This is a genomic window from Methylophaga nitratireducenticrescens (genome assembly GCF_000260985.4).
GTDB classification, from domain to species: Bacteria; Pseudomonadota; Gammaproteobacteria; order Nitrosococcales; family Methylophagaceae; genus Methylophaga; species Methylophaga nitratireducenticrescens.
Genome location: NC_017857.3, coordinates 1,496,857 through 1,727,542, shown reverse-complemented (window position 1 = coordinate 1,727,542; position 230,686 = coordinate 1,496,857). Strand labels below are relative to the sequence as shown.

The 230,686-nt window shown below is 45.1% G+C and carries 218 protein-coding genes, 3 tRNA genes and 1 pseudogene (2 of these 222 running past the window's edge); 49 read left to right on the top strand and 173 right to left on the bottom strand.

Translation table 11 applies throughout. The annotated features are described in order from the left end of the window. Together Q7A_RS08345 and Q7A_RS08340 are read right to left on the bottom strand one after the other, a co-directional pair. Positions 1 to 234, bottom strand: the start of a protein-coding gene (locus Q7A_RS08345) for an ABC transporter permease (RefSeq protein ID WP_014706911.1). It extends 1,005 nt beyond the left edge of the window; the window shows 234 of its 1,239 coding nt (coding positions 1-234); its start codon is at positions 232 to 234; its stop codon lies beyond the left edge, outside the window. Beyond that, on the bottom strand, positions 224 to 919 hold the full coding sequence (locus Q7A_RS08340; protein WP_014706910.1) for an ATP-binding cassette domain-containing protein: 696 nt from the start codon (positions 917 to 919) through the stop codon (positions 224 to 226). The genes Q7A_RS08345 and Q7A_RS08340 overlap by 11 nt, the downstream gene beginning before the upstream one ends. 92 nt (positions 920 to 1,011) lie before the next feature. On the opposite strand from Q7A_RS08340, the gene Q7A_RS08335 reads away from it, so the two are divergent. After that, entirely contained in the window at positions 1,012 to 1,590 is a 579-nt protein-coding gene (locus Q7A_RS08335) for a DUF3299 domain-containing protein (protein ID WP_014706909.1), read from the top strand. Between the two features lie 4 nt (positions 1,591 to 1,594). On the opposite strand, the gene Q7A_RS08330 is transcribed toward Q7A_RS08335, so the two are convergent. The 5 genes from Q7A_RS08330 to Q7A_RS08310 are packed head-to-tail and all read right to left on the bottom strand — an operon-like array spanning position 1,595 to position 7,305. Next, the gene (locus Q7A_RS08330) at positions 1,595 to 3,238 is read right to left on the bottom strand and encodes a formylmethanofuran dehydrogenase subunit A (RefSeq protein ID WP_014706908.1); all 1,644 of its coding nucleotides are present in this window, start codon (positions 3,236 to 3,238) and stop codon (positions 1,595 to 1,597) included. After that, positions 3,222 to 4,253: a CobW family GTP-binding protein gene (locus Q7A_RS08325; RefSeq protein WP_014706907.1), complete on the bottom strand. Its 1,032-nt coding sequence runs from the start codon at positions 4,251 to 4,253 to the stop codon at positions 3,222 to 3,224. Before Q7A_RS08325 ends, Q7A_RS08330 begins: the two co-directional genes overlap by 17 nt. Beyond that, the gene (locus tag Q7A_RS08320) at positions 4,246 to 5,610 is read right to left on the bottom strand and encodes a DUF3526 domain-containing protein (RefSeq protein WP_014706906.1); all 1,365 of its coding nucleotides are present in this window, start codon (positions 5,608 to 5,610) and stop codon (positions 4,246 to 4,248) included. The genes Q7A_RS08325 and Q7A_RS08320 overlap by 8 nt, the downstream gene beginning before the upstream one ends. A gap of 1 nt (position 5,611) precedes the next feature. Beyond that, a complete protein-coding gene (locus Q7A_RS08315) occupies positions 5,612 to 7,030 on the bottom strand; it encodes an ABC transporter permease (protein WP_014706905.1) in 1,419 nt (472 codons plus the stop codon). Positions 7,031 to 7,032: 2 nt separating this feature from the next. Next, positions 7,033 to 7,305: a hypothetical protein gene (locus Q7A_RS08310; RefSeq protein WP_174672465.1), complete on the bottom strand. Its 273-nt coding sequence runs from the start codon at positions 7,303 to 7,305 to the stop codon at positions 7,033 to 7,035. A 44-nt stretch (positions 7,306 to 7,349) separates the two neighbouring features. Here Q7A_RS08310 and Q7A_RS08305 point away from each other — a divergent pair, with 44 nt between their 5' ends. Beyond that, a complete protein-coding gene (locus Q7A_RS08305) occupies positions 7,350 to 8,234 on the top strand; it encodes an IS982 family transposase (RefSeq protein WP_014706222.1) in 885 nt (294 codons plus the stop codon). Here the strand turns inward: Q7A_RS08305 and Q7A_RS08300 are convergent. From Q7A_RS08300 to Q7A_RS08255, 10 genes and pseudogenes are all read right to left on the bottom strand, one after another. Continuing rightward, positions 8,221 to 9,738 carry a TonB-dependent receptor gene (locus Q7A_RS08300; protein WP_238595968.1) on the bottom strand — a complete coding sequence of 506 codons (1,518 nt, stop codon included), beginning with the start codon at positions 9,736 to 9,738 and terminating at the stop codon, positions 8,221 to 8,223. The two genes, Q7A_RS08305 and Q7A_RS08300, sit on opposite strands and share 14 nt — an antisense overlap. Further along, positions 9,690 to 10,016, bottom strand: coding sequence for a hypothetical protein (locus tag Q7A_RS15530; RefSeq protein ID WP_014706902.1), 327 nt, complete (start codon positions 10,014 to 10,016; stop codon positions 9,690 to 9,692). Before Q7A_RS15530 ends, Q7A_RS08300 begins: the two co-directional genes overlap by 49 nt. Positions 10,017 to 10,116: 100 nt before the next feature. Further along, positions 10,117 to 10,818 carry an ABC transporter ATP-binding protein gene (locus tag Q7A_RS08290; RefSeq protein WP_014706901.1) on the bottom strand — a complete coding sequence of 234 codons (702 nt, stop codon included), beginning with the start codon at positions 10,816 to 10,818 and terminating at the stop codon, positions 10,117 to 10,119. A gap of 87 nt (positions 10,819 to 10,905) precedes the next feature. Continuing rightward, complete coding sequence (locus tag Q7A_RS08285) at positions 10,906 to 11,370, bottom strand: Fur family transcriptional regulator (protein WP_014706900.1); 465 nt, start codon at positions 11,368 to 11,370, stop codon at positions 10,906 to 10,908. Beyond that, positions 11,370 to 11,915, bottom strand: coding sequence for a ZrgA family zinc uptake protein (locus Q7A_RS08280; RefSeq protein ID WP_014706899.1), 546 nt, complete (start codon positions 11,913 to 11,915; stop codon positions 11,370 to 11,372). The genes Q7A_RS08285 and Q7A_RS08280 overlap by 1 nt, the downstream gene beginning before the upstream one ends. A gap of 17 nt (positions 11,916 to 11,932) precedes the next feature. Then, a pseudogene (locus Q7A_RS08275) lies at positions 11,933 to 12,501 on the bottom strand (DUF1826 domain-containing protein). 70 nt (positions 12,502 to 12,571) lie between these two features. Then, the gene (gene zigA / locus Q7A_RS08270; protein ID WP_014706896.1) at positions 12,572 to 13,783 is read right to left on the bottom strand and encodes a zinc metallochaperone GTPase ZigA; all 1,212 of its coding nucleotides are present in this window, start codon (positions 13,781 to 13,783) and stop codon (positions 12,572 to 12,574) included. Then, entirely contained in the window at positions 13,764 to 14,174 is a 411-nt protein-coding gene (locus tag Q7A_RS08265; RefSeq protein ID WP_014706895.1) for a TraR/DksA C4-type zinc finger protein, read from the bottom strand. The genes zigA and Q7A_RS08265 overlap by 20 nt, the downstream gene beginning before the upstream one ends. Continuing rightward, entirely contained in the window at positions 14,167 to 14,547 is a 381-nt protein-coding gene (locus Q7A_RS08260) for a MerC domain-containing protein (RefSeq protein ID WP_014706894.1), read from the bottom strand. Before Q7A_RS08260 ends, Q7A_RS08265 begins: the two co-directional genes overlap by 8 nt. Before the next feature lie 79 nt (positions 14,548 to 14,626). Further along, the gene (locus Q7A_RS08255; protein ID WP_014706893.1) at positions 14,627 to 16,687 is read right to left on the bottom strand and encodes a sensor domain-containing protein; all 2,061 of its coding nucleotides are present in this window, start codon (positions 16,685 to 16,687) and stop codon (positions 14,627 to 14,629) included. A gap of 192 nt (positions 16,688 to 16,879) precedes the next feature. Between Q7A_RS08255 and Q7A_RS08250 the strand changes: the two genes are divergently transcribed. The 7 genes from Q7A_RS08250 (at position 16,880) to Q7A_RS08215 (ending at position 22,688) form a co-directional block, all read left to right on the top strand. After that, positions 16,880 to 17,371: an Arc family DNA-binding protein gene (locus Q7A_RS08250; protein WP_151903909.1), complete on the top strand. Its 492-nt coding sequence runs from the start codon at positions 16,880 to 16,882 to the stop codon at positions 17,369 to 17,371. Between the two features lie 91 nt (positions 17,372 to 17,462). After that, on the top strand, positions 17,463 to 18,272 hold the full coding sequence (locus Q7A_RS08245) for an ion transporter (RefSeq protein ID WP_014706891.1): 810 nt from the start codon (positions 17,463 to 17,465) through the stop codon (positions 18,270 to 18,272). A gap of 95 nt (positions 18,273 to 18,367) precedes the next feature. Continuing rightward, on the top strand, positions 18,368 to 18,892 hold the full coding sequence (locus tag Q7A_RS08240) for a lipocalin family protein (protein WP_014706890.1): 525 nt from the start codon (positions 18,368 to 18,370) through the stop codon (positions 18,890 to 18,892). A 105-nt stretch (positions 18,893 to 18,997) separates the two neighbouring features. Then, positions 18,998 to 20,770, top strand: coding sequence for an SLC13 family permease (locus Q7A_RS08235; RefSeq protein WP_041354460.1), 1,773 nt, complete (start codon positions 18,998 to 19,000; stop codon positions 20,768 to 20,770). A gap of 13 nt (positions 20,771 to 20,783) precedes the next feature. Further along, entirely contained in the window at positions 20,784 to 21,272 is a 489-nt protein-coding gene (locus Q7A_RS08230) for a GNAT family N-acetyltransferase (RefSeq protein WP_238595891.1), read from the top strand. Between the two features lie 595 nt (positions 21,273 to 21,867). Further along, positions 21,868 to 22,059 carry a CPXCG motif-containing cysteine-rich protein gene (locus tag Q7A_RS08220; protein ID WP_014706886.1) on the top strand — a complete coding sequence of 64 codons (192 nt, stop codon included), beginning with the start codon at positions 21,868 to 21,870 and terminating at the stop codon, positions 22,057 to 22,059. 245 nt (positions 22,060 to 22,304) lie between these two features. Beyond that, positions 22,305 to 22,688 (top strand): hypothetical protein, encoded by a 384-nt coding sequence (locus tag Q7A_RS08215; protein ID WP_238595890.1) that lies wholly within the window; start codon positions 22,305 to 22,307, stop codon positions 22,686 to 22,688. A 32-nt stretch (positions 22,689 to 22,720) separates the two neighbouring features. On the opposite strand, the gene cmoB is transcribed toward Q7A_RS08215, so the two are convergent. The 3 genes from cmoB to tsaB are packed head-to-tail and all read right to left on the bottom strand — an operon-like array spanning position 22,721 to position 25,103. Next, entirely contained in the window at positions 22,721 to 23,692 is a 972-nt protein-coding gene (gene cmoB, locus Q7A_RS08210) for a tRNA 5-methoxyuridine(34)/uridine 5-oxyacetic acid(34) synthase CmoB (protein WP_014706883.1), read from the bottom strand. Continuing rightward, positions 23,689 to 24,420, bottom strand: a complete 732-nt coding sequence (gene cmoA, locus Q7A_RS08205) for a carboxy-S-adenosyl-L-methionine synthase CmoA (RefSeq protein ID WP_014706882.1) — start codon at positions 24,418 to 24,420, stop codon at positions 23,689 to 23,691. The genes cmoB and cmoA overlap by 4 nt, the downstream gene beginning before the upstream one ends. Beyond that, on the bottom strand, positions 24,417 to 25,103 hold the full coding sequence (gene tsaB, locus Q7A_RS08200) for a tRNA (adenosine(37)-N6)-threonylcarbamoyltransferase complex dimerization subunit type 1 TsaB (RefSeq protein WP_014706881.1): 687 nt from the start codon (positions 25,101 to 25,103) through the stop codon (positions 24,417 to 24,419). Before tsaB ends, cmoA begins: the two co-directional genes overlap by 4 nt. A gap of 78 nt (positions 25,104 to 25,181) precedes the next feature. On the opposite strand from tsaB, the gene Q7A_RS15630 reads away from it, so the two are divergent. Beyond that, on the top strand, positions 25,182 to 25,310 hold the full coding sequence (locus tag Q7A_RS15630) for a hypothetical protein (protein WP_014706880.1): 129 nt from the start codon (positions 25,182 to 25,184) through the stop codon (positions 25,308 to 25,310). Positions 25,311 to 25,325: 15 nt separating this feature from the next. Then, positions 25,326 to 25,565, top strand: coding sequence for a hypothetical protein (locus Q7A_RS08195; protein WP_014706879.1), 240 nt, complete (start codon positions 25,326 to 25,328; stop codon positions 25,563 to 25,565). A gap of 9 nt (positions 25,566 to 25,574) precedes the next feature. Here the strand turns inward: Q7A_RS08195 and Q7A_RS08190 are convergent, their stop codons facing one another. The 6 genes from Q7A_RS08190 to Q7A_RS08165 all read right to left on the bottom strand — a co-directional run bounded on the left by Q7A_RS08190 (position 25,575) and on the right by Q7A_RS08165 (position 31,488). Then, complete coding sequence (locus tag Q7A_RS08190; protein ID WP_014706878.1) at positions 25,575 to 26,144, bottom strand: YceI family protein; 570 nt, start codon at positions 26,142 to 26,144, stop codon at positions 25,575 to 25,577. Positions 26,145 to 26,161: 17 nt separating this feature from the next. Beyond that, positions 26,162 to 26,707 (bottom strand): cytochrome b, encoded by a 546-nt coding sequence (locus Q7A_RS08185; RefSeq protein WP_014706877.1) that lies wholly within the window; start codon positions 26,705 to 26,707, stop codon positions 26,162 to 26,164. A 78-nt stretch (positions 26,708 to 26,785) separates the two neighbouring features. Continuing rightward, positions 26,786 to 28,963 (bottom strand): YgiQ family radical SAM protein, encoded by a 2,178-nt coding sequence (locus Q7A_RS08180; RefSeq protein WP_014706876.1) that lies wholly within the window; start codon positions 28,961 to 28,963, stop codon positions 26,786 to 26,788. A gap of 144 nt (positions 28,964 to 29,107) precedes the next feature. Next, entirely contained in the window at positions 29,108 to 29,665 is a 558-nt protein-coding gene (locus tag Q7A_RS08175) for a L,D-transpeptidase family protein (protein ID WP_014706875.1), read from the bottom strand. Between the two features lie 132 nt (positions 29,666 to 29,797). Beyond that, positions 29,798 to 30,604, bottom strand: a complete 807-nt coding sequence (locus Q7A_RS08170) for a spermine/spermidine synthase domain-containing protein (protein ID WP_014706874.1) — start codon at positions 30,602 to 30,604, stop codon at positions 29,798 to 29,800. Next, complete coding sequence (locus Q7A_RS08165; protein WP_169697742.1) at positions 30,604 to 31,488, bottom strand: DUF3530 family protein; 885 nt, start codon at positions 31,486 to 31,488, stop codon at positions 30,604 to 30,606. Before Q7A_RS08165 ends, Q7A_RS08170 begins: the two co-directional genes overlap by 1 nt. Before the next feature lie 197 nt (positions 31,489 to 31,685). On the opposite strand from Q7A_RS08165, the gene rpe reads away from it, so the two are divergent. Genes rpe through trpC form a run of 6 tightly spaced genes read left to right on the top strand, consistent with a single transcriptional unit; the run spans position 31,686 to position 36,984 of the window. Beyond that, on the top strand, positions 31,686 to 32,378 hold the full coding sequence (gene rpe, locus Q7A_RS08160; RefSeq protein WP_014706872.1) for a ribulose-phosphate 3-epimerase: 693 nt from the start codon (positions 31,686 to 31,688) through the stop codon (positions 32,376 to 32,378). Between the two features lie 3 nt (positions 32,379 to 32,381). Then, positions 32,382 to 33,050: a phosphoglycolate phosphatase gene (locus Q7A_RS08155; RefSeq protein WP_014706871.1), complete on the top strand. Its 669-nt coding sequence runs from the start codon at positions 32,382 to 32,384 to the stop codon at positions 33,048 to 33,050. A gap of 9 nt (positions 33,051 to 33,059) precedes the next feature. Next, positions 33,060 to 34,553: an anthranilate synthase component I gene (trpE, locus tag Q7A_RS08150; protein ID WP_014706870.1), complete on the top strand. Its 1,494-nt coding sequence runs from the start codon at positions 33,060 to 33,062 to the stop codon at positions 34,551 to 34,553. A 15-nt stretch (positions 34,554 to 34,568) separates the two neighbouring features. After that, positions 34,569 to 35,159 (top strand): aminodeoxychorismate/anthranilate synthase component II, encoded by a 591-nt coding sequence (locus Q7A_RS08145; RefSeq protein WP_014706869.1) that lies wholly within the window; start codon positions 34,569 to 34,571, stop codon positions 35,157 to 35,159. Beyond that, positions 35,149 to 36,177, top strand: coding sequence for an anthranilate phosphoribosyltransferase (trpD, locus tag Q7A_RS08140; RefSeq protein WP_014706868.1), 1,029 nt, complete (start codon positions 35,149 to 35,151; stop codon positions 36,175 to 36,177). Before Q7A_RS08145 ends, trpD begins: the two co-directional genes overlap by 11 nt. Before the next feature lie 9 nt (positions 36,178 to 36,186). After that, positions 36,187 to 36,984, top strand: a complete 798-nt coding sequence (gene trpC / locus Q7A_RS08135) for an indole-3-glycerol phosphate synthase TrpC (protein ID WP_014706867.1) — start codon at positions 36,187 to 36,189, stop codon at positions 36,982 to 36,984. On the opposite strand, the gene crp is transcribed toward trpC, so the two are convergent. After that, positions 36,964 to 37,653 carry a cAMP-activated global transcriptional regulator CRP gene (crp, locus tag Q7A_RS08130; RefSeq protein ID WP_041355042.1) on the bottom strand — a complete coding sequence of 230 codons (690 nt, stop codon included), beginning with the start codon at positions 37,651 to 37,653 and terminating at the stop codon, positions 36,964 to 36,966. The genes trpC and crp overlap by 21 nt on opposite strands. A gap of 94 nt (positions 37,654 to 37,747) precedes the next feature. Between crp and Q7A_RS08125 the strand changes: the two genes are divergently transcribed. From Q7A_RS08125 to Q7A_RS08115, 3 genes are read left to right on the top strand one after another with little or no spacing between them, the layout of a single operon-like run. Then, entirely contained in the window at positions 37,748 to 38,167 is a 420-nt protein-coding gene (locus Q7A_RS08125; protein WP_014706865.1) for an OsmC family protein, read from the top strand. 28 nt (positions 38,168 to 38,195) lie between these two features. Further along, entirely contained in the window at positions 38,196 to 38,585 is a 390-nt protein-coding gene (locus tag Q7A_RS08120) for a VOC family protein (protein WP_014706864.1), read from the top strand. Between the two features lie 25 nt (positions 38,586 to 38,610). After that, on the top strand, positions 38,611 to 38,889 hold the full coding sequence (locus tag Q7A_RS08115; RefSeq protein WP_014706863.1) for a YcgL domain-containing protein: 279 nt from the start codon (positions 38,611 to 38,613) through the stop codon (positions 38,887 to 38,889). A 14-nt stretch (positions 38,890 to 38,903) separates the two neighbouring features. Here Q7A_RS08115 and mutS read toward each other — a convergent pair whose 3' ends face one another. Beyond that, positions 38,904 to 41,453, bottom strand: coding sequence for a DNA mismatch repair protein MutS (mutS, locus tag Q7A_RS08110; protein WP_014706862.1), 2,550 nt, complete (start codon positions 41,451 to 41,453; stop codon positions 38,904 to 38,906). Positions 41,454 to 41,469: 16 nt separating this feature from the next. On the opposite strand from mutS, the gene Q7A_RS08105 reads away from it, so the two are divergent. The 8 genes from Q7A_RS08105 (at position 41,470) to Q7A_RS08070 (ending at position 48,100) form a co-directional block, all read left to right on the top strand. Next, entirely contained in the window at positions 41,470 to 41,982 is a 513-nt protein-coding gene (locus tag Q7A_RS08105) for a CinA family protein (RefSeq protein ID WP_014706861.1), read from the top strand. Positions 41,983 to 42,102: 120 nt separating this feature from the next. Then, positions 42,103 to 43,143, top strand: coding sequence for a recombinase RecA (gene recA, locus Q7A_RS08100; RefSeq protein ID WP_014706860.1), 1,041 nt, complete (start codon positions 42,103 to 42,105; stop codon positions 43,141 to 43,143). Next, a complete protein-coding gene (gene recX / locus Q7A_RS08095; protein ID WP_014706859.1) occupies positions 43,140 to 43,589 on the top strand; it encodes a recombination regulator RecX in 450 nt (149 codons plus the stop codon). The genes recA and recX overlap by 4 nt, the downstream gene beginning before the upstream one ends. Then, positions 43,579 to 46,182 (top strand): alanine--tRNA ligase, encoded by a 2,604-nt coding sequence (gene alaS / locus Q7A_RS08090; protein ID WP_014706858.1) that lies wholly within the window; start codon positions 43,579 to 43,581, stop codon positions 46,180 to 46,182. Before recX ends, alaS begins: the two co-directional genes overlap by 11 nt. Positions 46,183 to 46,185: 3 nt before the next feature. Next, complete coding sequence (locus tag Q7A_RS08085) at positions 46,186 to 47,406, top strand: aspartate kinase (protein WP_014706857.1); 1,221 nt, start codon at positions 46,186 to 46,188, stop codon at positions 47,404 to 47,406. Positions 47,407 to 47,633: 227 nt separating this feature from the next. Beyond that, a complete protein-coding gene (gene csrA, locus Q7A_RS08080; RefSeq protein ID WP_014706856.1) occupies positions 47,634 to 47,819 on the top strand; it encodes a carbon storage regulator CsrA in 186 nt (61 codons plus the stop codon). A 54-nt stretch (positions 47,820 to 47,873) separates the two neighbouring features. Beyond that, positions 47,874 to 47,963: transfer RNA gene (locus Q7A_RS08075), tRNA-Ser, on the top strand. Positions 47,964 to 48,023: 60 nt separating this feature from the next. After that, positions 48,024 to 48,100: transfer RNA gene (locus tag Q7A_RS08070), tRNA-Arg, on the top strand. 75 nt (positions 48,101 to 48,175) lie between these two features. On the opposite strand, the gene Q7A_RS08065 is transcribed toward Q7A_RS08070, so the two are convergent. The 25 genes from Q7A_RS08065 to Q7A_RS07945 form a co-directional block, all read right to left on the bottom strand. Continuing rightward, on the bottom strand, positions 48,176 to 48,661 hold the full coding sequence (locus Q7A_RS08065; protein ID WP_048480986.1) for a DUF488 domain-containing protein: 486 nt from the start codon (positions 48,659 to 48,661) through the stop codon (positions 48,176 to 48,178). A 467-nt stretch (positions 48,662 to 49,128) separates the two neighbouring features. Then, the gene (locus Q7A_RS08060; RefSeq protein WP_014706854.1) at positions 49,129 to 50,118 is read right to left on the bottom strand and encodes an energy transducer TonB; all 990 of its coding nucleotides are present in this window, start codon (positions 50,116 to 50,118) and stop codon (positions 49,129 to 49,131) included. Positions 50,119 to 50,157: 39 nt separating this feature from the next. After that, entirely contained in the window at positions 50,158 to 50,568 is a 411-nt protein-coding gene (locus Q7A_RS08055) for an ExbD/TolR family protein (protein ID WP_014706853.1), read from the bottom strand. Between the two features lie 53 nt (positions 50,569 to 50,621). Continuing rightward, a complete protein-coding gene (locus Q7A_RS08050) occupies positions 50,622 to 51,305 on the bottom strand; it encodes a MotA/TolQ/ExbB proton channel family protein (RefSeq protein ID WP_014706852.1) in 684 nt (227 codons plus the stop codon). 388 nt (positions 51,306 to 51,693) lie between these two features. Then, on the bottom strand, positions 51,694 to 53,025 hold the full coding sequence (locus Q7A_RS08045; protein ID WP_014706851.1) for a TolC family outer membrane protein: 1,332 nt from the start codon (positions 53,023 to 53,025) through the stop codon (positions 51,694 to 51,696). A gap of 7 nt (positions 53,026 to 53,032) precedes the next feature. Further along, entirely contained in the window at positions 53,033 to 54,367 is a 1,335-nt protein-coding gene (locus Q7A_RS08040; RefSeq protein WP_014706850.1) for an HlyD family type I secretion periplasmic adaptor subunit, read from the bottom strand. A gap of 22 nt (positions 54,368 to 54,389) precedes the next feature. Continuing rightward, positions 54,390 to 56,117, bottom strand: a complete 1,728-nt coding sequence (locus Q7A_RS08035) for a type I secretion system permease/ATPase (protein WP_014706849.1) — start codon at positions 56,115 to 56,117, stop codon at positions 54,390 to 54,392. 29 nt (positions 56,118 to 56,146) lie between these two features. Continuing rightward, on the bottom strand, positions 56,147 to 56,626 hold the full coding sequence (locus Q7A_RS08030; protein ID WP_014706848.1) for a type II secretion system protein: 480 nt from the start codon (positions 56,624 to 56,626) through the stop codon (positions 56,147 to 56,149). Beyond that, entirely contained in the window at positions 56,613 to 56,999 is a 387-nt protein-coding gene (locus Q7A_RS08025) for a type II secretion system protein (RefSeq protein WP_014706847.1), read from the bottom strand. The genes Q7A_RS08030 and Q7A_RS08025 overlap by 14 nt, the downstream gene beginning before the upstream one ends. After that, entirely contained in the window at positions 56,999 to 57,484 is a 486-nt protein-coding gene (locus Q7A_RS08020; RefSeq protein WP_014706846.1) for a prepilin-type N-terminal cleavage/methylation domain-containing protein, read from the bottom strand. The genes Q7A_RS08025 and Q7A_RS08020 overlap by 1 nt, the downstream gene beginning before the upstream one ends. Continuing rightward, positions 57,484 to 59,337: a type II and III secretion system protein gene (locus Q7A_RS08015; RefSeq protein ID WP_151903907.1), complete on the bottom strand. Its 1,854-nt coding sequence runs from the start codon at positions 59,335 to 59,337 to the stop codon at positions 57,484 to 57,486. Before Q7A_RS08015 ends, Q7A_RS08020 begins: the two co-directional genes overlap by 1 nt. Before the next feature lie 86 nt (positions 59,338 to 59,423). Then, on the bottom strand, positions 59,424 to 59,912 hold the full coding sequence (locus Q7A_RS08010; RefSeq protein WP_041354457.1) for a hypothetical protein: 489 nt from the start codon (positions 59,910 to 59,912) through the stop codon (positions 59,424 to 59,426). Further along, the gene (gene pilO, locus Q7A_RS08005; protein WP_014706843.1) at positions 59,913 to 60,473 is read right to left on the bottom strand and encodes a type 4a pilus biogenesis protein PilO; all 561 of its coding nucleotides are present in this window, start codon (positions 60,471 to 60,473) and stop codon (positions 59,913 to 59,915) included. It abuts the gene before it with no gap. Positions 60,474 to 60,477: 4 nt separating this feature from the next. After that, positions 60,478 to 60,990 (bottom strand): hypothetical protein, encoded by a 513-nt coding sequence (locus Q7A_RS08000; RefSeq protein ID WP_014706842.1) that lies wholly within the window; start codon positions 60,988 to 60,990, stop codon positions 60,478 to 60,480. Continuing rightward, positions 60,987 to 61,862 (bottom strand): hypothetical protein, encoded by an 876-nt coding sequence (locus Q7A_RS07995; RefSeq protein WP_014706841.1) that lies wholly within the window; start codon positions 61,860 to 61,862, stop codon positions 60,987 to 60,989. The genes Q7A_RS08000 and Q7A_RS07995 overlap by 4 nt, the downstream gene beginning before the upstream one ends. Beyond that, positions 61,843 to 63,558, bottom strand: a complete 1,716-nt coding sequence (locus tag Q7A_RS07990; RefSeq protein ID WP_014706840.1) for a GspE/PulE family protein — start codon at positions 63,556 to 63,558, stop codon at positions 61,843 to 61,845. Before Q7A_RS07990 ends, Q7A_RS07995 begins: the two co-directional genes overlap by 20 nt. Next, positions 63,555 to 64,751 (bottom strand): type II secretion system F family protein, encoded by a 1,197-nt coding sequence (locus Q7A_RS07985; RefSeq protein WP_014706839.1) that lies wholly within the window; start codon positions 64,749 to 64,751, stop codon positions 63,555 to 63,557. The genes Q7A_RS07990 and Q7A_RS07985 overlap by 4 nt, the downstream gene beginning before the upstream one ends. Positions 64,752 to 64,763: 12 nt before the next feature. Continuing rightward, positions 64,764 to 65,234, bottom strand: a complete 471-nt coding sequence (gene gspG, locus Q7A_RS07980) for a type II secretion system major pseudopilin GspG (protein WP_014706838.1) — start codon at positions 65,232 to 65,234, stop codon at positions 64,764 to 64,766. Between the two features lie 79 nt (positions 65,235 to 65,313). After that, positions 65,314 to 67,509 carry a calcium-binding protein gene (locus tag Q7A_RS07975; protein WP_014706837.1) on the bottom strand — a complete coding sequence of 732 codons (2,196 nt, stop codon included), beginning with the start codon at positions 67,507 to 67,509 and terminating at the stop codon, positions 65,314 to 65,316. Between the two features lie 105 nt (positions 67,510 to 67,614). Continuing rightward, the gene (locus Q7A_RS07970; RefSeq protein WP_014706836.1) at positions 67,615 to 68,565 is read right to left on the bottom strand and encodes a hypothetical protein; all 951 of its coding nucleotides are present in this window, start codon (positions 68,563 to 68,565) and stop codon (positions 67,615 to 67,617) included. A gap of 162 nt (positions 68,566 to 68,727) precedes the next feature. Next, positions 68,728 to 69,594: a hypothetical protein gene (locus Q7A_RS07965; protein WP_014706835.1), complete on the bottom strand. Its 867-nt coding sequence runs from the start codon at positions 69,592 to 69,594 to the stop codon at positions 68,728 to 68,730. 162 nt (positions 69,595 to 69,756) lie between these two features. After that, on the bottom strand, positions 69,757 to 73,212 hold the full coding sequence (locus tag Q7A_RS07960) for a TonB-dependent receptor domain-containing protein (protein ID WP_014706834.1): 3,456 nt from the start codon (positions 73,210 to 73,212) through the stop codon (positions 69,757 to 69,759). A gap of 75 nt (positions 73,213 to 73,287) precedes the next feature. Continuing rightward, positions 73,288 to 73,470: a hypothetical protein gene (locus Q7A_RS07955; RefSeq protein WP_014706833.1), complete on the bottom strand. Its 183-nt coding sequence runs from the start codon at positions 73,468 to 73,470 to the stop codon at positions 73,288 to 73,290. A 122-nt stretch (positions 73,471 to 73,592) separates the two neighbouring features. Beyond that, entirely contained in the window at positions 73,593 to 74,564 is a 972-nt protein-coding gene (locus Q7A_RS07950) for a FecR domain-containing protein (RefSeq protein ID WP_014706832.1), read from the bottom strand. A gap of 19 nt (positions 74,565 to 74,583) precedes the next feature. Next, on the bottom strand, positions 74,584 to 75,132 hold the full coding sequence (locus tag Q7A_RS07945; RefSeq protein ID WP_014706831.1) for a sigma-70 family RNA polymerase sigma factor: 549 nt from the start codon (positions 75,130 to 75,132) through the stop codon (positions 74,584 to 74,586). Positions 75,133 to 75,786: 654 nt separating this feature from the next. On the opposite strand from Q7A_RS07945, the gene Q7A_RS07940 reads away from it, so the two are divergent. Continuing rightward, on the top strand, positions 75,787 to 76,782 hold the full coding sequence (locus Q7A_RS07940; protein WP_014706829.1) for a potassium channel family protein: 996 nt from the start codon (positions 75,787 to 75,789) through the stop codon (positions 76,780 to 76,782). Between the two features lie 27 nt (positions 76,783 to 76,809). Here Q7A_RS07940 and Q7A_RS07935 read toward each other — a convergent pair whose 3' ends face one another. From Q7A_RS07935 to Q7A_RS07915, 5 genes are all read right to left on the bottom strand, one after another. Next, complete coding sequence (locus Q7A_RS07935; protein WP_014706828.1) at positions 76,810 to 77,481, bottom strand: flavodoxin family protein; 672 nt, start codon at positions 77,479 to 77,481, stop codon at positions 76,810 to 76,812. Positions 77,482 to 77,540: 59 nt separating this feature from the next. Beyond that, positions 77,541 to 77,990, bottom strand: a complete 450-nt coding sequence (locus Q7A_RS07930) for a DUF2383 domain-containing protein (RefSeq protein ID WP_014706827.1) — start codon at positions 77,988 to 77,990, stop codon at positions 77,541 to 77,543. Positions 77,991 to 78,482: 492 nt separating this feature from the next. Then, positions 78,483 to 78,917: a CBS domain-containing protein gene (locus Q7A_RS07925; protein ID WP_202971523.1), complete on the bottom strand. Its 435-nt coding sequence runs from the start codon at positions 78,915 to 78,917 to the stop codon at positions 78,483 to 78,485. Positions 78,918 to 79,189: 272 nt separating this feature from the next. Further along, positions 79,190 to 80,623 carry a cytochrome-c oxidase, cbb3-type subunit I gene (ccoN, locus tag Q7A_RS07920; RefSeq protein ID WP_014706823.1) on the bottom strand — a complete coding sequence of 478 codons (1,434 nt, stop codon included), beginning with the start codon at positions 80,621 to 80,623 and terminating at the stop codon, positions 79,190 to 79,192. Between the two features lie 136 nt (positions 80,624 to 80,759). Next, the gene (locus tag Q7A_RS07915; protein ID WP_014706822.1) at positions 80,760 to 82,550 is read right to left on the bottom strand and encodes a diguanylate cyclase; all 1,791 of its coding nucleotides are present in this window, start codon (positions 82,548 to 82,550) and stop codon (positions 80,760 to 80,762) included. 394 nt (positions 82,551 to 82,944) lie between these two features. Here Q7A_RS07915 and Q7A_RS07910 point away from each other — a divergent pair, with 394 nt between their 5' ends. Both Q7A_RS07910 and Q7A_RS07905 read left to right on the top strand, forming a co-directional pair. Continuing rightward, entirely contained in the window at positions 82,945 to 84,186 is a 1,242-nt protein-coding gene (locus Q7A_RS07910; RefSeq protein ID WP_014706821.1) for an ATP-grasp domain-containing protein, read from the top strand. Positions 84,187 to 84,484: 298 nt separating this feature from the next. After that, positions 84,485 to 86,485: a hypothetical protein gene (locus tag Q7A_RS07905; protein ID WP_014706820.1), complete on the top strand. Its 2,001-nt coding sequence runs from the start codon at positions 84,485 to 84,487 to the stop codon at positions 86,483 to 86,485. A 28-nt stretch (positions 86,486 to 86,513) separates the two neighbouring features. Here the strand turns inward: Q7A_RS07905 and Q7A_RS07900 are convergent, their stop codons facing one another. Next, positions 86,514 to 88,124, bottom strand: a complete 1,611-nt coding sequence (locus Q7A_RS07900) for a sensor domain-containing diguanylate cyclase (protein ID WP_089418521.1) — start codon at positions 88,122 to 88,124, stop codon at positions 86,514 to 86,516. A gap of 255 nt (positions 88,125 to 88,379) precedes the next feature. Next, on the bottom strand, positions 88,380 to 89,012 hold the full coding sequence (locus Q7A_RS07895; RefSeq protein ID WP_014706817.1) for a LysE family translocator: 633 nt from the start codon (positions 89,010 to 89,012) through the stop codon (positions 88,380 to 88,382). 399 nt (positions 89,013 to 89,411) lie between these two features. Here Q7A_RS07895 and Q7A_RS07890 point away from each other — a divergent pair, with 399 nt between their 5' ends. Further along, the gene (locus tag Q7A_RS07890; RefSeq protein WP_044326384.1) at positions 89,412 to 92,357 is read left to right on the top strand and encodes an EAL domain-containing protein; all 2,946 of its coding nucleotides are present in this window, start codon (positions 89,412 to 89,414) and stop codon (positions 92,355 to 92,357) included. Positions 92,358 to 92,594: 237 nt separating this feature from the next. Here the strand turns inward: Q7A_RS07890 and Q7A_RS07885 are convergent, their stop codons facing one another. From Q7A_RS07885 to purL, 3 genes are all read right to left on the bottom strand, one after another. Beyond that, complete coding sequence (locus tag Q7A_RS07885; protein ID WP_014706815.1) at positions 92,595 to 93,044, bottom strand: RT0821/Lpp0805 family surface protein; 450 nt, start codon at positions 93,042 to 93,044, stop codon at positions 92,595 to 92,597. A 122-nt stretch (positions 93,045 to 93,166) separates the two neighbouring features. After that, positions 93,167 to 95,284, bottom strand: coding sequence for a sensor domain-containing diguanylate cyclase (locus Q7A_RS07880; protein ID WP_169712026.1), 2,118 nt, complete (start codon positions 95,282 to 95,284; stop codon positions 93,167 to 93,169). A gap of 118 nt (positions 95,285 to 95,402) precedes the next feature. Continuing rightward, entirely contained in the window at positions 95,403 to 99,287 is a 3,885-nt protein-coding gene (purL, locus tag Q7A_RS07875) for a phosphoribosylformylglycinamidine synthase (protein WP_014706812.1), read from the bottom strand. Positions 99,288 to 99,365: 78 nt separating this feature from the next. Here purL and Q7A_RS07870 point away from each other — a divergent pair, with 78 nt between their 5' ends. Further along, the gene (locus Q7A_RS07870) at positions 99,366 to 99,806 is read left to right on the top strand and encodes an RDD family protein (protein WP_238595889.1); all 441 of its coding nucleotides are present in this window, start codon (positions 99,366 to 99,368) and stop codon (positions 99,804 to 99,806) included. 4 nt (positions 99,807 to 99,810) lie between these two features. Here Q7A_RS07870 and Q7A_RS07865 read toward each other — a convergent pair whose 3' ends face one another. From Q7A_RS07865 to dapA, 23 genes are all read right to left on the bottom strand, one after another. Beyond that, positions 99,811 to 100,059, bottom strand: coding sequence for a DUF2835 domain-containing protein (locus tag Q7A_RS07865; protein ID WP_014706810.1), 249 nt, complete (start codon positions 100,057 to 100,059; stop codon positions 99,811 to 99,813). 28 nt (positions 100,060 to 100,087) lie between these two features. Continuing rightward, positions 100,088 to 100,510, bottom strand: coding sequence for an HIT family protein (locus Q7A_RS07860; RefSeq protein ID WP_014706809.1), 423 nt, complete (start codon positions 100,508 to 100,510; stop codon positions 100,088 to 100,090). Further along, the gene (gene pepN / locus Q7A_RS07855) at positions 100,510 to 103,161 is read right to left on the bottom strand and encodes an aminopeptidase N (RefSeq protein WP_014706808.1); all 2,652 of its coding nucleotides are present in this window, start codon (positions 103,159 to 103,161) and stop codon (positions 100,510 to 100,512) included. Before pepN ends, Q7A_RS07860 begins: the two co-directional genes overlap by 1 nt. Before the next feature lie 4 nt (positions 103,162 to 103,165). Continuing rightward, positions 103,166 to 103,483, bottom strand: coding sequence for an NIF3 1 (locus Q7A_RS07850; RefSeq protein WP_014706807.1), 318 nt, complete (start codon positions 103,481 to 103,483; stop codon positions 103,166 to 103,168). Positions 103,484 to 103,488: 5 nt separating this feature from the next. Further along, complete coding sequence (locus Q7A_RS07845; protein ID WP_041354456.1) at positions 103,489 to 104,526, bottom strand: WD40 repeat domain-containing protein; 1,038 nt, start codon at positions 104,524 to 104,526, stop codon at positions 103,489 to 103,491. A gap of 8 nt (positions 104,527 to 104,534) precedes the next feature. After that, entirely contained in the window at positions 104,535 to 105,101 is a 567-nt protein-coding gene (dcd, locus tag Q7A_RS07840; RefSeq protein ID WP_041354455.1) for a dCTP deaminase, read from the bottom strand. A gap of 40 nt (positions 105,102 to 105,141) precedes the next feature. Further along, complete coding sequence (gene apbC / locus Q7A_RS07835) at positions 105,142 to 106,224, bottom strand: iron-sulfur cluster carrier protein ApbC (RefSeq protein ID WP_014706804.1); 1,083 nt, start codon at positions 106,222 to 106,224, stop codon at positions 105,142 to 105,144. Positions 106,225 to 106,373: 149 nt separating this feature from the next. Next, positions 106,374 to 107,246, bottom strand: coding sequence for a carbon-nitrogen hydrolase family protein (locus Q7A_RS07830; protein WP_014706803.1), 873 nt, complete (start codon positions 107,244 to 107,246; stop codon positions 106,374 to 106,376). A 135-nt stretch (positions 107,247 to 107,381) separates the two neighbouring features. Continuing rightward, positions 107,382 to 107,969, bottom strand: coding sequence for a GNAT family N-acetyltransferase (locus tag Q7A_RS07825; RefSeq protein ID WP_014706802.1), 588 nt, complete (start codon positions 107,967 to 107,969; stop codon positions 107,382 to 107,384). 83 nt (positions 107,970 to 108,052) lie between these two features. Further along, positions 108,053 to 108,460 (bottom strand): ketosteroid isomerase-related protein, encoded by a 408-nt coding sequence (locus tag Q7A_RS07820; protein ID WP_014706801.1) that lies wholly within the window; start codon positions 108,458 to 108,460, stop codon positions 108,053 to 108,055. Between the two features lie 381 nt (positions 108,461 to 108,841). After that, the gene (gene speB / locus Q7A_RS07815; protein ID WP_014706800.1) at positions 108,842 to 109,726 is read right to left on the bottom strand and encodes an agmatinase; all 885 of its coding nucleotides are present in this window, start codon (positions 109,724 to 109,726) and stop codon (positions 108,842 to 108,844) included. Then, the gene (gene nspC, locus Q7A_RS07810) at positions 109,723 to 110,889 is read right to left on the bottom strand and encodes a carboxynorspermidine decarboxylase (RefSeq protein WP_014706799.1); all 1,167 of its coding nucleotides are present in this window, start codon (positions 110,887 to 110,889) and stop codon (positions 109,723 to 109,725) included. The genes speB and nspC overlap by 4 nt, the downstream gene beginning before the upstream one ends. A gap of 357 nt (positions 110,890 to 111,246) precedes the next feature. Then, positions 111,247 to 112,446, bottom strand: a complete 1,200-nt coding sequence (locus Q7A_RS07805; protein ID WP_014706798.1) for a saccharopine dehydrogenase family protein — start codon at positions 112,444 to 112,446, stop codon at positions 111,247 to 111,249. Between the two features lie 24 nt (positions 112,447 to 112,470). Continuing rightward, on the bottom strand, positions 112,471 to 114,420 hold the full coding sequence (speA, locus tag Q7A_RS07800; protein WP_014706797.1) for a biosynthetic arginine decarboxylase: 1,950 nt from the start codon (positions 114,418 to 114,420) through the stop codon (positions 112,471 to 112,473). 109 nt (positions 114,421 to 114,529) lie between these two features. Continuing rightward, positions 114,530 to 115,585 carry a succinylglutamate desuccinylase/aspartoacylase family protein gene (locus Q7A_RS07795; protein WP_014706796.1) on the bottom strand — a complete coding sequence of 352 codons (1,056 nt, stop codon included), beginning with the start codon at positions 115,583 to 115,585 and terminating at the stop codon, positions 114,530 to 114,532. Further along, positions 115,585 to 116,490 carry a 30S ribosomal protein S6--L-glutamate ligase gene (rimK, locus tag Q7A_RS07790; protein WP_014706795.1) on the bottom strand — a complete coding sequence of 302 codons (906 nt, stop codon included), beginning with the start codon at positions 116,488 to 116,490 and terminating at the stop codon, positions 115,585 to 115,587. Before rimK ends, Q7A_RS07795 begins: the two co-directional genes overlap by 1 nt. Further along, entirely contained in the window at positions 116,487 to 116,984 is a 498-nt protein-coding gene (locus Q7A_RS07785; RefSeq protein WP_014706794.1) for an ATP-dependent zinc protease family protein, read from the bottom strand. The genes rimK and Q7A_RS07785 overlap by 4 nt, the downstream gene beginning before the upstream one ends. 199 nt (positions 116,985 to 117,183) lie before the next feature. Continuing rightward, a complete protein-coding gene (locus tag Q7A_RS07780; protein ID WP_014706793.1) occupies positions 117,184 to 117,600 on the bottom strand; it encodes a pilin in 417 nt (138 codons plus the stop codon). A 161-nt stretch (positions 117,601 to 117,761) separates the two neighbouring features. Next, positions 117,762 to 119,612, bottom strand: a complete 1,851-nt coding sequence (locus Q7A_RS07775) for a PglL family O-oligosaccharyltransferase (RefSeq protein ID WP_151903905.1) — start codon at positions 119,610 to 119,612, stop codon at positions 117,762 to 117,764. Positions 119,613 to 119,857: 245 nt separating this feature from the next. Then, positions 119,858 to 120,568 carry a phosphoribosylaminoimidazolesuccinocarboxamide synthase gene (gene purC, locus Q7A_RS07770; RefSeq protein ID WP_014706791.1) on the bottom strand — a complete coding sequence of 237 codons (711 nt, stop codon included), beginning with the start codon at positions 120,566 to 120,568 and terminating at the stop codon, positions 119,858 to 119,860. A gap of 11 nt (positions 120,569 to 120,579) precedes the next feature. Beyond that, positions 120,580 to 121,347, bottom strand: coding sequence for an MBL fold metallo-hydrolase (locus Q7A_RS07765; RefSeq protein WP_014706790.1), 768 nt, complete (start codon positions 121,345 to 121,347; stop codon positions 120,580 to 120,582). Then, positions 121,347 to 122,381, bottom strand: coding sequence for an outer membrane protein assembly factor BamC (gene bamC, locus Q7A_RS07760; protein ID WP_041354454.1), 1,035 nt, complete (start codon positions 122,379 to 122,381; stop codon positions 121,347 to 121,349). Before bamC ends, Q7A_RS07765 begins: the two co-directional genes overlap by 1 nt. A gap of 18 nt (positions 122,382 to 122,399) precedes the next feature. Continuing rightward, entirely contained in the window at positions 122,400 to 123,281 is an 882-nt protein-coding gene (gene dapA / locus Q7A_RS07755) for a 4-hydroxy-tetrahydrodipicolinate synthase (RefSeq protein ID WP_014706788.1), read from the bottom strand. A gap of 117 nt (positions 123,282 to 123,398) precedes the next feature. On the opposite strand from dapA, the gene bcp reads away from it, so the two are divergent. Then, positions 123,399 to 123,866 carry a thioredoxin-dependent thiol peroxidase gene (gene bcp, locus Q7A_RS07750; protein ID WP_014706787.1) on the top strand — a complete coding sequence of 156 codons (468 nt, stop codon included), beginning with the start codon at positions 123,399 to 123,401 and terminating at the stop codon, positions 123,864 to 123,866. A gap of 103 nt (positions 123,867 to 123,969) precedes the next feature. Here bcp and Q7A_RS07745 read toward each other — a convergent pair whose 3' ends face one another. Next, positions 123,970 to 125,562: a tetratricopeptide repeat protein gene (locus Q7A_RS07745; RefSeq protein WP_014706786.1), complete on the bottom strand. Its 1,593-nt coding sequence runs from the start codon at positions 125,560 to 125,562 to the stop codon at positions 123,970 to 123,972. A 146-nt stretch (positions 125,563 to 125,708) separates the two neighbouring features. Here Q7A_RS07745 and Q7A_RS07740 point away from each other — a divergent pair, with 146 nt between their 5' ends. Next, positions 125,709 to 126,734, top strand: a complete 1,026-nt coding sequence (locus tag Q7A_RS07740) for a metal-dependent hydrolase (RefSeq protein WP_041354453.1) — start codon at positions 125,709 to 125,711, stop codon at positions 126,732 to 126,734. On the opposite strand, the gene ald is transcribed toward Q7A_RS07740, so the two are convergent. From ald to Q7A_RS07720, 5 genes are all read right to left on the bottom strand, one after another. Continuing rightward, positions 126,692 to 127,813, bottom strand: coding sequence for an alanine dehydrogenase (ald, locus tag Q7A_RS07735; RefSeq protein ID WP_014706783.1), 1,122 nt, complete (start codon positions 127,811 to 127,813; stop codon positions 126,692 to 126,694). The two genes, Q7A_RS07740 and ald, sit on opposite strands and share 43 nt — an antisense overlap. A 36-nt stretch (positions 127,814 to 127,849) precedes the next feature. Next, positions 127,850 to 129,217, bottom strand: a complete 1,368-nt coding sequence (locus tag Q7A_RS07730; protein WP_014706782.1) for an ATP-binding protein — start codon at positions 129,215 to 129,217, stop codon at positions 127,850 to 127,852. Next, positions 129,204 to 129,875 carry a response regulator gene (locus Q7A_RS07725; RefSeq protein ID WP_014706781.1) on the bottom strand — a complete coding sequence of 224 codons (672 nt, stop codon included), beginning with the start codon at positions 129,873 to 129,875 and terminating at the stop codon, positions 129,204 to 129,206. The genes Q7A_RS07730 and Q7A_RS07725 overlap by 14 nt, the downstream gene beginning before the upstream one ends. Positions 129,876 to 130,336: 461 nt before the next feature. Continuing rightward, positions 130,337 to 130,543, bottom strand: coding sequence for a DUF3309 family protein (locus Q7A_RS15730; RefSeq protein ID WP_425320566.1), 207 nt, complete (start codon positions 130,541 to 130,543; stop codon positions 130,337 to 130,339). 80 nt (positions 130,544 to 130,623) lie between these two features. Next, positions 130,624 to 130,986, bottom strand: a complete 363-nt coding sequence (locus Q7A_RS07720) for a Crp/Fnr family transcriptional regulator (protein ID WP_014706780.1) — start codon at positions 130,984 to 130,986, stop codon at positions 130,624 to 130,626. 127 nt (positions 130,987 to 131,113) lie between these two features. Between Q7A_RS07720 and Q7A_RS07715 the strand changes: the two genes are divergently transcribed. Then, on the top strand, positions 131,114 to 131,440 hold the full coding sequence (locus Q7A_RS07715; RefSeq protein WP_044326383.1) for a BON domain-containing protein: 327 nt from the start codon (positions 131,114 to 131,116) through the stop codon (positions 131,438 to 131,440). 57 nt (positions 131,441 to 131,497) lie between these two features. Here the strand turns inward: Q7A_RS07715 and Q7A_RS07710 are convergent, their stop codons facing one another. Next, entirely contained in the window at positions 131,498 to 132,340 is an 843-nt protein-coding gene (locus Q7A_RS07710; RefSeq protein ID WP_014706778.1) for a pirin family protein, read from the bottom strand. Between the two features lie 10 nt (positions 132,341 to 132,350). Further along, entirely contained in the window at positions 132,351 to 132,932 is a 582-nt protein-coding gene (locus Q7A_RS07705; RefSeq protein WP_014706777.1) for an FMN-dependent NADH-azoreductase, read from the bottom strand. Between the two features lie 125 nt (positions 132,933 to 133,057). Here Q7A_RS07705 and Q7A_RS07700 point away from each other — a divergent pair, with 125 nt between their 5' ends. The 3 genes from Q7A_RS07700 (at position 133,058) to amrB (ending at position 135,958) form a co-directional block, all read left to right on the top strand. Further along, on the top strand, positions 133,058 to 133,963 hold the full coding sequence (locus Q7A_RS07700; RefSeq protein WP_014706776.1) for a LysR family transcriptional regulator: 906 nt from the start codon (positions 133,058 to 133,060) through the stop codon (positions 133,961 to 133,963). Between the two features lie 80 nt (positions 133,964 to 134,043). Next, a complete protein-coding gene (locus tag Q7A_RS07695; protein ID WP_014706775.1) occupies positions 134,044 to 134,700 on the top strand; it encodes a pyridoxamine 5'-phosphate oxidase family protein in 657 nt (218 codons plus the stop codon). Positions 134,701 to 135,169: 469 nt separating this feature from the next. Then, complete coding sequence (amrB, locus tag Q7A_RS07690; RefSeq protein ID WP_014706774.1) at positions 135,170 to 135,958, top strand: AmmeMemoRadiSam system protein B; 789 nt, start codon at positions 135,170 to 135,172, stop codon at positions 135,956 to 135,958. Here the strand turns inward: amrB and Q7A_RS07685 are convergent. Beyond that, the gene (locus Q7A_RS07685; RefSeq protein WP_238595888.1) at positions 135,943 to 136,725 is read right to left on the bottom strand and encodes a TIGR01458 family HAD-type hydrolase; all 783 of its coding nucleotides are present in this window, start codon (positions 136,723 to 136,725) and stop codon (positions 135,943 to 135,945) included. The genes amrB and Q7A_RS07685 overlap by 16 nt on opposite strands. A gap of 213 nt (positions 136,726 to 136,938) precedes the next feature. On the opposite strand from Q7A_RS07685, the gene rimO reads away from it, so the two are divergent. Next, on the top strand, positions 136,939 to 138,249 hold the full coding sequence (gene rimO, locus Q7A_RS07680) for a 30S ribosomal protein S12 methylthiotransferase RimO (RefSeq protein ID WP_014706772.1): 1,311 nt from the start codon (positions 136,939 to 136,941) through the stop codon (positions 138,247 to 138,249). A 142-nt stretch (positions 138,250 to 138,391) separates the two neighbouring features. Here the strand turns inward: rimO and Q7A_RS07675 are convergent, their stop codons facing one another. The 6 genes from Q7A_RS07675 to Q7A_RS07660 form a co-directional block, all read right to left on the bottom strand. Next, positions 138,392 to 139,378 carry a sensor domain-containing diguanylate cyclase gene (locus tag Q7A_RS07675; protein WP_014706771.1) on the bottom strand — a complete coding sequence of 329 codons (987 nt, stop codon included), beginning with the start codon at positions 139,376 to 139,378 and terminating at the stop codon, positions 138,392 to 138,394. Between the two features lie 247 nt (positions 139,379 to 139,625). Beyond that, positions 139,626 to 140,597 (bottom strand): calcium/sodium antiporter, encoded by a 972-nt coding sequence (locus Q7A_RS07670; RefSeq protein ID WP_014706770.1) that lies wholly within the window; start codon positions 140,595 to 140,597, stop codon positions 139,626 to 139,628. 129 nt (positions 140,598 to 140,726) lie between these two features. After that, positions 140,727 to 140,843: an FAD-binding domain-containing protein gene (locus tag Q7A_RS15525; RefSeq protein ID WP_238595887.1), complete on the bottom strand. Its 117-nt coding sequence runs from the start codon at positions 140,841 to 140,843 to the stop codon at positions 140,727 to 140,729. After that, positions 140,840 to 141,055: an FAD-binding domain-containing protein gene (locus Q7A_RS15390; protein WP_238595967.1), complete on the bottom strand. Its 216-nt coding sequence runs from the start codon at positions 141,053 to 141,055 to the stop codon at positions 140,840 to 140,842. The genes Q7A_RS15525 and Q7A_RS15390 overlap by 4 nt, the downstream gene beginning before the upstream one ends. Positions 141,056 to 141,139: 84 nt before the next feature. Then, positions 141,140 to 141,475 carry a deoxyribodipyrimidine photo-lyase gene (locus Q7A_RS15385; protein WP_041354451.1) on the bottom strand — a complete coding sequence of 112 codons (336 nt, stop codon included), beginning with the start codon at positions 141,473 to 141,475 and terminating at the stop codon, positions 141,140 to 141,142. Then, complete coding sequence (locus Q7A_RS07660; RefSeq protein WP_014706768.1) at positions 141,472 to 142,785, bottom strand: DASH family cryptochrome; 1,314 nt, start codon at positions 142,783 to 142,785, stop codon at positions 141,472 to 141,474. The genes Q7A_RS15385 and Q7A_RS07660 overlap by 4 nt, the downstream gene beginning before the upstream one ends. 132 nt (positions 142,786 to 142,917) lie before the next feature. Between Q7A_RS07660 and Q7A_RS07655 the strand changes: the two genes are divergently transcribed. After that, positions 142,918 to 143,304, top strand: coding sequence for a thiol-disulfide oxidoreductase DCC family protein (locus Q7A_RS07655; RefSeq protein ID WP_014706767.1), 387 nt, complete (start codon positions 142,918 to 142,920; stop codon positions 143,302 to 143,304). A gap of 8 nt (positions 143,305 to 143,312) precedes the next feature. Here the strand turns inward: Q7A_RS07655 and Q7A_RS07650 are convergent, their stop codons facing one another. From Q7A_RS07650 to Q7A_RS07635, 4 genes are read right to left on the bottom strand one after another with little or no spacing between them, the layout of a single operon-like run. Next, positions 143,313 to 145,268 carry an amylosucrase gene (locus tag Q7A_RS07650; protein WP_014706766.1) on the bottom strand — a complete coding sequence of 652 codons (1,956 nt, stop codon included), beginning with the start codon at positions 145,266 to 145,268 and terminating at the stop codon, positions 143,313 to 143,315. 42 nt (positions 145,269 to 145,310) lie between these two features. After that, positions 145,311 to 146,183: a carbohydrate kinase family protein gene (locus tag Q7A_RS07645; protein WP_014706765.1), complete on the bottom strand. Its 873-nt coding sequence runs from the start codon at positions 146,181 to 146,183 to the stop codon at positions 145,311 to 145,313. After that, positions 146,180 to 147,037 (bottom strand): HAD-IIB family hydrolase, encoded by an 858-nt coding sequence (locus Q7A_RS07640; protein ID WP_014706764.1) that lies wholly within the window; start codon positions 147,035 to 147,037, stop codon positions 146,180 to 146,182. The genes Q7A_RS07645 and Q7A_RS07640 overlap by 4 nt, the downstream gene beginning before the upstream one ends. Beyond that, on the bottom strand, positions 147,038 to 149,194 hold the full coding sequence (locus Q7A_RS07635) for an HAD-IIB family hydrolase (protein ID WP_014706763.1): 2,157 nt from the start codon (positions 149,192 to 149,194) through the stop codon (positions 147,038 to 147,040). It lies immediately after the preceding gene. A 218-nt stretch (positions 149,195 to 149,412) separates the two neighbouring features. On the opposite strand from Q7A_RS07635, the gene Q7A_RS07630 reads away from it, so the two are divergent. After that, positions 149,413 to 150,225 carry a class I SAM-dependent methyltransferase gene (locus tag Q7A_RS07630; protein ID WP_014706762.1) on the top strand — a complete coding sequence of 271 codons (813 nt, stop codon included), beginning with the start codon at positions 149,413 to 149,415 and terminating at the stop codon, positions 150,223 to 150,225. Between the two features lie 44 nt (positions 150,226 to 150,269). Here Q7A_RS07630 and Q7A_RS07625 read toward each other — a convergent pair whose 3' ends face one another. From Q7A_RS07625 to Q7A_RS07605, 5 genes are all read right to left on the bottom strand, one after another. Beyond that, complete coding sequence (locus Q7A_RS07625) at positions 150,270 to 152,192, bottom strand: TIGR00341 family protein (protein WP_014706761.1); 1,923 nt, start codon at positions 152,190 to 152,192, stop codon at positions 150,270 to 150,272. A gap of 86 nt (positions 152,193 to 152,278) precedes the next feature. Next, entirely contained in the window at positions 152,279 to 153,004 is a 726-nt protein-coding gene (locus tag Q7A_RS07620; protein WP_014706760.1) for a succinate dehydrogenase/fumarate reductase iron-sulfur subunit, read from the bottom strand. Further along, positions 153,001 to 154,941, bottom strand: coding sequence for a fumarate reductase/succinate dehydrogenase flavoprotein subunit (locus tag Q7A_RS07615; RefSeq protein ID WP_014706759.1), 1,941 nt, complete (start codon positions 154,939 to 154,941; stop codon positions 153,001 to 153,003). Before Q7A_RS07615 ends, Q7A_RS07620 begins: the two co-directional genes overlap by 4 nt. After that, positions 154,942 to 155,529, bottom strand: coding sequence for a succinate dehydrogenase (locus tag Q7A_RS07610; RefSeq protein WP_014706758.1), 588 nt, complete (start codon positions 155,527 to 155,529; stop codon positions 154,942 to 154,944). It lies immediately after the preceding gene. Continuing rightward, the gene (locus Q7A_RS07605) at positions 155,529 to 156,032 is read right to left on the bottom strand and encodes a hypothetical protein (protein WP_014706757.1); all 504 of its coding nucleotides are present in this window, start codon (positions 156,030 to 156,032) and stop codon (positions 155,529 to 155,531) included. The genes Q7A_RS07610 and Q7A_RS07605 overlap by 1 nt, the downstream gene beginning before the upstream one ends. 211 nt (positions 156,033 to 156,243) lie before the next feature. Here Q7A_RS07605 and metG point away from each other — a divergent pair, with 211 nt between their 5' ends. Then, positions 156,244 to 158,262, top strand: coding sequence for a methionine--tRNA ligase (gene metG / locus Q7A_RS07600; protein ID WP_014706756.1), 2,019 nt, complete (start codon positions 156,244 to 156,246; stop codon positions 158,260 to 158,262). A gap of 88 nt (positions 158,263 to 158,350) precedes the next feature. Here the strand turns inward: metG and Q7A_RS07595 are convergent, their stop codons facing one another. The 23 genes from Q7A_RS07595 to Q7A_RS07480 form a co-directional block, all read right to left on the bottom strand. Continuing rightward, complete coding sequence (locus Q7A_RS07595) at positions 158,351 to 158,911, bottom strand: PepSY domain-containing protein (RefSeq protein ID WP_014706755.1); 561 nt, start codon at positions 158,909 to 158,911, stop codon at positions 158,351 to 158,353. A gap of 170 nt (positions 158,912 to 159,081) precedes the next feature. Next, complete coding sequence (locus Q7A_RS07590) at positions 159,082 to 159,519, bottom strand: Hsp20/alpha crystallin family protein (RefSeq protein WP_014706754.1); 438 nt, start codon at positions 159,517 to 159,519, stop codon at positions 159,082 to 159,084. A gap of 139 nt (positions 159,520 to 159,658) precedes the next feature. Continuing rightward, positions 159,659 to 160,315 (bottom strand): response regulator transcription factor, encoded by a 657-nt coding sequence (locus tag Q7A_RS07585; protein ID WP_041354450.1) that lies wholly within the window; start codon positions 160,313 to 160,315, stop codon positions 159,659 to 159,661. Then, positions 160,308 to 161,636 (bottom strand): ATP-binding protein, encoded by a 1,329-nt coding sequence (locus Q7A_RS07580; RefSeq protein ID WP_014706752.1) that lies wholly within the window; start codon positions 161,634 to 161,636, stop codon positions 160,308 to 160,310. Before Q7A_RS07580 ends, Q7A_RS07585 begins: the two co-directional genes overlap by 8 nt. 175 nt (positions 161,637 to 161,811) lie before the next feature. After that, complete coding sequence (locus tag Q7A_RS07575) at positions 161,812 to 162,894, bottom strand: TonB-dependent receptor (RefSeq protein WP_014706751.1); 1,083 nt, start codon at positions 162,892 to 162,894, stop codon at positions 161,812 to 161,814. After that, complete coding sequence (locus Q7A_RS07570) at positions 162,884 to 165,043, bottom strand: DUF3438 family protein (RefSeq protein WP_014706750.1); 2,160 nt, start codon at positions 165,041 to 165,043, stop codon at positions 162,884 to 162,886. The genes Q7A_RS07575 and Q7A_RS07570 overlap by 11 nt, the downstream gene beginning before the upstream one ends. Continuing rightward, positions 165,044 to 165,469, bottom strand: a complete 426-nt coding sequence (locus Q7A_RS07565; protein WP_151903904.1) for a hypothetical protein — start codon at positions 165,467 to 165,469, stop codon at positions 165,044 to 165,046. Positions 165,470 to 165,484: 15 nt separating this feature from the next. After that, positions 165,485 to 166,708 carry a type II secretion system F family protein gene (locus tag Q7A_RS07560; protein ID WP_041354449.1) on the bottom strand — a complete coding sequence of 408 codons (1,224 nt, stop codon included), beginning with the start codon at positions 166,706 to 166,708 and terminating at the stop codon, positions 165,485 to 165,487. Next, entirely contained in the window at positions 166,695 to 168,362 is a 1,668-nt protein-coding gene (locus tag Q7A_RS07555; RefSeq protein WP_014706747.1) for a GspE/PulE family protein, read from the bottom strand. The genes Q7A_RS07560 and Q7A_RS07555 overlap by 14 nt, the downstream gene beginning before the upstream one ends. A gap of 41 nt (positions 168,363 to 168,403) precedes the next feature. Beyond that, on the bottom strand, positions 168,404 to 169,087 hold the full coding sequence (locus Q7A_RS07550; protein WP_014706746.1) for a hypothetical protein: 684 nt from the start codon (positions 169,085 to 169,087) through the stop codon (positions 168,404 to 168,406). Then, on the bottom strand, positions 169,084 to 170,865 hold the full coding sequence (locus tag Q7A_RS07545; protein WP_014706745.1) for a coiled-coil domain-containing protein: 1,782 nt from the start codon (positions 170,863 to 170,865) through the stop codon (positions 169,084 to 169,086). The genes Q7A_RS07550 and Q7A_RS07545 overlap by 4 nt, the downstream gene beginning before the upstream one ends. After that, positions 170,865 to 171,860 carry a type II secretion system protein gene (locus Q7A_RS07540; protein WP_014706744.1) on the bottom strand — a complete coding sequence of 332 codons (996 nt, stop codon included), beginning with the start codon at positions 171,858 to 171,860 and terminating at the stop codon, positions 170,865 to 170,867. Before Q7A_RS07540 ends, Q7A_RS07545 begins: the two co-directional genes overlap by 1 nt. 9 nt (positions 171,861 to 171,869) lie before the next feature. After that, positions 171,870 to 172,724 (bottom strand): type II secretion system protein, encoded by an 855-nt coding sequence (locus Q7A_RS07535; RefSeq protein ID WP_014706743.1) that lies wholly within the window; start codon positions 172,722 to 172,724, stop codon positions 171,870 to 171,872. Between the two features lie 350 nt (positions 172,725 to 173,074). After that, a complete protein-coding gene (locus Q7A_RS07525; RefSeq protein WP_014706741.1) occupies positions 173,075 to 174,217 on the bottom strand; it encodes a type II secretion system protein in 1,143 nt (380 codons plus the stop codon). A gap of 190 nt (positions 174,218 to 174,407) precedes the next feature. Continuing rightward, entirely contained in the window at positions 174,408 to 174,638 is a 231-nt protein-coding gene (locus Q7A_RS07520; RefSeq protein ID WP_014706740.1) for a hypothetical protein, read from the bottom strand. 320 nt (positions 174,639 to 174,958) lie between these two features. Continuing rightward, positions 174,959 to 176,731 carry a PglL family O-oligosaccharyltransferase gene (locus Q7A_RS07515; protein ID WP_014706739.1) on the bottom strand — a complete coding sequence of 591 codons (1,773 nt, stop codon included), beginning with the start codon at positions 176,729 to 176,731 and terminating at the stop codon, positions 174,959 to 174,961. Positions 176,732 to 177,171: 440 nt separating this feature from the next. Next, positions 177,172 to 177,507, bottom strand: a complete 336-nt coding sequence (locus tag Q7A_RS07510; RefSeq protein WP_014706738.1) for an SUF system Fe-S cluster assembly protein — start codon at positions 177,505 to 177,507, stop codon at positions 177,172 to 177,174. Between the two features lie 4 nt (positions 177,508 to 177,511). Continuing rightward, positions 177,512 to 177,958: a Fe-S cluster assembly sulfur transfer protein SufU gene (gene sufU / locus Q7A_RS07505; protein ID WP_014706737.1), complete on the bottom strand. Its 447-nt coding sequence runs from the start codon at positions 177,956 to 177,958 to the stop codon at positions 177,512 to 177,514. Then, positions 177,958 to 179,181: a cysteine desulfurase gene (locus Q7A_RS07500; RefSeq protein ID WP_014706736.1), complete on the bottom strand. Its 1,224-nt coding sequence runs from the start codon at positions 179,179 to 179,181 to the stop codon at positions 177,958 to 177,960. The genes sufU and Q7A_RS07500 overlap by 1 nt, the downstream gene beginning before the upstream one ends. Next, positions 179,174 to 180,478, bottom strand: coding sequence for a Fe-S cluster assembly protein SufD (sufD, locus tag Q7A_RS07495; protein ID WP_014706735.1), 1,305 nt, complete (start codon positions 180,476 to 180,478; stop codon positions 179,174 to 179,176). Before sufD ends, Q7A_RS07500 begins: the two co-directional genes overlap by 8 nt. Beyond that, positions 180,475 to 181,242: a Fe-S cluster assembly ATPase SufC gene (gene sufC / locus Q7A_RS07490; protein ID WP_041355005.1), complete on the bottom strand. Its 768-nt coding sequence runs from the start codon at positions 181,240 to 181,242 to the stop codon at positions 180,475 to 180,477. The genes sufD and sufC overlap by 4 nt, the downstream gene beginning before the upstream one ends. Before the next feature lie 81 nt (positions 181,243 to 181,323). Further along, entirely contained in the window at positions 181,324 to 182,772 is a 1,449-nt protein-coding gene (sufB, locus tag Q7A_RS07485) for a Fe-S cluster assembly protein SufB (protein ID WP_014706733.1), read from the bottom strand. Beyond that, positions 182,765 to 183,244 carry an SUF system Fe-S cluster assembly regulator gene (locus tag Q7A_RS07480; protein ID WP_238595963.1) on the bottom strand — a complete coding sequence of 160 codons (480 nt, stop codon included), beginning with the start codon at positions 183,242 to 183,244 and terminating at the stop codon, positions 182,765 to 182,767. Before Q7A_RS07480 ends, sufB begins: the two co-directional genes overlap by 8 nt. Before the next feature lie 565 nt (positions 183,245 to 183,809). Here Q7A_RS07480 and Q7A_RS07470 point away from each other — a divergent pair. Continuing rightward, a complete protein-coding gene (locus Q7A_RS07470; RefSeq protein ID WP_104934631.1) occupies positions 183,810 to 184,484 on the top strand; it encodes an FKBP-type peptidyl-prolyl cis-trans isomerase in 675 nt (224 codons plus the stop codon). A gap of 43 nt (positions 184,485 to 184,527) precedes the next feature. On the opposite strand, the gene ampD is transcribed toward Q7A_RS07470, so the two are convergent. Then, positions 184,528 to 185,079: a 1,6-anhydro-N-acetylmuramyl-L-alanine amidase AmpD gene (ampD, locus tag Q7A_RS07465; RefSeq protein WP_014706730.1), complete on the bottom strand. Its 552-nt coding sequence runs from the start codon at positions 185,077 to 185,079 to the stop codon at positions 184,528 to 184,530. Positions 185,080 to 185,164: 85 nt separating this feature from the next. Here ampD and nadC point away from each other — a divergent pair, with 85 nt between their 5' ends. Beyond that, a complete protein-coding gene (gene nadC, locus Q7A_RS07460) occupies positions 185,165 to 186,013 on the top strand; it encodes a carboxylating nicotinate-nucleotide diphosphorylase (RefSeq protein ID WP_014706729.1) in 849 nt (282 codons plus the stop codon). 48 nt (positions 186,014 to 186,061) lie between these two features. Here the strand turns inward: nadC and Q7A_RS07455 are convergent, their stop codons facing one another. From Q7A_RS07455 to Q7A_RS07350, 22 genes are all read right to left on the bottom strand, one after another. Next, complete coding sequence (locus tag Q7A_RS07455) at positions 186,062 to 188,407, bottom strand: TonB-dependent receptor (RefSeq protein WP_014706728.1); 2,346 nt, start codon at positions 188,405 to 188,407, stop codon at positions 186,062 to 186,064. A 142-nt stretch (positions 188,408 to 188,549) separates the two neighbouring features. After that, a complete protein-coding gene (gene cysG, locus Q7A_RS07450; RefSeq protein ID WP_014706727.1) occupies positions 188,550 to 189,944 on the bottom strand; it encodes a siroheme synthase CysG in 1,395 nt (464 codons plus the stop codon). A gap of 7 nt (positions 189,945 to 189,951) precedes the next feature. Next, complete coding sequence (locus Q7A_RS07445) at positions 189,952 to 190,725, bottom strand: DUF1223 domain-containing protein (protein WP_014706726.1); 774 nt, start codon at positions 190,723 to 190,725, stop codon at positions 189,952 to 189,954. Between the two features lie 28 nt (positions 190,726 to 190,753). Next, positions 190,754 to 191,830 (bottom strand): tRNA pseudouridine(13) synthase TruD, encoded by a 1,077-nt coding sequence (truD, locus tag Q7A_RS07440; RefSeq protein ID WP_014706725.1) that lies wholly within the window; start codon positions 191,828 to 191,830, stop codon positions 190,754 to 190,756. Next, positions 191,827 to 192,309 (bottom strand): 2-C-methyl-D-erythritol 2,4-cyclodiphosphate synthase, encoded by a 483-nt coding sequence (gene ispF, locus Q7A_RS07435; protein WP_014706724.1) that lies wholly within the window; start codon positions 192,307 to 192,309, stop codon positions 191,827 to 191,829. Before ispF ends, truD begins: the two co-directional genes overlap by 4 nt. Beyond that, positions 192,306 to 193,016, bottom strand: a complete 711-nt coding sequence (ispD, locus tag Q7A_RS07430; RefSeq protein WP_014706723.1) for a 2-C-methyl-D-erythritol 4-phosphate cytidylyltransferase — start codon at positions 193,014 to 193,016, stop codon at positions 192,306 to 192,308. The genes ispF and ispD overlap by 4 nt, the downstream gene beginning before the upstream one ends. Then, the gene (gene ftsB / locus Q7A_RS07425; RefSeq protein ID WP_014706722.1) at positions 193,006 to 193,293 is read right to left on the bottom strand and encodes a cell division protein FtsB; all 288 of its coding nucleotides are present in this window, start codon (positions 193,291 to 193,293) and stop codon (positions 193,006 to 193,008) included. Before ftsB ends, ispD begins: the two co-directional genes overlap by 11 nt. 10 nt (positions 193,294 to 193,303) lie before the next feature. Next, complete coding sequence (eno, locus tag Q7A_RS07420; protein ID WP_014706721.1) at positions 193,304 to 194,584, bottom strand: phosphopyruvate hydratase; 1,281 nt, start codon at positions 194,582 to 194,584, stop codon at positions 193,304 to 193,306. Between the two features lie 60 nt (positions 194,585 to 194,644). Further along, positions 194,645 to 195,481 carry a 3-deoxy-8-phosphooctulonate synthase gene (gene kdsA, locus Q7A_RS07415; protein ID WP_014706720.1) on the bottom strand — a complete coding sequence of 279 codons (837 nt, stop codon included), beginning with the start codon at positions 195,479 to 195,481 and terminating at the stop codon, positions 194,645 to 194,647. Then, the gene (locus tag Q7A_RS07410; protein ID WP_014706719.1) at positions 195,481 to 197,118 is read right to left on the bottom strand and encodes a CTP synthase; all 1,638 of its coding nucleotides are present in this window, start codon (positions 197,116 to 197,118) and stop codon (positions 195,481 to 195,483) included. The genes kdsA and Q7A_RS07410 overlap by 1 nt, the downstream gene beginning before the upstream one ends. 105 nt (positions 197,119 to 197,223) lie before the next feature. Further along, positions 197,224 to 198,552 carry a tRNA lysidine(34) synthetase TilS gene (gene tilS / locus Q7A_RS07405; protein ID WP_048480984.1) on the bottom strand — a complete coding sequence of 443 codons (1,329 nt, stop codon included), beginning with the start codon at positions 198,550 to 198,552 and terminating at the stop codon, positions 197,224 to 197,226. Between the two features lie 20 nt (positions 198,553 to 198,572). After that, entirely contained in the window at positions 198,573 to 199,529 is a 957-nt protein-coding gene (locus tag Q7A_RS07400) for an acetyl-CoA carboxylase carboxyltransferase subunit alpha (protein WP_014706717.1), read from the bottom strand. A 257-nt stretch (positions 199,530 to 199,786) separates the two neighbouring features. After that, complete coding sequence (locus Q7A_RS07395; RefSeq protein ID WP_014706716.1) at positions 199,787 to 200,890, bottom strand: PilT/PilU family type 4a pilus ATPase; 1,104 nt, start codon at positions 200,888 to 200,890, stop codon at positions 199,787 to 199,789. A gap of 80 nt (positions 200,891 to 200,970) precedes the next feature. Then, positions 200,971 to 204,456 (bottom strand): DNA polymerase III subunit alpha, encoded by a 3,486-nt coding sequence (gene dnaE / locus Q7A_RS07390; protein ID WP_014706715.1) that lies wholly within the window; start codon positions 204,454 to 204,456, stop codon positions 200,971 to 200,973. Between the two features lie 75 nt (positions 204,457 to 204,531). Further along, a complete protein-coding gene (gene nagZ / locus Q7A_RS07385) occupies positions 204,532 to 205,581 on the bottom strand; it encodes a beta-N-acetylhexosaminidase (RefSeq protein ID WP_014706714.1) in 1,050 nt (349 codons plus the stop codon). A gap of 9 nt (positions 205,582 to 205,590) precedes the next feature. After that, entirely contained in the window at positions 205,591 to 206,076 is a 486-nt protein-coding gene (locus tag Q7A_RS07380) for a L,D-transpeptidase (RefSeq protein WP_014706713.1), read from the bottom strand. A 456-nt stretch (positions 206,077 to 206,532) separates the two neighbouring features. Then, positions 206,533 to 207,471, bottom strand: a complete 939-nt coding sequence (locus tag Q7A_RS07375) for a VWA domain-containing protein (protein WP_014706711.1) — start codon at positions 207,469 to 207,471, stop codon at positions 206,533 to 206,535. Next, positions 207,468 to 208,007 carry a tetratricopeptide repeat protein gene (locus Q7A_RS07370; protein WP_014706710.1) on the bottom strand — a complete coding sequence of 180 codons (540 nt, stop codon included), beginning with the start codon at positions 208,005 to 208,007 and terminating at the stop codon, positions 207,468 to 207,470. The genes Q7A_RS07375 and Q7A_RS07370 overlap by 4 nt, the downstream gene beginning before the upstream one ends. Beyond that, positions 208,000 to 209,016: a VWA domain-containing protein gene (locus Q7A_RS07365; RefSeq protein WP_014706709.1), complete on the bottom strand. Its 1,017-nt coding sequence runs from the start codon at positions 209,014 to 209,016 to the stop codon at positions 208,000 to 208,002. The genes Q7A_RS07370 and Q7A_RS07365 overlap by 8 nt, the downstream gene beginning before the upstream one ends. After that, positions 209,013 to 209,804, bottom strand: a complete 792-nt coding sequence (locus Q7A_RS07360; RefSeq protein WP_151903903.1) for a hypothetical protein — start codon at positions 209,802 to 209,804, stop codon at positions 209,013 to 209,015. Before Q7A_RS07360 ends, Q7A_RS07365 begins: the two co-directional genes overlap by 4 nt. 59 nt (positions 209,805 to 209,863) lie before the next feature. Continuing rightward, positions 209,864 to 210,748 carry a DUF58 domain-containing protein gene (locus Q7A_RS07355; RefSeq protein ID WP_014706707.1) on the bottom strand — a complete coding sequence of 295 codons (885 nt, stop codon included), beginning with the start codon at positions 210,746 to 210,748 and terminating at the stop codon, positions 209,864 to 209,866. A gap of 12 nt (positions 210,749 to 210,760) precedes the next feature. Beyond that, a complete protein-coding gene (locus Q7A_RS07350; RefSeq protein WP_014706706.1) occupies positions 210,761 to 211,780 on the bottom strand; it encodes an AAA family ATPase in 1,020 nt (339 codons plus the stop codon). A gap of 437 nt (positions 211,781 to 212,217) precedes the next feature. Between Q7A_RS07350 and Q7A_RS07345 the strand changes: the two genes are divergently transcribed. Both Q7A_RS07345 and Q7A_RS07340 read left to right on the top strand, forming a co-directional pair. After that, positions 212,218 to 213,600 carry a sensor histidine kinase gene (locus tag Q7A_RS07345; RefSeq protein WP_238595962.1) on the top strand — a complete coding sequence of 461 codons (1,383 nt, stop codon included), beginning with the start codon at positions 212,218 to 212,220 and terminating at the stop codon, positions 213,598 to 213,600. Continuing rightward, positions 213,593 to 214,261 (top strand): response regulator, encoded by a 669-nt coding sequence (locus Q7A_RS07340; RefSeq protein WP_014706704.1) that lies wholly within the window; start codon positions 213,593 to 213,595, stop codon positions 214,259 to 214,261. The genes Q7A_RS07345 and Q7A_RS07340 overlap by 8 nt, the downstream gene beginning before the upstream one ends. Positions 214,262 to 214,285: 24 nt before the next feature. Here Q7A_RS07340 and ahpF read toward each other — a convergent pair whose 3' ends face one another. From ahpF to queA, 10 genes are all read right to left on the bottom strand, one after another. Then, entirely contained in the window at positions 214,286 to 215,863 is a 1,578-nt protein-coding gene (gene ahpF, locus Q7A_RS07335) for an alkyl hydroperoxide reductase subunit F (protein WP_014706703.1), read from the bottom strand. A 139-nt stretch (positions 215,864 to 216,002) separates the two neighbouring features. Further along, positions 216,003 to 216,569: an alkyl hydroperoxide reductase subunit C gene (gene ahpC, locus Q7A_RS07330; protein ID WP_014706702.1), complete on the bottom strand. Its 567-nt coding sequence runs from the start codon at positions 216,567 to 216,569 to the stop codon at positions 216,003 to 216,005. A 177-nt stretch (positions 216,570 to 216,746) separates the two neighbouring features. Beyond that, positions 216,747 to 216,818, bottom strand: a complete 72-nt coding sequence (gene pqqA, locus Q7A_RS07325; protein ID WP_081443609.1) for a pyrroloquinoline quinone precursor peptide PqqA — start codon at positions 216,816 to 216,818, stop codon at positions 216,747 to 216,749. A 114-nt stretch (positions 216,819 to 216,932) separates the two neighbouring features. Next, positions 216,933 to 218,237 carry an adenosylmethionine--8-amino-7-oxononanoate transaminase gene (bioA, locus tag Q7A_RS07320; RefSeq protein WP_014706701.1) on the bottom strand — a complete coding sequence of 435 codons (1,305 nt, stop codon included), beginning with the start codon at positions 218,235 to 218,237 and terminating at the stop codon, positions 216,933 to 216,935. Positions 218,238 to 218,331: 94 nt separating this feature from the next. After that, positions 218,332 to 218,664 carry a HesB/IscA family protein gene (locus Q7A_RS07315; protein WP_014706700.1) on the bottom strand — a complete coding sequence of 111 codons (333 nt, stop codon included), beginning with the start codon at positions 218,662 to 218,664 and terminating at the stop codon, positions 218,332 to 218,334. Positions 218,665 to 218,668: 4 nt separating this feature from the next. Then, positions 218,669 to 219,811: a cysteine desulfurase family protein gene (locus tag Q7A_RS07310; protein WP_014706699.1), complete on the bottom strand. Its 1,143-nt coding sequence runs from the start codon at positions 219,809 to 219,811 to the stop codon at positions 218,669 to 218,671. A gap of 18 nt (positions 219,812 to 219,829) precedes the next feature. Beyond that, a complete protein-coding gene (locus Q7A_RS07305) occupies positions 219,830 to 220,279 on the bottom strand; it encodes an Rrf2 family transcriptional regulator (protein WP_014706698.1) in 450 nt (149 codons plus the stop codon). A gap of 50 nt (positions 220,280 to 220,329) precedes the next feature. Continuing rightward, positions 220,330 to 221,124, bottom strand: coding sequence for a serine O-acetyltransferase (cysE, locus tag Q7A_RS07300; RefSeq protein WP_014706697.1), 795 nt, complete (start codon positions 221,122 to 221,124; stop codon positions 220,330 to 220,332). Continuing rightward, positions 221,121 to 221,864, bottom strand: a complete 744-nt coding sequence (locus tag Q7A_RS07295) for an RNA methyltransferase (protein WP_014706696.1) — start codon at positions 221,862 to 221,864, stop codon at positions 221,121 to 221,123. Before Q7A_RS07295 ends, cysE begins: the two co-directional genes overlap by 4 nt. A 315-nt stretch (positions 221,865 to 222,179) precedes the next feature. Then, entirely contained in the window at positions 222,180 to 223,211 is a 1,032-nt protein-coding gene (queA, locus tag Q7A_RS07290) for a tRNA preQ1(34) S-adenosylmethionine ribosyltransferase-isomerase QueA (protein WP_014706695.1), read from the bottom strand. 127 nt (positions 223,212 to 223,338) lie between these two features. On the opposite strand from queA, the gene Q7A_RS07285 reads away from it, so the two are divergent. Next, positions 223,339 to 223,423, top strand: a tRNA-Leu gene (locus Q7A_RS07285). A gap of 453 nt (positions 223,424 to 223,876) precedes the next feature. Here Q7A_RS07285 and bfr read toward each other — a convergent pair. Beyond that, the gene (bfr, locus tag Q7A_RS07280) at positions 223,877 to 224,356 is read right to left on the bottom strand and encodes a bacterioferritin (protein ID WP_014706694.1); all 480 of its coding nucleotides are present in this window, start codon (positions 224,354 to 224,356) and stop codon (positions 223,877 to 223,879) included. A gap of 275 nt (positions 224,357 to 224,631) precedes the next feature. Continuing rightward, the gene (locus Q7A_RS07275) at positions 224,632 to 224,850 is read right to left on the bottom strand and encodes a (2Fe-2S)-binding protein (protein ID WP_041354445.1); all 219 of its coding nucleotides are present in this window, start codon (positions 224,848 to 224,850) and stop codon (positions 224,632 to 224,634) included. A 161-nt stretch (positions 224,851 to 225,011) separates the two neighbouring features. On the opposite strand from Q7A_RS07275, the gene Q7A_RS07270 reads away from it, so the two are divergent. Continuing rightward, positions 225,012 to 225,710 (top strand): response regulator transcription factor, encoded by a 699-nt coding sequence (locus Q7A_RS07270; RefSeq protein ID WP_014706692.1) that lies wholly within the window; start codon positions 225,012 to 225,014, stop codon positions 225,708 to 225,710. A 12-nt stretch (positions 225,711 to 225,722) separates the two neighbouring features. Here Q7A_RS07270 and Q7A_RS07265 read toward each other — a convergent pair whose 3' ends face one another. The 5 genes in view from Q7A_RS07265 to Q7A_RS07240 are tightly spaced (at most 4 nt apart) and all read right to left on the bottom strand, a layout consistent with a single transcriptional unit that may run on beyond the window. Beyond that, positions 225,723 to 227,024: a sensor histidine kinase gene (locus Q7A_RS07265; protein WP_014706691.1), complete on the bottom strand. Its 1,302-nt coding sequence runs from the start codon at positions 227,022 to 227,024 to the stop codon at positions 225,723 to 225,725. 4 nt (positions 227,025 to 227,028) lie between these two features. Next, entirely contained in the window at positions 227,029 to 228,825 is a 1,797-nt protein-coding gene (locus Q7A_RS15520) for a DUF1295 domain-containing protein (protein ID WP_169712025.1), read from the bottom strand. Next, the gene (locus Q7A_RS07250; RefSeq protein WP_014706688.1) at positions 228,812 to 229,354 is read right to left on the bottom strand and encodes a DUF2878 domain-containing protein; all 543 of its coding nucleotides are present in this window, start codon (positions 229,352 to 229,354) and stop codon (positions 228,812 to 228,814) included. The genes Q7A_RS15520 and Q7A_RS07250 overlap by 14 nt, the downstream gene beginning before the upstream one ends. Further along, a complete protein-coding gene (locus Q7A_RS07245) occupies positions 229,347 to 230,609 on the bottom strand; it encodes an SAM-dependent methyltransferase (protein ID WP_014706687.1) in 1,263 nt (420 codons plus the stop codon). Before Q7A_RS07245 ends, Q7A_RS07250 begins: the two co-directional genes overlap by 8 nt. Continuing rightward, positions 230,606 to 230,686: the end of a DUF1365 domain-containing protein gene (locus Q7A_RS07240; RefSeq protein WP_014706686.1), read on the bottom strand. It continues 708 nt past the right edge of the window; only the last 81 of its 789 coding nucleotides appear in the window; its start codon lies beyond the right edge, outside the window; it ends in the stop codon at positions 230,606 to 230,608. The genes Q7A_RS07245 and Q7A_RS07240 overlap by 4 nt, the downstream gene beginning before the upstream one ends.

Here is a 230,686-nt window from a genome sequence, read left to right as displayed (position 1 = left end):
ATTGGTTGGCACGCCAATATGAAATACCGAGTACAGCAATAAATTCACCTGGCCGGTACGGGCACCGACAATCAAATCCACACCGGAAACGGTTTTGGTAAAACTGTCTTTGGCTTGATAACGGATGGTTTCTACACTGAGTAACACAAAAATACTCACCGTCATCATCAATATAGTCAGTAACACGCTAACGCGTCTGGCGAGCAGACTTTTCCACGCCAGTTTAAACAGCATGTTTTTCTCCTGCGACCACAAACGACTGTATATCCAACTGTCTGGAAAAGTGTTGTGCCAGACTTCTGTCATGGCTGACAAAGATCAGAGTGGCTTGCATCGCTTTTACCTGCTCCAGCAGCAAATCAACAAAACTATCACGTGCGTCACTATCTAATGCTGAAGTGGGCTCATCGACAATTAATAATTCCGGTTGATTCATCAAAGCACGAACAATCGCTACCCGTTGCTGCTGACCGACGCTCAATTGCGATGCCGGCCTTTTCAATATCTGGGCATCCAGTTGCAAAGCATTCATCAATTCCAGAGTGCGTTGTTGCAGATTCTGTATACCCTGTTTGGAAAAATGACTGGCCAGTTTAATATTGTCGGCCACCGTTAAGTACGGAATCAGATTAAAACGTTGAAACACCATACCAATATGTTGTGCCCGATACGCATCTCTTTTGCGATGGTTGAGCTGGTTTAGTATGACCTCATCCAACTTGATGGTGCCACGCTGTGGCAACAGAATCCCGGCCAGTAAATTTAATAAAGTGGATTTACCCGAACCGGAAGGTCCGTAGACAAAAACCGTTTCGCCTTTTTTAATTTCCCAGTGAGCTATTTGTAATACAACACTGTCTGAGTTTTGCTGATAACGGAACTGACAGTCATCAATCTGAATAGCATAACGATTAGTCATTTTTTTACCGGCTTGAAAAATGGATCATGTTGAGAGCTTATAAATTGTTATAACATAACATTTTCGCTCGAAATTTAACGCTCTGGAGTCATATGACACAACTGGCATCTGCAAAATTCTGGGTTCCATTATTACTAATCACTTGCCTGACAATGACTCAGCCACTGTTAGCTGACGAAAATTACGAACTTATTGATTGGGTTGATTTAATGCCCGATGACGATCTCGAAGCATTGATGAATCCACCCGAATATCTTGATGAAATCGAAGATGGTTCGATGGAAGATCAAATCAGTAGTCAATTACTCGGGGCACTGGAAAACTCCGCTGATGACCGTTATCAACAGGCATTAACCTCTGCCAAGGTCAAACCGGAATACGATCAACGCCCCATCCGCCTGCCTGGTTTTATCGTTCCCGTCGAAATGAACGAAGAGCAATTGGTGACTGAGTTCTTTCTAGTACCTTTTTTCGGTGCCTGTATCCATTATCCCCCGCCGCCGCCCAATCAGATTATTTATGTCACCTCCAAAGAAGGCGTCGCTCAACAGAACCTTTATGATCCCTATTGGGTCGAGGGTACGCTGACAACCACCATCACCGAAAATGAAGTGGCCGTTTCAGCCTATTCGATGGCAGCTGACAACATTGAGTTGTATGAAGAAGAATAGTGCTTTATAAGTTAATCGCAGAAAAGCGCTCGGGCTGATCAAATAACAAATCGTCATGAACCCCATAGTTGGATAATTTCATTGAATAAAAACGATCAAAGTAATTTTTAACGGTTGATTCAATCTGTCTATCAAAATGCGGTTTAACGGTCATGGTCTGGCCAAATTGACGCTTCACAAACTCGCCGCGTTCAATAATCAGCTGACCGTTTTTGAAGACCCACTGCGCCTTTCTGAACATAGCCTCTTTATCATCTTGCTCATGATAAACCGCAATATCGGCCAAAGCGCCGGGTTGCAGATGTCCACGATCATTCAACCCCAATAATTTTGCCGGGGCCGCCCGGGTCATAATGGCAATATCGTATAAGCTGAACTCCTGTTTCAAATCTTTGAGCAGGGTCAACTCCATAATCTCCGGATCCAGCTCTGCCAGACAGGCCATGCGAAAGTCATAGTCCATCAATAAATGCAGCAAATCCGGATAACGGGTAAACGGTGCACCATTGGGATGATCGGTGGTGAAAAACAAACGCCACGGATCGCCGGATAATAGAAAAATTTCCAGACCAATGGCCCATTGCAAACCATTTACAAAGCTGGCTTTTTTGTATTGATAAGGCACGATGCCACCACTGCCCTCATTTTCGGCATGCCACATCACCCATTTATGCGGACTGGCATCACCACGACGTGAGAATTGAGCGATGATATCCCCTGACATTGTCACCGTCTGACCAAATAACACCTGTCCGACATCCATGGTGATATTGGGATGTCGATTAAAGGCTTCCATCAATTGAGCTGCAGCCGAAGAGAAACCGCGATTACCCTCTGCGCCATAACCATAAAATTGCACATGCGCCAGATGCATGGGTAAGCCCTGGGCAGCCTCCATGGTATCAATGGCGGTTTGTACATTACCGGGAACACCCAAATTATTACAATGCACATGTACCGGGTGCGGAATACCCAATTGATGCACGGCGGTCTGCAATGAGGTTAATAAGCGCCGAGAGCTGATGCCATAATCCGGTACTTTATCATCCAGACCAAACTGTTCAACCCCGGCTTTAAACGCCTGCGAACCACCGGCATTAATTACTTTCAAACCTAATGCCTGGGTGGTGTTAATGGTCCAGCTTACATAGTCATTAATCTGATCCTGCGAAGCACCACTTCGCAACATGGATACCAGCAAATCATCACTGCCAAGAATCGCCAGTGCAGCCGTATCAATGATGGGGATATCCGCCATTTCTCGATGCACCTGCGGCGCATTGACCGGCAACATTGCCGGTTCAACCACCATGCTGTAGCCCATTTCAGTGTAGCGATAACCAGTTTCAAAACTTGACCAACGAGCGTTATAAAACGGCAGATTTTCCTGTCTTTGCAGATGATTACGGTGTTGATCTGGTAGCAATAAACGGGCGGTATTCACGTTACCGCCTGCAATATGGCTATGAATATCCACGCCGCCTGCCATGGTAATAGCCCCGTCTAAATCGTAGGTAATAGCTGAATCTCTGTCATTAATCTGTTTCGGATCAACGATTCGATCATCTCGGATCCACAAATCCATCAATTCGCCATTCAGTTTTTGTACCGGGTCGTATACTCGAGCGTTTTTAAGCCGGGTTAACATGGTTTATCCCACACATCTGTAATAATTGGTTTTCCATTTTTTTTGCATCAAGCGGCTTATCGGTAATGAACTCAATACGACTTTTTGCTGGCTGAGTGGGCAGTTTTTCAATTGTTAACTTGTCATCAGCTTGATTGATAGCGACACACCCCTCACTTGTTCGAAAAACCGCTTTAAGCCGAATCTGTTTAAATTGCTCCAGCCATGTAATCAGCGGTTGGTAATCAAAACAGAATGTTGATTTGAACCGCCAGCCATAGCTATACCAGCCACTTAACTTTTGAGTGGCCGCCAGGTAGCCGCAATCTGGAATAAGTTGTTCTTCATTATCAAGATTAAAAACCGCTGGTTGCTCCTGCCAGATGGCCTGATTAAATTTAGCTTTTGGATCTAACCATTCAGGATTAATTTTTGCGTCCTGAATGATTTGTAAAGGTAGTTCCTGAAGATGCATTTCATTTAAATAAGCTGTTAAAGCAGCAATTTCGCTCTGACCATACATATCGGCCTTGTTCGCCACGATCAGATCGGCGATTTGTAACTGCTGCTGAAAAGTCTCATGCTCGCGATATTTCGCATCAGACATATGACGTGCATCAACCAATGTCAGGGTGGCGCGTAAATCTATGACCGATTGATAAAATTCTCCTGACAGCACGGCGATCACTTCTTCCGGGTGTCCCAACCCACTGGGTTCAATCAATAATCTGTCGGGTTTGGCTTTACCAATAAGTTGATTAAGTGCGACCTTCATCGGCAAACCTGCGGCACAGCACATACAGCCCCCGGGTACTTCGCGAATCGTGACCTTTCCTAGAGAATCGTCATCGGTTTGCAATAGCTGCCTATCAATGCCCACTTTGCCAAATTCATTAATTAATACTGCCCAGCGTTCGCCTGCCGGTTTGGTATTTAGTAGCTGCTGGATCGCCGTGGTTTTACCAACGCCGAGAAAACCGGTAATTACATTGGTCGGTATCGCTTTTTGAAACAGCTTGAACGTTTGTTCAGCCACGGTTTCTGCGAGTTTGTAATGTCATTAAGCCAATAAAAAACAGCCCTATTAGCATTAAATTAATGAGCGTTTTAGCAGTGTTGCTCTGATTGATGGGCTGATAGTCAAATTGAGGAATATCGGCAAAATCATCCTCCGTAAACGGCTTGTCAAAAAAATAGAAATTAAAGAAATATTTGCGTAATTGCTGGTGATAATCACCAATCTGATCCAGAAATGCCTGACTTGCCAGCATATCGGTATCGGCAAAACGATTCATACTGTATTGCAAACGCATTACCGGGGATAACCAGGCAACTTTATTGCCAATTTGGTGGGAGTTAAGGCGACTCTCACGAAACTGCGCGACTGCCCCCGCCACAATCACATCGCTCATATGCTGCATCGCATAATACCAACGCCAGTCAAACGACTGTTGCAATGTCGCCTCGGTAATCGCCCACTGTGGATAATCCTGCAGGTAGGCATCAAAATCCGCTTGTTTATCCCTATCCCAGCTGTCATGCATATATTCACGCTGATCAAACAGCATTGAGACATGCTCCGCGGGTTGCTGTTGTTGCGTCTGGTAGAGATAAGCCAAACCAGGCAATACAAAAGCAAATACAATCCACAGACTGATAAATAACAAACTGTTAAAGATAGCTGTGCGTTGCAGGCTGATAATCCAGCCGGTAATCAAAAACCAGCAGAGTTGATAGGCTAATAATACCGCTGCAATCTGCCACCATAAGCCATTCAGTCTGATATCCGTCAGTACAACAGCTGCCAGTAATATCACTATATTTACGACTGCCAGCAAGCCTGCTGCAATGAGCATTTTTTTAGTTAATAACATACCGCTATTAGCCACCTGAGAGGCCAATAATGACCAGCGCCCGCTGGCCTTCTCTTCTGCAAGCAGATTTAAACTTAAGGCAGCGATTAATAACGGCATCAGGTAAATCCAGATAAAACTCAAGTCCAGCTTACCAATGGGCATAGCAGCAATATTGCCAGTCGCGGTATTGCTCAATTGGCTTTGCAAACCTAATAAACGAACCCGTGTATGTGTAGCCGCTTCGCTACGTTCACCATGTATCAATGCCGACCAGGCAGACGGTTTTTGCCAGACAGGATGAAACTGGTAATAACTCATATAACCAGAGTCGTATGGAACTAAAGGAGCATCCTTCTGATAGTCGGCCAATTCGGCTTGATAATTTACTTCGCTGATAGTCCGCTGTTGATATTCCCGTTGCAGTCCTATCTGACCCCAGATAATGGCTAATACAGCAGTTAACAGATAGGCTAGCATCAACCATTTAAAAAGCTTGTTCTGCCATAACAAGCGTAATTCAAATTGGATAAATTTCACCTTAATCAACCTCATTACGACTACGGGAAAGTAACAACACACCGATGATTAACCATCCCAGTAATATTAATAAAGGCCGGTAAATCAGATTCAGTTCGTTCTGTAAGGTAGGTGATTGATAATCAAATTGCTGCAGATTTACCAATTGCTCATTCGTGACTTTTTGTTCACGGTCATGGGCATGGTCGATTTGTTCTGCATGCAACTGATTCAGTTGCTTAATGAAATTAAAGCGAAATTGCTCCGCAGCGTTTTCATAATGCAAAAAACTACCCGCATTGGTCGCCGCAAAAATAGACGATAACTTATTGGCTAATAAATACGGTGAAAACCACGCTACATAACTGACCAGTTGATTTTGCTGCTCAGCAATTTGCATCAAGTTTTCATATTGTTGGGTAAATACTTCGCTGGTAATGCGCTCGCCTTCTTGCATCACGACACCACGCCAATTCACCGGAAGATCTTCAACACGTGAGACGCCATATTCTGCTAATACTTTTTCACGAAACTCGGAGAAATGTGGATCGTCAGGGTTATGGGAATCACCTACTTTGGCAATTTCCTGTGCCGTCTGAATATCAAACACCGCACGATCCGGCATCGGATATTGCATTTCTGCGAGACTGTAAGCCATTTTAGGCATCACAATCACCGTGAGCAGCCAGAACAACAGCAATGCAGACAGGCTTTGCTGATTAGTGCGACACCAGTTGGAGAACAATATCACTGCGATGGTCCAAAGCAGACAATAAAACAGGAACAAAACAAACATAGATCCCATGCGTAAAACATCACTTCCATGTACCTGAGTTTGTAGCATAAAGCCTATTGCAATAATAAAAATCACTAACAGAAAGACCAGCGAAATCAGGCTGTATGCCAGCGTTTTGCCAATTAATAGCTGTTTGACACTGATGCCTTGTGAGACCAGTTGCCGTAATGTTCCCTGACCACGCTCACCACTAACACTATTAAATGCCAATGCAATCAACACCAAAGGCCAGATCACCAGAATAATCGTCGCGCCTGACAGATATCCAAGTCTCATATAGGCCGTGCTACTGACATATTGTTTGAAGCTGCTGTTGTTTTGCCGATGCGCTTCCAGAAATAAAGCATTACCGACAAACGGATTTACACCGCTATCGATAAAGCTCAGCGGTGAGATGATACGAAACACCATCGTGCCGTAATGTGCTGCACGATGCGGATGCCGATCTGGCTGAGCATCCCATTCAGCATCATTCTGTTGCTGCCAAATGGTTTGCGCTTCAATAAAATCCTGCTGCTGTTGCCAATGTGAAAACGCAATTAATGCCGTTAACACCAGCAACAATGGCAACAGGATTTTCAGGGTCTGGCTGCGCCATTGCGTAATGAGCTCATGACGTGCAATTTCAATAATTGTCTGCATCATGATTAGAACTTGTACGCCACTGAAACGCTGGCATTGATACCGTCACCAGGTGAATGAATGGTGTCAACCGGATCGCCAGCATTCCCAAAGTCGTAGACGTATTCATAATATTCATTCATCAGATTATTAATCTGAAAATTGATATTGCCCCAGCTTGTCTCGTAATCAAGACTGGCATTCACCAGATTGTATTGACCAAACTTGCCGCCGGCATTTGCTTCATTAATGTAACCTGAGCTGCGCATAAGAAAAGAGGAACTAAAAGCCTGAGCCACGATCGAATCGTTTGACCAAAAACGAGAAACGAAAGGGCTCAAGTATGTACAATTTAGAGAAAATGTATTGCGAAGTCGATGATTTTTGCCAAAGATTTATCCCGGCCTGGCAACACCAGCAGATAGCAGCCGGAGATAAATGCCGGAACAAGCCTGGCAAGTTGTCGGAAAGTGAAGTCATCACTATTCTGATTTTATTTCACCAGCTCCGCTTCAGAGACTTCAAGACCTTTTATACACACTATGCTCGGAAGCACTTGAAGCAAGCTTTCCCCCAACTGGTTAGCTATACCCGCATGTTGAAACTGCTGCAAAGTGTGCTGGTTCCCCTGTGTGCCTTTATGACACAACGTTACGGCAAACCAACCGGCATCGCCTTTGTTGATTCAACCAAACTGGCGGTATGCCACAACATTCGCATTCCTCGAAACCGTGTCTTTAGCGGTGTTGCAGAGCGAGGCAAGGGCACCATGGGCTGGTTTTATGGCTTCAAGCTACACCTGTTAGTGAACGAACAAGGTGAAATACTTTCAGTAAAAATCACAACGGCCAATATTGATGACCGCAAGCCCATACCGGACATGGTCAAACAGCTATGGGGCACCTTGTATGGCGATAAAGGTTATCTGTCTCAAACACTTAAAGAGTCATTAGCCGAACAAGGCATTAAGCTGGTCACCGGCATTCGCAAGAATATGAAACCGCAACTGATGACGTTATGGGACCGGTTGATGTTGAGAAAACGCTATGTGATTGAAACAATATTTGACCAATTGAAGAATATTTCTCAAATCGAACACTCACGGCACCGCAGCCCTGTCAGCTTTATGGTCCACCTCATGGCTGGATTGGTGGCTTATACCTTCCAACCCAAGAAGCCTTCTATCAAGTTGAACAGGAATGAAAAGGGCGCGCTTATGCAGATCTGAGGTTAATGTAAGAAGATCCCTGGGCATCGTAGTGAAGACGTCCTGTCAGTGCCGGAGTAAACAGATAGCTAACACCCGTCGAAGCGGTATAGGAAGGAATACTGCGTAATTCATTTCCCTTGTCAGCTCCGGGACTTTGAATTTCTGAATCCACGGTGCTGAAGTTACCCCATAGGGTCAGTTTGTCAGTTGCCATCCAGCTCATGCCAAAATCCGCGCCCTGCCGCAGCGTTTCACCCACATTGCGAGCGAGGCCATCAACCAATACAAACTCGTCTTTAGCCTTCTGTTCCCAGTAAGATAAACGGAATTCGAGGCTATAGACTGGCATCCACTTCACCCCTAATTCCCAGCCATCATTGATGGATACATCACGAGCTGAACGATCGCCATCAGTATAGGCACTACTGCTGACCGGATGCTGGAAACTGCGTCCTGCATTGGCAAATAAAGTCACTTGATCAGTTGGGTAAAGAAACAGATTGAATTTGGGTTGAACTATTGTTCCATAGTCATAACTGTCTTGATTACTGATGACCTCATCTGCCGCATTACGTTGTTTAAAATCTCCATCAATCTGATCAGCACGTATAGCAGCATTCCAGGCGATAAACTCATTTGGTGCATGAGATACCTGCAGATAAGTAACTTTGCTGACAAAGTCATAGTCAAAGTTACGTGATACATTACTGGCATCACGTTGCCGTAAATTGTCGATGGTGCCAAAACGTTGCTCCAACACATCCTGGCGTTCAATATCAAATCCCCAGTTCAAGGCCCACTGCTCATTAATATCCCAGGACAATGTCGATATAAAGCCGTAATGATCCTGTTCATCATAACGATTGCCCAATGAACCAGCCTCACTAAACCGCACCCAACGCTCACGTTCGTAATAGTTGTAATACGCTTTGGCTGACCAGGTCAGATCATTACGTAAAGCAGTATCAAAATGCACGCTATATGATTGGGTTTCTTTATTGCCACCATCCTGGCTGGCATAAGCTGCAGAACGAGTCGGGTGTTTACGGGCTTCGTCTTGGGTCAGATAACCGGGCGCATCGGCATCATATTCTGCCATTCTGGCGATAAAGCCTATTGAAGTATCGTCGGTTAAATCATAAAACCAGCGACCACCGACACTGTATTTATCAATATCGTAATTATCCCGATAGCCTTCTGATTCACGGTAACCGACGAAATAGCTGTGCTGCAATCCACCGGTCTGTTCTCCCCAATATCCCTGAATCTCACGTGCGTTATAACTGCCGAGTGTTACTTCAACTTCACGGCCAATATCCGAACGGGTAGTAATATTGTAGTTACCCGCGACATTGAAAATACCATAACGTGGATCGCTGTTGCCTTTATAGACCTGAATCGTATCGATAAAGCCCGGAAACAACTGATCCATCTCACTGTAGCCGTTATGCAGATTGGACGGAATGCCATCAATTAACAGCTTGGCATGGGGAGTACTTCCCTCAGCAGCAAAGCCGCGAATACCAATATCGGTATTAATAATGCCCTGATTGTAACGGGCAAAATAAACACCCGGATTTTGGTAAACAATTCCATAGTGTTATTCACATGACTGATGGATAACTCTTCGCGCGAGATAATATCCTGTGAACCGGCCAGGTTTTCATCGGCATAATCCGGACGAGTTCCAAGTACCACTAAAGGGTCTATACGGGCAGCGGGTTCATTATCTGTCTCGGCAACAACCACAGATAACGGCAGAGCAGACACAATCAGGCTGCTGATAAGTGTTTTTTTCACGGTAAAGTCCTTTAGGTTCTTTTTTACTTTGATAGCCACCATCGCTGGAGACTATTTTTGTTCTACAAAGTAGTAATAGAGGGACAATCGTCCCAACAATTTAAGCTGCAAACTGATCAAAGTAACGTTGCGTTAGCTGATCCAATGTTAACGTTTGCGTGGTAATTAAATCGGTTAAATGACCTTGTTTCATAATGCCAATCCGGTCAGCAAGCTGATGAGCGCATAAAAGATCATGTGTGACGATCAACACGGCCGCACCGCGAGATTTAATCGTATTCACTACTTGAATAAAATCCTGAGTGGCAACCGGATCCAGCCCAGAGGTCGGCTCATCCATCAATATCAAACGGGCATGCTTTAACAAGGCAAATGCAATGGCCACTTTCTGGCGCATCCCTTTGGAATATTCAGCTAAGTGCTTGGAAAAGTCTGCCTGTTTAAGCCCTGCACTGATTAACGCTTCATGGACTTGCTGATCGGTTAATTTCATTTTGGCCAGCACCGCCAGATAGTGAATATTTTCAATGGCATCAAAACGTGGATATAGATTCACATTTTCTGGCACATACATGATTTTTTGTCGACAAGACGATGACTGTTGATAAAGATCCTGACCTTCTAAAGTGGCGCTGCCACTGGTTGGTGCGGTAAAGCCTAATAACATATTTAAGGTGGTGGTTTTACCTGCGCCATTTGCACCCAATAAACATAAAACTTCGCCAGAAGCGATTTTAAAGTCGAGATGATCAACGGCAATTCGATTACCAAATGATTTGGTTAACTGGTTCACTTCCAGCATGATTTCTCCTGGATTTAATTATTTATAAAGGGTGAAAAAGATTCTTAAAATACGATATATCACATCATTGTTAAGCCAAAAAAAGGGTTAACTATCCTGCTGGCAGGTTTCACATAATCCATGTAGTTCAAGTTGCGGACTGTTAAGCTGAAAATGATTATGCTCAATGCTCTCTTCGAGTGCATGAATCAGTTGCTTGTCTACCCCTATTTCTCTTACCTGCTGACAGTTATCACAAATCAAAAACTGTGGTGTCTGGTGTGAATGCGAGCAGGCAATATGAGCACAGGCAATAAATTTATTATTGGAGGCCAGTTTATGTACCAGGCTATTCTGCATTAGAAAGTCCAGCATTCGATAGACCGACATGACTGGAATATTTTCCTCGGTTTTCTGACGATACAAGTCAGCAATTTCATAAGCTGAACGAGGTGCTTGTGCGTTCAATAACACTTCGAGAATATGCTTGCGTTTACTGGTTAACCGCACACCATGGTCAACACAGCTACGTTCAGCTTGTTGCATTACTATATTGGTATCGACTTTCGCCATCACTGGATCCGGATAGAGGTTCGTTGTTGATTAAGTTTTAATTGCTGCTGGCCGGTCGGTAAAACCATCTGCACTTGCAAACTTTCCAGATTACTATAGACATCAAATAAATTGATTTTCAATTCGGTAATATTTTCAGGTTCTTCACAATGTAAAAAATAGCTGACATCTACGTCGGCGTGTCCTGCTTCGTCAGCGTCCGCAAACGGTTCTTCCACCTCGATTGATTCAGCCTTACAGCTCGAACCCTGAACTTCCACAAGGGTAGCAAGCATTTCAAGCTGTTGCAGCATATCCTGATAAATGGCTTTTTGCTGTTCTGTTTCCGGCTGATGTTCAAACCCCAGAAAATTCATTAATGGTGATTTTAAATGCATCATCAATTGGTGATCATCCATCACTAAATCCAATGTGGCCATTCCATGCACATGGGCACCATGATGGCGATGACCTGCATCATGATCATGATGTTCGTCCTGAGCATAGACAATAGAGCTCAGGTGCAAGCCACAAAACAGGGTGACTAAATATAATGCAACTCGCATGTCCAACAGTCTCCTACTCACTCGGCAAAATCCAGGGTCAGTAATAATCTTTTATCGGTCTTATTAATATGCGGTGAACGATGCACAATGCCATTCACCTGACTATTAATCCAGCCATCACCCTTGAACAATCCAACCTCTCCCTGCTGAAGTTGTTGAATATCCTGATGATGTCGATATATTCCTGACAAATGATCAGGTAATCCATTAGCACCAGCCCCCAGTTTTGAACGATCGACATCGTCTTCTTGCAACCATTCACTACCCTGTCCGTGATAGGTCATTACCAACCGACAAGCTAAATGATCAGTATGAAATCTGGGGCACATCGTCTCGTTTATCAGGCTGAGGCGCAAGCCTACAACATTTAAATCGAACAGATCTGCATACATTTCCACTAACTCACTGACATCATCAATAAATAAATGTCGTTGCGGATTCTCTGGTAATAATCCGCCAAGCCATTCACTGACTTCAGCTGGAGCAATTATTGTGCGTAATTGTAACGCATTGAGTCCTGCAGTGTTTTTTGCAATTGACGCTGCCAAATAACCAGATTGATATGCGGTTGATAAATTGAGGTCATCACTAAAGGCGAATCTGCTGTCTGCACATGCTCAAATACTGGATTGAAGGCTATAGCACTCTGATTCATTTCAAGCTGTCTCCCAGGCTGGGAAAGGATCGGGCAATGTCTCCCATAGCTGCTTCCCGGACAATAATTCACTGTCATTCAATAAACAGGCATCCAGTTCTGCTGTGACCATTTCAGCATTTAAGTTCTGACCAATAAACACCAGTTCCTGACGCATATCACCGAAGGGTTCCTGCCAGTTTTCTTTGATAGTCTTTTGACTTTCTTCATCCTGTGGCCAGCGATTTTCGGGGATGGCTTTCCAGAACATGCCGGCAAAACCATAGCGGGCAATCCCACCCGCCTGATTCCATTGACCGGCAAACTGCGGCCGACTGGCTAGCCAGAAATAGCCTTTGGAGCGGATTAACTTGCCGCAAGGCCAATCCTGATGCACAAAATCATAGAATTTCTGTGGGTGAAAAGGTCGTCTGGCAACATAGGTAAAACTACTGATGCCATATTCTTCGGTCTCGGGAATGTGTTCGCCGCGCATTTCTTTCAGCCATCCTGCTGCCTGCTCGGCTTTTTCAAAACTGAACTTCTGCGTACCCAATACTTTATCCAATGGGATCTGGCCATTTTCTATCGATATAATCTCTGCTTCAGTATTGAGGCTTTTCAAAATGCCCGTCAGCTCGGTTAGCTGTGCAGCAGTACATAAATCGGTTTTGCTTATCAAAATGACATCGCAAAACTCAACCTGATCCACCAGCAAATCTGCCACACTGCGCTGATCATCTTCACCTAGACTTTCACCAGTCTCCTGAAGTTGTTTGGCTTCATTAAAATCACTCAGGAAGTTCACCGCATCCACCACCGTCACCATGGTGTCGAGACGGGCTATCTGTGACAGGCTTTCTCCCTCTTCATCAGCAAAGGTAAACGTCTCTGCCACTGGTAACGGTTCGGAAATGCCGGTTGATTCAATGACCAGATAATCAAAACGTTGCTCTGCGGCCAGTTGACGAACCTCAATCAACAGATCTTCACGCAAGGTGCAACAGATACAGCCATTACTCATTTCAACCAGCTTTTCTTCTGCACGATTCAGTTGCACATCCTGCTGGATTTGCTGTGCATCGATATTGATTTCACTCATATCATTGACAATAACCGCCACTTTTCGACCTTCGCGGTTATTCAGAATATGGTTGAGAACGGTTGTTTTACCCGCACCAAGAAAGCCTGATAACACAGTAACTGGTAAACGTTTATCTGGATTTAACTTCATAGAGGCCTTCTTTTTGTTCATTAATGGTTTTGGCGTCAGTGCAATATTCGGCAGTCGGGCGTATCAGCAAACGAGCAATGCCGATCGGCTCACCGGTTTGCAGGCAATAACCATATTCCCCACTGCGAATGCGTTGCCTTGCTGCATCAATTTTGGGAATCAATTGACGTTTTCGGTCAGCAATACGCAAAGCAATTTGTGACTCCTCTTCCTGCTGCGCCCTATCCAGTACATCACTGACCTGGCTGTTGCCCAGCATTTGATTTTTTACTGCAGATATCTCATCCAGGGTTTCAGTTCTGAGTTGCTGCAGACGACGATCAAAAAAAGCCAACTGTTCAGCATTCATATACTCGGTCTCGGAAGCCGCTAATAAATCCTGTTCATCCATTTGCATTTCCTTGTGGAGCAGGAATGAGTCGCAGTGACAGATTTCGGTTCCAGAGATGGGCAGTAATCACCAGCAGTCCACCACTCAGAGTGATCCATGTCTCCAGAGATTCCGGACCGATTAATGCTGAAACCATGGTGAAAAGTCCTATTCCGCCGAGTAATAAAGGCCAACGATTTTTATGTCTGCGATAAGCTCCCGGTAAACTCAGGATCGCCAGCAGGATCACCGGAACGAGCATTACCTTATGCACCCATTCAGAAGTAAACCAATCCCCTAACAGTCCAGCTGTGCCAAATCCAATGACTATTGGTGTTAATAAGCAATGGATCATGCATGCACCTGAGCAGGCCACGGCCAAATCATCTTTCATTTTCAGCCACCTCATTAACTATGATATATCATATCATTTCAGTAAGCGCGGCAACTGTCAACCATTTAAAACAGAATTCTTATTCAGACATCCGTTTAATCAGGACATGTAATTCATAAAGTGTGGTTTGAAACGTGGTTTCCTGAGCATTGAATCCTGCCCGGCTGGCATGAACATCTCCGGCTAGATAACTGGCCAGTAAGTCATTTCCAGATTGAAAGATGTAATGATGAAATTGGCTTATCTGGTCAAGCGTGGCATCGTCCAGGTAATGATGATATCGGGCTTTTTCAAGCCAAATTCCGCAATGAGTATCGGATAATTGGGTTATAGGCCACTCGGTTTTAATCTCAGGCTCAACAAACAGTCTTTCCTGAAGTTGATGCAACCAGTATTTAAGATAAAAATAAAACAGACTGAGTCGTGCCTGTTTATGGTTTTTCAATAGACCCGATTGCGAACACCATTGCCTGAACGGCTGATATGAGCTTAAAAACTTCATCAGTTGATCAATAGGCAAAGGCTTGGCTAACGCATAGCCCTGTGCTTGATTACAGCCCATTGCCAATAGCACCTCACCGTGGGCAATAGATTCAACCCCTTCGGCAATGACCTGAATATTGAACGACTGTGCCAACGCAATAACACCTTCTACAATCTTGCAATCCTCAGGCTCGCTCAACATTCGTCTGACAAAGGTCTGATCTACTTTGACAACATCTACTGGTAAAACCCGGATATGGGTCAACGATGAATAGCCGGTACCAAAGTCATCCAGTGCCGTGGTAATGCCGAACTCTGATTTACAGAATTCGACCACATTACTGATAAGGCTCAAATCGCTTAACCGATTACTTTCCAGTATTTCAATCTGGAAGCGACTGGTGTCAAGGCCATGATAATGCTGTATCTGATATTTCAGCCAGTCAAAAAAGTCCGCTGTCGATAAGTGATATGCAGTGAGATTAATACTCAGCTGATAGTTATGACCATCCTGTTGCCAGGCTGCGAGCTGTTTTAATGCCTGACGGATAACCCACTGGCCAAGACTGACTTCCAATTCAGTATCATAAAGCTGGTCAATAAATTTATCCGGTGACAGCAGACCGCGTTTGGGATGTTGCCAGCGAATCAAGGCTTCAAAGCCAAAAATATGCCCGGTACTCAGCGTTACCTTGGGTTGATAAAACAGAACAAACTGATCTTCACTTATTGCAGTCGCAATTTCCCGCAGTTGCTGGTTACGCTCGGTGATCTGAACTTCCTCACCGGGATCATAAGCAAACACGGTAGATTTTCCATCCAGCTTGGCTTTATACATACATTGATCAGCATGGCGGATTAATGTGTCCAGACTGCCTTTATCTTCGGGATAAAGCGTATAGCCTACTGAAGCTGTAATCATCATCGGCACATCATTGATGATAAAGGGAAGCGATATGGCTGAAAGCACTTTATTAATGGTGTCTGTGGCAGCAGCATGGCTGGCAATACCACCGATAATCAGCACAAATTCATCACCACCATAGCGTACAATGCTATCGGTTTTCTTCAGAGCAGTTCGAACACGTTCCGGAACCTGTTCCAACAATTGGTCAGCGGTAACCTTGCCATGAATATCATTAATACTTTTGAACTCATCCAGATCCATAAAGGCCACGACCAGTTTTTCATCCTTCTGGTCTGCAAGAGCACTCATGTGACGGAATTCATTTTCCAGCCGGTTTTTATTGAGGATCTGATGTGAATTTCGATTAAGAACCAGATCAGAAAGAACAGCACGATACTTCCTGTCGGTGGTGATATCACTTAAATGACCCAAGTAAAACACTTTGCCGTGGGCATTGATTCGTTTAACACTAAACCGGGCTATATAGTGCGATCCATCTTTGCGTTTATTGGACACTTCGCCTTGCCAGAAACCATTGCGCTGCAATGACTGCCATAGAGATTGATTAAATATTTTATTTTGGCTTTCAGCACTAAGGATTTGTGGTTTGCTACCGATAAGATCAGAACGGGAGTAGCCAGTGATATGCTGCATAGCTTCATTAATATCAACAATGTTCTGCTGTTCATCCGTGATGACGATGCCTTCATGTGCGAATTTGAAAGCATTCTCTAATAATGTGTTTCTCACACTACGTGCCTTGTCCTTAATGTTGATCTTTTGCCATACGTTCCGTCAGCCGTGCAAGCCCAGTTCACAAGGCTTTCACGCTTACTGAGCAACACTGGCTTATCTAAATACCACGGTAATAGATACCATTGGTAATGAAACTACAGATGGTAACTAACTATGTCAATAACAACTGTTTACACTCTTTAATTGATGAGCGCGAGAAAAGGACCCTTTGGCCTCAGACTGCCTGCTGAGCTTATGTCTTGGCTACGTTCTGAGGCGACACAGCACAATCGGAGCACGACCAGTGAGGCATTGTTTTTATTACAAAATAGCCTGACTCATCGCTTCGGCAAAACGACTGTGCAAGAATTTCTGCTAAAACACCCTACCACTACCTTCACCGAAGCGTTTGGGTTACGCATACCTGATGATCTGAAAAGCCTGTTGCGCGATTTCAGTCAACAACATGAGATCAGCCTGAATCTGGAAATCGTTATGCGTCTGACCCAGTCTTATGAAAAACATCGCCGCCATTCTGTTGCGGTTAAAATAAGACCGAACGGTTGCCGTACCATTGCTAATGGTGAATTAGTCATTTCAGATTCAGAAGAACAACTACTGTGTATGTTTCGTGGACTCAATGAAACGAACAAAAAGGTGATTATGACCTTAATCAATAATCTCGCTGCCAACGACTGAGATATTCTCAGTTTTATTTGGCGAAACGTCTTTGCTCCATTAAAAATCCCGACTATGATCGCGGTCTTGACTGACTCTTTGGCTGCAATTCATGCAAACACCTACATCCTCTCAAATCTCTTTTCAAAACAAATTAGAGCGCCTGCGACAAAATCGTTTGTTCGAAATTATCGTGGTCAGCGTTATTTTGTTTTCTGCCATGGTCACGGGGGTCAAAACCTATGAAATCCCTCTGCAGGTTCTGCGCTTAGTCGACTGGCTGGATTATGCGATTACCCTCTTTTTTGTTGTCGAAATAAGCGTTCGTTTTCTGGCAGAACCCAATAAGCGGGATTTTTTCAAAAGTGGCTGGAATGTGTTTGACACCCTTATCGTCACGGTCTCTTTGATACCGGTCAATGATAGTGAACTGGCTTATGTGGCCCGGTTGATACGTATCTTTCGGGTTTTACGGATGGTCTCGGTAATTCCCGAACTACGTCATTTGCTTAATTCTCTACTTAAGGCGTTACCTCAGCTTGGTTATGTTGCCTTGATGATGTTTATTATCGTCTATATCTTTGCCGCGATTGGCACCACGCTGTTCGAAGGGATAAATGATTTTCTTTGGGGTGATATTGCTGTCTCAATGCTGACGTTGTTCCGGGTAATGACATTTGAGGACTGGACTGATGTTATGTACGAGACCATGGCAGTGTATCCACTAAGCTGGATTTATTATCTGATGTTTATCTTCCTCAATACTTTTGCCTTCCTCAATATGCTGATTGGTATTGTCGTCAATGTAATGGAACAGGAGCGTGCCGAAGAACATGAAGAAGCGCATAAAAACGATATGACCATTGAACACTTGTCGGCACAGCTTGAAGAGCTCAAGCAACTCATCAAAGCAAAATCCTGATTTCAGCAGTGGCTGGCAAAATGTAATCACTCATCTTCACATCCGATTCACAGTTGGCATTCGATCATTGAGATCTCTAATCAGGAGGGATGTCGATGTTTGGTCGTAAATTATCTCTGTTGCTGTTTATCACGCTGTTAGCAGGATGTCAGTCAATGTCAAAACCGATTCGTACCGAAAATAATGTAGATATAAAGCGCTTTATGGGTGATTGGTATGTCATTGCCAATATTCCGACCTTTATTGAAAAAGGTGCTCACAACGCTGTCGAAACTTATGAACTGAATGACGATGGCGCTATCGCCACCACATTTACCTTTAACAAAGACGGTTTTGATGGCGAACAGAAACAATACCATCCAAAAGGCTTCGTTATGGATGACGGGTCAAATGCGGTTTGGGGTATGCAGTTTATCTGGCCCTTCAAAGCAGATTATCGAATCGTCTATCTGAATGACGACTACACTCAGACAATTGTAGGTCGCGAAAAACGCGATTATGTGTGGATAATGGCGCGAACACCGCATATTCCGGAACAGGATTATCTCAAGATGCTGCAACTGCTTGCTGAGCAGGGTTATGATATTTCACAGATTAAGAAAGTACCGCAACGCTGGTAAACCCATATCGTAAAACGGTATATATAAATCTGTATTAATTAATTCTTTTTATATTGAATTATTGCGATGATAGTCGCCTTCTAACTGTTCAGGCGATACAAATAAATGTCATGGGAAGCTTGGTTTACCATCTGCGTGACCTGTGGGGTCCTGCTGGTTTTAACATTCACACGGGTACGCCCGCACATTGCCATGATTACGGCGATGACGGTGTTATTAGCTACCGGAGTTCTGAGTGGCCCACAGGCCCTGGCTGGTTTTAGTAATGAAGGATTGATTACCGTTGCTGCGATGTTCATTGTTGCAGCCGGCTTACATGCCTCTGGTGGTGTGGATATTCTTGTTAAATCATTGCTAGGCTCCCCAAAATCTATCCGAGGTTCCTACCTGCGGATGTTTACACCGGTGTTTTTTCTCAGTGCTTTTTTAAACAATACGCCCGTGGTAGCCACCATGATTCCGGGGCTGCTTGCCTGGTGCAAACGAATTAACATCAATCCCTCGAAACTTATGATTCCTCTGAGTTACACGGCTATTCTGGGCGGGACACTGACATTAATTGGCACCAGTACCAACCTTGTTTTAAATGGTCAATATCAATCATTAACCGGTGAAGCTGGTTTTTCAATTTTTTCCATCACGATTATTGGTTTACCTGTCGCCATTTGTGGCTTGATTTTTATGTGGCTGTTTTTTCCTAAATGGCTGCCTGATATCGGGAAAAGTCACGCATTTGAAAATGTTCGGGAGTTCACCCTGGAAGTGATGGTCGAGGCAAATGGCCCATTGGTTGGACAAAGTATTCAACAAGCTGGTTTGCGTGAGCAGAAAAGTGTTTATCTGGTAGAAATTGAGCGAAACGGAACATTGTTAACGGCAGTAACGCCTGAACAACGCCTGCAAGGTGGTGATCGTCTGGTGTTTGCCGGAGACACTCAGGGCATTACTGATTTACTTCGCATCAGAGGTATTGTTGCCTCTACTTCCGATGCAGAAAGCACTGTACTTTCTGCAGATCGTCCGGAAAGAAGCCTGGTGGAAGCTGTCGTTTCACCGCACTGTGCAGCCATTGGCGAAACCATTCGCGAAGCAAAATTCCGTCAGCGATATGGTGCGGTGATAATGGCTGTAGCCAGAAATGGTGAACGTATCGTAGGCAACCTGAGCACTATTGTTTTAAAAGCAGGTGACTCTCTGTTGTTGGAGGCCAGACCAGCTTTTGTCAGTCGACAACGTTATAACAAAGACTTCTTATTGATTAATGATTTGGGCAAAGAATCTCCCAATCATGATAAAGCAGCGCTTGCCTGGGTGATTTTGATCGCTCTGGTAGCTGCAGCTGGATTCGGTATTATTGATATGCTGCATGCGTCATTAATTGGGGCAACATTGATGATATTGACCGGTTGTTGCTCAGTAAGTCAGGCAGAGCGTAGCCTTGATCTGACTGTTATTTTAACCATTGCCGCATCGTTTGCCTTAGGTGTCGCTCTGCAGCAGACAGGGGTTGCTGATGTGGTGGCGAGCGGTATTGTTTCATTAAGCCAGAATCAACCCTGGTTAATGCTGGTGATGACCTATATCGCTGTGTCTGTACTGACCGAAGTGATTACCAATAATGCAGCAGCGGTATTAATGTTGCCGATTGTGCTGGAATTAACATCTAAAGCCGAACTGCACAATGAACCATTCGTGTTTGCGATTATGATGGCGGCATCAGCAAGTTTTGCTACCCCACTGGGCTATCAGACAAATCTAATGGTGTATGGTCCGGGGGGATATCATTTCCGTGACTTTTTAACAGTAGGTATTCCGATGAATTTATTTATTGGAGCGGTGACGATTAGCGTCATCATGTTGATCTGGCCAATTAATTAATTTTATGCAAAGTATGAAGCCACAAATTCAACTCGCTTGCCAGCAGGATATTCCTGCACTTGTCAGACTGTTAACGGCATGTGCAAATCATATGTATCAGCAGGGTATGACACATTGGTTGGGTGTTTATGATGAACAATCCGTCCGGGAGAATCTGTTACAGAAGACGGTTTATATTCTTAAACAGGATTCACAGGTTTCAGGTTGTGTCGCTTTAGGCATTAAACCTGCCGATTATTATGTCGATTGCTGGCCAGATGTGCCGAAGGCTGACTTTTATCTGACTCAACTGGCTGTCCATCCACAGCATCAGCAATCGGGTTATGGACGGCTTCTGTTGCAACATTGTCTGAAGTTAATCAATGGACGTACCCTGCAATTGGATGCTGTCGCCCACTACCCTGAGCTATTGGCGTTTTATCGAAAGGCCGGTTTCAGCCAAATAGCCGAGGGTATTGGTCTGGGTGACCGGCGTTTTCTGTTTGAGTACGACAACTTATAAAAGAGTAGTCAGGGTTTCTTTTATGGCCTGTTGCATCGTGCTGCTCCCAGAGTTTATTATTGGTTGGCTTGGGGCTTGTTGAGCTTTCAGAGCCCCAGCCCTGCGGGTTGAGGCTGAAAATGTACTACTTATGTCCACGGATGGACAGGCCGCTATCGCTATCCCTGCTATCACGGCATTTGGGCACCCTTGCCCATCATATGCCGGCGCGCCAGGGAGGCGCGCCGGTCTGCGTGGCCTACATGGATGTAGGTCAGGGGCGTGAGCAGGATGCAGAAGCTTTGCTCGTCGTTTATTTAGAATGACTACAAAAACGCCGGGACAAGCAATGTTCCAGACATTGCTTTTGCATACACTCCATCCATGGAGATAAGCGTTTTTGAGCGCAAGCCCCAAAGGGGTGAGATACAAGGATGCATCTCACAAACTGCTCTCCTAGCGCCTTGATTGGTACATTTTCAGTCATAAACAGAGGCGACTATGAAAGATCAACAAGCCCTACTTCTTACACAAAAATATATTTAATGAATGACAGATTGAACTAATGCATACCTAAACATTTCTTAACGAGAATAAACAATTTTGGAGCATGGCGATGCAAGCTTTACAGGAACAATCCGTAATGTGCCCCTATTGCGGTGAAACCATTGAAGTTTTACTGGATGCCAGTGTGGAATATCAACAATATATTGAGGATTGCTTTGTCTGTTGCCGCCCAATAGAATTTTCAGTCTATGTGAATGCGGACGGTTCATTTCATGTCGTGGCTGTTGATGAAAACGCTTAAAACTAAAAATGTTGACTGGAGCTTATTACATAAAGGCAGTGCCATATTTGCTGAAAAAAACACCACCACTTTTTAAACAAAAGAACGCTTTTTTTAATTGATTTTCAGGTCATTTATATCACGTAAAAATATAAACGCACGGAGTTAAAGGAAAAATATCCCGCCTAAACCAGGAGAGTTTCCTTATTGAAGAATGTTATATTTTCGGTTTCTATTGGACTTTGACCAAAGATGGGAATTCATAATTGAAACGTATTTGGCTTAATGCAGTTAATCTATCTTTGCTCGTTATGCTGTTGATTCCACAAGTGCATGCGTCACTTGATTTACTTGCAGGTGTCGAGGCAGGTATCGACACAAATACAGCAATGAGTAGCGTGGACCTGGATCGAACGCAGGAGATTCTTTCATCAAATGATTTCGAAACCAAACATGTCTGGATTAATCAACATACCAGTACTCAATATCAAATTCAGCTAATGCGCAGTTATTCTTATGGACACTACCCCTGCCTTGCCTATCAATTAAAAATCAAAAACGGTGATGACGTACAGGAAAAATCGCTGGATGCCTGTCAGCATCGAAGTGGCAAGTGGATTTCTGTTTCACCCAGTTCAATGGCTTTTTAAATTAAAAACCTATTCTTAAAATTTAATCTTCTTCATGGCGCATCAGCAATAAATACGGCTCGTTTTGGTGCCGGATATCCTTCAATGGTTTTATGCATATCCTGAGGGTCCAGAAAATCGGCTAACGATTCAAATGTCATCCACTCTGTTGCCCGCTGCTCTTGCAGTGACGTAAGATTTTCATCCACACAACGCACATTCTTATAACCGCATTTCCGCAGCCATAACAGCATCGTTGGAATTGATGGAATAAACCAGACATTACGCATTTTGGCGTAACGTTCCTCTGGCATCAGACTCATGCCTTCTTCCCCATCAATGATTAACGTTTCCAGGACCAGCTCACCACCCGGGCGAAGACATTGACGTAATTCCATCAAATGGTTTAGCGGTGAACGGCGATGATATAAAACGCCCATGGAAAACACCGTATCAAACAAATGCAGTTTTTCAGGCATATGTTCAATACCAATCGGTAAAACAAAATGCTTTTCACTTTGAATAAAGTGCTGCATAAATTGATATTGCATGCTGAATACCAATGTCGGATCAATCCCCATTACCATCTGTGCGCCCTCACCCACCATGCGCCAACCGTGATAACCATTGCCACCACCAACATCCAGAACTTTTCGGCCATGTAAAGAACTGAGATGCGGTAATACGCGATCCCATTTCCAATCCGATCGCCATTCAGTATCAATGTGTATATCAAATAATTGGTACGGGCCTTTGCGCCAGGGATGAAAAGTTTTGATCAGCTCAATAAACGAAGACGTGTCATAAGCCGCCAAATCTTCTTTTGCGCCAATAGCCACCTGTTGTTGCAGTTCTATAGCAGAAGGCTTTATGGAAGGTAAATCCGTCAACGCTTTTTGCCATAATGGCATCTTGCCATGAAAATCGTCCGCCATTCGCTGCTCGGTAAATTTGGCCAGTTGCTCGGCCCAGTCAGCTTGTCCAATGGAGTCAAGCCAACGATAAAACGGTTCATATACGGTCATTTAAACGCTATCAAAGAAGCAAAGTTAAAACATTGAAACCAGCATTCGCTGCGGGAAAAACCAGCGTTGCTAAGTCGTTGTTGATGTGTTGACAGAGTTTCTGGAATTAATACGTTTTCCAGTGCGCTGCGTTTCTGACTGATTTCCAGATCACTATAGCCATTGGCCCGTTTGAAATCGTGATGTGCATCCGTAAAAAAAGTCTGTTGCTCAGCACTGTCAAAAGCCAGTTTTTCCGACAGTATAAATATGCCGCCCGGTTTCAGGCCCTGATAGATTTTATCAATTAACTCATCACGTAAAGCCGGGGCAATAAACTGCAAGGTGAAATTCATCACCACTACCGAGGCATTCTCAATAAGCATCTGGTGAATATCTTCACAGCGCAGCTCAACCGCTACTCGATTGTTATCCGCAGCGATAATTTTCTCTGCCCGTTCAATCATTGCAGGGGAATTATCTACAGCAATAATCTGACAATCTTCAGCCTTAATACGCTGGCGCATCGATAAGGTAATCGCACCTAAGGAACTCCCCAGGTCATAGCAACTGCTGTTCTCCTGAGCATAACGAGCAGCCAGAATGCCGATATTGGAGATCAGGGTGCCATAGCCTGGAACCGAGCGCTGGATCATATCGGGAAACACGTCCACCACGCGTTCATCAAAGCGAAAGTCCACCATCTGCTCCAGCGGTGAAGCGAATATGTTATCGGCTTTTTTGATCATCCCTGTTGCGCCTTCTTTTTAGCAACATTATTCCGCAGATACACTGGTAAAGCCTTATCAGCACTGACAAACTCACCACGCAGATAAAACTGCTCAGCAAGTTTGAGAATCGTTGCTGCAACAGGATAAATATCGGCTTGCTGGTCAATCAATTGTTCAGAAAAGTTAGCTTGCAACATCTCAGCATAAACCTGCCACCCATTACCTGCGCCAAACCAATTTTCGGAATTTGCTGGAAAAAACTGTTTAGCAGTACACACTTTTTCATCATCGATAAGCGTCACAAAACCATCTTTCACCTGAAAACAGGCTGCATATATTTCGTCCATACGGGCATCCATGGCCACCGCTATGTTTTGTTGTCCAAAGGCATCAAAAGCAGCCTGAGCAACAGCAGCAAGTGTTGAAACGGGAATGACGGGAAGTTCACGGGCAAATGCAATTCCCTGCGCAGCTCCGACCCCAATGCGAACACCGGTAAACGAACCAGGGCCCCTACCGAATGCCAATGCCTCAATATCAGCAATTGAGGCATCGGCTTGCTTGAAAAGCTGATCGAGCATCCCCAATATTAAGGTCGAATGACCTCGCTGAGTCATTTGCTGTTGCTGATACAACACACCGTTAATGGTGATTGCAGCAGAACAACTTTCAGTACTGGTATCAAGGGCAAGCAAATTCATAGGGTGGTCATCATCATGTCATTTGTCCGTCACAGTCGCGCATTATAATTCAACCGTGAACTACAAAGGAGTTTTGCTATGGGTTATATCGTTGATACCATCTATATTTTCCGCGAATTGATGAAGTTGCTGTTTGTGGTAGTAACATCACCTTTCGCCGTCGTGGGTAGTCTGCTGATGCTGGGTAGTGCTACCTGGCAGTCATAAATATCGAGGAAACCAATGAGCGTCATACATCTGCAAGCACTGGATAAAATTCGCGAACAGGATTGGCATGGCGCTCATCAACTTATCCAGCAGTACAGTGACCCACTGGCCTGTTTAATTCATGGTTATCTGCACCGAATTGAAGGTGATCTTTCTAATGCTGCTTACTGGTACAACCGTGGGCAGGAGGCTGTACCAGCAAACAGTCTGGAGGACGAGCTAAAACGTTTGTTTAAACTCGCCCGACAAGATTAATCAAATCAACTACTGTCTGATGCCTTCAATAGACAAAATCAGAAAAACTTCCTGAGAGCTTGGTCCCAACTTGCTGACATCAATATCATAATCCTCGATGATAAAACTGGTTTCACCCTGAAAACCGACACGATAGCCACCCCAAGGATCATCACCTTCACCGACTTTCTCAACTGGAATAATCATCGGCCTGGTAACACCATGCAGAGTGAAATCCCCCTTCATTAACAAAGTACCATCCGCCTGCTGCTCAAAATTGGTAGAGGTAAAACGCGCATCGGGAAATTCCGCTGTCTCAAGGAATTGTTCGCGCAAATGTTTATCACGCTCAGCAAAATTGGTATCTACACTGGCAACATCAATTTTCACATCAATTTTTGACGCTTCAGGGTTTTCCGGGTCATAACTGAAAGTCCCTTCAAAATCATTAAAGCGACCGCTCATCCAGCTAAAACCCAAATGCTGAATCCGAAAATCAATAAATGCATGGGCTTTCTGGGTATCAATAACATAGTCAGCCGCGTAAGCAGGCAATGTAAACACTGTACTCATAGCCAGGGCAAAGATGGTTTTTTTCATGGTAACTCCTGTTGGTTTTAAAGATTAAGCATGCGACGCAACGTTGCATCTTTATTAATGAAATGATGTTTTAACGCCGCCAGGGCGTGAAATGAAGCCAATGCAATAATGAAATAGCCTGACCATAAATGCAGTTTGCTGACCAGTTCACTGGTTTCAACTGTTAATTTGGAAATTGCCGGAATACTGAACCAATCGAAAATCCCCAAAGATTCATCTTTTGCAGTGACAATCAGATAGCCAGTAATGGCCAGCAGGATAATGGCCAGGTTCATCAATTGATGAGCCGCTTTAGCTGCCCATTGTTGCCAAATAGGCGTGGATGAAATAGCTGCGGGCTTTCCAGCAAATGGACGCCAAATCCAACGCAAAACGACTAATAAAAAAACAATAAATCCAAGCCCTTTATGCCACCAGGGTGCCTGATAATACCAGTCGTCATAATAGCCAAGGTCGACCATCCATAGGCCAAGAATAAATAAGCCGATGGTGAGCAGAGCGATCGACCAATGTAGCAGCATACTTATCATGCCATAACGATCAGAGCTATTTTTAAAACGCATACATTCCTCTCCATAGGAAAACAAACTCACACAATGCTTATCGGACCAGCTTAATTTAAGTGAGGTTCCTCTCACACCTTATCGTTTACGGGAACGTTGCGTTCCACTTTTTACCTTTTTAGATCGCACATGCTGTGTACGAAACGCCGGCTGGGTTGACGGCGTTTTAGCCTTACGGGTAATACGCTTGCCTTCGCCCATTTCGCCAGTGCCTTTAGGTTGAAAGCTTGGTATAAGATGTTTTTTGCCATTACCGATCAAATCAGATCTGCCCATACTTTTCAGTGCTTCACGTAACATCGGCCAGTTTTCCGGATCGTGATAACGTAAAAACGCTTTATGCAAACGCCTTACTTTCAAGCCTTTTGGAACGGTAATATCGCCACCCTGACGTCGTACTTTGTGTAAGGTGTCCTTGCCCGAATGATACATTGCTGCTGCAGCTGACATCGGTGAAGGCAAATATGCCTGAACTTGATCGGCACGAAAGCCATTATGTTTTAACCATAACGCCAGATTCATCATATCTTTATCTGTGGTGCCTGGATGGGCTGCAATAAAATACGGGATCAAATACTGTTCTTTGCCAGCCTGTTTGGAATATTTATCAAACATGGCTTTGAACTTGTCATAGGTGCCAATGCCTGGCTTCATCATCTGCGACAGTGGACCATCTTCGGTATGTTCCGGCGCAATTTTCAGATAGCCGCCCACATGATGAGTGACCAGTTCTTTAACATACTCCGGTGACAGAACCGCGAGGTCATAACGCAACCCTGATGCAATCAGGATCTTTTTGATACCCGGCAGACTGCGAGCACGATGATATAAATTAATTAACGGCGTATGGTCAGTATTCAGGTTTTTGCAGACACCCGGAAAAACACAAGACAGACGACGGCAACTGGCCTCGATTTCTTCGCTATTACAGGCCAATCGATACATATTGGCTGTCGGGCCACCCAGATCCGAGATAATGCCGGTAAAGCCGGGCGTGGTATCGCGAATCGCTTCAATCTCACGAATAATCGAATCTTCACTGCGGCTCTGGATAATCCGACCTTCATGTTCGGTAATCGAACAGAAAGTACAGCCACCAAAGCAGCCACGCATAATATTCACCGAAAAACGAATCATCTCATAAGCTGGAATATTGGCCTTGCCATATTCCTTATGCGGCAAACGGGTATAAGGCAGATCAAATACCGCATCCATCTCTTTGGTGGTCAAAGGAATCGGTGGCGGATTGAGCCAAACATCCTGATCGCCATGTTGTTGAACCAATGCCAACGCATTACCCGGGTTAGTCTCTAGATGCAGGATCCGTGAAGTATGTGCATAGATGATTGGATCATCTTTAACTGTTTCGTAACGCGGCAGACGAATAACGGTTTTCTCAGCATTACGCGGTGAAACGCGATGAATTTTGATTACATTGGTAGCAGGTTCAACTGGCACAGCAGTTTCAGCCTTGGATTGCTCGCAGCTCTCTTCAGTCTGCATCTGGTATGGATCAATAGGCGGATTAAGCTGACCCGGTCTATCAATACTGGTGGAATCTTTTTCCCACCAGTCTTCACGTCGCCCATGACGCTTTGTATAGACTGTGCCACGAACATCGATCAGTTCACTAACTGCTTCACCCTGTGCCAGACGATGGGCTATTTCAACCACCTGCCGCTCACCATTTCCGTAAACCAGTAAATCGGCTTTGGAATCCATAATCACGCTGCGGCGTACTTTTTCGGACCAGTAATCATAGTGAGCAATACGACGTAAACTGGCTTCGATACCACCAATAACGATTGGCACACCTTTATAGGCTTCCCGACAACGCTGACTGTATACAACGACGCTGTGATCCGGGCGTTTACCACCCTCACCATCGGCAGTGTAAGCATCATTACGACGAATTTTTTTATCTGAGGTGTAACGATTGACCATCGAATCCATATTGCCGCCAGTGACGCCAAAAAACAGATTCGGTTTACCTAATCGCTGAAAATCTTCGGTGCTGTTCCAATCGGGCTGCGAAATAATGCCGACCCGAAACCCCTGTGATTCCAGTAATCGACCGATTAATGCCATGCCGAAACTGGGATGATCCACATAGGCATCACCGGTTATGATGATCACATCACAACTGTCCCAACCCAGAGCTTCCATTTCACTGCGTGACATTGGCAATTGCGGCGCAACACCAAAGCGGTGAGCCCAGAATTTGCGGTAAGAAAAAATATCGGGAGCGGCTTGCATACAACCTCAGATAAACAACAGCGAAAAATCAAAGGCTTATTGTAGCAAACACGAGATGGCTTGTTCTTAGGTTTTAGGTATCTTGGATGCAGTCAAATATGACGAATACATTTATGTTCTGATACAGGTGGCTGCAATAAACGGCTAAGGGTTTACTGCAGCTTTATAGGGGTTTACTGCCGCTTTAAATGACTCAAGTGAATCAATAATGATTACCGGTGTGCCTTCATCAACCCACATGGCTAACTCACGCACTTCAGAGTTGCGCATTGCAATGCACCCTTTGGTCCAGTTCGATATTGCATGAATATCCAGTTTGTCTGGTGTCTCTTCACCAATACCATGGATGCCAATCTGTCCACCTAACGGTGTATTTTGCGGCGGCGTTTCATTGTAGATAAACGCTGCAAGAATCTTGCGATATTGCGTGCGGGTTATTCTGCCATCTTTAAGCGCTTGTTTTGCATCATCCATATTGGGGTAATCCAGATGCATAAACAGATAAAACTTATCGCTGCTGCGGATATCTTTGATTCGATAATGACCTTGTGGCGTTCTGCGATCGCCTTCCTGCATTTTTGGCTGGCGACCACCACTGCCAAAAGCCACTTTAAAAGTGCGCAAGGTTTTGTCGTTTTTTCTTACCAGCAATTTATTTTCTGAACGCACAATCACCACTTCAATGGCCTCTGAATCTGCCATCGTGGCAGCAGCAGGCCAATGAAATAAAAAGACTAAGAAAAGCAGCCTAAGCATATGGCAATTAATCCGCTAAGAAAAGACAATAGATTTTTATCATAAAATGCCTGAATTATCACCTGTAAATTAATATTTTTAAAGAAATAATCGATTTAAAAATGAAATATTTTGTTTTATCAAATCATGCAATGATTGGGGTAAACCGACATCAAACTGCTGGTTAAGATTTTCGGCCAGGTCCCGATGTCTTTTTAATTGGCTTACATTGAATTTTTGCTTCAAAGCCAGACCAATCACATTGCCTTTATCTGCCACCGGTAACACTAAGGTCTGATTATCAAAACTTTGATTTATACGTTGCATCGATTGACTGAATCCTGGCCGATCGGTTCCCCACAAATTGATGCTCATCAGTCCATCATCGTTAAGCACGCCGGCACAGGCATCAAAAAATGCCTGGCCACCAACACTGGCTGACATTCCCACATGATCGAAAGCATCGACCAGCAACAGATCATAAAACGCGCCATTGCTGAAAAACTGATTGCTGACAAACTGATAACCATCATCATGATGAATCCGCAGTCTGGGATCATTATGCGGCACTTCAAAATAGCGATGTGCCACATCAATCACATCCTGCCGATATTCGATTACATCAATCTGACATTCTTCAAAATGATGCAGTAAAAACTTGACCAGTGATCCACCACCCAGGCCGATAACACAGATAGTTTTAGGCCTTGGTTGAAACAATAAACCGGCCATCATGGCGCGGGTATAACTCAGTTCAAGCAGATGGGGTGATTGCAAGGACATGCTGCTCTGACGTGGATAGGTTCCGAAATGTAGCGATCGCTGATCACCAATATCAACGACTTCAATAATACCTTCATCAGAAGCAGCTTGGTAAACCACTGAGCCACCATAGTAAAGGCGCATTAAGGCGCATCCTCTTCTTCAAAAAACTGCTTATATAACCAGCCATGAACCAGATTGGTTAATCGCCGAGACGAGCTGGCGAAATAATGGGACGCCCCATTGACCCGTCTTAACTGATAGTTGGTTTTTTGTTCGGTTTTCATTTGTATACGCCGTTGCAGAACAGCCTGTTTAATAGTGTCTTTCTGACGACTACCCAGAATTTCCAATATTGGAATCGCCGTTTCAGTCATGCTCGTTCCTTCTGCTAATTCACCGGTATTTATCATGATTAATGCGGCAACCGGAACCGCAGTTTCGTTAAGCGTTTTTAAGGCCAGTTCTCCCCCTGCCCCCTGACCAATCAGCACAATATTTTCATGCCCTTCCTGTTGTAACTTTAATAACGCCGCATCCAGACGCTGAGCAGTGCTTATCGCTGTAAATTCCGCTTCAGCAGGTTCTGCCGTTTCAGTTGTATCGGCTGTTTCAGTATTTTCATTGTCTGCGGGCGTACTCTCAGCTTCTGTTGCTGCAGTTTCCTCTGTTTCAGCCTGTTCAGCCGGATTCGCTTCATCTGCAGCGGCAGCCCTTTCTTCTGTGTCGAGTGGCTCTTGCCCACTTGCTTCCGTAAACCGAATGATCTTGATTGATAATGTATTCCAGCCATAAGCCGGTAACTGTCGTCTTAAAATACCAATCGCAGCGCTGTCGATATGTTCATTAATGTCATGCAATAACAAAATGGCGCCACGAGATATACCTAAGGTTTGCGGTAAATACGCCGCCGCAATGCTTTGATCACCTACAGCTAATGGCTCATAGCCTTTTGTTACTGAGTCCTGACGCAAAATTTGTGGCTTTGCTGCAGATGTTTCATCCAAAGCACCGGCGTGTAAGGCCATGCTTGGTAAAAAAATCATCAAGAATGTAATGAACCATCGTGGGTGAATTCGCACTCGTTTTCCTATTTAGCTCGGTTGGACAACTGACGCCAGTATAAAGAGCGATAATGAATTTCAAAAGCTGAAAAAACCCTGCTTTTGGGGTAGAGTAACGGGTTTTGATAGCAAATTTTTAACTAACTTAGAGAGAATCCGACATGGCCGAATTCAAAATTGCCCCATCTATCCTCTCCGCTGACTTTGCCCGTCTTGGCGAAGAAGTGGTAAATGTACTGGCCTCAGGTGCTGATATCGTTCACTTCGATGTTATGGATAACCATTATGTCCCAAACCTGACGATCGGACCGTTGGTCTGTGAAGCTTTGCGCAAGCATGGCGTTACCGCTGAAATCGACGTACATTTAATGGTGAAACCGGTTGATCGCATTATTCCTGATTTTGCAAAGGCTGGCGCCAGTTATATCACTTTTCACCCTGAAGCTTCCGAGCATATTGATCGCAGCCTGCAACTGGTTAAAGCAGAAGGCTGTAAAACCGGCCTGGTATTCAACCCTGCGACACCACTAACGCTGGCTGAACATGTTCTGGACAAAGTAGATCGTATTCTGCTGATGTCTGTGAACCCGGGTTTTGGCGGTCAAAAATTTATTCCTCACACACTGGAAAAATTACGCCAAGCTCGCAAAATGATTGATGAAAGTGGCTATAAGATCGATCTGGAAATTGATGGCGGTGTCAACATTCAGAATATCCGTGAAATTGCTGAAGCCGGAGCACGTACCTTTGTTGCAGGTTCTGCCGTATTTGGTGCAGCACAGGACAGTGATCCTAATAAATACGAAACCGTTATTGCCGCCCTGCGTGCAGAATTAGCCCAAACCAAAATTTAAACAATGCCTCTAATTAAACCAGCCCTTGCGTTAATTGATCTGGACGGCACACTGGTTGACAGTGTGCCGGATCTGACCTGGTGTACCGATCAGACCATGTTGCAACTAGGACTGCCCGAACGTGGCGAAACCAAAGTCAGAAACTGGGTAGGTAACGGCGTTGAAAGGCTGATAAAACGTGCCTTGATAAACCAACTTGATGGTGAACCTGCTGAAGCACTTTATGCCCAGGCAGCGCCAATATTTATGGCGTTATATGCGGAAAACACCAGTAAACGCAGTCTGCTATACCCTGATGTAAAACAGGGCTTACAATGGCTCAAAGATCAGGGCATTCATCTGGGTTGTGTGACTAATAAGGATGAACAGTTTACGCTGCCCATTCTGAATAATCTGGGGATCCGCGATTATTTTGAACTGATTGTCAGCGGTGACACCTTGCCGCAGAAAAAACCGGATCCTGCACCGCTGATTTATGCAGCCAATTATTTTAATATCGAGCCTTCACAAGCGTTGATGATTGGCGACTCGGTCAGTGATGTCAAAGCATCACGCGCCGCCGGTTTTCAAATCGTCTGTATGAGCTACGGTTATAACCATGGCAACGACATCCGCACTGCTAACCCGGATGCGGTTATTGATAGTTTTGCTGAGTTAAACACTCTTTTTTAGAAGCCGAAAATGAAACAGGCACAATTCGACCAACTGGCCAGTGAAGGCTATAACCGCATCCCTCTTTATCGCGAAGTGCTCGCCGATTTAGACACGCCATTAAGTACCTATCTTAAACTGGCAGATGCGCCCTATTCATATCTTTTCGAGTCGGTTCAAGGTGGCGAAAAATGGGGGCGTTATTCGATTATTGGTCTGCCCTGTGAATCCGTTATCAAAGTATTCGGAGACCAAATCAAAGTTTATCAACGTAATGTATTGATAAATGAAATTCAGCATGACGACCCGTTGACCTGGATTGCCGATTTTCAAGCGAAGTTCAATGTGCCCACATTGGAACATTTACCTAAGTTCAACGGTGGCTTGGTTGGCTATTTCAGCTATGACACAGTTCGTTATGTTGAGACCCGTTTAGGCGAAGCCCCTGCAAATGATCCTCTGGGCTGCCCCGATGTGTTGCTGATGGTGTCTGACGAACTTGTGGTGTTTGATAATCTTAGTGGAAGATTGTTTTTGATTGTTCATGCTGATCCAACACAGCCCGATGCCTATGACCAGGCACAGCAACGTCTGGATCAGCTGATTAGTGAGTTGCGGGAATCCACCCCTAAATTTAACGATAAACGTCCACAGAACTCGATTTCGGAACAGGATTTTGTCTCCGGTTTCACCCATGACGGGTTTATCGATGCGGTCAGTAAGGCAAAACAATATATTAACGATGGCGACATCATGCAGGTAGTGCTGTCACAGCGTTTGTCAGTGCCTTTTCATGCGGCAGAAATTGACTTATATCGCGCCTTACGCACATTAAATCCATCGCCGTACATGTATTACCTGAACCTGGAAGACTTCCACATTGTCGGATCTTCTCCGGAAATTCTGGTACGTATGGAAGACAATGAAGTGACTGTTCGTCCCATTGCCGGTACCCGTCGTCGAGGTAAAACAGAAGAACAGGACAAAGCCCTGGAGCAGGAGCTGCTCAACGATCCAAAAGAATTGGCTGAACATTTAATGCTGATAGATCTGGGTCGTAATGATGTGGGGCGGGTCAGTCAGACAGGCACGGTAAATCTGACCGATAAAATGGTCATCGAACGCTATTCACATGTGATGCATATTGTTTCCAATGTGACGGGACAGGTTCTCCCCGGCATGACGGCAATGGATGCACTTCGTGCGACTTTCCCAGCAGGCACCGTCAGTGGTGCTCCAAAAGTGCGTGCAATGGAAATTATTGACGAATTAGAGCCGGTTAAACGCGGCGTTTACGCCGGCGCCATTGGGTATTTGTCCTGGGCTGGCAATATGGATACAGCCATTGCTATCCGCACAGCCGTCATCAAAGACAAGCAACTGCATATCCAGGCGGGTGCCGGTATTGTCTATGATTCTGTTCCGGAAATGGAATGGGAAGAAACCATGAATAAAGCCCGCGCGATATTTAAAGCTGTTGCCATGGCTGAGGCAGGTCTTGAGCCGCCAAAACCGACTGAATAAATAACAGGACACCCTATGCTGTTAATGATTGATAACTATGATTCGTTCACCTACAACCTGGTGCAGTATTTTGCTGAACTGGGCGCTGAGGTCGAGGTGCAGCGTAACGATAAACTGACCATTAGCGACATAGAGACCCTTAACCCTGAGCTTATAGTGATCTCACCTGGTCCTTGCACGCCAAATGAAGCTGGAATTTCATTAGACGTTATTCATCAATTTGCCGGGAAAAAACCCATCCTGGGTGTTTGCCTGGGCCATCAGGCCATTGGTCAGGCATTTGGAGGCAATGTTGTACATGCACGCCAAATCATGCATGGCAAGACTTCCCCGGTACATCACAACAATATCGGTGTGTTTAAGGGATTGAATAATCCGTTGCAGGCAACTCGTTACCATTCCCTGGTCATTAAAAAAGAAACGCTGCCCGATTGTTTTGAGGTGACTGCCTGGACAGAAAATCCGGATGGCAGCATTGATGAAATTATGGGTGTCCGGCACAAAACCCTGCCAATCGAAGGCGTGCAGTTTCACCCTGAATCCATTTTGACTGAGCAAGGTCATCAATTATTAAAAAACTTTCTGGATGAACACCATGGCGGATAATGAATTTACCATGCAGGCAGCCATCAAGCTGATCACCCAGCATCAGCATCTGTCTGAACAGCAAATGACTGCAGCGATGCGAATGATTATGACCGGTGAAGCGACAGACGCTCAGATCGGTGGCTTCTTGATTGGTTTGCAGATGAAAGGCGAAACCATTACCGAAATTGCGGCAGCAGCATCAGTAATGCGTGAATTAGCTACGCCAGTACAGGTAACCGGTGAGCATATTATTGATACCTGTGGTACCGGCGGCGATGGTGCCAGCAGTTTTAATGTATCAACTGCCAGTGCGTTTGTAGTCGCTGCAGCAGGCGCCAAAGTCGCAAAACATGGTAACCGCTCAGTTAGCAGCACATCTGGCAGTGCCGATGTTCTCGAAACAGCCGGTGTGAATCTGGAACTAACACCTGAGCAAGTTGCCCACTGTGTTGAAACCACCGGCGTTGGTTTTATGTTTGCCCAACGTCATCATGGCGCAATGAAATATACGGTTGGACCGCGACGTGAAATGGGTGTCCGCACCATTTTCAATTTGCTCGGCCCGTTAACCAATCCAGCCAAAGCCAAACATCAGGTAATGGGTGTATTTGATAAAAAATGGGTTGAGGTGATTGCTCAGGTATTGCAAAAACTGGGCAGTAAACATGTAATGGTGGTGCATGCCGAAGACGGTATGGATGAAATCAGTATCGGTGCCGATACGTTTGTCGCTGAGCTTAAAAATGGCGAGATTTCCACCTACACCATCAAACCCGAAGACTTTGTAATGCAACGTGTTGATATCAGTCAACTGACCGTCACCAATACACAGCAAAGTCTCGATATTATTCAGCGTGTATTTGCTGGTGAACCTGGCCCTGCCCGCGATATTGTTGTGCTTAATGCCGGCGCTGCCATTTATACAGCAGATTTGGCTGATAACCTTGCTGAAGGCGTTCGTCAGGCAAAACACTGTATTGATAGCGGTATTGCTCAACAAAAACTAGATGCACTCATCACCTGCAGCCAACTTTAAAGATCGTTTATGACTGAAACACCCGATATTCTGAAAAAAATTCTGCAACGTAAACAACAGGAAATTGCCGAGCGCAGTAAACGTTTGCCCATTAACCTGTTACAACAATTGGCTGAAAATGCTGAACCGGTACGCGGTTTTGTTGAGGCCCTTGAACGTAAATTGGCTGCCGGGCAAAGTGCCGTTATTGCTGAAGTTAAAAAAGCCTCACCCAGCAAAGGTGTGCTGCGAGAGGATTTTCGTCCTGCTGAAATTGCCATGTCTTATGAAAACGGTGGCGCGGCCTGTTTATCGGTATTGACCGATCAGGATTTTTTCCAAGGCCATGAAGATTATCTGAAACAGGCGCGTACGGTCTGTAAGCTACCGGTCATTCGTAAAGATTTTATTATCGCTCCCTATCAGGTTTTTGAAGCCAGAGCGATCGGTGCCGATTGCATACTGCTGATTGTTGCCGCGTTGGATGATGATCAACTGGAACAGTTAAGTCAGTTAGCGATTCAGCTGGATATGGATGTGCTGGTTGAAGTGCATAACGAAGAAGAGTTGCATCGTGCATTGGTATTGAATCTGCCTCTGATAGGCATCAATAACCGCGATTTACATACTTTTGAAACGTCGCTGGAAACCACTATCAAGTTACTTAATTTTATTCCCGATGAAATGATAGTGATCACCGAAAGCGGTATCCTTGGTAAGGAAGATGTCACTTTCATGCGTGAGCACGGTGTGAATGGTTTCCTGGTTGGCGAGGCCTTTATGCGGGCAGATGAACCAGGTGAGGCGTTAGCCAACCTTTTTAATTGAGGCATTCACACCACGATGGTTTTCATCAAACAATACCATCGTTTTGCCGTGCGCCCACAAGATGCCGCGTTCCTGTAATTCTTTTAAAACCCGGCCGACCATTTCCCGCGAACAGCCTACAATGCGACTGACTTCCTGACGGGTGATCTTGATTTGCCGACCCTGTTCGTGGCGCATTGCATCCGGCTGAGCAGCCAAATCACGCAAGGCTTCTTCTACCCGTCCTGAAACGTCCATAAATGCCATATTGGTGGCTTTACGAGTCGTGGTCAGCAAACGTTTGGACATCTGCTCACCCAACGTTTCCAGCAGATAGGGATAGCAACCTTTTAATTCTGTTTTGGAAAGCGCCTTGAGGGTTTGATAACTGATTTCTTCGGTGCGGCAATCGGTTCTGGCTTTGACCACCGACATGCGGTCATTGATATTATCGTGAAAATAGCCGACTTCACCGATAAAGTCGCCCTGATTCAGATAGGCGACAATTAATTCCTCACCTTCTTCATTTTCAACACAGATGCTGATAGAGCCTTCTCGAATATAATATAGCCTGTCGGGGATATCTCCTGGTCTAGCCAACATCGTTTTAGCAGGATAAATTTTGCTATGGCAGTGTTTAAAAAAATCTGTCAGCTGCTCTTCTCTCTCTTTGTGTTTTAAATAATCCATATCATCAAACCCAGCTTTATTTTTATAATGATTAATTCTGCCCAATTCCGATGAATATGGCAAAATTAAACGTATTTCACGTAGGATGAGTTAAATGAAAGCAAGAGTAAAGTGGGTTGAGGATGTTTTATTCGTCGGTGAATCCGGAACCGGACATACCATCGTAATGGATGGTCCCGAAGAAGCCGGTGGTCACGGCACGGGCATGCGACCGATGGAGCTTCTCTTGCTGGGCCTTGGCGGCTGCACCTCATTTGATGTCATCGATATTCTGAAAAAATCGCGTCAGAATGTAACCGATTGTGTGGTAGAAGTTTCCGCAGAACGAAGTGAGGAAGCGCCAAAAGTATTTACCAAAATTCATGTGCACTACACCGTAATCGGCCGCAGCCTTAAACAGAATTTTGTCGATCGTGCGGTAAAACTATCGACCGAAAAATATTGCTCGGCATCTATTATGCTGGCAAAAACCGCCGAAATCACCCATGACTATGAAGTGATAGAACAAGCCTAATCGAATTTCAATAAACCGGAGCATAACCATGCAGCGACCAACACGAACTGGCGGTTTGCGTCATGTGGCATTAACCGTCGAAAATCTCGAAGCCTGCGAACAGTTTTATGTGGACTTACTGGGCATGGAAGTCGAATGGCGTCCTGATGCGGATAACGTTTATCTGACCTCTGGCAATGACAATCTGGCTTTACACCGTGGCGAAAATATCAATAAAGCACCGGTTCAGCCTTTAGATCATATTGGTTTTATCATTCCGACACCGGAACAAGTCGATGAGTGGTATGCATTTCTGGATCACCATGCGGTTCCAATGCGTCTGCCACCACGTACCCATCGCGATGGAGCCCGCAGTTTTTATTGTTATGATCCAGCCGGAACGGTTGTACAGATCATCTATCATCCCCCGATTTCGTAAACCAAATTCGTAAAACAGAGTTGTTATGATCAAAACCTTTATTTATAAAAGCCGTAAAAAAGACGAGTTATATCTTTATCTCAGCAAGAAAGATGACTTTTCAGACATTCCGCCAAGCCTGTATAGCTCAATGGGCAACGAGCCGATATTTGTGATGGAACTGGAACTGAGTCCAGACCGCAAACTGGCTCGTGAAGATGTTAATAAAGTCATACATAATCTGGAAACACAGGGTTTCCATGTACAAATGCCGCCAACCAATGATTTGTTACTGCAGCGTGAACGCACTGGCCAGTTACATTAATTGAGCGACATCATTCAGATAAGTTTTTTCAGCTCGTAAAGTAATTCCAGCGCCGCTTTGGGCGTTAATTCATCAGGATTGATTTGCTCGATTTTGTTTATCAAGGCCGAATTATCCGGTTGAGCAAATAAATCATGTTGCGGCGGTTGTTCATGCAAATTTGTACCAACGGTACGTTGAGTTTCCAAAGCAGCTAATTTATGTTTCGCCGCCTGAATCACATCGTTTGGCACCCCTGCCAGCTGCGCCACCTGTAAACCGTAACTCTGATTGGCCGCACCCGGTTTTAATTGATGCAAAAACACAATCTTGTCGCCATGCTCAATCGCATCAAGATGCACATTACAGGCTTTGTCATATAATCCTGGCAACTGAGTCATTTCAAAATAATGCGTAGCAAATAAGGTATACGCACCAATATCCCGCACCAGTTTTTCGGCGCAGCTCCAGGCCAGCGCCAAGCCATCAAAGGTACTGGTGCCCCGCCCTACTTCATCCATTAACACCAGACTTTGAGCGGAAGCATTATTCAGTATATTTGCTGCTTCATTCATCTCCACCATAAAAGTAGAGCGTCCTGACGCCAAATCATCACTGGCACCAATGCGGGTAAATATCTGATCAATCGGGCCGATAACTGCCGAATCAGCAGGAACATAGCTGCCCATATACGCCATGATCGCAATTAATGCTGTCTGCCGCATATAGGTAGATTTACCGCCCATATTCGGCCCGGTAATCACCAGCATCGACTGTTCAGTTAACTGCAAATCATTGGGACAGAAATGCGTTTTCTGCACTGCTTCGACAACCGGATGTCTGCCCGCCTGAATCGATAAGCTCTGCTCAGCAGTCAACTGCGGCGCGACATAATTAAGCGTTTGCGCCCGCTCAGACAGATTGGTCAAAACATCAAGTTCTGCCAGTGCCGCAGCACAATAGGTCAAAGCGGCAAGCTCTGGGTGAATCAGTTTAAAAAGCTCTTCGTATAATGATTTTTCCAATGCCAATGCTTTTTCACTGGCACTGAGTACCTGATCCTCATGCGTTTTCAGCTCGGCAGTAATATAGCGCTCAGCATTTTTCAGCGTTTGCCGGCGCTGATAATCGGCGGGTAACTCAATGTTATGGGCTCTGCTGATTTCGATAAAGAAGCCATGCACTTTGTTATAGCCGACTTTTAAGGTACTGACACCAGTGCGTTCACGTTCACGCTGTTCCAGATTTCGTAAAAAATCATTGGCATTCAGATGCAGATTGCGTAACCGATCCAGTTCCGCATGATAGCCTTCGGCAATCACCCCGCCATCTCGAATCAACGCTGGCGGCTCTTCAATAATGGCTCTATTCAATAACTCAAGTAATTCCGGGAAAGTCCCCAACTCGCGGTCGATCTGTTTCAGCAATCTGGCTTGAGTACCCGATAAAGATTGATGCAAATTTGGCAGAGCAGTCAACATGCGGCGTAACTGCACAAAGTCACGCGGTCTGGCACTACTCAGTGCTACGCGGGTAACAATACGCTCAATATCGCCTAGCGGTTTTAACAGGGTTTGAACGGCAGCAATAACATCCTGTTCAATAAGATTGCCAATCGCCGCCTGACGCTGTTGCAAGGTAGTTAAATCGCGTTTCGGTTGTAACAACCAACGACGCAGTAAACGTGTGCCCATCGGCGTAACGGTATTATCAAGCACCGACAATAAGGTATTTTCACAACCACCTGACAGGTTTTGCTCCAGCTCCAGATTGCGTCTTGATTGTGGATCAATACGAATACTGTCGGCCGGTGTTTCAACACTGATTTTGCGTAACTGCGGCAGCGCTGTGCGATGGGTTTGCTGGGCATAATTTAACAAACAGCCTGCCGCCATAATGGCTAGCGGCAAATCATCACAGCCAAAGCCTTTTAAATCGGTGGTCCCAAAATGCTCACATAAACGACGCCTCGCCGCATCCAGGCCAAAATGCCACTCCGGCACATACTTAAGCTGTTTGTTATAACTATTTAAGGTGTCGCCATGACTGTCATCAATCAGAATTTCTGCAGGTTGTAATCGGGCTAGATCGGCTAACAAATCAGTTAACGATTGATGCTGACACACATCAAAACGGCCACTGCTGATTTCGGCCACGGCTAAACCGTATTGATCCTTATGGCGGGCAATCGCAACCAGTAGATTCTCCTGTTTACTATCGAGTAAAGCCTCATCGGTTAAGGTGCCGGGCGTCAGCACCCGTACAACTTTACGTTCCACCGGCCCTTTACTGGTTGCCGGATCACCAATTTGCTCACAAATCGCAACGGCCACACCACCTTTAAGCAATCTGGCCAGATACCCTTCAGCCGCATGATAAGGAACACCCGCCATCGGAATCGGCGCACCATTACTATTACCGCGAGCTGTCAGCGTAATATCCAATAACTCGGCAGCTTTATGCGCATCATCAAAAAACAACTCATAAAAGTCGCCCATTCGATAAAACAATAACAATTCGGGATGCTCGGCCTTGATACGCAGATATTGCTGCATCATTGGCGTATGATTGGTTTTTTCGGTCATTTTTATAGTTTAGCGTATGCAAGATTATTCTGACGCAACACTTTATCAGCTTACCCAGCAACTGGCACAATCGCTTCAATCGAAAGGCTTGCGTTTGGTCACTGCCGAGTCATGTACCGGTGGCTGGTTGGCGAAATGTTGTACAGATTTGGCTGGCAGCTCAGGCTGGTTTGAAGGTGGTATCGTCAGCTACAGTAACCAAATCAAACAACAGTACCTTGATGTTCAGCCCAGCACGCTCGAAAAATATGGTGCTGTCAGCGAGCAAACCGTTATTGAGATGGCCTCTGGAGCCATCCAAAACTTCGATGCAGATATATCCGTCGCAATTAGCGGCATTGCGGGTCCAGATGGCGGCTCAGTTGAAAAACCAGTGGGTACCGTCTGCTTTGCCTGGGCAGATAAACAAAGTGTGTTTTGCAATACATTTCATCTGCGCGGCAATCGCGAATTCATTCGCCGCCAGGCAGTATTTATCGCACTGGATGGCTTGGTGAAAAAATTAGCTTCCACCGAATATTACGCCTGAACACAAATTCAAAATTAATATCCACTAAAGGCGTGTTTGAAATCGTAATCGACGCTGGTGAGACATGGCTATCTGTGTGATAATCCATAGTTTTCTGATATCAGCTAAAGGGCACACCAAATGGATGAAAACAAGAAGAAAGCGCTTGGCGCAGCCTTAGGTCAAATCGAAAAACAATTTGGCAAAGGTGCGGTTATGCGTTTGGGCGATGGAACTGCCCACCGTGATATTGATGCGGTCTCAACGGGCTCAATCGGGTTAGACGTTGCACTGGGCATCGGCGGTCTGCCGCGTGGACGTGTTGTTGAAATCTATGGCCCGGAATCTTCCGGTAAAACCACGCTGACTTTGCACGCCATCGCTGAAATGCAAAAACTGGGTGGCACCGCCGCGTTTGTTGATGCCGAACATGCACTTGATCCACTTTATGCTGAAAAGCTGGGCGTCAACATTGACGATTTGCTGGTCTCACAACCTGATACTGGTGAACAAGCTTTGGAAATCACCGATATGCTGGTGCGTTCAGGCGCCGTTGATATAGTGGTTGTAGACTCGGTAGCAGCATTGACACCTAAAGCTGAAATCGAAGGTGATATGGGCGACAGCCATATGGGTCTGCAAGCTCGCTTGATGTCTCAGGCGTTGCGTAAACTGACTGCTAATATCAAACGTTCCAACACGCTGGTTATCTTCATTAACCAGATCCGCATGAAAATCGGTGTGATGTTCGGTAACCCGGAAACGACTACCGGCGGTAACGCTCTTAAATTTTATGCTTCGGTTCGTCTGGATATTCGTCGTATTGGTGCCATCAAGAAAGGCGATGAAATCCTCGGTAATGAAACCCGCGTGAAAGTCGTTAAAAATAAAGTCGCGCCACCCTTTAAACAAGTCGAATTCGATATTCTTTACGGCGAAGGTATTTCCCGCGAAGGCGAATTAATTGATTTGGGTGTCAGCGAAAATATCGTCGAAAAATCCGGTGCATGGTACAGCTATGATGGCAACCGCATTGGCCAGGGTAAAGATAACGTACGTATTTATCTGAAAGAACATCCTGAAATGGCCAAAGACATTGAAGCCAAAATTCGTGCTGTGATGTTACCGAAGAACATCAAGGTAAAAGCTGAAACACCCGTGGATGATGAAATCGACGCGTGAAATCCCGCTCTGCAACCGAACAAGCCATTGGCTATTTAGCCAGACGAGAACATAGCGCTGCAGAATTACAGCAAAAACTTCAACAAGCTGGCCATGAAACAGATAAAATTCATGCCGCTTTAGAAAAGCTGCAACAAAGCGGCCTGCAAAATGATCAACGTTTTGCCGAAGCGTTTATCCGGTCTCGTACTCTTCGCGGATATGGTGAACTACGAATTCGGCAGGAAATGAAACAGAAAGGCGTGGCGGATGAATTGATTAATTCCACCATGCAACAGGCAGAAACTGATTGGTTTGCGCTTGCCATCAAAGTACGATGCAAGCGTTTTGGCGAGCAGAGCCCCGATGATTTTAAAGACCGTGCCAAACAGATGCGGTTTTTACAATATCGGGGCTTTACTCATGAACAAATAACGGAAAGTTTTAAACTGACTAATGAAAACTAGCGCTGATTTACGCAAATTGTTTCTGGACTTCTTTGCTGACAAAGGTCACGAAGTTGTTTCCAGCAGTCCATTAATTCCAGCCAATGATCCGACATTGTTGTTTACCAATGCCGGCATGGTTCAGTTTAAAGAAGTCTTTCTCGGTCAGGAAACCCGAAAATACACGCGAGCCACCACTACACAACGTTGTGTTCGTGCTGGTGGAAAACATAACGATTTGGAAAACGTTGGCTATACCGCCCGCCACCATACCTTCTTTGAAATGCTCGGTAACTTCAGCTTTGGTGACTATTTCAAACGTGAAGCAATTCAATACGCCTGGGAATTTCTAACCGAAACGCTGCAATTGCCCGCCGAGAAGTTATGGATCACCGTATTCGAAGAAGATGACGAAGCGGCGGATATCTGGTTAAAAGAAATTGGTGTCGATGCTTCCCGCTTCTCTCGCATTGGTGCCAAAGACAATTTCTGGTCAATGGGCGATACCGGCCCATGTGGCCCCTGCTCTGAAATATTTTATGACCACGGCCCGGAAGTCGCCGGCGGCCCTCCCGGCACACCGGAAGAAGATGGCGATCGTTATATCGAGATCTGGAATCTGGTGTTCATGCAGTTTGACCGCTCTGCAGACGGCACACTGACACCGCTGCCTAAACCATCAGTAGATACTGGCATGGGTCTGGAGCGTCTGGCAGCCGTATTGCAGCACAAGCATAATAATTACGATATCGATCTGTTTCAGAATCTGATTAAAGCGATTCAAAAACTGTCGGGCACTACAGATTCCAGCAATACCTCCCTGCGTGTTATTGCTGACCATATTCGCTCATGTGCCTTTATGATCACCGATGGCGTTCAGCCTTCAAACGAAGGTCGTGGCTACGTACTGCGTCGTATTATCCGCCGCGCCATTCGCCATGGACATAAGCTGGGTTTAAAAGAAGCCTTTTTCTACAAACTGGTTCAGCCGTTAGTCGATGAAATGGGCGAAGCTTTTCCGGAATTGACCAAGGCACAACCAGTTGTCGAACAGGCTTTACAAATTGAAGAAGAACGTTTTGCCGATACGCTCGATAACGGTCTGAAAATTCTGGATCATGCAATTGAAGAAATGGGGGATAAAGAGATTCCCGGTGAAACCATTTTTCTGTTGTACGACACCTATGGTTTCCCAATTGACTTAACGGCTGATATTGCCCGCGAACGTGGCTTAACGATAGATGTTGCTGGCTTTGAACGTCATATGGAAGCACAACGTAATCGTGCCCGTAGTGCCAGCCAATTTGGTGGCGGTTTGTCTGAAACGCTGATTATTGATGGTGAGACCGTTTTCTGTGGTTACGATCATATGCGTAATGAAGGCGTGATCACTGCCCTGCTGGTTGATGGCGAAAATGTCGATAAACTGCATGCGGGTCAGCAAGGCATTATCGTTCTGGATCACACACCGTTTTATGCTGAATCCGGCGGTCAGGTCGGTGATCAGGGTGAAATCAACACGGCGGGCGCCCACTTCATTGTCAAAGACACTCGCAAACAGGGTAAAGCCTTTACCCACATCGGTGAATGTAAAGACGGTACTTTTGAAGTCGGCCAACCGGTGATTGCCCATGTTGACGAATATAACCGCCAGGCTACGGCACTGAATCATTCTGCAACCCATCTGTTGCATGCGGCATTGCGAAATGTGCTTGGTGAACATGTGACACAAAAAGGCTCACTGGTCGATTCACAACGTTTGCGGTTCGACTTTTCGCATTTTGAACCCGTTACAGCAGATCAGCTTCGCGAAATTGAACGGATGGTTAATCAACACATTCGTGTAAACCATGCTGTTGAAACCCGCCTGATGCCAATTGAAAAAGCGCGTCAAAGCGGTGCTATGGCGCTGTTTGGTGAGAAGTATGATGACGAAGTTCGCGTGCTGAGCATGGGTGAGTTTTCGATTGAACTCTGCGGTGGTACACACGTTGGCCGCACTGGTGATATCGGTTTAATGAAGATCATTAATGAAACCGGCATTGCTTCAGGTGTTCGCCGCATTGAAGCGGTCACCGGTGAAGCAGCGCTGAATTACATTGAACAATCAGAAAACCGCCTCAATAGCATTTCTGAACTGGTCAAAGCCAAGCCGGAAAATATTGAAGAAAAAACTCAACAACTGGTGCAACGCACCCGTCAGCTGGAAAAAGAACTGGAATCACTTAAATCCAAACTCGCCAGCAGTGCCGGATCAGATCTGGCAGCATCTGCTACCGAAATCGGATCGATAAAAGTGCTGGCCGCCAATCTTGAAGGGGCTGATGTAAAAAGCCTGCGTGATACGGTTGATCAACTTAAAAATAAACTGGGCACTGCCGCCATTATTCTGGCAACTGTAGAAGGTGAAAAAATCACCTTGATCGCCGGTGTCACTAAAGATGCGACTGATAAAATTCGTGCCGGTGATCTGGTATCGCATGTCGCCGCACAAGTTGGTGGTAAAGGTGGTGGCCGACCAGATATGGCACAAGGCGGTGGTAGCGAACCACAAAAATTAACTGCTGCACTCGACTCCGTCACCAACTGGGTGGCATCTAAGCTGGAAAATTAAGTCATGGCACTTATCGTACAAAAATACGGCGGTACTTCAGTCGGTTCTGTAGAACGTATCCAGGAAGTCGCTAAAAAAGTTATTCAATATCGTAAAGACGGTCACGACATCGTGGTGGTCGTTTCCGCTATGAGCGGTGAAACCAATCGTTTACTGGCTTTGGCTAAGGAAATTAATCCCGACCCACGTGGTCGTGAACTGGATGTTTTATTGTCAACCGGTGAACAGGTCACTATCGCACTGCTTAGCATGACACTTGAACAAATGGGTATGCCCGCACAATCCTATACCGGATCCCAAGTGAAAATCCTCACGGACGATGCACATAACAAAGCCCGCATCATGCAGATCGACGATGAAAAAATGCGTCAGGATCTCAGTGATGGCAAAGTTGTCGTCGTTGCAGGATTCCAGGGGTGTGACGAGCAAGGCAATATTACTACTCTGGGTCGTGGCGGTTCCGATACCACTGCAGTGGCGTTGGCTGCGGCGTTAAAAGCCGATGAATGTCAGATTTATACTGACGTGGATGGTGTCTACACCACTGATCCACGCGTTGTCCCGGAAGCACGTCGGCTTGATCACATTACCTTTGAAGAAATGCTCGAGATGGCCAGCCTGGGAGCAAAAGTTTTGCAGATTCGCTCGGTCGAATTTGCTGGAAAATACAACGTGCCATTACGCGTACTTTCATCATTTACAGAAGGTGGCGGCACATTAATTACGTCTGAGGAATCGTCAATGGAACAAGCGCTTATTTCAGGTATTGCCTTTAATCGCGATGAGGCAAAATTAACCATTCTGGGCGTTCCTGATCAACCAGGTGTAGCTCATAAAATTCTGGGGCCAATTGCCAAACAAAATATCGAAGTCGATATGATCATCCAAAACACGGGTCATGATGCTACTACCGATTTTACTTTTACAGTGCATCGTAACGATTATCAAACAGCCTTGAATCTGCTTAAAGAAACCTCGGTATCACTGGGTGCTCGTGAAGTCACTGGCGATGAGCATATTGCCAAAATATCTCTGGTTGGTGTGGGCATGCGTTCACATGCAGGTATTGCCAGCACAATGTTTGAGACACTGGCCGAAGAAAATATTAATATCAGTATGATCTCAACCTCTGAAATTAAAATTTCGGTCGTGGTGAATGAAAAATATTTAGAACTGAGTGTGAGGGCGTTACACAAGGCCTTTGAACTTGAACATTGTAACTAAATCATTGATATCAGGAAGTTTTTCCTATCGATTAGGTGCATCTATCCTGATATACTTTGCACACACTAGATAAGCGGATAATTTGTTGTCCAACGCTGTCCTAGAGAAAGAGAGACAAAGATCTCTCAAAGGAAATAAAACGGAACTGGCACGAGGCCTAGATCAACGAAAGGAGTCATCAACCTCCTCCCCTCGGTGCCAGAATTTATACTGCAAGGGGAATAATCATGTTAATACTTACACGTCGCGTTGGAGAATCTCTAATCATCGGTGATGATGTTGTTGTAAATGTACTGGGTGTCAAAGGTAATCAAGTAAGAATCGGTGTAGATGCACCAAAAGATGTCACAGTTCACCGTGAAGAAATCTATGATCGTATTCAAGCTGAAAAAGATCAATCAAACGCAGGTTAATTAGGCAAATCGACTAGCCAAAAGAATCACAGCTGGTATAATGGCCGGCTTGATGGAGAGCTGGCCGAGTGGCTGAAGGCGCGCCCCTGCTAAGGGTGTATAGGTTAATCCCTATCGAGGGTTCGAATCCCTCGCTCTCCGCCATTTTTTCTGAAATTATCCTTGTGATAATCAGTAAAAAACAGTACAATTTCACGCTTTAAAGCGCCTGTAGCTCAGCTGGATAGAGTACCTGGCTACGAACCAGGCGGTCGCACGTTCGAATCGTGCCAGGCGCACCAAAATTGAAATACAATTAAGCAGCTATCATTAATTTGATAGCTGCTTTTTTGTTTGTTCTCTTTGGAAGTTTAGTGCTATTGAAAATTATCGTAACAAACCGGTGATGAACGCTCCCGAGTCTCCTCGGGGCTTATTTCTTCAAGTTTATCGAGAATGTGATCTTTAAGAATTGGAAGATGTGAGTTCTCTAATTCTTTAACGGCACTTATCAGAGTTATCGTTTCTTTATTTGCAAGCTGAACGATGCATTCCATTTCTTTCTGTTGACTTTCCAGCTCATCTGAATAACGTTTTGAAAATTGCTTATAACTTAATTCGCTATTATGCCATTGTTTACGGAGCGAGTTTGAAGGCGACAACTCCTTTATCCAGTCATCATATTGCAACTCTGATTTTTTGATGCCTCTAGGCCATAATCTATCAGCTAAAAGTCTTATACCATCTGATTTCTCTTTTTTATCGTAGACTCTTTTTAACTTAATTGGGTTGTAATGAGACGTCATCTTTTCTACCTCCATTTTGTCGCTTGGTCTATTTAGAGATTTTTGGTGCTGTTTCATTACCTATATTATCAATTGGTCAGCTACTACCTTATTTATCTTCTTACAAACAGGACCATTTCGCTATTTTTTCACCTTTGGTCTCAAGACTTCTTTCCTTTTCAACCAAAATATAGATTTTATTTTGCCATTATTCGGCAGCCATTCCCTTTTGAGATATCCATTCATTTTAGTCTTTTTTATGGTAGCTTGAGCGAGACTAATGGTCTTTACTAATTAAGTGAATGTGCACCACCGTTCTGCCATAAAACCATATGTAACAGTCATAAATTTCTTAAAAAACTCTTTATAATCTTTTGTTATTAAAATAACGCGTGCAACAGAATTTTTCGAAAAACAATCTCATTACCACTATTAGTTTTTAATTTGGTTGTTATTACCATACTGCTAGATCCTGTTTTATGGTGCATCTAAGGCATAAAAAAAGCCGAAGGAACAAATAGATACTGAAGCTATAGTTATTTAATTTAACCTGTTAATTTGAAATCCACCGGAACGACGACAGTAAACGATTTATTCGACAGGTTGCCTCGGACGGGTAATTCTCTTACGGCTTTTTCTAACATCTCGCGAGCAGCTCTATCCAGGACTTGATGTCCGCTGCCTTGTCCTATGATGTTTATTTCGACCATTTCCCCTTTATCAAACCTTACGCTTACCATGACAATGCCTTCCAAATTACGGCGAATAGCTTGTTGGGGATATTTTTTATTTTTGGAAACCATGGCGTAAAGCAATTGGCCGTAACCTTTCCAGGCTTCGTTACGATCAACTTCATCTGCCCCGCCTCTGTTGTCTTCGTTGGGGTTATCACCAGTGGCGTTGACTGCTTTACTGGTTGAGGAAGCATTTTCTGAACTGACCGTAGATGATGGCAATGGCGATATTTCTGCTACCTCCTCATCTATGGGTTCATCAGTTTCAGGCTCAATCACTTCAGCCACTTTCGGTTCGGCTATCGGTAATTCCTGTTTTGGCTTCTCAATAACTTTAGGTTTTTCCGGGTTGGGTTCCACCTTCGGTTTAGGCTTTTCGACTTTTTTGGGTTCAGGTTTTACCGGCTCTGGCTTGGGCGGTGGCGCTACTGGCTTTATTTCTTCAACAACTTCCTCTTCCGGTACCTTTTCAAGCACAACCAGCTCTTCAGGTTCTGGTGGCGTATCGTCTTTGGCGACAAGAATTTGTTTATCAATAACTGGAGGCTTTATCAGTTCTACCGGCTCTGGAATCGGCTCCGGTTCGACTATTTCAGGTTCTTCTTCAACCGGTTCGATCTCTTGAAGCTGAGTCACTTGTACAGCAATTCGCATGGGGGCAGCTGGCGGTGAATATTCAATTACTGGCAGAAACAAAATTAATAAACCAATATGAATTGCTAAAGCCAGCAAAAACCCAGGGATAATTCGGTCAGAGCCAATGGCCTGGGCTGATGAAAAATCCGGGACCATGGTTGTCATATCAGTTATTCACAAATTTATTTTGCCAATAAACCATGGTTAATTAATCGCCTCAGGCTGCATCACAAAGGTGAATTTAGTAATGCCCGCCCGCTGGATGGATGCCATAACCTTGGCCACTTTCCCATATTCGGCTTTTTCATCAGCAAAAATTTCAACAGTACTGTCTGCATTCTCTGCGGTCTGCATTAATCGCAGATCAAGATCCTCCTGAGAAACAGCCTCATCGGTAAAATAAACCGTACCATCATCGGTCACACTAATACTGATGGTATTTGGCTGAGTCAGTGAAAGATCAGAAGTGGCTTTGGGAAGATTGACCGGTACCGCGTTACTTAATAATGGTGCGGTAACGATAAAAATGGTCAGTAATACCAACATAACGTCTACCAAAGGCGTTACATTGATTTCACTCATTGCAGCGTCATCACTACCCATATTCATTGCCATATCGGATTTCCTTACAAAGTTAAGACGGTTGCCTTTACAATCAATGTTTGATTTTAATGAATACCGCTGTCCGAACTGTTGGCTCGATTCACTTCCTCAAATTGACCACCGGATTTCAGCACTAATAACTGAAACGCTGAAGCGAAGTTATCCATGGTGGCAACAGAAAGACGCACCTTACGCAGGAAGTAGTTATAAGCCAGAACAGCTGGCACCGCTGTAGCAATACCGACAGCAGTGGCAATCAACGCTTCACCAATTGGTCCTGCCACTATATCCAGACTGGCTGAGCCAGATGCTGAAATCGCTTTAAGCGCATTCATAATCCCCCAGACGGTACCGAACAGACCGATAAACGGTGCAGTAGACCCCACACTGGCCAGTATGGATAAGCCATTTTCCATGCGGGTTTGTTCGATATGTGCTTGCTGGCGAAGGGCGTGCAGCAATATTTGCTGTCTGTCTTCTGGCATAAAAACAGTGTTCATTTCTTGTAATGACGAAATTTCGGCGAATCCTGCCTGGCAAACACGTGATAATCGGCCTTGGGTAGAAGAGATAATCGCCGGCAATTCATCAATATGTTTTATCTGAGAAAACAGCCTTAAAAAATGACGGTCACGACCGGTATTACGATAGAAGACAAAAAACTTGGTGATAGCAACAGTCCAGATCAGGACCGATAAAAATGCGAGAAAAATAAGTACCGCATCAACTATATCTGGTACTGAATCCATAAAAACGCTTTCCTTCGTTGTGAATGTAAAAACAGGGCCTTAATGCTCAAATGTTGATGATTTAACGTACGAATCCGTCGCAGAGCATCAAACTATTAGAATATTTATCAGCAGGCATAACCGCCATAACTAGCCGGTTAAAGTGTTCCCTTACTATATATGCCAATTGAAAATGCAAAAGTGACAATTATTTTTAATCTTTTTTTGAAAAAAATTAACGATGCATAAATTAATCTCGTTTCTCATCGCTATTTCTAGCTAAAAAACACTAAATGTTAAAGGGAAAATATCCTTTATTTGCTGTTGAAGACTCAAATGGCCGTGATTAACAAGCTATTGTTTTATATATGATTCGAACTGCACTCTTATATCTTTTTTGATTGTTTTATCAATTTTTAAATTGGGCGGCGACTATTTGCAGATCATCAAAACCCAATGTTCCAGTGACTTTTTTTAGATTCAAATAGCTTTGCAGATAGTTATATCGCGCGAGTAATAAATCGCCTTTAGCTTCAAAAAGCTGACTTTCGGCATTGAGCACGTCAATATTGGTTCGTGTGCCACCTTTTATACTTTTGTGGGTGGCTTTCACCAGCAGCTGTGCTGAATTTACTGCCGTGGTTAATGCCGTTAACCTCAGTTTAGAATCCAGAACCAGGTTGAATTGTTTTTGCAGTTCGATGATGACGGTATTGGCTTTTTCATCAAATTCGGCTTTGGCTTTAAGCAGATTTGCTTTGGATTGACTAACCCGAGCAGGCGTCGCGCCACCGGAATAAATTGGTAAGGTAAATTGCAAACCTATTGAGTTGACTGTGGCGTCTTGGTTATACGTGTTAGTAGTATCAGAAACATTATTATTCCAACTCATCACAGCATCCAATCGGGGCATATAAGCCGCTTTACTGCGATTGACCTCTTGTTCGGCCACTTCAAGGCTGTGTCGTTGAGCCGCCAACTCAAGGTTGCTTTTAAGTGCGAGAGACTCCCATTGCTCCAGGTTTATTGGCTCAACGGGCAGTGTGGCAAAATCTTCAATTAATGGCTGTATCTCGTCAACCTTACGGCCTAAAACCCTATTCAATGTGGTTCGGGCATCGTTCAGAATATTCTGCGCTTCGACGATATCTGCCTCAGCCAAATCATATTTCGCCTGAGATTCCAGAATATCGGTTTTGGTGCCTTCGCCATTTTCAAACATAAACAGATTTGCCTGTTTTTGTGCAGCATAAGCGGCTCTTTTTGTCTTTGCCAAACCAAGCATATCCTCAGCATATAAAACGGCAGCATAGCGATTGAAAACTCGTAAAATAAGCTCCTGCTCACGTATTGCAAACTCCTGATCACTCAAAGCAGTTTGTGCCACGCCCTGTTTATAACGCGCATAGCCATCAAAATTGATCAACGGTTGACGTAACTGGACTGAGGCCGTCTGACTGGCGTATTTCCTTTCTTCAGTTCGACTTATCAGGCCATTTTCGAAATCTATATCCGCATGATTTTTATAGCGTGAGTAACTTGCCGTAATCACTGGCAACAGATTGGAGCGGCCCAGTGCCTTAAACTCCTGACCTGCCTGATGGGCATAAAAAGCTGCTTTAAACGCCGGATCATTATCCCGGGCTAATGTATAAGCCTCTACCAGATTTATTGCCTGTACTTCAGTCATACTGAACAGACAGAAAACAAGAAAACTGAGGTGTTTAGTCAAAAGCCGCATGCGTAACCTACTCTTCTGACATAGAGAGTTTTAGACGATCAATAATCGGCTTAAGTAGATAATTCAGCATGGTTCGCTCACCGGTTTTGACAAACATCTCAACCGGCATACCGGGTTGTAATCTTAAATCCGGCATCATCTCGATGCCTTCAGGCGACACCTTGGCAATCAACTGGTAATACGGCGAACCGTCCGTCTCGTCTATTAACCGGTCAGCTGACACCTGAGTGACCTCTCCCGGAATATGTGGAGTGAGGTTTCGATTAAAGGCGGTGAACATTAGTTCTACAGGTAATCCGGGGCTGACTTTATCAATCAAATGAACGGCCAATTGTCCTTCGACAACCAGACTATCGTCTCTTGGCACAATCTCCATCATGGTAAAGCCCGGTGCGACCACTGCGCCTTCGGTAAACACATTCATGCCCACCACGGTGCCCGATACCGGCGCTCTCACCAGCACTTTCTCAAGATCGTAATCCAGACCGGTTAACTGATTGCCAAGTGCATCGACTTGTTTTTGAACTTCCGAGAGCTGTTCTCTGACTTCAGCTTTATATTCCTGACGCAGCTTTAGCTGACTCAGTTTGAGTTCGGCCACCTGACTTCTGGCCTGTGCAATATTGCCCACATCTTCTGCGATGGTCGCATTAATCTGTGCCATCGTTTGTTCCAGTTCCAGCAAACGATTACGGGCGACATAGCCCTCTTTCTCCAGTTCTCGGACACCCTTTAATTGTTCTCCAAGAAATTTTAATTGCTCCAGTTTATTTGCCCGTGAAGCTTGTAGTCCCTCAGCTTTGGATATCAATCCCTTAATGTTTTCATCGATAACCGATAATTCGCTCTGTAAGGCGCTTCTTCTTGAGGTGAATATTTCGGTTTGAGAGCCCAGATAATTTGAAATACGTGGGTAATCAGCAACATCCTTGAGCATTTTGGGAAACTCGATTTGCTGAAGATCATCCCGCTCAGCAATTAATCTCGCTTCTGCTGCTTTGGCAATGTAATACTGCACTCGATTGGTTTCGGCATTGGCTCTGGCTTGAACGCTATTCATCCGAACAAGCACCTCACCCGCCATCACGAGATCGCCTTCCTTGACCAAAATATCTTCCACAGTGCCGCCATCCTGATATTGAACAGCTTTCCTTTTGGTAGCGACAGAAACCTTGCCATTAAGCGGCACACCTTGATCCAACGGTGCGAGTGAGGCCCAAACCAAAAAGCCTCCAAAACCGGCAATGACGATCCCCCAGCCCAATCGCGTGTATTTGTTGATGTCTTTATTCAGTGAGGTCAACACATCTTTATTCTGAGGTTTGGTATTTTCGTTTTGCATGTTTGATAACGTTTCCATGTTGTTATGCAACGGCAGAGGCTTGAGGTCTGGGCTGATTTTCTTTATTTTTCTGAGCGATGGTTTTCATCACATTGGCTGTTGGACCAAACAACTGAACCGTGCCATCCACCAATAATAAGAGTTTGTTACTGACTGCTAATGCACTGGATCGATGGGTGATCATGACAATGGTTTTGCGTTGTTTTTGAAGCTTTTTAATGGTCTCAGCGAGGGCTTTTTCACCGGTTTCATCCAGATTTGAATTTGGTTCATCCAATACAATGAATGCGGGTTCGTTGTATATGGCTCGTGCTAATCCCAAGCGTTGTTTTTGTCCTCCTGAAAGCCCCGTACCATCGTCGCCCAATAAAGTGTCATACCCATCGGGTAGCCGGAGGATCATTTCATGCACGCCAGCTTGTTTGGCCGCAGAGATCACTTTGTTGGCATCCACTTCACCAAACCGGGCGATATTTTCACTGACCGTGCCAGCAAACAGCTCAATTGTCTGCGGCAGATAGCCAATATGTGGCCCTAGCTCTTGTTTATTCCACTGGAAAATATCCACAGCATCCAACCGAACCTTGCCGGCACGGGTTGGCCAAACCCCAACCAGAATACGTGCCAGAGTCGATTTCCCCGCCCCACTGGGCCCAATGACGCCGAGTACATCGCCGGGTTCCAAGGCAAAGGTAACGTTTTTTAAGGCAGCAACTTGAGCACCGGGCGGCAGCACTGTGATGCCTTCTACTGACACTAATCCCAAAGGTTCGGGCAATTCCATACCGGCTTCACGAGCAGGATTGGCGTCCAGCAATTCACTAAGACGTGAATAAGCACTCTTGGTCGCGTTCCATGTCTTGCCAACACTGATTAATTGTTCGACCGGGCTTAAGACTCGGCCCATTAAAATGGAGGCCACAATCATCATGCCGGGGGTAATTTTATTTTCCAGTACCAGTAACGCACCCAGGCCCAACACCAATGACTGCAAACTGATACGGATAAAACGGCTCATCGCCCCAATAGAAGCGGCTTTATCACTGGCTTCACTTTGCAATGCTAAAAACTGTTGCTGTAACCGATACCAACGGCCCATCAGATTATCCAGCATGCCCATCGCCTCAATCACTTCGGCGTTACGTAAATTATTGGTAGCGAGGTTATTGGCTTTTACCGCAATGGAGTTGGCCTCAGAGAGCGGCTTTCTGGAAATAACTTCGCTGATGACGGCCAATACGATTAATAAAATAGAACCGGCTAATGCAAACAGCCCCAGCGATGTATCAAACAGGAAAATAATCAGTATGTAGATGGGAAACCACGGCGCATCAAAAAAGGCAAACAAACCATTACCACCAACAAATTGCCTGATGGTGGTCAGATCCTGTAATGACTGCCCGGCATTGGTGCCTTTGCTCTTCAGGCTTTGTTCAAACGCAGCGGTATATACCCGTTTGTTTAATACCGTATCGAGTTTTGATGAAACGCGAATCAGCACAAAACTCCGCACATATTCCAAACCACCCAAAATGAGATACGCCCCCACCACAATCAGGGTGAGCATTAACAAAGTAGCTTCATTTCGACTGCTTAATACCCGGTCATAAACCTGCAGCATGTAAAGCGATGGCACCAGCATCAGCAGATTCAAAATCGCACTGAAAAGCCCCACAGTGATAAACACCGATTTAAAGGCCAATAAGGCTTCGGCGATTTCATTTTTTGCGGTTTTTAACGGCTGTTTCATAAGTCACTCAATTTCAGCAAGATACTGTTTTAAAGATAATTTTCGACATACACGAAATACCACTCACCGTAATAGTCCTTATCTTCAAAATCCTGATAGATAGGTCTAAAATTTTTCCGCTTAAACGGCTTCTCGCCCGATAGACTGTTTACGCCCATCACGCCACCATTAGGCGCAACCACAATGCCCCAGCCCTCGCGCTGAGTGACCGGATCAATATAAAGCTTGCGAATATGCCGCTTGGGCATGGGAAATCTGTCGTCGTAAAGTAAGGCCTGCAGGTTCGGTGGATACTGTTTCACTACACCGGGAGTGGCATTGTAATAACTGCCTATTGATTTTCTGATCGTGTCCCCGACCTTTAACAGTTCCTGTTCTCTTTCACGCTTCACTACATCGCTCCACTTGGCGCTTGCCTGAGTCAGGATGTAGCCTGAAATAACCAGCAAACAGAGCATGCCGAGTAAGATAAAACCCCGATTGGCAACCTGTGAATTACCATTCCGCATAAGGTGTTCCTTCTGACGAAATCAACGGTGATCCGCTAAACACATCGGCAATACTGCCCTCATATTCATTGGTTTTAGGCTCACTGAAAACCCAGGTGTCACGCCGATCGGTAATCGGGTCTACCGGGACTTCTCTCAAGTACCGCCCATCGACCAAGTCCTGCAGACTATTGGGATATTCATTTCTATCACCCAGATACTGATCAATGGCACTTCGCATCACAATCAGGTCATGACGCAGTACTTTCTCTTTCGAGCGATCCACCGAGTCAAAATAGCGCGGTGCAACCAAGGTCAGCATGACGGCAATAATGGTGAGCACCACCAATATTTCGATTAAGGTAAAACCGGCGAATGATTGTTTATTTCGCATCACCATTCCTTATAGGGTTGTTTGTTAATGCCAATGGCGTTGGAGAGTGAATAAACGTCATACACATCCTCACCGGCCTCGCCTTCATCAAAAGAGCTTTCATAACTTCGCAATCCCCAGGTTTCTGCATTGCTTAATGTGTCATCGTTAGCAAACGGATCCCTCGGTATCCGCCGTAGGAAGTAGATTTTTTTATTGTCCGGGTCCTGCGCATTTTCGACGCCATCGACCAGCTCTTGTAACGAACTCGGGTAACCGGATTTATCGTCTGACATTTCAATCCGGCCGTCTTCCACCGCCTCTTTATAAGCATCAATCGCATCACGCATTTGCCACAATGCCCGTTTGAGTTCCTGCTCTTTATTCCGCTTGACAGTCATTTGCATCAGCGGTGCAGCAGAGGTCACGATTAACGCCAGTAACACCAACGCCACCAGCAGTTCAATCAAGGTAAATCCGTTGTGTTTTTTGTGGATTTTCATCATTACATGCCACCAGGAGATTGGATTTGTCTGGCGAATTCCTCAGCGGTGGTGGCATTTCTTTCCTGCTCATCTTCATCAGTCTGGATCACAATCGGTGCCATCGGATTTTGTGCAACAGGTGCCATTGGACGCGCTTGCGGCATCTGAGCACTGCGGGTTGCCTGACTAACGCCAGAGGGGAATGCCGTGTAAACCGAGTTGGCTGGCACGATGTTGTGAAGAATACGCGGGGTAATCAGCAGAACAATTTCGCTTTTCTGCTTATCCGTACTGATATCGGTAAAAAAACGGCCGACAAAAGGCAGGTTGGACAGCCCTGGAATCTTGTAGGTATTATCCTGCCGATCATCGGTGAACAACCCCGCCAGAACCTGGGTTTCACCATCTTTTAATTGCAATGTGGTCACCGCATTACGGCTACCAATCGAATAGGCTAAAACCCCACTGTTACTGGTCACTTGATCAATGATATTGCTGACTTCCAGCTCAACCTCAATCGAAACCTGATTTTGAATCAGAATTGTCGGTTCTACTTCCAGCTTAATGCCGACATCAATGTAGCTGACCGATTGCGAAACAAACCCTGTGGAATTGGCCACGCTGGTGAGTACCGGCACTTTGTCACCGACATGGATTTTAGCTTTATCGCGGTTTTTCACCCGAATTTTCGGGTTGGCTAACAAATTAGTGTCGGTATCGCGATGCAATAAATTCAGCGCCAAAACGGGATCGGTAATACTAAATACGCCCAGATCCGAATTAAACTCTTTCAATTCGGCTATGGTCAGTCTGCCGGGCACCTCATCCTCGCCTTCTACACCTAGACCAATCTGTGTTGGATAACGAATACCAATTTCTTCCAGATTACGGCGATTGACCTCCATCACCTCAACTTCGAGCATCACTTCCGGCTCAACCAGATCCTGAGAGGTAATCAACTTTTCAGCCGTTTTGATCGAATCCAACGTGTCACGCATCACCAGCGTGTTGAGATTTTCATCGATATACACTTCTTCGACTTGCAGCACGGTTTTAACCAGGAGCATCGCCTGTTCAGCATCCATGTTATTCAGGTAAAAACTACGGACATATAACTCTTGATATTGCTGACTACGGCTTAATGGATAAATCAAAATCGTGTTTTCATTAAGCACCTTTTTGCCCAACTGATTGGTGGTCAGAATGGTCTCAATCGCATCGCTGATGGGCGTATTGCGTAATATCACGCTGGTCAGCATGCTATCGCTGAGTTCACGGTCAAAGGTGAAGTTCAAATCCCCGGCTTTACCGATATATTCAAATACCGATTTGATAGGCGCATTATTAAATTCCAGGCTGACCGATTGTTTAAAAGCTGTTGTAATTTGAGGAACATTATTGACCTTATCGATAGCCTGCTGATCGATCTTTTCAAACAAGGTTCTTGCTTGCTCATGGGTGGTATCTTCCGCCAGAATCGCTCTTAATAAAGCTCGTGCCGTATCCAAGTCCTGTTCTGCATAAGCCTGTTCAGCACTGTTGAGAAGAGTTTGATGCTTTTGAGCAATGGCGACTTTTTTTAATCCATTCAAAGCGCGTTGATTTTCAGGAGCAGTAGTTAAAATGTTTTGAAACTGGGATTCAGATCCAATCAAGTCTCCTTGTTTTAGTAGAACTTCCGCGGATTTAATGCGTTGGGCAACTGCTAAATCCTGATGCATTTTCAAAGTATTTCTATAATGAACATTGTCTGGATATTGCTGAACCAATGCCGCCAGCTTTTGCGTTCCGGCGTCTAAGTGGCCCTGAGCAAGCATTTGTCTGGCCTCATCAAACTCTTGATCGACCTGCTCCTGTTTCTGATGTGATGACATGGATGAACAGCTTTGCAAACACACCATTGCCATAAGAAAAGTGCTGCGTTTTAGCATCCGTAACCAGCAAATATCCCTGTTTAATCTCAAAGTAACGCTCCAATTTTCACACTTACCTGGGTTTGGGTTGGCAGGTTAACCAGAATCATTTCCGTCGACTCAATGGATTTAACTTGCCAGGTGTCTTCGAGCGTATCGCCGGTTTTTACAACATAGTTCTTCCGCCCATTGGTCAAAAACACTCGCATTTCTCCATCTTCGATTAGTTTTCCAACATAGATATAGGGATTGGCTGGCATGACAGGTTGGGCAGGTAGCGGATCTACTGCGATTTCTGGCTCAGCAATTTGAGGCACGGCAAACAGGTTTTTCGGGGTTTCGATGATCCGGTTACGTAGCTGAATATCCTCATCTACCACATCGTTTTGAGTCATTTGAAATGTCTGTACTTGCACGGACTCAGGCGCCTTCACCTCAACAGCTTCAATGTCGTCCTCCTGCTGCTCGATCCAATAAACCATGAGCAACGTTATGCCCAGGCCTATCCATACCAAATAGTTCTTGATGCTTTGCACTTACTCTTTCCCTGCAGCTTTGGTATATAAAACAAATTCGAGATTGGAACTGACAATGTCGTTGTTGAGATCATCACGCTTAAAGTTGATATGACTTAATGCTATGGTCCGCTGGCTGTTCATCACGTCGGTGACAAAGTTACGGATGGTGGGATACTGGGCAACCAAGGGGAATTTGATCTGATACAACACCATGGATGATTGAGGAATAGCACGGGTCGAATAATCCGATCGGTTTAACGCAAGACCATGCTTTTCAATCAAGGTCAAAACATCGGCAATTTTCTGATTCGCTTCATTTTCAGAAGGTAAAGCCTGATAAAAACGTTTAGCGATATAGTTAGATTGTTTCTCACGTTTAATTTCGACCGGCACCCTGTGTTGCAGATCCTCAACAACCAAATGGAGTCTTTCTGCTTCAGCTTGATTGGCCTGAACAATAAAAAAGATAACCACCGTTGCGACTAATAACAGAATGGCCAACTGTCCTTGCCAGCCTAATCGACGCACTTGATATGTTAGCCATTGCATTTTTGCATCAATGTGTTTGCTTTGTGTCATACGCTTACCACAACACTAACAGTTCAAACTGAGTGGCATTTTGGCCATCCATCCTGGCCGTCTCAGTTGAAATTAAACTTACAGCGGTGAATTCATCCTGTTGTTTCAGCTGAGTGATGTAAGTCAGTATTTCCTCAACCGGATACGTCACTGCCGTAATCTGAAAGCTTTTTGATCTGACATTCGGCTCAACTGAAAGCACATTAATGGTTTCCAATCTGGATGCTTCCAGAGCACTGAACAATCGCGGCCAAGGCATGACAATATCGTCAATGGCTGCTTTCACCGCCTCCAATTCCGCTTGTTCCTTTTCAGTAAGCGGTAATCTCACAGAATTGCTATCCGCGGCACGCGAATACTCTGATTGTTCGTTTTTAAGTTCTTGCAACGCCACACTACTGCGCTGCAGAAAGAACAGGCTGATTAACAGCATCACCACACTGATAAATAACAGCGCATTGGCTACCGGGTGAGCGTGAGAAGGTTGTAAACTGTGATTCAGGCTAATCATTTTCATGGTGTGATTAACCTGGCTATCTGGTTTTCTGCCGGATCGGTAGTGAATAGTTTTGAAGAGGCCAGCCTAATAACCCGATGGTTTGGCAGATGTATTCTTTGGTTCAATGGCAAATCAGGCCAATACACTAACATCGGTAACTGACGCCCTTTTTTTATCAGCTTCTCGATCTCGTTGTTCATCAAACGTTCGCGTTGGATGAGCATGGCTATTTGTGCAATAACATCTGTTTCCTGCTGCACATTTTTCACCCAGCACCACTCACCCTCGATCATCAAACACAGACATACCCGTCCATCGGCGATAAGTGCCAACCAGCATGCACTTTGTAGATTCTGTTTTTTAATGACCTGCAGAGCCTGGTTGGCAACATGCATTAAATACGGTTGAACCGATTCAAAGCTGATCATCATGGGTGAAAAAACATCATGCACGGTTTGTAACAGCGCCTGTGGCATTGCACTGGCCAACGACTTTTGGCCGTATGAAGCCGAGCTTTGGCATTTATTCCAGCTCGCCACGGCTTCGCCATATACGCTGATAAAATAATGATTCAAATAAGCCTGGGACTCATCGGCTGTTTTGATTTCCGGGTTCCAGGGAATTACCGCATAACGCACCAAATGATTCGCGACCATAATGGTGGCAGTAGAGGCCTGCCAACGTTTTACATTCAGCGCTTCTTTGAGCACTTTGGCTAAATAGCCAGATTCAACCTCGGCCTGACCCATCGTTTTTTTCAAAACGATCTTCTGCTGATCAACACAAGTGGTTTTACCAGGCAGCCCTTTAAAGCGCCGTAAAATAAGACTATTGGGCCGAATACACACATTCAGCTCATCTTTCATCAATTTAAGCCAATGTGGTAACACGGTTAATCTCCTCTAACGTTGTCTCACCTTGTTTCACCAAGATCAGCGCGGCTTCACGCATAGTCTTGGTGCCATTGGCATAAGCCGCTTCTTTGATCTTGCGAACCGGTTCTCGTGTCACAATCAATTCTCGGATGTGATCGTTGAAACAAAGCAATTCCGCTATGGCTTTACGGCCTTTGTAACCCAGGCCGTGACACTGCCCACAGCCCTGGCCTTTTTTAAAGGTGAAGTCGCTGACTTGTTCCAGCGTTAAACCGGATTTTTCGATCAGAGCAGTATCGGGGTTATCGGCGACCAAGCAATGGGGGCAATTCACCCTCACCAATCTTTGAGCCAGAATGCCATTCATCGCTGAAACAAAGTTGTACGGGTCCACGCCCATATTGGTAAACCGGCCAATCACATCAAATACGTTATTGGCATGCACGGTGGTTAACACCAAATGGCCGGTTAAGGCAGATTGCACAGCAATTTGGGCGGTTTCGTTATCACGGATCTCCCCGACCATAATTTTGTCGGGGTCGTGACGTAAGATAGAACGCAGGCCTTTGGCGAAGGTCAGGCCTTTTTTCTCATTAACGGGAATTTGCAATACCCCCGGAAGTTGATATTCCACCGGATCTTCAATTGTGATGATCTTGTCGGTACCGTGGTTTATTTCCGAAATAATGCCGTACAACGTAGTGGTTTTACCGCTTCCGGTTGGGCCAGTAACCAGCAACATGCCATAGGGTTCTTCAGCTAATAAGCGGAAACGCGCCATGATGTCGGGTGCAAAGCCGAGCAAATCCAAACTCAGGCCCTGTGCCTCTTCGCTTAACGCTTGTCGGTCCAAAACCCGCAATACGGCATCTTCTCCGAGCACACTGGGCATAATCGATACCCGAAGATCCACCTCACGACCCAACACCAGGATTTTAAAACGGCCATCTTGTGGAATCCGTCGCTCGGCGATATCCAGCTCCGACATCACCTTGACCCGTGAAATAACCTGCTCGGCTTGGGCGGCGCCTTGAATTCCACCAACATGGCTCAAAACCCCATCAATACGGTATTTCACCTTCAAGCCGTTTTGATCGGTTTCCAGATGAATATCGCTTGCCCCGGACTTAAGCGCATCGTAAAGCGTTGAACGGACAAACTTTACAATCGGGCTGGTATCTTCGCTGATAGAGCGAAGTGAAATATCTTCCAGCCCATGTTGTTCATTGGTATGTTCACCATGGTTTGCATTCACCTCGCCCAACGCTCGCATACTGGTTTCGTGGTGGGCCAGATACACTTCTAAATCATCGCTGTGGGCTAATACCCAAACCACTGTTTCAGCAATCAGCAGATCGATTTTGCTGGGTAAATTGGCTTCAAACGGATTGGCGTGAACTATATATAAGGTATGTTGCTGATCGCGAACTGCAATGCAGCCTAACTTTTCGGCCTGAGTAAATGGCAACACGGTAAAGTCTGGTTGCATGTCATATAGCTGTGAAATAGTCAGTACCGGATAATGCACCAACTGGCCCAAAGCCTGTACAAACAGATCGGGCGTTAAATTGCTGATATCTTCCAGCACTGTTAATAACGGTTGTTGCGTTTGCTCTGCGAGCTTTTTAGCTTGTTGCAATTGCTCTGCTGTTAACACGGCATCGGTCTTTTCAGACTTGGTTTGTAGCGTTGCTTGATAAGCCGTGTTCATTGGATGCTCCCTGCCAATTCAAAAATCGGCATATACATCAACACCACCACCAACCCCACGACCAGACCGATAATAATCATCAACGCTGGTTCGAGTAATTTGGTAAACCACTCCACTGCCCGGGCGATTTCATCGTCATAAAAGATGCCGATGCGTTCCATCATGTCGCCCATCTGTCCAGTGCGTTCACCAACTCGTAACATACGTACTGAAATGGACGTGGTCAGCCCGTGCATTTCCATGGCACTGGATAAGGGTTTGCCTTCTTTTACATCGTTGGCGACAAACGCCAGTTTACTGCGTAATAATGGCTGCAATAATGACGACACCATTTGCATCGCCGTCATTAACGGTATCCCGCCACGCAACAACATGCTTAGGGTTCGGTAAAAACGAGCGAGTTGATAGATTCGGAGAGTTTCGCCCAATTTGGGAATTTGCCAGGCTTTGGCCAGGATCACTCGGCGAACAAAAGGTCGGCTCAATACATAGACCAACACACAGGTGCTGATAATAAACACCGCAAAAGCTTCGGTTCCGTGGCTATGTAATAAACGGCCCCAGCTAAGCAATAACTGAGATAGCCAAGGCAGATCAGCATTGGTGCTTTCGTAAATCACACTGAACTTGGGCACCACATAGCCCAATAAAAACAACACCACTAGGCCGCCCACTACCAGCAGCAACACCGGATAAATAGCCGCAGAGACAATTTTCTTTTTCATCGCATCAACCTGAGATTGATACGCCACATGGCGGCTTAACGCGATTTCCATATCACCGGTGCGTTCACTGGCCCGAATTAACGCAATATAAAGTGGAGTAAAAACGCCGGGCACCTTTTCCAATGAAGCCGAAAGTGGCTGCCCATCAAACAAAGAGGCCTTGATTTGATTTAACACCGCTTTGGACTCAGCGTGTGTTTCTTTCTCGGCTAAGGCTTCGATGGCCTCAACCAGACTTAATCCTGATTCAATTAATGCCAGTAACTCCTGGCTGAATAACATCACATTGAATTTGGTTTTTTTCAGACCGGCCAAATTGAATTTAATTGGCCCCGCCTTATGCTGATTTACCGAAAGCACATGATGACCTTGTTCCTCCGCCAACGAGCGAGCTTGCAACGCATTGCCAGCTTCCATCTCCATTAGCGTGATGGCATCACCTTGGATAACTTTCAAGGTAAACTTCATAAACTAACGCACCTACTGCCAGCTCACGATATCGGCAGCTGTATCCTTTCCGCCGCTGGCACCATCACTGCCTAACGACCACAAATCATAATCATCATATTGACCATGAGCACCCGGCATCTGGTAGTGATACGGATTATCCCAAGGGTCATTGGGGACAGCTTTTTTCAAGTATGGCCCCTGCCATTTTCGTTCATTGCCCGGTGGCGTATTTAACGCAGCCAGACCTTGTTCTGTACTTGGGTAATGCCCTACATCCAACCGATATTGATCCAAGGCTTTGCCCAGCGCTTCAATTTGCGCTTTGGCGGTTTTCACTTCGGATTTACCAATTTGAGCAAAATATTTCGGCCCGACGTAACCCGCCAATAAGCCAATAATGACCATGACCACCAGCAATTCGAGCAACGTAAAACCTTGTTGAGTCTTTGCAGTTGGGCCAGAAAAAGCTGTACTTCTGCTGAAAAATAAATGTTCTGACATGGCTTTCTCGATTAATGGTTAAGTTTGAAAAAAAAGGGTGTACCTGACTGGGGAAAACAGGCACACCCTTGCTCAACGCTTAAGCAAAAACTTCCACATCTGTGGCACTAAATGACGTCACACCATCCAACGTAGCAAACTGGATAGCTGCACCAGCACCACTACCATCGGCATCGTAACTTAGAGCAAATGTCGAGGTATCAAACAGTATGTAATCATCCACATCACCGGCAGTTGCACCGGATCCAACCACTAAATTACCTGCGGAGAAACCACCTACTGTCAACGAACTGAACATATCAGTATTCAGCGCAATCTTGTCCAAACCACTCATAAAGTCAGTGATAAAGTCGATACCACTTAATTCAAACGCCGTATCAACATAGGTTTGGACTTCATCATCATCGCCAGTAACAACCTGCTCGTGCACTTTGCCAAACACAAAGGTGTCAGCACCGGCACCACCGGTTAGGACATCATCACCACTATTACTAACAAAGACGTCATCTTGAGTCGTACCGATAAAGGTATTGTCATCGGCATTACCCTCAAAACGCAGACCATTGGCTGTCACGCCAGACGCATCAACAACCACGTTGTTAATGGTGCCGCCGTTATTGCCCAGGGAATTACTCAGATCATCGACATTGCCATTGGCCTGGAAGTAGTAATGATCATTCAGCATCTGCAATGCTTCATTTTCAACATTCAGTTGGTCAACCGTACCACCAACCTGAACGACTTCCATGCTTTGGAAATTGGCATCGTTTAACACAATTGTGCCGTTCGCTTTAGTATCAGCACCAATGCCTGTAGTAATCCGCAAGGTATCAACACCATCACCACCGACAATCAGATCATGTTCAGCACCTGTCGCGATCCACTCTTGCTGACCATCATCTGCAGCCGATGTGGTGCCCGAAACACCGGTACCAAAACCACCGATTTCAAAGATGTCATCGCCATCTTCGCCATACAGCGCATCCGCACCGCTTTGGCCGACTAAGACATCATTACCATCGCCACCGTAGTAGGTATCATTACCAGAATGCATGGTGCCGTAGTCAACACCTTCACTACCGTAAACCGTTTCACTGGCTCCAGCAGATTCGTTGCCACCATCAACACGGGTAAAGCTACCTGCTTCACCTTCACTGGCATCGTAGATAACATCAACATTGTGATACACATTGGCTGTTGAATACTCACCGATTGAAAACTCAGCCGCATCGTATTCAACTTCTACGGCCCCAACGATGTCTTCATCAGGTTCGAACTCAGCTTCTTCAAATTCCAGCTCAATGGTCACTGACTCAGCATCACCGCCAGCCACACCATAGATATGAGTACCAGGATTTAAAAAGCCCAAATTAAGTGATTCACCATTAGCTTCAAATTGCTCAGAAGAAAGGGAAATATCAACACCACTCGCCAGTTCAATACGTTCAATACCACTGAACATCAACGATTCATCAAAATCACCACTTTCATTGAATTTCAGAGTATCGACCGCGTTATATCCAGCAACTGTGGTTGCTGCTGTATTGATTTCAGAAGAGCCTGGACGAGTATTGAGATTAAGGCGAACATCCGTTTCAGCCTGTTCAGACATTTCCTGATCTTCAATTTCAACAAACTCATTATTGACGGTATCGAAGCCGAACAAGGTCTCTTCCTCCTCGCCACCTTCTTCCTCTTCTTCACCCTCCTCCTCATTTAAATCAATATATCTGGCAGCATTACCTTCATTGTCCAGAGATGAAACGCCTGCTTGAATAACAGTCATACCTTCAAATTCATCCCCAATACTGAAGGTATCATTACCATCACCACCAATCAGAACATCATGAGATGTAACCTGAAATAGATTACCTGTAACAGTCTCATCTCCAGCGGTGCTACCCTGTCCTTCAATATAATCCGCACCATCACCACCGTTTAAGACATCATCTCCACCACCAGCAAAAATCGTATCATCATCAGAACCGCCAAAAATCACATCATTTCCATCTCCAGCAATAATATTATCTGTGCCTGCACCGCCCAAAAGAATATTGTTCCCAGCTTCATCAAAAATGATATCGTTACCATCCCCCCCTAATATAATGTCGTTACCAAGACCTCCTAAAAGAAAATCATTACCTGCACCGCCATCAATAATGTCATTACCATCTGCACCATTAATCGTATTTGCAAGATCATTCCCGACAACTAGATCATTACTGGAAGTCCCAGTGTATGTTGTTTCGGTTGAGTTAAAAATTTTAATAGCCATATCAATTTCCTCGAAATTTAGTAAACCTGTGCGTATAAATGTCTAAAGATAGGCAACGAATGGCAGCAATATCACTGCCATCCGTGCTTATATATGACATCCAGTTTAGTTCGGTATAAAACCTTCTACTTGCACTTCAATAAAAGGATTATCAGTAACTCCATCTCCATTTAATTCCTGGAAGGTTTGACGTAAGCGAATGGCATCGGTATCTGTATCATGTGTATCACCCGTGCACATTGCTCTGACATATTGCATTCCGGACGCTGCAGCTGTACTACCATCGTCATCCAAAAAGTTGGCGTCAGTAGTAAAATTTACCCAGTCCGTATCGATATCCGCTTTTTGCTCTGCTGCGGTTGGGCGACCAGAAGGAGTTGGCCAAACATTCACCCCATTGATAGCTGGACTTGAACCTAATCCAGTAATCGGTTGGTCTACATAGCCAGTTTCTGGACGATGTTGAACGGCAGTGAATGTACGACCAATGCGGTATGTAGGCGATGCAACGCTTGGTACAGTTGAGTATGCAACATCAATTGTCTTGCCACTCCAGCCCTTACGGGCCATATCATTAACTTCGAAATTTTGTACACCCGGCTCATTCACATTGTAATCAGCTTCTTTTAGTACCACTTTCATCCCATAAATACATTCATAGGTATCAGTATCGTCAATTTCTCTTTCCCAAATGTATTCAGTCAATGTTCCTATATTTATAGAGGCTCCGCCTGTATATGAATTATTCATATTTATTGGCACAATCCTGCTTTCTTTGAATACCAAGTCTGCACCAGAGAAATTTGGATCTGGCGCGTAAATTTCAAAAGCCGGTAATACAGCACATGGGCTAGCTGTTGACCCTGGCTGGACAGGAGCATTTGCCCCAGATCCTGAACCAAAATCACCTGTTGGATTACATAAGATATATGCACTGGTATCACTACCAACGGAAACGCCTGCTGCTGGTAAATTTTCCCAGGCTGCCATCGCCTGAGCGCTGGCGAGCACGCTCAAAGCACTCGAAACTGCTATTGCTAACTTTAAGTTTTTCATAGTCATTCTCCATCCGTGTACAATAAACGGGCATTTGTGGCTGCCCGAAGCACCCATTCACCACAATTTTTAGTTCGTGCCTTAATACTTACCTAAATTGTGGTTGAATCCCTTGTGAGGCAGTCGCAAATGCCTCCGCTAAATCCCTTAATTAAAAAATATCTAATTTGGTATAAATCCCTCTACCTCTACTTCGATTGCAGGTTGTCCATCTCTTGACGTCTGCCGTAAACGAATCGCATCTGAAACAGTTGAAAAATCCTCCGCTGTGCAACTGGTTCGAATATATTGCATTCCTGATGCGTCAGTCGTTCCCACATGAACTAGTGTGGTGAAGTCAACCCAATCACTTTCCAAATCAGCGTTTTGTGTGTACGTAATTGCAGGCTTAGCACCTAAGCCTGTTGGAGGTTGATCAACATAACCAGAACCGGAGCCATATTTAACAGATGTAAATGTTCTACCTATCCGATAAGTAGAAAATGCAGCTGCAGGAACCGTTGAATAAGCCACATCGATCATTTTCCCATTCCATCCTTTACGGGCCATATCATTGACTTCAAAGTTTTGCGTGCCGGACTCATCATCGTTATAGTCAGCGTTTTTTAAAACCACTTTCATCCCATAGATGCATTCATAAACATCCTCTTGAACTTCCCGTTGCCAGACATATTCCGTGAATGTCCCAATATCGACAGGATTACCACCAGTGTAAGAATCCATATAAATCGCTACTGTTCGGCTCTCTTTAGGAACTAGATCTGCACCAGTAAAATTTGCATCAGGTGCAAGAAGATCAATTAAAGGCAGTACTGCACATGCATCAGTAATTGATGATGGCTGAACATCGGCGCTGGCCCCACGACCCCAGCCAAAGTTACCTGTTGGATTACATAAAATATATGCACTGGTATCACTACCAACGGAAACGCCTGCTGCTGGTAAATTTTCCCAGTCTGCCATCGCCTGAATGCTGGCGAACACGCTCAAAGCACTCGAAACTGCTATTGCTAACTTTAAGTTTTTCATAGTCATTCTCCATCCGTGTACAATAAACGGGCATTTGTGGCTGCACCGAAGCACCCATTCACCACAATTTTTAGTTCGTGCCTTAATACTTACCTAAATTGTGGTTGAATCCCTTTTGAGGCAGTCATAAATGCACTGCCTTTTTTCCATATCCCTAAACTATTAAAACCGCCATCTCATGCTAAGCCATGCCCCCCTTGGTGCACCCGGTGCCACAAAGTTTGTGCTATCCCATTCCAGAGAGTTATGGTTATAACCATCTGGTCCAATTGCGCCATAGGTTCCTGGTGAGAATGGGTTACGCCCTAAGGTTCCAGCGGTAAAGTACTCATGATCAAACACATTATTCACTAACAGATTGACGCTTAAATTTTCATTAAAGTTATAGGTACTTTGGACATTAAACGTCATATAACCTGGGACTTTACCCGGATTACTAGTAGGTTTTCTGGTGACAACCTTTTGTCTACCACCATCATCAATTGTTTCGGTGAGTACTACACCACGACGGTGTTTGTTGTTTTCGTTACCACGTACATAACTTTCTGAGTGTGCAATCGCTGTTACCCCAATCTCCCATTTAGGGGTAAGCATGTAACTTACAGTTGCATTTAAATTATGCAAAGACACACCCGGCAGCCGATCACCCGGCCCAACATCTATCAAGCGACTGAAATCGTAATTACCGGTAAAATCTTCATAGGAGCTGCTATTGTCATTCCCTGCAATGGTGAAATCATCTTCAAAGGTCGCATGCGTCAGTGCATAGTTGACACTAAATCCCCATCTGTCTTTTTGACCAGATATACCCAATTCAATCCCTTGTCTGCGGGTATCTCCAATGGTGTCAAAGAAGTTACGATCACCGGGAAATGTCACCAGATATAGATCATCTTTTAAATTAGTTTGGTAGGCTGTGATATTCCACTGAATCCATTCATCCCAAAGACCACGGGCACCTATTTCCCATGTCTCGGCTTTTATCTGAGGCAAATAGGGATCGCCCGATAAATTTGAAGGCAGTGAACATGAACGATTCTCTTGAAGACTTTTATAAATACCCTTAGAGCCAACAGGTGTTTTGTCCAAAGCGCAACCCAGCTCTATTACAGATGGCACGCGAACACCTTGAGCAAAGTTTGCATAGATATTCAAATCATCTCTGGCATCCCACGCTACGCCGAGAGAGGGATTTAACGAGTAGTAGCTAAAATCCTCCCTTTCTTCTGGATTTTTTAAATTTAATGAATTAATTTCTTCATAGCCGGTAGGGCAATCTACTCCAGGTGGGCAAATATCATAACTGTCAGGAAATGCTTCCAATTGAGTCAAATCGAAAACAAATGTACCGTAGTTACGGGAAGCAATTTTATTATGCCCTTTCGTATCGTTATACCGCGCCGAAGCATTAAAGTGCCAGTTGCTGACTGGGCTCCACGTTTCACTGAAATAAAGACTTTTGGTTAATTGCTCGCCCTCAAAGTTATTATTGCTGATAGGTATATCCGCAGCGAGATATTGATCACGAATCTCATCGGGAGCATAATAAAATTCACGGTTTGGGGTGAATAAACCCAATTGTTGTGAAGTGGCATATTCAGCTGTGGGACGATCAATTGAGGCACCGATCATAAATTTGTGTTTTTCTGTGTTCCAGTTCAATTGAATGGAAGCGCCATCGGTTATCTGATCAATACTATTATCCGTAAGTACGGCTGTCGGGGTACCATCAACCACACCAGGATTGGTCTGACTATAGTTAGCGCCATCAGCCGTTTGAAACCCACCGTCAGGACCAGTTACTTTCAATTGGTTATTGGTTATATCACCTTGACAAACATCCCCATTAGTAGGGGGTTTGATTAAAAGAAGTTGTTTCACACCATTTTTGGTGTAATGAAAAGCAGCTTGTGATAAAGTATTAACAATAAACCCTTGAAGAAAACCGGGTTGAGCGGTAACAGTTTTTAAACCAGCAAGATTATTCTGCGTCTCGTATATATAATCGGAACCTGGAATGGGCTTTTCTAAATTAGTAAGTCCCCCAGGTTGCAGAATGTTACCGGTGTAAAAGTTTTTATCATAAGCAAAATATTTTTGTGCATAATCAACATAATAATCAGGCAACTCTGCATTTAATGCGTCCGGGTCCAATGCCTCAATTGCTGCAAAAGCATCCTCTAGACTTGCGTTTGCAAAACTCGTGAAAGCCGCTTGCTCTGCAGAACCATCAGCAACAACATAATAATCAGGTAGACCATAATCATTACTGGATTCAAACAAACAAGTATATTCCTCTCCTTCATTTAAATTACGCCTGATATAGTCATTACCTCCAAATTGCGTATAAACATCAGCACCTTGTGAATCCCGTTTACTATTTCGTCTATAGACTTGTCCGGTGACGCTGAATTTATCATTGACTTGGTAAGCGCCCGATAACTGAAATTGTTGTAGTCGGTTTTCGGTTACGTCAGGAGCTGTAAACACGCCATTACGATCTTGTCGATATTCCTCAGTTGGTATTAACCCATTGCCAACAAGGTCTGTCTCCACGATTAAGGTGCTTAAGTGCAGATCAAGTTTGTCACCCCGATAACTTGCCTTACCAAAAAACTGGTTGACCTCACTAGGGGAATTTTCACGCCAGCCATCTTCCATAAAAAAGCTGCCTGCACCGAAGAATGCGATGGTGCCATTATTCCAGCCGCTTTCGGCCAATAATTGTTCTCGACCAAAAGAGCCTTTCATCACATCGAAAACGGTATCGGTAAAGTTAAAACCATCCTTGGTTTTCATGGTGAACGCCCCACCCAAAGTGTTTAAACCAAAAATTGGATTAGAACCTGGAAACACATCCACACCAGCAATAGCGTTCATCGGAATCATGTCCCAGTTCACTACATCACCGAATGGTTCGTTGACTCGAACACCATCCAGGAAAACACTTAAACCTTGTGGCGTACCGATTTGTGGCCCAGCCGTAAAGCCGCGGTATTGAATATCCATCTGGAAGGGGTTGCCCTGGTAATCGTTTACCGTGACACCCTGGAGTTTTGAATTAAACAAATCGGTCATGCTGAGAGAACGGGCATCTCTAATCTCTTCGGCACTGATACTTTGCACGTTACCGGGAATTTCTTCTTTGGTGAGTCCCAGACCTGGCATTGGGCCAATCTCATAGAAACGTTGTGCACGAACATTGACCTTTTCCAGTGTCAAGGTTGCTTCTTCGCCCAAAGCGGGTAACGCTGGGACTAGGAAATAACCGCCAGCTTGATCATCAATGGCTTCAAGTCCACTGTCTTTTAAAAGTCGGTTAAAGCCTTCATCAACAGAATATTCGCCCTCCAGGCCTTTAGTTTGTTTGTCCTTGGCGATGGAGGGATCAAAGGTCAAACGTACGCCGGTTTCGGCGGCATACTCTGAGATCGCATTACTTAATGGTCCCGCTGGGATGGAATAGTTTTTTCTGGGTGCTTCCTGCACAGTCTCATCTGCTGCCATTGCAATATGACTCAACGACATAGTTGAAGCCATACTCAGTGAGGCAACTGATAGACAACGATAAAACTTTTTCTTCAGGCAGAGTTTGCCCTGATTGTGCAAATTCAACATTCTCTCTCCGATCTTATTTTATTGTTCTATTAGCTATGCCAATCGAAAATCGGAAAGTGACAATTTTTTTTGAAATTATTTTTGAATTTTTTTGAAACGAGGGTCTGTTGGTCTTTCAGAGCCACCACTGCTGGCGGCTATTTTTTTGTTCAACAAGGCGAAAATGATGCGATGTAGTTGTTCTACATAAATCATTTTCAACACAGTTGGGCGGAAAAATAGCCCCAGCCCTTCGGGTTGAGGCTGAAAATGCACCACTCCGTGTTGCTCGTCGTTTATTTAGAATGACTAAACTGCTCTCCTCGCGCCTTGATTGGTGCATTTTCAGTCACAACAGAGGCGGATATGAAAGACCAACAGACCCTGGATATTTGGCCGGTTTAAGCTGGTTTAAGCATGACCAGAAAGGGCGTAAAACTTTCAATACGAATAGAAAGTGTTTTGGCGATACTGAGTAAGGCAGCATCCACATCGGTGATTGGAAAAGCACCTGAAATTTCTAAATCAGCAATCGCGGGATCACAACGCACGATGCCGTGACGATATCGTGATAACTCATCGATGACTTTTGCCAGCCGCATGTTATCGACGATGATAAAACCTTTGGTCCAGGCATCGGCTGCTGACATATCAAACAACATTTTTTGCTGAAACAGCATTGAGGTGAATTTCACCTCTTCACCAGCATTAACTACGACTTTATCACCAAGTCCGTCAATTGGTCTGACTTCGACCGCATCTTCAAATACATTGACGCAACTGCGATTTTTATAAATACGGGTACTAAAGTGGGTGCCTAACGCAGTGACGGTGCCATGCATGGTTTGAACGATAAAGGGACGGTAAACAGGATTGGTTTCTTGTGCCGTTTCAACGTAGATCTCGCCCTGCAACAGTCTGACGCTTCTGACTTGTTCGTCAAAATGAATCGACACTTTGGTATCGGTATTTAAAACAAGTCGGGAGCCATCATCCAATCTGAATTTTTGGACCTCACCTTTTGCTGTGGAGTAGTCCGCCATAAAGTGATACCAGGGCTTTTCTTTATAGGTTAGCCAGCCCGCTGAACTGACGGCTAATAGTAGACCCAGGTTTTTAACAAACTGCCTTCTTCCATTTACGGCGGGTGTGGCCACATACCTTCTATTCAGCACGGCCATGCTGGTTTTTGTGTTCAGGCCCATAAAGCAGTTGGTGACTTCTTCGACTTGTTGCCAGGCAAGCTTGTTGGCCGGATCGGTGTTAAGCCACTCTTTCCAGGCTTGGCGATCTTGTTCTGTGGCGGTGCCAGAAGTTAATTGAACATACCAGTTCGTCGCGTCGTGCAGAGCTTTGGTATTTGTATGAGCCATATTTAACTGTGCAAGCCGTTTAGGAAGACATGTTAATGCAATGTAATAACGCCTTAGCGATGTACTGACGAACAGAGCTCACGGAAACCGATAGCCTTTCAGCGATTTGAGCATGGCTTAAGCCTTCCAGCTGAAACCACAAAAACGCACTTCGCACTCTGCCAGGCAACCCATCTAACATTTCATCGATCTGGGTTAGCGTTTCAATCATGATATTGATGGTTTCTGGTGAGGGTGCTTCGGCTTGGGACAAATGAGATATTTCTTCTAGATAAGCCGCTTCAATATCACGGCGTCGAACATGATTCACCATAAGGCCATGAGCGATGGTGGTGAGATAGGCCCGTGGCTCTTTGATATCGGTGAGATCATCTTTTTGCAAGACGCGTGAGAATGTGTCGTGCATCAGATCGGCAGCATCAAAACTGCAACCCAGTTTTCTGCATAGCCATCCCATCAGCCAACTGTTATGTTTTTGATAAAGCTCTGTAATCAGTGAATCTCTTGTTTGAGTTATTGAATCCACTGTGCAGACATCTACATGTTGATATATTGCTGTATTACTCAAACAACCTCTCCCAGTAAGCATGTTGAGCGAATATCCTATAAATGCACCTGCTTATGATGGTTATAAGGCTGACTGGATCTTTAACCACTATCAAGTAGGTAAACGCCGTGATAAACATCACAGAATTGGTGTCAATTTACTACGTAAGCAGGGTCAAAAATATAGGAAATAATCCTAAAGTTATAAGGGAAGATTTATTAATTGATTTTCGCTATATATCCCGCGCCATCACTGACTTTGAAGTTAAACGTTATTTTTATGAAAGACGGAATTACAATGATCACCTCCATATCTTTTCTTAATATAAATTGGTTTTTAGGGAGCAGCATTGAGTTGTCCGCGCGACTTTTATCCAAACCGGTTGACGATTATCAAAAGGTGTAAAGCTTCCAGCTGGCTCAGGTGCTTTGGGTAAAACTGCTATGGGGTGATGAGCATAAATAGCTGATGTGGACGTTATGTTGGTTAACGTATTATTTTCGTGCATGCGGGTAAAAATTACTTACTGAATAATTGCTTTGTTAATGGTGATCCATTGGCTGCTCTCGGCTGAACGCAAATAATCGCCAGGTACATATTTTGCCTAATGTTTATCAATTATTTTTAACTTAGAGCTATTGATCTTTCATAGCCTTTTTTTATTTTGGAAATGACATGCTGACATTCATCGGTGCCGTGCTGGTTTTTATTATTATGGTTGATGCGGTCTGGACGACGTTAACGACTCGTGGCAGTGGTTTTTTAGCAGGTCCATTAACGGTAGGGCTTCGATGGGTGATGAGAACACTTTCCTATAAAACGGGGAATCGTAATATGCTCGCCCATACCGGTACATTGACTATTATCACGCTGGTACTGTTTTGGCTGTGTGGGTTATGGCTAGGTTGGGGCTTAATCTTTATTGGTATGCCAGGCAGTGTAATAGAAGATGGGGATATGCAACTGGCAAATCTGGTGAGGTATTTTTATTTTGTGGGCTTTACCTTATCTACACTGGGCATCGGAGATCTGCGTCCGGTGGGAGATATTTCGCGGATATTAACCAGTGTGGCAGCCTTTAATGGACTCATCCTCGTCACCTTGATGATTTCCTATGCCATTCCATTACTTAACGGGGTTATCAGCCGACGCAAACTGGCTTTTCATTTGTCGCTGTTGGGTGACAATATGACCAATCTGGTGCTGAATGCCTGGAATGGAGAAGATTTCCGAGACCTTGAATCGACCATTCATTTAGTGTCTGGTGAGATAATCCAATGTGCTGAAAACCGCTTGGCCTATCCGGTATTGGACTATTTTTACAGCTACGAACGGGAGTTTTCTCTGGGATTACAACTGGCAACAGTCGATGAGGCACTGAACCTGTTGGTTTCAGGAGTCGACAAATCATTGCTGCCAGCAGAATCCACGATTTCAAATATTCGCAAAATCATTCAGCTTTATCTTACTCGCTGTCATGCAGCTATCAGTCACATTGAGGCAGATGTGCCGCCGCTACCTTCGCTTTCACCTCTGAGTCACTCCGGCTTGTCATTGCAAAGTGATAAGACGTTTGAAACCAGCATGGCAGAGTTTAATGAGCGTCGAAGGTTACTGCATAAACTGGTTCTACATGAAGGCTGGGAATGGACTGATGTCAGCCCGGCTTAATTTGAACAACTTCAATGAGCTACATAGTCAGTCGCTCATTTGCTTGGCTTTTTCACCAATAGCAATTACATCTGTACGATAAGGATTGGCTTTGAGTGTTTGTGCCAGTTGCACCATGTTATGCACCATTAGCAAGGCCATATTATTGGTAAAAAAGTGTTTATCGCCCCCGGCTTCAATATAACTCGGTCCCGGCCCGGCATCACCAACATAGTACGTAAACGCATTGACTGGTAGCGTAAATCCCTGCTCCGACAAGTCCAGCATAATACTGGCAGAGGCTTTTTTGGCACCATCTTCATTACCGTCGACCATAACGCCAGCGACCTTATTAAAAGTGGGATATTGACCATTCTTTTTATTGCCTTCACTCATAATGCCATCCAAGCGTTCTCCTACCATTTTAGCGATGGAACTGCGATCCCCACGCCAAATTGGAGTGGCTATAATAAGCATATCGGCGGCTTTAATCCGTTGCAGAATTTTAGGCCATTCATCTTCACCTTTTTCATCTGAAGTATTGCCAAAACTTACATGGTAATCGACCACCCGTATGGTTTCTGTCTCTACCTCAAGATCGTTAAATACTTTACTGGCAACATCAATAAAGGTATCCGTATTTGAGGTGGCGGGTGACTGTTTTAACGTGCAATTCAAAAAGAGAGCTTTTAACTGAGGGGTAGAATCGGTGACACTCATAAAGTACTCCTGATGGTAAGTTGTTAGAAAAAGTGTCCTCTCACCCGTTGGTGAAGTGGTTAATGTGGCTCATGCAGATGATGAAGTGTCGTTTCCAGCCATTCTTTATGACGTCGTTCATCTGCCAAATGATCTTGCAAAATTGAATTAACAGGCTCGGGAAAAGCTTCTTCGACATTTTCCTCATAGAGGTTATTGGTCATGACTTCATTCAATTGCATGGCCTTCAAAATACCGTCATCACCTGCCAACTGAGCAATGTGTACGCCGCCATTGGTGAGAATTTTTTTCAAATCACCCTTCTCTGGTGGCGCACCACCCTCCTGACACACAATCTGGCTGAGGACGGCGATATGATTTTCATGATCCTGCATAAAAACATTTAACTGATCTCGATACTCTGGATTTTCAAGTCGCTCAATGGCGGCCTGATAAGCAGAAATAGCGTCATAATCCATTTCAATAAGATCATTCAATTTCTCAACAATGTTTTCCATGGTTTCACTCATGACAGTTTCCTTAAAGGCCGGTGTAATCTACGGCTTATTGATCTTTCATCTCCGCTTCTGTTGTGAGCTGAAAAAGCGTCAATCAAGGCACGAGGAGAGAAGTTTGTGAGATACATCCATGTATCTCACCCCATTGGGCTCACGCTCAAAAACGTTTATCTCCATCGATGGAGTGGTCGCTCCTATGCGTCCTGCACCCGCAACACTTGTGCATCCCTGCACATCGTATGCAAAAGCAAATGTCTGGAACATGCGTGCCCCGGCGTTTTTGTAGTTGTTGTTCTAAAGTAAGTAACGTGCAAAGCTTCTGCATCCTGCTCACGGCCCCTGACTTTCACCGCTACGTGGCCAGCTAAGCTGTTCAAATGCGTTCCAGACTCATTTCATTTGTCAGTCACTTATATAGAAAAGCTAAACGGCATGCTTTTCACCTTGTCAGAAACAAAAATAGCCGCCAGCAGTGGTGGCTCTGAAAGATCAACAAGCCTAATATTAATGAGTGGTATGGACGCCTTCTTTAATGCCCTTCAAGGCTTGTCCCACCTGGACAGAATTTAAATGTTGAGCCATATCCCCTATACTCACAACGCCCACCAAATTATTTTCATCATTGAATACAGGCATTCTTTGAACCTGTTCTTCGTTCATCAATGTGGCTACTTCTTCAATGGTATTTTCTTCATGACAGGCAAGGACTTTTACTGTCATGACTTCATCAACTGAAATCTCTGATAAATCATTAACCTGAGATACACCTCGAGTAACAATATCTCTATCCGTTATCGTACCGACTAAAGTATTTTCATCAGCAATAAGCAGAAAGCCTATGTCCTGATCTCGCATGATTTGCGCCGCTTCTCTTACCAGAGTCGAAGGCGAAATAGCTTTAACTTCTGTGTTCATAATTTCTTTTACATTCATCATCATTCATCTCCTTGTGTTGAGAACTTTGATTTGTATTGAAAAGCTTTTTCTGAAGGGTGTTCTGCAATGCATATGCCAATCCGTTGATAACGTTTCTGAAGTGGTATTCAGCAACGATCTATGACGTCAACGGAAGAAATCAGACGAGGAAATAAATGAAAAACCTCTATAAAAAATTCAATTGGCAAAGGAATTTTTACTAAGGCGGTGTCATCTGGCATCGCCTCCACTTTTGGAGGCGATATTCTTAGTTAACAAGGTAATCTCAATAGTGTTTAACTTGTTTGTTTGGTACCGGATAAGGGAAAAGTTGCCGATGTTCTAGTGGCCTGACGGATAGTGGCTATCACATTGAACAACATCACCACTGCACCACAAAAAAAGATAAAGCCCCCTACTGCTCGCATTGCATAATACGGATGCATTTGGGCAACTGATTCCACAAAGGTATATGACAAATTTCCATAATCATCATAGGCTCGCCACATCAGGCCCTGCATAATGCCGGCTATCCACATCGCCGTGATGTATACAGCTGTCCCAATCGTCGCCAACCAGAAATGCACATTTACCAGGGTGATCGAAAACATCTGCGTATGCCACATCCGTTCCACCATATGATAGATGGAGCCTATTGAAATCATGGCGACCCAACCAAGCGCTCCAGAATGCACATGGCCTATGGTCCAGTCGGTGTAATGGGAAAGTGCATTTACCGTTTTAGAAGCCATTACCGGACCTTCAAACGTCGACATCGCATAAAACGCCAGAGAAACAATTAAAAATCGTAAGATGTAATCGGTACGTAATTTGTCCCAGGCCCCGCTTAAAGTGAACATGCCGTTAATTGCGCCGCCCCATGAAGGAATGATCATTGCCAGTGAAATAGCAGCGCCTAACGACCCGGTCCAATCGGGTAACGCTGTATATTGCAAATGATGCGCACCGAGCCAGACATAACCAAAAATCAACGCCCAGAAATGCACCACTGATAACCGATAGGAATATATGGGACGCTCAGCTTGTTTCGGCACAAAATAATACATAATGCCAAGGAAGCCGGCGGTCAGATAAAATCCAACAGCATTATGTCCCCACCACCATTGCACCATCGCATCCTGCACACCGGCGAAGATGGAATAGGATTTCCATAAGCTGACGGGGATCACCAGACTATTCACTACATGTAAATAGGTGAACATGATCATTAACGAAAGAAAGAACCAGTTAGCGACATATATATGGCTGACCGTTCGCTTTGAGAGCGACATGATAAAGTTCAGTGAATAAGCCAGCCATACAACACATAACAGAATATCAAGCGGCCACTCAAGCTCGGCATATTCTTTACTTTGGCTTAGCCCTAGGGGCAACGTGATGACGGCTCCGAGCATGTACAGATTCCAGCCCCAGAAAGTAAACCACGCTAATTTGTCACTCCATAAACGCACGCCACAGGTGCGTTGAACGACATAATAGGCGGTTGCCAACAATACCGAGCCACCAAATCCATAAACCACTGTATTGGTATGCAGAGGGCGTAAACGGCCGAACGTTATATAGCGGTTATCAAAATTCAGATCTGGCCAGGCGAGCTGAGAGGCGATAAACACTCCTATGCTTGTACCTAACACCAAGTAGACACAGGCCATGACTGAGAAGTACTTTACGATTTCGTAGTTATAAGCAAGTTTATCCGGAACAGTCATAATCTCTTCCTTATAAAATTGTTATTAAAAACTTACTCCTCTTTATGACTGTTTAAAAGTATTGAAAACTTTCAATCAGCACAAACAAACTTAAGATTATTGATTTTAAATAACTTAAAAAAGAATAAGCGATGAATTATCGGTTTGATGATTTGATCTCATACATGCGTTTATCAGCCACATTCAATAATTCGTCTGCTGATGTTGCATCATGGGGACAGGCTGCCATACCAATACTTGCGGTCACCGACAGGCTGGTGCCGTTATAATCAATCGGCTGTTGAATAGTTTCAGCAATGGTGTTGATCACACGTTTAGCCTGGCCTGACGACGTTTCAGGTAATAATATGGCAAACTCATCTCCACCGAGTCTTGCCACAGTATCTGTTTGGCGCAGGATATTGCTCAGCTGTTGAGCAGTGTGTTTGAGGACCTCATCTCCTGCATGATGCCCATAGTTATCATTAATTTCTTTAAACCCATTTAAATCAATAAATAAGATAGTAAATTCACGTGTATTTCTACGGTAGTCATGTATCAATTTATTCAAAAATTCAAAGAACATCAGGCGATTTGCCAGACCGGTCAGACCATCGTGAAAAGCCTGCCACTCCAGCTTAGATTCGGCTTCATGACGACTGGTGATATCAATAATACACGCCAGTACATGTTTTTCATCCAGTGCCGTTAAACGTTCCAGAAAATAATATTCCTCTCCATTTACCATTAGCGGATATTCCATCGTTGTTGGTTCGCCGGTGTCAATTGTCTGGGCCATCAATGCAAGTTTTTTATCAACCATTTCCGGCTCCAACAGATCTTTGAGATTCATGCCATTCAATTTACTGGCAGCAATCATCAACGGAAAATTATCCTGCACCTCATGATCAATGATTGTTCCATCTTCTCTCATCGTGAGCAGCAAGTCTGGCATCGCGTCAATAATGGCTTTATTACGTTGATTAAGAATGGCTAATAGTCTTCTGGATTCAATCTGTTTGAGAAGTTGATTCCCTAAAAAAAACAATAACAACGTAAAGGCCATCAATATGATGATATTTCGATGAAACATCTCTTGTTGATATTGCTGAATTGATTGTTCTGCAGAAACACGATTTTCAGCAACAATGGAAAACATTTCCCATTTTTCAAGAAACTGAAAATCACATTGCGCATTATTGTCTAATTTAATGCGGTGTATGCCCATCTCCTTCGATGCTTGATATCGATGATCTCTGCATAAGCTATAAACATCATCTTTTTGCTGCCCCTCTCCCAGACTAGAAGACCAAATGAGTTTTCCTGATCGATCCGTCAGCATCGCAGAAATATTTTTGTTCTTGGTAATGTTTCCAAGCTGATCCGTCAGATCATCACTTTTCAAAGTCGCCACAACCACACCGATAAACTGCTCTTCAGCATTTCTAATGGGATAACTCACCGCGATATACAAAGCACTTTCCTGAATAATTGATTGACGAGGTGAGGAAATATAGAATTTTGGCAGTCCATTTTTTGTGTGCTCGGTAAAATAATCGCGCACCGAAATCGGGGGATGATATCCCTCTTTAGTGGAAAAAGTAATATTGCCTTTGCTATCAGCGAGGTAAAGATGCCAGATAGTTGGATTAAGCTTTTTTAAACTTTCCGCAAACGATGCAACTTGCTCGGGTGAATGAACACTTAATACGCCAATCTGTTTCAGGTTTGCTGCCAAAGAAGAGAGTTCTTTATCAATCAATTCTGCTTGCATCACTGAAGACATGCTGACTCGTTGGCTGATTTGATCATTAATCGAGTTTTGGTACCCAGAAATCTGTTGCAAGTAAAAAAAACGTAAACTTAACGCACAAAGAACCCAGACCAGTAGCAGAACAAACAGCACCAGTGTGCGATTAAATTGTAAATTAGAGAAGCGCGTTGTCATACGTTTAGAATAGCGCCTTAATCAGAAAAGTTCACTAAAAACTCTGTGTAATAATGATAGTCGTGCACAGTTTAAAACAAATCGCCATCGGGAACTTACAACCTGTTTTTGTATGATTTATTGTCAATGAAGATGTACTATTTTGCTGACAATTTTAGCAAGAAGTATATCCACTCCCTACAGCTGTTTTCACTGCTCCATCAAATCTGCGCAAAAGTGACCATTACATCAAAAGTTGTCTCCCTTCGTTTCATTTTTTAATTGCTGGGGTAATGGCACCATGCATGACGATGATGTCTTTCAATGAGGTCAAATTTGACGCATCGATTACCAATCACACCCAAAAAATGTAAGCTATTGTTTTATTTATCAAAATATTAAGAGGTAGTACTTTATGGCAGAGTCGGCAAAACACAGCTTCAACCCGGATAAAGGTTATATCGCATTATTGGGTTGGAGTCTGAACGCTGTTGAAGCTGCCGAATCATTTGACCGACAATACGTTGTTGTGGCGCCTGATTGGGCAGAAGAATATTGCACTGAGCACAACATTCCCTATATCAAATGGAATTTTGAACGACTTAATGATCGTTCACTGGAAATTGCCCAAACACTGCAGGAAACCGGTGTTGATGTGGCGATTCCGTTATTTGAAGAAACGGTTGAATGGGCTGGTGCAATCAACTCAGTGTTAATGAATAACCCCAGATTATTTGGCCAGTCACTGTTATTACGTGATAAAGCCTTGATGAAAAGACGTGCTCAATTGGGTGGTATTCGGGTCGGTATTTTTGAAGAAGCCCACGACAAAGATGATGTAGTACGTTTTCTGAAACGCGTTAATCAGACGTTACTCAAACTGGATGGCGATCCCAATGACCCAATTCATCTGAAAGCATTTGATAAAGCCGGCTGTCTAGGACACCGGGTGATCCGTACGCCTGACGAAGTGGATATGATTCCGGACGAAGAGTTTCCGGTATTGATGGAATCGCATTTGGATGGCTGGGAATTTGCTGTTGAAGCCTGGATCCATAATGGCAAAATTCGTTTTCTGAATATTTCCGAATATGTAACGTTAGGTTATTCAGTGTTTGTGCCGGCGACTCCAAAACTTGAACAATATCGTCCGGAAATAACCAGACAAATTGAAAAGCTGATTAAAACGTTTGATATTGAATTCGGTTTTGTACATCCGGAATACTTTGTCACCAGTGATGGTGAAATGTACTTCGGTGAAGTTGCCTATCGTCCACCCGGCTTTAAAGTATTTGAATTACTACAGCGGGCGTATGGCTTTAATGCGTACCATGCCTTGATACTGTCTTTCGATCCAAAAACCACTGAAGAAGAAATCAGTAGCTTCTTCCCGAAAGAGGTAGTTGATGCCAAAGGTGTTGCAGGTTGTTTCGGCGTTTATCCTCGTCGACGTGTAGTCAGCCGCCTGGAAATTCCCCAGGAAACCGAAGATCATCCCTATTTCGATTTTCATGAATTGACTGCACCACTGGAAGAAACCGTCACCAAACGCACCGCCTTTGGTACACATTGGGGTTTGTTATACTTCTTCGGCAAAGATCCGGTCGTCATGCGTGATTTACTAAAAGAACAGGAATCATTGGATTTCTATATTTAGTCGATTACTCTAGGGTCTGTTAATCTTTCAAAGCCGCCTCTGTTGTGACTGAAAATGCACCAATCAAGGCACGAGGAGCGCAGTTTGTGAGATACATCCATGTATCTCACCCCTTTGGGGGCTTGCGCTCAAAAACGCTCCTGGCTTTTTTGTAGTTATTCTAAATAAGCGACGAGCAAAGCAGAATGGCGCTTTTTCAGTCACAACCCGCAGGGCTGGGGCTCATTCCGCCCTACGGCGTTGGAAATTAAAGATCAACAAGCCCTAAGCATACTAACAGTAATAGCAGGTAAACAGTTTGATTGAATCCAATGTCATTGAATATCCAGATCCCAATCAGTCCTTGTTGATTGAACGTCTGGATGAAGCCATTAAGCAGCTGGAACAGGCACCAAGTTTTAGCAAGCCTACCAAGGCTGGGCGCTTGTTTGATACCGTCAAGCGGGTTTTGCATGCTGAGGGTGGCTTCAAGATTATTTCACAGCACATTGAGCGTATCGAAAAGGCGGGTGCATTTGATAATTCAGATTATGCCAAACCGCAGATCCTGATACCGGCGTTAAGTGCGCCGGCATTGCTTAGTAGTGATGTGTATACCGTGATTATTGAAACCTTAAGCGAATTAAGGTTTTTGGCAGTGACCAAACAGGAATATGTGCATCCGGAAATCTCGTCAGAACAGGCTCATCATTTTCTGACACAGGTACTGGCCGTTAATCTGAAACGCTTATTTTCGGCAGCCGATGAGGCAGAACGGGAATTGCAGGGTCGTTTGGCTGAGATCAGTCGGGGCTTGTTGCACCATCTGGCCGAAAACATTGGCTATGAGCACGTCATTGATCAATTAATTGATGAAATCTGGCGAATTCTGCAGCAACGACCTATTCAAGTCGACCATGTCAAACAGATGGTGACGCAAATTGCTATCTGCCGCCAAAATCCTGATATTGATATGGGCAACAGTGGTCAGGGTGCAGATAGATTGATCAGCAGTCTGTTCGGGCCAACCCAGGCCTGCAGAGAAGATCCGGGCGTCGAAATTTATCAGCAACGTCTGCAAAGTATGGACAATGCTGCGCTTCAATATGAAGCCAGCGGTTTTGCCCGTGCGATGCATGATACCGGTCTGGTGTCGCCCTACCACTCTGTATTACTCAGACATTTATCGGAAGAAACGGATTATCTGTTAAGTGAGGCGTTGGGCTTATCTTCCACAGGTCGAGATTGTCTGCTGAGTTTCAGCGATCTGGTACGGGCACTTATTGCTAAAGCTATTCATCCTGAAACCGCTCAAGCTGTTTACGGTCTTTCCTTAATGCTGGAGCGTGGCATTCTTTATCAACCTGCCATGGCGCCCTCTTTGTGGCGACAGCTATCACTACCTCTATCACCAGCAGCAGAAGAACGTCTGAATTCATTGTTTGGTGACAACCCAACTGCGAGCAGTCGATTACTGGAAGGCGTGTTATGTGTGCTTGGACAGCCTTTAGGCATTGGTCAGGGTAATAACCCAACCTGTCAGTCGGCCAGAGCAATGTCGATGTGGGCCTATAACGATCCGGATTATCTTTTACAAATGTTGGTATGGGCGGCGCGTGATGATGAAATTATGATGCATTTCGAAGGTAAGGCAATTTCATCTCAAGACAGCCTTTCGGGTCTCGCCAGTCATTTGCCAATGGATTTGGATCCGGTTTCACTGATCCTGGTACCGCATCTGGATCGGATTTATGCCGAAATGGGTCGTTGCTGTATTGATCGTGAAGGTGACCCTCATCGCTGGGTTAATCCGGAGTTTCATGGCTGGTGGTGTGGCCGTGGATTCAGTATTAATGTTGATGTGGCCTCAGGCAAACTAATGCAGCTGGAGGTATTTCTCAGACATTTCTACGCCAGTTATCACCCCTATTACAATGACAATCAACCATTGATTCATCCTCAACCGGCAGGTATTGCGGTAACCGACAGTGCCCTGCGGTTTGTTGGCTGGCATGCGATTACTATTTTAAGGGTTACTCTGGATCCAGATAGCGTAATGCGAGTCTATTTCTACAATCCCAACAATGACAGCGGTCAGAACTGGGGCGATGATATTCAGGTCAGTACGTCAGGAAATTCTGAGCGGTTTGGCGAAGCATCCTTGCCTTTTGAGGAGTTTGCCTCGCGGTTGTACATTTTCCATTATGATCCGTTAGAACCTGGCCAATTTGCTCTGGTCAAATCGGAAGAATTACAACGCGTAATCAATCGTATTCATCGTAGCTGGGGTGCTAGTCGTTTACCTGAACTGAGCGATTGATTAGTTATCGTTTAGCTCCCAACAGATCCTAAGGCAGTTCAAAATGATCTTCGTGTGATGGTCTGTTTTTTGAGTCGGAGTCTGACTCAGTCAGATTAATCACCCGATTTCTGCCCTTGTTTTTCGCTTGATATAGTGCTTTATCAGCCTGGTGAAACAATTCATCCAAGTGACTGCGTCCATCCCACTCCGCCACGCCGAGACTGGCTGTAACATTGATTTTCTGATTTCGGTAAAGCACTTCAAGCGATTCAATTTCTGCTCGAATACGTTCTGCCACCGAATTTGCCAACTTCTGATCGGCGCCGGATAAAAACACCAGAAACTCTTCACCGCCCATACGGCCAAATAAATCTCTCGGCCTGATCGCATTACTGATTGGCTCTACAATATTACACAACACTAAATCGCCAGCTTCATGGCCCAGATTATCATTGACCTGTTTGAAGTGATCCAGATCGATCATAATGGCACTCGCAGTTTGTCCATCCAGTCTTAAACGCTGTAACTCACGCTGTACTTCACTGAGAAAGTGTCGCCGGTTGGGAATACCCGTCAATTCATCGGTAGCCGCACTTTTAGCCAATCGTCCATTGGCGTTTTGTAATGCCTGGTTCACCTCTTTTAATGCCAGGGTTCGCTCGTTCACCCGTTCCTCTAAAAACTGATTTTGTGCTTTTAATGCATTTTCATGCTGTTTAAGCACATCACGTTGCTCAGAAATCTCCTGAATCAGCATCGCCAGGCCGATCGAGACAACAGCAATGATGGCAAGATATTCCTGTGTCAGCCAAACGGCATTTTGCGGCGTATCAACGATTATCGGATGTGTACCGCGCACTAAATGCTCGACAGCAAAAACCGTAATCAAAGCAACCGTTGCTGATGCTCCGACGACTCCCAGCCGAATAGCAGCTATCACCCCAAGCAATACTAACCAGATAGGGGTAAAAAACAAAAAAGCTTTTTCATAGGATTCAACAGTAAAGCTTTGATAGCCAATCACAATTACAGCCAACCAGAGTATTAATGCCTCTAATAAATAATGTAGTTTAAAATGTGGTAGTCCCGCCTGAAACCAGCGCCATAAAACGACAATTAAAGGTGTTAACACCAGCATGGCCAGAGCGTCACCAAACCACCACAACTGCCATAAACTAATATAGCTGGTGTCTGTTCGTCCCATGATTACATAAACAGTAGCGCCTGCTAACCCAGCAACTAAAGACGATAGGAAGGGCGCGAAAAATAAAAAACAGGCACCGTTCTTGAGATTATTGAAATGAAAATTCTGACCACTTTTCCGCCGGATAAAATAAGTAGCCAGGGAAACCGAAGTGATATTGATTATTGCAAAACTGACTGCTGCCCAAACCGGAAATGCCGGAATAGATGCTACCAGCTCTGCAATCATGCCGGCTATTGCTACAAAGGGTAGATAATGTCTTGGGTAAATCAGAAATGCCGCCAGTAATATCGCATTGGGTGGCCATAAGATGGCGATGCCTTCGGGAGTAATGGTTTTATGAATGGCGATAAGGGCACCCAGATAATAGGCTAAACCGACAATCAACATTGCTCGAATGATATGCAGGTCCAGAGGCCTACCGCGAAGAAATACTGTTTTAGAATCAAGCATAATCAGCGGGAACGTTTTTTTGATTAGAGCACATTTACCCTCCCCTTTTAACTATAATCTCTGGCAAAACCGTTCCATCAGACATGCTTACCCCCGACTAACGTTAAAGTGCTCCACAAAGCACAGTTGCTTATTTTTAAATCCCTTATAACTAATGACAGAAAAAAAATCCCACTACCAGTATTTTTTTCATTAACGTCGCATCATTAGAGTTTATTAAACTTGAAACAGTTGGAAAGCCTTGCCTTGAAATGATTATTTCCATAAAGAAAAAAGTATCATTGCACTACCGCCGACTAACAATATTGCGACCAGTTTGTTCAAACAATGTCGGTCTTGTTTGAGATATACCTGACCAGCAGAGGCAGCCAGGAAGGCATAAAGACTCTTAACCCCTCCTACCGCTAAACAGGCCACTAGCAAAATAATTCCGCTATCGAGGATGGTTAATTGACTGACTTCGATCCATGCAGGGAAAAACCCCATGTAAAAAACAATCGCTTTATGATCGGCCAAGGTCACACTAAACCCAATCAAAAAACTGTTCTTTAATGAAACCGGCTGTTCAACTGGTAACACGTTATCTTTCAAAAATTTTTGCCGCCAAAGCAATATTGCCAACCAGAACAGATATGCTGCTGCAAGCACACGGATGAGTATCGCCCACGGACCTATTACTGGCAGCAACAGGGTCATGCCATACAATGCGATACCGATAAACAGAAGATCTGCCAACACAATGCCAAAGGCGACAGCAAGGCCATGACTGAAACCATATACAGCTGATCTTGATGAGACCAAGAGCACACTTATGCTTGGTATAGCCGCCAGTACTGCCAGGCTGATAAATAACCCCAGCAACGTCTGTATATCTATGCTTAATTCCATTTATTAAAAATTCGCTGTAATCAATACTTCTGATATTGGCTCTGCCTTTTGCTTATACCAAACTCATCTGCCAATAGCATGATGACGGCTCACCAAACAAAAGTCTTAATATTGTTGCAAACAGCTTTCCACAAAAGCATTTTAAAAGAACTGTTTTGGTGACAGACTATTATGTTAGCTGCACTTTAGGCTTGCTTCATTTTATAACCATTCCAAACAAGTCCTAAAATTTTATGTGGATGCAAAATGCCTACTGCATTAAGTATCCGACAATAAAACTATCAAGCTTTACCAGATCAATGGCCTCTTATTATCGCGACCAAGTTCGTATATCCTTGCGCAATAAATTGTGCCAAAAAAACATATCGAAAAACATTCCTACGTTACCAAGAGACAGGTATGACAAACAAAAAAAATGCCAGGAAAATAATAGACTTGGTTGTTTTTCCTATTCGAAAACTGCTGGATCGTTTGAACTACACCCGGAAATTCACCATTCTGTGGCTGTTGTCAGCGGTCGCTATCGCAGTGGTTGTATACAGCTTGATAGCCAGCCTGGATCGGGTTATTGAACCATCCGAGCGACAACTCCAGGGCCTTGCATTGATAGAACCGATCACTCAAACCATCCAACATCTCCAGCTGCATCGAGGACTCTCAACTACGCCATGGAACAACAACACGACCATGATCGAATGGCAGATAACCGAACAAAAGAAGATGATCAGCTCATTTACGAACATGCTCGAAAAAATGCCTGCACATCTGACTTCCGACAAGGCTTTTAATAATATCCAGACAAACTGGCGACGTCTGCGTGAAGAAATGGCATATTTGACCATGGAGGAAAGATTCATAGCGCACACCAGACTGATCGAGCAGTTACAAACCTTTAAATTGACTGTCGCCGATGTGTACACACTGACCCTGGATCCGCAAATCGAGACGTTTTATCTGATGAATACGGCCATTCAAAGGCTGCCACGTGTAATCGAACCTCTCGGTCAGATTCGCGCTCATGGCAGCAGCATTCTCGCCAGCGGAAAGATTAGCGATCAGCAGAGAATTCAATTACACATTCTGATCGCCAGGCTCGAAACAGCTCTAAAAGATTTCAATACCAATCTCGAGAAAACCGTACGACACAATACTCTGCTACAAGCGTCTCTTGACGAGGTGTCAGAAAAGATTATGAATTCAGCCCGCCAGGTTATTGAGCTAACCCAATCTGATATTCTTTCCGGCCACTTCACAACACCACCTGACAAATTCCTTCGGATCGCCACCATGGAGGTCGATAATAACTATACGCAGCTCTACCACTCACTACTGACGACTGCCAGAGACCTTATTCAGCAGCGAATTAAACAGGCGAAAAAAACCCTGTTCACGAGTGTCGGAGGTGCTTTGCTGTTGCTCCTTTTAGTGGTTTATTTTTCGGTCAGTATCTACTACACCATTATTGGTAATATTCAATCGCTGGTGAGAACCGCTCGCGCCTTTGCCAATGGCGACCTGGATGCGCGCATCCAGCTCACCACCCGCGATGAGCTCCGCTGGGTAGGCGACAGCTTCAACGAAATGGCCGATGGATTCAACGCTATGCTTGAGGCGAGGATCAAGGCAGAGACTGAGCAGGAAGAGGCCAAACGTGCCGTAATGGAAGGTCGGGAGAGGCTCCATACCGTTATTGACAGTGCGTTGGATGCCGTCGTACAGATGGATGCCCGCGAAGTCATCATCGGCTGGAACCACCAGGCGGAGGTTATCTTCGGTTGGCCCCGTGAGGAAGTGCTCGGAAAAACTGTCAGTGAGACGATCATTCCTCCGCAGTATCGCGAGGCACATCGTCAGGGGTTAAAACACTTTCTTAACACAGGCGACGCGCCTATCCTCAATACTCGGGTAGAGATCACCGGACTGCATCGCAATGGAAACGAATTTCCGGTTGAGCTGGCCATCACGCCAATTCTGATCTCGGGAAAGTATGAATTCAGTGCTTTTCTCCGCGATATCACCAGAAAGAAGGAATCAGATGCGTTAATCTGGAAACAAGCCAATTTCGACTCGCTGACCGGGCTGCCGAATCGGCAAATGTTCTATGATCGAATGGAACAGGAGATCAAAAAAACGCACCGTTTCGGCTCAAAAATCGCGCTGCTGTTTATTGATCTGGATGACTTCAAGGAGATCAATGACACGCTTGGACACAGTCTGGGGGATATTCTGCTGCAAGAAGCAGCACGTCGCATCAGCTTTTGTGTACGCGAATCAGACACCGTGGCCAGGCTGGGAGGAGATGAGTTTACTGTTATTCTGGCAGAGATAGAAGAAATTGGCAGCGCTGAACGGGTAGCCGGAGACATATTGCAAAAACTGGCAGCACCCTTCCGGTTGGGAGAAGAGGTGGTTCATGTGTCGGCAAGCATTGGCATCACTCTGTATCCAGACGACTCCACCGAGATAGAAGCCTTGTTCAGAAACGCCGATCAGGCTATGTATATAGCCAAGAACAACGGTAGAAACCGTTTTGAATTTTTCACCCCGGCGATGCAGCAAATGGCACAAAATCGCATGAGGATGATCAAGGAATTACGTGTGGCCTTGTCAGCAAACCAGTTCAGAGTTTTTTATCAGCCGATCATTGATTTAAATACTGGCGACATCATCAAGGCAGAAGCGCTGATTCGCTGGCAACACCCGGAACGAGGACTGGTCACTCCGGCCGAATTTATCCCGCTGGCAGAAGAAACCGGTTTGATTGTTGATATTGGCAACTGGGTATTCAGGGAATCAGCACGCCAGTTAAAGCACTGGGGAAGCTTGTGCGACAGAGAGTTTCAAATCTCGGTGAACATGTCACCGATACAGTTCCATAGTTCGGACTTTGTTTGCAAGGCATGGCACACCTATTTACAGGAGCTGGAACTCCCTCCCCACAGTTTTACCATTGAAATTACCGAGGGGTTACTGCTCGATATCGATGCCGCAGTCACTGACAAACTAGTTGAATTTCACGATATCGGTATTCAAGTTGCGATCGATGATTTTGGCACCGGCTACTCTTCACTTTCTTACCTGAAAAGATTCGACATTGATTATCTGAAAATTGATCAGTCCTTTGTACGCGATCTGGCGACCGATCCCGACGATATGGCGCTATCTGAGGCAATTATTGTCATGGCGCACAAACTGGGTCTCAAAGTAATCGCCGAAGGAGTGGAGACCGAGGCCCAGCAGAAATTACTCTTTGCCGCCGGCTGTGATTATGCGCAAGGATACCTGTATTCCCGACCAATTCCCGCTGAAGCGTTAGAACAGTTATTGACTGCCGCTGCGAAATAGAGTCCTTGAACCAATAGCGGTTGGAAAGGTAGATAGTCCGGGGCTTATTTATCTTTCATATCCACCACTGCTGGAGACTATTTTTTCGTCCTATAAGGCGGAATGAGCCCCTGCCGCCCCGCGGGTTGAGGATGAAAAAGCATCCGTCAAGGCGTGGGGAAGGCAGTTTTTGAAATACATCTATGTATCTCAGACCTTGGGGCTGACGCAAATGTTGAGAATCAGCTTTATTTCTGGTTACTGGTTTACCCATTCTCCATTGGCGTTACGGCAAGCTGTGCCTTTAACAACTTCACGTTGTCCATCAATATAGGCATCCATCTCGTATTCACGACACGGGCGGTTATTCGTTTCGTAGGTCCGGGTAGGCGTAATACTGTATTGTGCTCCGGTATCCGGATTATTCCAGGAATTGGTGCGTCCTGTAGGAGTGTTTTCAAATGTGTCATAAGTTCGGCGCCTGTCCAGCTCATCCATTTCACTACCAATATGTCCACCCACCATTGCTCCTAAAATCGTACCGCCAATGATGGCTGCTGTTCGCCCAGTGCCACCACCTACATTAGATCCAAGCACACCCCCAGCCACACCGCCTAAACCGGCACCCACGTTTTGTTTACTCATCTGACAACCAGCCAGACTGACGGTAAAAATTGCTGCGACCATTATTGTAAATAGGGTTTTCATACGCTGTCCTTATTATTATTTGCAATTGATGTTCTTCAGACTTTATTTTAACGGATTAAATTCAATACTTTTGAATACAAAGTCCACCTTTACACAAATTTTCATTTAGCCAAAAGCACCTGTTAATTTTCGCTGGCAGAAACCTCAATGCGGTTTCGTCCAGATTGTTTTGCCCGATACAATGCCATATCAGCATTTTGTAACAGCCGTTGCGGTATGCCTCCTCGCCCATCCCAACTACTAATCCCAACCGAGATAGTCAAACTGCCTAATACCGTTTCCTGGTAGACAATCGTTTTCGCAGCAATTTTTTCCAATAAAGTATTGGCCCGATCCAGCGCATCCTGCGTGTGTGCAGCCGGCATCAAAATGACAAACTCTTCTCCACCGTAACGACAAGGTATATCCGTTTCACGAAAATGCTCCAACATCAAGGAAGCAACAATACTCAATGCCAAATCACCCGCCTCATGTCCAAAGCGATCATTAAATTGCTTGAAGTGATCGATATCACAAATCAGCAGGGATATTGGCTGGTGATACCGTTCGGCAAGTTGCAGTTCACGTTGTAGGGCATCATCAAAATATCGGCGATTTTTCAAGCCGGTCAAAGCATCTTCAAATGACATGATATGCAGATCTTCTCTCAGCTTGATTCCGCTCAAGGTCACGCTTAGTCTATCAATGGCCCGGAATATAAATTGCTCAATTACGTCCCGGGTTTCTGATATTTCAGTGGAAAGATCCAGCAGCTCAAAGGTTACGAACGTTTGTTTACCCCGCTGCAAATCATCAATCTCAATATGATATTTATTATTCAGTACACCATTTGGTGACAAATCTGCTAAGTCATTGATTATTTCAACGTGCAGTTGCTTCGGTGCAAAAACGCTATGTAAATCCTGACAAATCATCTTGCCTGCCTGTTGCAAGCTCTGAGTGGTTTGCAATCGACTTATCAGGGTTTCCAGCCGAAGGCTAAAATCATTAATCAAGGCCAGCTGATTTGCCCGTTGCTGTTCAAGTAATACATAATTCTGTAAAGTAGCGGTTCGTTCACTCACCCGTTTTTCCAGCAATACATTTAACTCTTTTAGTGATTGTTGGATCTGCCGATAATGTCTTAACGAAACAACCACCAGAATCAACGCAAAGATTAACCCGCCAAAAGCTAGTGGAAAATTAACCCAGGGCACTAAACCATGGGCAATAATCATATCGATCAGGAAAAATATGGCATAAAGTCCAAACGCGCCCATTACCAGCCTTTGTTCGGTATTCATCACGGTAAAATGGCGAATACAAAACCAAAGCATGACCACCAGTGTGATAACAAACAACATGTCGAAAACCGGGTAGAAATAGGCCAGGTGCCAGGCGCTAAACAATGTTAATACCAGACACAGCAATACATAAAGCATATGCATTTGGGCGATACGCAGCATCAACTTACCGCTTTGTACATCGAGCCAGTAATTCAAAATCAATGCGATAAAAATCGGAATCGAAAAATACGATATGGCCGCCACATAGGTTTTTGCTAACGGCGCATATATCAGTAGTTGTAATGCCTGGCTTTCTCCCAGCAGATTGCCTGCACTGGCCAGTGAAAACAAACCAAGGTAAATAAACTCACGGTTATCACCGCGCATTGCAGAAAACGCAAATGCAATCAATGCGATAAAGAAAAAGAATGCCGAAATCACTAAATCGCTATGCGAATTATTGAGTATATTCAATAATGCTGCTGAGCGTTCAAGCAGCTTCTTTTCTCCCCATAAACCAATATCGGTATAGTCAGAATAGACGCGGAAATAAAGCGTACGGCCAGCAAAATCATCTGGCAGACCAATGATATGCCATGGCCAACCAGCATAATCACCCTTTCCCTCAGCATCAAATTCACCAAAGCGATAAATAAGCTGCTGATCGAGATAAACCTCGGCAATCAAATCAATACTGGAAATAAACACGACGGGATCAACCAGTTTGATATCTGGCAGTGTGGTGCGATACCAGATATTTTCTCGGTCCTGCCGATCAGGTGGGTAGAGAGGGTTGGGAATGGACTGCCAGTCGTCATGATTTTCCTGATCCGGCATGGTCCATATCGGTTTTCCATCAAGAAACGGTGAATCTCCCCAACGATATTGCCAATTCTCGAGATCTATTTGTTCAGAGGTGGCTGCAAACAGTATTGTGTGAGGCACCAATAGTATTATAAGTAGCAGCAGACGCATTAATCGTCCTGACAGGTAACACGGGTTGTTGGTTAAGTCAGTCATAGGCGTTAAGCGTAATGCTTTTATCCTCAGATAAAAAAATACCCCTTGATGGATTCAAGAGGTATTCAATTTTTTAGCCGACCCAACGTCTTGCATTATGGAACACCCTTAACCATGGTGCGTCTTTGCCCCAGTCATCCGGATGCCATGAGTGCTGAACACTCCGGATTACCCGTTCCGGATGCGGCATCAGAATCGTGACACGTCCGTCTGTTGTAGTAAAACCGTTATGTCCGTTTGCAGAACCATTAGGATTAAAAGGATAACGCTCGGTAGGTTGACCATAATGATCTACATAACGCATAGCCACTAAAGCGTCCGACATACTGCCACCTTCGGTGAAATCAATCCGCCCTTCTCCATGTGCAACGGCAATTGGCATGATCGAACCCGCCATATCCTGCAACAGAATTGATGGCGATTCGGTGATTTCAACCAATGAGAAACGTGCCTCAAACTGTTCAGACAAATTACGACTGAACCGCGGCCAATGCTCACTGCCTGGAATTAGCGATTTCAATTGTGACAGCATTTGACAGCCATTACATACGCCAAGCGAGAAGGTATCTTCGCGGGCAAAAAACGCCGCAAACTCATCCCGTGCACGCGCATTGTGTAATACGGTACTGGCCCAGCCACGCCCTGCTCCCAGCACGTCACCATATGAGAAACCACCACAGGCCACCAGACCTTTGAAATCGGCCAGAGATACGCGACCTTCGACAATATCGCTCATATGTACATCGACTGAAGTAAAGCCGGCATGATCAAATGCTGCAGCCATTTCCAGCTGACCATTAACGCCCTGCTCACGCAGAATCGCCATTTTAGGTCGCTGTCCGCTGATAATAAACGGCGCTGCAACTTGTTCTTTCAGATCAAAATTCAGCTTAGCATGCAAACCGGGATCTTGTTCATCGTCCAACGCAGCAAATTCCTGCTCGGCACAACCCGGGTTATCGCGTAAAGCCTGCATCCGGTAGCTGGTTTCAGCCCAGAATTTTTGTAATGTATGACGACGCTGATTTAATACTTGTTCGCCATTAACGTTAATTTGAATCGTTTGATCTGCTGAGACTTCACCAATCAGATGACTGTGTTTGCTTAAATCAAACTGCTGCAGAACTTCCAGTACCGCATCCTGATGTTCCGCCTTGATCTGAATGACGGCACCCAGTTCTTCGCTAAACAGCACTGGTAGGGCTTCACCCAGTCCAGTCAAATTAATATTCAGACCGCAATGCCCGGCAAAAGCCATTTCACATAAAGTGGTGATAAGACCACCATCACTGCGATCGTGATACGCCAACACCAATTCGTCCTGCTTCAATTGCTGCATGGCCGCAAAGAAGTTTTTCAGGTTACGCGCATCGTCAACATCCGGGCCATGATGTCCGACCTGGTTATAAACCTGCGCTAAAGCAGAGGCTGCCAGGCGATTATGTCCATGACCTAAATCCAGATAAATCAGACGGGTTTCACCCAGATCGGTACGTAATTGTGGCGTTAACGTTTTACTGGCATCAGTAACCGGTGAAAATGCACTGATAATAAGCGATAACGGCGAAGTAACCGCTTTGGTTTCGCCCGCTTCCTCCCAGACTGTTTTCATCGACAGGGAATCCTTGCCCACCGGTATAGCAATGCCCAGTTGCGGGCATAATTCCATGCCAACGGCTTTGACGGTGTCATACAACAAAGCATCTTCGCCGCTATGTCCACAGGCGGCCATCCAGTTAGCTGACAGTTTGATATCACTTATTTTCTCAATATCCGCCGCCGCAATATTGGTTAACGCTTCACCAATCGCCATCCGACCCGATGCCGGAGCATCGATAACGGCTAAGGGTGTACGTTCCCCCATAGACATGGCTTCACCCAATAAACCGTGGTGATCGGCCAGCGTTACCGCACAATCGGCAACAGGCACCTGCCAGGGGCCAACCATCTGATCCCGGGCCACCAGACCAGTAATACTGCGGTCACCGATGGTGATCAGAAAGTTTTTGCTGGCCACTGTTGGTAGTTTTATTATCCGTTCCAACGCATCGCTAACGGTAATACCGCTCAGATCCAACTCGGGTTTTGGTTTGCTGTGATGTTTGACATCGCGCAGCATTTTTGGCGGTTTACCCAATAGCAGCGATAACGGCATATCGATTGGATTATTTTCAAATTCGGCATCACCCAGCAATAAATGCTGATCTTCGGTGGTTTCACCTACAATTGCCCAAGGACAGCGTTCTCTTTCACAAATAGCCTGGAACAACTCAATATCTTCTGGGTTCACGCCTAATACATAGCGTTCCTGAGATTCATTACACCAGATTTCCATCGGTGACATGCCTGGTTCATCATTTGGAATGACCCGAAGCTCAAAACGGCCACCACGACCGCTGTCGTCAACCAGTTCAGGAAACGCATTAGATAACCCACCGGCACCGACGTCATGAATAGATACAATTGGATTTTTATCATTAAGTGCCACACAGCGATCAATAACTTCCTGACAACGGCGTTCCATTTCCGGATTACCGCGTTGCACTGAGGCAAAATCCAGTCCCTCTTCACTGGTACCGGAAGCCACCGAGGAAGCTGCACCACCACCCAGACCTATCAACATAGCCGGGCCGCCAAGCGCAATCAGCTGAGTGCCTGGTTGCATGATATGTTTTTCAACATGCTGAGGCCGAATACTACCCAGACCACCAGCTACCATGATGGGTTTGTGATATCCGCGCATTTCAAAGCCATTATCAGATGGCACTTTAGCTTCATAGGTGCGGAAATAACCGCATAAATTGGGGCGGCCAAATTCATTGTTAAATGCCGCGCCACCTAATGGGCCATCAATCATGATTTGCAGAGCAGAAGCGATACGGGCAGGTTTGCCATAATCGGTTTCCCATGGTTGTTCAAAGCCGGGAATCTGCAAGTTGGACACTGAAAAGCCGGTTAAGCCTGCTTTAGGTTTAGAGCCACGTCCTGTCGCACCTTCATCACGAATTTCACCACCGGCGCCGGTCGCCGCACCAGGAAAAGGTGAAATAGCCGTTGGATGATTATGCGTTTCAACCTTCATCAGAATATGCTGCTGCTCGCCTTCGTAGCAGTAGTGATTATCACTCATATCCACCTGAAAACGATGACTACGCTGACCTTCGATAACTGAAGAGTTATCGTTATAAGCTTTAACGACACCTTCAGGATGTTGCTCATGTGTATAACGAATCATATCGAACAGACTGCGATCCTGCATTTTGCCATCAATGATCCAGTCAGCCTTGAATATTTTGTGACGGCAATGCTCAGAGTTGGCCTGAGCAAACATCATCAGTTCTATGTCATTCGGGTTGCGGTTAAGTGCACTGAAATTATCAAACAGGTATTCGATTTCATCCTCAGCCAGTGCCAGACCCAGGTTTTGATTGGCCTCAACCAATGCCTGACGTCCGCCATTGAGAATATCAACTGATAATAAGGGTCTGGGAGCTGTATGCATGAACAATTGTTCAGCGTCATCTTCATTATCAAATACACTTTCAATCATGCGGTCATGCAATTTCGCTGCAATCGTAGCGCGTTGTTCACTGCTGAGTGTAGATTTGCTGGTGACATAAAAAGCGATTCCGCGTTCAACCCGAACGATGTCAGTTAAACCACTGTTATGCACAATATCGGTCGCTTTACTGGACCAGGGCGAAATTGTCCCCGGACGCGGAGTGATCAAAAACAGACCTTCTTTAGTTTGTATACTACTATTGCCTTTGCTGGCCTCAAGCAGTTCACCCAAAGTGGCAAGATCCGCTTCATTAAGCTGGCCATCGCCTTCCAGTTCCGCGAAATAGTGATATTCACTCCTTAATGCGCTCACTGTGGCAACATCAGCGCGTATGGCGCGCAGCAATTTTTCAAGTCGGAAAGCAGAGAAAGCCGGACGGCCAACTAATTGCAGCATTTGAAACCCAATTCAGAGAAAATTAAAGCGATAATGATACTTTATACCACTGAATCCGCCCAATAAAATTGAGCCATTATGATGATCGAAAACATTTCCACAATACGTAAACTCGGCCCTTTCAGGCTTATTGCTGTGATATTTTATGACTGTATGCTACTGGTGTCAGTGCTGTTAGTTGCCGCCGCAGTTGCGGTCGCCCTGAATGGTGGTGAAGCTATTGGCGCCAATAATCCATTCTTTTTTGTCTACCTGCTGGGCGTGGCATTTACTTTTTATGGCTGGTTCTGGACTCATGGAGGGCAAACACTTGGTATGCGTGCCTGGCGGGTTTATCTTGTCAGCGAAAATAGTACCGGCGTCAACTGGCAGCAGGCTTTTCTGCGCTTTGTTGTCGGCATATTTTCCTGGCTGCCGTTAGGTTTGGGGTATTGGTGGTTGTGGTTAAGCCCCGACAAACTCAGCTGGCATGATATTGCTTCAGGTAGTTATCTGGTTTATTCACCTAAAAAGCCTTAAATACTTAATCTGAGATACGTTCCAGATTGATCATTTTATGATTGTCATCAAAACGGATTCTGAAACGACCATGTATACCGCTTTGTGTAATAAAACGCCGGACATGCAATGCCGGAAACTGCAACGATTGTCCCGAATCGGTTATTGCAACCACAGCAGAGGCTTCGCCGCGATAGTAGCGCATCGCCTCTTCTCTATCGACATTAAGTCTAAACGTTAAGGCTTTGTCCTTTAGGGTCTGTTGATCTTTCATAGCCACCTCTGTTGTGATTGAAAAATCATCAGACCCTTACCAAAAAACCTCTGAACATATCGCTTAAATTACGCAGCATTTGTTGTTTGTTTGCGTCAGTGTATGGTTCGGCAGTGCCCTGCCCCCAAATCGGTTTTGGCCAGACTGCATCGGTTTTAAAGCGAGCGACATGATGCACATGTAACTGCGGAACCACATTTCCCAATGCCGCTATATTCATTTTATCGGCTCCAGTGAGTTTCATCAGTTTTTCAGCGACTAATGCTGACTCCTGCCAGAGTAATTGCTGATCCTGCATCGAAAGATCATAAATTTCACTGATATCTTTGCGACGTGGCACCAGAATCACCCAGGGGAAACGGGCGTCATTCATCAATAATACTCGACACAGTGGTAAATCACCGATCACAAATGTGTCCGCAACTAACTGTGGATGTAATTCAAATTTCATTAATCCGCCAGATATTTGTTAACGATCTCATAGACATCAGATGATAGATCCTGCTGTTGAGCAATATTTTGCAATGCATCGCGCATCATTTCCTGACGTTTTACATCATATCGACGCCACGAATTGAATGCCCCCAATTGCCGCGAAGCCACCTGCGGATTAATTTTATCCAACAGCAGAATCTGCTCAGTCAGAAAACGATAGCCGCTGCCATCTTTTGCGTGAAATAACGCTGGATTGTTACGACAAAACTGACCGATTAACGCCCGGACATTATTTGGGTTTTTGATACTGAACGCAGGATGTTTCATCAAACCTTTAATCCGAATCAATGTATCCGGGAGGCTGGATAGAGCCTGTACAGTAAGCCATTTATCAACCACCTGCCGGTCATGCTGCCATTGCTCATAAAAAGCACGTAAGGCATGTTCACGTTCGGTACCCGGCTGATCAACCATCAGTCGCAGCCCTGACAAAGTATCCGTCATATTATCTGCCTGCTTCATCTGTTTCAGGCAGCGCTGGGTTTGCATCGGATCGCCGGTTGCCATCAGATAGCCCAGACAGACATTTTTCAGACTGCGTCGGCCCATATGCTCTGAGTTAAACTGATATGGCACATTTGGCAAATTATGCTGCTGATACAAAGTATCAAACTGTGCTTTCAATTGGATTGCCAGCGTATCTTTTACAAATTTACGCACATGATGGATGGCATCGACATCAGCCACCTTCATCTGCGCCGCCAGATAATTCTCTGAAGGCAATGTCAGCATGCGGGCAACCAATGCGGGATCGGCCGTTTTATCTTCCAGCACTGCAGCACATTGTTTGGACAAAATTTCCGGTAATTGCAGCGTTTTGTCTTGCTGATAATCGTTGATTAAAGACAGCATGACTTGGATGAAAAGACTCTGTCCGGCATCCCAACGATTAAAACTGTCTTTCTCATTGGCCATTAAAAACGCGAGTTCTTCATTATCGCGTTCAATCTGTAATTTAACCGGCGCAGAAAAGCCACGCAGTAAAGAGACAACCGGCTTTTGATCTACCCCGATAAAGCGGAATGTCTGCTCTGCTTCACTCAGTTCTAATACGCGGGTGTCATTATCATAGGGCTCTGCTTCATCAATCAATTGTAGTGGCAAACTATTACCTGCAGCGTCCAGTAATCCCATTGCAACTGGAATCAAGAACGGTTGCTTTTCAGTCTGGCCAGGCGTAGCCGGGCAAGATTGCTGCAGGGTTAAGGTCAATATTTTCTTTGTGGCATCATATTGATGAGTGGCTGTAATAACCGGTGTTCCAGCTTGGGTATACCAACGTTTGAATTGGGTTAAGTCAATGCGGTTGGCATCTTCAATGGCTTTGACAAAATCATCTGTGGTCACGGCCTGACCATCATGGCGGTCAAAATATAAGTCGGTGCCTTTACGGAATCCCTTTTTGCCCACCAGGGTTTTGATCATGCGTACCACTTCCGCGCCTTTCTCGTAAATGGTCACGGTATAAAAGTTACTGATTTCGATATAGCTATCGGGTCTGACAGGATGCGCCATCGGACCGGCATCTTCAGCAAATTGCAAACTGCGCAATTGATCAACATCGTCAATTCGTTGCACAGCGGCAGAATTCAAATCCGCACTGAAAGACTGATCCCGCATCACGGTAAAGCCTTCTTTAAGGCTTAACTGGAACCAGTCACGGCAGGTCACCCGATTACCGGACCAGTTATGGAAGTACTCGTGGCCAACAATGCTTTGAATCGTATAAAAGTCGTTATCGGTAGCCGTTTTGGGGCTGGCCAGAACACAGGCCGCATTGAAGATATTCAGCCCCTTGTTCTCCATTGCGCCCATATTGAAATCATTGACCGCAACAATCATGAAGACATCTAAATCGTATTCACGGCCATAAGTCTCTTCGTCCCAGCGCATGGATTGCTTTAAAGACACCAGTGCATGATCACATTTATCGTGATTTTCTTTATCGACATAGATCTGCAAGGTAACGTCGCGACCACTCAGCGTCGTAAAGCTGTCCTGTTGCATATAGAGATCACCGGCAACCAAAGCAAACAAATAACAGGGTTTAGGATGTGGATCATGCCAGCGAACCCAATGGCGTCCATCTTCTGATTCCCCCTGCTCTTGCAAGTTACCGTTTGATAGCAGAATTGGCCATTTCTGTTTATCGGCAGTGATGGTCACAGTAAATACCGCCATCACATCAGGACGATCCGGATAATAGGTGATACGTCTAAAGCCTTCTGCCTCACATTGAGTGCAAACCAACGCGCCTGAATGATATAAGCCTTCAAGTGCCATATTTTGATCTGGATAAATCTCAGTCACGATTTCCAGCTGAAATTTTTCCGGTAATTGAGGCAACACCAGTTGAGTATTGGAACGTTGAAATTCTGCCGCAGTTAATGTCCGTCCATCGAGTTTGATGCTTATTAACTCTAAATGCTCGCCATTTAATACACAATCTTCACCTGGCCCTTTGGGATTACGCCGCATGTTCAGAATGCTGGTCACACGCGTCGTTGAAGCGTCCAGATCAAAGTGCAAATCAACATTGTCGACCAGATAAGACGGGACGGTGTAATCCGCGAGACGAATCGTTTTGGGGGACGCAGGTGCGTTCATTAAATTAAAAATCCTCTTGATTAACTGGCCAGTACTGATAAGCAGGCTCTTCGTATGGATGTGCGAGTTTCAACGCTGAGACAACCGCTTTGATAGTCTCGTTCGAGCAAATCGTTTCAACCTGATATTCGTTTACTTGTTCCAGTTTCCCATTTTCACCAATAAACGGCTGGCTGTCGGCTAAAGGTCGGAATTGGCCCATACCCTGCGTTTCCCAACTGCAGCAGTCATAGCCATCAAAATGCCCTGCTCCGGCATTAAAAATAGCTTCTTTAACCAATTCTTTATGGGTTTCAGGAACAAAAAACACAAGTTTGTACATGAGGTTTATCTCCACTGCCATTGCTGGGCTTCACCAGTCCCCGCAATACTCAATACAGCGCTTGCATTGGCATTAAACGCTACGGCCTGTATGACCATTCCAGGATTAAGTAGATTCTGTCTGGTCACTTTCCAGCAACGTAATTTGTCACCTTGGGGTAATTGCCAGACGCAGATCCGTTCAGCCGCGTGGCCGGTTACTAGCAACATGCCATCCTCTGAAAAATTAACAGCCGTTGTCGTGGTGTTAAAAACCGGAAATTCTGGAACGGGCAACGATTTAGGCCAGGCTGAACTCCGCAACTGTGATTGCAGACGGCCATCCGCCAGTGACCACAGATAAGCATGATCATTATCTGCAGCGGTAAAGGCAAAACGACTTTGCAGATCAAATTTCACCAGATTTACGGTATTACCATGCCTCCAATTCTGTAACTGTTCTCCAGTTTGCAGATCCCATAAACGTGCTGTTCGATCATCCCCCCCCGTCAATGCCGTTTCACCATCCGGTGAAATAGCCACAGTGTTAATGGGATGTTTAACCGGGGAATCAACTGCGGAGCCATCATGTTCAAAAACCTGAAGAACCCGGTTGGCGTTAATATCAAAATAGATTGCTGTACTATCCGCCAGAGCTAATAGCAAAAAATTACCATCAGGTGAAATATCGAGAGCTTTCACACGCAACGGAAATGTCAGTCTGTTTTCTGGCATGCCGCTATCCGTGTTCCATAACATCACCGTATCAAATTCTACGGTAGCGGCAATCGGGCTGGATTTGGCTAATGCTACGTTTGTACTGCGAACCGTTTCTTTCTGCTCACTTTGCCAACTGTATTTCACCTGATTGTTTTGCAGATCCCATAACCTGGCGGCCGCATCCACATCGGCTGAAAGCAAAAAATTTCCATCTGCTGAAAAGGTAGCTGCATAACTGCCTTCACTATGCTGCCACTGATAGGTTTGTTGAGGACGATCTTCACACCCACCCAGCAATAAAAGCAGCCCTGGTAAAACGAATCTGCTGATATTGCGCATAGTCATAATCTCAATCAGGATTTTGGTAATGTCACGCCCTGCTGCCCTTGGTACTTACCAGCTCTGTCAGCGTAAGAGGTCTCACAGACTTCATCAGATTCAAAAAACAACATTTGTGCAACACCTTCACCGGCATAAATTTTGGCAGGTAAAGGAGTAGTGTTGGAAAACTCCAGGGTGACCTGCCCCTCCCATTCCGGTTCCAACGGGGTCACATTAACGATAATACCGCATCTTGCATAGGTCGATTTGCCCAAACAAATGGTCAACACATTGCGTGGAATTTTAAAAGATTCGATGGTCCTCGCCAAAGCAAATGAATTTGGCGGAATAATACAGACGTCTGAATTGATATCCACAAAACTGCTGGCATCAAAGTTTTTCGGATCAACAATCGCCGAATTGATATTGGTAAAGATTTTAAATTCGGTCGAACAACGTACATCGTAACCATAACTGGAGGTGCCATAGGAAATAATACGCTGACCATCGCTGTCCCGAATCTGGCCCGGTTCAAACGGCGAAATCATCCCGTGCTGTTCCGCCATTCGCCGGATCCATTTATCTGATTTTATGCTCATAATCCGTTAATTTACCCAAAAAATGTTGATAATAGCTTGATTAGTCGTTCTTGATAACTATATTCGGAAACGCAGTAGAATAATTTTTTCCCTGCATCGCCAGATTGGCGGCGATACGGCGGGCTATCACACGATAAGCTATGGCAATATCGCCATCCGGATCTTTCACTACCGTTGGTTGACCATTATCAGCATCTTCGCGAATATGGATGTCTAACGGCAGACTTCCCAGCATATTAACACCGTATTGATCAGCCATGGATTGTCCACCACCAGCGCCAAAGATATGCTCTTCATGACCACACTGGCTGCAGATGTGTGTACTCATATTTTCAACGACACCCAGCACAGGCACCTTCACTTTTTCAAACATTTTTAATGCTTTGCGGGCATCTAGTAAGGAAATATCCTGAGGCGTTGTAACGATTACCGCGCCACTGACCGGAACTTTTTGTGATAGTGTCAACTGAATATCGCCAGTACCCGGTGGTAAGTCAATCACCAGATAATCCAGCTCTTTCCAGTTGGTGTCACCCAGCATTTGTTGCAAAGCCTGTGTCACCATCGGGCCACGCCAAATCATGGGTTCTTCTTCATCGATCAAAAAGCCAATCGACATGCTTTGGATACCATAGCTTTGAATTGGCTCGATTAATTTGCCATCAATAGATTCGGGACGTTGAGTGGTGCCGAGCATTCGTGGCTGGCTAGGACCATAGATATCCGCATCCAGAAGTCCCACGATTGCCCCTTCAGCCGCCAGAGCCAGAGCCAGGTTGACCGAGGTGGTTGATTTGCCTACCCCACCTTTCCCCGAGGCGACAGCAATAATATTTTTAACGTTTTCCAGCGCTGGAACGCCCTGCTGTACTTTATGTTTTACAATCTTAGTGGTGATATTGACGCTGACATTCGTGGCGCCATCAGCTTCAATCATTTGTTTAAGATTTTCGGCCAGTTCTACAGCATAGCCTTTCACTGGATAACCCAAAATCACATCGACCTGTGTCTGATTATCATCCTGCGACACCTTGACCCTGGCGCGGGTATCGCCCAGCGTTATCAGCGTCGATGGATCCTGATAATTTTTGACGAGTTCCTCAATTTGCGCGGGGCTAGTCATGCATGACTCCTGTAGTTTTCAAAGAAAAATAGATTTTGCATTTTATACTTTGTCTGAAATCACTGCATCCACAAAGCTTGCAGGGCTATTGACTGATACAAAGAAAAACACCGCGATAACAGCGGTGTTTAACGTGTTTAGCGAGATTATTATGGTCCAGTTAATGTGTGCTGCAAAGGCCAGTCACGGTAATTAAAGACTTGTCCCTCCTCACGAACGCGGGCAATTTCAGTCAAATCCAGATCAGCACAGACCCAACCAGGCTTGTCAGCCACGCCTTCAATTAATATGCCGTTATCGGTAAAACCATAATCCACCGGAGTATAAATGCTGGCACGCCCAGTATTCACATCAACAGCTTCCGACCAGCGAGCTTCACCAAATGTAGGCGATTGTACTACATAGCATTGATTCTCCAATGCCCGTGCCTGACAGCCAATCCGCACCCGATGAAAACCGGCCTGGGTATCGGTACAACTTGGTGCCAGGATCAAATCGGCGCCGGCGTTAACTTGCTGATAGGCAATCATCGGAAATTCAATGTCATAGCAAATACCGATACCAATACGCCCGACATCGGTATCCAGCACTTTAATCTGTTGGCCGGGGTGAATTAACCATTGCTCATTTTCAAAGCGGGTCATGATCAATTTATCCTGAAAACCAATCAGCCCCTCCGGTCCGTAGAGATTGGCACGATTACGGAACGTGCCGTCTTCCTGCAAAACCGGAAATGTGCTGGCCAGCATCATTACATCGTATTGTTTGCAAAGTTGATGGTGCAGATCCTGCCAATCCGCATAGACATCCTGCATTGAATGTAATTGCTTACCGAGATCGGTGTAGATGGCTTCACCAAATAAAGAGGCCAGCTCCATACTGCCATATTCCGGAAACACCAGTAGTTTGGCCTTTTCTTCAACGGCTTCGGCGACCCACTGCGTCAATTTATCAGTGAATTGTGACCAGTCTTTGAAAAAACCGATATCGTACTGTGCTGCAGCGACTTTAACTTTGCTCATTTACATCAAACTCGGGAAATCGTTAGCGAGACATATAAGATTGGGCGTTTTAGCCTTACTTCAATGCCGGATAATATATTTTTAACGGCTTATCTACGTCTTTAATGACAAGCTATTGTTGTACAAACAAAAATTCTAAAGCCTTTTCATCCAGAAAGTCATCGGCTTGGGTGATTCATGCTCTTCATCCAATTCTTTCCAACTGAATGTCGTGTTGAGTTCGGGATGCTTCTCATAGCCGCGTTTACGCCAGAAGTTATCAAGAGGCTTATAACCTGATGGTCGACGTGGATGATCTTCCAGACGCTGCACCCCACAAAAACAGCTGAATTCATATCCGCCCAACTCTCGTGCATGCTGCTCACGATGCTCAAAGAACGCTACCCCAGCACCTTTGCCACGGTATTGCGACAACAACACTGATTCACCACAATAAAATACGCTATCAACATCAATACCCGCGTTGATAAACGGCGCTTTAACTTCATCTGTTTCATATTTCAATGGAATGCCAGTCGAGGCACCGACGACCTTGTCGCCATCAAAGGCTAAAACAATCACGCTGTCAGGTGCTTCGATATAAGTTTGCAGGTAGCGTGCTTCGTAATCCGGATCCCCATCATAGAGATAAGGAAAATCACGGAAAACCTCAATGCGTAATCTGGCCAGTTCCGGGATAAATTGATTCAGGGCTTCGCCTGATAAGCGTTTCAATTCCAGCATAGTTATTTCAATCCGTGCAATGGAAAAGCATATAAAAAACCAGGCTGGAAAATACATTCCAGCCTGGCTGATTGTCCTGCAGTTTATCCGACGACTTGTTTAACCCAGTCTTCCAGGTTGTAGTAGTTGGTGATGCGAGCCACTTTGCCATCACGAATCACAAAAAACGCACCGGCTGGCAGGTTGTATTTCTGACCGTTAGCTTCTGGCAAACCTTCATCGGTGCTCAGATATTCACCTAATACGGTGAATTCAACAGCAGCACGATCGCCCGCTTCGTTAGTGGTGATGGAAATATCGACGATTTGTTCTTTGTAATGCGCATTCATGCGATCCATAAATGCAGAGAATTTTTCTTTACCAATCTCACGTCCGGCCTGGTTAACATCATGAATAACGTCATCAGTCAGCATATTCAGAAATGCATCCATATCCTGACGGTTGAACGCATCGTAGTAGTTTTGCAGCAAGGTGATTGTAGCTTGGCTCATGTCGCAGACCCCAGAGAGTAAAAAAAACCGCGAATTTTAACGTGTAAACGCTTCAAAGAAAAGCAGAAACTACTCATTAACCACAGAGACACAGAGGGCACAGAGGTTTTAAAGTTATCCGCAGATTACGCAGATTTTCGCAGATTATTTTTGTCGGGTTACACTGCGCTAACCCGACCCACGTTTTTTTAAGAAAGTGTAGTTTGGGTTGAATTTATGAAACCCAACAATGCACAGTTGATAGATGATGTTGGGTTTCGCACGCTCAACTCAACCTAAGATCCTGTTAAAATTTATAAATCTGCGTCCATCTGCGTAATCTGCGGATGTATTTTTCTTTTGTCTCTGTGCCTTCTGTCTCTCTGTGATTACTATCAAAAGTCAGCTTTGGCGGCTACGAGCAGTGATCCCCATCAACTTGTAGGTCAGCATTGATGCCGCGAAGTCATATGCATGAAAGCCTTCAATCGGTGCAAATTCCATTACATCAAAGCCGATGATTTCACGTTGTTTGGCAACGGATTCAAACAGGTTCAATGTCTGATACCAGCTCAGTCCACCCGGTACTGGTGTGCCTGTTGAAGGAAACACACTGGGATCCATGCCATCAATATCCACCGTAAAAAACACTTTCTGCGGAAAATCATCGGGCAAGGTAATACTGTTGATATTGTTGGGGACCAGTTCATCGGCATCCTGGTAATACACACCAAACTCTTCACGTACCTGCATTTCTTCTTCACAAAACGCACGAATTCCCAGCTGATATAATGGAATACCCATATCAACCGCACGTTTCATTACCGATGCATGACTCAGAATATCGCCTTCATAGGCATGACGCAGATCGGCATGGGCATCAATCTGCACAATACCGAAGTCTTCAATACCGGCATCTTTCAATCCTTTGATGACGCCATAGGTCACGGTATGTTCGCCGCCTAATACGACTGGGATACCACCATTGCGAATAATTTCAGCGGTTGCATTGGCTATATTATCAATCACCTGTTGTGAGCTGACGCTGCAATCGACTGGCGGGCAGGTATAGATACCCAAATCACATGGATTACTTTTACCATCCCATTTTTCCAGCTGCCAGGATGCATTCAAAATCGTTGAGGGCCCTTTATTGGTGCCGCCACCATAAGACACCGTTTTTTCATAGGGTACAGGTAAAACATGAAACATGGCCTGTTTGGGATCGGCCTGATCAATTTCAGAGCCCAGGAAAATCGGAAATTCTTCGTTCAATTCTGTGTTCATGACAGTCGCTCTTTAAAATCGCTGTAGTCAAAGTTTTTGACTACACGTAACGCATCGGTTTCGGAATTCCAGATAGCCAGTGACGGTAATTTGGTGCCATTAAACGTCGTGGTTTTAACCATGGTGTAATGGCTCATATCTTCAAATACCAGTCGTTGACCAATCTTCAGTTGTTTATCAAAGCTATAATCGCCAATTACATCACCGGCCAGACAGGTTAAACCACCCAATCGATAGGTATGTGATTTCTCATCTGGTAAGCCTGCATCGGTGATATCCGGACGATACGGCATTTCCAGGGTATCAGGCATATGACAGGTGGCTGAGGTATCGAGAATAGCCTGATCCAGATGATTCCAGGTGATATCCAGCACTTCACAACTCAAGATACCGGTACCAATCGCTACCGCTTCACCCGGCTCCAGATACACTTCGACTTGATGGCGTTGTTTAAAATCCTGAACCAGTTGAATTAAACCATCAATGTTGTAACCATCGGCAGTAATATGATGGCCACCACCAAAATTCACCCACTGCATTTGTGGCAAAAGATGTCCAAACTTGGCTTCCATGGCCGCAACAGTCCGTTGCAATGGTTCAAATCCCTGCTCACACAAGGTATGAAAATGCAGGCCGGAAATCCCCTCCAGAGCAGTTTCATCTAACTGTGATAACGGAATACCTAAACGTGAACCGGGTGCACACGGATCGTAAATCGGCACTGCACCTTCTGAATGTTCCGGATTGATACGTAATCCAAAATGCAGTTCAGGACGTTGCTGTTGAGCAGCCAGACATTGCTCACGAAACCGCAGCCATTGGCCGCAGGAATTAAACACAATGTGATGGGCAAAGGTCAGCAGTTCATCAATATCCTGTTGACTGAAGGCCGCAGCAAATACATGCACTTCCCCACCGTATTCTTCAAAACCAAGCCGCGCTTCATGCAGACCACTGGCGCAAGTGCCACTCAGATATTTGGCCGTCAACGGTGCCAAAGACCACATGGAAAATGCCTTAAGGGCAGCTAAAACTTTTGCACCACTTTCAGTCTGCACATGATTCAGAATACGTAAATTACGCTCAACAGCCACCTCGTCCACCACAAAGCACGGCGACGGCAATCGAGATAAATCCAGCTTGGCAAAATCAGTAAATTGCATTAATTTCAAACACCTGAAAATGATAGTTAATTTATATTGTTAACAGTTATTAACCACAGAGACACAGAGATCACAGAGTTTTTATCCGCAGATTACGCAGATTCTCGCAGATTATTTTTGCCGGGTTACGCTACGCTAACCCTACCTACGTTTTTTAACAAAGTGTAGGTAGGGTTGAATTAATGAAACCCAACAAGACCCAGAAGAATAGATGATGTTGGTTTTCGATGGCTCAACCCAACCTACATTCATATTAAAATTAAAAATCTGCGTCCATCTGCGTAATCTGCGGATGTATATTTTTTTCCTCCGTGCCCTCTGTGTCTCTGTGGTTAATTTTTTCTGGCTTTATAAAGGTCAATCGTCAAGATTGAAATTATCCAGTTCAATCACTTCCCAGGGCAGTCCGTATTTATTCATATCTTCCATAAACGGATCTGGATCAAACTGTTCGATGTTCCATACGCCTGGTTTTTTCCATTTGCTTTCCAGCATCATCTTGGCGCCAATCATGGCAGGTACACCAGTAGTATAGGAAATCGCCTGCGACTGAACTTCAGCGTAGCAATCCTGGTGGTCTTTGATTTGGTAGAGATAAACGATTTTCTGTTTACCATCTTTAACACCTTTCACTACGCAACCGATACAAGTTTTACCTTTAGTACGTGGTCCAAGGGTTGAAGGGTCCGGTAACAATGCTTTAAGGAACTGGATCGGTACGATTTGCTGACCGTTATAGTCAATTGGATCGATTCCTGTCATACCGACATTACCCAGCACTTCCAGATGTTTCAGATAGCTTTCACCAAAGCTCATCCAGAACTGAGCACGTTTTAAAGTCGGGAAATTTACTACCAGTGATTCCAACTCTTCGTGGTACATACGATAGATATTGTAGTTTCCAACCTCTTCCGGACAAGTGAAACTGGCTTTTTTCGACATTGCCGGCGTGGTAACAAATTCACCATTTTCCCAATGACGACATTCTGCGGTAACTTCACGGATATTGATTTCCGGATTGAAGTTGGTGGCAAACGGATAACCGTGATCGCCACCATTGACGTCAATAATATCCAGCTCATGAATCTCATCGAAGTAATGTTTGGCAAGGTAAGCGGTGAAAACGTTGGTTGCACCGGGATCAAAACCACTACCGAGCAATGCCATCAAACCAGCTTGTTCGAATTTTTCACGATAAGCCCACTGCCAGCTGTATTCAAACTTGGCGGTATCCAAAGGTTCGTAATTGGCTGTATCAAGATAATCCACACCAGCGGCCAGACAGGCGTCCATGATGTGCAAGTCCTGATAAGGTAACGCTACGTTGATGACCAGATCAGGTTTTTCTTTTTCCAATAAAGCGGTCAGTTCAGGCACATTGTCAGCATCGACCTGAGCGGTGCGGATTGGGCGATCCAGCTGTGCTGCTATAGCTTTGCATTTGTTTTCATTACGGCTGGCCAGAATAATCTCCGAGAAAACTTCCGGTAATTGGGCACATTTATGCGTAACGACGCCGCCAACACCACCGGCACCAATAATGATCACTTTTGACATTGCTGAATCCTTATAAATCTGCAGTTATCTTTCAAAGAAGGTGTAGCCATTCATGCTATCGCTGAAGGCACGTAACATTTGTTGACGCATTGGTACTGAAATCTTGCCATCCCGCACAGCTTGTTCTGCCAGCTTACGGAATTGTTCCTGCATCACTTTTGGATCGTATTCAACGTAGCTGAGTACATCGGCAATGCTGTCTCCATGAAACTCACGGACAAAATCAAAGCTGCCATCTTCGTTGATATGGACACTGACCACGTTGGTATCACCAAACAGGTTATGCAAATCACCAAGGGTTTCCTGATAAGCGCCGACCAGAAATACGCTCAGATAATATTCCTCACCCTCAATAAGCGGGTGTAATGGCAGTGTTTTACGAATCCCGTCTTCGTAGGAAAACGAATCAATTTTGCCATCACAGTCACAGGTCATATCAGCGATAACCGCAGCACGAGTCGGTTTTTCATTCAAGCGATGAATCGGCATGATCGGGAAGATCTGATCAATCGCCCAAATATCCGGCAACGATTGAAACAGACTGAAATTGCCGTAATAAATATCAGACAATAATTCCGGCAGACTCTCCAGTTCAGCTGAAACCCGGCGTGCCTGAGGCAATAATTCGGATATTTTTTCCAGAATTGCCAGGGAAACATTCTCGGCTAAAGCTCGTTCGCGCAGAGTGGCTTGACCATGATGAAACAGTTCACGAAGTTCATCCCGATAATAAATAGCGTCGTTGTAACATTCCTGCAAATTTTGCACTGTAACGCTGCCCAACACAGCATACAAATTGAACAGCATATCGTGACTGTCCTCCGGGGCCTCTTTCGGTATCACGCCTGGTTTGTGATCGCGTACTTCCAAAACGTTGAATAACAACATGGAGGAATAGGCAATCAACGCCCGACCAGATTCGGTAATAACCACTGGATGTTCGATATCCAGCGGATCGAGACATTCCTGCAGGGCTTCAATAATGTTGTAGCAGTATTCGTCCAGACCATAGTTCATACTGTGAGTACTGTTAGAGCGAGCACCTTCGTAGTCAACTGCCAGACCGCCACCCAAATCGATATAGCCCATTGGAGCACCTTCTTCGATTAGGCCTGCGTAAAAACGACAGGCTTCCATCACGCCGCTACGAATATTACGAATATTTGGGATTTGTGAGCCTAAATGGCTATGCAGTAACTGCAGGCAATGCAGCATATCGGCTTTTTTGAGCTGGTCGATAACTTCAAGCAGTGCATTGGTAGAAAGGCCAAAAATAGAACGGTCGCCACTGTCGCCATTCCAATGGCCTTCAACGGTTGAAGCAAGGCGAATACGTAAACCGATTAAAGGATCAATTCCCAATGCTTTACTGCGTTCCAAGATGGTGGATAACTCGGTGGCAGTTTCCAATACAAAAAAGCATGGAATGCCCATTTGGCGGGCATACAAACCCAGTTCAATAAATTCCTCGTCTTTATATCCATTACAGATAATCAGACTGTCATGATCACGTAGCTGTGAAATAGCAATAATTAATTCGGCTTTACTGCCGGCTTCCAGACCATGATGATAACGACGACCATAATCGGCAATTTCTTCAATAACGTGGCATTGCTGATTTACCTTGATTGGGAATACACCGCGATAATGATTTTTATAACCTGCGGTTTTAATGGCCCGGGCAAAGGCCTCGTTCAGTTGGGTAATCCGTAAATCCAGCAGGTTTTCAATGCGTAATACAGCGGGCATATCCAGGCCACGCTCTTTCATTCCATTAACAATATCGATTAATGGAACATGAATTGTCTTTACACCAAATTGCAAACTGACGACCGCATTGCCATCGGCGGAAATATCAAAATAATCCGTCCCCCAATCACGCACACCATAAAGCTTACTGCTATGTTGCGCACTCCATTCTTCGGAGACAACATCAGGTGAGTGTGTATCAGGGTTGGCATGGGTTTGTGTCATCAGTATGACCCCCTTTGGCTTCAGTTAAATCGCGGGATTGTCACTATTTTACGGATAAATTGCAAAAATATTATGACAGTAGCAATACGTAAGGGATTGAATCACGGGCCTAGATAATTGGCTGCTCTTCTGGAACGCTGGTATCAGTTGATGGATCCAGATTGGTACTGAACGCCTCAACGCTGTCTGCAACTTCCTCAGGGCGATTAAAACGCGCAATATGGAACAGCGCCTCACCCTCATTGACCAGAGGGATATTGGTTCTGCCAATGATGACGCCACTGCAAATTGCGACCACTTTGGTTTCGGATTTCTCATCACCATAAGGCGCCGCGACCATTCCCAAAATGTCGCCTTTGCTCACCTGGGCCCCCATGGGGACCAGCATTCTAAAAATTCCGCTTTGCGGTGCTCTCACCCAACTGCTCGAACGCGCGACAAATGGTTCGACAGGTTTTAAATGTTTAGCACGGGACTCCGTCAACATGCCCAGCTTACGCATTACCGCCAATACGCCTCTGACACCAGCACGAATCGCCAGTTCATTAAAACGTAAAGCTTCACCAGCTTCATAGACGATGACCGGCACATTGGCCTGCTGACAGGCATAACGCAAAGAACCTTCAATCAATCCTGAATTCAAAATAACCGGGGCATTAAATGCTCTCGCCATTTCTTCAACTGCGGGATTCTCCAATGCTGCTCGAATCTGTGGCAGGTTATCGCGGTGGATGGCGGCAGTATGCAAATCCACACCATGGGTACACTTATTCACCACCTCGCTCATAAACAGGTTGGCCAGGCGCGCTGCCAGAGAACCTTCTTCAGAGCCTGGGAAACAACGGTTTAAATCCCGGCGGTCTGGCAAATAACGTGTTTGATTGATAAAACCGTATACGTTAACCACTGGAATGGTTATCAATGTTCCCTTAAGACTTTTAAGCCGTTTACTTCGAACCAGCCGACGAATTATTTCCACGCCAACAATTTCATCGCCATGCACCGCGCCGGACACGAATAAAACAGGTCCTTCACGTCGCCCACGCATCACCTGCACCGGCATACTCAATGAGGTATGCATATACAAATCTGGCAGGGGTACATCAACTACTTTGTTCTGTCCGGGGCCGATTTTTTGCCCGGCAATAATCAGCTCGTCAGGCATCAACCACGGCCTTTGGTTTTAGTGGTTCCTGAAACAGAATTCTTTTCAATAAAATCGATAATCAAACTGGCAATATCCTTACCGGTTGCTGATTCGATACCCTCAAGCCCAGGCGACGAATTAACTTCCATCACTACAGGCCCATGATTGGATCGCAATAAATCCACACCACAGACATTCAGGCCCATCGTTTTGGCTGCCCTGACAGCTGTGGCACGCTCTGCCGGTGTAATGCGGATTAAATTGGCACTACCACCACGATGCAAATTGGAACGGAACTCGCCTTCTTTGCCTTGGCGTTTCATTGCGGCAACCACTTTCTCGCCCACCACAAAACAGCGAATATCCGCGCCACCGGCTTCTTTGATAAACTCCTGAACCAGGATATTGGCTTTCATGCCCATAAAGGCTTCGATAACGCTTTCAGCAGCCCCAGCCGTCTCCGCCAGGACCACACCGATGCCCTGAGTACCTTCCAATAATTTAATCACCAACGGCGCACCACCGACCATCTTGATTAAATCATCGACATCATCAGGACGATGTGCAAATCCCGTTACCGGCAAACCGATACCGCGGCGGGATAATAATTGCAAAGCACGTAATTTATCGCGAGATCGACTAATGGCCACCGACTCATTGAGTGGATATACATTCATCATTTCAAACTGGCGCAATACAGCTGTACCGTAAAAAGTCACCGAAGCACCGATCCGGGGGATGACCGCATCATATCCAGTAAGGTTTTCGCCCTTGTAATGCACTTCAGGTTTCATCGAGGTGATATTCATGTAACAACGCAACACATCCAACACATCCACTTCATGACCTCGTGCCTCAGCTGCCTCGACCAATCGGCGAGTTGAATACAACTTCGAATTACGGGACAAAATGGCTATTTTCATGCAGATTCTCCATCAAGCGCTTCGTCTTTGGGCGCTTGAGTTGTGTCGTGATATGAGGGGCTTGCTTGGTAGGACAATGCCGGATTAACCCATATATTACCAGTCGTCATGGCAGTGCGTCCTAGTAACATTCGAAACAGCATGGTGTCTCGGTTTGTCAGTGTGATTTCTATGGGCCAGGTATGACCGCCAACAGTCAGCGGGGTTTGAATCACATAACGTTTTTCAGTATGCCCGCCAGAATCAGTAACATTACGTTCATCCTTAACACGCGCCTCACACCAGATTTCTGTCTCTGTATCGTGTTGATTGGGATGCACCCCGAATCGTACCCAAAGCTCACCGTTTTTATCAATCGGCTCAACCGAAAATGCATGGATCGCCGATGTTCTGGCACCGGTATCTACCTTGGCCTTGATTTGATCGATACCCAACTCCGGCAAGCTCAACCACTCTCGCCAGCCAACTGTAATTATTTGCGGATGATTTTCCATGGGATCCCCAATTAAGAATTTATGGGGCAATTGAAAGCAATTTAGCGGCAACTGTCAAAAAGGATTTGATGGGTCAAAGTTTTAAATGAAATTTTTAACTAAATTACAGATGTTTTTAAGAGTTTAGATAGGGGTAACGGTTTCATCAGATAAAAAAAAAGCCCCAACGAATCGGGGCTTTTTTGCATTATTGAAGCTTTTAGCAAAGACCAGCACCCACACAAGTACCTTCATCGTCTCGCCAAGTCACTTGACCACCAGCAGTTAAAGTAGGTCTCAAAATATAAGTTGAATCGATAGGTGCATTACCGACAGCAGTTATGACCCCTGCTCCATCTACATCTACAGTATCAACATTTGGACCATCAGCTGCACCAAGTGCTGCTGCTTGAACATCTCCTGGAGAAGCATCGTTGCAATTTGCAAGTGTACCCGAAACTTGTCCACAAATTTCAACTGCTGTTTTAACGCCAGAAGTAGCTAATACAACCTCAGTAAATCTAGCTTTATCAGTATATTGTTGATAAGCAGGCAAAGCGATTGCCGCCAAGATACCAATGATCGCGATAACGATCATTAATTCGATTAAGGTAAAACCTTGTTGTGTTTTTTTCATTTTTCAATCTCCGTAAATAGACGACAAGCTTTGTGCTCGAAATCAATGGAGCACTCTCTGTGCCAACTTATCATTATCTTCATAATCAATAACTTAAAACCATCACCTTTGTTTTCAATTTTCGTAAGTTACTAATACACGTCAATTTGTGACATTTTTTGTCAGTTTGTTGCTAAACAGTCCTGATAAAGATCTATTAAAACTTTATTTGCTGGGTAATAATCCAAACTTTTATGGATGCTCTCACAACGCTGTTCAGGCATTTCCAAAGCAAAATAACCATTGATGACGTCTTCAAAAAGCTTTAATTCTGGTTTTTTTCTCAGTTCTGATTCAAACCAATTAATAATCTGAACAAGTTTTTCAGTGTCGTTTCTTGCCATTGCATCATGCAAATGTGAACGCATAACAATTTGCTCTGCATACGTTTTGTAATATAAATTGTTTAGAGATTGATTGAGGTCTGAATATTGTTGTGATTTTGTCAAAAAATGGTATAGCTGTTGTTGCGCTTGAGAGGTTTGCCACAAAAAGCCCCATGAGGCTAAAAGTAAGATTAGTGTAAATCCCCGAATTGACTTTCTAGCAACCAGACTAAGTGTATTTCTTTTTATAACCGCATAATGACTGAGCATGACATATAAAATGGTTAGCCAAATAAACCAGTGCAATGAAGAGTGATAAAAGGGATGCTCGACTTGAGTATGGAAAGTTATTGGTAGTAAAAGCGAAAGGTAGGCAATAAACCTTTGTTGCTTATTTATGACGGCATAATAAAAGACACTGAACATTGCTACAATAATTCCCATAAAAGCAAGTAATCCACCTTCAATGGCCCATAACAAAAGTTCATTATGTGGATGTGCTATGTAAGTTGGTAATTTAGCTGTTGGATATTGTTGATAAAATTTTGAAGAGGCTAAACCGAACTGTTCGAGAAATGTCCCAATCCCATGCCCCTTAATTGGTGCTTCGGTAAAAGCATCAATCGAAATCCGATAAATACTTAAACGCTGTTCTGAATGTTGCGCCTCAACTACTCTGTACGTCTTGTCTAGTGTCTTATGCAAACCTTCTTTTGCCATCCAACTAGCCACTAAAACTACCAATACAGCAGTAATGATTGTTTTCCAGTTTTTTCTGACCTGCTTTCGATATGAAACCAGCAACATGCATAGACCCAGAATCCCTGATAAAAGGCCTATCCGTGACCCCGTTGCAACCATTACATATGTCGCAACTATGATGGTAATTAATAAAAAAACTTTTAAATAAGTCCGATTAAAACTTACGGGTCTTAAGCAGAGATAAAATGAGATCAAGACACCAGTAGTCAGAAAGCTGGCCATAACATTGACCTGCTGAAACACTCCCGTCGCATTCACTTTATCTGATCTAGGAACCCAATCAGGTAAAAGAGGCAGCTGGAACAGTTGAATAATGCCAAATAAGCCTTGAAGCATTGTCGCAATAGCAATCAGCAGCAAAATTCTGTCGGTATTTTTCAGCCGAAACTGAAACAGGCCAAACAGAAAAATCACCCCTGCCATCACATACACAATACGAAACAACCAGGTAATTGGATCCTGAACGCCGGCAAGTGCTGCAGCCAGCAGAATACCAACAGGCAAAGCCAGCAGACCTTTGTAGTTTGCCGGAAGGATCAGCTTATCCTGTCCACAGAAATACCAGACTGAATAAGCAATAACTAACGTCGCTGCTGCCCATACAGTGATATTAAATGGCAGGTCAAAACCGGTACCACCAAGACTGGATACCAGATAAAACGGAGAGACCAGGAAGAGTAATGCCAATAACCATTCAATTGGCTGCTGCGGCAATAACGGATATTTTGAGAGATAACGCGACATAAGCTTCCCTGTTCCGGCGAATAAATAAAAAAGGATTATGTCGGCTGATTGATCTAGTGGCAAGGCGAGTTGGATAGAAACAACGACTATTTCATATCCATTGGATTTATCCGCAGATGGTCGCAGATTAAAAGAATACAAACCACAGAGACACAGAGGGCACAGAGGTTAAAAATAATTTAGGTCGGGTTAGCGTAGCGTAACCCGACATTAACAGTGTGTTGGGCTTCGCATGCTCAGCGCCAACCTACGTTTTTTTGAATTCACCAACTTCATAAATTGTGACACGTGGTTAGTTCAATATTATGACGCTAATAATCTGCGACCATCTGAGTAATCTGCGGATAAAAAACTCTGTGCTCTCTGTGTCTCTGTGGTTATATCAACTACAAAGGCACACCAATCCGCTGAGCGACTTCTTCGTAGGCTTCGATAACACCACCCAACCCCTGACGGAAACGATCTTTATCCAGTTTTTTACGGGTTTCAGCATCCCATAAACGGCAGCCATCCGGGCTGAACTCATCACCAAGATAGACTTCGTCTTTGAACACACCGAATTCCAGTTTGTAATCCACCAGAATCATCCCGGCATCAGCAAACAGTTTTTTCAACACCTGATTCACTTCAAAAGTCAGCGCTTTCATCCGTTGAACCTGTTCATCGGTGGCCCAGCCAAAAGTGGCGATATGGTATTCATTAACCATTGGGTCATGTAAAGCATCATTTTTCAGGAAAAACTCGAATACCGGCGGATTAAGCTCCATGCCATCTTCTACACCTAAACGACGGACCAGACTGCCGGAAGCAACGTTACGCACTACGCATTCCACCGGGATCATTTTCATATTCTTGACCAGCGCTTCATTGGCACTGAGCAGTTTTTCAAAATGGGTAGGAATACCAGCTACAGCCAGTTGCTCCATGATAAAGGCATTGAACTTGTTATTAATCTCACCTTTACGGCTCAGCTGTTCGATACGTTCACCATCAAATGCCGATGTATCATCGCGGAAACTGAGCACAACATAATCCTGATCTTCTGTAGCAAAGACGCTTTTGGCTTTACCGGCATAAAGTTGCTGTAATTTTTGCATGGTGTTTTCTCTTAGGCTTTTTTAAGTTCGCGCCAGTCAAATCCGGCATCCTGTTCAGCAATGCCAACCCAGTCTGGTGTGCAGTTCAGGGCATCGGCGAATAAAGGGCTGACCAATGCCGGGGAATTATTCTTTTCGCTGATATGCATGGCAACAATATGCTGCAAACGCGATGTATCAATTTTCGCAAGTAATTCGGCAGATTGCACGTTATTTAAATGTCCAAAACGTCCACCCACCCGCTGTTTCAAATATTCAGGATATTCACCCTGCTCCAGCATTGCCATATCATGATTTGCTTCCAGCAGCAGTCCATCGCACAAGGTCAAAGCCGATTCAATTACTGGCGTGATAAAACCAACATCGGTTAACAGCCCTAATCGAAAATCACCATTATGAAAAACAAACTGGCTGGGTTCGCGCGCGTCGTGCGGCACCGGAAACGGTGAGACTTCAATATCATTAACATTGAATCGCTCATGACAGCTAAACTCGTGAATATGCGGCATCACATCAACAGGTAAACCTGCTGCCGTGCCGGGTGTAGCATAAACCGGAATATTGAATTTCTGTGATAGCACTCGAACGCCACCGATATGATCGGCATGCTCGTGTGTCACCAGAATAGCGGTGAGGTCCGAAGACGTCAAACCAACACGCCGCAGACGTTTTTCAGTTTCACGAGCAGAAAAACCACAATCCACCAGAATTGTGGTTTTTCCCTGTGAAATCAGTGTTGCATTGCCCCGGCTACCGCTGCCAAGTGATGCAAAGCGCATTATTGAGTCAATTGTTCCTGAATCAGACCCAGTAAACGTTTCGCTGTTTCTGAAGAAGTACGAACCTGTTCAGAATCCAGTACGGTTATACGGGTATCTGACGCATCTGAAATAAGTTTGATGTAGTAGTACTCTTCAGGAGTCACCTCATCATCATCTTTCCAGAAAGCCATACGACCAAAGAAGCCAGGCTCTTCTCTCTCAGCTTCGTTAAATGGATCCAGGTAACGCACGTAATATGTGCCACGTGAACGGTCACGATCTTCAACAGCAAAGCCGCGGCTATCCAACACCCGACCGACACGATCCCAAACGGTGGTGAATTCCTGCTCAACCAATAAGGCCTGTTGGCCTTCGGCTTCATCCAGCAAAATTACCCGCGCTTCAGTTTGTTGTGCGGCTGAGCTTGGCAAAGAGGCTTCAGCACGTGCTTTATCCTGTTGATATAAACCACCAAGGTATTCAGCCAGCTGACGCAGCATAGCTTCATCTTTCTGATTGCTGCGATTGGTTTCATCTGTACCATTCACATAAACACGAGCCGAACGATTTACATCTCCGCGCTCCATTCGAACACGATAGGCATAGCCATCAACGTCAGGCTGAGTATCCATCAGACCAATACGCTGATCTTTACGATGAATATTCATATCGATATCAGCCCAGAAAGCTTCAATACGTTGCCATGTTTCATCCCGGTCTCCCGGCACTACCAAATGGCGATCATCACCCTCGCCCGATAAAGCAGGTTTGGATTCTGGAGTGATGTTATAACGCGCTGCTAAAGGATTGGTACTGGCTTCTTCATATTCGGAATAGGTTGCCGAGCTTTGCTCATTGCCGGCAACTTGATCATTGATTCGTGATGTACTCAAGTCAGGTGGGATATCCAGCGGCGGCATTGTTTCTGCTTTGCGATACTTTTGAGTATTATCAGGAGCAACCTCATCCAGTGATGGCATTAGCCCACAACCTGAAATGCTTACTGCGACCAGCACACCACAGGCTTTCAACTTAAAACGATTTGTGTTCATTTAATTACATTCACTCACTTAGGGATTCAGAACACCGGCAGTGACCAGCGCCTCACGAACCGGTTGATGAAATTGTTCAGACAAAACTGTCATTGGTAAACGTATCCCCTCTGGTATAAGCCCCATTTCATGGAGAGCCCATTTAACCGGAATAGGATTGGATTCAGAAAATAACCGCTGATGCAGCAAAGATAATTTATCGTTAATTTCACGGGCATTATCAGCATCGCCATTCAATGCATATTCACACATCTGGCTCATCAAGGCAGGAGCCACATTGGCAGTCACTGAAATGACTCCACGACCGCCCGCCAGAATAAAATCAACGGTGTTGGCATCTTCGCCGGTATAAAGTTCGAAATTATCGTCGCACAAATCCTGAATTAACTTCACTCTTCTTACATCACCAGTCGCTTCTTTAATACCGATAATATTGCCGATTTTGGCCAGACGACCAATGGTTTCAGGTAATAAGTCACAAGCCGTGCGGCTGGGAACGTTATAGAGGATTTGCGGAATATCGACCGCTTCTGCAATCGCTTTGAAATGCAGATACAAACCTTCCTGAGTCGGTCGATTGTAATAAGGTGTAACCAACAGAACGGCCGCAACACCTAATTGTTTAGCGTAATGCGAGAGTTCAATGGCTTCTTCGGTAGAGTTGGCACCCGTACCGGCGATGACCGGAATTCGGCCAGCAGCCTGCTCAACCACCTGACGAATCACATCTGTATGTTCGTCAATACTTAATGTAGCAGACTCACCTGTGGTGCCCACAGCCACAATGGCGCTACTGCCATTTTGAATATGAAAATCAACGAGCTTGCGCAGGCTTTCACCGTCTAACGAGCCATCTGCCCGCATGGGTGTTACCAGAGCTACCATACTGCCGCTGAACATATTCATCTGACTCCGCGAAAATAAACTGGCATGGTACTTTGCCAGCCAGTAGATGACAAGACCGGACTGCTTTGGGTAAGGTACTGCCACCACAACTATTACTAATGGAGACGTTTAATGAGCCCAGTTACGTTACAGCAAACTGTACCGGATTTTGAATTACCGGCTACTGGCGACAAAACCATCCGGCTATCCGAACTGCGTGGCAAGAATGTGATTATCTATTTTTACCCCAAAGACAATACGCCGGGATGCACATTGGAAGGTCAGAATTTCCGTGATCATATTGAGACGTTTAATGCCCATAACACGCTGATATTTGGTATCTCCAGAGACAGCGTGCGTGTTCATGAAAACTTCAAGGAAAAACAGCAGTTTCCTTTTGATTTGCTTTCTGATGCTGATGAAACCGTCTGTAATTTATTTGGTGTGATGCAGCTGAAGAAAAATTATGGTCGTGAATATATGGGCATTGTTCGCAGTACTTTTCTGATTGATGCAGAAGGTAAGCTCATCCATGAATGGCGTAATGTTAAAGTTAAACAGCATATTGACGAGGTATTGGAAGTCGTCAAAAGCCTGTAATCCAAAGTAACAATAATGCATCAATCCAATTAGGGTTTTATCTCGCAAAACATCCCACCTGTTAGGGTGTCTTTTCGCTTCAATTGAAAGCTATTAATTTAGCTCAGGCAGGTTTTAGATCGAAGGCGATGCAGATCCGTTCTTCATCAGAAGTAAACGGAATCGTGCGATGAAATACCGATGAAGGAAACATCACAATATCCCCAACTTCTGGAGCAATGGTTTTGCTGGGGAAGTTATCATGTTGTTTAGGATAATCATCCCCATGAGTACTGAGCTCAATACTACCCTCATCAGGATGCGTTTTTTGCTTTGGTACGGCCAGGTACAAGGCTCCACTGACCCAACCTTCCTCATGAATATGTGAGGTTAAATGCCCGCCGGTTTTCATTTTGACGTACCAGGAACTGGCAAACACCGTTTGTTTAGGGAATCCTTTGACGAAAATACCACTTTCACCTTTAAGATTAACGCGATAATCATCTATGGCACGCGCCACCAGTTTGGCAATTTGCTGAAAGCTCGCTTCGGAACGTTTAAACAAATTACCGGCAGATTGCACACCATGATGCAAGCGCCCCTGACTTTTCTCTTCAATATCGGCCTGTTCGATATCCGCCAGCAGTTGTTTGAGTAATTCGCTATCGCCTTTTAATTCCGGCACCTGCACATGACAAACCAGATCCAACGGATTTTTACAGAAATCATAGTCATTCACCGTGCCAAAGTTTTCGGCGTAATGTCCTGCCAGTGTCGCCAGAAATGGCGAGCTATGGCGGGCTTTTTTCAGTTGATCCAAGCCCTGTTTGAATTCCTCAAAGCGCTCGGTTTTATACAGACAATAGAGAGAGCGTTCCTGCCAGTCTGCGTACTGTGATTGTTGAAAATATCGTAATGCCTGTGGTAAATCACCGCTATCGTAGAGATACACTGCCAGACTGTAATTTGCCAAAGGCAACCTGGGATCCAGCTCCAAGGCGCGTTTGTAGGCAGCAACCGATTCGTCATAGCGTCCCTGATCACGCAATATCTCACCGATATTACTGTGCACTTCGGCATAGTCAGGTTTTAATTCCAGTGCTTGATTATAGGCAGCAATGGCATCGGCCAGTTTGCCCTGATTTTTAAAAGCTGAACCAAGATTAAAATACAGTTTGGCATCCTGTGAAATGGCTAAACCTCGCTGGTAAAAGGTGACCGCCTCGTCCAATCGGCCCTGCTCCTGCAAACAAACGCCATAATTCGCGATGGCTTCCAGAAATTTTGGCTGTTGCTCAATAGCTTTTTGATAATATTCTCCAGCCTCTTCATAACGGTTTTTTGATTGCAATGCATAACCCAAATTATATAACGCATCGGTCAACCCCGGATTCAGTCTCAATACTCTTTTATAGCTATTAATCGCTTCATCCACACGATTTAGATTGGTGAACAAAATACCCATATTGAAGTAAATCTCGGGTACATTAGGATCAATTTCAGTAGCTTTACGAAATACACCCACCGCATCTTTAAATTTATTTTGCGCGGCCAATGCATTGCCATAGAGGTTTAATAGTGGAAAAGAACGTGGATAGGATTTAAGTAATTTCTTGGCTGCTGATTCAGCAAAGCCGACCTGTCCGGTATTCAGAGCATGAATAATGGTTTGTAAATCGGCCTGTCCCGGTGTTGGGCTTGGCGTTGGGTGTTTCATAGCTGAGAGTCCACTAAATCAGGAGATATTTCCTGCAATTTACAGGACTAATTCCTATCAATGCAAGACGTCCTATCTATTTTTGTGCCAAACAAATTCAAAGCCAGAGTCTGCATAACAATCTAAACAAGGGAGTCATCACCTTCATGGATACAATTACACAGGCGTTACTTGGCAGCGCAGTGGCATACAGCGTTGCAGGCCGCAAAGCACCCAGAGCTTCTGTTTTGTATGGTGCAGCATTCGGCATTTTGCCGGACCTCGATGTATTCATTCAATATACCAATGACCTGGACACCATGACTTTCCACCGGAGCTGGACCCATTCATGGATTGTGCACAGTCTGCTGGCACCAATAGTGGCCTGGTTGATGGCTACACTGGATCAGCGATTGAGTTTTCAACGATGGCTAATGTTGATCTGGCTGGTGTGGATCACCCATAGTGGACTAGACGCAATGACCGTTTACGGTACGCAGCTATTCTGGCCCTTTATGCCTCCACCTGCATCAGTTGGCAGTATATTTATTATCGATCCGTTTTACAGTCTGCCACTCGCTGCAGGCTTCCTGGCAATCCTTATGGCCGCCGGAAAACAGCTGAGTCATCGTGTCATGATCGGTAGTCTTATCTTCAGCACGGCTTACCTTGGCTGGAGCTATGCTGCCCAATATTGGATAACGCAGCAAACAGAGCACGCATTACAAGACCAACAGATTGATTATCTGCATATTAAAATCACTCCGGCACCGTTAACCACCCTGTTATGGCGCATTGTGGTGATTGATGAAGATATTTATTACGAAGGTTTTCGTTCGATATTTGATGGCGACACAGCGTTTTCACTTACCCAGTACGAGCGTGGTATTAAACTAAAAAAACGTCTTCCTGATAAAACCTATATCGACAGAATAACCTGGTTTACTCAGGACAATTTCAAACTTGGACAACAGCACAATATGATTGTAGCGACGGATTTACGCATGGGCATGGAACCCCATTATTTTTTCCGTTTTCAACTCGCGAAAATACACAATGGCGCGGTTATTTCTGTAGCACCGCAACAATTGCCCATGCAGCGAAATGCCAGAGATGGATTACATTGGGTATGGCAACGTATCTGGAACCCTTATGTAGAACCTATGATTGAAAAAGGATCTGTAAATGATTGAGATTGGGCACTGGCGACAGCTTGATGCGTTATCTGGCCTTGAGAGATGTTCAGTCCGCTGAGCAAATGTCTATCGTCCAGAAGTGCCGCCTTAATGCCTTGGCCCGCCAGCTTTCGAATGAAGGGCAAGGTCGCATTGGTCAGTGCCAGCGTTGAGGTTCGGGCAACTGCTCCCGGCATATTGGCGACACAGTAATGCACAATACCTTGTTCAATATAGGTTGGCTGTTCATGGGTAGTAGGATGTGATGAGGCAAAACATCCACCTTGATCAATTGACACATCCACCAGTACCGTACCGGTTCTCATCAAGGCAAGATGATGTCGTTCAATTATTTTCGGTGCCGTCGCTCCCGGTAATAATACCGCGCCAATTAACATATCGGCATATTGCACTACCGTATCAATGGTTTCGGCATGGGCATACAGCGTTTTCAATCGAGGCCCAAATTGCAGATCCAATTGCTGTAATTTGGCTAAATCGTTATCCAGCACAGTGACATCAGCCCCTATCCCCATCGCCATTCTGGCCGCATTGGCCCCCATTACACCACCGCCTATAATCACAATATTGGCTGGTGATACGCCCGGAACACCGGCCGGTAAGATGCCCAGACCACCCTCATGAATTAATAAAGCCTGGGCTCCTGCCTGTATCGCCATACGACCGGCCACTTCGCTCATGGGTGCCAATAACGGTAAATCTCCCTGATCGTCGGTCACTGTTTCGTAGGCAATACAGGTGGCACCAGAATCCTGTAACCCTTCAGTCAAAGGACGATCCGGGGCAAGATGCAGATAGGTAAATAAGCTATGTCGATCGGTTAATTGCTGAATTTCACTGGGTTGGGGTTCTTTGACTTTAATAATCAATTCCGCGTTGGTAAATACTGTTGCAGCATCCTCGGCGATTTGAGCGCCAGCGTGCTGATAATCTTCATCACTGAATCCAATCGCTGCCCCGGCTGCCCGTTGTATCCAAATCTGATGGCCATCGGTACAAAGTTCACGCACCCCGGCCGGGGTCAGTCCGACACGGTGTTCCTGAATTTTGATTTCCTTCAGCACCCCTATCTGCATCACTACTCCTCAACCTAAGGCCTTTTAAAGAAACGTTTAAACAACATTAGCACTGGATGACAACGGAATTCTGATGGTCACCCGTAACCCGGATGTTCCATTAGCAATCTGCAACTCGCCCTTAAAACGCCGAACAATGGCGTCTACTATAGCCAGCCCCAAACCGCTGCCATCACTATGGTGGCCATGAACAAACCGCCGGGTGAGCTCAGTGAGCAATTTTTCCGAGACACCGGGCCCCTCATCTTCTACCGTCCAGCATAATTGATCTTCATCCAAATTAACCGACAGGGTAACTACGCTATTTTCTGGTGCATGGCGGATGGCGTTTTCCAGCAAATTACGTAATGCAGCCGACAGTAATATTGCCGAAGCATGGACCTTTTCATCTACAACATCATTGCATCGCAATGTAACCTTATGTTGCCTTGCCAGATGTTGCACATCGCTCAAGGCCATATTGTTAATTTCAGCCACCGGTAAACGAGTGCTTTCGGCTAGTTGGCCATCTCCCTCTACCCGAGCCAGTAACAACAGCTGATCGAGAGTCCGCTGCAACCTGTCCGTCGCTTTTTCAGCCTGAACCAAGGCATGCATGGCTTTGCCCCCCTGCGTCAGCCTGGCGACCTGCAATTGGGTTTTGATTCCAGCTAATGGGGTACGTAATTCATGTGCCACATCACCGGTAAATCGGCGTTCCCGTAACAAAGACTGCTGCATGCGTTGCAACAGTCGATTGATCTCATCTACCAGCGGACGCACTTCGGCTGGTCGCTGCTCCCAGATTAAGGCAGTAAGATCTTCGGTGTTACGTCTGGCCATATTCTGAGTCAAGCTATGCAATGGTTTAAAACCCTGCAAAATACCAAACCAGACTACGGCCAAGGTGCCAGCCAGACTGAAGAAAAACGGTAGTCCAGCGGCGATCACCACCGAACGCATCAATGTATCTCTGGTTTCCAATCGCTCAGCGGTGGTGATGGTTAACCCCCCCTGCGACAAATTAAAGACCCGCCACTGCTCCCCATCCTGCATGCGATTTTGATAACCCTGTTGAGTCGTGGAAAACACTTTTTCAGGCGCATCATGAGAGACAGCGATAACGTCCCCGGCCACATTGGCGACCTTACATGCAAGTGTCGCAGGTAAGTCAAGATTATCCGCCGGGTCAAATAAAGCATTACGTTGACTACCATTCATCAACGGATCCAAATCATATTGTGCCATCAGAGACATCAGCATTTTGGCAGAAGCAGCGAGACGATTATCCAGAGTATTCTGCATCTCCTTCTGTACACTCATTAGCAGCCACGGCGCCAGTAACAGCCACATCAACAGCACTGCAATACCAATGCGCCATAGTAACTGCCAGCGTAAATAGTCTTTGGCTTTAGCGGGACGCATTCACCGTCCCCAATCGATACCCCATACCGCGAACTGTTTCAATCCAGTCATCACCCAGCTTGCGGCGTAAATTATGAATATGCACCGCCACAGCATTGCTTTCAATACCTTCGGCCCAGCCATAAAGACGATCTTGCAACTGTGCAGCGGTGACCACCCGCCCGGGTTGCTGCAACAAGGTTTCCAATACTGTGATTTCACGTCGCGACAGGTTTAGAGGTTTATTATTCAGAGAAACTTGTAAGGTGCCGGGATCAAACTGCAGGCTACCATGCTGAATGGTCTGGGTAGCACGTCCGGCCGCACGACGGTTTAAAGAATGTAATCGGGCGGCAAGCTCAGTGAGATCAAAGGGCTTGCTCATATAATCATCCGCACCGGCCTGTAAACCGCTGACGCGATCCGGTACCGCATCACGTGCCGTCAATATCAATACCGGTAGATTATTGCCATGCTCTCGCCAGCGAGAGAGCAAGTGCATGCCATCTTGGTCTGGCAAACCCAGATCAAGAATAACAGCATCAAAACTGGCGGTTGCCATGGCGGTTTCAGCTCCTCCGGCATTCACTACCCACTCAGCCTGAATGCCTAATGCGGTCAGACCAGCCTGTATGCCCTCGCCCATTAATGCATCATCTTCCACAATCAATACATACATCGGTTGATATCCGAAATAAAATCAACATGTTCGTTTAATTGAATTAAGACAACGTTAACATTGTCTTAATTTTATCGCTGCATTCTACGCAACAGAACTTGTTGGATCATGTCACCGCAGATCAATCATCCAAAACCTTACAACTAGGGCCTGTTTATCTTTCAGATCCACCACTACTGGCGACTATTTTTTAGCACGCCAGCAGCAGACCTTAAAGAGCATTCATAATGATCGCTGTATCAACGGCCAACAATGTTCAGATCATTAGATTTGCCAAGATTGATTATGAGAGGAATGGGTTATAGAGATAAATGAAAGAGCCGATACGGTGCCTATTCCAGCAGAGGCGCTGAAAATCATGCAAAGCAAATTCATCACTGGAACTGGTCCATGCGGATAATCAAGTTGAAATTAAAACCGTTCACTTTCGTCGATTGGAAAGTTGTGAAAAAGAATAAAGGTCAACGTTTCAAAACTAAAAAACCATAGCGAGCCCACTGACTTTCAGTGGATCTGTAAAGTTGCTCACTTAGATACGACCTGTTAGTAATAATACAATCAGAAATACTCTCATTATACCTTTCGGACCATAACCCCAGCGGCCATGAAGGAAACGCTCCGACCAATAACACGATCAGAATGAAGAATAAAATCGTACTTGTAGTCATGATGCTTTCCTTTTTATTTAAATGCTCACGTTTTAAACAAACACCCGATAAGTATGTTCGTTAACGAACCAAATCTTTAATCAAACTACTTTTTTAATAAATGACCGCATAACTCGTTCGTATATTTGTTTGTCAATTTGATAGCAACTGCGGGGGGAGGCTTCCAATCCTCCAGGATCCAGAATGATGATATTTTCCCGGTGATAGTTAATTAACTGTCGCTGATGCAGAGCGGTAGCCGCCCGGGTAATGCCCACTCGGCGAACATCCAACATATAGGCCAGAAATTCCTGGGTAATTCGAAATTTATTGGATTCAGCCCTATCCCGGATCATTAATAACCAGCGAGCAAGTCGGGCTTCAACTAAGTGAAATCGGGTGCAGCCGGCAGTCTGGGATAATTGCACCAGAGTGACATACAGATATTTTTTTAATATCGCCAAGCAATACGGACCAAATCAATTTTATTATTTCGGTTCACCTCTCCCTGGAAAAGTTGAGTCTTTATGTCGTTAGACATCTACTTTAATAATCAAACCAGCTTCAAACGACTTTTTCAGGAAAAATATTATGAAATCTATTACTAAACCCTTGCTGTTCATAACGCTGTTAGCTCTTCCCCTTATGGGGGTACTGTCAGTCAGTGGTTGTGCTTCTACATCCACCCAGTCCGGTACTGGCGAATACATTGATGACAGTGTCATTACCACCAAAGTCAAAGCGGCAATTCTCAATGAAGAAACACTGAAAGTCGCCGAGATCAACATGGAGACCTTTAAAGGCGTTGTGCAATTAAGCGGCTTTGTTAATTCACAGGAAGATATTCAACGCGCGGTTGTCGTAGCACGCAGCGTCGCTGGAGTGAAATCTGTGGAAAATGATATGCGGGTGAAATAAATCGCTTTATTGATATAGTCAATAAAATAAAGCCCGGATGTTTCCGGACTTAAAAAATCAGGCAAATTGCCCACGACGATAATCGGCAAAGGCTTGTTCCAGCTCGGCGCGGGTATTCATCACAAATGGTCCTGCCCGTTCCACTGGTTCGTTAATCGGTTTGCCAGCCACCACAATGAATGTGCTGTCCTGTTCTGCCACCACTTTCACCGCATCGCCTTCTTTTAATACTGCCAGCTGCGAGGCACCGATTGAAGTCGGTTTATCACCAATACTGACCCGCCCTGCTGCTACATAAACAAAGGCATTATGAGTAGACGGAATATGGTCTTCAAATACACTGCCAGCAGGCGCATCAATTACAAAATAAACTGGTTCGACGAAGCTGTTATCGATAACGCCTTTGGTTCCATTAACCGTTTCACCGGCTACCACTTTTATTGTTAAACCTGCTTCACGTATTTCGGTTGCAATCTCGCTCGCAGCTTTTTCCTGATAGCGTGGCGCCATCATTTTCTGCTCAGCGGGCAGGTTCACCCATAACTGAAAGCCTGCCAGTAAACCGGCCTCCTGCTCCGGTTTTTCCGAGTGGATAATGCCGCGGCCTGCTGTCATCCACTGCACGCCGCCACTTTCAATCACCCCCGCATTACCCGCGCTGTCTTCATGGCGCATTTTACCTGCCAGCATATAGGTCACTGTTTCAAAACCACGATGTGGATGTGGAGGGAAACCCGCGATATAATCTTCAGGTTTTTCACTGCCAAACGCATCAAATAGTAAAAATGGATCCAGCATATCTATTTCATGCGAGGCAATTAACCTTCTTAACGATACTCCCGCCCCATCCGAAGTTATCTGACCCCGAATCCATTTTTTCACTTCACGTTGTTGTGCCATGATGGCCTCCTTACGCCGCAATTAACGCAGCTAATTTCCCGCTGCTGTCCGGCTGTTCAAAGTATTGGTTGGCATTCACCAATGTGACATCGCTTATGCCAATAAACTGCATAAAAAATTTCAGATACTGACTGGCAAAATCCACTTCACTTTCCAGTGGCACGCCACCTGAAGCCATTACCAGATAGACCTTTTTATTTTCCAGTAAGCCCTCGGGCCCATTCTCAGTGTACCGAAAAGTCTCACGTGCTCTGGCAACCAGATCTATCCACGCTTTCAATGCTGCCGGTATACCAAAGTTATAGATTGGCACCGCTATCACTAATACATCTACAGCTTTAACTTCATTAATCAACTGATCGGAAAACGTTAAAGCCTGTTTTTGCGCGTCACTGCGCTCTGTGGGATCAGTAAAGTTTGCATTAATCCATTCTTCATTAATAAACGGTAAGCCCAATGCCACATCACGTTGCTGTACTGTCACTTCAAATTGACCGGCCAGAATATCGGTCAACTGTGTAGAGACAGCACGAGTCAATGAGCCGTCATAACGGCTACTGGCATTGATATGTAATACGTTTAACTGTTTCATCTTTAAATTCCTCTTATAGATTATTTACGTCATTACGGTGCCATTTTATAGTTCTTGTAATTTTGATAAACAATGCTATAAAGAAATTATTGTTGACTTAAAAAGAACAATTAAAAGGTAAGCCAATGAACCAGCTTGAAGATATGCAAACTTTTAAACGGATTGTTGAAGCTGGCAGTATCAGTCTTGCTGCCGAGCAGCTTGATACCGTTAAATCTGCCGTCAGCAGACGGCTAAAGGATTTGGAACAACGTTTGAATGTCACCTTGCTGCAACGCACAACCCGACGGCAAACACTTACTGAGGCCGGCCACCGCTATTATCAGCATTGTTTGCGATTACTGGATGATATTGCAGAGGCGGAAGCACAGATATCCGACATTGAAGCCGAACTCAGCGGCAAGTTACGAATCTCAGCTCCGGTATCTTTTGGGTTAATGCATTTGGGTCCGGCCTTACAGCAATTTCAGCAATTACATCCACTGATTGAAATGTCGATTGATTTTAATGATCGACAGGTTGATTTGATTGCTGATGGATTTGATTTGGCAATACGTATCGCCAGGCTGGATGACTCAACCTTAATGGCAAAAAAACTCTCGTCTACCCGACTACTGGTTTGTGCCAGCCCAGAATATCTGGCCTATCATGGCACGCCTGTCATTCCTACCGATCTGACTAATGGCCATGCTATTTTGCATTATCGTAATACCTCTGAAACCTGGCAGTTTCAACAGGATGGCAGCCCCATCAGTTTGCATTTGCAGGGCAAGCTTTCAGCTAATAATGGTCATTTTCTGTGTGATGCAGCCATTGCAGGCCAGGGCATTATCTTCTCTCCCGATTTTCTCTGTTATCAGGCTGTGCAATCAGGAAATCTTCAGGTCATATTGCGTGACTATATGTATGACAACGAGGTTGGCATTTTCGCGGTTTACCCACAAACCCGCTATTTGCCTAGGCGCAGTCAGATTCTGATTGCTTATTTGCAACATTATTTTTCGTGTAACGAACCTTGGCTGCATTGTTGAACTATTTGACAGCTCGTAGAGACAATGCTCAACTATCATTCACTACAAAAACAATTAATTATCTTAATGAGAGCAAATATATGACAAAATTCTATGGTGCCCAGCATCGACAATTACAACAGGAATTCAACAAAGAAAAACTCGCCGACAGGGTCGGTGAAGCCATTATTACCGATTATATTACTGAACAGCACCGTGAGTTCATTGAAAATAAGGATTTCTTTTTTCTGTCAACAGTTGATCACCGTGGTTTTCCAACCTGTTCCCACAAAGGGGGGGATATTGGACTTGTGAAAATTCTTGATGAAAAAACTCTCGCATTTCCCAGTCTGGATGGTAATGGCATGTATCTGTCGATGGGGAATATTGATGCCAATAAAAAAGTGGGTATGTTGTTTATTGATTTTGAGACCCCGCATCGGGTTCGAGTTCATGGCACTGCCGAACTGAGTCGTGATCCAGCCGACTTGGCCTTATTCCACGAAGCCGAACTGGTGGTCAAAGTCACCATTGAAGAGATGTTTCAGAATTGTCCACGCTATATACATCGTTACAAACGTATCAATGAGTCACGTTATGTTCCCAAGGTAGAAAGCCAGACACCATTACCTGTCTGGAAGCGGCTTGATGCTGTTCAAGACGTTATCGACGATGACGAAAAAGCTAAAGTGGCTCTGGAAGGTGGCATTATTACCATGGAAGAATATGAAATACTGCTACAAAAGGGTGAAGCATAAACTATTGAAAAATAAGTAGTTTGCGCACCACTATGTCTCATCTGTACCACATTTATATTTCGGGAAAATTTCCCGCAAGTGCTCAATGCCCGACACATCAGGTTTCCGGGTATTGATCATTTTTTACAGCTAAATCCTTGCTTGAAAATCCATATTGCGAAGCGAATACTCAATCATCCAAGCCTAGGGCTTGTTGATTTTTCATCTCCGCCTCTGTTGTGACTGAAAATAGACCAATCAAGGCGCGAGGAGCGCCTTTTAGTTATTCTAAATAAGCAACGAGCAACGCAGAGTGGCGCTTTTTCAGACACAACCCGCAGGGCTGGGGCTATTTTTCCGCCCTACTGCGTTGGAAATGAATTATGTAGAACACTACATCGCATCATTTCCGCCTTGTTGGACGGAAAAATAGTCTCCAGCAGTGGTGGTTATGAAAGGTAAACAGACCCAAGAGTTGAGGATAAAAACAATGATTTCGATTCGCCCCAGTGCAGTTGCAGGTTTGTATTATCCCGCCCGTTCAACAGAGCTTGAAGACTTGTTGGCCAAACAGTTTGATAAGCCCTCAGACCACATTCACCATCATGCAAAAGCACTTATTGTTCCGCATGGAGGCTACTTCTATTCCGGTCAAGTCGCTGCCAAGGCTTATCAGTCCTTAATGGAAGTAGCTGATGATATTGAGCGGGTCATTTTAATTGGTCCCTCGCATCGTACAGATTTTAAAGGCATTGCGATGAGCGAGGCGGATTATTTTGCTACGCCGATAGGCAGTGTGGCGGTGGATAAAAAAATTTACCCCCAGTTAAGCCGCATTAAAGGTGTTGAAACTTACGAAAGCCCGCATGACAACGAACATTGTCTGGAAGTCCAGCTACCCTTTTTGCAATATTCGCTTAACCAATTTGAAATTGTGCCTTTACTCACTGGCAAAGCAAATTCTTCACTGATTGCCGATGTTCTGGGTACGGCAACCCAGGATGTTAAATCGTTAATTGTGATCAGTTCTGACCTGAGTCACTACCTGGATTATGAAACCGCACGCAAGATAGACCAATATACTTCACAGGCTATTATCAGCATGGATAATCACGATATTGATAAATTTCATGCCTGTGGCTGTGATGCCATCCGCGGCTTTCTTGAGTATGCCCGCAATGCAAATATGTCCGGTCAAATCATGGCGTTAAGTAATTCCGGTGATATCGTCCGCAAAAAAGAAAGCGTCGTCGGATATGGCGCCTATTTATTCGAATAGGCATAAGTCGGTTTTACCACCTGATTTACTGCCTCGACCACGGAAGGTAATACCCATGCACCGGGATGACGAATTTTATCTTCGTCTCCCGGTGTATATTTTCCGGTTTGCACCAGACAGCCTCTTAAATCTGCCGCCAAGGCACCTTGTACATCAGCAAACGCATCATCACCTATCATCAGTACTTCTTCAGCAGCAAAACCAGTAGATTCCACTGCCGTCTGGAAAAAGGCTTTTGCCGGTTTGCCTAAAATCTCGGCTTCCACATCACAGGCAAACTCAAGTGCCGCAATAAAGGGGCCAGCATCCAACTGTAACTGTTCGTTTTGCCGGAAATAACGGTTCAATCCAACACCCAGCAGCGGAGCCCCATCCATCACCAATTGAAATGCCCGGTTCATGTTCGCATAATTAAATCCCTCGGCGGCATCGGCAATGGCCACAGCATTGGGAGAACTTTGATCCAGATCGGCAAATTCCGGGCGCAGCTTTTCATGGACCAGGCAGTATGGACGCAAATTGCGTTGCTGTAACGCTAACTTTACTGCGCCGGGAGCGGTCAGCACTTCCTCAACACTCAGATCGAAACCCATCTGCAACAGTGACTGCAACATGTCCGTGCTGGTGCTTCGGGAAGTATTAGTTACAAAGCGCACCACTATTTGCTCGTCCCGAGCCAGCTGAATCGCTTCAATAGCACCAGCTACCGGCTCATTATCAACATGCAATACACCGCAGATATCAAATAAAATCGCTTTTATCATCATAATCACCTTGGGCATGTTATCTATGTACAAATTATGCTCAGTTAAATGCTGACAAACAAATTACATAATTAATTCTGCTTGATTCAACTGTATAAAATTGCTATCTACTCAGGTGCCGCTAAAAATTCAATGTCATCGCAGAAGCCGCCATGAAAGATCCTAATAAACAGGATAGAATAACCGGCTTTTCTCTCCCAGTTACAGGTTACGCGTATGAAAGCTCCTCAGGTCGGGTTTGTTAGTCTCGGTTGCCCAAAAGCACTTGTTGATAGCGAACGTATCATCACCAAATTACGTTCAGAAGGTTATGAAATTTCCGCCAATTACGATGATGCTGATTTAGTGGTGGTCAATACCTGTGGCTTTATTGATTCTGCCGTTGATGAATCACTGGAAAGTATTGGTGAAGCCATTGCCCAGAATGGCAAAGTTATTGTGACCGGTTGTCTGGGCAGCCGTGACAATACCATCCGTGAAAAGCACCCGCAGGTGCTGGAAATTACCGGTGCACATGCGCTGGAAGAAGTTGTCGGTGCTGTCCACAAACATCTTTCACAACCTCATGATCCGTTTATTAGTCTGGTGCCGCCTGAAGGCATCAAGCTGACTCCCCGTCATTACGCCTATCTGAAAATTTCTGAAGGCTGTAATCATCGCTGTACCTTCTGCATTATCCCCTCTATGCGAGGCGATCTGGTCAGTCGCCCGGTGAATCAAGTAATAGCTGAAGCTAAGCGTCTAGCTGACGCTGGCGTAAAGGAAATTCTGGTTATTTCGCAGGATACCAGTGCTTACGGTGTCGATTTGAAATACGCTGAATATGAATGGCAGGGTGAGAAAATTGCAACCCGCTTTACAACCATGGCCAAAGCTCTTGGTGAACTCGGGATCTGGGTACGCATGCATTATGTTTACCCCTACCCGCATGTGGATGATGTAATTCCACTGATGGCTGAAGGCAAGATCCTGCCGTATCTGGATATTCCGTTTCAGCATGCCAGCCCACGTATCCTCAAATTAATGAAACGTCCGGCTTCATCACAAAATAATCTGGAACGCATCCAGGCCTGGCGGGCAATTTGTCCGGAAATCACGCTTCGCAGTACCTTTATCGTGGGATTCCCCGGTGAAACTGAAGCTGAATTTGAAGAGTTGCTGGATTTTCTTGATCAGGCTCAGTTGGATAAAGCTGGTGCTTTTAAATACTCGCCTGTTGATGGTGCAGTGGCAAACCAATTAGCCGATCCAGTGCCTGAAGAGATTAAAGAGGAACGTCTGGCCCGGTTTATGGCAAAACAGGCGGAAATCAGTGCCGACCGGCTGCAACAAAAAGTTGGGAAACGCGATTTTGTGATTATTGATGAAGTCGTTGAAGAAGGTGCCGTCGGGCGTAGTCGTGCTGATGCTCCTGAGATTGATGGCCAGGTTTTTATCGATCACGCCACCCATTTAAAAGTGGGAGATATTGTTGAGGTGGAATTTGAAGAGGCCGATGAGCATGACCTCTGGGCAAGACTGGTTTAGAACTGGGTTATTGCTTAAACAGCAATGCATAGCATTAAGAAGATATAACCCGGTAAGGTGATTGGAAAAGCATTATGCATGATCGTTGCTTATCAGTCATTTTGACTTGCTGGAGAAAAAAGCTCTCCAGCAATAATGCTGATTAAGAACTGATACGGTTTTTTCCGGAATCTTTAGAATGATAAAGTGCATTGTCGGCACGGATCGACAACCGCATCGCTGATTCGCCCTGACGCAACTGCGCTACCCCGAAACTCGTGGTGATGGTAGCGCGTTTATCCAATTTGGCATCCACGATCAATTGTCTTAATTTTTCAGCAGTATGGGCCGCTGCTTCCAGCGCAGTATTTGGTAGCAGAATCATAAACTCATCACCGCCCCAGCGTGCCAGCAAATCGATTTCGCGAATATTCTTTTTCAATAAACGACTCATTTGAACCAATACCATGTCTCCATTGGCATGGCCAAACTCATCGTTTACGATTTTAAAATCATCGATATCCAGGGCAATTATTGAGAGTGGTTGCTTGAAACGCTCAGCCCGTTCGACTTCCAGCTCCAATGTTTTTTCCAAACGATATCGGTTGGCTACACCAGTGAGTGTGTCTGTTTCAGCGAGGCGTTGAACTTCGGCAATTTTGCTTTCCAGTTCGGCGTTGGTTTGAATCAGCTGGTGTGTGCGTTCTTCAACCAGATCTTCCAGTGAATGATTTTGTTGCGCCAATCGATCCAGATTGAGTTTACGTTCATTGATATCCCGATGGGCGCCAATCATTCTTGCAACAGAACCATCTTCATTCCATTCGATAATTCTGGCGCGGTCTTCTATCCACAAATAACTGTTATCAGCCTTTTTCAGACGGTATTCAATCTGGTATGAACTGCTATGATTATGAATGTAGTTATCGAAGTGAGCCAATACACGTTGATGATCTTCTGGGTGCAGATTTTGCTCCCAGGATGCTACGCTAGCAGGGAGAGTGGCGGCGTTATACCCCAACATTCTGAACCAACCGGGACTACGATAAACGTATCCGGTATTTGCATGCCAATCCCACACACCATCGCTGATTATGTCCAATACGACTTGCAGACATTGATCGTCTACCTCCCCCAGCCCCGTCTTCATACCCAATCCTTAGTAATCAAACACTTAAGAGCGGAAGTATCTTATAAATATTTATGTGATGCAAGTCACAATATTATTTGGCTGTCGAATAAGACAAATAATCATTGGAAATTAATATAAACCAGATAGTAATCAGGATTGAGAATGTGGACCCGCTAACCTAAGCCCAAATATAAGATATATGGTGACCTGAGAAGGCCTCAGGCCACCATTATTCATAGCAATTTAAACTGCTGCTAATTTTCGCTTAAGTCACAATCGTGCTGATGAGATAGGCTGTATAAGCGACAAATACAAGCATTAATGCGCTACCTTCAACGCGATTGATGCGCCCTTGTCTTCCGCGCAGACCAAAGCCAAAGATAAATATCGCTATGGTCAGACCCGCCATAACGGCAATATCCCGTGTGAGTATTTGTGCTGGAACACCAAAAGGATGAATCAAGCCTGCGATACCCACTACAGCCAAAGTGTTAAACAGGTTTGAACCAATAACATTACCCAGCGCAATATCATGCTCGCCTTTTTTTACAGCAATCAGTGATGAGGCCAGCTCGGGTAATGATGTTCCGATGGCCACGATGGTCAAACCAATAATTAAATCACTGACACCAAACGCTACGGCAATTTCTACTGCCCCCCAGACCAAAATTCGTGAACTGATAATCAAAAGAACCAGACCAATAAATAACCAAATTAGCGCTTTTTTCAAGCTCATTGATTCTGTATTAAATTCAGCTTCAATTTCGGTACCAAATGCATCCGGTGATTTCTGCATGCCCTGATAAATGGTCCAACCCATCAACATAAAGAACACCACAATTAACACGCCGGCATCCAGGCGCGACAATGAACCATCAGCTAACTGCCAGGCAGCCAAAGCAGTCATTGCGATTAGAATCGGCAACTCTTTGCGCAACACTTGTGAATGCACTGCAATCGGACTGAGTACTGCGGTCAGGCCCAGAATTAACGCAATATTGGTGATATTTGAACCATAAGCATTACCCAGAGCGAGGCCAGGATTACCTTGGGTTGCGGCCAATGCAGAGACCACCATTTCCGGTGCTGAAGTACCGAAACCTACTATCACCATGCCGATGAGTAACGGCGGCATACCGAAATACCGGGCAGAAACTGCAGCACCATCAATAAATTGATCAGCGCTCCATACTAATAAAATCAAACCAAATATCACCGCAGCAAAGGCAAGTGTCATATGTTCTCCGGAAAAAATATTGAGGAATTTATAGTGTTATTATCAGGGGTGAAACAGCATGCTGGCAATTCGAATCTGTTAACGACTGCTTAAACGCATGTGACGACGCAGTATACGTTGATTTTCACGTTACACATCCTCACGTTTACGCCATGACCATAAACGATCCCGGCTTTGTTTTGAGGTATCTTTGATATCAACAATGGGATACGGATAATCTCTCCTCAACTGAAAATTTAACATCATTTCCTCCATGGCGTGACTTCCCATGGTTGGTGAATAATTTCATTGAGTAAATCACTTAGTTCGGGTAACCATTCACTGACGAACTTTCCCTCGTGGCCCTGTTCTTCGGTTTGTTTGGTTGGATTATAAATATGAATGGTGTTGGTACCCGTAACCCCTGCCTGCATTTGTAATTGTGGATAATGAATATCCGGCTCACAATCCAGAAACACCCGGGCCAAACGAGTTGCTGTGCTCTGTGGAAATTCATTCCAGATAATTTGCTACTTGTTAAACTTTTTATTGAGAACTTTATCTCATTCATAGGTGATGTTCAGACCTATTTCCTGATGGCTGAAAACAGTATCAATCTGATAATGCTGCTGTAATTGTTCAAATACAGCTACCGCTTCACCTTCTACCACCACAACATTGCCATTTTTTATTATCAGCTGCTGATCCAACTGTTGTAATGATTGCCAGACAAATCGCCAATGACGCAGGCTGTAATGCGCATCATCCACCAGCGACGGTTCCACAATATATAACAATAAAATGGGTAAATTCTGTTCACAGGCAGCATGCAAGGCTGCATGGTCTGATAAACGTAAATCACGTTTAAACCAGACGACATTGATTAATTGACGGGTCATTTTTTAGGTGGAGGCATAATGGGCCAGTCAGCCGCATCGACTGAATCCAGCGGGATAATATCAATATCTCCCTGCCAGTGACGGATAAATTCACCCTCTGGATCGTATTGCCGGGTTTGTTTTTCAATATTAAATTGCCTTCCACCTCGAGGATCGGCCCCCACTCCAGCAATATATTGCCAATTGCCCCAGTTGGCAGCGACATCATAGTCAATGAGTTGCTGCTCGAAATAAGCGGCTCCAAAACGCCAATCCAGATTCAACTCATGAACAAAACAACTGGCAACGATCTGCCGTCCACGGTTTGACATATAACCCGTAGCATTAAGTTGTTTCATGCAGGCATTGACCAGCGGATATGGCGTATTACCGTTACACCATTTCTGATAACGTTCAGGGTAATAGCAGCGACGACTTTTGCTATTTTTTATTCCGTTAAAGCGAAATAGTCTGGCGCCATAACAATGGGCATACCATTGGAAATATTCCCGCCACAGTAATTCAAAATAAATCCAGTAAGTCGAATCATTACTGACATTAGTCTGTTCATAGTTTTTGAGCCTGGCGGCCAGATGTCTGACAGAAAGACAGCCTAACGCCAACCAGGGAGAAAATTTGGTGGAATTGGTCCAACCATCAAGTTCATTTCGGACAGTTTTGTAATTGGCTGGCAGATCAGTGGAGAAATAATCATTGATGTGTTTTAGTGCCGCCGTTTCCCCTCCAGTAAACTTTGAGGGTTCCAATACCGGCTGGTTAATCTCATCAATAGCTATTGGTCCGGGCGGTGGCGGCAATTGCTGAGGACTCGACATAGGCCTGGGCAACGCTAAATCTTCTACCTGTTTACGAAACTGGGTAAATGACGTTGGTAATTGATTGAGTTGGAAGGATAAATCATCAGCAGAAAATAAAGTGTGGCTTGGCTCTGTAATGAATTTACGATCCGGAAATTGTTGTTGTAACAGCTTCCAGTGACGATTTTCATAAACGCCCGCATGCTGACTACGGGCAATAATATCGACGTTGTATTTATTGATTAATTCGGTCAGTGCCAGATGTGGGGTTTGTTGCTTGATAATCAGTACTTGTCCAGCATGCTGAAGCTGTTGTTGCAGATCCTTTAATGACTCTACTAAAAACTGGAAACGACGCTCCCCCATAGCTTTGGCGTTCAACCCATTTGGTCTGAACCACTGTGGATCCAGACAAAACACACAGATAAGTTTATCAACCGACTGCATTTTCCATAATGCAGGCTGATCCTGCAGTCGCAGATCATTGGTGAACCAGAATAATCCTGTGGTCATAGGGTTCGAAACTCCATTGGGGTAAAAAGCTGACAGTTCAGAGACTGCATAGAGAGATATAGGTTCGATGTTTCAGAACTATGCTGGCATCAAAACGTCAGATTGACATCAACTTTCATTCGGGAAAACAAAATGCATCAATTGACAGTATTTTTTGATGGCAACTGCCCTTTGTGCGCTAGAGAAATTAGCTTGTTAAAGCAGTTGGATACTATGCAACGTCTTCATTTTGAAAATATTTACGCCACTGACTTTGTTTCTCGTTATCCCTACATTGATGTCGTCAGCGCCGATAAACGACTGCATGGTGAATTAGCGAATGGCCAAATCATTACCGGGCAGGATGTGACAGCTAAAGCCTGGGGCCTTGTAGGTCATCATCGCTGGTTGCAGATCCTACGCTGGCCGGTAATTCGCTGGTTTGCAGATTTGGCCTATCTGTTTTTCGCCCGGTTTCGTCACCCGATTGCCCGATTATTCGGCAGTAAGTCATGTGAGGATGATAACTGTAAATTCTAAAGATTTATTTAGACTTCGGTTAACCAATAACAACCAAAGCGTGGGACCACCACCGTGTTGCCAAACTTCTCGGGGCTTTGACCGGTAATAGCGTCAACCAGATGTCCCTGATACGATTGTGACCATCTGGGTAACTGATCCAAATCCAGGCGCTGAGATCGTTTATCGAAATTAGCAATAACCAATACCCTATCGGCAGGTTTTTGCAGATGATAACGCTCAAAAACAAACAAATGCGGGTTATCTACCTCGACCAAATCCCGATTATTAAAATCAGCAAATGCATCCAGTTCTTTATGCACCGCAATGAGTGTCTTCAACTGATTGAAAATCAGATATTCAACCGTACCCGGTACATTTCGCTGTACAGCTTTTTGCCAGTCTATGAACGGTCGATGTACCCAACGTGAATCATCCATTTTGACCGGATCATCGCGATAACTTTCATCATTTGTCGTGCCGATTTCATCGCCGTAATAAAGTAACGGCAACCCACCAAATGACAGAATCAAGCTATGCAATAACACGATGATACGTATCGCATCATCAATAGCCTGCTCATCTCCGATATCAACGGCATACTGCAGCCCCACCAGCGAGGCCAAAGACCCTGAAATACGGGCATCGCCGGTTTTATCATTTTGGCCGAATGGCACGCCTCTGGCGTGTGAATCAGCATATTGACCAGTAAAATAGTCGATCAAGAATCGTCTGTGATCGCGTGGCTCATATCCTGCCAGCTCGATATCCTTATCATCAAACCCCAGACCGATATCATCATGACAGCGTATGTAATTTAACCAGGTAGCGCGTTCCAGTTTTACCGGAAGACTTTTAATTCCCTGATTCAGCAATCGGGCATTTTTGGTGGCCACTGCATCCCATAACAACGCCATAAATGTAGCGTTATAGGCAATTTCACATTCTTTGGCGATGACCGCATCTTCACCAAAATATTTAGTCACTTCTACTGGTGCAACAATTGCTTCAGCAATAAACAACACGCCTGGCGCGGTTACCTGACAGCAGTCTTTCATTAGCTGCAAAATCAGATGGGCTTCGCGTTCATTCTGGCAGGTACTGCCGATCTTTTTCCATAAAAAGGCCACTGCATCCAGCCGCACAATATCGGCACCCTGATTGGCCCAGAACAGGATAATATCCAGCATTTCAATAAATACTGTGGGATTGCTGTAGTTCAAGTCCCATTGATAATCGTTAAATACCGTCATCACCCAGCGTTGCATTTCCTTGTTCCAGGTAAAATTACCCGGAGCCGTTTCCGGAAATACTTCAGGCATGCTTTGCTCAAACATATCCGGAACATGCCGGTTTTCAAAGGTATAAAAATACTCGCGATAAGGCGAATAACCATCACGCGCTTTCTGTGCCCATTCGTGCTGGTCAGAGGTGTGATTTAACACCACATCCATGACCAGTAGCATATCGCGTTGACGAAGATCATCAGCCAAACCACGCAGATCGTTGAGGTCACCTGCGCGGGGATCAATTTCACGGAAATTACTGACGGCGTATCCACCATCACTTTTACCTTCAGGGCATTTCATGATGGGCATGACATGTACCAGATTGATACCCAGATCCTGAAAATAATGCAGATGCTCACGCATGCCTTGCAGATTTTTGGCAAACCCATTGCAATACAGCGCCATGCCAACCCACTTCTGACTGAGAAACCAGTTGTAATCCTGTTCCCGCTCTATATCCTTGGCACGTAATTCTTCTGACCGATCAATATATTGTCTGGCAAGTGTCTCAACCAGGCGCTGTGCCTGTTCAGCAAAGTCAGGCCGCTTGCCATATAGCCTTTCAAATAATGAATGAATGGCATAAAAGTTGGCACCCAGCCGCGTATAGAAATAACGCAGATCGTGTTTGGAAAATTCGGGTTCAATCTGATTCAGGATAGCATTCAGAAGAGAATGAGATTGCTGTTCGTACATGTAATTTCCTGATTAAAGAATCGGATAATTCTGGTTGTGTGGTTATGTGAACTCAGAATAAAAAGCAGGATCCTCGCTGACCGCTCCCCGTAATCCTATCACTTTGCTGGCAAACTGCTGGGCATTCAATAAAATTTTCTGTACTGGCCACCCGGCTAACAACCCGTGAATATACATCGCGCTGAAAGCATCTCCTGCTCCCACAGTATCAACCAGCTGCTCTGCAGCAACCCGTTTCTGTTCATAAAAAGTCCCATCGTTGCAGCGCACGATACCCCCTTCCTCACCCCGTGTCACGATCAGTTGTTCCAACTGAAAATGGGTCTGCATCCGGGTCATATCCTGCTGCAAATCAGCTGAATTAAAGCCGAGCTCATTCAATTCTAACTGATTCAGCTTGCACCACTTCGCAAGTTCCAGACATTTGTAAATATCTTCCTTGCTCCACCAGGGTGAACGTAAATTCACATCCATAAAAATCGAGACGGATTTTGGGCGGGTCAGAAACTCAAAAGCATCTCTCGATACTGCATTTCTTAACGCCAGAGAACCGTGATAAACAATGGCATCATTACGCAAACCAGGCAGCTCTGCTGTTTGTATAAAATCATAAGCTCGGTCAGCCCTGATATCGTATGAAGGTTCGCTGCCCTGCAAAGTGACCTGAACCTCGCCCGTGGGATGTTTATTATCCGTTTGCAGTCCCTCGGTAGAAAGCTGCCAATTTTGCATCGCATTGCGGATCTGCTGGCCGGACTCGTCATCGCCAACTCTGGAAATGAATACCGGAGAATCTCCAAAGGCTTGTAAATGCCAGGCAACATTAAAAGGTGCTCCGCCCAGCTTTCGCTCGCCATCGGGAAAGCAATCAAATAATACCTCACCAAATATGGCTAGCGCGGACTGCTGGCTCATGTATTGTCTCCCGATTCAAGTTGGTTTCTGAATCCTTCGGCATAGTGCCAAACACCTTGTAATACCCCTGCACTGTAATTGCCATTCATGCCCAACGGGCCTGGATCAACAGCAATATAGAGCGACTGCGGGTGACCATTTTCTGCGACTAATTGTTGTGCCATGGCTTTGATTTCATCTGAGGCGTTATTGACCACCACGGATTGTATCGGGCTGGCTAAAACCGGCATATCATTACCACTGTCCCCAGCAAAAACCACCTCGGTATCCTGATACACCAAACGGCTTTGCAAAAATTCGATGGCATGCAGTTTAGTGGCATGTTCCGGTAACACATCCAGTAAACCAACGTTCGTCAGCTCATCGATACTCCACATTACCGAAGCGTTAATTCCATTTTTTTGCAGATGCTTATGCACTTGTGCAATTACAGCATCCTTATTGAGATAGAGCGGCAGATAAAAACTCAGTTTGTGGGTGTTTTGCTTACTGAACTCCTGCAGTTGCAGATCTTTGATATCACTCAGCAAGGCTTTCAAATCAGAATGTGATTGTCCATTCCAGTCTTTGGCAATTTCATCACACCAGCTCTGTACTTCCTGCCAACGTTTATCTTTGTACTGGAATATTTTGGTTCCCACATCGCTGATAATATAATCCGGCTGCGGCAGGCTATAGGTGCGAATAGCTTTTTCGACCAATTGCCGGTGGCGGCCCGTAACATATACCAGACAAACATTTTCCAATTGACAGAACTTTCGGAATCGCCTGCGTGCATTGGGATGTTCAGCCTGCATTCCGTTCGGTATGACAGTGCGATCCATATCGGTACAAAGTAATAATCTTGCACTCATTTAATTTGAACCTGTTGCTTGTTCAGAAGTGGTTTCAAAAAAATTATAATATTCAATCGCTTCCATAATGCCTGCGGCATAAGGCTTATGGGCAAAATAGATATGTGAAAAATCTTCCAGCTGTGACAGTTCTTCATGATGCCTGTTTGCGACCACCACGGCCAGTGTGTTGCCCCGCATCATATCCTCATCGGCACCGCTGCCACCGGCAACACAGATACGTTCCAGCGGCATTTGCCAGCGATCTGCAACAAACCTCAGCGCCATCCCTTTTGATGCTCTGAGCGGCAGAATATCCAGATACTGACCAAAGGCAAGCTGAACATGTACCGATAACTCCTCACGGTGCAACAATGATTTGATGGCATCAATATCGATCTGTTCCGGATTGATGTAATAACTCAACTTGAACTGACTCTGCTCTGACTTGGGCTGGCGTTCCAAACCCGGAATATCATCAAGCAACTTAGTCACCCGATGGGGCAACCACAAATGATCAATATGTTTGGTCCAGGCCGTATCCGGTGTTAGTTTGGGTGCATAATAAATCTCACTGCCACTACTGGTAATCAGAATATCCGGCTCGGGAATACGGTGTTTTTTCATTAGTTTTAACGCCTGATCCAGCCGTCTACCGGTAGCAATAACAAATTTGGTACTTTTACGATGGTCCCGAAGCAGACCAAGCAAAGTCTGCAAGGATTCATCATCACCGATCAGGTTCAAATCCAGATCGGTGACCAGTGCTCTTTCATCCCGTCCCATTTCTCGCCGCTCAACTGGAAGACGCAGTAATTTTTCAGTGCGTGCCGCTATCGGTTCAATGATTTCCAGGTAGCGTTTTGCATGCGCTTCCCAGGAATAATGTTCAGTGACGCCTTTGAGGCCGTTTTGCTGACATTGTTGCCAATAAGCTTCGTCCAGTAACAGTTTCTCTATCGCGGTACTGATACTGGAAATTTCCAGTGGATCAATTAATTCACCATTCAGACAATTCGCCATGATATCTCGGGGGCCTCCGTCTTCGGTGGCAACAATTGGCAAGCCGCTGGCAGCAGCTTCAATCAAGGTAAGGCCAAAAGGCTCTGTCAGTGCCGGGTTAACAAATACCCCTTTGGTTGCGGCTGCTATACGGTAAATCAGCGGCACTTCATCACGACGATGATGTTTTGGAATAGTGACTTTGCCATACAGATCATAACGATCAATTGCGACCAGTAGTTCATGAAACACTTCCTGTGCACCACGTTCCAGATCATCAATATCATCCCGATTACCAGCAATAATCAAAATATTGGCATGTTGCTGTAATACTTCGGACTGACCGTAAGCTTCAATCAAACTGACAATATTTTTACGTTTATCCGGACGAGATAAAGCCAGAATGATGGACTTTTCTGGTGAGCTCAGATGTTGCGTAATTCGCTTGAACAAATCACTCTGCAGCTCATCACCATCTGGCGGGGTAAATTGCTGTATGTTTGTTCCAGGCGGCACAATACGCATCTGAGCTGGCTGATAATGATCATATAACTCGTACTGCTCTGCTATTTCCTGATGCGTGCTGGTAATCACTCTCTCTGCTGTGGCCAGCGTAATTTCTTCTGCCTCAATGCGTTGAGTCATCTTGTATTGCTGTTCCAATTGAGCAATATCTAAGCCACTGGCCAGCAGTCTTCTGCGTTTGACACGTCCCAGCGAGTGACCGGTGTGTATTAGAGGGATACCAAGCTGGTTAGCAATATGTGAAGCGACTAGCCCCGCATCGGCATAATGGCTGTGCAAAATATCCGGTAAAATTTCCTGCTCACGGAAAAATACAACCAGATTATCTGCAAAAGTATCCAGATGTTCCCAGATCTGTTCCTTAGCCAGATATTCTTCAGGTCCAGCATCAATCCTAATGATACGTAATTTTTCATTAAGCACTTCAATGGGCTGGGCATAATCAGGGGAAACCTCATCATCCTCGACTCGCCGGGTAATCAATAAAACCTCACCGACTTTTTCCTGCTCGGACAGAGCCTGAGCCAGCTCAAGCACATACAGTGTCTGACCGCCAGTATCGGCATCTCGACCAAGTTCGAGATCATGACCACGAATAAGACCATGAATATTTAACAGAGCAATCTTAAGTTTTTCATTTTTATCTGACATAGGCGTTTTATGGTTTCTTCACAATGCGTTATATCCGGACACTCAGCTAGAGTCAGACAAGGAATATTCGTCTGTTACTTTTGTGATATTCCTTTAAAACTACCCGCTAAGCTACCAGAAGACAAATCCATCTCGTTCTTAAAGGGGTGCTGCAACCATGAGCGTATCATGCAGTCTGTTAGTTAGGTATTAACATAAATTTAAAAAGGAAAAGCTCTATGAGTTTGCAGCGTATTTTTTCTTCTTTATTATTGTGTTTACTGCCACTTGGTCAACCTGTTGTGGCAGAGGAGTTATTACAGAAAACCATTGACAGTCCCTCTCGGTCAGAAGCCAACAAACACCGTGATATGTTTCGCCATCCTTCAGCCACCTTGATGTTCTTCGGTATCACCTCTGATATGCATGTCGCTGAAATATGGCCGGGACGTGGCTGGTATACCGAGATCCTTGCCCCATGGTTAAAACATGGTAAGGGAAAATTAATTGCAGCCGGTTTTCCTGTAGACACACAATCTGCTTACAGACAAACGCTTCGTCGGGAATACAACACCTGGCTAAAAGCCTCTCCAGAGCTATATGACGAAGTAGTAGTCACCGAATTTGGACCGGAAAGCGATTGGCAATTTGCTGATCCACAAAGTCTGGGTGCGGTTTTGACCTTTCGTAACGTTCATAACTGGGTGCAGGGTGATTTTGCCGACCAGGCCTTTAATACCATTTTCACAGCATTAAAATCCGGCGGTATTCTGGGTGTAACTGATCATCGGGCCAAACCGGGAACACCGCTCACCGTGATGAAGAAAAGTGGTTATCTCACAGAAGACTATGTGATTTCACTGGCTGAAAATGCAGGCTTTGTCCTGGAAGAAAAGTCTGAAATCAACGCCAATCCGGCAGATACGGCGGATCATCCCAATGGCGTCTGGACATTGCCACCCAACCTGCGTGTAGATGATGAAACAGATAAAGCGAAATATCAGGCCATTGGTGAAAGTGATCGAATGACTTTACGTTTCCGTAAACCCTAAATGTTGGAAAGCTCAGCCACAGTTTTATGTGTCTAAGCTATGGTTTATCTAACCACCCTGACCGCAATTTCCAACACCACCGGTTGTTGTAAACGGCGTTCAATCTCCTGTTTCACTTCATCCATCACCGCATCATCCACTGCGCTTTTTGACACCATGGTCAAGCTGATTATCAATGGATCCCGGGGTCTCACATTGACATCCACCAGTTTGACTCCGGCTATTTCCTGACCATCCAACTGACGTAAAACATTATTTTCGGCCACCATACGCTCAAAACCGAAGGCCAGTGGAATCGCAAGAATAACCACCATAAGCAGAGTCAGCATTAAGCCCCGTTTAGCTCGATGAAATGGACTATACCCCAGAATCATAAAGGTAATTAACGCTGCCAGAATAATGCCCACCAGATTGGTCAGGTATAACAGAAAAGCACCAAAAAACACGGTGAAATCGAGCCAACCCAAACCAATACCTGCCACCGCTAGTGGCGGCACCAGAGCCACGGCAATTGCCACACCAGCAAGACTTTTAGCCACCTCAGCCCGTGCGTGTGCATAGGCACCGGCAATTCCCGATACAACCGCAACACCTAAATCCAGTAATGTAGGACTGATTCGCGCGGCAATTTCGCTGTTAATATGGTTTAAAGGAATAAACCAGGCAACCAACATCGCACAAATTAATGACAGCCCGGTACCAATGGCAATGCTGCGACCGCTGTCTATCATTAACGATTCGTCCTGACGCAATGTACCTAATGACATGGATATAATCGGCCCCATCAATGGGGCCAAAATCATTGCACCGATCACCACGGGAATAGAGTTGGCAAATAAGCCAAATGCCGCCAGCAATGTAGATAACACCATCAACGTTAAATAGGCAGGCGTCGCTCTGGCACTTTCGCGCATCAACATAAACAGATCTTTGAACTCTTCCGGCGCAGCATGATGCATCCACGGCAAGGGATAGCTGACCAGCTCATTGCGTGCTTTACCCAAAGGTAATGCTTGCGTACGAACGACTTCTTTTTGCTCCCCTCCACTTTCCGATAACGCCAATAACCTTCCTGAAATCAATCGAATAGCACGTCTTTCAACTTTAAAATCCAATTGTTGGGCTTCAGAAACCATCTCATCATGACTGTATTTAATCGGTTTACTGGTTTCGAGTTTTAGCTGACTGCTTTTGATAAAACCAATAAAAGCAGGATTGTTACGGCTCCAGATATTTCGCATAAACAGAGAAGCAAACAGAAACCGGAGCATTTCAAACACACTACGAGGAGCCAGCACCAGAGCATGTAACATGCCATCATTGGCATTGGAATCCGGCATAAAACGGCGGGATAACACTGAGCTTCGGCCATGCTCAACCGCCACCACACCAAAGGCTGCTGTTTCAATCACTTTTTCTTTTTGCGTGGTAATGGTAAAAGGAGTAAAGCGCACTTCTTTTAGACTACGCATCAACCGGCCAAAGCGCCTGATTCTGACCCAGAAGGGTTCTACCATCGCTTCTCCAGGAACCAGCGTAAAGGTTTGTCCAACAATGACTGAATTGAAGACTGGTTGTTTATTGCACAGCAATAGATCCAATTGCGATGCAGCGTTATCCACAATATCGCTGAGTGCATCTTCAAAATTAGCGGCAATCCCAAAACCATAGCGAGCATGTTTCATCTCGGGATGCGGTAGCAGACCTATCGTCCACTCTTGATCCCGTGCCTGTAACATCAATTCACGCAGTGATTCATCATTCAAATAGCTAATCACCAACTGATCATCATCAAATTGGTAAGACTGTTCCAGCTCGAAGGTACTGAGCTCTATATCCCACTGCTGTTCAGGTAACTTCGGCAAAATCTGCTCTTGTACAATCGATTCATCATCAGTAGAAAATAACAGTACTACCCGACGTTTTTCAGTCATTGAGTCGAGCTTGTTGATCAGCTCTTCAACCATAGAGTGCTCCGGAGATGAATAATTCTGCAGTATGTTATCAAGACCACCCTGAAAAGGCTGACTTGAGTTTCGCTAGCAACGCTAAGTCAGCGTTGAGATAACAGTTTATTCAACGTCGCAATGGTGTCAGTCCGAATCTGTTTAGGGCAAATGCGTTCACATTCACGATAATTGCTGCAACTACCAAAGCCCTCGGCCTCCATCCTCGCCAGCATTTTTGCTGGCCGTTTATGATCCAGTTGCCCTTGAGGCAAGCTACTCAAGTGACTCACTTTGGCGGCAATAAATAAAGTAGCCGATGCATTAGGGCAAACGGCAACGCAGGCGCCACAGCCAATACAGGTAGCTGCATCAAAAGCTTTATCTGCCAATGGTTTAGCTACGGGCTGGGTATTTGCTTCGGGTGCCGCACCAGTTCGGACTGGAATATAGCCATCGGCCTGAATAATGCGATCGAATGCACTACGATCCACCATCAAATCTTTAATCACCGGAAATGCTGTTGCTCGCCAGGGCTCAATCCATAATTCATTTTGATCCTGATAGTCACGCATATATTGCTGACAAGTGGTAGTCGCCCGGTGCCGACCATGAGGTTCGCCATTAATCACCAGACTGCAACTGCCACAAATGCCTTCACGACAGTCATGATCAAAAACGATAGCTTCTTTACCAAGACTGATCAGACGCTCATTGAGAGCATCAAGCATCTCCAGAAAGGAAGATTCAGCTTCCACTTCCAATTCATGTTTTTCAAAAAAACCTTTAGCTTGTGAATTGGCCTGACGCCAGATATGCAGGATAAAATTCATTGGTAATTCCGAATCCCAGGACTGACAAAGTCAAAATGAAGCGGTTCTTTAACAAGTTTTGGCTGAACCACATCACCGGTGAATTGCCAGGCCGAAACAAAACCAAAATCGTTGTCGCGTCGTTGTACTTCACCGTTAGCGGTTAAATGTTCGACCCGAGCATGGCAACCACAGGACTCTTCACGGCTTAAGGCATCAATACACATTAATTCACCAAGCTCCATAAAATCAGCGACACGACCGGCTCTTTCCAGCGTTTGATTAAGCTGCTTGTCGTTGCCACTGACTTTGATTTCCAGCCAGAATTGTTCACGCAGTTGCTGGATCTCTTCAATGGCCTGTTTCAGGGCAAATTCATTACGAGCCATACCGCAGTGATCCCACAAAATTTTTCCTAATCGACGATGAAAATGATCCGGTGTATGTGTTGGTTCGGGAGCATTCAGTAACCTGTGCAGCCGTGATTGCGAATACTGCAGTGCTTGTTTTATTTCGGGATAGTCTTTATCCACCAGCGGTGTTTGTCTGGCCAGATAATCTGAAACCGTCGCTGGCAAAATAAAATACCCGTCGGCCAACCCCTGCATCAATGCACTGGCACCCAGTCGATTGGCACCATGATCGGAAAAGTTGGCTTCACCTCCAGCAAACAGCCCATCTACTGAGGTCATCAGATTGTAGTCCACCCATAATCCGCCCATGGTGTAATGCACCGCCGGATAAATACGCATGGGTTGTTGGGTAGGGTCTTCAGAGGTAATCCGCTGATACATATCAAACAGGTTGCCGTATTTTTCGTTGATAACATCTGCCCCCTGCTCTTTTATGGCATTGGCAAAATCCAGATAGACACCCAGCTTCTGACCATTGATTTCATACCCTACGCCATGCCCCTCATCACAAATATGTTTCACTGCGCGTGAAGCAATATCGCGGGGTACCAGATTACCAAAGGCCGGATACATCCGTTCCAGAAAGTAATCCCGATCCTGTTCCATTATGTCACGCGGATCTCGACCACAATCTGCCGGATTTTTGGGTGCCCAGATGCGGCCATCGTTACGTAACGATTCACTCATCAAAGTCAGCTTGGATTGCAACTCACCATGTTGTGGAATACAGGTTGGATGAATTTGGGTAAAACAAGGGTTGGCAAATAAAGCACCGTGTTTATGTGCTCGCCAGATAGCCGAGGTATTGCAGCCTTTGGCATTAGTGGATAAATAAAAAGCGTTACTGTAGCCGCCCGTGCAAAGCACCACACAGTCCGCCAAATGGGAACGTAATTCACCGGTCAGTAAATCTCGAACCACGATACCTTTAGCCTTGCCGTCAATTTTGATTAAATCCTGCATTTCACTGCGTGAAAAATGCTCAATATGCCCTTCAGCCACCTGCCGGCTCATCGCCTGATAGGCACCAAGTAACAATTGCTGACCGGTTTGACCGCGTGCATAAAAGGTACGGGAAACCTGTGCTCCTCCAAATGAACGGTTTGCCAAATAGCCGCTGTATTCTCGGGCAAACGGTACGCCTTGCGCCACCGCCTGATCAATAATCGAAGTACTCAATTCTGCCAGGCGGAATACATTGGACTCTCGGGATCGAAAATCGCCTCCTTTGATCATGTCGTAAAATAGACGCCAGACACTATCGCCATCATTATGATAATTTTTTGCGGCGTTAATACCGCCCTGGGCGGCAATACTATGTGCCCGGCGAGGACTGTCCTGAAAGCAGAAGGTTTTCACCTGATAGCCCATTTCTGCCAATGATGCTGCAGCTGACGCGCCGGCCAGCCCTGTACCAACCACAATCACCCGATAGCGTTTACGGTTAGCCGGACTGACTACCCGCAAATTATATTTATGCTGAGTCCAGCGTTGTTCCAACGGGCCTTTCGGGGAAAAGCTGTCTAATGGTTGTTCTTCAGTCATTTATGCTTTCCAATAGGCCACTAACGGGACAATGGCAAATCCCACCACTAATAACAGTACGAACGCTGTACATATCCAATAAAACTGTTTTGCGGTTTTGCCTAAGGTCTGCAACACATTGGTTAACGAATGTTGCAAATGCAGTCCAATCAACATCATTCCGAACAAATAAATAACCACCTGCCATTCAGAGCTGAATAAGGTGAGTGTCTGCCTGTATATATCCGCCCCACCAAATGACCACATTTGCGCCATATGCCAGACGATAAAGAGCAGAATAAACGTAATAACAATTGACACCAGCCAGGCGGGAATAAAATGATGTTGCCGGTGCTGGTAGGCATGAACTCTGGCCTTACGGTTATGCAATCTAATCTGCACCGCCACAATCACATGAAAGACCAATGACGCCGCCACTAATATCCATAAAGGCCAGCGAATCAGTGGTTGATTATAGATATCGTAAAATGTCTGATATTGCTCGGGGCTGAAAAAGCTCAGATTACTGAGCATATGAAAAAGCAGATAAAAAGCCATCAGCAGACCGGCCAGCGCCATCAAGCGTTTTTTTACTTGCAACAGTGCCATCAGCTTTCCCGACTCATTACAATTTGATCAGTCTCCGACAACGGTTCAAGTTTTTCACGCTGAATGGTACGTACACAACTGTTCCAGCGCAGAATGGCTTCATCATTATGATCAGGACGCATTTGCTCTGCCTGCTGGTAACATTCCAGCGCCTTAATAAAATAATCATAAGCGAATGCACGGGACATCGGCTGCGTGAGCATAAATCGGGCACGACGTTCCAAAACAATACCACTGTAATAACTCTGTTTGTATTCACTGGACAGCTTGCTGATAGCCGTTTCAATATCCTGAAACGGCGACTGACTGCCACTGATACTAATCTGATCGGTTAACGCAAGTATGTAAACCACCAAAGCCGCCTGATTTTCAGGCTCAATATTGAGAATATCCAGGCAGATACTTTCCGCAATTTCGGGCTCGAGTAATGAGCGATATTGTCGCGCACGGTCCAGAGCCAGTTCAATTGACTCGGCATGTATATCATGTAAATTCAGGTCCATCGCGCTCTCTTGCTACTAGGATTTGCCGTCACGGCAGATATAGCCTCAATCTAAAGCAATTGATATGGCTTTTCAACGCCACCATGCCACATAACTGAAAATAGAGTTTGATATGGTTTGCCAACCTTTCATGGTCACCATGAAAGATTAACAGACCCTAGTTAATCTGTTATCTTTGACGGTTTTCTAATGGCTTAATTCCGGTTTATTTATGCAACGAAAGATTCTGGTCACCAGCGCGCTTCCCTATGCCAACGGTTCTGTCCATTTGGGACATCTTGTTGAATATATTCAGACAGATATCTGGGTGCGTTTTCAAAAAATGCGAGGCCACGAATGTCATTATGTGTGCGCCGATGATGCCCATGGCACGCCAATTATGTTGCGCGCACAAAATGAGGGTATTACCCCTGAACAATTAATTGCCGACATCAGCAAGGAACATCAGGCGGATTTTGCCGAATTTGCGATTGGCTTTGATAACTATCACAGTACTCATAGTGATGAAAACCGCCAACTGGCCAGTCAGATTTATCTGGCAAATCGTGATGCCGGACATATCGAAAGTCGCACCATCAGTCAGGCCTATGACCCAGAAAAAGAAATGTTCTTACCGGATCGTTTTATCCGCGGTGAATGCCCCAAATGTGGTGCGGCCGATCAATATGGTGATAGTTGTGAAGCCTGCGGTGCCACATATGATCCAACCGAATTAAAAAATCCTGTATCAGCCGTTTCTGGCGCTACTCCCATCACTAAAGAGTCTAAGCACTATTTCTTCAAACTGGGTAATTTTGAACCAATGCTGCGGGAATGGACTCAGGGCGATCATTTACAGGCTGAAGTGGGACGCAAACTCGGTGAATGGTTTGACAGCGGTCTGCAGGATTGGGATATCTCACGTGATGCACCCTACTTTGGTTTTGAGATACCGGATGCACCGAACAAGTTTTTCTATGTGTGGCTGGATGCACCGATTGGCTATTTAGCCAGCTTCAAAAACTACTGTGATCGCACCGGTGTGGATTTTAATGAATTTATGCGTGCCGACAGCCCTACAGAAATGGTGCACTTTATCGGCAAGGATATTATTTATTTTCACGCACTGTTCTGGCCAGCCATGCTTAAGGGTGCCGGTTTCAGATTACCAAACCGTGTCTACGCGCATGGCTTTCTTACCGTTGATGGTAAAAAAATGTCCAAGTCACGCGGCACCTTTATCAAGGCCCGCACTTATCTGAATCATCTCAATCCGGAATATCTGCGTTATTACTTTGCTGCCAAGCTGAATAACACTATTGAAGATATCGATTTGAGTCTGGAAGATTTTCAGAGCCGTATTAACTCCGACCTGGTGGGTAAAGTAGTCAATATTGCCAGCCGCTGTGCCGGTTTTATCAATAAACGTTTTGACGGCAAGTTAAGTGATGCATTGGCTGATGAGGTTTTATTTAAAGCCTTTACCGATCAAGCAGAATCCATTGCCAAACGTTATGACAATCGCGAGTTTGCTCAGGCGATGCGTGAAATCATGGCGCTGGCGGACAAAGCCAACCAGTATATCGATGAACGTAAACCCTGGGTGTTAGCGAAAGAAGAAGGTAAAGAGGCTGAAGTTCAGGCCGTGTGCAGCATGGGCATTAATCTGTTCAGAGTGCTGATAGCCTACCTTAAGCCGGTATTACCTCGCACAGCTGAACAGGCTGAAGCTTTTCTAAAAATTGATGCATTACAGTGGACTGATATCGAAAAGCCATTATTAAGTCATAACATTGAACCGTTCAAACCATTAATGACTCGGGTCGAACAGGACAAGATTGACGCCATCATCAAGGAATCCAAAGAAAATATGACTGCCACGGCGACACCCGTAAAAACAGCTGAAAACATTGATCCGATTGCCGATGAAATCCAGTTTGATGACTTTGCCAAAATTGATTTGCGTATTGCCAAAATCGTCAATGCTGAACATGTCGAAGGCGCTGAAAAACTGCTGAAGCTGACGTTGGATATCGGACTGGCTGAAAAACAGGTATTTGCTGGCATTAAATCTGCTTATGCTCCTGAAGATCTGGTCGGTAAATTAACGGTAATGGTGGCCAATCTGGCACCACGCAAAATGCGGTTTGGATTGTCTGAAGGTATGGTGCTCGCTGCGGGTCCTGGAGGAAAGGATTTATATATTCTTAATCCTGATGCAGGAGCTCAACCTGGTATGCGGGTTAAATAACGCGCGGATTTGTATTCAACACCACGAATTGATACGCATAAAAAAAGCCGGCTTTTCAGCCGGCTTTTTAATATAACTGGAACTGATGTTATTGATTCAGTTCTTTTTCCATACCAATTTCATATAACTCTAAATTGGCTTCTTCAATTTCGCCAGTTACAGCATTCACATCTACTTTATATTCGCGTCCGTGAACATTCACAATATCAAACTCATAAGTCACTGAACCTTCATAACCAATTTCATATTCATTGGCAACTACTTCACCCGGAATGAAATCTAAAGCAGTTTGACGTGCTTCGTCTTCAGTGATTTTGGCGTATTTTTTGAACGTAGGATCGTTGGCTTCTACTTCACGTTCAATTTCAGTGACAAAGCCTTCTTCGGCATTACATTCGACATTGTATGTATTGCCATCTGCAGTTGCTTCAATATCAAATTCATAAACTGGATCGTCACCTTCCATTTTCATTTCCAGTTTACGCACGTTGCCAGGAATGGTATCCAAAGCAGCGTCCATACATGTTTCCATTTTGACGAGTTTCCAATCACGGATATCGTCAAGATCATAGTTATCGTTATCAGCCAATGCCATTGAAGATAATGACATGGTGATTGCAGCTGTTAATAATTTAGCTGTGTGTTTCATAATATTGCTCCTTAAATTTAAAGACCTGGTTCCATTCTCTACCCGCAAGAGCAATGTTGCTTATCTTTTTGAGTTGATTAGATATCTACCTGATTACTATTATATTGGGAATTTTTCCTGTGTACAAAAAAGCCCCGGAAAAAGGATTTGTCCGGGGCTTTAATTTGATTTTACTGCTGAACATTCACCTCAATGCGTTTGGGTTGCAGTTGTGGCATTTTAGGAATCGTTAATTCCAACACCCCATCCCGTGAAGCGGCATTAATGTTATCTACATCAGCGGTTTCCGGTAAAGTGAACCGCCGCATAAAACTGCCACTGAAGCGTTCAATACGTTTGTAATTATCTTTTTCTTCAACTTTTTTACTGTCACGTACGCCTTTAATGGTCAGCAGACCATTTTCGGCTGTCACTTCAATATCTGCGGCTTTAACGCCGGGCAGATCAGCGTGAATAATGTAACTCTCTGCGTTTTCCTGAATATCAACCGCTGGTGTCCAATCCTCTTCACTGAAGTTAGTTTCAACTGCAGGCGACTGGAACAGAGACGACATTTCACGTTGCAGATTATCAAGCAGACTGTAAGGTCTGTAACGTTGAATAGCCATAAAAACACCTCCATAACAAGTTCATCATGAAGACGAATACTGTCTTCTGATCAGCAAGATTGGGATGTGTGAATAAAATTCAAGAGGCTTGCAATATTTTTAAATTAACTATTAATTATCAGTTGGATAGCAGTTGATGCTAATGTTTAATAATGCCTAATACAGCGGCAATATTCGCCAGTTCTGCTGTGGTGTTTACATTGAGTTTATTTTTAATCTGAGTGTTGTAGTTCGCAACAGTTTTGTAGCCCAAATGTAATTCGGCAGCGACTTCATGTGCGGTCATTCCTTTGGCCGTCAAACAAAACACATCAAATTCTCTGGGTGACAATAACTCCACCACCTGCCCATAATGCAAGGTATCCGAAGGATGTTTGAAATCATCAATATTAGGCAAGATATCCTGTTCAATATAATGTTTGCCTTGTGATACCGCTAATACAGCTTCCGCCAGTACTTCAGCCGCACTATTCTTGGTGACATAGCCTTTGGCCCCAGCTTGTATGGCACGTTCAACATAGATTGACTCATCATGAATACTGTAAACCAGCACGGTAGCATGTGGATCCTGTTTTTTTAAACGGCGAATCGTTTCCAAGCCTCCAATACCAGGCATGGATAAGTCCATTACCACCACATCAGGACGCTTGCGTTCGTATTCATGACAGGCCAACTCACCCCGATCAACATCAACAATGTCGCCAATGAAGGGTTGAGAATCCAGTAGCATTCTAAACCCGGCACGAACCACCTGATGATCATCGACCAACAAGACACTTATCTTTTTTTCATTCATTCTCTATTTTCTCTATGATTGGCATCCATACATTTATCGAAACACCTTTTCCTGCCTCAGACTCGAATCTAAACCGCCCCCCCATATTCTCAACCCGCTCCTGCATAGCCAATACACCAAAACCATATCCGGATGGCTTACCGCCTTGCCCATTATCTCGAATCCGCATGACTACACGGGGGGAGGTATGCTCACCTTCTTGCCGAATGGTTAATGTTACCGTAGATGCATTGGCATGACGCACAACATTGGTAATACATTCCTGTGCAATTCGATAAACATGTATCGCTAATTCATGTGACACCTGATCCAGCCGTTCATCATAATTCAGTTTTATCATGAGTTCCGGATGTCTGCGCCGCCATTCATTGACGAGATCCGTTAGAGTGGCACCTAATCCCAGATCGGCAAGACTTAACGGATGCAATGTTTTCATCATGGAACGTACAACACCGGCCAGATGGTTACATATTTCAGCGATTGAATCGGAAATTTTCATAACATCCGAACCCGGCTGACGAATTGCGGTAGACATGGCTTTTATAGCCGTTAATGATTGGCCCATCTCATCGTGCAGCTCGCGGGATAAATTACGTCTTTCAGATTCCTGAATCTGCATTGTATGGCGAGCTAACGCCTGATTATTCTCTTTTGCGACTTTCAAAGCGTCTGACAAGTGATTGATTTCACTGGCAATAGCATCAAACTCACGAATATCATAAGGAGGCAGTTTACGACCATATTGACCAGACTCTACTCGCCGTAAGCCAACAACAATTGTCCGAACATTTTGCAACATGGAATTAAATACGAAATTAATCGCTAAAAATATTACGGCAATCATCGTCATTACTGACCAGAAATAAGACTCGGATTCCTCCCAGGCTTCAGCAATTTCATCGAGTGGATCTGCCCGGACAATCATCTGTTTCACTCTGCCATCGGCCAGTTTGATATCGTAATTGGCCGAGGGATAAGTGGTTCTCACCGCCCTGACAAACCATTCTGGTGGTACCTCTTCATCCAGACTTTCCGCAACAAACCATTCTACTTCCTCACCCTCCTCATTCAGAATACTGATATGAATATGACGGGTATGCTGGATCGCACTGATTTGTTGCAACCACTCAAATTCCGTCATGGAGGTACGCGAAAGATGACTGAATCCGAGCTCAATCATTTGTAAAGCGAGGTTAAACGACGAGTTGACCTCACGTTCAACCGAATGACGCGCCTGCCAGATGGTTAACAGGCTACCGAATAAAATAATAATAATGACCGAAATCAAAATCCGGCTGTTGATTAGTCCTCTTAAACTCATCTATTTTCCAAAACAGGTTTTTTATTTTTTTCTTTTAACCGCACCGAATAACTTCAGTCTTGAAAGTCAAATCTATTCATTGGATTAAAAAGCTCATACATAGTGAATTCAACTAACACAATCGATGTAATAGTGAAGTCAGATTATGACTGAAGTCTAACAGCAGTAGTAAAAATCAAAAATCGTAATTCAGCCCAAGATTTATTCCAAAGCTTTCCCATTCGGCTTCATTAAACTTTAATTTCGCGGTATTGCCGTTAGCAAAATAGACTTTGTCTTCACCGTTTCTGTCTGCGAGCCACTTTTGGTAACGCACATCCACAGTCAGGGCTAACCTGGGAGATAAATGCCACGCACCAGTCAATTCGGTGACAAACCCATCACCCTCCGCTTCATGAGTGAAACTTTCTGGTTGCGCAAAATCACTACGTAAATTCCACTGCGCCGTCGCATCGTAAAAAGCATAGTGATATTTAAAATTTAACCCCAGCTCGAATGCATCCTGTTTGATAAACAGGTTTTCCATACCAATCCACGGACCATACCAGGTTGCATCATAACTGGAATCCAGACCAGGAAAAGGACCCAGAGCAGGTATTGTCTGAAAACCATCAACTATCTTTAAATCCTGTGAATAATAATAAAGCCCGGCCATAGGTCGCCACTCATAACGAGTGCGTGCACGTTCGTTTAATACCCATTCAAAGCGCTTTCCAAAACCGACCGATAAATCCATGACACTGCCTTCATCGGCACCATTATTGGATCGGGAAAACTCCCGTGTTCGATTATTTCCAAAATAATCCGAATCCTGGTTTTTACCGTCATAAATTTCGCCATACAGGAAATCCAGATTCACCAACCAGTTTTCCTTGGTATATAAGGTTGCTCCTAAATTCACCGTGGCAATCTCGATATCTTTCCAGGTAAGCTCTGACAGAATGTTTGGTTGCCCACCCGGTCCGGCAATACTCCAGCGCAACTCATCACGCCGATAACCAGCTTTGAAATAAATATCCGCTTTATCGTATTCCAACCAGGGTGTCTTTTTTTCAGCTGTTTTCTGGGGGCTCTCATAGATATGTAGCCTCAGCCGTTGAGGCTCCACAGCCTGACCAACAAGCTTATTTGCCGCAGGCAACTGATCAGGCACGGCTTCATAAACATGCATCTGCAGCACTGGAGCAGCCAATAACGTGGATAGCGGAAAAGCCAATAACCCCAAACCTGACAGCAAGACAATTGACTTAGCGTGCATTCGCGACAACCTCCTCAAACGGCAGGGCTGAAATCAGATACATGTAAGTTGAGCTCTCTGCCTGACCCACTGGCGATAATTGACTGCTTTCCACAGATGAAGCCAGCCAGCTGCCTTTAATATTCTGATAATCGACCGGCAAACTCTGAGACGCCCGATTCACAACAGAAAGTGCTGTGACATGCATACCGCCTCGGTTCCAACTGCCCACCGGTGTGGCACTGATACGGTTATCTGCAAACAATGGCAGACTGCTTTGCGTGTTGATCCGCACCGGACTGTAATTTTTATCACGTAGACGCTCAACCTCGGGAATACGGACCATTTCAGCCGCATACTGACTCATTTCCATATACACCTGATGACGATCACTGACGACAGGTGTCGTGCTGGTACTACCCGAAGAAGCCTCAGGAATCGTTTCTTCATCGTCACGATCAATGAATCTGTTAGGGGCCGGCGCAGGCGGCGGATAGCCAGCATTATGAGAACGGTAATACGCATTATCTGCCTGCCGGATTTTTTCACTTTCACCTGGCGCATTCATGATTCGAGGTGTGATCAGCAAAACAGTCTCGGTATCTTCTTCCGACTCAATCGTCGAACGAAATACCCGGCCGATGACAGGGATTTCACCCAGCAGCGGAACCTTCCTTTCGTTTTTATTGACACTGGTTCGAATCAAGCCGCCTACCGCTACCGTGAGGCCATCTTTTGCCATGACTGTTCCGGTTAGCCTTGCCGTATTAATCGTATCTACTGATAAATTGGTGACGCCGCCTTCACCATCGGTAACCGGAATCGTGCCACCACCCCGGTTCACTGTTGAACTCTCCTGCTCCAGTTGCAGGCTGACTGTGCTATCGGAATTAATGCGAGGCGTGATGCGCAGCGTAATACCGATATCTTCCCGATTCACCAGCGCCTGAACATAAGCAGGCTGAATCACCACACCGTTATCAATGACCGAGGCAAAGAACTGAAAACCTTCGGTGACCAGCGTTTCCTCACCGATAAATAATTCCGCTTCGCGATGATTGGACGCCACTACCATCGGATTTGACAACACTCTGACCCGGCGATTCTCTTCAAGAAATTCCAGATTGGCGCGTAAACGGTTGTTGAGAAACTCATAGATAAATGTGCCTGAGTTCAACAGGGCATTATTACCAAGCAGAATCGGTTGGGCTGATTGATTACTGCCGCGGGGCTGTAACTCAAAATTGAAAATGGAATTAAAATCTTCACCCAGAATCACGCTGAGGATCTGCATCTCGAGCATAACCTGAGGCACGGGAATATCCATTTGTTTTATCAGTTTGTCGATGGCCTTCAGAACTGCCTGATCATCGGTGCGTACAATAATCATATTGTGTTCATTGTTCACCGTGACATAAATCGGCTGGGACTGGATGGTGACTTGTTTGAGCGTTTCCTGACTGATATTGGTCGAACCCGATGCTTCCACTGAGGCGGCAAGCTGAGAAATCTGATCCACCGTCAGCGTCGTGCCATCCAGTTGTGAGCCGGCTGTTGTCAATGTGTTGCCAGCGCCGCTTGCCCCACCGGAAGAAAACCGATTCGTCGAGCGCCCCACCCCACCAAGATTAGATGAACGCACATTCCGTACGGTATTGTTACCACGACTAAAGCCGGAGGAGCCTGAACGCCCGCCACTTCCAAACACATCTTCACCGGGAGCCTGTCCCAGCGAGAGGATCACCCTCTGACCATATAAATCCTCAATCGCCTGGGCAATGATCTGCACATTGGCATTGAGCAGAGTGAATACCTCAATATGCTCGCTCTCCCGTACGACCAGATCTTCACTGTATTCCTCACGCGTCATAATCCGGTAGGTATTGGTGTCCTCATCATAGCGATACCATAAATTACTGATGCGGCTGATGGATTTAACGGCATCCAATACACTGACATTTTTCAGATGAATGGTCAGACGACGGTCCGTTGCTTCGGGTGTAGCAATAATATTGGTGTCTGTTAGCTCTGACAAGGTCCGAACGACATCGGCAAGCTGAGTGTCATTAAACTCAACCTCATCAATAAAGTCAGCAGCATGCGTAGCCTTTAATGGCATCAGCACCAGGAAACACAGTTGAGTCAAAAAGAAAAGTTGCTTGATAGTCATTTATTTCAACACCCGGATTTTGCCAATCGTGCCGGTTTCCACCGTCACGCCTAAACGCGTAATACTGGTAATTCTGATGGCTTCTGACGGCCGTCTGGGATTGATATTGATTTCATCCCCCTCCCGGACCATATAAACGCCGCGTCCAATCACTTCCAGTAACGCCAGCATTTTTTCGCTGTCATCGGAAACAAAGCCTCGCAAACGCATATCCGGAATATCCGCCGCAACTGCCTCGCTTGGATTAAATGCGCCCAGGCTGGAATAACTGTTTAATTCTGTGCCGCGAACCTGATACATCAACTGACTGGGGGTGAAAGGATCACGCAGCGGCGCCACCTCCTGACTGTGCAAATCTGTATTTTCCATCGCTGTGACGACATTTATCCAACCTGCCAAAATCACCATCGCCATGCTATTACTCATTTTTTGCAGCACCTGTTATCTCCCACCTGCCAACGCAAACAACGCCTGAAAAAAGGCGTAATAGACAAATCCCACCATGCCGCCAATCACCAGAATCATCGCGGGTTCAATCAATGCAGTGAGTCGTTTGATTCCGGTTTCCAACACTTTTTCGTAATAGCTGCCAAGTTCCTGCAAAATGTGGTCAAGCGTACCGGTGCGCTCCCCTACCGCTATCATTTGTGTCACCAGCGCCGGCAGCATGGGATGACGAATACTGGATGACAAATCATGGCCAGCGAAGACCCTGGATGCACCTTGTTTGAGTTTGTCGGCATAGACCCGGTTGGGCATCAGATCGGCGGTAATTTTCAAGGCATCAAAAATACTGACCCCGCTGCTTAACAGAATGGACATCGCCCAGTTCAGTTGAGCCATTGAGCCATTGATCATCAGCTTCCCAAGAACAGGGATATGTAACAGCAGACGATCCAGTATCAGCCTGCCTTGTTGGGTGCGGTAAAACAGCCATAGCGCGATCAATCCAGCAATTGCTGCAATAATCAGCTGTAACCCGTTTTCCCGAATGCTGGCAGAAATATCAATCAGAGCCTGAGTGGAGGCAGGCAAAGCTTTACCTTGCCCCTGTAGGAAAGTCGCGAATTTCGGAATGATGCTGACCACCATGAAAATGGCAACGCCAATTGCCACCAGAACAACAATGACCGGATAGATCATCGCTGTCATCATTTGCTTTTTTAAGGCGGCACGTTTCTCAAGATGGCTGGCCAATCGCTCCATGATGACTTCAAGTTCACCGGTGTTTTCCCCAGCGACAATGAGGTTAATCATCATATTGGTGAAAACGTCACGATGCTTTTTCATTGCGGATGAGAGAGATTGGCCACCCTCAATGTCCTTGAGCATCACTCTGACAGCCAGATTCAATCGACTGCTGCTGATTTGTCCGGCGGCCAGTTCCAACGCCTGGGCAACCGGCAGGCCGGCTTTCAGCATAAAAGCCATTTGTCTGAAATAAAAAATCAGCGCATCGGTCCCAACAGACCGCTGCGTTGCTAACCAGTCAGCAAAATTTGCCTGGCCCAAAAAACCGCCCTGGCCTTTACGTTCGCGAATATCCAGCACCCGTAATCCCTGGGCACGCAGTTCCTGTACTGCCATGCTCTCATTGGCAGCCTGTAAGCTACCCTTCTGCTCATTCCCGGCGCTGCTCAGGGCGTTATAACTATACAGCGGCATCGTAGATTACCTCATTGCCAGCAATATGCTTTACTACGGCCACTTTCTGTATTTCTTCCAGGGTAGTCATTCCGCGCAGCACTTTTTCACAACCGTCCTGCCACATGAAACGCAACTTGTCTCCGGCGGCGTGTTCCAGCGTTTCTTCATCAGCGCCTTTAGCCACCATTCGCGCCAGTTGTTCATCAAACCAGAGCGTTTCAAATAAGCCCAAACGACCACGAAAACCGGTTCCCTGACAGACCGCACAGCCCACCGGATCAAAAATCTCGATAGATTTCCCTTCATAACCCAGTGTTGTACATTCGGTTTCAGTCGCAGACCGTTTGCGAGCACAATGTCGGCACAGACGCCTGACCAGTCGCTGGGCAATCACCGCGGTCATGGTCGAGCCAATCAAAAAAGGTTCACAGCCAATATCAATCAGCCGGGTGACGGCACTGACGGCATTGTTGGTATGCAAGGTGGAAAAGACCAGATGACCGGTCATCGCTGCTTTGACAGCCACATCTGCTGTTTCGGCATCACGGATTTCTCCGACCATCAACACATCCGGGTCATGCCTCAATAATGAACGTAATGCATCGGCAAAAGTGATCTTGGGGCCGGTCTGGATCTGCGAAACCCCATCCATCACATACTCAATCGGGTTTTCTACCGTCATGATATTAATATCGGGTTTGTTGATTTCCTGTAATGCAGCAAACAAAGTGGTCGATTTACCGCTTCCTGTCGGACCGGTCAGCAGAATCATGCCGTAAGGGTTCCGTATGGCTTGATTAAAACTCGCCAGATCCTGCTCCAGCATGCCCAAGTCAGTCAGTGTCAGGCCACCGGATTCCTGCCCCAGCAGACGCATGGTGATGCGTTCACCCAAACGGGTCGGTGCGGTCGCCACCCGGATATTGAAATCCAGATCAAACGGTGCGGCCAGATGATAACTAAAACCGCCATCCTGCGGTTGACGCTGTTCGGCAATATCCAGCCCCGCCAACACTTTTATCCGTGATACCAGACCAGAAGCCACATTCTGCTCGGCAGCCAAGGGATAATCCGACAGACTGCCATCGATCCGAAGTCGAACCCGGAGCCCATCCTCTTCTGTCAGTAAATGCACATCCGACGCGCGGGTGAGATATGCTTCCATCAAAATGGTGTCCAGCAGTGCTACCAGATCTGTCTCACGCGGTCCGGTAGTCGTTTCTTCAGCCGCCGCCATGATGCTGGTGGCCACATATTCGTCTACCATTAACTGTAGCCGTCTGGGTTCAGCCATGACCACAGGCAGTTCAGTCCCCAGCAAACGCATGGCCGAGGCGATACCCGCCATATCATCGGGGTCAGCCGTGACCAGCACCAGATTTTCTTCAATCTCTAGCGGTAAAAAATGTTTACGCTTAATCAGACTGCCAGGCAGTTTTTTTGATAATTTCCGTTCGATAGTGGCCTGAGTGAGATCAATAAACGGGAGTTGACGCGATTCCGCAACGGCACGGTGCAAAGCCGAAACCGGTATGCGGTAATATGCCAGTACCTTGCTTAATACAGGCACATGTTGGCGACGGGCTTCCACTTTCAATCGCTCGACGGTTTCCCCATCGAGTAATTCGGTTGCCACACCGGCCTGCAATAGCATGTCGTCAGTCAATGCCATAGCTTATGGTTTCAGCAAGATGAAATGAGAATGGAAACGCTTCATAACGCCAGAATCACCTCAATGGATAAAGGCTGGGGCATGCCAGGCAAAGGCGCAACGGGTAACTTGGTGATATTCATCCGTAAAACCGACACTTGCCAGGGCAATCCATCCAGGCCATGTAAAAAGCGTCTTAATGCTTCATAGCTTCCCTCTAACTGAAGCTTCTGCAACGGTCTCTCATACATGGAGCCTGGAGACATTCGGGCTATCCAACCGGCTGTTACCGGTAAAATCATATCTTTCGCCGGCTGGTTAGTGGCTTGGCGTGAGTTATTTCGAGACGCTTGCGTAATTTGTGTCACTGGTGACGCATTGAAAGACTCATTACTGCGAATACGAATGCCGGTTTCCATTGCCAATGAGGAAATCATCACGCGTAATTGTTGTGAATCACGACTGGCAAGACGATTTTCAATGATTGCTGCTCTTTCCTTTAGGGCAGCCACTTCGGCCTCCTGCTCATCCAGTTGATCGAGAATATCCTCAACCACCTCATCGGACTCTTCCGGAATCTCGAGTTCGGCAATTCTGATCTGGGTAGCCAGTACCTGTTTCTGCAGGGATTCAATATTTTCTTTGGCTGGCTGATAACGCAGCAGGCCGTAACTTCCCAAAATAACAACCACACCGATGGCTAATGCCAGCATCCGTTCGCGTTTGTTTAATTGTCTCAAGCTCATCGTGCCGACTCCGATTGAGAGAGTTGCATGGGTCTGGGTTTTACTCTGACCAGACTCAATGCCACCGCATAGCCATCCAGACTCAGCGGACCAGAACGCTCCAGAATCTGCACATCCCTGACGACGAAATTCCAGGTAGCCGCGGCATCTTTAAGGGCTTGTATAAATTCCTGAGCAGCACTCTCAGAAAGCGACCAGGCATCAATATTGAAATTATCCAGCTCGATCACCTCACTCTGCACCGGCTGATTTGCCGCCATCATAGGCAGTCGTTTACCCATCTCATCAATACTGTTAATCACAATATGGTCATTTAACGCATTCTGCAGTGTGCCCAATACGACTTGTAACAACATATTCCGCTCTGGCAGCTCTTCACCAAAGAAAGTCATCCGGGCTTCCATCCGTTGCTGGCTTGTCTGTTGTTCTTTCAACAGATTTTTGCGTGCTTCGATTTGGTCGTTAATGGCAGTAATGCGTTTTACGGCTTCATCCAGCGTTTTAGCCCGCTCATCCAGCACTGTTTTTTGTTCAGCGAGTCTGTTTTGCTGCAGATGCATGGTGATTTCCGCCCCCAAGATCACCAATAACAATATCGCGGCCACACCGGCCAGCTGTATTTCTTGACGTTGAATCAAAGGAGGCTTTGGCCCGCCCACTTGAACCGGGACCAAAATCGTCTCATCACTGAGTCCAGTGACAAGTGAAGCTGCGCCGAGCATGCCAGGCGTCACACCTGTGACAGGATCAGTACCACCCAGAAAATGCACTGGCTTGTTGAATACTTCCGCCAGCGATTGATAAAGCGAATGGTCGGATTCGCCATGACTACTCAGCCAGATTTCCTCTATCGAATCGGTACTGGCAGCATGAAAGGCCTCCAGACAGGCGTTATAAGTTTCCAAAGCAGCAGAATGATGTGCCTGAAACTGATTAATACGCCCTTTTGACAGAGCGGTAGTGGTAACGATGCCCGGGCCGGCTTCCAACAACAGTTGCTCTTGATGATTGGTTTTCAGCAAGCCGTTTGACGCACCGGTCAACGGAAACACTTTTGAGAGTGTTATGCCATGGGATTTAAAGGCATCCACCCAGCGGTTTATCACGGATTTATACGCACAGCTAATCAGCCAGTTGTAAATACCCGGAGCGTCTTTTACCGCTGCCTGGGGTTGCCAGCCACATTCGATATCTTCTTCATCAGAACGCAACCAGCTCTGGCACTGGACAAACCCATTCAAGCGTTCCTTATCCACATAACCATGCTCAAGAGCAAGCTCGCCAAACCGCTGGAAATTACTGCGTTGCTGGGCACCGATGCCCATTCCGGCGGGTTTGTTCGCCTGCTGAATACCACGAATGTGATTGACCTGCTCCGCGGTCATCAATCCCTGTTTGACCATCAGGTAGCCGATGCTCCACTGATTTTGCTGTTGCATCAGCAAAGGCTCTGCTTCCCAGCGAATCAACGCCTGCATCTGCGCCAGTGGTTTTGGCTTTTTAGGATTGATCGGTAATTCAATCAGGCTGGACATCGCCGCTGGAGTGAGTAACACCGCCTGATTTCCCGACCAGCCATTGGCGCGGAGATGTTGAATCACTTCCGCCAATGCCAGTCCTGGGTCCAGCAAACTGGACATGGCATGCTGATGCGTGACCAGTTTATTGCCTTCCCGGTTGATCACCGCAGCCCTTAACATCAAGCCATCGCTTTCTACCACCAGCACCTGACTGGGGCGGCCAAACTGAATATTTTCCAATATCTTTAATAATTTCATTACGGTGAGATTCTCCAAGGGAAAGGAGCAATATGATGTTTTGGCAACAAAACTATTTGATAAGGAGTAGTTACACTGCTTGGGCAAGTGCTTGAGGGATTACAATTCAAGGTAAGTAAATAAATCCCCATCGGAATTTTATTTTCAAAATTAGCCGTTACATCGACTGAGGATTCGGGCTGAACAGTGACAGAAGAAACTGCAGTGGCTACTGATAAATTTATAAACTCAGGAATATCGCTTCTGCTAAGGCTCAAGTCCCAGTTGTCTAGCTCTATATCAACTGAACTCAAGGATGACGTATTGTAAAAAGATATTGTCAAACCATCGTCCGTCAACCAATCGTTCTGAGCTATTAAGTTACTGATAGCTTCAATTTCACCATTTGGAATATCATCTACAGGGTCGATCACATCAAACCCAAGGCTTTGTAGATTCGCTTTTACTGCGCTTTGGGCCTCGGTCATGCTCAGAGTGTTATTGCTCGCATCTAGTAAAAGCCATTCCCACCCAAAATTTTCTGTATCGTCATCATTACCATAGCCATCCCGAAATTTAACGTCTCCACTTCGGTCTGCTATGGTTTGGATGTAAGGCCCTCTCCAACCAAACCCAATCCCGGTATCTGGATCCACTTCCCAATCTTCGATTTCAGAACCATCACAATTTTTATTCACCAATAGTTCTTTTATACAACCAGGAAGCCGCCCCATATCAGCAGCAAAACCGCTGATTTCAGGCGCACCATTAATCGTGCGTGTGGAGTCGCCGATAATGGCTTTACGGATCAACTCCATCCGGCGTTTGGTTTCGTCGTATTTGGCTTGATCTTCAACACCTTCGGTAAACAACAAACCGGCTGACGCGAGCAAGCCAATCAGGAACAGTACCAGCACCATTTCGAGTAAGGTGAAACCACGCTGACTCTGGGCAGCCAACTGATATCGTTCAGGCATGGTGAAAGATGTGAGGTGAGACAAGTAGCTGATCATCATCCATCTCACTTAGCGCAATAAACACAGGACAATATCGTCCCCACGACTATCGCAAGGATCGATTGACCCGGTACTTTCATTTATACCGTTAGGCCCCGTGCTCATGACCCTTGCGGAATCAGGATCATTAAGCTCGAATGCTAAATAAGGGTTACCGTATAGCTCAAATGGAATAGCAGAAACTGTGTCGTCAAACCAATAAATGCCTCTATCTTTGCCAGGCTTATCTGGACGGTATTGTCTAGTTTCAAAAGTATCTGCGATGCCCCATACATTCACGATTGAAGAAACAGAGAGTTTGTCTGGAATTCGAAGCTCAATATCAAGAAACCTATCTTTTCTCCTAATATACGGTCCATTCCACCCTCTTTTGGTATCAGGATCCCAATCGTTGTTTGTTAACGGATTTTCAAACAACATCCAGAAGTTGGCTGGGTGTTTACACCAATCAACTTTTTCACTTTGGCTATAACTTGAAATATGATTTGGAAAGTTAAGCTCTGGATTTGGTGTATTACTATCACCATCTGGATCATCATCGCAGTCATATATCCCTTGTTTTGGAAAATATTTTGATCCACTATCATGTCGAAATTGAAGTAGTGCTTTTCTGATCTCTTCAATTTCAAATTGAGTCAAACTATATCTAGCTTCATCATCAACACCATCAAATGCGACTAAGGCACCTGTGGCAAGAATGGCTAATAAAGTGATTACAGCCAAAAGTTCAAGCAGCGTGACACCTGCCATTTTGTTTTTTGGATGTAAAGAAAAGCTTGATTGCTGCCGATTATGTGCAGTATTGCCGGGCAGACGGATGGGTTTGCTCGGTTTTAATTGTCGGTAAAACAATAAACACCTCATTTACTTGTTCCCGATGTGTGGCAGGCCATCAATTCAAATTGCCGGGTTTTGATTTCCTGTTTATCAAAACCTGTTGTTGTTCTGGCTGATACTCCTGTATCAGGGTTTTGTTGGGTTTCGTGCCTCAACCCAACCTACGGGTCAGGTTCCAATTTTTATTGCTTTCACCGTTGTGGGTGATCAGCGTTTGTCTTTTGTTGGTTTTGTTGGGCTTCGTACCTCAGCCCAACCTACCAAGATCATTCTGTTAAAGATTGCTGGCTTTAACGCAATGAACTGTTTTTCCGGTTTAAATAAACAAGGGGCAGGCAGCGCCTGCCCCAAGTTAAATTTCAAGGTTCTAATTAAAATTAGTCTTGAGTTGCTGCAGCGATATTGGCATCGATAGTGTTACCTTCGGTGTCAATGAAGCCCAGCAGACGTGGACGTGGCAGGAAGTTTTCTGCAACTAAATTATTCACGCCATCAGTAGTATCAACATCACCTTTTTCACCTGAAGCGAGTAGGAATAAACCAATATATCTAGAGTAATTAACAGCTGGATTAACATTGGCGCTACTGTAAGTAGGGGCCTGAATAACACCTGCAGCTGAATCCACTGTTGCTTGTGCAGCATCACCACCAAAACCAAGAGCCAATACTAAGTTACAGCGCTCAGTACTCAACGCATCATTGATTGAATTAATAACTAATGGGTCAGCTGTACCTGTTGATTCAGTTTCAGGATCCCACCAAGTAGTAGTAATATCTTCCCCTCCAACAGTACAATCTAACGTGCCCGTAACATTATCCTTATTAGCCTGTGAAGCTAATATAGAGATATAATCAGGTTCATCAGCGTCACCACCACCAAAATCACCATACTCAGTTTCAATAGCGCCATTATTACCGTCAGGAGGGTTAGTGCCCTCATTATGAGCACGGTTTGGTTCAACTCCACCACCGATTGCACCATTCAAGCCTTTTCCAGTACCGAAAACATGTTGAATTTCATCCATACCAAACTTTGATTCAAAATAATCTTCTAGATCGGAGAACTCACCACCAACACCAGAGGCAGCTGCAGCCAGATCAAGACTACCCAGAATGCGTTGTAATCTTTCAGGAATAAACCCATCTTCAATTTGTGCTTTATTACCAGCTACTGAAACAGTCGCAGCCGCATTTGCTACTTTCGGATTTGCAAGGTTATCCATTTGGTTTGGATAAGCTTGTGTTACGGCACGATATGCACGAACACCTTGGTCTAATACTGCGGTGGTATTAGCAGCTTTAGATGACTGGGCTTTATCCCCTGCACCGTCATACGCAACCAAAGCACCAGTCGCCAGGATAGCCAACAGGGTAATAACAACCAGTAATTCCAGCAGCGTAAAACCTTTTTGTTTTGCTTGCAGTTTTTGAGCTTTTGCACGCATAACCGGGTCTTTTACACCAGAGAAATCAGCGTGACGGAAACGGCTGACCATAGATTTCATTTGTTTAATGTTCATTTTTTAGTCTCTCTGTTGAATGCCGCAGCTGCCCCATACAGCCTGTTGGTCATCTGGATTTAATTTTTTTATGTACGTGATGTGCCCCACACACATTCAACATTCACCGCCTGATTGAGTCTTTTTGCTTTGTGATGAGCAGGCTTTTTACGCATTTTGTTTAGAACTGGGAGATTCATTTGAACGACGTTTAATTTGATACTGCGTGATGTTTGGAGGTATGCACCTCGGCCACATCCGGCATGTCGACAACAAAACGGTACTGCTTACCACAATGCAAAATCACCTCTTTCTGACGGCGTTTGAGGATTTTCACCTCAATCCGAATATCACCAAAACCGTCATGCGCCAATACATCATCGACCAGCTCCATCAATTTGTACTTGAGTGGTTTGACGGTGGTTTCTGTTGTACTTGTCATGTTTTACGGCTCTGATTTGTTTCGGTGAGTTGGATAGTAGAGAAACGGGAATTTATTCCCTATAGGAGAATTTCCTTATTTTTCGCAGGAATTAGAGACTCACTTAACAAAACCCAATAAATAACTGTTTTAAAATGATATATCCGTCACAAAAAAACTTAATTTTTTAACAGAAAAAAAGTTCCAAAAATTGTTTTAATCGGGAAATACTTCCTTGAAAGGGCAATTTCCCGACAATTTAAGGAACAAAAATTACGGATAAATGGGAAAAAATAAGGCTACCAAATAGCCAAAAACCATTTGGCAGCGCTTAGCAGAAATCAGGGCTCGAGAGGATAAGCCATATCCTGATAGTCCTGCAGTTGTTGAATCAGAGGAAACAGCTGCTTATGGCCACCTACCAGTAACCCTCTGGTAGCGACTTTCCAGTATTTATCCATGTATTTTGGATAATGCTGCATCGCCAAATCCAACTGCCTGGCAGCGGCTTCAGACTGACCGGATAATGCCAGCAGTGTCACCTGGTTATAGACCTCTTCCTCGCCCGGCAGATACTGCATAAGCTGTGTATTCATTGCGAGTTTGTCCGGAATGACTTCCGGGGTATCTGGCAGTGCACGAACAATCACCAGATCCAGATAGGGTGCAAATAGCGATTTATCACGGGTTTCAGCCATTTCGTAGAGTAACGGTACGGCCTGTTCATCGGAAAATAAGCCCATTCTGCCCTGGGTGTACCAGTTTTCCACTTTGCTATATTGGCTAAAGGTGTTGCCCAGCATAAACACACTGAAAACCAGCACCATGGCGGCAACAGGCACACCCAGATTCATCTTCAGTGTGATATTTCTCTCAGAACTCATCCCTGTCACCAAAGCGGCGATACCCAGAAAATAGGCATACCACAACGGATATTCAAGCAGGCTGTGTATGGCAAACACCGCCAGAGTGGCATACAGCCACCAGCGCTCTGCCGAGATCACGACCCCGCGCTGCTGCCAGAACCAGTACACAATGGCTGATAACAAAATCAAACCGCCAAAAATGCCGGTTTCAGCCAGCAGATGTAACAACAGGTTATGCGCATGGTCGGCATAGCCTTGTAGTCCTGGATACTGTTGCGTCATTTCAAAGTTATGCCAGCCAAACTGCCCCCAACCGACGCCCCAGAGAGGATGCTGGATAAACATTTCCCACGCCTGTTGCAACAGGAGTAACCGTATCGATTCACCTTTCATCGAGGCCGCGATCCGTTCAGCAGGCATCGCTGGCATCTCCATACTTAGCAGAGGCAACAGAAGCTGCACCACAATAAATATCGGAATCAGCCATAACAGTCGACTGGAGACAAAGTGAATATGCCACTGGGTAGATTTTCTGGCGACCAGCCAGCCACCAACTGACAATAAGACCACATATAGCCAGCTCATACGTTGGCCGGTTAAAGCAAGAGCAATCAGAAAAACGATGGCGGTAATTGCCACTGCCCAGATGTTTATTCGCCGGCTCAGATACAGATATAACAAAGAGCCCAGCGCGATTCCCAAATAGGTTGCCAAATGATTGACCTGACCGAGGTTGGCCGCGAAGCCACCTGATTTGTGGCGTAGGATGAATCCTGAATCGTCCCAGCCGATATATTGCAATACAACAATAAATGCCGATAACAGCCCGCCAATAACGAATGCCCACCCCAGAACCGGCACCAGTTTTTCCATCGTGACGAGTTGTTTTAACTGCGCCCCAACGACTATCAGCAGCGAAGCCCATAACAGCAACAGACTGATTAAAAATGTTTGCTGCCAGTAACCAAAGAACCCCAGTTGATACTGAATCAACACAATGCCCCATAATCCCAAAGGTGCAAGCGCGAGCCAGGGGATCTGCATCGCTTTCCAGGATCGCTTGTGTAACAGAAAAATGATGGCCAATGTGCTTAGCGCGATGGCAGCCCACTGATTGTAAAAAGTGGTCAGCGGGATCCGATGATGGGGAATCAGAAACGGTACCACACAGACCAGAGCGAGCAGGCCACAGGCCAGCATGGTGATTTTGTTTATTTTAAAGCCGGGGTTTTCTGCGGTGTCACTCACTTCTTATTCTCCTGATGACGGCAACTGTCTCGCCCTAAAAACTGATGGAAAAGTGCGCACATAATAGGAGAAGGACTTCCTGTTAGGCATTAGGAAAAAATCCCTATTTATTTTGGGAGTGAAATTTATGACAGCTTACAGGCAGAAAATAATTTGGATTTTGATGATGAGGAGGGATTTTTAAATAATCAAAATTAATGGCTTTACTGGAGAATAAAAAGGAATTCCTCCTATATGCGGCGAGCATTGAGATCACTATGATTAACTTCGACAGCTTGCTAATGAGATTCTCTCGGGGCGAAGCCCTGAAATAGTTGCTTACTGTAGTCGTAAAGTTAGTTACCTCTTCAGATTGGTCATGCGATCTGAGTTACCGTGGATAAATTGATTATCCACGGTTTTTTTTTGCCTGAATTCGATTCGCTTTCAACCGGGCGGCTTCAGAACATACCCAGTTGCAATTGCGCAGCTTCACTCATTTGATCGCGTGTCCAGGGTGGATCCCAGACCAGTTCGACATGCACCTTATTAACCCCATCGATACTGCGGATCTTGTTTTCCACATCGCCTGGAAAAGTTTGTGCAACCGGGCAACCGGGAGCAGTAAGCGTCATTTGAATCACCACATTTCCGGAGTCGCTGACGTCAATCTGGTAAATCAATCCCAGTTCATAGATATTGACCGGGATTTCTGGATCGTAGATGGTTTTGAGCATCTCGATCACGTCTTCTTTCAAGTCTTCTGCGGTAAAAGGATGTACCTGATTGTCATTCATAATATTACTCAGTACTAATCGAAATATCGTGGTCGCTGTCTATCGCTGCATGCACGGTATGCCAGGACAAAGTCGCGCATTTTACCCGTGCCGGAAACTCTTTCACACCACTTAACACTTCCAGCTTGCCCAGCAGGTTTCGATCCGTCTCTTCACCGGTCAGTGACTTATGAACCTGATCATAAATGGCCTGGGCTTCCTCCAGCGTTTTGCCTTTCAGCGCTTCTGTCATCAGTGATGCAGAGGCCATGGAGATAGCACAGCCACTGCCCTTGAAGCTGACATCTTCAATGACGTCACCTTCAAGTTTGACGTAAACCACCAGCTTGTCACCACATAACGGATTATTGCCATGCGCCAGATGGTTGGCATGTTCGATTTCACGAAAATTACGCGGACGCTTGTTGTGATCCATGATCACTTGCTGGTAAAGCTCTCTTAAATCACTCATCAGGCAAAAAGCTCCTGTGTTTTCTGAATGGCATGGATCAGTGCATCCACTTCTTCTTCCGAGTTATAAAACGCAAAAGAAGCACGAGCCGTTGCTGGAATATCGTAAAACTCCATTACCGGCTGGGCGCAGTGATGCCCGGTGCGAATGGCCACACCTTGTTGATCAAAAATGGTTCCGACATCATGCGGATGCACCCCTTCGATCATGAAAGAAATCACGGCCGCTTTTTCAACTGCCGTGCCGATGATGTTTACACCAGGCAAAGCCTCAATTTTACGTGTGGCAATCTCCAGTAAATGGTGTTCCTGAGCGGCAATATTGTCGATGCCGACCTGCCACATGTAATCAATCGCGGCACCCAGTCCAATCACCCCGGCAATATGGGGTGTGCCGGCTTCAAACTTGGCGGGCAACTCGTTATAAATGGTTTTATCGAAACTCACCGATAAAATCATATCGCCACCACCCTGATAAGGCGGCATGGCATTCAATAATGCTTCACGACCATACAACGCACCGATACCGGTCGGAGCAAACATTTTATGACCGGAAAACACATAAAAATCGCAATCCAGATCCTGCACATCAACTGTCATATGCGGTACTGCCTGTGCGCCATCAATTAATACCGGAATATTCTTCGCACGGGCTTTTTCAGTCATGGTTTTAACTGGATTGATGGTGCCCAGTGCATTGGAGACCTGGCCGATAGCCAGAATCTTCGTGCGTTCAGTCAGCATGTCATCAAAATGGGTTAAATCCAATTCACCTGTCTGGGTCATCGGAATAACTTTCAGTTTGGCACCGGTCTGTTCACATAATATCTGCCACGGCACAATATTGGCGTGATGTTCCAGATGACTGATCAGGATTTCATCATTTGCCTGCAGCTTTGGTCTGACAAAGCTTTGCGCTACCAGATTAATCGCTTCAGTCGCACCACGGGTAAAGATGATTTCTTTATCCGAATTGGCATTTACAAACTGGCGAACTTTACTACGTGCTGCCTCGTATAAATCAGTAGCACGTTGACTTAATTTATGCACACCACGGTGAATGTTGGCATTATCGTGCAGATAATAATGACTGACTGCATCAATGACCTGACGTGGTTTCTGGCTGGTGGCCGCATTATCCAGATACACCAATGGATAGCCATTAATTTCCTGATGCAGGATCGGAAAGTCCGCACGAATGGTATTAATGTTCAAATTACTCATGCGTACCACCTTTAGGTAACCGCTTTTCAATCACCTTGGTAATTGATTGTTTAAGTTCCTGATTAGCAATGCGTTCAATTACGTCCACGGCAAAAGCAAAAGTCAGCAAACTGCGGGCACTGACTTCGTCAAGGCCACGGCTACGCAGGAAAAACAGTTGATCTTCGTTGATTTGCCCTACCGCGCTGCCATGTCCGCATTTGACATCATCAGCATAGATTTCCATTTCCGGCTTGGTATCAATTTCACAACCACGTGACAGCAGTAAATTGCGATTGCTTTGATTGGCATCGGTTTTCTGGGCATCTTTATGCACAATCACTTTGCCGTTAAATACCGCATGGCTTTGTTCATCCAATACGCCTTTGTAAACTTCTTCACTGGTGGTGTTAGGCACACTATGATCAATGCGGGTGTGATTATCCACATGCTGTTCACCTGTCACCAAATACAGGCCATTCATCGTCACATGGGATTGTTCTCCCACTAATTGACTATGAACATCATTTCTGGCGAGTTTTGCACCAAGTGAAATATTGGTGTTATGCCATTTACTGTCAGCAGCTTGTGTGGCGGCCATGGTGGCGACATGATAATGATCCAGTGATTCACGCTGTAATTTGTAGTGAAACAGTTCGGCGTTTTCAGCCAGACTTATTTCAGTTACTACATCGGTTAAACCATTGGCTTCATTATTTCCGGCATAGGTTTCAATAAAAGTTGCCTGACTGCCTTTTCCAAGCACAATGACATGACGTAAATGCATTGCATAATGCGGCGTATGGCCGCTGTTCGCTACAATTAACTCAATCGGTTTATCTATTTTGGTGTTGGCGGCCACTTCAATAAATACACCTTCATTCATCAACATGGTATTTATTGCGTTAAAGCCAGGTTTTTCCATATTAATTTGCCGGTTTAGGAATTCACTAGCACGCTCAATAGATTTGGATAAAGGCGTTAACGTTAGGCCACTTGGCAGCTGAGCGATAGACGATGCTGTTAAATCTACCCGACCGTCAATGATCACTATGCGATAAGCATCAACCACAAGTTTTAACTCATGAGTTTCAACAAAGCCGGGTTGAACTACCCTATGTCTGAACTCTTCCTGTCCCAGCTGCCACAGGCTGGTGTATTTCCAATCCTCTTCTTTTCTGCCGGGTAAGCCCATTCGCTCAAACTGATATTGAGCTTGTTCACGCAAGCTTTTCCAGCGAGCATTGTCAGCTACCATAATGTCTCGGCTGTTTGCTACAGCAGAGAAGTCAGTATAAATTTCTTTTAACATTTTCATGCTGGCTGCCCTTCCGGCTCTGGTGCGTCATGCACCCAACTGTAGCCGGATTTTTCCAGTTCTTTTGCCAGTTCCTTATCACCGGATTTAACAATGCGCCCTTCAGACAATACGTGTACAAAATCAGGCACAATGTAATCCAGTAAACGCTGGTAATGAGTAATCATCACAAATGAACGTTCTGGGTTGCGCAGCGCATTAACGCCTTCAGAAACGGTACGCAGCGCATCAATATCCAGCCCTGAATCGGTTTCATCCATAATGGCCAGTTGCGGTTCCAGCAAGGCCATTTGCAGGATTTCATTACGTTTTTTCTCTCCGCCGGAGAAACCTTCATTCACACTGCGGTGTAAAAACTGTTCATCCATTTTAACCAACGCCATTTTGCTGCGGACCAGCGTCAGGAAATCGATGGCATCAAGATCTTCCAACCCCTGATGTTTACGAATGGCATTTAATGCTGCTTTAAGCAGATAGATATTGCTGACGCCAGGAATTTCTACCGGATACTGAAAAGCCAGAAACACGCCGCGTCTGGCACGCTCTTCAGGTTCTAATTCCAGCAGGTTTTCACCTTTATAGATGACTTCCCCTTTCGTGATCTCATAGCCTTCACGACCGGTTAAAACATTGGACAGCGTACTTTTACCAGCTCCATTGGGACCCATGATGGCATGGACTTCGCCAGCATTAACCGTCAAATTAATACCACGCAGAATCTCTTTGCCCTCAATTGATGCGTGTAAATTTTTTATTTCCAACATTTTCATAATTATTCTCTATTCATTTTTTATAGGTTAAGCGGCCTGACCCGCCCAACATGTAGTTATGTAAGTGAACGCTGTTTAACCAACTGAGCCTTCCAACGACAAGCCAAGCAGGTTCTGAGCTTCAACCGCAAATTCCATCGGCAGCTCACGAATAACCTGTTTACAGAATCCGTTGACAATCATTGATACAGAATCTTCGACATCGAGACCACGCTGTTTGCAATAGAACAACTGGTCTTCACTGATTTTCGAGGTAGAGGCTTCGTGCTCAACCTGAGCAGTCGGGTTTTTCACTTCAATATATGGGAAGGTATGCGCGGCACACTTATCGCCCATTAGTAACGAATCACACTCAGTGTAGTTACGGGCATTCTCGGCATTGGGTCCGATGCGAACCAGACCTCGGTAGGCATTGGATGAACGACCGGCTGATATCCCTTTAGAGATAATAGTCGAGCTGGTGTTTTTACCCAGATGGATCATCTTGGTGCCAGTGTCGGCCTGTTGCATATTGTTGGTAACAGCCACTGAGTAAAACTCCCCTACTGAATTATCACCCTGCAAAATCACACTTGGATATTTCCAGGTAATGGCTGAGCCAGTTTCGACCTGAGTCCAGGAGACTTTTGAACTTTCACCACGGCAGGCAGCACGTTTTGTTACAAAGTTATAAATACCGCCCTTGCCATTTTCATCACCGGGATACCAGTTCTGTACAGTGGAATATTTAATTTCTGCACGATCCATTGCCACCAGTTCTACTACCGCCGCATGCAATTGATTTTCATCTCGCATTGGGGCGGTACAACCTTCCAGGTAACTCACATAGGAGTCATCATCAGCAATAATTAATGTCCGTTCAAACTGTCCGGTATTTGCCGCATTGATACGGAAATAAGTGGAGAGTTCCATCGGGCAACGCACACCTTTGGGGATATAGACAAAAGAACCATCAGTAAACACGGCACAGTTTAATGCAGCGTAAAAGTTATCTTTATAAGGAACCACGCTACCCAGATATTTTTTGATCAATTCGGGATGCTCATGAATCGCTTCAGAGATTGGCATAAACAGGATACCCTGCTCGGCCAGTTTATCTTTAAAGGTATTAGACACTGAAACGCTATCAAACACCGCATCAACAGCAACCCCTGCCAAACGCGCCCGTTCGTCTAATGGAACACCTAGCTTTTCATAGGTACGCAACAATTCCGGATCGACTTCATCAAGGCTTTTGGGTCCATCGGTTTTTTTCTTGGGAGCGGAATAATAACTGACCGATTGATAGTCAATTTCCGGATAATGGACGTGTGCCCATTCCGGTGTGTCCATGGTTAACCAGTAGCGGAACGCTTTCAAACGCCATTCCAGCATAAATTCAGGTTCGCCCTTAATCAATGAGATCTGACGTACCACGTCTTCACTCAATCCGGGTGGCAAGCTGTCTGACTCAATATCAGTATAAAAGCCCGCTTTGTATTCTTTCTGTGTGATTGCTTCTAGTTGTTGTGTTTGATCAGTCATGTTGATCACCATCCTGTATTGTAACTGCTTTTGCCCGATAACTGGGCGGGTAAAATTGCACTATTCGCGGCGCTGATAGTGCCGGCGCCAGCATATCAGCCAGTTTGACCTCATCCAGTGCATGAAATACGGCATTATTGATTTGGTTCCAGTTAGTTTGCACGGTACAATGCGTTTCCTGATCACATTGGGAGGCAGTGCTGACACATTCCGTCAATGCAATCGGCCCCTCAATTGCGGTAATAATTTGTGCCACGGAAATAGTGGCTGGATCGCCAGTTAATGTATAGCCACCCTGAGCACCACGTTCAGAGGTCAAGAGCCCACCCGTTGACAGAACTTTTAAAATTTTTCGGACTGTTGGCAAAGGCATATGCACGGCATCTGACAGCATATGCGCGCTATGTTGTTTGCTTCGATGTTCTGCAATGTAGCTCATCAGCACAATGCCGTAATCCGTCAATTTACTCATGCGTAACATTTCACGCCCCTTCTAATTGATACCATTATAGTATCATTTGAACGAATAACCAAGTGTATTACTCGGCTATTCAATCTGAAAGCTGTGAAAAAATATGAGACAATCGCATGGCGAACTTCGTGGCTGATAAGATCTCTAAGTTTAGGGCTTGTTGATCTTTCATCTCCGCCTCTGTTGTGAGCTGAAAAAGTGTCAATCAAGGCAAGAGGATCGTCTTTTGTGAGATACATCCATGTATCTCACCCCATTGGGGGCTTGCGCTCAAAAACGTTCCTGACGTTTTTGTGGTTATTCTAAATAAGCGACGAGCAACGCAGACCGGCGCGCGCCGGCATACAGTCCATCCGTGGACATAAGTGGCGCTTTTTCAGTCACAACCCGAAGGGCTGGGACTATTTTTGCGGCCACCTGCGTTGTCAATCACTTATGTAGGATGGCTACACTGCGTGCTTTCCGCCTTGTTGGACACAAAAATAGTCGCCAGCAGTGGTGGAGATGAAAGATTAACAAGCCCTAGGCCAGCCTATATTTTAATTAAATTTGAGAGTCATAAGACATGAAACTGAAATACCTCGCTTTCCTTCCCGTTTTATTTGGAGCAAATGTAATGGCAGAAAACGCCACCCTCGATACAGAACAACAAAAACTCAGCTATATCTTCGGCATACAAGTCGGTCAACAAATGATGATGGAAGGTGTAGAGCTTGAAATGGATGCATTCAGTGCAGGTGTTGCCGACATGATGGCTGGCCGTCAACCACAAATGGATCAGGCAACTGCACAGGAAATCATTGGTAAATACCAGCAGAAAAAATCACAGGAACTGGCTGCTACAATGAACAAAAAGCAGGCAGAATCTAAAGCTTATATGGAAAAAAATGCTAAAAAAGACGGTGTTGTCACGACGGATAGTGGTCTGCAATACCAAATCATTAAAGAAGGTGATGGCGCAACACCTAAATCCACAGACAAAGTTATCGCTCATTACGAAGGTACATTAATTGATGGGACTGTTTTTGACAGCTCTATCCAACGTGGTGAACCAGCAACCTTCCCGGTGAATGGCGTTATTCAGGGCTGGCAGGAGGTCTTGCAGATGATGAAAGAAGGCGGTAAATGGCGCGTGGTCATCCCTGGCAATCTGGCTTATGGTCCACAAGGTGCCGGTGAAATGATTGGCCCTAACGAAACATTGATTTTTGATATCGAGCTGATTGCGATCACGCAGTGATAATCATTTAATATCAACTAAAGCCGCCCACGGGCGGCTTTTTTTATGCTTGCAATAATTGTTTGAAATAAACCCAGTCAAAATGAGGGCCAGGATCGGTTTTTCGACCAGGCGCAATATGTTGATGCCCCGTAATTCGTTCTTTTGATAATAATGGATAGGCGGCAAACAATGCCCTGCTTACCGTTGCAAGTCGCTGATATTGCGCTTCAGTGAACGCCGTTTCATCACCCCCTTCCAGTTCAACGCCTATCGTAAAATCATTACACCGTTCACGCCCTTCCCAACAGGATACCCCTGCATGCCATGCACGTTTATGAAAAGGCACAAACTGCTGTATTAATCCATCTCGTCTTATCAACAAATGTGATGAAACTTTTAGATGCGCGATCTCTGCAAAATAAGGGTGTGCATTCTGATCGAGCTGATTTAAAAACAGATCGGCAATCCAATCACCGCCAAACTGGCCGGGAGGTAAACTGATATTATGAATAACAATGCCGCTGATATCATTCTCGTCCGGACGGTCATCACAATTAGGTGAGGGTAACATCTCTGCCGCATCCAACCATCCGCTCTGTCTATCAATAATCACTGCTTACTCCAAAATAGGTTTCTGAATAGATTATCAGAGCTTTAACGGTTACCCTATCGGCTGTTTAAATTTAACCTTGAAGACTATGACGATTCAAAACTTTATCCCGGCTAATTTTATTAGCTCTCAAGTCAAGCTCTCCTTGCTGGAAGATATTGGACAGCAGGATCTCACTGCTGATCTTATTCCTACTGATGCAATAGCCAAAGCCAGACTGATCAGTCGTCAGAATGCCGTTTTATGTGGTCGTGACTGGTTTAATGAAGTATTCAATCAGCTGGATCCAGGGATTAAAATCAACTGGTTTTTTGAAGATGCCGATCTGCTACGTGAAAATGCGGTGCTATGTGAACTTTCTGGCAATGCCCGGGCATTATTGAGTGGTGAACGCACGGCTATGAATTTTTTGCAGACATTTTCCGGTACCGCCACTCAGACCAAACTTTATGCTGACATTATCAAAGACTTGCCGGTCAAACTGCTGGATACCCGTAAAACCTTGCCAGGATTAAGACTTGGTCAGAAATATGCTGTGCGTTGTGGGGGCGGAGTTAATCACCGATTTGGGCTATATGATGCCATATTAATTAAAGAGAATCATATCCTTGCTGCTGGCTCAATTGCAGCAGCGGTGGCTCAAGCCAAAGCTTTACACCCAAACGTCTCAATTGAAGTTGAAGTAGAGTCAATGGATGAACTTGAGCAAAGCCTTAAAACAGCCGTTGATATCGTGCTACTGGATAACTTTTCGTTGGAGATGTTACGCAAGGCGGTTGCAATTACTCAGGGCAAAGTTGCTCTTGAGGCTTCGGGAGGTGTGAATATGGATACATTACGAAGTATTGCTGAGACGGGGGTAAACCGAATTTCTGTAGGCCATTTGACCAAAGATTTACAGGCTGTTGACTTATCGATGCGATTTATTGATTTATAAAAAAGAAAGGCCGCAAGTAGCGGCCTTTCTATTAGCTAAACGATTGGATTACATTGTAATTTTAAAACCAATCCAGCCAGCTCTAGGTGCACCTGCACCCACAAAGCGTGGATCTTCTAATGTCAGACCCGGAGCTTCATCCGGTTCACCATATAAACCAAAGCTTTCGTACTCACTGTCAAACAGGTTGTCGACTTTGGCAAAGAACTGAACATTTTTATTCAGCTTGTAACGACCGTGAAGATTAACCAATCCATAGCCACTGATTTTCTTGTCTTCATTCGCTTCATCGCCACGGTAATATTGGCTAGAGTGATATGAAGCTGTCGCACCTAGAGATAATTTCGGTGTAAAGGCATAATCAACACCGATCTTGATATTATGCTCAGGAATACTTGGCAGACGGTCGCCTTTACTAACGCTATAAATATCGCCGTTACGGTAATAATCAAAATTATCCTCGAAAGTCGCACGAACATAACTGTAGTTAGTAAACCATGTCAGTTGTTGATATTTACCATTCAAACCTAATTCAAGACCGGCACGCGCTGTTTTGTCAATATTTCTGAAGTTACCCAAACCTAAACGAGCGCTTTCGTCCTCAGATACTTCTTCATCTTCTGAAAAGAACAATAAATCATCTTTTAACTGGGTGTAATAAATATTGCTGTACCAGTTAAACATCTCTTGTTGACCACGCAGACCAGCTTCCAATGTTTTAGCGACAACATCATCCAACGGAGGATCTGCCAGGAAAGCATTAGGATATGCACAAGGAGATGTCGGCTCAGCACAAGTCAGTTCAGATGCGGTCGGAGCACGGTTAGATTCGCTGTAATTACCATAAACTGTCACATTATCTTGCAAGGCATAGGTCAATCCAACTGTTGGGTTGAAACGTTTGAATACATGTTTGTTACCAGCATCATTCAGTGGCTGGACACCACCTTCACTGGTACCCGAAATATCAATCTGAATCCAGTTATAACGACCACCTAATGTTAAATCCAAACGCTCAGTTAATGAATGTGTATTGGTGAAAAACAGACTGAATGTATCCGTTTCAATATCACCATCAACCACTGTTTCATCTATAATAAGGCCTGTACCGTCAGTTCCACGAGTATCAGTAAACTGTGCAATTTCGGATTGTGATGAATGTTTGACATCAGAAGTATCGTAGGAAGCACCTACAATAAGTTGGTTTTCACGGTCAAATAAATCATTTAAAAATGTTGATTGCAGACCAAAACCATAACTATCTTGTTGGGTTTTACTAGTATTGTTTAACGCGACAAAATCGCCATCCGCAAAACCAAGTCCAGCAGCTCCACCTATAACATCTTCTAAGAATTCAGCTTGATTTATAATTCCATCTTCATATTCTTCAATGTCATCTTCTTCAGCTAAAACTAAATTACCGCCATCGTCATACGCTAATAATTCCGAACCATCACCATTAAAGGTACTGCGATCACTGCGGCGATAATAGGTGTTAGCAGACAACATGACATTGTCATTTACCCAATGTGAACCGTTCAAAGTGAACATACGCAATTCATTTTGTGTGTTATCCGGATGGGTGAACACAGCTTCCCGATCTTCAGCAACCAGCTCAATAGGTGATGCACCATTTCCGTTCAGGTCACTGTCAACAGCTGTAATACCAAAATCCAGGCTGCTGGTTTCATTACGATAGCTCAAGTTGGAAAAGAACTGTTCAACCCTGGAAGGTGAAAAATCACGCCAGCCATCTTCTTTGGTAATGGAACCAGTCACAAAATAACCAAAATTGCCGTCATTGCCACCCGTTTCAACTGTGCCCGAATCACGACCAAATGAACCGGTGTAAGCTTCCAGACTATGACCAGGGTGGGTAAAACCATTTTTCGTTTGAATCGATAAAGCGCCACCCAGCGTATTGAGACCAAACAGCGGATTTGATCCTGACATCATATTCATGCTGGCTATAGCCGACTTAGGCAATAATTCGAAGTTAACCACATCGCCGAAAGGTTCATTAACTCGAACGCCATCCTGATAAACCGATATTCCTTGAGAATTACCGACAAGAGGAGAAGCAGTAAAACCACGGAATTTCAAATCCGGTTGGAAAGGATTATTTTGTGCAGCATTGAGGCTTACGTTACCCATCGTCTGATTCATAAAATCAGAAATATCCAAGCTTTGGTTACGCTCAATATCTTCGTCAGTTGCAGTTTGAACATGACTTGGAATTTTATCCGCCTCCAGTCCTACACCATGTAATGGTGTAAGACTGATGACTTCGATATTTTCAAGTTGAAGATCCGGTTCAGCAGCAAAACTGAGTCCCGGGGTCAATACACTAGCTAATAACGCAGGCAGGACGCCGCGTCGGAATGGAATCGCCATCTTAATCTCCCAGATTTAATATTTGTATTAATTTTTTTATATCGCTTTCTATGAAGCTTACGGCGATGCTAGCATGACGTTTCACACATAGAATTAGGAAAAATTCCTAAAACAATACGGGAAGATTAATCTGTTGATTTTATTAGGAAAACCAGGATAGTTGATTATGCAATTGTACAACTTCACCAATAATTAGTAGCGTTGGTGCGACAGGTTGTTGTTTTTTTGCCAATTCAGGAAGCTCGGCAATAGTACTTGTCCACACCTTTTGATTCTCTGTTGTTCCTTGCTGAACCAGTGCCGCTGGCATATCTGCTCTCATGCCGTGTTGTTGTAGCTTCTGGCTAAGTATATCAAGGCCTGCGAGGCCCATATAAACTACGACTGTCTGCCGGGGCTGCACTAACGCCTGCCAATTCAAATCCAGCTCACCTTCTTTTAACTGACCTGTTACAAACACACAACTTTGTGAATAATCACGATGTGTTAATGGAATACCTGAGTAGCAAGCAACACCGGAAGCCGCTGTAATTCCCGGTACGACCTGAAAGGGAATTTTCTGTTCAGCCAGCGTGGCAATTTCCTCACCACCACGACCAAAGATAAACGGATCACCGCCTTTCAAACGTAAAACACGTTTGCCAGCCTGAGCGTGTTCCAGTAATAACAGATTTATTTCATCCTGACGCTTGCTGTGCCATGCCCGCTGTTTTCCGACATAAATCATTTCTGCTTCTTTACGCACTAATGCCAGCACTTCCTTACTGACCAAACGATCATAGAAAACCACATCGGCCTGTTGCATCAAACGCAAGGCTTTAAAGGTTAATAGATCGGGATCACCGGGACCGGCCCCCACCAGATAAACCTCACCTTGTTGCAAAGCATTGTCAGCAGTATCTTCAATTAAGGTTTCAAGCGTTTTAATCGCCAATTCATCCCGACCGGCCAACACATGATCGGATACCGGGCCTTGTAAAACCGACTCCCAGAAACGACGACGCTGTTTAATATGGCCGAACTTTGCCTTTACCCTTTCACGATATTCACCCACCAGTAAACCCAATTTACTATAAGCCGGTGGAATCAGTGTTTCCAGTCGTGCGCGTAATTGTCTGGCAAGAATAGGTGACTGACCTCCACTGGATATTGCCACCACAATGGGCGAACGATCCAGTACCGAAGGCAGAATAAAGTCACACATTTCGGGTTGATCAGCCACATTGGTGAGAATATTTCTGGCTTTGGCTGCCTGATAGACTTCAAGATTAACTTTTTCATCATTGGTCGCTGCGATCACTAGTGTTTGCTGATTAAGATAGCTTGAATCAAATCTATCATTGATCCAGTGCAGTCTGCTTTCATAGTCAGAATTTTCCAGTAATTGGCGCGACATCTCAGCAATCTCGGGGGCAACAATGGTCACTGATGCCTGAGCTTTCAATAGTAATGCTGCTTTACGAGCTGCAATTTCGCCACCACCCACCACCAGACACTGGCGTTGTTTTAAATCTATAAATATCGGTAAATAATCCATCTAACTTCTATTGTGTTAAAGGTAATTCCACGGCCTGCAAAATATAACCATCGGTTAAATTTTGAACAATCGCCACCAGTTTCAGTTTGTCCTGCTGCCATTCAGGTGACAATTTCACTTGATGTTCAATAAAGGTTTCACCAGAATCATCAAGCTCAAACGGACCCAACCATCGACGAACCAGGTTTTGATGATTAAAGGTCTGTCCGGCATTGTCTCCTCCAAGGACAAGACTGCTGACATCATCCTCAGTAATAGCAAGATACAGTTTGCTGTGTTGACGATTTTCCTCACCAGTTACCTGGCTTCGGCTATCAATCATCAACTGATCATTAATCAGATAAACTCTTAAACGAATCTGCGCTTGAGCATCAAATTCATTGAGAAAACTTACTGCTTCAGCGAAATTCGCCCGCCAATTTGGCAGCGACTCACCACTTAATACAAATTCCGGAGTGTAAATCGTCTGATATCGGTTCAACCGGGCCAATTGTTTCTGTCGTTCGGAAAATACCGGCTTGGCAAATGCATCCACCCAGCCTTTCTTATCATTCAGATAATCAACATGAAAACCTAACACAATATAATCAAGCTCTGCCTGCTGCTGTTGATATAACCAGCGTTCCGCAGGAGGGCAAAGCCCACAGCCTTCTGAAGTAAATAATTCCAGTACGGCAGTATGTTTATCGCCACTTGACGTCTGCCAACGGTCTACTGCCTGAACAGTAAAAGGGATATAGCATAAAACCAGCAACAACATCTTAATCATGGAGTGATTCATATCAGCCTCCTTCAGAGATCACTGAATCCTATTCACTAGGTGACACTGTGGAAATTTTCTGCGACATATCTTGAATTTCAGCCAGTTCTCGCAAAACAGCCGTTGCATAACTGCCCGGCCCCAATTCAAACTCTAACAGTAAACTGGTTTGGTTGATAAATTGCCATTTAAGATTCTGTGGAAATAATCTCAGTGCACGACGTTCCTGCGATAAACCAATTTTCTCCAACTGCTGCTGCCAATCCAGCCAATCTGTTAATACGCTCTGTTCCAGAGCCAGCGTATCATTCTTACTGATAGCCTCCCCCTTACCCCAGAGTGGCCCGGTCGGATGGATGTCCATTTCGTTAATCCGCTTTTCAAGTACTTGATCTTTGGTTTCAGCGACAAAATAACTGGCGCGGGTACCGGCCAGTAGCATCACATCCCCCGCCAACATTTGATTCCAGTTATGTTGTCGGATTCTTTCGGCCAGCACCAGATTAAATAGCCAGGAACGCGCTGCTGAAATAATAATACTGCGTTGATTACGCTTTTTTGGCTCTGTTCCTTCTGTGAACCATTGCTCTGCTTTTTTCAGATTATTACCGTGATGACCGAAACGTTGTTCGGCGAAATAATTAGGTACTCCCTGCTCCGCAATTAATTGCAGATTCTGCTCCCAGATACTCGGGTCACCGACAATGTCGGTTAATCGCAAACGGAAACGGTTTCCGGCAAGTGCCCCACGTTTTAATTTTTTGCTGTGACGAACCGCTTTAAGAATTTTAATTTGTTCATTTTCAAATGCCAGCCAATCCGGTTCCGGCAAACCCTGTAAATTTACACTGAACCATTGGGATGTAACTGCATGACGATCCTTAAGTCCGGCGTATCCGACAGCAACAGGCGACACACCGGCAAAACGGGCAATTTCCTGGGCCAACCAGTCAGTGTTGGTATCGGTTTTCTGCACATATAACCAGACATGCGACCCTTCGCCCTCCGGCGAAAATGGCAGATGTTCCTCCACTTCAAAATAAACCGCTTTTTCACGTAGCTTGGCACTACAGCCTGAAGCAGTGTCAGAATGGCGTGGCAGGGATAAATAATCGAAATGTTTCAAACAGATTCAACCTTTTGGATAAGCGCCACAGCATGAGCCGCTATGCCCTCCTGGCGGCCGACAAATCCCAGTTTTTCAGTGGTTGTCGCTTTGATATTAATTGCCGAGGACTCAATATGCAGGTCTGTGGCCAGCAATTCTCGCATTTGCGGGATATACGGCGCCAGTTTAGGAACTTGTGCTACCACTGTAGAATCGACATTGCTTACATGCCAGCCAGCCGCCGCTAAATCGTCATATACACGGCGTAACAGTACCCGACTATCAATTCCCGCAAAAGCCATATCATCATCAGGAAAATGGTGACCAATATCCCACCAGCCTGCAGCGCCGAGCAAAGCATCACATATTGCATGAATCAACACATCCCCATCGGAGTGAGCCTCAAGTCCATGTGTATGAGGAATATTTACGCCACCAATAATTAACGAACCGTTTTCAGCAAACCGATGAACATCATAACCATGGCCTATTCTCACGCAGCTTCTCCATTATTCTGTTGTTGTAAAAATAGCGCTGCTAATGCCAGATCCTGTGGCAGAGTAATTTTGATATTGTCAGCATGCCCGGCAACCATTTTGGGTACTAAGCCCATAAACTCCATTGCACTGGCCTCATCAGTAACATTGATATTACATTGTTTCGCTTGAGTTAATGCCTCAGCCAGGCCTCTCAAGCGAAACATCTGAGGTGTGGATGCCCGCCATAATCCAGTTCGATCGACTGTTGCTTCGATGGTGTTATCTGCGTTCACACGTTTGATCGTCTCACTGAGCGGCACACCTAAAATACCGCCCACCGGATCATCGCTTAATTGCTGCAACATGGAATCAATATCACTGTGACGAATGCAGGGACGTGCGGCATCATGCACCAATACCCAGGGATCCCGCTGAGTAAGATTTTTTAGAAACTCTAACGCATTGCTCACTGAATCCGCCCGATGCTCCCCACCAAGTGTTGTATGGATTGGCCAGTGTGATGGCAGATTCAGCGATGGCCAGTAGGGATCATTGGCTGAAAGCGCGACAACGACCCCTTCGATTAAAGGATGACTGATAAGCCGTTGCAGACTATGAACAATAACCGGTTGATTATTCAGTATTAGATACTGCTTAGGGCGATCGGCCTGCATTCTGCTGCCGATCCCTGCCGCAGGCACCACCGCCCAGACTTTATTGTTCATCTTCAGGAAGTTCGATTATGTGAAAAAAGGTTTCTTCTGGCTTAACCATACCCAGTTCACTGCGAGCACGCTCTTCCAATGCATCCAAACCGCTTTTAAGATCAGCAACTTCTGCCGCCAGTACCTGATTACGCTCTTCAAGTTTTGCATTATCAATACGTTGTTTTTCAACTGTGTGATGAAGTCTTAACAAAGCGGGTAAACCATCATGACTCAACCACAATCTGTATTGCAGCATGACAAAAATTAACGTCAGCACAATCAGTACTGTTTTCATACGTCAAACTTCACTGACAGGCGAAAGCCCGCAACCCCGGATAAATTGCTGTAGCACCAAGCTCAGCTTCAATACGCAGCAACTGATTATATTTTGCTACCCGGTCTGAACGCGACATCGAGCCAGTCTTGATTTGGCCACATTGGGTACCCACCGCCAAATCGGCAATAAAGGTATCTTCCGTCTCGCCACTGCGATGAGAAGCAATAGATTTGTAACCTGCTTCGGCGGCCATATTCATCGCATGCAGTGTTTCACTCAACGTACCGATTTGATTCAGCTTAATCAAAATCGCATTGGCCACCTTGGCGTCAATACCCTTCTGCAGAATCGCACTGTTGGTCACAAATAAATCATCACCCACTAATTGAATACGATCGCCTACTCGATCGGTCAGCAATTTCCATCCATCCCAGTCGTTTTCATCCATGCCATCTTCGATACTGATGATTGGATACTTATTGCACCAGGTTTCCAGCAGTTCCGTTAATTCAGCCGCAGTAAGACTGCGCTTTTCGGATTCCAGACGATACATACCGTCTTTATAAAACTCGGAACTGGCGACATCCAGCGCGATCATGACATCACGGCCCGGTTCATAGCCGGCCTGCTTGATGGCTTGCATAATCAGTTCCATAGCCGCTTCATTTGACGCCAGATCGGGGGCAAATCCCCCTTCGTCGCCCACTGCGGTATTAAGTCCTTGGGCTAATAAAACTGCTTTTAACTGATGAAATACTTCTGCTCCGGCACGAACGGCTTCTTTGAAGCTTTTGGCACCGACCGGCACAATCATGAATTCCTGGAAATCAACACTGTTATCAGCGTGTGATCCACCATTTATAATGTTCATCATCGGTACCGGCAAGGTCACCGCCTTATCTCCACCAAGATAGCGATATAAAGGCAACCCCTGTTCATCCGCACCGGCAACTGCCGCCGCCATGGAAACCGCCAGAATTGCGTTGGCGCCCAGACGTTGTTTATTATCAGTACCATCACAGGCAATGAGTTTTTCATCCAGGCTGGATTGATCGAGGCAATCCATTCCAACAACGGCCGCACGTAACTCAGTATTGATGGCTTCAACAGCTTTGGTCACGCCTTTGCCCAAATAACGTGACTTATCACCATCACGTAACTCAATCGCTTCACGTTCGCCAGTTGAAGCACCTGAAGGTACAGCTGCTCTTCCTATGGCGCCACTGGCAAGAATAACGTCAGCTTCGACCGTAGGATTACCACGAGAATCAATGATCTCACGGCCACGAACATCTATAATTTTACTCATAATTGTCTCCATCTAAAATTGAAGTCGCCAGATAATCACCCTGTTCTGGCATGCCACCTGTTACAGGTAAGCGTCTTCAATAAAGTCTTGTTGTTTAACTGTTTTATCGATAGCAATCAGCGTTTCCAGTAAAGCCTGCATTTTATGCAGTGGCCAGGAATTCGGTCCATCACTCAGGGCTTTTTCAGGATCCGGATGCGTTTCCATGAACAAGCCAGCAATGCCAGCCGCTACTGCAGAACGTGCCAGCACAGGTACAAACTGTCTCTGGCCACCGCTTTTGCCACCCTGCCCACCGGGTTGCTGCACCGAGTGGGTGGCATCAAATACTACCGGGCAATCCATATGACGCATGGTCGGTAAACCACGCATATCTGAAATCAACGTGTTATAACCAAATGAGGTACCACGTTCACATAACATGATCTGCTGGTTACCCGTTGATTTGGCTTTATCAGCGACATGCTGCATATCCCATGGCGCCAGAAACTGGCCTTTTTTAATGTTTACCGGTAAGCCCTGGCTGGCAACATTAATAATAAAATTGGTCTGTCGACACAAGAAAGCCGGGGTTTGCAGCACATCGACCACACTGGCAACTTCTGCCAGCGGGGTGTCTTCATGAACGTCTGTCAGAATAGGCAAGCCGAATTCTTTTTTAACCTTTTCCAGAATTGCCATACCTGCCTCAAGACCGGGACCACGATAGGTATTGGTTGAAGTACGATTGGCTTTATCGAATGAGGATTTGTAGATAAATGGGATACCCAGTTTGTCTGTCATCTCTTTTAACTGACCAGCCACATCCATCGTCATTTGTTCACTTTCGATGACACAGGTGCCGGCAATCAAAAATAACGGCTGTTTACCGCCAACTTCATGACCACATAATTGCATTACTGCTGTCCTCGTTTTTTATGATTCGACACCGCAGCATTGATAAAGCCTTCAAATAATCGATGTCCGTGTCTTGGGGTGGAAGTAAATTCCGGATGAAACTGACAGGCTACAAACCAAGGGTGTCCAGGTATTTCAACCATTTCGGCAAGCGAGTTATCTTTTGACATGCCGGAAAACAACATTCCAGCTGCCTCCAGTTTTTGTTTGTAGTTATTGTTGAACTCATAACGATGACGATGGCGTTCAACGATTTCATCGGTGCCGTAAATCTGCTGTGCCAATGAACCAGGTTTCAGTACACAAGGATAACCACCCAAACGCATGGTGCCACCCAGATCTGAATCATGATCACGCTGTTCTACACTGCCATCCTCTTTCTGCCATTCCGTAATCAGACCTATCACTGGATCTGGCGTATTCGGTTCAAACTCGGTACTGAAAGCCTGTGTCAGTCCTGCTTTATGACGAGCATATTCAATGACGGCTACCTGCATACCCAGACAGATTCCCAGATACGGGATATTGTTTTCGCGGGCAAACTGGGCGGTTGAAATCATCCCTTCAACACCACGTTTGCCAAAACCGCCAGGCACCAGAATGGCATCCATATCGGCAATACTGTTGGTGCCATTTTTCTCGATCATTTCAGAATCGACATAATGCACATTGACCTTGGTACGGGTATGAATACCAGCATGAACCAAGGCTTCGGAAAGGGATTTATAGGCTTCGGTCAACTCCATGTATTTGCCGACCATAGCGATATTGACTTCGCCCTGCGGGTTGGAGAGATTTTCATAAACCTGCTGCCACTGACTCAGATCGGCCGGTTTAGCGTCAAGTCCCAGTTGTTTCACCACAATGTCATCAAGACCTTGTTTGTGTAACTCCATTGGTATCTTGTAAATGCTGTCCACATCAATACAAGTGATAACCGATTTTTCAGGAACGTTGGTGAACAATGAAATCTTGCGGCGTTCGGATTCCGGTAAAGGACGATCCATACGGCAAAGCAAAACATCTGGTTGAATACCGATAGTGCGCAGTTCTTTTACTGAATGCTGAGTGGGTTTGGTTTTGATTTCACCGGCAGAAGCAATATAGGGCACCAATGTCAGATGAATAAACAAGGCACGATCACGGCCTAATTCAGTGGCCATCTGACGAATGGTTTCCAAAAACGGTAATGACTCAATATCGCCGACCGTACCACCGATTTCCACCAGTGCAACATCGGCATCGCCAGCGCCTTCATAAACACAGCGTTTGATTTCATCGGTAATATGCGGAATGACCTGCACCGTATTGCCAAGATACTCTCCCCGGCGTTCTTTACGGATAACGTTTTCATAGATTTGGCCAGTCGTATGGTTATTGCGGCTGGTCATATTGGCATCAATAAATCGCTCGTAGTGACCTAAATCCAGATCGGTTTCAGCACCATCATCCGTTACAAACACCTCACCATGTTGCAGAGGGCTCATTGTTCCGGGATCAACGTTGATGTAGGGATCGAGTTTAATCATTGTGACCTTCAGGCCACGAGCTTCTAGAATCGCTGCCAGTGAAGCCGCCGCGATTCCCTTACCGAGAGACGACACAACACCACCAGTGACAAATATAAATTTAGTCATATTATGGAGAGTTTTTGCAATAGCGGTGCAGCCAGAATAGCCACACTCAAAAATATCGTCATAAAGTATCAGAATTGCCCGAGTCGCTCAATCAAAATATCCCCATCAAGTCTGCTCAATCACTGGTAACCAGCCAGTTTCGTCGGATAACGGCTTTGCTGTTTCTGCACAGGCATAGCCGACAATTGCGACTAATTGCTGGCTGGCAAACAACAACGGAATTGAATCGCGTTGCCAAACCGGGATTTGCCATTCCTGGAACAACTTTTTTAATGACTGATGATGGGACTTGCCGGATAACTGAATTTTCTCTCCACCCTGACGAAACGTTAGTGCTAAACCAGAGCGAAACAGTTCGGCACGAATCCCTTTTCCCTTTAAAGCCTTCCAAACTATCTTACGCTCAGCATCCAACAATATGGGCTGCTGATCGTAAATCAGGTTAACGGATAAAACAGTTAAAGGATGTTGCGTTAACGTACTGATATAAAGGATGTTCTGGTAACGCCTGGCAATGTATTGGCTCCAACTGACCTGAGGCTGCCCATCTACTGCTGCTTGACAGACCTCCGTTAAAATCCGTTGCAAATTTATGCGTGACGGCAGCACCATATTTAACTGTTTTATAAAAAATCGCAGCACATTGCGTTGCCTTGGCGCGCTCAACATATGCAATTTGGTAATGTTTAAACTGCCATCAATGACATCAGCTTCGACAGAATTTAAATCTTCTTGCGCTATCTCATCCAACAGAATCTGGCTTTCCTGCAGGTTATTGGCAGAACGTGCCAGATTGCGGTTTAAGGCAGGCCAACGCTGTTGTAACAATGGCCAGATTTGATGACGTAGGAAGTTACGGTTTATCTGGGTATTTTGATTGCTGGGATCTTCAATCCACTGCAACTGATGTGTTGTTGCATATTCTAATAAAGCTTCTCGGGAAATAGTCAGCAATGGCCGGACAATCTGCAGATTCTGCCATTGAGAAATTGCTTTCATCGCTCCTAATCCACGATTGCCAGCCCCTCGCAGTAATTGCAGCATCAAGGTTTCAGACTGATCTTGCAAATGTTGTCCAGTTAGCAAAACACCATCATCGTTAATCAGTTGATCAATAGCTTGATAACGCGCGGTGCGTGCGGCTGATTCAAGACCTGACTGATTAATATCCGTCACCATCACTTTCAGGCAGTGAAATGGCATGTGTAATGAAGCAGCAACCTGTCGGCAGTGTTCTGCCCAATGGGCAGATTGAGATTGCAGCTGATGGTCGACATGCACAATCTGAATTTTTTGTGGAAATTGCTCTCGATGGGTCGCGAGAAAATGCAGCAGCACATGAGAGTCCATGCCACCGCTGTAGGCCACCCATAAAGTAGAAGATCCGCAATATTTGCGGATCTTCTGAATAACTAATTCTGTGTCAAAAGACACTTTTATAAACCAGGGCCTGTTTATCCTTCAAAGGCACCATAATCAAGCAAACGCTTTTGACGACGTTTAACCAGTTCATCTACTGGCATCGCCTGTAACTGCTTAATTTTAGTGTTGATGGCTGTTTTCATGTTTGCCATCAGTGCTTCAGGATCACGATGCGCACCACCCAGGGGTTCTTTGACAATTTCATCTATCAAACCCAGGGATTTCAGACGATCTGACGTCACACCTAGCGTTGCGGCAGCATCAGAAGCTTTTTCAGCGCTCTTCCAGAGAATGGAGGCACAGCCTTCCGGTGAAATAACTGAATAAATACTGTATTGAAGCATCATCAAATGATCAGCAACACCAATTGCCAGTGCACCACCTGAGCCACCCTCACCGATAACGGTGCTGATAATGGGAGTTTTTAATTTAGCCATTTCAAACAGATTCCGAGCAATGGCTTCACTCTGACCGCGCTCTTCAGCACCGATACCGGGATAAGCACCTGGCGTATCAATGAAGGTCAATACTGGCATGCCAAAGCGTTCGGCCAATTTCATCACACGTAACGCTTTACGATAGCCTTCAGGGCGTGGCATACCGAAATTACGTGCAACTTTCTCTTTAGTATCACGGCCTTTCTGATGACCAATAACAATCACCGGCTGACCGTTGAAACGGCCCATTCCGGTAATTAATGCCTGGTCATCGGCGTAGGCGCGATCACCATGCAATTCTTCGAAGTCTGTGATCAGATGTTTGATGTAATCGAACGTATAAGGTCGCTGTGGATGGCGCGCCATTTGGGTGACTTGCCATGGCGTTAATCCGGAAAAAATCGAGCGCGTCAGCGATTCACTTTTTTCCTTAAGCTTCTGAATTTCTTCGGTTATATTCAGATCGCTGTCATTGCTCATGTAGCGAAGTTCGTCGATTTTGGCTTCCAGCTCGGCAATAGGCTGCTCGTAGTCAAGGAAATTCAACTGCATTACAAAATTACCTTCGAATCAAAATAGTTCGATTATACACGCACTAGGGCTTGTTGATCTTTCATATCCACCACTGGGCGTTGCTCGTCGTTTATTTAGAAAGATTACAAAAATGCCGGGAGCATGTTTGAGCGTAAGCCACGAAGAGGTGAGATACATGAATGTATCTCACAAACCGCAGTCCTAGCGCCTTGATTGGTGGACTTTCAGTCACAACAGAGGCGGCTATGAAAGATCAGCAAGCCCTATATTTACGCTTAGCTGAGGATTAATTCGTCTTCTGCATCGCTGTCATCATGAGATGCTCCCATGCGTATTTCCAGACTGAGGTCATTGCGTGAATCGGCATTGCGCAATGCATCTTCCTGAGAAATCTTGCCTTCCCGATACAATGTCAACAAGGCCTGGTCAAAGGTAATCGTCCCCGGTTCACTACTTTCTTTCATCGCATCTTTGATCGCACCGATCTGACCTTTATTAATCAATTCTGCGATATATGGCGAGCTGAGCATGACTTCAACCGCCGGTACCAGATTGCCATCCTGCACTGAAGGTAATAAACGCTGCGAGATGATGGCACGCAAATTCAGTGACAGATCCATCAGGATCTGACGATGCATCATTTCCGGGAAAAAGTTAATGATCCGGTCCAGTGCCTGATTCGCATTATTGGCATGCAACGTGGCTAAACACAGGTGACCGGTTTCAGAGTAATTAATGGCATGTTTCATGGTATCCATATCGCGGATCTCACCAATCAAAATGACATCTGGCGCTTCACGCAGGGCATTTTTCAATGCATTCTCATAAGACAGGGTGTCAATACCAACTTCGCGTTGCTGCACAATTGATCGTTGATGGGAATGCACAAATTCCAGCGGATCCTCAATGGTCAGAATATGTGATCCGGAATTACGATTCCGATGACCAATCATTGCGGCCAACGTAGTGGATTTACCGCTGCCGGTGGCACCGACAACCAGAATCAAACCACGTTTTTCCATCACCACATTACCCAGTACAGGTGGCAAACTCATTTCTTCAAAATTAGGAATATGGGTACGGATATAGCGAATGACCATGGAGACTTCGCCACGCTGCCGGAAGATATTGACCCGGAACCGGCCAACGCCGTGGACTGGAACCGCAAAATTCATTTCCAGATTTTGTTCAAATTCAGCTATCTGTTGCTGATCCATTAATGAGTAGGCGAGGTCTTTCACTTCACCTGTCAGCATTTTTTTACTGCCAACGGGGCGAATCACCCCTTGAATTTTGACTTGCGGTTCGGTCGCAGTACAAAAAAACAAATCTGAGGCTTCCTTATCAGCCATCAGTTTCAGGTAAGGCATCATTTCCACGTCAGCAATCCTTAGAGTAAACGTTTGAGTTGCATTAATCGTACACGATTGACATCAGCCAACAAAGCGGATTAAGTTGCTTAATAGCGCACCGTCACAGTTTCACTAATTGGTAAATCCGCCAACTCTTTCAACAGGGTATCCGATGGGGTGATTTGCCAGTCGTGCCCCAGTCGGATCACTACTTCAGCATCCCGATTAAGGTACTTGAGTTCCACTGGGATAACACCACCACAAAAGGGGGACATCACGGCTTGCATCTGCGAGATCCATTGTGCGTCCTCACCTTGCTGCTTCACCGTCAATTGCACTGACTTACCAAATAATTCACGGGCTTTCTGTAAATCATAAACCGACTCTGCCGTGCCAGCGAGACCACCGCTGAAATTATCCTGACCAATCTTGCCTTGAATCACCACCAATTTATCCGGCTGTATAACACTTTGATATTGCTCATAGACATCGCCAAAAACCCGCACTTCAAGGCGGGCTGTTTGATCATCCAGCGTAATAAACGCCATACGGCTGCCATTTTTGGATTTCATCGTACGAATTGCCACGATCAAACCCGCAGTCAGTAATGGAATTTCATTTCGTTGATAGCCTTTGGATTCAGGCGCATCCAGTTCACTGATTTTTTTTGGAATAAATTGGGCCAGCTCGGCAGCATAGCGATCGATCGGATGCCCGCTTAAATATAACCCCAGGGTTTCCTTTTCAGCACGTAATAACTGTTCTTCCTGCCATTCAGGCACATCTTCCAGCAAATCGGTTTGCGGTTGATCAGCATGGGATGGTTCTGCCAGGCCAAACAAATCATTCTGCCCACTGGCGGCATCACGCCGATGCTGCTCTGCAATCTGCATCGCCCGGCTGAGGCTGGATTCCAGACTGGCACGATGTCCACCAAGTGAATCAAATGCGCCGGCTTTAACCAGCGACTCCATCACCCGGCGGTTAATTTTTTTCAGCTCTACTCGCCGGCAAAAATCAAATAATGAGGTAAATGCTTCACCCTGCTCGCGTTCTGAAACGATACCGGCCAGGGCTGATTCACCTACGCCTTTGATGGCGCCCATGCCATAACGGATAGTGGTTTCATTTTCTACGGTAAACTGGATTTTGCTGAAATTAACATCCGGCAGTAATACCGTCAGATTCATATCCCGACATTCATCAATCAGGCCGACAACTTTATCGGTATTGTCCATATCCGCTGATAATACTGCCGCCATAAAGGCTGCTGGATAATGGGCTTTCAGCCATGCAGTCTGATAGGCAACTAACGCATAGGCAGCTGAATGCGATTTGTTAAAACCGTACTCAGCAAACTTTTCCATTAAATCGAAAATGGGTCCTGCAGTGTTTTCCTCAATGCCTCGATTTTTAGCACCTTCCAGGAAAATCTGTCGTTGCTTGGCCATTTCCTCGGGCTTTTTCTTACCCATCGCCCGGCGCAGCATATCAGCTTCACCCAGACTATAGCCCGCCAGAACCTGGGCAATCTGCATTACCTGTTCCTGATAGACGATGACACCATAGGTGGGTTTCAGCACAGGTTCGAGATCAGGATGCGGGTAATCGACTTTGGCACGGCCATGTTTTCGATTAACAAAGTCATCGACCATGCCCGATTGCAATGGACCGGGACGGAACAACGCCACTAAAGCGATAATATCTTCAAAATTATCCGGTTGCAGTCGCTTGATAAGTTCTTTCATACCTCGCGATTCCAACTGGAATACCGCAGTGGTTTCACAACGTTTTAATAAGTCGTAACTGGGCTTGTCATCCAGTGGCAGAATGGCGATATTAATCTTGTCCGCTTCGTCAGCTGGCAACATCGCTTTAACATTTTTAACCGCCCAATCGATAACGGTCAGGGTTTTCAGACCTAAAAAGTCGAATTTGACCAGACCGACACTTTCAACGTCGTCTTTATCATATTGCGACACCAGCCCGGCGCCATTCTGTTCACAATATAATGGTGTGTAATCAGTCAGTTTTTTTGGTGCGATAACCACACCACCGGCATGTTTACCGACGTTCCGGGTCAGACCTTCCAGCTGCAAGGCCAAATCGATTAGGTTACGAACTTCTTCTTCCCTGTCATAACGCTCTTTAAGCTGCGGCTCCTGTTCCAGGGCTTTGCTCAGCGTCATTTTCAGTTCAAATGGCACCAGTTTGGCCAGCTGATCAACAAAGCCATAGGGATGACCTAAAACACGGCCTACATCGCGTAATACCGCCTTGGCCGCCATGGTACCGAAGGTAATAATCTGCGAAACGTGATCCCGGCCATAATGCCGAGACACATAATCGATAACGCGATCCCGGCCATCCATGCAAAAGTCGACATCAAAGTCAGGTAAAGATACCCGTTCCGGATTCAGGAATCGTTCAAACAGCAAGTCGTACTGCAGCGGATCAATATCGGTAATTTTCAGCGCATAGGCGACCAATGACCCGGCACCGGAGCCCCGTCCCGGACCAACCGGAACCCCATTATTTTTGGCCCAGCGGATAAAGTCGGCAACGATTAAAAAGTAGCCGGGAAAGCCCATTTCATTGATAACGTCGAGTTCAATCTGCAATCGCGACTCATATTCAGCACGTTTTTGTTCTCGCTCAGTCTCATCAGGAAATAATACTGGCAGCCGTTCAGCCAAGCCCTCAAACGATTCTTTGGAGAAAAACTCTGCCAGTGTCATGCCTGCTGGCACCGGGAAATCCGGCAAATAATGTTCGCCCAGTGTTAATTCAACATTACAGCGTTTGGCGATTTCGACCGTGTTGGTGATGGCTTCCGGAATATCGGCAAACAGACGCACCATTTCTTCCGGGCTACGCAGATATTGCTGTTCGGAGTACATTCTTGGGCGACGCGGATCATCGAGCAACCGGCCTTCATTAATGCAGACCTTGGCTTCATGGGCTTCAAATTGATCTGGTGTTAAAAACCGCACATCGTTGGTGGCAACCACTGGCAGATCGAGTTCACTGGCCAGTTGTAATGCCTGTTGAATATAACGTTCTTCATCATCACGGCCAGTACGCACCAGCTCCAGATAAAAACGATTCGGAAACAATTGCATCCAATGTCTTGCGAGTTCCTCTGCTTCTGCTTGTCGATTGCCCAACAGGTCACGGCCTAATAAACCCTCACGCCCGCCACTTAAACAAATCAATCCGTCGGTTTGCCCATCCAGCCATTCGGGTTCCAGCATGGGCACGCCCAGATGCTGCCCTTCGGTATAGGCTTTGGAAATCAATCGTGACAGGTTGTGGTAGCCCTCCATCGTGCTGCACAGCAACACCATCCGCAGGCTTTTTTTACTGTCGTTACTATCTCGTAACCGGATATCGGCGCCCAGAATCGGTTTAACCCCGGCTTGCATTGCTGCGCTGTAAAGTTTGACGGCAGCAAACAGGTTATGTTGATCGGTAATGGCAATTGCAGGCATGCCGGAGGCAGCCGCTGCCTTGACCAGCGGTTTGATACGGACCAGTCCGTCAACCAGAGAATAATCAGTGTGTAAATGCAGGTGTACGAATTGCGAGGTCATTAGACAGTTATTTAATTCAAAGCAAAATGATAACACTGCCGACTGGCGGTGTATGGAGAATCAACCGAAAAAATATCAGGCAAGATCCAGTTGCCGATCAGTATCAGGTGCATAGTTGGCAACGGTATAAACGGCCTGTTTCCATTGCTCGCTGGCCATTAGCGTTTCGCGGTCAATCGGGTGTCGGCCATGCAGTCGCACCAGACGCATATGTCTTAGCGGATCGGCATCACATTTGAGGTTATCCAATACACTTTCAACTTCTGAGGGGTTATTGCAAAGCAGCAACAAGTCACAACCCGCTGCTAAAGCAGCTTCTGCACGAGCAGTACTATCGCCCACAATGGCAGCACCTGCCATACTCAGATCATCACTGATGACTGCACCCTGGAAGCCCATACGCTTACGCAGAATTTCCTGGATCCAATAGGGTGAAAAGCCAGCCGGCAAACTATCGCATTTTTCATAAACAATATGTGCCGGCATGATGCCCGCCAAGGTTTGTGAGCAAAGTTGCCGAAACGGCAGCATATCGGCCTGCCACATATCTTCCAGATGGCGTTTATCGATCGGCAGACCTGAATGCGAGTCGACTTCCACTGCCCCATGACCGGGAAAATGTTTACCAACAGCTGCCATGTAAGCCTGTTTCATGCCGCTGATATAAGCAGCAGCCAGTTTGGTGACCGCTTGGGGATCCCGATGAAATGCACGATCACCAATCACTTCACTGATGCCGTAATCCAGATCCAGAACCGGTGCAAAACTGAAATCCACTCCCACAGCACGTAGCTCTGCCGCCATTAACCAACCGGTTACTTCAGCTTGTTTAAGAGACTGTTGGGGATGTTGCATGTAATGCTGTCCCAGCGTGCCAACAGGTGGAAGACGGCTGAAACCTTCACGAAAACGTTGAACCCGTCCACCTTCATGATCCACAGCAATGATGAGATGTGGTTGACGTATTGCATGGATTTCAGAAGTCAGTGCAGCAATTTGTTCTGGAGAATCATAATTACGGCTAAACAGGATGACACCACCAACCAATGGATGTTGAAGAATTTCTTTTTCTTTCTCACTGATCGTTACGCCGATCAGATCCACCATCAACGGGCCTAATGTCATGTAATTACCTTATTCGTGAATGCAGACTTTCAAACCGGGGTTGACCAGTTCAAACAACGTCAGCAAATCCTGATTATGCATGCGGATACAACCGTGGGATTCAGCGATGCCCATTGGCTCACTATCCGGTGTGCCATGTATGTAAATATAGCGGCGCATTGTATCAACATTTCCCAATCGATTCCTGCCAAGTTCCAGTCCGCTTAACCAGAGTATGCGCGTTAAAATCCAGTCTTTATCGGGAAACTGTTTCGCCAGCTGTGGTGAAAAAATTTCACCGGTGGGCCGTCTGCCACGAAACACGGTATTAACCGGTTGGCCATCGCCTATACATGCTCTGATGATATGCCAGCCCCTGGGAGTGCATCCTGAATCTTCCTGTTCACCGGGCCCATTTAAAGCCGTTGAAACAGATGCAGAAAACAGCACCTCGTCATCCCGTTTTAGCTGGCAACGTTGTTGAGACAGAGAAATATCGAGAAAATGATTTGCCATGGTTAGATTAAATTTCAGCCCGCTTTGCAATAAACATCAGTGGCGTGTCGAACGATAAGCACACGTAACACCAAACCAAGTGTATATCTGTGATGCGGTCAGCAGCAACAAACCCACCATTGCTGTCCAAAGATAATTGTCAGCCAGCAATTTCTGAGACATGTTGCATTCGAGCAAATATCGACTGTATAGCTGTTAAACACTATTTTTCTTTGCTGCTAATCCATCAAGCGAACCAGCAGCAAAGGCCTGATATGGAATCTGTTGGCATTTGAAAAAAACAGGTAACTATTTCTCAGTCATCCCTTGTCAGAGCAAGTTTGCATCTGGCATTTCGACTCAGCCATATCGATAAATAAAGCTAATCCGGTTCATGCTTTAATTGAACGTTCTGCGCGTTACATAAATTTCAGAATTGAAGTTTTATTCCACTTCAGATGAGGTGTAAGAAACAGCTTAATCATGTTGGTTCGCGAACAGATTGTAGGGTAAAAAGACTAACACCAATAAAATCAAAGCAATGGTTGCCAGCCAGACAAATAAATCATATTTCACTGGTTGCTGGCGACTATCAGAAATTTTCTGCATTTCTTTGATCAGATGCTGTGGAGATTTAGGCGAGGAGATAAATTCAAATCCAATTCGTCTGGCAACTGTTTCCATATGAGATTTCTTCTGCGACGATAAATGTTCTGTGCGTGGACGGTTATTATTTAATTCAGCCGCATCTCCACGACTTGAGGCATAGACATCTTTATGCATGACCTCATTTATTTCCCAATACCCTTCTATTTCACCAAACTCATTCGTTTTAGGAATAGGCACTAAATCGCTTCCACCAATACCGACGATTACCCCTGGTACTTCACCAGGTGTATCAGTGAACTTGGGGAAAAGTTTTTCATGAACTGGGGGGGCCTCATGACCATCGGTTAAAAAAACCACTGTTGGCTGTGGTGTAATTTCTTTGGCCTGACGAATCGATGTATACAGAGCTTTAGACACTTCACTGGAGCGGGCCCACGCCATTGTTGGATGAAACTGCGACAGCATCTGCATCAGATCATGATAATTGGTACAAACTTCGACCGGCGTCATCAGAATCAGACTGCGCGCTTCACTAAAAATCGCCAAGCCAGCATGAGAACCACACGGCATACTCAAAATTGACTGTCGGGTATACTCCTTGGCCCACTCCAATCGATTAATGGTTTGCTTACCAAATCGTGCATCTTCCACATTCATACTGTCCGTTATATCAATGACAAACAAACTGTCCATCACCTCTATTTCACGATCCACCTCTGGTAACCACAGCGCCGCCATTATCATTAACAAACTGATTAACATGACCAATGCGGTCAAAAATATCCGTTTTGGATAACTCAAGCTCATGGCAAATCAACCTTGAATGCCTTGGTTTCGATACTGCGTTCGCTATAAATTTCCTGCTTTTTTAAATTAGTCTCTGCTTCAGGATCTTCGGGAACTAAGCGTAGTGCCACTTCAAGATTGAAACGAGCATCCCAGAACTCCGGCTGTTGCTTCAATGCACTGCGATAATCCTGTTTAGCTAATTCAACCAGTGGAATCATCTGCGGATCATCGCCATCCATTGCCATCGCTTCACGCAAATTGATGTTACCGCGATTGAAATAGGCAGCCGGTAACCATTCTGCTTGCTGGCTGCCAAGAACCAACGTGTATTGTTCTAAAGCTGCATCATTCTCGTCGTGTTCGACCAGATAGTGACCTTGAGCAAAATGTGCCCGAGGATGATCCGGAATTGTTTTATATTGTTCAGGTGCAATAACAAAGGCTTCAATTCGTTTTTGCTGCCATAGCTGCCAATTTGAAAACAACATTACAACAATGCTGATAACAAAAATCGACAGTAACACCCAGCGTAATAATTTTAATGTGTTACTCATGCGCTTTTCGAACTCCCCAGTAACTGTATAGATGTGAACTTGCCAATGGCAACATGGCGAGCAACGCTAACCATAAAAACCAGTCAGACTTGGGTTCATGTGGCACCAGCTCTTCCACAATCAATGTCTGGTATTGCTGCTCGTCAATTTCATCCATCGCCGCTGCAAACTCTTCTAGCGAACCCGCTTCAAAGGCCCGGTAAGGAATACCGATACTTTTGAAAAACTCATGAACTTTCCGCTCGGGCAGATCGGTATAAAGAATATTGTCATTTTCCGACGGTTCCAGTGTCATGCCCTGTCTGGCTTTGAGATATATCCAGTAAATACTCAGATTCATCTCCTTGTAACGTTTGGTGATTAATTCCATGGCTTCATCAGTCATTAACTGACCACCATCCGATACCAGCAAAACAATTCGTGAACCGCGGTAGGGCTGGTCCTCAAACATTAATGCCGAATTCATCAGGGCATCAGCCAAATTGGTATCAGACAAACCTTTGCCTAGTGAATTCGCTTCAATGGTGGCAAGAATTGCTTCCTTGCTATAGGTCAATGGCAAGAGGTTAATGGAGTTGGTGCTGAAAAAGACAAAGCCGAAACGATCATCCGGTCGTTTTTTAACAAATTCAGTCAAATAGGTTCGGGCAACACGGCGCTTGGAATTATCGCCTCCAACTGCATAATTGGCAGCCTGAGTAGTCACAGCAAACGCATCATCCATACTGCGACTGCGATCCAGCAGCAAAACAATTTCGGCACCCTCACCAAATCGTTCTACCGTACGTTCCGGAATGGCAGGGCTGGCAACCGCTAATAATAAGGCAGCAATTACCACGGAAGATAAAACTTTTAGTGTCAGGCTAATGGTTCGGGATAACGGATCATGTGGCACCAATGCTGTCCAAGCCACTGTTTTATCCAGATTATTATTAAACCATGGCAATAACACCATCGGTAATAACAACAGTACAAAAGGAAAAGCCCATTCGAGACCAAACAGCATCATGCCATTTTCTCCCTCGCCCGGCAGGAACGAGCCAGTTTAATTAAACTGTCAAAATCTGCATTTTGCTGAGAATCGCGACTGAAATAATGTGATGCTGACTGCTGGTAAAACCGGGTTATTTCTGGCTGTAAATCAGCTAACCACGGACAAGCATCCCACAATTGCTGTAGCTGACTGTAAATCACCACGGTACCGGCACTATCATTAAATGCATGATGCATAACACGTGTAGCACCATCGACATCTTTATGGCCAAACCAGCGTAACTTATTCATCGACAATACTGCTTTAGCAAACGGCAAACGTTTTCCAGGACGCAAGCCGATATGCCAGACGAGCCAGATAAGTGCCGTAATCAAAGCGACGGCAATGGCATAAGTCCGTTGATTTTCTAACGTACTAAAGTCTGCAGGCAGTAAACGCTGATCCCTTCGCAAGGTCATTTCTGTCGCATTTTTATCTGTTGCATTTAAAAATGATCCGGCAGAAAACTCGGCTGGTGGAATATTCAGCAACTGACCCGCATTGGTTCTCAATGTATAGGATGGAGTCTGTAATGTACGTGTTTCAGCAGGAACATTCACCAACTGATACTGCAGCTCAAGTACATTACTGTTACTGGAAATCTGCAACAGATTAAGCCATGGCCCATGACGTTTGTTCAATTGCGGCAAACTGTCAGCATCAATATCACTGACACTTACCGGCAGGACAATACTGGCATTTACGATGTCACCTATCAACAGACCCCAACTACGATCCATCTTAATAGTCACATCTTGTGCCATGAGCTGACTGCTGAAAATAAAACTGAAAATGAAGATCCAACGGCGCATTGTGTGCATTCCTATGATTTTTTCATGGCGGAGAAATACTGGGTCAACTGTTGTGGGGTGACTTCTCCAGAGACAAAAAGCGGCTTAACCCGATAACGCATAAAACAGGCCGTCAATTTCTCAAAATGTTCATCCAATTGCTGCTGCCAACGTTTTTTGATACCTGGACGGATCCATACGCTGTGTCGTTTTCCGGTCTCAGAATCCCGGGTTTCGGTCCAACCGGCATGTGAAGGCAGATGATCCACTTCATCATGCTGCCAGACAATAGGTATCACCGTGTAATGCGCCAACTTACGTAAAGTGCGATCAACCAGATCAATATCACAACAAAAGTCTGACGCAAGAAACACCATGGCTTTAGGACTGGTAATTAAATCTGCCACATCAAATAAACCCGCAGCTCCAGGTGCTGAAGGTGCAGTGGCCTGAATAATTTTTCCGGCTGCAACAGCAGGCATACTGCGTTGTCTTGTTGGCATTACGGAAACATCTTTTCGCCATACCGCATCAAAACCAGCCATGGCAAATCGATCGCCAAAGCCAATAGAGCTGTGAGCAATCATATGTGCGAGCCTGGCCACCCGTTCATTACTGACACTGGAAACCGACATTGATCGGCTTAAGTCGGCAAGTAACCATAAGGTAATAGACGAGCGTTGCTGATAACGTCTTACTAGCCAGCGTTCCTGATTGCCTAAAGCGGAATCAGCAATATTGGTGCGTAAACTGGCACGCACATCCAGACGCCGTGGATCGGGATAATCAAACAAATCGGCAAAACCGGCAAAACGGTCGCCACTTCCCATTGCGGTTCCGTTATGCGCGCCTGGCACATGACCGAAAACCTTGTCTGGAAAGCGGTAGCTAAATTCCTGAGGTTGAATAGGCTTCATAATGATGCCCGCTTACGGCGTAGCGATATGATCACGTAACGCCTGTACAAACTGCGGCATCAACTGTTCACGACGGCCATCATAAACCGGTGACAGGAATATGCGATGGGTCAGTGATGGCAGTAGTACAAAGTGAATATCGTCCGGCAGGACATGATCCCGTCCTTCAAGCCAGGCACAAACCTTGGCCGCACGCACCATTGCAGACATACCACGAACACTGGCGCCGGCAACCACCAGATCTTCTACATAAACATCAGGCAACGTAATACCGAGTTTATGAGGTTCCCAGCTGGCATCCCACAGGCGAACCACATAATTTTCAATTTCCGGAGAAACATAAATATTGTTTTGAATATCTCGATCCAGAGCATTCAAATCGCGATAATTTAACAGCGGAGCTCCAATTGAACTCAGCAATTCATCCACATCATGAAACGCCGGATCAAAAATTAATTTACGGCGCTGTTCATCTTCAAGTGGACGACTGATATTAATCTCAAATAAGAAGCGATCTCTTGCAGCAGCGCTCAGCTCAAAGGTTTCCTCTTTTTCCACCGCATTACGATCCGCAAAAACGATCATATGTGGAAAACGATACTCTTTACCAAATGCTTCAGCACTACGTTCTGCCATCGCTCTAAGCAGCAGTGATTGGACTTGGGGACGTGCCCGGTTGATTTCATTAAAGAAAAACACCGCTGTTTCTTCACCTTTGGCAATCAGCGGGCCAGGTTCGATGACCGGTTTACCATCAGCATTTACCCAGGCACTGTAAAGCAGATCGTTAGGCATTAAATCCACACTACCTTCGATACGGCCAAATGCACCACCCAATGCTTTGGAAAAAGCGCGTAACAAGGTAGTTTTCCCAACCCCGACGCCACCTTCAAGCAATACGTGGCCGCGAGCATGCAGTGCGATCAGGATCAAACGAATCGCCTGCTGCTGACCAATCACCACATTATTGACAACCTTTTCCAGTGCCAATGCATGTTCACGAGCAGTAGCTAATTGCTGCTTATCCGACATTCTCTCTCCCCTTTAAATAGGTAATTTTTTTATTTTAAGCCTTATTCAAAAATCATTTTTCAAATGAAGGCTGCTTATCTAACGCATCTTTGCAAAGCGAGCAAAACCGTAGACTGACAGCAAATGCTGGAAAATCCCAGTTATTTACTGTTTTGATATGATTTTACCGGTTGACTAGGGCTTGTTATCACAGGAATTTATCACTGAATACCAAAATGTGAAACCAGCCAACTAACATCAAGTTCGAAATAAATACTCCATAGACTATTAAAGCTGTATCAGCTTTACTTGCAGAATGCTGCTTATTAAACAGTGAAAGCCCGTTTCACACATCAGATATTTGCCCATGGACATCGGGCAAATATCCCGTTAACTGCAGTTCAGCTTTGCACAGTCTATATCTGCGCCTAGACTATAGTTATTGTTTAGATGGATACATGATGAATCTCAGACTACAGCTTTTCTTTAGAATCATGCTGATAGGCTTTGTCTGTCTGGTCGTTAGTGCGGGTTATGTGCTTTATCAAACCGATCAGCAGGCCAAACTGGAGGCCGATCTGACTGCTTTGCGTATTGAAAAACAACTGACTCAGCAGTTATTGAAAATGCTCTCCCGTTATGATTACTCGGTTGCTTTCCCCGATTCCAATATTTTGCAGCAACTGAATGGCGTGCCTGGCTCGTGTGTACAGTTTTTATCACGTACGGAAAGCCGCCGCCGCAGTTTGTGTAATGAAGTCGTGCATGATGAAACCCGTTGGCCACAGTGGTTTGGTGAGCTATATCAACAGCTTTTTCAACCAAACTATGAAGCCAGTCGTTGGTTTTCATTTAATGCCATCACCTATGGCAATATTATCGTTTCGCTGAATATGGAAACTGAAATTGCCCGTGCCTGGAGTAACCTGCGCGCGGTGTTCGGTATTTTATCGGTTAGTATTCTGGCTGTATCGTTATTGGTGTTTATGACCATTCACCGGATGCTGCGCCCGGCACAACTTATCGTTCGTGGACTGGAAAAAATGCGGCAAGGAGAGTTGCAAACCCGTATACCCAGTTTCGATATAGGCGAATGGCGACGTACCAGTGACGCGATTAATGCGCTGGCTTCCACCCAGCAACAGATTATGGGTGAGAACCGCCAACTCGCACTGAAATTGATCAATGCACAGGAAGAAGAACATCGTTTTATCAGCCGAGAACTACATGATGAATTTGGCCAATGTCTTGCCGGTATTAATGCATTAACGACCTCTATCAGTCAGACAGCACGTAAGGACTGTCCTTCAATTATCAGTGAAACCGAAAGCATCAGTCATATAACAGCCCATATGATGTCCGCTTTGCGTGGATTATTAACCCGTTTACGTCCAGCTGATGTCGACGAGCTGGGATTGACAAGAAGTCTGGAAAAACTGATAAAAAGCTGGAATCAGCGCACGGGTGGAGAAACCCGATTTAATCTTCAGATAGACGATGAAGTTGATTCTTTACCAGAACCCTTACCGGTCAATCTCTATCGGATTGTGCAGGAATCATTAACCAATATTGCTAAACATGCTGATGCCAGTGAAGCCAACATCAAATTGAAATATGTTCATCAAAATCAATTAACCCTGCAGGTTGAGGATAATGGTCAAGCCAAACGTGACAGCTTCAATCAGCATATGGGCGTGGGGTTATTGGGAATATCGGAACGTGTTAATGCTTTGGGCGGTAAAATTACCATGGATATCCAGAACAAAGGCGGATTGAAACTGCTAATCAATTTACCGGTTAGTCCACCACCAGTATCTACAACGGGGCAACACCATGTCTGAAAAATCGATTCAAATTCTGTTGGGCGATGACCATGCCATTGTGCGTGAAGGGTACCGCTCGTTATTACAAAAACAACCCAATTTAACCGTAATAGCGGATGCCCGTGATGCTGCCGAAGCCTACCAGAATTACAAAACCTTCCAACCTGATGTGGTCATTATGGATATTTCCATGCCCGGGCAAAGTGGTCTGGAAGCCATTTCACGCATCCGACAGTATGATGGACAAGCACGTATTCTGGTGTTTAGCATGCATCAGAACCCCAGCTTTGCATTACAGGCGATTCGAGCTGGTGCGCTGGGTTATGTCACCAAAAGCAGCGATCCGACTTTATTGATACACGGAATTTATCAGGTCTATGAAAACAAACTCAGTCTCAGTCCCGATGTGGCTCAGGCATTGGCCGTAGAAAAACTGGGTCAGGACAAAACGAGGCTGGATGATTTAACGGTCAGAGAGTTTGAAATTTTGCGTTTATTATTGGAAGCCAAAAATAACCAACAGATAGCTGACATTCTGAATATCAGTCCGAAAACCGTCTCAAATTCGCATTACATTATTAAACGCAAACTGGATGTAAATTCAGATATCGAACTCACCCGCCTCGCCATTCGCATGAAGCTGTTAAACCTGCGCGACTTAATTGACGAGGCGGAATGAACTCTGATTAACGGAAAAGCAGGGTTAAGCTGCTTTATCTTTATCCTTATCATCAAATTCATTACGGATAAGATAATCAAAAGCGCCCAGGGCCGCTCTGGCACCTTCGCCCATTGCCATAATGATCTGCTTGTATGGAATGGTTGTCACATCACCGGCAGCAAAGACACCCGGCATTGAGGTTGCCCCGTGAGAATCAATTTCAATCTCACCATATTTGCTCAATGTGAGCGTGTCTTTTAACCAGTCGGTGTTGGGTAACAAACCAATCTGCACAAACACACCAGCCAGCTCAACATGATGCGATTCCTCAGTCGCACGATCTTTATAATTCAGACCGTTCACTTTCTTGCCATCGCCAGTAATTTCAGTGGTTTGCGCACCAATGATTACCGTTACATTGTTCAGACTGTGCAGTTTTTTCTGCAATACCGCATCGGCTTTCAGTTGATCGGCATATTCCAGCAAGGTCACATATCCCACAATACCAGCCAGATCAATTGCGGCTTCGACACCGGAATTGCCGCCGCCAATTACCGCAACATGTTTACCTTTAAATAAAGGGCCATCACAATGAGGGCAATAGGCAACACCGTGACCACGGTATTCTGCTTCACCCTGCACGCCCAGCTCACGCCAGCGGGCACCGGTCGCAATGATGATTGACTTACTGGTCAGTGTGGCACCGCTTTCCAGTTCCACTTCAAGCATTTTGCCTTTCTGACTTAATTTGTTGGCGCGCTGTAACTTCATCACGTCTACTTCATATTCTTTGACGTGTTCTTCAAGTGCAGCAACCAGTTTTGGCCCTTCGGTCTCTTTGACTGAAATAAAGTTTTCAATCGCCAGGGTATCCATCACCTGCCCACCAAAACGTTCAGCCACAATACCGGTACGAATACCTTTGCGTGATGCATAAATTGATGCAGAAGCACCAGCCGGTCCGCCACCAATAATCAATACATCATAGGGGGCACGCTGACTGATTTTTTCTGCTTCACGTTTAATGGCACCGGTGTCCAGTTTGCCGATAATTTCTGTCAGGCTCATACGTCCCTGACCGAACACCTCACCATTCAAGTAAACAGTCGGCACGGCCATAATCTGACGTGCCTCGACTTCTTCCGGATACAACGCACCATCGATCATGGTGTGATGAATATTTGGATTCAACACCGCCATCAGATTAAGCGCCTGTACCACTTCAGGGCAGTTCTGACATGACAGGGAAATATAGGTTTCGAACACAAACTCGCCATCAAGCTGTTTGATTTGTTCAATCACTTCAGGCTCGGTCTTCATTGGATGCCCGCCTGTGTGCAGTAATGCCAAAACCAGGGAGGTAAACTCATGGCCCATTGGGATTCCGGCAAAACGGATTTGCTCCTGCCCCTCAGGCTGTTTAATACGGAATGAAGGTTTACGTGCATCGTTATCGGCATCAGAAAAGCTGACTTTATCTGACATATCAGCAATTTCCACTAGCAACTCACGCATTTCCAGAGATTTTTTGCCATCATCCAGTGACGCAATGATCTCAATCGGACGTTGCAGATTTTGCAGATAAGTTTTTAATTGTGCAGCAATATTAGCATCCAACATAAGGCACCTGCCTGTCTAAAATTCTATAAAATATTTGGGTGATGTCCGGGCCGGTCGGCCCGGACACACTGATCCAACGGATCAAGAATTTCATGAGAAGTTGTCGTTAAATTAAACGAAAACTTGTCTCAGATTTTCTTTAGATTTTGCCAACCAGATCCAAAGATGGTGACAAGGTTTCTTCACCTGGCTGCCATGAAGCCGGGCATACTTCGCCATCATGTGAGGCAACATACTGAGCAGCCTGGATTTTACGTACCAGTTCTTTTGCACTACGGCCGATACCCAGATCGTGCACTTCACACACTTTGATCACACCTTCAGGGTCGATAACAAATGTGCCACGCAGCGCCAGACCTTCTTCTTCAATCATGACTTCAAAGTTACGACTGATCGCACCGGTTGCATCACCAAGCATTGGGAAGTTGATTTTCTTGATGGTTTCAGAAGCATCGTGCCATGCTTTGTGTGTGAAATGGGTATCCGTGGATACTGAATAAACTTCAACACCCATTTCTTGAAGTTTGGCGTAATGATCAGCCAGATCGCCCAGTTCAGTTGGGCAAACAAAGGTGAAATCTGCTGGATAAAAGAATATTACTGACCATTTGCCTTTCAGATCAGCATCCGTAACAGGTATAAATTCGCCTTTGTGAAATGCAGTGGTTTTAAATGGTTTAACGGTTGTATTAATCAAAGTCGACATGGTCTACTCCTTGTTGATTGTCAAAAGCGACAATAGTCATTCTATGGCTCGATGATGCAACGGTCAAACAACTTAATTCTATTAATATAATCGGAATAAGCGATTGCAATACAGTCTTAATGAAAAAAGCCCCTGAAGCTAAGCTTCAGAGGCTTTTAAAGTACGTTTGAACCGATATTAACGGTTGCAGATGTACATGGTTACTTCAAAACCGAAACGCATATCTGAATATTCTGGTTTAGTCCACATGATTAAATCCTCCATCCTATTTTTAAGGTTATCGCTATCCGTTTTTCTGGATAACGTGAAAGTGATACTACGCTGCAAATATCAAAACACTATCAGAGATAATCTTGATAGGTCTCAGGATTTTACTGATTGATCCAGCTTATTAACGATAGCTTTTATCGCTTTCGTGAGCTTAGTCAACTGTTCAGTCGTAATGATGTATGGCGGCATTATATAAATCATCGTACGAAAAGGTCTTATCCAAACACCCTGGTCAACAATAAACCCTGGCAACCATTCCATAAACCTATCTAAAGACTGATTCAGCTCCACTACTCCTATCGCGCCTTTAATACGAACATTTTTGACTAAAGAGTGCGTCGATAATTCATTCAATTCGTATGTCAGCTGGGCTTCAATTGCCCGAACCTTTTGTTGCCAGTCTGAGTCAAGCAATACATCAATACTCTCGCACGCTACGCGACAAGCCAACGGATTCCCCATAAACGTGGGGCCATGCATCAACACACCCTGTCCATCAGCTGAAATCCCTTGCGCCACCCTGGTTTGGCATAGGGTGGCCGCCAACGTCATGTACCCCCCTGTCAGCGCCTTGCCTAAACATAAAATATCCGGCACGACATCTGCGGCTTCATAAGCAAAAAGATGTCCGGTTCGGCCAAAACCAGTGGCGATTTCATCAAAAATAAGCAACACGTTATGTTTGTCACACAATGACCGAAGCTCACGCAGATATTGTGGACAATAAAAACGCATTCCACCAGCGCCCTGCACCAAAGGCTCGACAATCACTGCCGCCAATTGTTGATGGTTATCCTCAATTAATGCACGCATTTCTGCGATATCACTGTCCTGCCATTCAACATCGTCACGACAGGTGGGAGCTGGAGCAAATAAATGTTGTGGAAGTACTTTGGCAAACTGGGAATGCATGCCATTCACCGGATCACAAACCGCCATCGCGCCGAAGGTATCGCCGTGATAGCCGCTTCTTAGTGACAGCAGTTTCTGTTTCTCGGTTTTACCTTGTGCAAACCAGTATTGAATGGCCATTTTAATAGCGACTTCAACTGACACTGAGCCAGAATCTGCCAGAAAAACATATTGCAGTGCATCATCGGTGATATCGATTAAACGTCGTGCTAGGCTGACCGCCGGATCATGGGTCAAGCCACCAAACATTACGTGCGACATTTTATCGAGTTGATCTTTAGCGGCTGCATTCAGTCGTGGGTGCCCATAACCATGAATAGCTGACCACCAGGATGACATACCATCAATGATCTCTCGGCCATCAGCCAGGGATAAATATACGCCTTTTGCCGAAACCACCTCGTGTAATAAAGGTGGGCTTTGTACGCTACTGTAGGGATGCCATAAATGTTGAGCGTCAAATTGCAGATTGCTAAGTTCAGTCATGGAAAAGATTCAATCACAGTTTAATAGACCAGATAAAACAAAACTGCCCGTTAAAACCTTAACGGGCAATTTAAAAATAAACATAAAGATCAGCTTATTTGGTGACGCTGAAGCTCTCTCCGCAGCCACATTCAGAAGTGACATTTGGATTTATAAATTTAAAGCTTTGGTTTAGCCCTTCCTTAACAAAATCCAATATCATACCCTCTAGCAATGGCAGGTTATCTTTGTCTACCACGACTTTGACATCATCCTGCTCAATAATCATATCATTGGCTGCGACAGTATCAGCATAATCAAGAGCATAGCTGTAACCAGAGCAGCCACTTTTGACCACACCAATACGCAAACCAATACCATTGTCATGCTTAGCGACCATATCGCGAACACGCTTTACTGCTGATTGTGTCAATGTAATTGTTGTCATTTCATTACCTGTTCATTAAATGATTAAAACGACTGGCTTCTGTTTCAATTATGACCGCCAGTTGTTCAATTTGTTCTATGGTGTTTTCCAATGAAACACTCACCCGGACAGCACCTAATGCAGTCATATCGTCTACTCCCATAGCCTTAAGCACATGGCTCGGTGTTTGGCGGCCCGTGCCACAGGCCGAACCACTGGCAACTGAAAAGCCCTTGCGATCCAATGACATCAGTAAAGTGTCGGAATCAAATCCTTGCAATGAAAAAAATACCGTATTTGGCAAACGTTCTGTTGACTGTGCAAACACAGTAACACCCGGTATTTTGCACAAACGTATTTCCAGAAAATCCCTTAATTCACGACAATGTTGCTGATATTGTGCTAATTGCTGTTTGGCTTTTTCAGCTGCCGCACCAAATCCGACGATTGCTGCAACGTTTTCAGTACCACTGCGTTTTTCATGTTCCTGACCACCACCTAAAACATATGCAGGCCAATCCATTTCTTTATCAACAATCAGAGCACCAACGCCTTTTGGACCACCAAATTTATGGGCAGATAAACTCATCAGTTGTATCCCAGCTGCCTGAAAATCAATTTCCAATTTGCCGGCTGCCTGCACCGCATCGCAGTGAAATACAATATCGCGTTGCCTGGTCAGCTCGGTTAGCTGGGCAATATTCTGCACCACGCCGGTTTCATTATTTGCCCACATCACCGAAACCAGGCGAGTATCATCGGTCAATAAAGTTTCAAATATTTCGACAGTGATCTGACCATCGGCATTCACTGGGATAAATAACACCTCGAAACCCAGTTTTTGTAGTTGTTTGGCAGGTTCCAATACCGCGGGGTGTTCGGTACTGCTAATTAAAACTCGTCCAGAATCGTGCAATTGGGCAATGCCAGCAATGGCCTGATTATTAGACTCCGTGCCTCCACTGGTGAAAATAATTTGTTCACTTTGCACGTTTACCAGATCTGCCACTTGCTGTCGTGCATGGTCTATCGCCGCATGCGTATAACGACCAAAGCGATGACTGCTTGAAGGATTACCCTGCTGCTGTTTAAGATACGGTAACATCGCATCTAATACACCTTCGGCCAGCCCAGTTCCGGCATTGTGATCAAGGTAAGTAAAAGACATAAGACTTAGTAGCAAAGCTTAAAAAGCATCAAATTTAATGACTTTTTCATTATTGTTGCGGTTTCGCTGGTAATCACTAATAACATGGTGCAAGGTAATACCGGCAAGATAAACACGGATCTGATCGCTGAGGCTTTGCCATAATTCATGGCTGACACATTTCTCATCTGCATGACAATTATGCTTGCCCTGACATTGTGTGCTGTCAACTTTCTCATCTACCGCAGAAATAACATCCAATACGGTTATTTCGGTAGCTGATCGGCTAAGCCGATATCCCCCTCCCGGGCCACGAGAACTACTTACTAACCCTTGTTTACGCAACTTGGCAAACAATTGTTCAAGGTATGAAAGTGAAATCCCCTGACGCTCGGAAATATCAGCAAGCGTAATCGCGCCAATACTATAATTAAGACTTAAATCGAGCATCGCCGTCACAGCATAGCGCCCTTTCGTCGTTAAGCGCATATTGATTTCCTATCACAAACTATTAAGTTAGTTTTTCATACCCGACTATTTTAGTCAACTTTAGTTGAATCTGTATCTTTCTCCAGCTCGCAACCCTCCAGTTCCGGCATCGAAACATCTGGCAATTCCCCCCCCAGACGGTGAATTGTCTGACACATAGCATCCATGCGTTTTTCCATAAGATGAATATGTTCAATCAGTCCATGAATAGCAGATGCCACCGGATCAGGTGTTTGTGTTGATGTACCGTAAGCATCAAAGCCAACGGATTGTGCCAACTTTTCCTGGGCTTTTTTGTCAGGGTTTTTCTGGCTTCTGACTACACGTCCCGGAATACCAACAACGGTTTCATTGGCTGCAACATCCTTAACCACCACCGCATTGGAACCAATACGTGCCCCATCATAAACAGTAATCGGACCTAAAACTTTTGCACCAGCACCCACCACCACATTATTGGTTAATGTCGGATGACGTTTGCCGCCTTTCCAGGAAGTACCGCCTAACGTGACACCATGATAAAGGGTGCAATCATCCCCAATTTCGGCAGTTTCACCAATCACCACGCCCATACCATGATCAATAAAGAAACGTCGACCGATTTTGGCACCCGGATGGATTTCAATTCCGGTTAACCAACGACCGATCGTCGACATAAAACGAGCCAGCCACATCCAGCCTTTTTTCCATAACCAATGACTGAATCGATGCAGTGTTAATGCATGCACCCCCGGGTAGGTGGTGACGATCTCAAACACATTGCGGGCCGCAGGATCTCTGTCAAATACACAGTAGATATCTTCTTTAAAACGCTGCCAGCGGGTCACATGTAATTGATCGTTCATTTTGAGCTCCTCGCTTTAGTTTCTGCTGCACGCAAAATGCCATGCAAAATCTGAACTTCATTCCGGTCAAGGTCTGCACGGTTAAATAAACGACGAATCCGCCGCATTAAATTACGTGGATTGCTCGGATCTAAAAAGCCGATGGTGGTCAGACTGCGTTCGAAATGGTCGTATAAATGGACCAGATCTTCGGCGTTAATGGCCTCACGTTCTTCACCCACACGACCTCGTTCAATGGTCGGATTGAAACTCATACGTAATTCATAGGCCATAACCTGAACCGCAGCAGCCAGATTTAATGAACTATATTCTGGATTTGCCGGAATATTTATCAAGGTATGACATAGATCCAGTTCGTCATTTGATAAACCTGAATGCTCCCGCCCGAATACAATTGCAATATGGGTATCATCATCATATTTTTCAAGCGAGGCAACCGCTTCGCGCGGGTTCATTAACGGAACTGCAAGGTGTCTGAGCCGAGCACTCATACCAAACACATGCTGACAACCGGTCAATGCCGACTGCAAGGTGTCATGCACCACTGCTTTGGCCAACACATCATCAGCTCCAGAAGCCCGTGCTGTGGCTTCGGCACTGGGATATATTTTTGGCGCCACCAGATGCAGGTTTGATAAGCCCATGGTTTTCATGGCCCGGGCTGAAGCACCGATATTGCCTGGATGTGTAGTGCCAACCAGCACAAAGCGGATTTTGTCCAGGGTCTTTTTATCATTCATAGCCATCTCTGTTGTGAATTGAAACAATGGCACGCAAGGCGCGAGGAATAAAGTTTGTGAGATACATCCATGTATCTCACCCCTTCTGGACTCACGCTCAAAAACGTTCCTGACATTTTTGTAGCCATTCTAAATGAGTGACGAGCAACACCGTGTGGCGTTGTTTCAATCACAACCCGGAGGGCTCGGACTATTTTCCCGCCCTCCTGCGTTAGAAATGACTTATGTAGATGACTGCATCGCATCATTTCTGCCTTGTTGGACGGGAAAATAGCCTCCAGCAGTGATGGCTATGAAAGATAAATAGCCCCTGCTTCATGCAGTTTTCCTGGTAATAAACATGGCGTCACCGTAACTAAAAAAACGATAACGTTGCTTTATGGCGTGTTGATAGGCCGACATTATATGGTCTCGTCCAGCAAAGGCCGACACCAACATTAATAAAGTCGATTCGGACAAATGAAAGTTAGTGACCATCGCATCTACTGAACGAAACTGGTAGCCCGGATAGATAAAGATATCTGTTTCACCTGAATAGGCCTCAATTTCGCCACTACGTGAGGCGCTTTCCAATGCTCTGACACTGGTAGTGCCTATTGCAATAACTCGTCCACCTTTTTCACGGGTTTGACGAACTTTTTCGCAAACGGTTTCACTGACTTCAATGCGTTCGGAATGCATTTGATGCGTACGAATATCCTCAACCCGCACTGGCTGAAAGGTTCCTGCTCCGACATGCAATGTGACTTCAGTCATATCTACACCGCTGTCGCGGATACGTTGCATCAGCTCATTATCAAAGTGCAATCCGGCTGTCGGTGCTGCTACTGCACCAACTTGCTTGGCATAAACGGTTTGGTAACGTTCCAGATCTCTTTTATCAACTTCGCGCTCTATATAGGGTGGTAACGGTAATCGTCCATATTGTTCCAGCGCCTCAATGACATCGCTTTCAATATCAAACCTAAGTTCAAATAACGCATTATGACGGCCCAGAACCTCGACACGAAGCTCAGATTCCAGAAGTAAAATTCGACCCGTACCAGGAGACTTGCTGCTGCGAATATGTGCCAGAACACGTTTATCATCCAGAACCCGCTCTACCAATACCTCAATTTTACCGCCAGTTTCCTTCTCACCCAATAAACGGGCCGGGATAACTTTGGTATTATTGAAAACCAGTAGATCATTGGGTTTGAGTAAATCCAGAAAGTCACTGAACTGACGATCCATCAGCGCACCACTATTTCCATCAAGATTCAGCAGTCGACTGGCAGTTCTGTGTTTGGACGGATACTGGGCGATTAATTCAGGCGGAAGTTCAAATTGAAAGTCGGTACGTTGCATGGCGAGATCATAGCAGAGCTCTTGTGTTTTTCGTTAGCTAAAATCTTTCACCACCAGTAAAAACTTATCAAAACGTTAAAACGGGCTTTCATAATCGGGCAGCCCTCGTTATAATACTCGGCTTGTTGCCGGGGTGGCGGAACTGGTAGACGCGCCGGATTCAAAATCCGGTTTCTTCGGAAGTGCGAGTTCGATTCTCGCCCTCGGTACCAACATTAAACCTTTTCAATCAACAGGTTTATCCAGAATATTAAAGCCTCATCGGGCATTCTGATGGGGCTTTTTTTATTTGCAATCAGTAAACGTAAATTATCGCCTGCTTTGTTGTTTTAACCCTGCAGAATGATTTGATAACGTACATCCCCATTCATAGTTTTTAAATCGCTTCCTTTCTCTGCTCAGACAGATGTATTTTCACAACAAAATTAAATTGGGATTCAATTGCCAAGCAAGCTTGTTTCGCGAAAAGACTGCTCATCAGGTTAATAAGGGGAAAACTCATATGGAGTGAGGATAAGATGTCCCAATTTATCAAAGTCATGGGGCTTTCATGTATTTCAACGTCATAATTCTTGGCTTAATCATAACGTATACAAACGCGTTGATAGACTAATAGAAATCAAAAAAGCCCTTCCAGTTAAACTGAAAGGGCTTTTTAATAAACATTATTCGGCTTCTTTAACAATTTGGGCCTGGTGGTAGTTTTCAATACCCATTTTATCGATCAGGCCTAGCTGAGTTTCCAACCAATCGACATGTTCTTCCTCTGCTTCAAGAATATTTTTGAATAAATCACGGGTAACATAGTCTGCAATCTGTTCGCAATATTGAATACCTTCTTTCAGGTCGGGTATTGCATCCAGCTCTAATGAAAGATCGGCCTCCAGCATCTCCCGGGTATTTTCACCTATACGTAAAGCACCTAGATCCTGCAGATTTGGTAACCCTTCTAAAAATAATACTCGTTCTGTCAGAGCATCAGCATGTTTCATTTCACCAATTGATTCATGATATTCATGCTCATAAAGGTTTTTTAATCCCCAATCCTTGTACATTTTGGCATGAAGAAAATATTGATTAATGGCCACCAGTTCATTACCCAATATTTTATTCAGTAGCTCAATAACTTTTTTATCACCTTTCATCGGATTGTCTCTCTTTCATGATTCGACTCTTCCGATTATGGTTGATTAATTACAAATGTCAAAGATAAGCTATTGATATTAATGATAAATGATAACGCTTATCATCTACATTCTGTTCAGTGGCAGTGAGAGGCAATAATGATTAGAGATTAATGTTAAATAAATTAGTGACTTGTTACTTAAGTAAAAACCACACGAAAACCATGAAGAAAAAAATTCGTGTGATGATCGTTGAAGAAAAGTTAAGGAAGAAAGCTAATTCTGCGCAACGTCCCCTAGCGTGAAACGTTTGCAGTTTGGGCAACCAGATAGCTATCCTGCTCAAGAGTCTGTGGCGCGTGTTGTTGCAAAACCCGGTTAACCTTGAACTGGCATTTCCCACAGCATGCGGCTGCTCCAGTGCTTTCACGGATAGCATCCAGTGTGACAGCGCCCTGATCAATGGATGCTTTTATTTTATCTACATTCACGTTGTTGCATACACAAACTATCATGAAATAAACTCAACTTATCAATGTTTATGCAAATGATAATGATTGTTATTTCATAAGTCAAACCCATTTTAACGTTTTTTGGGAAATAATCCCAAAATTGTTACTTGCGATGTATGTCTTTACATCGTAACTTAAGCAGAGGTACGCCTTAAGAGGACTTTATGAAAACAATATCAGCGACAGTATTAATTGTTGAAGATCACCGGGATCTAGCTGCTAATGTAGGGGATTATCTGGAAGTGGGCGGTTTTACCGTTGATTTTGCAACGGATGGTATTACGGCATTGCAATTGTGTGAAGAACACCATTACGATGCCATCGTCCTCGATATAATGCTTCCCGGTATTGATGGCTTTGAAGTCTGCCGCAGATTACGCCAGGAAATGCACCGACATACCCCGATCATCATGTTGACGGCTCGTGACACCATTAATGACAAGGTGAACGGTTTTGATTTAGGTGCAGATGATTATTTGATAAAACCTTTTGAAATGCGTGAACTCGAAGCCAGGCTTATTGCAATGATCAGGCGTCAAAGGGGGGAGCTCGAAGGTGGAAAGTTAACGGTGGCCGATCTTAGCTTCGACCTTGATACCATGCGCGTTATGCGTGGCGATAAGCTTATCAAGCTGTCTCCGATAACCCTGCACATCCTGCGGATTCTGATGCGCGAATCGCCAAAAATTGTCAGTCGTGAACGGTTGGAAGCTGAAGTCTGGGGGGATGATGCACCCGATAGTGATACGCTTCGGAGTCACTTATACAATCTGAGGAAAAATCTGGATAAACCTTTCAAGAATCAGTTAATGCATACCCTACCAGGTGTGGGTTATAAGCTTTGCAGAGAAGAAGATCTATAGAGCTTATTTAGGTTAACGGCTACGAAACTGTGCTTTTGGGAAATGCACACTGACTTCCGTGCCTTCCCCCATTTTACTGGATAAGCGAAGATTCCACTCATAGCGATTACATAACCGTTTCACTATAGTCATGCCGATACCGTAGCCTGTTGTTTGTTGTTTTTCATCAGCACGAAAAAAAGGTTTAAAAACTTTTTTCACTTGATCTCGATCCATCCCGATTCCACTGTCAGCAACCGAAAACCCGTCTGCTCGGATAGACACTGTAATATTGCCCCGCAGGGTGTAATTAAAGGCATTACGCAGTAGATTTCCAATAAGAATCGGTAACACGCGTTCAGCAGCCAGCACGATTAAAATACCCGATTCTTCAACATTTACCGTGATAGGTTTGTCATGATGAATCATTTGCAGATTATCCAGTTCCGCGGCGATCAAATTATTAACAGTCACTTCACGTAAAGGCAATGCCTCAACCTGCTCTCTGGCTAACAACAGCAGGGTTTCAATCAATGATTCCATATCCGTCAGCGTACGATACATACGGTTCATTTCTGTCACTGCCTGAGCATCATATTTTCTTTCAACCAGTTCCAATGCCCCACGGATTACAGCTATTGGGGTACGTAATTCATGACTGACATCACGCGTAAAATTCCGTTCGCGTTCAACAAAATTTTCCAGACGATTGGTAAATTCATCCAAGGCCCGGACCAGACTTGAAACTTCATCATCCGGTATACTGCGCAGATCATCTAAATCCAGCTGAGGAAAATTACCTTCCTGAAAATCGACATCATTAACTGCCCGTGATAATTTCATTATCGGTGAAACCGCCTTATGTGATTGGCGATAGGCAATCCAAGCCAACAGATAAAGCACTATCAAAACCATACCTAAAGGTAATAAGCCAAAGACCAATGCCAGTCGAGATACTTTTACTTCATCAAAGATTAGATATAACCGGCGGTCCCCCTTATCCTCAACATAGACAATGGGTTGCTGCCCTGCCAGCTCAGCACGCTTCAAGCCTGGCCCAAGGTCTTGCAAAGCCTGTGGTAACTGAGAATAATTATTCCCTTCTGCCATGTAAGCTTTAAGGTTCATGGTGTTGGGTAATGGAAATGCGGGATCTTCTGCACGCATCTCCCAGAAATGCTGGGCTTCACCCTCCAGAGCAGCACGCACCAATACATCTTCAAGGGTAGCTTTTGCAGCATAGATTCCGGCGATAGCCACCACACTGATTAATGCTATTTGTATTAAAAAAACTTTAACCAGTTTCGCATGAAGATTTGTATTGGACCTGGCCATCGACTCAGTTTACTCTCTTGGCAAATAAATAATGTGTTACCAACCACTCGGTTCCATCGTGATAGCCAAATAATTCAGCACAGGCCATAAAGAACAAACGCCATCGTTGTAGCCAGATAGCGCCCTCACCTTTACCGTAGGTTTGATCAAACAGTGCTTTAATCTGTCTGGCATTTTTATCCGTATTTTTCAGCCAGGCTTCGGCTGTTTTCTGGTAATGCTGACCATTGACCAACCATTGCTTTTCAATCTGCAGAGCATCCTGAAAATGCAATAACGTGTCTGCTGAAGGCATCAATCCACCTGTAAAAAAGTAACGTCCCATCCAATTATCATCCCCTTCAGTTTCGAAAGGATAGACAACATTTCGATGACAGAAAATATGTACAAAAAGCTTGCCGTCAGACTTTAACCAGCAACTTACATTGTTGAGCAGCTGCTGATAATTACGCATATGCTCGAACATTTCTATCGAGACAATCCGGTCAAACTGCGTGTTCAGTTCCAGTTTATTGACATCACAGGTAATGATACGAATATTCGTTAATCCACGGGCAAACGCCTGTTTTTCAATGAACTCCCGCTGTGAGTCAGAATTAGATACAGCTGTGATCCGTGAATACGGAAACCGCTCAGCCAGATGCAACGTAAGCGATCCCCAACCACAACCGAGTTCAAGAATATCCTGCCCGTTTTTGAAATCACCCCGTTCGAGATAAATATCGAGCATGGCCTTTTCAGCCTGATCCAGCGAGATGGTGTAATCATCCCACCAACAACCGCTGTATTTGAGATGTTTGCCTAAAGTCAGCTGATAAAATTCGGCTGGTACTTCGTAATGTTGTTCATTAGCCGCCTGGGTTTCTATCGCAATCGGACTGTTTCGTAGCATTTCCATGCATTGATTTTTGATTTCACTGGCGGCTTGCAGATCATAGGCCTTTTCATCTTGCAGGCGTTGCTTAAGCAGCATGCGAATGCCAACTCTTACTAACATGTCAGGTATCAGTCCTTTTTCAGCGATAGTGATCAGACTCATATTTTTTTTTCTCCAGGGAATAAATGCACTGGTTGTTTGTTGATAGCGACGATATTTATCCCCACGACTGCGGATTGCGTGTTGTTCGGTGTAGGGTATGCCGGTTATGAAATACAGAAATAACAACATCACTAATGGCGCCAACCAGAGCCACGCTGCGTGTTCGATGCCAATCGCCATTAAGGGATAGCTAAACCAGTGCAACCACTCAAAAAAGTAATTCGGATGTCTGGAATAATTCCACAAGCCTGTTTCACAGACTTCACCTTTATTTTTCGGGTCGGCCTTGAAATTGGCTAATTGCTTATCCGCAACAGTGACCCCGGTAATGGCAATAATGGCGACAACAAGACCGGCATATTGAGCGAGTCCTAAAGTTTCAATCTGTCCCTGATTAATAAACCAGACTGGAATGGCAAATCCCCAAGCCAATAAAGCCTGAAACTGGAAAAAGAAAAAGTGGTAAAAATTGGTTTTAGCGCCCCAGTACTGTCTTAGGTATTTATATCGTCCATCTTCATCTTCGCCTAACACCCTTTGTGCGAGGTGTGTTCCCAAACGCAAATACCAAAGCAGCATGATGCCCGATGCCATGATGCTCTGAGGCAAATAGCCCTCACTAGTCAGCAAATGAAACAAAGCCAGAAAACTTAATGAAAAAGCCCACAACACGTCGACAATTCCAGCATTTTTACTGAGAATTTGCCAAAACCAACCGCCAAGCATTATTAAAGACACAATGAAAAGACTAAACCACAGCATGTTGTTTTCCTGATTCCTGATTGCGCCAGTAAATAGCCAATGTCAGTAATAATGGAATTGCCAGTCCCCAGCTAATGGCAAGCACTACGATTAATATTTCTGGTTGCAGCCAGTCTAGTGCACCTAAACGACTGCCTGCATAATATGAAACAGGACTGGCAACCGCCGAAAATATTCCCGCCATCACCCGACGTTTTAATAACCATGACAGCGAGTGGTTAAGGGTTAACGCAAAGTTTATCCATAAACACCAAATCCACCAGGGTGCAATCGGTTCAATAGTTTGAGCTTGATAAGCCATTAAATTCCAGGCTGACCAACTGGAATCCAGCACGACACCGATTACAATTGCCGCCAGCACCAGTTTGTAATCAGTCTGTTTCCAGCGATAAAAACGAAAATGAAAGATCAAAAGGGCGACGGTAAAAATAACGGCCGGTGAATTCAACTCCGCGGCCCCGCTTAATACACAGACAAACCAACCGATTTGAAACAGTAAAAAATTAACTATCGTCAGACGATCAGGCATATGCTGGACACCACTGGGGACGCCGGTTATCGGCTTTACTGAATAATAAGTGCACGTCACTGATACTGCGTTCGGCAAAACCACCTTCGCAGTAGCAAAGATAAAACTCCCACATCCGAATAAATGAATCCGGATACCCCATGGCGCGAACTCTGTCCAGCGAAGCGTTAAAACGTTCCCGCCAAGTGGCCAGAGTAATCGCGTAGCTTGGGCCAATGTCTTCAAGGCTGGTGAGTTTCAGCTTGGCTTTGGCAGCAGCATTACTCAGCACGGTGACACTGGGGATAAAGCTGCCTGGGAAAATATACCGCTTGATAAAATCCACTGATTTTACTGCCTGGGCATAACGGTGATCTTCCAGCGTAATCGCTTGAATGATGGCCAGACCATCTGGGGTTAATAAGTCGGCACAACGCTGAAAATAATTATCAATATAGTGATGCCCCACCGCCTCGACCATTTCAATCGAAATCAGCTTGTTATATTGCCCTTGCAGATCACGATAATCTTCAAGCAATACTGTTATCTGATCAGTGAGGCCCGCTTTTGCCACACGCTGAACAGCATAATCATATTGTTGCTGTGAAATGGTCGTTGTTGTGACTCTGCAACCATAATGCTGAGCAGCAAATACCGCACAACCACCCCAACCCGTACCAATCTCCAGCAGATGATCTGTCGGCTGTAAATTCAGCTTGTCACACAATCTCGTCAGCTTTTGCTGTTGCGCAGTTTCAAGGGATTCATTACCGCTGTAATACAATCCGGACGAATACATCATCCAGTCTTTATCCAGAAATAACTCAAATAACTCATTCCCCAAATCGTAATGGGCAGCGATATTCTTGCGGCTACCTCTTCGGCTATTACGATTAAGCCAGTGAAAGCCTTTTAATAAGGCACCGGTAATTCTGGCAAAGCCCTGTTCAAGTTCATCCGTCAATGACTGGTTACGAACCAGAATTCTTATCAAAGTGGTTAGCTCACTGCAATGCCAATCACCCTGCATATAAGACTCTGCAGCACCGACGCTGCCGCCTTGCACGACAGCTTCAAAAAAGCGCCGCTCATTGACGGTCAGACTAATCGATAGATCGGCCTGTGGATCGCCTAATTCATAAACTTCACTTGCTGTATGTAAATGAATACAGCCTTTTTGAATCTTGCCCAGCTGACTGATAACCGCTTTTTCATACAGTTTCGACAGTCGGCTGGGTTTGCCATTTTGTTTTTCAATGACGGCCGATTTATTCATTTATCATCCTCTTGACGTATTACAGGTTGGGTCACACTATCGGCCTGCTGATCGGGATGACTGAAAGAAGGAGTATG

What these genes read in the sequence shown, in the direction of transcription:
- Q7A_RS08265 (WP_014706895.1), bottom strand. Translation starts at nt 14,174, where the DNA reads ATGGATGAACAGGATTTATTAGCGGCTTCCGAGACCGAGTATATGAAT.
- Q7A_RS08285 (WP_014706900.1), bottom strand. Translation starts at nt 11,370, where the DNA reads ATGGCGAAAGTCGATACCAATATAGTAATGCAACAAGCTGAACGTAGC.
- Q7A_RS07725 (WP_014706781.1), bottom strand. Translation starts at nt 129,875, where the DNA reads ATGTATGTATTGATTGTGGAAGATGATGCATTAATGGGCGAGGGCATA.
- Q7A_RS08045 (WP_014706851.1), bottom strand. Translation starts at nt 53,025, where the DNA reads ATGCGGCTTTTGACTAAACACCTCAGTTTTCTTGTTTTCTGTCTGTTC.
- recA (WP_014706860.1), top strand. Translation starts at nt 42,103, where the DNA reads ATGGATGAAAACAAGAAGAAAGCGCTTGGCGCAGCCTTAGGTCAAATC.
- Q7A_RS07820 (WP_014706801.1), bottom strand. Translation starts at nt 108,460, where the DNA reads ATGAGCCAAGCTACAATCACCTTGCTGCAAAACTACTACGATGCGTTC.
- Q7A_RS08060 (WP_014706854.1), bottom strand. Translation starts at nt 50,118, where the DNA reads ATGACAACCATGGTCCCGGATTTTTCATCAGCCCAGGCCATTGGCTCT.
- Q7A_RS07565 (WP_151903904.1), bottom strand. Translation starts at nt 165,469, where the DNA reads ATGAGTAATAGCATGGCGATGGTGATTTTGGCAGGTTGGATAAATGTC.
- Q7A_RS08170 (WP_014706874.1), bottom strand. Translation starts at nt 30,604, where the DNA reads ATGCGCCTTTACTATGGTGGCTCAGTGGTTTACCAAGCTGCTTCTGAT.
- ftsB (WP_014706722.1), bottom strand. Translation starts at nt 193,293, where the DNA reads ATGAAAACAGTACTGATTGTGCTGACGTTAATTTTTGTCATGCTGCAA.
- Q7A_RS08120 (WP_014706864.1), top strand. Translation starts at nt 38,196, where the DNA reads ATGCAGCGACCAACACGAACTGGCGGTTTGCGTCATGTGGCATTAACC.
- nadC (WP_014706729.1), top strand. Translation starts at nt 185,165, where the DNA reads ATGACGATTCAAAACTTTATCCCGGCTAATTTTATTAGCTCTCAAGTC.
- Q7A_RS07795 (WP_014706796.1), bottom strand. Translation starts at nt 115,585, where the DNA reads ATGCCTGACGAGCTGATTATTGCCGGGCAAAAAATCGGCCCCGGACAG.
- Q7A_RS07730 (WP_014706782.1), bottom strand. Translation starts at nt 129,217, where the DNA reads ATGCGTCCCGCTAAAGCCAAAGACTATTTACGCTGGCAGTTACTATGG.
- apbC (WP_014706804.1), bottom strand. Translation starts at nt 106,224, where the DNA reads ATGACTAGCCCCGCGCAAATTGAGGAACTCGTCAAAAATTATCAGGAT.
- Q7A_RS07580 (WP_014706752.1), bottom strand. Translation starts at nt 161,636, where the DNA reads ATGAGTTTAAGAGGACTAATCAACAGCCGGATTTTGATTTCGGTCATT.
- Q7A_RS07675 (WP_014706771.1), bottom strand. Translation starts at nt 139,378, where the DNA reads ATGAAGACGGGGCTGGGGGAGGTAGACGATCAATGTCTGCAAGTCGTA.
- Q7A_RS08330 (WP_014706908.1), bottom strand. Translation starts at nt 3,238, where the DNA reads ATGTTAACCCGGCTTAAAAACGCTCGAGTATACGACCCGGTACAAAAA.
- Q7A_RS07975 (WP_014706837.1), bottom strand. Translation starts at nt 67,509, where the DNA reads ATGGCTATTAAAATTTTTAACTCAACCGAAACAACATACACTGGGACT.
- Q7A_RS07925 (WP_202971523.1), bottom strand. Translation starts at nt 78,917, where the DNA reads ATGATGATGAATGTAAAAGAAATTATGAACACAGAAGTTAAAGCTATT.
- Q7A_RS08220 (WP_014706886.1), top strand. Translation starts at nt 21,868, where the DNA reads ATGCAAGCTTTACAGGAACAATCCGTAATGTGCCCCTATTGCGGTGAA.
- Q7A_RS07700 (WP_014706776.1), top strand. Translation starts at nt 133,058, where the DNA reads ATGAACCAGCTTGAAGATATGCAAACTTTTAAACGGATTGTTGAAGCT.
- cysG (WP_014706727.1), bottom strand. Translation starts at nt 189,944, where the DNA reads ATGGATTATTTACCGATATTTATAGATTTAAAACAACGCCAGTGTCTG.
- Q7A_RS07540 (WP_014706744.1), bottom strand. Translation starts at nt 171,860, where the DNA reads ATGATGATCAGCTACTTGTCTCACCTCACATCTTTCACCATGCCTGAA.
- Q7A_RS08185 (WP_014706877.1), bottom strand. Translation starts at nt 26,707, where the DNA reads ATGCGTTTTAAAAATAGCTCTGATCGTTATGGCATGATAAGTATGCTG.
- trpC (WP_014706867.1), top strand. Translation starts at nt 36,187, where the DNA reads ATGACTGAAACACCCGATATTCTGAAAAAAATTCTGCAACGTAAACAA.
- Q7A_RS15520 (WP_169712025.1), bottom strand. Translation starts at nt 228,825, where the DNA reads ATGCTGTGGTTTAGTCTTTTCATTGTGTCTTTAATAATGCTTGGCGGT.
- bioA (WP_014706701.1), bottom strand. Translation starts at nt 218,237, where the DNA reads ATGACTGAACTTAGCAATCTGCAATTTGACGCTCAACATTTATGGCAT.
- sufD (WP_014706735.1), bottom strand. Translation starts at nt 180,478, where the DNA reads ATGAAAATGTTAAAAGAAATTTATACTGACTTCTCTGCTGTAGCAAAC.
- dcd (WP_041354455.1), bottom strand. Translation starts at nt 105,101, where the DNA reads ATGAGCATAAAATCAGATAAATGGATCCGGCGAATGGCGGAACAGCAC.
- Q7A_RS07610 (WP_014706758.1), bottom strand. Translation starts at nt 155,529, where the DNA reads ATGGCACTGTTGCAAGTAAAAAAACGCTTGATGGCGCTGGCCGGTCTG.
- Q7A_RS07370 (WP_014706710.1), bottom strand. Translation starts at nt 208,007, where the DNA reads ATGAGTAACACATTAAAATTATTACGCTGGGTGTTACTGTCGATTTTT.
- Q7A_RS07470 (WP_104934631.1), top strand. Translation starts at nt 183,810, where the DNA reads ATGAAACTGAAATACCTCGCTTTCCTTCCCGTTTTATTTGGAGCAAAT.
- Q7A_RS07830 (WP_014706803.1), bottom strand. Translation starts at nt 107,246, where the DNA reads ATGAGCAAAGTTAAAGTCGCTGCAGCACAGTACGATATCGGTTTTTTC.
- Q7A_RS07630 (WP_014706762.1), top strand. Translation starts at nt 149,413, where the DNA reads ATGAGTTTGCAGCGTATTTTTTCTTCTTTATTATTGTGTTTACTGCCA.
- Q7A_RS08260 (WP_014706894.1), bottom strand. Translation starts at nt 14,547, where the DNA reads ATGAAAGATGATTTGGCCGTGGCCTGCTCAGGTGCATGCATGATCCAT.
- Q7A_RS08230 (WP_238595891.1), top strand. Translation starts at nt 20,784, where the DNA reads ATGAAGCCACAAATTCAACTCGCTTGCCAGCAGGATATTCCTGCACTT.
- Q7A_RS07525 (WP_014706741.1), bottom strand. Translation starts at nt 174,217, where the DNA reads ATGAACATTAAACAAATGAAATCTATGGTCAGCCGTTTCCGTCACGCT.
- bcp (WP_014706787.1), top strand. Translation starts at nt 123,399, where the DNA reads ATGAGCCCAGTTACGTTACAGCAAACTGTACCGGATTTTGAATTACCG.
- tsaB (WP_014706881.1), bottom strand. Translation starts at nt 25,103, where the DNA reads ATGAATTTGCTTGCCCTTGATACCAGTACTGAAAGTTGTTCTGCTGCA.
- Q7A_RS07765 (WP_014706790.1), bottom strand. Translation starts at nt 121,347, where the DNA reads ATGCGCTTTGCATCACTTGGCAGCGGTAGCCGGGGCAATGCAACACTG.
- nspC (WP_014706799.1), bottom strand. Translation starts at nt 110,889, where the DNA reads ATGCAATTTACTGATTTTGCCAAGCTGGATTTATCTCGATTGCCGTCG.
- zigA (WP_014706896.1), bottom strand. Translation starts at nt 13,783, where the DNA reads ATGAAGTTAAATCCAGATAAACGTTTACCAGTTACTGTGTTATCAGGC.
- Q7A_RS08065 (WP_048480986.1), bottom strand. Translation starts at nt 48,661, where the DNA reads ATGAAACAGCACCAAAAATCTCTAAATAGACCAAGCGACAAAATGGAG.
- Q7A_RS08195 (WP_014706879.1), top strand. Translation starts at nt 25,326, where the DNA reads ATGAGCGTCATACATCTGCAAGCACTGGATAAAATTCGCGAACAGGAT.
- Q7A_RS07685 (WP_238595888.1), bottom strand. Translation starts at nt 136,725, where the DNA reads ATGATGATAAAAGCGATTTTATTTGATATCTGCGGTGTATTGCATGTT.
- dapA (WP_014706788.1), bottom strand. Translation starts at nt 123,281, where the DNA reads ATGTTCAGCGGCAGTATGGTAGCTCTGGTAACACCCATGCGGGCAGAT.
- queA (WP_014706695.1), bottom strand. Translation starts at nt 223,211, where the DNA reads ATGCAACGTACCGACTTTCAATTTGAACTTCCGCCTGAATTAATCGCC.
- cmoA (WP_014706882.1), bottom strand. Translation starts at nt 24,420, where the DNA reads ATGATCAAAAAAGCCGATAACATATTCGCTTCACCGCTGGAGCAGATG.
- Q7A_RS07355 (WP_014706707.1), bottom strand. Translation starts at nt 210,748, where the DNA reads ATGAAGCCTATTCAACCTCAGGAATTTAGCTACCGCTTTCCAGACAAG.
- Q7A_RS07445 (WP_014706726.1), bottom strand. Translation starts at nt 190,725, where the DNA reads ATGAATCACTCCATGATTAAGATGTTGTTGCTGGTTTTATGCTATATC.
- Q7A_RS07780 (WP_014706793.1), bottom strand. Translation starts at nt 117,600, where the DNA reads ATGAAAAAAACACAACAAGGTTTTACCTTAATCGAATTAATGATCGTT.
- Q7A_RS07455 (WP_014706728.1), bottom strand. Translation starts at nt 188,407, where the DNA reads ATGGCGATTCCATTCCGACGCGGCGTCCTGCCTGCGTTATTAGCTAGT.
- Q7A_RS07295 (WP_014706696.1), bottom strand. Translation starts at nt 221,864, where the DNA reads ATGAATGATAAAAAGACCCTGGACAAAATCCGCTTTGTGCTGGTTGGC.
- Q7A_RS07575 (WP_014706751.1), bottom strand. Translation starts at nt 162,894, where the DNA reads ATGCACGCTAAGTCAATTGTCTTGCTGTCAGGTTTGGGGTTATTGGCT.
- Q7A_RS07625 (WP_014706761.1), bottom strand. Translation starts at nt 152,192, where the DNA reads ATGGTTGAAGAGCTGATCAACAAGCTCGACTCAATGACTGAAAAACGT.
- Q7A_RS08105 (WP_014706861.1), top strand. Translation starts at nt 41,470, where the DNA reads ATGCAAGATTATTCTGACGCAACACTTTATCAGCTTACCCAGCAACTG.
- rpe (WP_014706872.1), top strand. Translation starts at nt 31,686, where the DNA reads ATGGCCGAATTCAAAATTGCCCCATCTATCCTCTCCGCTGACTTTGCC.
- Q7A_RS08245 (WP_014706891.1), top strand. Translation starts at nt 17,463, where the DNA reads ATGCAAACACCTACATCCTCTCAAATCTCTTTTCAAAACAAATTAGAG.
- alaS (WP_014706858.1), top strand. Translation starts at nt 43,579, where the DNA reads ATGAAAACTAGCGCTGATTTACGCAAATTGTTTCTGGACTTCTTTGCT.
- Q7A_RS07545 (WP_014706745.1), bottom strand. Translation starts at nt 170,865, where the DNA reads ATGAAATTATTAAAGATATTGGAAAATATTCAGTTTGGCCGCCCCAGT.
- bfr (WP_014706694.1), bottom strand. Translation starts at nt 224,356, where the DNA reads ATGAAAGGTGATAAAAAAGTTATTGAGCTACTGAATAAAATATTGGGT.
- Q7A_RS07265 (WP_014706691.1), bottom strand. Translation starts at nt 227,024, where the DNA reads ATGGCCAGGTCCAATACAAATCTTCATGCGAAACTGGTTAAAGTTTTT.
- Q7A_RS07940 (WP_014706829.1), top strand. Translation starts at nt 75,787, where the DNA reads ATGCTGACATTCATCGGTGCCGTGCTGGTTTTTATTATTATGGTTGAT.
- trpD (WP_014706868.1), top strand. Translation starts at nt 35,149, where the DNA reads ATGGCGGATAATGAATTTACCATGCAGGCAGCCATCAAGCTGATCACC.
- Q7A_RS15385 (WP_041354451.1), bottom strand. Translation starts at nt 141,475, where the DNA reads ATGACCCGTCAATTAATCAATGTCGTCTGGTTTAAACGTGATTTACGT.
- Q7A_RS07550 (WP_014706746.1), bottom strand. Translation starts at nt 169,087, where the DNA reads ATGAGCTTGAGACAATTAAACAAACGCGAACGGATGCTGGCATTAGCC.
- Q7A_RS07315 (WP_014706700.1), bottom strand. Translation starts at nt 218,664, where the DNA reads ATGACAACAATTACATTGACACAATCAGCAGTAAAGCGTGTTCGCGAT.
- Q7A_RS07965 (WP_014706835.1), bottom strand. Translation starts at nt 69,594, where the DNA reads ATGAAAAACTTAAAGTTAGCAATAGCAGTTTCGAGTGCTTTGAGCGTG.
- pepN (WP_014706808.1), bottom strand. Translation starts at nt 103,161, where the DNA reads ATGAACGCACCTGCGTCCCCCAAAACGATTCGTCTCGCGGATTACACC.
- Q7A_RS07985 (WP_014706839.1), bottom strand. Translation starts at nt 64,751, where the DNA reads ATGAAGTTTACCTTGAAAGTTATCCAAGGTGATGCCATCACGCTAATG.
- Q7A_RS08335 (WP_014706909.1), top strand. Translation starts at nt 1,012, where the DNA reads ATGACACAACTGGCATCTGCAAAATTCTGGGTTCCATTATTACTAATC.
- purL (WP_014706812.1), bottom strand. Translation starts at nt 99,287, where the DNA reads ATGCTGCAATTAGTTGGCCGTCCGGCTTTCTCTGCTTTCCGACTTGAA.
- Q7A_RS07570 (WP_014706750.1), bottom strand. Translation starts at nt 165,043, where the DNA reads ATGACTATCAAGCAACTTTTCTTTTTGACTCAACTGTGTTTCCTGGTG.
- Q7A_RS07695 (WP_014706775.1), top strand. Translation starts at nt 134,044, where the DNA reads ATGACAAAATTCTATGGTGCCCAGCATCGACAATTACAACAGGAATTC.
- Q7A_RS07870 (WP_238595889.1), top strand. Translation starts at nt 99,366, where the DNA reads ATGATGATCGAAAACATTTCCACAATACGTAAACTCGGCCCTTTCAGG.
- dnaE (WP_014706715.1), bottom strand. Translation starts at nt 204,456, where the DNA reads ATGACCTCGCAATTCGTACACCTGCATTTACACACTGATTATTCTCTG.
- Q7A_RS07400 (WP_014706717.1), bottom strand. Translation starts at nt 199,529, where the DNA reads ATGCAGTTGAATTTCCTTGACTACGAGCAGCCTATTGCCGAGCTGGAA.
- Q7A_RS07710 (WP_014706778.1), bottom strand. Translation starts at nt 132,340, where the DNA reads ATGGCACAACAACGTGAAGTGAAAAAATGGATTCGGGGTCAGATAACT.
- Q7A_RS07590 (WP_014706754.1), bottom strand. Translation starts at nt 159,519, where the DNA reads ATGGCTATTCAACGTTACAGACCTTACAGTCTGCTTGATAATCTGCAA.
- Q7A_RS07555 (WP_014706747.1), bottom strand. Translation starts at nt 168,362, where the DNA reads ATGGCATTGACTGACGACATGCTATTGCAGGCCGGTGTGGCAACCGAA.
- Q7A_RS07345 (WP_238595962.1), top strand. Translation starts at nt 212,218, where the DNA reads ATGATGAATCTCAGACTACAGCTTTTCTTTAGAATCATGCTGATAGGC.
- Q7A_RS07845 (WP_041354456.1), bottom strand. Translation starts at nt 104,526, where the DNA reads ATGACTATGCGCAATATCAGCAGATTCGTTTTACCAGGGCTGCTTTTA.
- Q7A_RS08025 (WP_014706847.1), bottom strand. Translation starts at nt 56,999, where the DNA reads ATGCGAAATAAACAATCATTCGCCGGTTTTACCTTAATCGAAATATTG.
- sufB (WP_014706733.1), bottom strand. Translation starts at nt 182,772, where the DNA reads ATGACTGATCAAACACAACAACTAGAAGCAATCACACAGAAAGAATAC.
- Q7A_RS08125 (WP_014706865.1), top strand. Translation starts at nt 37,748, where the DNA reads ATGAAAGCAAGAGTAAAGTGGGTTGAGGATGTTTTATTCGTCGGTGAA.
- Q7A_RS07850 (WP_014706807.1), bottom strand. Translation starts at nt 103,483, where the DNA reads ATGTACAAACTTGTGTTTTTTGTTCCTGAAACCCATAAAGAATTGGTT.
- eno (WP_014706721.1), bottom strand. Translation starts at nt 194,584, where the DNA reads ATGAGTAAAATTATAGATGTTCGTGGCCGTGAGATCATTGATTCTCGT.
- Q7A_RS08000 (WP_014706842.1), bottom strand. Translation starts at nt 60,990, where the DNA reads ATGAAAATGATTAGCCTGAATCACAGTTTACAACCTTCTCACGCTCAC.
- Q7A_RS07340 (WP_014706704.1), top strand. Translation starts at nt 213,593, where the DNA reads ATGTCTGAAAAATCGATTCAAATTCTGTTGGGCGATGACCATGCCATT.
- nagZ (WP_014706714.1), bottom strand. Translation starts at nt 205,581, where the DNA reads ATGACATTAGGCCCGTTGATGGTGGATCTGATCGGCGTAACGATCAGT.
- Q7A_RS07670 (WP_014706770.1), bottom strand. Translation starts at nt 140,597, where the DNA reads ATGACACTTGCCTTTGCTGCGGTGATATTTGGTTTGATTTTATTAGTA.
- Q7A_RS08190 (WP_014706878.1), bottom strand. Translation starts at nt 26,144, where the DNA reads ATGAAAAAAACCATCTTTGCCCTGGCTATGAGTACAGTGTTTACATTG.
- Q7A_RS08175 (WP_014706875.1), bottom strand. Translation starts at nt 29,665, where the DNA reads ATGGCAGATTCAGAGGCCATTGAAGTGGTGATTGTGCGTTCAGAAAAT.
- Q7A_RS07620 (WP_014706760.1), bottom strand. Translation starts at nt 153,004, where the DNA reads ATGAATTTTATCCTGCATATCTGGCGTCAGGCCAATTCACAAGCTAAA.
- Q7A_RS07860 (WP_014706809.1), bottom strand. Translation starts at nt 100,510, where the DNA reads ATGAAATTTGAATTACATCCACAGTTAGTTGCGGACACATTTGTGATC.
- Q7A_RS07480 (WP_238595963.1), bottom strand. Translation starts at nt 183,244, where the DNA reads ATGAGTAAATTGACGGATTACGGCATTGTGCTGATGAGCTACATTGCA.
- sufU (WP_014706737.1), bottom strand. Translation starts at nt 177,958, where the DNA reads ATGAGTGATTTAAGAGAGCTTTACCAGCAAGTGATCATGGATCACAAC.
- Q7A_RS08145 (WP_014706869.1), top strand. Translation starts at nt 34,569, where the DNA reads ATGCTGTTAATGATTGATAACTATGATTCGTTCACCTACAACCTGGTG.
- Q7A_RS15525 (WP_238595887.1), bottom strand. Translation starts at nt 140,843, where the DNA reads ATGATGTTAAATTTTCAGTTGAGGAGAGATTATCCGTATCCCATTGTT.
- Q7A_RS07650 (WP_014706766.1), bottom strand. Translation starts at nt 145,268, where the DNA reads ATGTACGAACAGCAATCTCATTCTCTTCTGAATGCTATCCTGAATCAG.
- Q7A_RS07250 (WP_014706688.1), bottom strand. Translation starts at nt 229,354, where the DNA reads ATGCCTGATCGTCTGACGATAGTTAATTTTTTACTGTTTCAAATCGGT.
- Q7A_RS07960 (WP_014706834.1), bottom strand. Translation starts at nt 73,212, where the DNA reads ATGTTGAATTTGCACAATCAGGGCAAACTCTGCCTGAAGAAAAAGTTT.
- Q7A_RS07785 (WP_014706794.1), bottom strand. Translation starts at nt 116,984, where the DNA reads ATGGAAAATCATCCGCAAATAATTACAGTTGGCTGGCGAGAGTGGTTG.
- kdsA (WP_014706720.1), bottom strand. Translation starts at nt 195,481, where the DNA reads ATGCAATTATGTGGTCATGAAGTTGGCGGTAAACAGCCGTTATTTTTG.
- crp (WP_041355042.1), bottom strand. Translation starts at nt 37,653, where the DNA reads ATGGATTATTTAAAACACAAAGAGAGAGAAGAGCAGCTGACAGATTTT.
- Q7A_RS07270 (WP_014706692.1), top strand. Translation starts at nt 225,012, where the DNA reads ATGAAAACAATATCAGCGACAGTATTAATTGTTGAAGATCACCGGGAT.
- Q7A_RS07520 (WP_014706740.1), bottom strand. Translation starts at nt 174,638, where the DNA reads ATGACAAGTACAACAGAAACCACCGTCAAACCACTCAAGTACAAATTG.
- metG (WP_014706756.1), top strand. Translation starts at nt 156,244, where the DNA reads ATGCAACGAAAGATTCTGGTCACCAGCGCGCTTCCCTATGCCAACGGT.
- Q7A_RS07865 (WP_014706810.1), bottom strand. Translation starts at nt 100,059, where the DNA reads ATGAAAGATCAACAGACCCTAAAGGACAAAGCCTTAACGTTTAGACTT.
- cysE (WP_014706697.1), bottom strand. Translation starts at nt 221,124, where the DNA reads ATGAACGATCAATTACATGTGACCCGCTGGCAGCGTTTTAAAGAAGAT.
- Q7A_RS08250 (WP_151903909.1), top strand. Translation starts at nt 16,880, where the DNA reads ATGAGCGCGAGAAAAGGACCCTTTGGCCTCAGACTGCCTGCTGAGCTT.
- Q7A_RS07535 (WP_014706743.1), bottom strand. Translation starts at nt 172,724, where the DNA reads ATGAGGTGTTTATTGTTTTACCGACAATTAAAACCGAGCAAACCCATC.
- Q7A_RS08235 (WP_041354460.1), top strand. Translation starts at nt 18,998, where the DNA reads ATGTCATGGGAAGCTTGGTTTACCATCTGCGTGACCTGTGGGGTCCTG.
- Q7A_RS07915 (WP_014706822.1), bottom strand. Translation starts at nt 82,550, where the DNA reads ATGACAACGCGCTTCTCTAATTTACAATTTAATCGCACACTGGTGCTG.
- rimK (WP_014706795.1), bottom strand. Translation starts at nt 116,490, where the DNA reads ATGAAAATAGCCATTTTGTCCCGTAATTCGAAGTTGTATTCAACTCGC.
- rimO (WP_014706772.1), top strand. Translation starts at nt 136,939, where the DNA reads ATGAAAGCTCCTCAGGTCGGGTTTGTTAGTCTCGGTTGCCCAAAAGCA.
- Q7A_RS07500 (WP_014706736.1), bottom strand. Translation starts at nt 179,181, where the DNA reads ATGAGTAATTTGAACATTAATACCATTCGTGCGGACTTTCCGATCCTG.
- Q7A_RS07715 (WP_044326383.1), top strand. Translation starts at nt 131,114, where the DNA reads ATGAAATCTATTACTAAACCCTTGCTGTTCATAACGCTGTTAGCTCTT.
- Q7A_RS08040 (WP_014706850.1), bottom strand. Translation starts at nt 54,367, where the DNA reads ATGCAAAACGAAAATACCAAACCTCAGAATAAAGATGTGTTGACCTCA.
- sufC (WP_041355005.1), bottom strand. Translation starts at nt 181,242, where the DNA reads ATGTTGGAAATAAAAAATTTACACGCATCAATTGAGGGCAAAGAGATT.
- Q7A_RS07935 (WP_014706828.1), bottom strand. Translation starts at nt 77,481, where the DNA reads ATGAGTGTCACCGATTCTACCCCTCAGTTAAAAGCTCTCTTTTTGAAT.
- Q7A_RS08165 (WP_169697742.1), bottom strand. Translation starts at nt 31,488, where the DNA reads ATGGCCTTACACGCCGGTGCTTTGGATGAAACATCTGCAGCAAAGCCA.
- Q7A_RS07910 (WP_014706821.1), top strand. Translation starts at nt 82,945, where the DNA reads ATGGCAGAGTCGGCAAAACACAGCTTCAACCCGGATAAAGGTTATATC.
- Q7A_RS07615 (WP_014706759.1), bottom strand. Translation starts at nt 154,941, where the DNA reads ATGACTGAAGAACAACCATTAGACAGCTTTTCCCCGAAAGGCCCGTTG.
- ccoN (WP_014706823.1), bottom strand. Translation starts at nt 80,623, where the DNA reads ATGACTGTTCCGGATAAACTTGCTTATAACTACGAAATCGTAAAGTAC.
- mutS (WP_014706862.1), bottom strand. Translation starts at nt 41,453, where the DNA reads ATGACCGAAAAAACCAATCATACGCCAATGATGCAGCAATATCTGCGT.
- Q7A_RS07310 (WP_014706699.1), bottom strand. Translation starts at nt 219,811, where the DNA reads ATGTCTTTTACTTACCTTGATCACAATGCCGGAACTGGGCTGGCCGAA.
- Q7A_RS08020 (WP_014706846.1), bottom strand. Translation starts at nt 57,484, where the DNA reads ATGATGAAAATCCACAAAAAACACAACGGATTTACCTTGATTGAACTG.
- purC (WP_014706791.1), bottom strand. Translation starts at nt 120,568, where the DNA reads ATGCAAAAATTACAGCAACTTTATGCCGGTAAAGCCAAAAGCGTCTTT.
- Q7A_RS08305 (WP_014706222.1), top strand. Translation starts at nt 7,350, where the DNA reads ATGTACAATTTAGAGAAAATGTATTGCGAAGTCGATGATTTTTGCCAA.
- Q7A_RS08085 (WP_014706857.1), top strand. Translation starts at nt 46,186, where the DNA reads ATGGCACTTATCGTACAAAAATACGGCGGTACTTCAGTCGGTTCTGTA.
- Q7A_RS15730 (WP_425320566.1), bottom strand. Translation starts at nt 130,543, where the DNA reads ATGACTACAAGTACGATTTTATTCTTCATTCTGATCGTGTTATTGGTC.
- Q7A_RS08280 (WP_014706899.1), bottom strand. Translation starts at nt 11,915, where the DNA reads ATGCGAGTTGCATTATATTTAGTCACCCTGTTTTGTGGCTTGCACCTG.
- Q7A_RS07930 (WP_014706827.1), bottom strand. Translation starts at nt 77,990, where the DNA reads ATGAGTGAAACCATGGAAAACATTGTTGAGAAATTGAATGATCTTATT.
- Q7A_RS08035 (WP_014706849.1), bottom strand. Translation starts at nt 56,117, where the DNA reads ATGAAACAGCCGTTAAAAACCGCAAAAAATGAAATCGCCGAAGCCTTA.
- Q7A_RS08055 (WP_014706853.1), bottom strand. Translation starts at nt 50,568, where the DNA reads ATGGCAATGAATATGGGTAGTGATGACGCTGCAATGAGTGAAATCAAT.
- Q7A_RS07880 (WP_169712026.1), bottom strand. Translation starts at nt 95,284, where the DNA reads ATGCGTCTGCTGCTACTTATAATACTATTGGTGCCTCACACAATACTG.
- Q7A_RS08015 (WP_151903907.1), bottom strand. Translation starts at nt 59,337, where the DNA reads ATGTCATCACATCAGAAACAGGAGCAGGTCGATCAAGAGTTTGATGAG.
- Q7A_RS07660 (WP_014706768.1), bottom strand. Translation starts at nt 142,785, where the DNA reads ATGACCACAGGATTATTCTGGTTCACCAATGATCTGCGACTGCAGGAT.
- Q7A_RS07360 (WP_151903903.1), bottom strand. Translation starts at nt 209,804, where the DNA reads ATGGCACAAGATGTGACTATTAAGATGGATCGTAGTTGGGGTCTGTTG.
- Q7A_RS07900 (WP_089418521.1), bottom strand. Translation starts at nt 88,124, where the DNA reads ATGCTTGATTCTAAAACAGTATTTCTTCGCGGTAGGCCTCTGGACCTG.
- Q7A_RS07245 (WP_014706687.1), bottom strand. Translation starts at nt 230,609, where the DNA reads ATGAATAAATCGGCCGTCATTGAAAAACAAAATGGCAAACCCAGCCGA.
- Q7A_RS08180 (WP_014706876.1), bottom strand. Translation starts at nt 28,963, where the DNA reads ATGCAAGCCGCTCCCGATATTTTTTCTTACCGCAAATTCTGGGCTCAC.
- trpE (WP_014706870.1), top strand. Translation starts at nt 33,060, where the DNA reads ATGAAACAGGCACAATTCGACCAACTGGCCAGTGAAGGCTATAACCGC.
- Q7A_RS07375 (WP_014706711.1), bottom strand. Translation starts at nt 207,471, where the DNA reads ATGAGCTTGAGTTATCCAAAACGGATATTTTTGACCGCATTGGTCATG.
- cmoB (WP_014706883.1), bottom strand. Translation starts at nt 23,692, where the DNA reads ATGACCGTATATGAACCGTTTTATCGTTGGCTTGACTCCATTGGACAA.
- pilO (WP_014706843.1), bottom strand. Translation starts at nt 60,473, where the DNA reads ATGACACAAAGCAAACACATTGATGCAAAAATGCAATGGCTAACATAT.
- csrA (WP_014706856.1), top strand. Translation starts at nt 47,634, where the DNA reads ATGTTAATACTTACACGTCGCGTTGGAGAATCTCTAATCATCGGTGAT.
- Q7A_RS07805 (WP_014706798.1), bottom strand. Translation starts at nt 112,446, where the DNA reads ATGTCAAAAGTGATCATTATTGGTGCCGGTGGTGTTGGCGGCGTCGTT.
- Q7A_RS07640 (WP_014706764.1), bottom strand. Translation starts at nt 147,037, where the DNA reads ATGAGTGCAAGATTATTACTTTGTACCGATATGGATCGCACTGTCATA.
- Q7A_RS07825 (WP_014706802.1), bottom strand. Translation starts at nt 107,969, where the DNA reads ATGCTGGAATTGAAACGCTTATCAGGCGAAGCCCTGAATCAATTTATC.
- Q7A_RS07595 (WP_014706755.1), bottom strand. Translation starts at nt 158,911, where the DNA reads ATGAAACACACAGCTAAATTATTAACAGCTGCAATCACCATGTCATTA.
- Q7A_RS08340 (WP_014706910.1), bottom strand. Translation starts at nt 919, where the DNA reads ATGACTAATCGTTATGCTATTCAGATTGATGACTGTCAGTTCCGTTAT.
- Q7A_RS07885 (WP_014706815.1), bottom strand. Translation starts at nt 93,044, where the DNA reads ATGAAAACCCTATTTACAATAATGGTCGCAGCAATTTTTACCGTCAGT.
- Q7A_RS07380 (WP_014706713.1), bottom strand. Translation starts at nt 206,076, where the DNA reads ATGGCAAATCATTTTCTCGATATTTCTCTGTCTCAACAACGTTGCCAG.
- Q7A_RS07635 (WP_014706763.1), bottom strand. Translation starts at nt 149,194, where the DNA reads ATGTCAGATAAAAATGAAAAACTTAAGATTGCTCTGTTAAATATTCAT.
- ahpF (WP_014706703.1), bottom strand. Translation starts at nt 215,863, where the DNA reads ATGTTGGATGCTAATATTGCTGCACAATTAAAAACTTATCTGCAAAAT.
- Q7A_RS07895 (WP_014706817.1), bottom strand. Translation starts at nt 89,012, where the DNA reads ATGGAATTAAGCATAGATATACAGACGTTGCTGGGGTTATTTATCAGC.
- Q7A_RS08115 (WP_014706863.1), top strand. Translation starts at nt 38,611, where the DNA reads ATGATCAAAACCTTTATTTATAAAAGCCGTAAAAAAGACGAGTTATAT.
- Q7A_RS07365 (WP_014706709.1), bottom strand. Translation starts at nt 209,016, where the DNA reads ATGATGCTGTTTGGTCTCGAATGGGCTTTTCCTTTTGTACTGTTGTTA.
- Q7A_RS07585 (WP_041354450.1), bottom strand. Translation starts at nt 160,315, where the DNA reads ATGAATGAAAAAAAGATAAGTGTCTTGTTGGTCGATGATCATCAGGTG.
- gspG (WP_014706838.1), bottom strand. Translation starts at nt 65,234, where the DNA reads ATGTCAGAACATTTATTTTTCAGCAGAAGTACAGCTTTTTCTGGCCCA.
- Q7A_RS07645 (WP_014706765.1), bottom strand. Translation starts at nt 146,183, where the DNA reads ATGAGCCAGCAGTCCGCGCTAGCCATATTTGGTGAGGTATTATTTGAT.
- Q7A_RS08030 (WP_014706848.1), bottom strand. Translation starts at nt 56,626, where the DNA reads ATGCGGAATGGTAATTCACAGGTTGCCAATCGGGGTTTTATCTTACTC.
- Q7A_RS08155 (WP_014706871.1), top strand. Translation starts at nt 32,382, where the DNA reads ATGCCTCTAATTAAACCAGCCCTTGCGTTAATTGATCTGGACGGCACA.
- Q7A_RS07950 (WP_014706832.1), bottom strand. Translation starts at nt 74,564, where the DNA reads ATGGCTCATACAAATACCAAAGCTCTGCACGACGCGACGAACTGGTAT.
- amrB (WP_014706774.1), top strand. Translation starts at nt 135,170, where the DNA reads ATGATTTCGATTCGCCCCAGTGCAGTTGCAGGTTTGTATTATCCCGCC.
- Q7A_RS07410 (WP_014706719.1), bottom strand. Translation starts at nt 197,118, where the DNA reads ATGACTAAATTTATATTTGTCACTGGTGGTGTTGTGTCGTCTCTCGGT.
- speB (WP_014706800.1), bottom strand. Translation starts at nt 109,726, where the DNA reads ATGAACACAGAATTGAACGAAGAATTTCCGATTTTCCTGGGCTCTGAA.
- Q7A_RS07970 (WP_014706836.1), bottom strand. Translation starts at nt 68,565, where the DNA reads ATGAAAAACTTAAAGTTAGCAATAGCAGTTTCGAGTGCTTTGAGCGTG.
- Q7A_RS07510 (WP_014706738.1), bottom strand. Translation starts at nt 177,507, where the DNA reads ATGAATGACAATCAGGTACATCCTTTTACCGCAGAAGACTTGAAAGAA.
- Q7A_RS07655 (WP_014706767.1), top strand. Translation starts at nt 142,918, where the DNA reads ATGCATCAATTGACAGTATTTTTTGATGGCAACTGCCCTTTGTGCGCT.
- Q7A_RS08240 (WP_014706890.1), top strand. Translation starts at nt 18,368, where the DNA reads ATGTTTGGTCGTAAATTATCTCTGTTGCTGTTTATCACGCTGTTAGCA.
- Q7A_RS07560 (WP_041354449.1), bottom strand. Translation starts at nt 166,708, where the DNA reads ATGCCGCTGTATAGTTATAACGCCCTGAGCAGCGCCGGGAATGAGCAG.
- Q7A_RS07740 (WP_041354453.1), top strand. Translation starts at nt 125,709, where the DNA reads ATGGATACAATTACACAGGCGTTACTTGGCAGCGCAGTGGCATACAGC.
- Q7A_RS07305 (WP_014706698.1), bottom strand. Translation starts at nt 220,279, where the DNA reads ATGCGCTTAACGACGAAAGGGCGCTATGCTGTGACGGCGATGCTCGAT.
- speA (WP_014706797.1), bottom strand. Translation starts at nt 114,420, where the DNA reads ATGACACAAACCCATGCCAACCCTGATACACACTCACCTGATGTTGTC.
- Q7A_RS08050 (WP_014706852.1), bottom strand. Translation starts at nt 51,305, where the DNA reads ATGGATTCAGTACCAGATATAGTTGATGCGGTACTTATTTTTCTCGCA.
- Q7A_RS07605 (WP_014706757.1), bottom strand. Translation starts at nt 156,032, where the DNA reads ATGGACCTGAATTTACATGATATACATGCCGAGTCAATTGAACTGGCT.
- Q7A_RS07350 (WP_014706706.1), bottom strand. Translation starts at nt 211,780, where the DNA reads ATGTCGGATAAGCAGCAATTAGCTACTGCTCGTGAACATGCATTGGCA.
- Q7A_RS07705 (WP_014706777.1), bottom strand. Translation starts at nt 132,932, where the DNA reads ATGAAACAGTTAAACGTATTACATATCAATGCCAGTAGCCGTTATGAC.
- Q7A_RS08315 (WP_014706905.1), bottom strand. Translation starts at nt 7,030, where the DNA reads ATGATGCAGACAATTATTGAAATTGCACGTCATGAGCTCATTACGCAA.
- ald (WP_014706783.1), bottom strand. Translation starts at nt 127,813, where the DNA reads ATGCAGATAGGGGTGCTGAAGGAAATCAAAATTCAGGAACACCGTGTC.
- ispD (WP_014706723.1), bottom strand. Translation starts at nt 193,016, where the DNA reads ATGAACAATAAAGTCTGGGCGGTGGTGCCTGCGGCAGGGATCGGCAGC.
- ahpC (WP_014706702.1), bottom strand. Translation starts at nt 216,569, where the DNA reads ATGTCGACTTTGATTAATACAACCGTTAAACCATTTAAAACCACTGCA.
- Q7A_RS07275 (WP_041354445.1), bottom strand. Translation starts at nt 224,850, where the DNA reads ATGATAGTTTGTGTATGCAACAACGTGAATGTAGATAAAATAAAAGCA.
- Q7A_RS07990 (WP_014706840.1), bottom strand. Translation starts at nt 63,558, where the DNA reads ATGAACACGGCTTATCAAGCAACGCTACAAACCAAGTCTGAAAAGACC.
- Q7A_RS15630 (WP_014706880.1), top strand. Translation starts at nt 25,182, where the DNA reads ATGGGTTATATCGTTGATACCATCTATATTTTCCGCGAATTGATGAAG.
- Q7A_RS08290 (WP_014706901.1), bottom strand. Translation starts at nt 10,818, where the DNA reads ATGCTGGAAGTGAACCAGTTAACCAAATCATTTGGTAATCGAATTGCC.
- Q7A_RS07745 (WP_014706786.1), bottom strand. Translation starts at nt 125,562, where the DNA reads ATGAAACACCCAACGCCAAGCCCAACACCGGGACAGGCCGATTTACAA.
- bamC (WP_041354454.1), bottom strand. Translation starts at nt 122,381, where the DNA reads ATGAACACAAATCGTTTTAAGTTGAAAGCCTGTGGTGTGCTGGTCGCA.
- Q7A_RS07890 (WP_044326384.1), top strand. Translation starts at nt 89,412, where the DNA reads ATGACAAACAAAAAAAATGCCAGGAAAATAATAGACTTGGTTGTTTTT.